The organism is Streptococcus sp. 27098_8_134, from assembly GCF_041431675.1.
Taxonomy (GTDB): domain Bacteria; phylum Bacillota; class Bacilli; order Lactobacillales; family Streptococcaceae; genus Streptococcus; species Streptococcus sanguinis_R.
Genome location: NZ_JAPVYD010000002.1, coordinates 287,925 through 518,610 on the forward strand (window position 1 = coordinate 287,925; position 230,686 = coordinate 518,610).

General features: G+C 42.8%; 223 protein-coding genes, 5 pseudogenes, 1 riboswitch and 1 other annotated feature (1 of these 230 running past the window's edge). Of the genes and pseudogenes, 201 read left to right on the forward strand and 27 right to left on the reverse strand.

Annotated features, from left to right (window positions below):
• Positions 1-385: 385 nt before the first annotated feature.
• Positions 386-1,117, forward strand: a complete 732-nt coding sequence (locus tag O3620_RS05940) for a cyclase family protein (RefSeq protein WP_049553300.1) — start codon at positions 386-388, stop codon at positions 1,115-1,117.
• Between the two features lie 365 nt (positions 1,118-1,482).
• Here the strand turns inward: O3620_RS05940 and gorA are convergent, their stop codons facing one another.
• Positions 1,483-2,832 (reverse strand): glutathione-disulfide reductase, encoded by a 1,350-nt coding sequence (gorA, locus tag O3620_RS05945; protein WP_032911128.1) that lies wholly within the window; start codon positions 2,830-2,832, stop codon positions 1,483-1,485.
• 209 nt (positions 2,833-3,041) lie between these two features.
• Between gorA and O3620_RS05950 the strand changes: the two genes are divergently transcribed.
• From O3620_RS05950 to O3620_RS05960, 3 genes are read left to right on the forward strand one after another with little or no spacing between them, the layout of a single operon-like run.
• On the forward strand, positions 3,042-4,205 hold the full coding sequence (locus tag O3620_RS05950; protein WP_002920756.1) for an efflux RND transporter periplasmic adaptor subunit: 1,164 nt from the start codon (positions 3,042-3,044) through the stop codon (positions 4,203-4,205).
• Positions 4,189-4,887, forward strand: coding sequence for an ABC transporter ATP-binding protein (locus O3620_RS05955; protein ID WP_004186170.1), 699 nt, complete (start codon positions 4,189-4,191; stop codon positions 4,885-4,887). Before O3620_RS05950 ends, O3620_RS05955 begins: the two co-directional genes overlap by 17 nt.
• Positions 4,887-6,155, forward strand: coding sequence for an ABC transporter permease (locus tag O3620_RS05960; protein WP_371601532.1), 1,269 nt, complete (start codon positions 4,887-4,889; stop codon positions 6,153-6,155). The genes O3620_RS05955 and O3620_RS05960 overlap by 1 nt, the downstream gene beginning before the upstream one ends.
• Positions 6,156-6,254: 99 nt before the next feature.
• On the opposite strand, the gene lysS is transcribed toward O3620_RS05960, so the two are convergent.
• The 6 genes from lysS to O3620_RS05990 form a co-directional block, all read right to left on the reverse strand.
• Positions 6,255-7,745 (reverse strand): lysine--tRNA ligase, encoded by a 1,491-nt coding sequence (lysS, locus tag O3620_RS05965; RefSeq protein WP_002894992.1) that lies wholly within the window; start codon positions 7,743-7,745, stop codon positions 6,255-6,257.
• A 100-nt stretch (positions 7,746-7,845) separates the two neighbouring features.
• Positions 7,846-8,481, reverse strand: a complete 636-nt coding sequence (locus tag O3620_RS05970; protein ID WP_002918714.1) for a histidine phosphatase family protein — start codon at positions 8,479-8,481, stop codon at positions 7,846-7,848.
• A 62-nt stretch (positions 8,482-8,543) separates the two neighbouring features.
• Positions 8,544-9,029 (reverse strand): aminoacyl-tRNA deacylase, encoded by a 486-nt coding sequence (locus O3620_RS05975; protein ID WP_371601533.1) that lies wholly within the window; start codon positions 9,027-9,029, stop codon positions 8,544-8,546.
• The gene (locus O3620_RS05980; protein ID WP_185681441.1) at positions 9,022-9,870 is read right to left on the reverse strand and encodes a DUF368 domain-containing protein; all 849 of its coding nucleotides are present in this window, start codon (positions 9,868-9,870) and stop codon (positions 9,022-9,024) included. The genes O3620_RS05975 and O3620_RS05980 overlap by 8 nt, the downstream gene beginning before the upstream one ends.
• Before the next feature lie 142 nt (positions 9,871-10,012).
• Entirely contained in the window at positions 10,013-10,870 is an 858-nt protein-coding gene (locus O3620_RS05985) for a glycoside hydrolase family 25 protein (RefSeq protein ID WP_223313318.1), read from the reverse strand.
• Between the two features lie 209 nt (positions 10,871-11,079).
• Complete coding sequence (locus O3620_RS05990) at positions 11,080-11,556, reverse strand: glutathione peroxidase (protein ID WP_268685993.1); 477 nt, start codon at positions 11,554-11,556, stop codon at positions 11,080-11,082.
• A gap of 154 nt (positions 11,557-11,710) precedes the next feature.
• On the opposite strand from O3620_RS05990, the gene ftsW reads away from it, so the two are divergent.
• The 19 genes from ftsW (at position 11,711) to O3620_RS06085 (ending at position 37,209) form a co-directional block, all read left to right on the forward strand.
• Positions 11,711-12,943, forward strand: a complete 1,233-nt coding sequence (gene ftsW / locus O3620_RS05995; protein ID WP_002894999.1) for a cell division peptidoglycan polymerase FtsW — start codon at positions 11,711-11,713, stop codon at positions 12,941-12,943.
• A gap of 46 nt (positions 12,944-12,989) precedes the next feature.
• Entirely contained in the window at positions 12,990-15,836 is a 2,847-nt protein-coding gene (gene ppc / locus O3620_RS06000) for a phosphoenolpyruvate carboxylase (protein WP_371601534.1), read from the forward strand.
• Between the two features lie 254 nt (positions 15,837-16,090).
• Positions 16,091-17,287, forward strand: a complete 1,197-nt coding sequence (gene tuf, locus O3620_RS06005; RefSeq protein ID WP_002895003.1) for an elongation factor Tu — start codon at positions 16,091-16,093, stop codon at positions 17,285-17,287.
• A 311-nt stretch (positions 17,288-17,598) separates the two neighbouring features.
• Complete coding sequence (locus tag O3620_RS06010; protein WP_002895005.1) at positions 17,599-18,873, forward strand: lipopolysaccharide biosynthesis protein; 1,275 nt, start codon at positions 17,599-17,601, stop codon at positions 18,871-18,873.
• Positions 18,874-18,880: 7 nt separating this feature from the next.
• Positions 18,881-19,828: a glycosyltransferase family 2 protein gene (locus tag O3620_RS06015; protein WP_002914795.1), complete on the forward strand. Its 948-nt coding sequence runs from the start codon at positions 18,881-18,883 to the stop codon at positions 19,826-19,828.
• A 26-nt stretch (positions 19,829-19,854) separates the two neighbouring features.
• On the forward strand, positions 19,855-20,826 hold the full coding sequence (locus tag O3620_RS06020) for a glycosyltransferase (RefSeq protein WP_004186206.1): 972 nt from the start codon (positions 19,855-19,857) through the stop codon (positions 20,824-20,826).
• The gene (locus O3620_RS06025; RefSeq protein WP_002934741.1) at positions 20,823-21,539 is read left to right on the forward strand and encodes a glycosyltransferase family 2 protein; all 717 of its coding nucleotides are present in this window, start codon (positions 20,823-20,825) and stop codon (positions 21,537-21,539) included. The genes O3620_RS06020 and O3620_RS06025 overlap by 4 nt, the downstream gene beginning before the upstream one ends.
• Positions 21,539-21,898 (forward strand): DUF2304 domain-containing protein, encoded by a 360-nt coding sequence (locus O3620_RS06030; protein WP_002912850.1) that lies wholly within the window; start codon positions 21,539-21,541, stop codon positions 21,896-21,898. Before O3620_RS06025 ends, O3620_RS06030 begins: the two co-directional genes overlap by 1 nt.
• On the forward strand, positions 21,888-22,667 hold the full coding sequence (locus tag O3620_RS06035; protein ID WP_125342321.1) for a glycosyltransferase family 2 protein: 780 nt from the start codon (positions 21,888-21,890) through the stop codon (positions 22,665-22,667). The genes O3620_RS06030 and O3620_RS06035 overlap by 11 nt, the downstream gene beginning before the upstream one ends.
• A gap of 24 nt (positions 22,668-22,691) precedes the next feature.
• A complete protein-coding gene (locus O3620_RS06040; RefSeq protein WP_371601535.1) occupies positions 22,692-25,673 on the forward strand; it encodes a rhamnan synthesis F family protein in 2,982 nt (993 codons plus the stop codon).
• The gene (locus O3620_RS06045) at positions 25,660-26,967 is read left to right on the forward strand and encodes a DUF2142 domain-containing protein (protein ID WP_371601536.1); all 1,308 of its coding nucleotides are present in this window, start codon (positions 25,660-25,662) and stop codon (positions 26,965-26,967) included. The genes O3620_RS06040 and O3620_RS06045 overlap by 14 nt, the downstream gene beginning before the upstream one ends.
• Positions 26,968-26,970: 3 nt before the next feature.
• Positions 26,971-28,218: a glycosyltransferase family 4 protein gene (locus O3620_RS06050; protein WP_023916477.1), complete on the forward strand. Its 1,248-nt coding sequence runs from the start codon at positions 26,971-26,973 to the stop codon at positions 28,216-28,218.
• 113 nt (positions 28,219-28,331) lie between these two features.
• A complete protein-coding gene (gene cps2T, locus O3620_RS06055) occupies positions 28,332-29,480 on the forward strand; it encodes a beta 1-4 rhamnosyltransferase Cps2T (protein WP_002897248.1) in 1,149 nt (382 codons plus the stop codon).
• Complete coding sequence (locus tag O3620_RS06060; RefSeq protein WP_002897249.1) at positions 29,477-30,412, forward strand: glycosyltransferase family 2 protein; 936 nt, start codon at positions 29,477-29,479, stop codon at positions 30,410-30,412. Before cps2T ends, O3620_RS06060 begins: the two co-directional genes overlap by 4 nt.
• 5 nt (positions 30,413-30,417) lie before the next feature.
• A complete protein-coding gene (locus O3620_RS06065; RefSeq protein ID WP_002918741.1) occupies positions 30,418-31,224 on the forward strand; it encodes an ABC transporter permease in 807 nt (268 codons plus the stop codon).
• Positions 31,224-32,429, forward strand: coding sequence for an ABC transporter ATP-binding protein (locus O3620_RS06070; protein ID WP_002906153.1), 1,206 nt, complete (start codon positions 31,224-31,226; stop codon positions 32,427-32,429). The genes O3620_RS06065 and O3620_RS06070 overlap by 1 nt, the downstream gene beginning before the upstream one ends.
• Before the next feature lie 16 nt (positions 32,430-32,445).
• Entirely contained in the window at positions 32,446-34,116 is a 1,671-nt protein-coding gene (locus O3620_RS06075; protein WP_371601537.1) for a rhamnan synthesis F family protein, read from the forward strand.
• Between the two features lie 56 nt (positions 34,117-34,172).
• On the forward strand, positions 34,173-36,641 hold the full coding sequence (locus O3620_RS06080) for an LTA synthase family protein (protein ID WP_371601538.1): 2,469 nt from the start codon (positions 34,173-34,175) through the stop codon (positions 36,639-36,641).
• 79 nt (positions 36,642-36,720) lie between these two features.
• A complete protein-coding gene (locus tag O3620_RS06085; RefSeq protein ID WP_371601539.1) occupies positions 36,721-37,209 on the forward strand; it encodes an EbsA family protein in 489 nt (162 codons plus the stop codon).
• Here O3620_RS06085 and O3620_RS06090 read toward each other — a convergent pair.
• Complete coding sequence (locus O3620_RS06090; RefSeq protein ID WP_295345912.1) at positions 37,206-37,403, reverse strand: ferredoxin; 198 nt, start codon at positions 37,401-37,403, stop codon at positions 37,206-37,208. The two genes, O3620_RS06085 and O3620_RS06090, sit on opposite strands and share 4 nt — an antisense overlap.
• A gap of 45 nt (positions 37,404-37,448) precedes the next feature.
• Here O3620_RS06090 and O3620_RS06095 point away from each other — a divergent pair, with 45 nt between their 5' ends.
• The 15 genes from O3620_RS06095 (at position 37,449) to O3620_RS06165 (ending at position 49,543) form a co-directional block, all read left to right on the forward strand.
• Positions 37,449-37,886, forward strand: a complete 438-nt coding sequence (locus tag O3620_RS06095; RefSeq protein WP_002897255.1) for an SAG1386/EF1546 family surface-associated protein — start codon at positions 37,449-37,451, stop codon at positions 37,884-37,886.
• Positions 37,887-37,895: 9 nt separating this feature from the next.
• Positions 37,896-38,573 (forward strand): (d)CMP kinase, encoded by a 678-nt coding sequence (gene cmk / locus O3620_RS06100; protein WP_002918748.1) that lies wholly within the window; start codon positions 37,896-37,898, stop codon positions 38,571-38,573.
• Positions 38,574-38,599: 26 nt separating this feature from the next.
• Positions 38,600-38,730 (forward strand) — a sequence feature (ribosomal protein L20 leader region).
• A gap of 16 nt (positions 38,731-38,746) precedes the next feature.
• Complete coding sequence (gene infC / locus O3620_RS06105; protein ID WP_002895037.1) at positions 38,747-39,277, forward strand: translation initiation factor IF-3; 531 nt, start codon at positions 38,747-38,749, stop codon at positions 39,275-39,277.
• 33 nt (positions 39,278-39,310) lie between these two features.
• Positions 39,311-39,511: a 50S ribosomal protein L35 gene (gene rpmI, locus O3620_RS06110; protein WP_002895038.1), complete on the forward strand. Its 201-nt coding sequence runs from the start codon at positions 39,311-39,313 to the stop codon at positions 39,509-39,511.
• 44 nt (positions 39,512-39,555) lie between these two features.
• Positions 39,556-39,915 carry a 50S ribosomal protein L20 gene (rplT, locus tag O3620_RS06115; protein ID WP_000124830.1) on the forward strand — a complete coding sequence of 120 codons (360 nt, stop codon included), beginning with the start codon at positions 39,556-39,558 and terminating at the stop codon, positions 39,913-39,915.
• Positions 39,916-40,132: 217 nt separating this feature from the next.
• On the forward strand, positions 40,133-40,600 hold the full coding sequence (locus O3620_RS06120; protein WP_002895042.1) for a deaminase: 468 nt from the start codon (positions 40,133-40,135) through the stop codon (positions 40,598-40,600).
• 217 nt (positions 40,601-40,817) lie between these two features.
• Positions 40,818-42,008 carry a methionine adenosyltransferase gene (gene metK / locus O3620_RS06125; RefSeq protein WP_002918751.1) on the forward strand — a complete coding sequence of 397 codons (1,191 nt, stop codon included), beginning with the start codon at positions 40,818-40,820 and terminating at the stop codon, positions 42,006-42,008.
• Between the two features lie 241 nt (positions 42,009-42,249).
• Complete coding sequence (locus O3620_RS06130; RefSeq protein ID WP_002918752.1) at positions 42,250-43,509, forward strand: UDP-N-acetylglucosamine 1-carboxyvinyltransferase; 1,260 nt, start codon at positions 42,250-42,252, stop codon at positions 43,507-43,509.
• Positions 43,510-43,542: 33 nt separating this feature from the next.
• Entirely contained in the window at positions 43,543-44,094 is a 552-nt protein-coding gene (locus tag O3620_RS06135) for a GNAT family N-acetyltransferase (RefSeq protein ID WP_002918753.1), read from the forward strand.
• Positions 44,087-45,364 (forward strand): CBS-HotDog domain-containing transcription factor SpxR, encoded by a 1,278-nt coding sequence (gene spxR / locus O3620_RS06140; RefSeq protein WP_032909696.1) that lies wholly within the window; start codon positions 44,087-44,089, stop codon positions 45,362-45,364. Before O3620_RS06135 ends, spxR begins: the two co-directional genes overlap by 8 nt.
• A 21-nt stretch (positions 45,365-45,385) precedes the next feature.
• Entirely contained in the window at positions 45,386-46,243 is an 858-nt protein-coding gene (locus tag O3620_RS06145; RefSeq protein ID WP_002918754.1) for a methionyl aminopeptidase, read from the forward strand.
• Positions 46,244-46,276: 33 nt separating this feature from the next.
• The gene (locus O3620_RS06150; RefSeq protein WP_032913085.1) at positions 46,277-47,203 is read left to right on the forward strand and encodes a YihY/virulence factor BrkB family protein; all 927 of its coding nucleotides are present in this window, start codon (positions 46,277-46,279) and stop codon (positions 47,201-47,203) included.
• Positions 47,204-47,235: 32 nt separating this feature from the next.
• A complete protein-coding gene (locus O3620_RS06155; RefSeq protein WP_002918756.1) occupies positions 47,236-48,249 on the forward strand; it encodes a hypothetical protein in 1,014 nt (337 codons plus the stop codon).
• A gap of 119 nt (positions 48,250-48,368) precedes the next feature.
• Entirely contained in the window at positions 48,369-48,818 is a 450-nt protein-coding gene (locus tag O3620_RS06160) for a MarR family winged helix-turn-helix transcriptional regulator (RefSeq protein ID WP_002918757.1), read from the forward strand.
• Between the two features lie 17 nt (positions 48,819-48,835).
• Positions 48,836-49,543 (forward strand): B3/4 domain-containing protein, encoded by a 708-nt coding sequence (locus tag O3620_RS06165; protein ID WP_002918758.1) that lies wholly within the window; start codon positions 48,836-48,838, stop codon positions 49,541-49,543.
• A 70-nt stretch (positions 49,544-49,613) separates the two neighbouring features.
• Here the strand turns inward: O3620_RS06165 and O3620_RS06170 are convergent, their stop codons facing one another.
• On the reverse strand, positions 49,614-50,054 hold the full coding sequence (locus O3620_RS06170) for a GtrA family protein (RefSeq protein WP_002918759.1): 441 nt from the start codon (positions 50,052-50,054) through the stop codon (positions 49,614-49,616).
• A gap of 28 nt (positions 50,055-50,082) precedes the next feature.
• Positions 50,083-50,219, forward strand: a riboswitch (PreQ1 riboswitch).
• Here O3620_RS06170 and O3620_RS06175 point away from each other — a divergent pair.
• The 4 genes from O3620_RS06175 to pulA all read left to right on the forward strand — a co-directional run bounded on the left by O3620_RS06175 (position 50,217) and on the right by pulA (position 56,077).
• On the forward strand, positions 50,217-50,732 hold the full coding sequence (locus O3620_RS06175; protein WP_002918760.1) for a QueT transporter family protein: 516 nt from the start codon (positions 50,217-50,219) through the stop codon (positions 50,730-50,732). (Overlaps the previous riboswitch by 3 nt.)
• A gap of 105 nt (positions 50,733-50,837) precedes the next feature.
• Positions 50,838-52,796, forward strand: a complete 1,959-nt coding sequence (ligA, locus tag O3620_RS06180; RefSeq protein ID WP_002918762.1) for an NAD-dependent DNA ligase LigA — start codon at positions 50,838-50,840, stop codon at positions 52,794-52,796.
• Positions 52,797-52,805: 9 nt separating this feature from the next.
• Positions 52,806-53,756 (forward strand): diacylglycerol kinase family lipid kinase, encoded by a 951-nt coding sequence (locus O3620_RS06185; protein WP_371601540.1) that lies wholly within the window; start codon positions 52,806-52,808, stop codon positions 53,754-53,756.
• A 23-nt stretch (positions 53,757-53,779) separates the two neighbouring features.
• Positions 53,780-56,077 carry a type I pullulanase gene (gene pulA / locus O3620_RS06190; protein ID WP_002918763.1) on the forward strand — a complete coding sequence of 766 codons (2,298 nt, stop codon included), beginning with the start codon at positions 53,780-53,782 and terminating at the stop codon, positions 56,075-56,077.
• Between the two features lie 52 nt (positions 56,078-56,129).
• On the opposite strand, the gene O3620_RS06195 is transcribed toward pulA, so the two are convergent.
• Positions 56,130-58,325, reverse strand: a complete 2,196-nt coding sequence (locus O3620_RS06195) for an LTA synthase family protein (RefSeq protein ID WP_002918764.1) — start codon at positions 58,323-58,325, stop codon at positions 56,130-56,132.
• Between the two features lie 463 nt (positions 58,326-58,788).
• Here O3620_RS06195 and O3620_RS06200 point away from each other — a divergent pair, with 463 nt between their 5' ends.
• The 50 genes from O3620_RS06200 to O3620_RS06445 all read left to right on the forward strand — a co-directional run bounded on the left by O3620_RS06200 (position 58,789) and on the right by O3620_RS06445 (position 106,852).
• Positions 58,789-59,481 (forward strand): Csa1 family protein, encoded by a 693-nt coding sequence (locus tag O3620_RS06200; RefSeq protein WP_002918765.1) that lies wholly within the window; start codon positions 58,789-58,791, stop codon positions 59,479-59,481.
• A gap of 62 nt (positions 59,482-59,543) precedes the next feature.
• A complete protein-coding gene (locus O3620_RS06205) occupies positions 59,544-60,062 on the forward strand; it encodes an HlyD family efflux transporter periplasmic adaptor subunit (protein WP_002918766.1) in 519 nt (172 codons plus the stop codon).
• A gap of 340 nt (positions 60,063-60,402) precedes the next feature.
• Complete coding sequence (locus tag O3620_RS06210; RefSeq protein ID WP_002900028.1) at positions 60,403-61,566, forward strand: class I SAM-dependent rRNA methyltransferase; 1,164 nt, start codon at positions 60,403-60,405, stop codon at positions 61,564-61,566.
• On the forward strand, positions 61,563-62,240 hold the full coding sequence (gene aroD, locus O3620_RS06215; RefSeq protein ID WP_002900029.1) for a type I 3-dehydroquinate dehydratase: 678 nt from the start codon (positions 61,563-61,565) through the stop codon (positions 62,238-62,240). Before O3620_RS06210 ends, aroD begins: the two co-directional genes overlap by 4 nt.
• Positions 62,230-63,087, forward strand: coding sequence for a shikimate dehydrogenase (locus O3620_RS06220; protein WP_002900031.1), 858 nt, complete (start codon positions 62,230-62,232; stop codon positions 63,085-63,087). Before aroD ends, O3620_RS06220 begins: the two co-directional genes overlap by 11 nt.
• A gap of 19 nt (positions 63,088-63,106) precedes the next feature.
• Positions 63,107-63,715, forward strand: a complete 609-nt coding sequence (locus O3620_RS06225) for a hypothetical protein (RefSeq protein WP_002900034.1) — start codon at positions 63,107-63,109, stop codon at positions 63,713-63,715.
• Positions 63,706-65,064, forward strand: coding sequence for a hypothetical protein (locus tag O3620_RS06230; protein WP_002900035.1), 1,359 nt, complete (start codon positions 63,706-63,708; stop codon positions 65,062-65,064). The genes O3620_RS06225 and O3620_RS06230 overlap by 10 nt, the downstream gene beginning before the upstream one ends.
• A gap of 12 nt (positions 65,065-65,076) precedes the next feature.
• A complete protein-coding gene (locus O3620_RS06235) occupies positions 65,077-65,382 on the forward strand; it encodes a hypothetical protein (RefSeq protein WP_002900036.1) in 306 nt (101 codons plus the stop codon).
• A gap of 3 nt (positions 65,383-65,385) precedes the next feature.
• A complete protein-coding gene (locus O3620_RS06240; RefSeq protein WP_002900038.1) occupies positions 65,386-65,718 on the forward strand; it encodes a hypothetical protein in 333 nt (110 codons plus the stop codon).
• Positions 65,719-65,971: 253 nt separating this feature from the next.
• Positions 65,972-67,039 carry a 3-dehydroquinate synthase gene (aroB, locus tag O3620_RS06245; RefSeq protein WP_032909563.1) on the forward strand — a complete coding sequence of 356 codons (1,068 nt, stop codon included), beginning with the start codon at positions 65,972-65,974 and terminating at the stop codon, positions 67,037-67,039.
• A 90-nt stretch (positions 67,040-67,129) separates the two neighbouring features.
• Positions 67,130-68,296 (forward strand): chorismate synthase, encoded by a 1,167-nt coding sequence (gene aroC / locus O3620_RS06250; RefSeq protein WP_002918768.1) that lies wholly within the window; start codon positions 67,130-67,132, stop codon positions 68,294-68,296.
• A 15-nt stretch (positions 68,297-68,311) separates the two neighbouring features.
• Complete coding sequence (locus tag O3620_RS06255) at positions 68,312-69,418, forward strand: prephenate dehydrogenase (protein ID WP_002913402.1); 1,107 nt, start codon at positions 68,312-68,314, stop codon at positions 69,416-69,418.
• Positions 69,419-69,436: 18 nt separating this feature from the next.
• Positions 69,437-69,775 (forward strand): YlbF/YmcA family competence regulator, encoded by a 339-nt coding sequence (locus O3620_RS06260; protein WP_002900045.1) that lies wholly within the window; start codon positions 69,437-69,439, stop codon positions 69,773-69,775.
• Between the two features lie 132 nt (positions 69,776-69,907).
• On the forward strand, positions 69,908-71,191 hold the full coding sequence (gene aroA / locus O3620_RS06265) for a 3-phosphoshikimate 1-carboxyvinyltransferase (RefSeq protein WP_002913403.1): 1,284 nt from the start codon (positions 69,908-69,910) through the stop codon (positions 71,189-71,191).
• Positions 71,184-71,660, forward strand: a complete 477-nt coding sequence (locus tag O3620_RS06270) for a shikimate kinase (RefSeq protein WP_002900048.1) — start codon at positions 71,184-71,186, stop codon at positions 71,658-71,660. Before aroA ends, O3620_RS06270 begins: the two co-directional genes overlap by 8 nt.
• Positions 71,657-72,490 carry a prephenate dehydratase gene (pheA, locus tag O3620_RS06275; RefSeq protein ID WP_268688688.1) on the forward strand — a complete coding sequence of 278 codons (834 nt, stop codon included), beginning with the start codon at positions 71,657-71,659 and terminating at the stop codon, positions 72,488-72,490. Before O3620_RS06270 ends, pheA begins: the two co-directional genes overlap by 4 nt.
• An 18-nt stretch (positions 72,491-72,508) precedes the next feature.
• Positions 72,509-73,858 (forward strand): LCP family protein, encoded by a 1,350-nt coding sequence (locus tag O3620_RS06280; protein ID WP_371601541.1) that lies wholly within the window; start codon positions 72,509-72,511, stop codon positions 73,856-73,858.
• Positions 73,859-73,942: 84 nt separating this feature from the next.
• Positions 73,943-75,301, forward strand: coding sequence for a 23S rRNA (uracil(1939)-C(5))-methyltransferase RlmD (gene rlmD / locus O3620_RS06285; RefSeq protein WP_371601542.1), 1,359 nt, complete (start codon positions 73,943-73,945; stop codon positions 75,299-75,301).
• Between the two features lie 294 nt (positions 75,302-75,595).
• Complete coding sequence (locus O3620_RS06290) at positions 75,596-76,495, forward strand: ABC transporter ATP-binding protein (protein ID WP_371601543.1); 900 nt, start codon at positions 75,596-75,598, stop codon at positions 76,493-76,495.
• Entirely contained in the window at positions 76,485-77,225 is a 741-nt protein-coding gene (locus O3620_RS06295; RefSeq protein ID WP_371601544.1) for an ABC transporter permease, read from the forward strand. Before O3620_RS06290 ends, O3620_RS06295 begins: the two co-directional genes overlap by 11 nt.
• The gene (locus O3620_RS06300; RefSeq protein ID WP_002897295.1) at positions 77,218-77,799 is read left to right on the forward strand and encodes an ABC transporter permease; all 582 of its coding nucleotides are present in this window, start codon (positions 77,218-77,220) and stop codon (positions 77,797-77,799) included. The genes O3620_RS06295 and O3620_RS06300 overlap by 8 nt, the downstream gene beginning before the upstream one ends.
• 166 nt (positions 77,800-77,965) lie before the next feature.
• Positions 77,966-79,507, forward strand: a complete 1,542-nt coding sequence (locus O3620_RS06305) for an ATP-binding cassette domain-containing protein (RefSeq protein ID WP_371601545.1) — start codon at positions 77,966-77,968, stop codon at positions 79,505-79,507.
• Between the two features lie 238 nt (positions 79,508-79,745).
• Positions 79,746-79,913, forward strand: a complete 168-nt coding sequence (locus O3620_RS06310) for a hypothetical protein (protein ID WP_002918774.1) — start codon at positions 79,746-79,748, stop codon at positions 79,911-79,913.
• A gap of 82 nt (positions 79,914-79,995) precedes the next feature.
• Positions 79,996-81,714, forward strand: coding sequence for a hypothetical protein (locus O3620_RS06315; protein WP_048771495.1), 1,719 nt, complete (start codon positions 79,996-79,998; stop codon positions 81,712-81,714).
• 390 nt (positions 81,715-82,104) lie between these two features.
• The gene (gene aac(6'), locus O3620_RS06320) at positions 82,105-82,533 is read left to right on the forward strand and encodes an aminoglycoside 6'-N-acetyltransferase (RefSeq protein ID WP_002912789.1); all 429 of its coding nucleotides are present in this window, start codon (positions 82,105-82,107) and stop codon (positions 82,531-82,533) included.
• Positions 82,534-82,653: 120 nt separating this feature from the next.
• Positions 82,654-83,532, forward strand: a complete 879-nt coding sequence (locus tag O3620_RS06325; protein WP_002918778.1) for an aminoglycoside phosphotransferase family protein — start codon at positions 82,654-82,656, stop codon at positions 83,530-83,532.
• A gap of 238 nt (positions 83,533-83,770) precedes the next feature.
• Positions 83,771-85,528 (forward strand): glycoside hydrolase family 13 protein, encoded by a 1,758-nt coding sequence (locus tag O3620_RS06330; RefSeq protein ID WP_002918779.1) that lies wholly within the window; start codon positions 83,771-83,773, stop codon positions 85,526-85,528.
• Between the two features lie 118 nt (positions 85,529-85,646).
• On the forward strand, positions 85,647-85,883 hold the full coding sequence (locus tag O3620_RS06335) for an AbrB family transcriptional regulator (protein ID WP_002897305.1): 237 nt from the start codon (positions 85,647-85,649) through the stop codon (positions 85,881-85,883).
• On the forward strand, positions 85,880-86,290 hold the full coding sequence (locus O3620_RS06340; protein ID WP_002918780.1) for a type II toxin-antitoxin system death-on-curing family toxin: 411 nt from the start codon (positions 85,880-85,882) through the stop codon (positions 86,288-86,290). Before O3620_RS06335 ends, O3620_RS06340 begins: the two co-directional genes overlap by 4 nt.
• 28 nt (positions 86,291-86,318) lie before the next feature.
• Positions 86,319-86,861, forward strand: a complete 543-nt coding sequence (locus O3620_RS06345; RefSeq protein WP_371601546.1) for a ClbS/DfsB family four-helix bundle protein — start codon at positions 86,319-86,321, stop codon at positions 86,859-86,861.
• A 33-nt stretch (positions 86,862-86,894) separates the two neighbouring features.
• Complete coding sequence (locus O3620_RS06350) at positions 86,895-87,740, forward strand: DUF4300 family protein (RefSeq protein WP_002897309.1); 846 nt, start codon at positions 86,895-86,897, stop codon at positions 87,738-87,740.
• Between the two features lie 46 nt (positions 87,741-87,786).
• The gene (locus O3620_RS06355; RefSeq protein ID WP_002897311.1) at positions 87,787-88,098 is read left to right on the forward strand and encodes a hypothetical protein; all 312 of its coding nucleotides are present in this window, start codon (positions 87,787-87,789) and stop codon (positions 88,096-88,098) included.
• A gap of 200 nt (positions 88,099-88,298) precedes the next feature.
• Positions 88,299-91,580 (forward strand): ATP-dependent nuclease subunit B, encoded by a 3,282-nt coding sequence (gene rexB, locus O3620_RS06360; RefSeq protein WP_002918783.1) that lies wholly within the window; start codon positions 88,299-88,301, stop codon positions 91,578-91,580.
• On the forward strand, positions 91,577-95,251 hold the full coding sequence (gene addA, locus O3620_RS06365) for a helicase-exonuclease AddAB subunit AddA (protein ID WP_002918784.1): 3,675 nt from the start codon (positions 91,577-91,579) through the stop codon (positions 95,249-95,251). Before rexB ends, addA begins: the two co-directional genes overlap by 4 nt.
• Positions 95,252-95,284: 33 nt before the next feature.
• Positions 95,285-95,590 carry a DUF4298 domain-containing protein gene (locus O3620_RS06370; protein ID WP_371601547.1) on the forward strand — a complete coding sequence of 102 codons (306 nt, stop codon included), beginning with the start codon at positions 95,285-95,287 and terminating at the stop codon, positions 95,588-95,590.
• A gap of 476 nt (positions 95,591-96,066) precedes the next feature.
• Positions 96,067-97,125: a histidinol-phosphate transaminase gene (gene hisC, locus O3620_RS06375; RefSeq protein ID WP_371601548.1), complete on the forward strand. Its 1,059-nt coding sequence runs from the start codon at positions 96,067-96,069 to the stop codon at positions 97,123-97,125.
• 55 nt (positions 97,126-97,180) lie between these two features.
• A complete protein-coding gene (locus O3620_RS06380) occupies positions 97,181-98,170 on the forward strand; it encodes an ATP phosphoribosyltransferase regulatory subunit (RefSeq protein WP_371601549.1) in 990 nt (329 codons plus the stop codon).
• Positions 98,167-98,811 (forward strand): ATP phosphoribosyltransferase, encoded by a 645-nt coding sequence (gene hisG, locus O3620_RS06385; RefSeq protein WP_371601550.1) that lies wholly within the window; start codon positions 98,167-98,169, stop codon positions 98,809-98,811. The genes O3620_RS06380 and hisG overlap by 4 nt, the downstream gene beginning before the upstream one ends.
• The gene (gene hisD / locus O3620_RS06390; protein WP_371601551.1) at positions 98,808-100,100 is read left to right on the forward strand and encodes a histidinol dehydrogenase; all 1,293 of its coding nucleotides are present in this window, start codon (positions 98,808-98,810) and stop codon (positions 100,098-100,100) included. Before hisG ends, hisD begins: the two co-directional genes overlap by 4 nt.
• Positions 100,101-100,111: 11 nt before the next feature.
• Positions 100,112-100,696: an imidazoleglycerol-phosphate dehydratase HisB gene (gene hisB / locus O3620_RS06395; RefSeq protein ID WP_371601552.1), complete on the forward strand. Its 585-nt coding sequence runs from the start codon at positions 100,112-100,114 to the stop codon at positions 100,694-100,696.
• Positions 100,697-100,730: 34 nt separating this feature from the next.
• Positions 100,731-101,354: an imidazole glycerol phosphate synthase subunit HisH gene (gene hisH, locus O3620_RS06400; RefSeq protein ID WP_371601553.1), complete on the forward strand. Its 624-nt coding sequence runs from the start codon at positions 100,731-100,733 to the stop codon at positions 101,352-101,354.
• The gene (hisA, locus tag O3620_RS06405) at positions 101,332-102,054 is read left to right on the forward strand and encodes a 1-(5-phosphoribosyl)-5-[(5-phosphoribosylamino)methylideneamino]imidazole-4-carboxamide isomerase (protein WP_002918790.1); all 723 of its coding nucleotides are present in this window, start codon (positions 101,332-101,334) and stop codon (positions 102,052-102,054) included. The genes hisH and hisA overlap by 23 nt, the downstream gene beginning before the upstream one ends.
• A gap of 2 nt (positions 102,055-102,056) precedes the next feature.
• Entirely contained in the window at positions 102,057-102,815 is a 759-nt protein-coding gene (gene hisF, locus O3620_RS06410; protein WP_002906295.1) for an imidazole glycerol phosphate synthase subunit HisF, read from the forward strand.
• Positions 102,815-103,159: a phosphoribosyl-AMP cyclohydrolase gene (gene hisI / locus O3620_RS06415; protein WP_002917048.1), complete on the forward strand. Its 345-nt coding sequence runs from the start codon at positions 102,815-102,817 to the stop codon at positions 103,157-103,159. Before hisF ends, hisI begins: the two co-directional genes overlap by 1 nt.
• Positions 103,160-103,285: 126 nt before the next feature.
• Positions 103,286-103,600 carry a phosphoribosyl-ATP diphosphatase gene (gene hisE / locus O3620_RS06420; RefSeq protein WP_002917049.1) on the forward strand — a complete coding sequence of 105 codons (315 nt, stop codon included), beginning with the start codon at positions 103,286-103,288 and terminating at the stop codon, positions 103,598-103,600.
• 33 nt (positions 103,601-103,633) lie between these two features.
• Positions 103,634-104,383, forward strand: coding sequence for a PHP domain-containing protein (locus O3620_RS06425; RefSeq protein WP_002917050.1), 750 nt, complete (start codon positions 103,634-103,636; stop codon positions 104,381-104,383).
• Positions 104,384-104,394: 11 nt separating this feature from the next.
• The gene (locus tag O3620_RS06430; RefSeq protein WP_002917051.1) at positions 104,395-104,865 is read left to right on the forward strand and encodes a GNAT family N-acetyltransferase; all 471 of its coding nucleotides are present in this window, start codon (positions 104,395-104,397) and stop codon (positions 104,863-104,865) included.
• Between the two features lie 16 nt (positions 104,866-104,881).
• Entirely contained in the window at positions 104,882-105,808 is a 927-nt protein-coding gene (locus O3620_RS06435) for a YafY family protein (protein WP_002917052.1), read from the forward strand.
• Positions 105,809-105,891: 83 nt separating this feature from the next.
• Positions 105,892-106,257 carry a hypothetical protein gene (locus O3620_RS06440; RefSeq protein WP_002918793.1) on the forward strand — a complete coding sequence of 122 codons (366 nt, stop codon included), beginning with the start codon at positions 105,892-105,894 and terminating at the stop codon, positions 106,255-106,257.
• A 196-nt stretch (positions 106,258-106,453) separates the two neighbouring features.
• On the forward strand, positions 106,454-106,852 hold the full coding sequence (locus O3620_RS06445) for a hypothetical protein (RefSeq protein ID WP_002918794.1): 399 nt from the start codon (positions 106,454-106,456) through the stop codon (positions 106,850-106,852).
• 73 nt (positions 106,853-106,925) lie between these two features.
• On the opposite strand, the gene O3620_RS06450 is transcribed toward O3620_RS06445, so the two are convergent.
• Positions 106,926-107,096 (reverse strand): DUF3042 family protein, encoded by a 171-nt coding sequence (locus O3620_RS06450; protein WP_002895160.1) that lies wholly within the window; start codon positions 107,094-107,096, stop codon positions 106,926-106,928.
• Positions 107,097-107,178: 82 nt separating this feature from the next.
• Here O3620_RS06450 and miaA point away from each other — a divergent pair, with 82 nt between their 5' ends.
• The 29 genes and pseudogenes from miaA (at position 107,179) to O3620_RS06595 (ending at position 134,697) form a co-directional block, all read left to right on the forward strand.
• Positions 107,179-108,063 (forward strand): tRNA (adenosine(37)-N6)-dimethylallyltransferase MiaA, encoded by an 885-nt coding sequence (gene miaA / locus O3620_RS06455; RefSeq protein ID WP_002918795.1) that lies wholly within the window; start codon positions 107,179-107,181, stop codon positions 108,061-108,063.
• Between the two features lie 31 nt (positions 108,064-108,094).
• On the forward strand, positions 108,095-109,333 hold the full coding sequence (gene hflX / locus O3620_RS06460) for a GTPase HflX (RefSeq protein WP_002918796.1): 1,239 nt from the start codon (positions 108,095-108,097) through the stop codon (positions 109,331-109,333).
• Positions 109,326-109,949, forward strand: coding sequence for a cystathionine beta-lyase (locus O3620_RS06465; protein WP_371601554.1), 624 nt, complete (start codon positions 109,326-109,328; stop codon positions 109,947-109,949). Before hflX ends, O3620_RS06465 begins: the two co-directional genes overlap by 8 nt.
• Before the next feature lie 10 nt (positions 109,950-109,959).
• Positions 109,960-110,889: a ribonuclease Z gene (gene rnz, locus O3620_RS06470; RefSeq protein ID WP_002933361.1), complete on the forward strand. Its 930-nt coding sequence runs from the start codon at positions 109,960-109,962 to the stop codon at positions 110,887-110,889.
• Positions 110,886-111,641, forward strand: coding sequence for an SDR family NAD(P)-dependent oxidoreductase (locus O3620_RS06475; RefSeq protein ID WP_371601555.1), 756 nt, complete (start codon positions 110,886-110,888; stop codon positions 111,639-111,641). Before rnz ends, O3620_RS06475 begins: the two co-directional genes overlap by 4 nt.
• 6 nt (positions 111,642-111,647) lie before the next feature.
• Positions 111,648-112,367, forward strand: a complete 720-nt coding sequence (locus O3620_RS06480; protein WP_371601556.1) for a class I SAM-dependent methyltransferase — start codon at positions 111,648-111,650, stop codon at positions 112,365-112,367.
• Between the two features lie 15 nt (positions 112,368-112,382).
• Positions 112,383-112,931 (forward strand): hypothetical protein, encoded by a 549-nt coding sequence (locus O3620_RS06485; RefSeq protein ID WP_004186478.1) that lies wholly within the window; start codon positions 112,383-112,385, stop codon positions 112,929-112,931.
• Positions 112,932-113,356: 425 nt separating this feature from the next.
• Positions 113,357-114,112, forward strand: coding sequence for an acyltransferase family protein (locus tag O3620_RS06490; RefSeq protein WP_268689496.1), 756 nt, complete (start codon positions 113,357-113,359; stop codon positions 114,110-114,112).
• Between the two features lie 95 nt (positions 114,113-114,207).
• A complete protein-coding gene (locus O3620_RS06495) occupies positions 114,208-114,798 on the forward strand; it encodes an HD domain-containing protein (RefSeq protein WP_002918802.1) in 591 nt (196 codons plus the stop codon).
• Positions 114,799-114,903: 105 nt separating this feature from the next.
• The gene (gene recJ / locus O3620_RS06500; protein ID WP_161543634.1) at positions 114,904-117,123 is read left to right on the forward strand and encodes a single-stranded-DNA-specific exonuclease RecJ; all 2,220 of its coding nucleotides are present in this window, start codon (positions 114,904-114,906) and stop codon (positions 117,121-117,123) included.
• Positions 117,124-117,169: 46 nt separating this feature from the next.
• Positions 117,170-117,697, forward strand: coding sequence for a hypothetical protein (locus O3620_RS06505; RefSeq protein WP_161542996.1), 528 nt, complete (start codon positions 117,170-117,172; stop codon positions 117,695-117,697).
• A 196-nt stretch (positions 117,698-117,893) separates the two neighbouring features.
• Entirely contained in the window at positions 117,894-118,406 is a 513-nt protein-coding gene (locus O3620_RS06510; protein WP_002906315.1) for an adenine phosphoribosyltransferase, read from the forward strand.
• A 147-nt stretch (positions 118,407-118,553) separates the two neighbouring features.
• On the forward strand, positions 118,554-119,495 hold the full coding sequence (gene metA / locus O3620_RS06515; RefSeq protein ID WP_002930858.1) for a homoserine O-succinyltransferase: 942 nt from the start codon (positions 118,554-118,556) through the stop codon (positions 119,493-119,495).
• An 8-nt stretch (positions 119,496-119,503) separates the two neighbouring features.
• Complete coding sequence (locus tag O3620_RS06520) at positions 119,504-120,184, forward strand: DnaD domain-containing protein (RefSeq protein WP_125347498.1); 681 nt, start codon at positions 119,504-119,506, stop codon at positions 120,182-120,184.
• 67 nt (positions 120,185-120,251) lie between these two features.
• Positions 120,252-121,040 (forward strand): annotated as a pseudogene (gene yghU / locus O3620_RS06525) (glutathione-dependent disulfide-bond oxidoreductase).
• Positions 121,041-121,181: 141 nt separating this feature from the next.
• Positions 121,182-121,871: a tRNA (adenine(22)-N(1))-methyltransferase TrmK gene (locus O3620_RS06530; RefSeq protein WP_002900116.1), complete on the forward strand. Its 690-nt coding sequence runs from the start codon at positions 121,182-121,184 to the stop codon at positions 121,869-121,871.
• A complete protein-coding gene (locus O3620_RS06535) occupies positions 121,858-122,655 on the forward strand; it encodes a Nif3-like dinuclear metal center hexameric protein (protein ID WP_002900117.1) in 798 nt (265 codons plus the stop codon). The genes O3620_RS06530 and O3620_RS06535 overlap by 14 nt, the downstream gene beginning before the upstream one ends.
• An 11-nt stretch (positions 122,656-122,666) precedes the next feature.
• Positions 122,667-123,761 carry an FAD-binding oxidoreductase gene (locus tag O3620_RS06540; RefSeq protein ID WP_002903079.1) on the forward strand — a complete coding sequence of 365 codons (1,095 nt, stop codon included), beginning with the start codon at positions 122,667-122,669 and terminating at the stop codon, positions 123,759-123,761.
• A 1-nt stretch (position 123,762) separates the two neighbouring features.
• Positions 123,763-124,233, forward strand: a complete 471-nt coding sequence (locus O3620_RS06545) for an 8-oxo-dGTP diphosphatase (protein ID WP_002917064.1) — start codon at positions 123,763-123,765, stop codon at positions 124,231-124,233.
• Positions 124,234-124,255: 22 nt separating this feature from the next.
• Positions 124,256-125,080 carry a ZIP family manganese transporter TmpA gene (tmpA, locus tag O3620_RS06550; protein WP_002917065.1) on the forward strand — a complete coding sequence of 275 codons (825 nt, stop codon included), beginning with the start codon at positions 124,256-124,258 and terminating at the stop codon, positions 125,078-125,080.
• Positions 125,081-125,214: 134 nt separating this feature from the next.
• Positions 125,215-126,084, forward strand: a complete 870-nt coding sequence (gene rfbA / locus O3620_RS06555; protein WP_002897349.1) for a glucose-1-phosphate thymidylyltransferase RfbA — start codon at positions 125,215-125,217, stop codon at positions 126,082-126,084.
• A gap of 4 nt (positions 126,085-126,088) precedes the next feature.
• A complete protein-coding gene (locus tag O3620_RS06560; RefSeq protein WP_023916387.1) occupies positions 126,089-126,682 on the forward strand; it encodes a dTDP-4-dehydrorhamnose 3,5-epimerase family protein in 594 nt (197 codons plus the stop codon).
• 240 nt (positions 126,683-126,922) lie between these two features.
• Entirely contained in the window at positions 126,923-127,969 is a 1,047-nt protein-coding gene (gene rfbB / locus O3620_RS06565) for a dTDP-glucose 4,6-dehydratase (RefSeq protein ID WP_002903075.1), read from the forward strand.
• 203 nt (positions 127,970-128,172) lie between these two features.
• Positions 128,173-128,772: a hypothetical protein gene (locus tag O3620_RS06570; RefSeq protein WP_002903074.1), complete on the forward strand. Its 600-nt coding sequence runs from the start codon at positions 128,173-128,175 to the stop codon at positions 128,770-128,772.
• 90 nt (positions 128,773-128,862) lie between these two features.
• Positions 128,863-129,723: pseudogene (locus tag O3620_RS06575) on the forward strand (GNAT family N-acetyltransferase).
• A gap of 64 nt (positions 129,724-129,787) precedes the next feature.
• Positions 129,788-130,420, forward strand: coding sequence for a copper homeostasis protein CutC (locus O3620_RS06580; RefSeq protein WP_032909634.1), 633 nt, complete (start codon positions 129,788-129,790; stop codon positions 130,418-130,420).
• A gap of 34 nt (positions 130,421-130,454) precedes the next feature.
• Positions 130,455-131,126: an MmcQ/YjbR family DNA-binding protein gene (locus tag O3620_RS06585; RefSeq protein ID WP_002903069.1), complete on the forward strand. Its 672-nt coding sequence runs from the start codon at positions 130,455-130,457 to the stop codon at positions 131,124-131,126.
• Between the two features lie 87 nt (positions 131,127-131,213).
• Positions 131,214-132,956, forward strand: a complete 1,743-nt coding sequence (locus O3620_RS06590; RefSeq protein WP_061595143.1) for an ABC transporter ATP-binding protein — start codon at positions 131,214-131,216, stop codon at positions 132,954-132,956.
• 1 nt (position 132,957) lies between these two features.
• Positions 132,958-134,697 (forward strand): ABC transporter ATP-binding protein, encoded by a 1,740-nt coding sequence (locus O3620_RS06595; RefSeq protein WP_002913451.1) that lies wholly within the window; start codon positions 132,958-132,960, stop codon positions 134,695-134,697.
• A gap of 49 nt (positions 134,698-134,746) precedes the next feature.
• Here the strand turns inward: O3620_RS06595 and O3620_RS06600 are convergent, their stop codons facing one another.
• The gene (locus O3620_RS06600) at positions 134,747-136,066 is read right to left on the reverse strand and encodes a PLP-dependent aminotransferase family protein (RefSeq protein ID WP_002913452.1); all 1,320 of its coding nucleotides are present in this window, start codon (positions 136,064-136,066) and stop codon (positions 134,747-134,749) included.
• Between the two features lie 39 nt (positions 136,067-136,105).
• Between O3620_RS06600 and O3620_RS06605 the strand changes: the two genes are divergently transcribed.
• Entirely contained in the window at positions 136,106-136,972 is an 867-nt protein-coding gene (locus tag O3620_RS06605; RefSeq protein ID WP_061595144.1) for a pyridoxamine kinase, read from the forward strand.
• Positions 136,953-137,552, forward strand: a complete 600-nt coding sequence (locus tag O3620_RS06610) for an ECF transporter S component (protein WP_371601557.1) — start codon at positions 136,953-136,955, stop codon at positions 137,550-137,552. Before O3620_RS06605 ends, O3620_RS06610 begins: the two co-directional genes overlap by 20 nt.
• 30 nt (positions 137,553-137,582) lie before the next feature.
• Here O3620_RS06610 and O3620_RS06615 read toward each other — a convergent pair whose 3' ends face one another.
• Together O3620_RS06615 and O3620_RS06620 are read right to left on the reverse strand one after the other, a co-directional pair.
• Positions 137,583-138,230, reverse strand: a complete 648-nt coding sequence (locus O3620_RS06615; protein WP_002900134.1) for a hemolysin III family protein — start codon at positions 138,228-138,230, stop codon at positions 137,583-137,585.
• Positions 138,214-138,675, reverse strand: coding sequence for a DUF1836 domain-containing protein (locus O3620_RS06620; protein ID WP_371601558.1), 462 nt, complete (start codon positions 138,673-138,675; stop codon positions 138,214-138,216). The genes O3620_RS06615 and O3620_RS06620 overlap by 17 nt, the downstream gene beginning before the upstream one ends.
• A gap of 129 nt (positions 138,676-138,804) precedes the next feature.
• Between O3620_RS06620 and O3620_RS06625 the strand changes: the two genes are divergently transcribed.
• From O3620_RS06625 to O3620_RS06675, 11 genes are all read left to right on the forward strand, one after another.
• A complete protein-coding gene (locus O3620_RS06625) occupies positions 138,805-139,389 on the forward strand; it encodes a VanZ family protein (protein ID WP_002913459.1) in 585 nt (194 codons plus the stop codon).
• Positions 139,390-139,405: 16 nt separating this feature from the next.
• Entirely contained in the window at positions 139,406-140,134 is a 729-nt protein-coding gene (gene yaaA, locus O3620_RS06630) for a peroxide stress protein YaaA (protein ID WP_061595145.1), read from the forward strand.
• Positions 140,135-140,198: 64 nt separating this feature from the next.
• Positions 140,199-140,498 (forward strand): hypothetical protein, encoded by a 300-nt coding sequence (locus tag O3620_RS06635; protein ID WP_002918833.1) that lies wholly within the window; start codon positions 140,199-140,201, stop codon positions 140,496-140,498.
• Positions 140,498-140,857 (forward strand): hypothetical protein, encoded by a 360-nt coding sequence (locus O3620_RS06640; RefSeq protein ID WP_002918834.1) that lies wholly within the window; start codon positions 140,498-140,500, stop codon positions 140,855-140,857. The genes O3620_RS06635 and O3620_RS06640 overlap by 1 nt, the downstream gene beginning before the upstream one ends.
• Complete coding sequence (locus O3620_RS06645; RefSeq protein ID WP_002918835.1) at positions 140,848-142,479, forward strand: ATP-binding protein; 1,632 nt, start codon at positions 140,848-140,850, stop codon at positions 142,477-142,479. The genes O3620_RS06640 and O3620_RS06645 overlap by 10 nt, the downstream gene beginning before the upstream one ends.
• Position 142,480: 1 nt before the next feature.
• Complete coding sequence (locus tag O3620_RS06650; RefSeq protein ID WP_002918839.1) at positions 142,481-143,113, forward strand: hypothetical protein; 633 nt, start codon at positions 142,481-142,483, stop codon at positions 143,111-143,113.
• Positions 143,114-143,152: 39 nt separating this feature from the next.
• On the forward strand, positions 143,153-143,653 hold the full coding sequence (locus O3620_RS06655; RefSeq protein ID WP_002918841.1) for a hypothetical protein: 501 nt from the start codon (positions 143,153-143,155) through the stop codon (positions 143,651-143,653).
• Positions 143,654-143,715: 62 nt separating this feature from the next.
• Positions 143,716-144,270 carry a hypothetical protein gene (locus O3620_RS06660; protein WP_002918842.1) on the forward strand — a complete coding sequence of 185 codons (555 nt, stop codon included), beginning with the start codon at positions 143,716-143,718 and terminating at the stop codon, positions 144,268-144,270.
• Between the two features lie 97 nt (positions 144,271-144,367).
• Positions 144,368-144,910 (forward strand): hypothetical protein, encoded by a 543-nt coding sequence (locus O3620_RS06665; protein ID WP_002918843.1) that lies wholly within the window; start codon positions 144,368-144,370, stop codon positions 144,908-144,910.
• Positions 144,907-145,452 (forward strand): hypothetical protein, encoded by a 546-nt coding sequence (locus tag O3620_RS06670; RefSeq protein WP_002918844.1) that lies wholly within the window; start codon positions 144,907-144,909, stop codon positions 145,450-145,452. Before O3620_RS06665 ends, O3620_RS06670 begins: the two co-directional genes overlap by 4 nt.
• A gap of 31 nt (positions 145,453-145,483) precedes the next feature.
• Positions 145,484-145,783: a DUF4176 domain-containing protein gene (locus O3620_RS06675; RefSeq protein ID WP_268701663.1), complete on the forward strand. Its 300-nt coding sequence runs from the start codon at positions 145,484-145,486 to the stop codon at positions 145,781-145,783.
• Positions 145,784-145,883: 100 nt separating this feature from the next.
• Here the strand turns inward: O3620_RS06675 and O3620_RS06680 are convergent, their stop codons facing one another.
• Both O3620_RS06680 and O3620_RS06685 read right to left on the reverse strand, forming a co-directional pair.
• Complete coding sequence (locus tag O3620_RS06680) at positions 145,884-146,432, reverse strand: NADPH-dependent FMN reductase (protein WP_002895223.1); 549 nt, start codon at positions 146,430-146,432, stop codon at positions 145,884-145,886.
• 85 nt (positions 146,433-146,517) lie between these two features.
• Positions 146,518-146,964 carry a MarR family winged helix-turn-helix transcriptional regulator gene (locus O3620_RS06685; RefSeq protein ID WP_371601559.1) on the reverse strand — a complete coding sequence of 149 codons (447 nt, stop codon included), beginning with the start codon at positions 146,962-146,964 and terminating at the stop codon, positions 146,518-146,520.
• Positions 146,965-147,078: 114 nt separating this feature from the next.
• On the opposite strand from O3620_RS06685, the gene O3620_RS06690 reads away from it, so the two are divergent.
• From O3620_RS06690 to O3620_RS06740, 11 genes are all read left to right on the forward strand, one after another.
• Positions 147,079-147,567, forward strand: a complete 489-nt coding sequence (locus tag O3620_RS06690) for a DUF5590 domain-containing protein (RefSeq protein WP_371601560.1) — start codon at positions 147,079-147,081, stop codon at positions 147,565-147,567.
• Positions 147,564-148,745 (forward strand): pyridoxal phosphate-dependent aminotransferase, encoded by a 1,182-nt coding sequence (locus O3620_RS06695; protein ID WP_371601561.1) that lies wholly within the window; start codon positions 147,564-147,566, stop codon positions 148,743-148,745. Before O3620_RS06690 ends, O3620_RS06695 begins: the two co-directional genes overlap by 4 nt.
• Positions 148,746-148,995: 250 nt before the next feature.
• The gene (locus O3620_RS06700) at positions 148,996-149,472 is read left to right on the forward strand and encodes a hypothetical protein (RefSeq protein ID WP_002918849.1); all 477 of its coding nucleotides are present in this window, start codon (positions 148,996-148,998) and stop codon (positions 149,470-149,472) included.
• A 232-nt stretch (positions 149,473-149,704) separates the two neighbouring features.
• Entirely contained in the window at positions 149,705-150,124 is a 420-nt protein-coding gene (locus O3620_RS06705; protein ID WP_223310218.1) for a hypothetical protein, read from the forward strand.
• A gap of 14 nt (positions 150,125-150,138) precedes the next feature.
• Positions 150,139-150,732, forward strand: a complete 594-nt coding sequence (locus O3620_RS06710) for a hypothetical protein (RefSeq protein WP_371601562.1) — start codon at positions 150,139-150,141, stop codon at positions 150,730-150,732.
• A 9-nt stretch (positions 150,733-150,741) separates the two neighbouring features.
• Positions 150,742-151,092 (forward strand): hypothetical protein, encoded by a 351-nt coding sequence (locus O3620_RS06715; protein WP_371601563.1) that lies wholly within the window; start codon positions 150,742-150,744, stop codon positions 151,090-151,092.
• A 179-nt stretch (positions 151,093-151,271) separates the two neighbouring features.
• Positions 151,272-151,637: a VOC family protein gene (locus O3620_RS06720; RefSeq protein ID WP_002906354.1), complete on the forward strand. Its 366-nt coding sequence runs from the start codon at positions 151,272-151,274 to the stop codon at positions 151,635-151,637.
• Between the two features lie 21 nt (positions 151,638-151,658).
• Entirely contained in the window at positions 151,659-153,005 is a 1,347-nt protein-coding gene (gene asnS, locus O3620_RS06725; RefSeq protein ID WP_371601564.1) for an asparagine--tRNA ligase, read from the forward strand.
• Between the two features lie 155 nt (positions 153,006-153,160).
• A complete protein-coding gene (locus tag O3620_RS06730) occupies positions 153,161-154,348 on the forward strand; it encodes an MFS transporter (RefSeq protein WP_002912686.1) in 1,188 nt (395 codons plus the stop codon).
• A gap of 96 nt (positions 154,349-154,444) precedes the next feature.
• Positions 154,445-156,187: an ABC transporter ATP-binding protein gene (locus O3620_RS06735; RefSeq protein ID WP_002918856.1), complete on the forward strand. Its 1,743-nt coding sequence runs from the start codon at positions 154,445-154,447 to the stop codon at positions 156,185-156,187.
• Complete coding sequence (locus O3620_RS06740; protein ID WP_002918857.1) at positions 156,177-157,913, forward strand: ABC transporter ATP-binding protein; 1,737 nt, start codon at positions 156,177-156,179, stop codon at positions 157,911-157,913. The genes O3620_RS06735 and O3620_RS06740 overlap by 11 nt, the downstream gene beginning before the upstream one ends.
• A 91-nt stretch (positions 157,914-158,004) precedes the next feature.
• Here O3620_RS06740 and O3620_RS06745 read toward each other — a convergent pair whose 3' ends face one another.
• Both O3620_RS06745 and O3620_RS06750 read right to left on the reverse strand, forming a co-directional pair.
• Positions 158,005-159,213 (reverse strand): hypothetical protein, encoded by a 1,209-nt coding sequence (locus tag O3620_RS06745; protein ID WP_002912683.1) that lies wholly within the window; start codon positions 159,211-159,213, stop codon positions 158,005-158,007.
• A 90-nt stretch (positions 159,214-159,303) separates the two neighbouring features.
• The gene (locus O3620_RS06750; protein WP_002912680.1) at positions 159,304-160,836 is read right to left on the reverse strand and encodes an ATP-binding cassette domain-containing protein; all 1,533 of its coding nucleotides are present in this window, start codon (positions 160,834-160,836) and stop codon (positions 159,304-159,306) included.
• 622 nt (positions 160,837-161,458) lie between these two features.
• On the opposite strand from O3620_RS06750, the gene O3620_RS06755 reads away from it, so the two are divergent.
• From O3620_RS06755 to O3620_RS06775, 5 genes and pseudogenes are all read left to right on the forward strand, one after another.
• Positions 161,459-161,650, forward strand: coding sequence for a hypothetical protein (locus tag O3620_RS06755; RefSeq protein ID WP_002912675.1), 192 nt, complete (start codon positions 161,459-161,461; stop codon positions 161,648-161,650).
• Positions 161,651-161,763: 113 nt separating this feature from the next.
• Entirely contained in the window at positions 161,764-163,548 is a 1,785-nt protein-coding gene (locus O3620_RS06760; protein ID WP_002912674.1) for a serine hydrolase, read from the forward strand.
• A 220-nt stretch (positions 163,549-163,768) separates the two neighbouring features.
• On the forward strand, positions 163,769-164,581 hold the full coding sequence (locus tag O3620_RS06765) for a CPBP family intramembrane glutamic endopeptidase (protein WP_032912883.1): 813 nt from the start codon (positions 163,769-163,771) through the stop codon (positions 164,579-164,581).
• 102 nt (positions 164,582-164,683) lie between these two features.
• Positions 164,684-166,465: a serine hydrolase gene (locus O3620_RS06770; RefSeq protein WP_002912672.1), complete on the forward strand. Its 1,782-nt coding sequence runs from the start codon at positions 164,684-164,686 to the stop codon at positions 166,463-166,465.
• A gap of 66 nt (positions 166,466-166,531) precedes the next feature.
• Positions 166,532-168,310, forward strand: a pseudogene (locus tag O3620_RS06775) (serine hydrolase domain-containing protein).
• Between the two features lie 57 nt (positions 168,311-168,367).
• Here O3620_RS06775 and O3620_RS06780 read toward each other — a convergent pair.
• Positions 168,368-169,108 (reverse strand): amino acid ABC transporter ATP-binding protein, encoded by a 741-nt coding sequence (locus O3620_RS06780; protein WP_002895249.1) that lies wholly within the window; start codon positions 169,106-169,108, stop codon positions 168,368-168,370.
• Positions 169,108-171,276, reverse strand: a complete 2,169-nt coding sequence (locus O3620_RS06785) for an ABC transporter substrate-binding protein/permease (RefSeq protein ID WP_032913409.1) — start codon at positions 171,274-171,276, stop codon at positions 169,108-169,110. The genes O3620_RS06780 and O3620_RS06785 overlap by 1 nt, the downstream gene beginning before the upstream one ends.
• Positions 171,277-171,471: 195 nt before the next feature.
• Between O3620_RS06785 and O3620_RS06790 the strand changes: the two genes are divergently transcribed.
• From O3620_RS06790 to O3620_RS06830, 9 genes and pseudogenes are all read left to right on the forward strand, one after another.
• A complete protein-coding gene (locus O3620_RS06790) occupies positions 171,472-172,407 on the forward strand; it encodes a CPBP family intramembrane glutamic endopeptidase (protein ID WP_002912668.1) in 936 nt (311 codons plus the stop codon).
• 76 nt (positions 172,408-172,483) lie between these two features.
• Positions 172,484-173,431: a CPBP family intramembrane glutamic endopeptidase gene (locus O3620_RS06795; RefSeq protein ID WP_002912667.1), complete on the forward strand. Its 948-nt coding sequence runs from the start codon at positions 172,484-172,486 to the stop codon at positions 173,429-173,431.
• A 161-nt stretch (positions 173,432-173,592) separates the two neighbouring features.
• Positions 173,593-175,581 (forward strand): excinuclease ABC subunit UvrB, encoded by a 1,989-nt coding sequence (gene uvrB / locus O3620_RS06800; RefSeq protein WP_002912666.1) that lies wholly within the window; start codon positions 173,593-173,595, stop codon positions 175,579-175,581.
• A gap of 19 nt (positions 175,582-175,600) precedes the next feature.
• Positions 175,601-177,466, forward strand: a complete 1,866-nt coding sequence (locus O3620_RS06805) for a DUF2971 domain-containing protein (protein ID WP_371601565.1) — start codon at positions 175,601-175,603, stop codon at positions 177,464-177,466.
• 42 nt (positions 177,467-177,508) lie between these two features.
• Entirely contained in the window at positions 177,509-178,054 is a 546-nt protein-coding gene (locus O3620_RS06810) for a DUF1697 domain-containing protein (protein ID WP_002904673.1), read from the forward strand.
• Positions 178,044-178,580: pseudogene (locus tag O3620_RS06815) on the forward strand (hypothetical protein). The gene O3620_RS06810 and the pseudogene O3620_RS06815 overlap by 11 nt, the downstream one beginning before the upstream one ends.
• Entirely contained in the window at positions 178,558-179,001 is a 444-nt protein-coding gene (locus O3620_RS06820) for a hypothetical protein (RefSeq protein ID WP_032913408.1), read from the forward strand. The pseudogene O3620_RS06815 and the gene O3620_RS06820 overlap by 23 nt, the downstream one beginning before the upstream one ends.
• Positions 179,002-179,024: 23 nt before the next feature.
• The gene (locus O3620_RS06825; RefSeq protein WP_002912661.1) at positions 179,025-179,492 is read left to right on the forward strand and encodes an 8-oxo-dGTP diphosphatase; all 468 of its coding nucleotides are present in this window, start codon (positions 179,025-179,027) and stop codon (positions 179,490-179,492) included.
• Between the two features lie 44 nt (positions 179,493-179,536).
• Positions 179,537-179,833 (forward strand): hypothetical protein, encoded by a 297-nt coding sequence (locus O3620_RS06830; protein WP_002912660.1) that lies wholly within the window; start codon positions 179,537-179,539, stop codon positions 179,831-179,833.
• A 123-nt stretch (positions 179,834-179,956) separates the two neighbouring features.
• Here O3620_RS06830 and O3620_RS06835 read toward each other — a convergent pair whose 3' ends face one another.
• Positions 179,957-180,487, reverse strand: coding sequence for a transcription repressor NadR (locus tag O3620_RS06835; protein ID WP_173328821.1), 531 nt, complete (start codon positions 180,485-180,487; stop codon positions 179,957-179,959).
• A 20-nt stretch (positions 180,488-180,507) separates the two neighbouring features.
• The gene (locus O3620_RS06840; protein WP_002912658.1) at positions 180,508-181,032 is read right to left on the reverse strand and encodes a membrane protein; all 525 of its coding nucleotides are present in this window, start codon (positions 181,030-181,032) and stop codon (positions 180,508-180,510) included.
• A 273-nt stretch (positions 181,033-181,305) separates the two neighbouring features.
• Here O3620_RS06840 and O3620_RS06845 point away from each other — a divergent pair, with 273 nt between their 5' ends.
• The 13 genes from O3620_RS06845 to O3620_RS06905 all read left to right on the forward strand — a co-directional run bounded on the left by O3620_RS06845 (position 181,306) and on the right by O3620_RS06905 (position 197,545).
• Entirely contained in the window at positions 181,306-181,644 is a 339-nt protein-coding gene (locus O3620_RS06845) for a zinc ribbon domain-containing protein YjdM (protein ID WP_002897401.1), read from the forward strand.
• A 7-nt stretch (positions 181,645-181,651) separates the two neighbouring features.
• The gene (locus O3620_RS06850; protein ID WP_002912657.1) at positions 181,652-182,284 is read left to right on the forward strand and encodes a Pr6Pr family membrane protein; all 633 of its coding nucleotides are present in this window, start codon (positions 181,652-181,654) and stop codon (positions 182,282-182,284) included.
• Between the two features lie 270 nt (positions 182,285-182,554).
• Positions 182,555-183,073 (forward strand): bifunctional pyr operon transcriptional regulator/uracil phosphoribosyltransferase PyrR, encoded by a 519-nt coding sequence (gene pyrR / locus O3620_RS06855; RefSeq protein WP_032913407.1) that lies wholly within the window; start codon positions 182,555-182,557, stop codon positions 183,071-183,073.
• An 8-nt stretch (positions 183,074-183,081) separates the two neighbouring features.
• Positions 183,082-184,365, forward strand: a complete 1,284-nt coding sequence (locus O3620_RS06860) for a uracil-xanthine permease family protein (protein WP_002912653.1) — start codon at positions 183,082-183,084, stop codon at positions 184,363-184,365.
• 107 nt (positions 184,366-184,472) lie between these two features.
• On the forward strand, positions 184,473-185,390 hold the full coding sequence (locus O3620_RS06865; RefSeq protein WP_002912652.1) for an aspartate carbamoyltransferase catalytic subunit: 918 nt from the start codon (positions 184,473-184,475) through the stop codon (positions 185,388-185,390).
• Between the two features lie 114 nt (positions 185,391-185,504).
• Entirely contained in the window at positions 185,505-186,581 is a 1,077-nt protein-coding gene (locus tag O3620_RS06870; RefSeq protein ID WP_371601566.1) for a carbamoyl phosphate synthase small subunit, read from the forward strand.
• Positions 186,582-186,604: 23 nt separating this feature from the next.
• The gene (gene carB, locus O3620_RS06875) at positions 186,605-189,784 is read left to right on the forward strand and encodes a carbamoyl-phosphate synthase large subunit (RefSeq protein ID WP_371601567.1); all 3,180 of its coding nucleotides are present in this window, start codon (positions 186,605-186,607) and stop codon (positions 189,782-189,784) included.
• Between the two features lie 284 nt (positions 189,785-190,068).
• Positions 190,069-190,998: a metal ABC transporter solute-binding protein, Zn/Mn family gene (locus O3620_RS06880; RefSeq protein WP_371601568.1), complete on the forward strand. Its 930-nt coding sequence runs from the start codon at positions 190,069-190,071 to the stop codon at positions 190,996-190,998.
• A 9-nt stretch (positions 190,999-191,007) separates the two neighbouring features.
• Positions 191,008-194,556 carry a pneumococcal-type histidine triad protein gene (locus O3620_RS06885; protein WP_371601569.1) on the forward strand — a complete coding sequence of 1,183 codons (3,549 nt, stop codon included), beginning with the start codon at positions 191,008-191,010 and terminating at the stop codon, positions 194,554-194,556.
• Between the two features lie 155 nt (positions 194,557-194,711).
• Complete coding sequence (locus tag O3620_RS06890) at positions 194,712-195,239, forward strand: hypothetical protein (RefSeq protein WP_371601570.1); 528 nt, start codon at positions 194,712-194,714, stop codon at positions 195,237-195,239.
• Between the two features lie 108 nt (positions 195,240-195,347).
• Entirely contained in the window at positions 195,348-195,953 is a 606-nt protein-coding gene (locus O3620_RS06895; protein ID WP_371601571.1) for a hypothetical protein, read from the forward strand.
• A 66-nt stretch (positions 195,954-196,019) separates the two neighbouring features.
• Positions 196,020-196,766, forward strand: coding sequence for a PoNe immunity protein domain-containing protein (locus O3620_RS06900; RefSeq protein ID WP_371601572.1), 747 nt, complete (start codon positions 196,020-196,022; stop codon positions 196,764-196,766).
• A gap of 119 nt (positions 196,767-196,885) precedes the next feature.
• On the forward strand, positions 196,886-197,545 hold the full coding sequence (locus O3620_RS06905; RefSeq protein ID WP_002912637.1) for a DUF6572 domain-containing protein: 660 nt from the start codon (positions 196,886-196,888) through the stop codon (positions 197,543-197,545).
• A 45-nt stretch (positions 197,546-197,590) separates the two neighbouring features.
• Here the strand turns inward: O3620_RS06905 and pepT are convergent, their stop codons facing one another.
• A complete protein-coding gene (pepT, locus tag O3620_RS06910) occupies positions 197,591-198,814 on the reverse strand; it encodes a peptidase T (protein ID WP_002912631.1) in 1,224 nt (407 codons plus the stop codon).
• A 138-nt stretch (positions 198,815-198,952) separates the two neighbouring features.
• On the opposite strand from pepT, the gene O3620_RS06915 reads away from it, so the two are divergent.
• The 7 genes from O3620_RS06915 to O3620_RS06945 all read left to right on the forward strand — a co-directional run bounded on the left by O3620_RS06915 (position 198,953) and on the right by O3620_RS06945 (position 205,411).
• Positions 198,953-199,723 (forward strand): SDR family oxidoreductase, encoded by a 771-nt coding sequence (locus O3620_RS06915; protein WP_002912630.1) that lies wholly within the window; start codon positions 198,953-198,955, stop codon positions 199,721-199,723.
• 2 nt (positions 199,724-199,725) lie between these two features.
• Complete coding sequence (locus O3620_RS06920; protein WP_002918880.1) at positions 199,726-200,868, forward strand: glycosyltransferase; 1,143 nt, start codon at positions 199,726-199,728, stop codon at positions 200,866-200,868.
• Positions 200,861-201,508, forward strand: a complete 648-nt coding sequence (locus O3620_RS06925) for a hypothetical protein (protein ID WP_032912896.1) — start codon at positions 200,861-200,863, stop codon at positions 201,506-201,508. The genes O3620_RS06920 and O3620_RS06925 overlap by 8 nt, the downstream gene beginning before the upstream one ends.
• A complete protein-coding gene (locus tag O3620_RS06930; RefSeq protein WP_002912627.1) occupies positions 201,477-202,760 on the forward strand; it encodes a glycosyltransferase in 1,284 nt (427 codons plus the stop codon). Before O3620_RS06925 ends, O3620_RS06930 begins: the two co-directional genes overlap by 32 nt.
• 195 nt (positions 202,761-202,955) lie before the next feature.
• The gene (gene hemH / locus O3620_RS06935; protein ID WP_202617597.1) at positions 202,956-204,050 is read left to right on the forward strand and encodes a ferrochelatase; all 1,095 of its coding nucleotides are present in this window, start codon (positions 202,956-202,958) and stop codon (positions 204,048-204,050) included.
• Between the two features lie 51 nt (positions 204,051-204,101).
• Positions 204,102-204,467: a TIGR02328 family protein gene (locus O3620_RS06940; RefSeq protein WP_002900201.1), complete on the forward strand. Its 366-nt coding sequence runs from the start codon at positions 204,102-204,104 to the stop codon at positions 204,465-204,467.
• 368 nt (positions 204,468-204,835) lie between these two features.
• On the forward strand, positions 204,836-205,411 hold the full coding sequence (locus tag O3620_RS06945; protein ID WP_002912625.1) for an NADPH-dependent F420 reductase: 576 nt from the start codon (positions 204,836-204,838) through the stop codon (positions 205,409-205,411).
• 82 nt (positions 205,412-205,493) lie between these two features.
• Here O3620_RS06945 and O3620_RS06950 read toward each other — a convergent pair whose 3' ends face one another.
• Positions 205,494-206,309: a Cof-type HAD-IIB family hydrolase gene (locus O3620_RS06950; RefSeq protein WP_371601573.1), complete on the reverse strand. Its 816-nt coding sequence runs from the start codon at positions 206,307-206,309 to the stop codon at positions 205,494-205,496.
• 122 nt (positions 206,310-206,431) lie between these two features.
• Between O3620_RS06950 and lepA the strand changes: the two genes are divergently transcribed.
• The 19 genes and pseudogenes from lepA to O3620_RS07045 all read left to right on the forward strand — a co-directional run bounded on the left by lepA (position 206,432) and on the right by O3620_RS07045 (position 223,737).
• Positions 206,432-208,255: a translation elongation factor 4 gene (lepA, locus tag O3620_RS06955; protein ID WP_032913405.1), complete on the forward strand. Its 1,824-nt coding sequence runs from the start codon at positions 206,432-206,434 to the stop codon at positions 208,253-208,255.
• Positions 208,256-208,297: 42 nt separating this feature from the next.
• Positions 208,298-208,930 (forward strand): hypothetical protein, encoded by a 633-nt coding sequence (locus O3620_RS06960; protein WP_002912622.1) that lies wholly within the window; start codon positions 208,298-208,300, stop codon positions 208,928-208,930.
• A 330-nt stretch (positions 208,931-209,260) separates the two neighbouring features.
• Positions 209,261-210,052 carry a nicotinamide riboside transporter PnuC gene (gene pnuC, locus O3620_RS06965; protein ID WP_002895303.1) on the forward strand — a complete coding sequence of 264 codons (792 nt, stop codon included), beginning with the start codon at positions 209,261-209,263 and terminating at the stop codon, positions 210,050-210,052.
• A 104-nt stretch (positions 210,053-210,156) separates the two neighbouring features.
• Entirely contained in the window at positions 210,157-210,801 is a 645-nt protein-coding gene (locus O3620_RS06970) for a hypothetical protein (RefSeq protein WP_002903030.1), read from the forward strand.
• 167 nt (positions 210,802-210,968) lie between these two features.
• A complete protein-coding gene (locus O3620_RS06975; protein WP_002903029.1) occupies positions 210,969-211,463 on the forward strand; it encodes a YkgJ family cysteine cluster protein in 495 nt (164 codons plus the stop codon).
• An 88-nt stretch (positions 211,464-211,551) separates the two neighbouring features.
• The gene (locus O3620_RS06980) at positions 211,552-212,385 is read left to right on the forward strand and encodes an AraC family transcriptional regulator (protein ID WP_002903028.1); all 834 of its coding nucleotides are present in this window, start codon (positions 211,552-211,554) and stop codon (positions 212,383-212,385) included.
• Positions 212,386-212,445: 60 nt separating this feature from the next.
• Positions 212,446-213,372 (forward strand): hypothetical protein, encoded by a 927-nt coding sequence (locus O3620_RS06985; RefSeq protein ID WP_002918885.1) that lies wholly within the window; start codon positions 212,446-212,448, stop codon positions 213,370-213,372.
• A gap of 192 nt (positions 213,373-213,564) precedes the next feature.
• Complete coding sequence (locus tag O3620_RS06990; protein ID WP_032913092.1) at positions 213,565-214,254, forward strand: YjjG family noncanonical pyrimidine nucleotidase; 690 nt, start codon at positions 213,565-213,567, stop codon at positions 214,252-214,254.
• Positions 214,255-214,265: 11 nt separating this feature from the next.
• The gene (locus tag O3620_RS06995) at positions 214,266-215,093 is read left to right on the forward strand and encodes a hypothetical protein (protein ID WP_002918887.1); all 828 of its coding nucleotides are present in this window, start codon (positions 214,266-214,268) and stop codon (positions 215,091-215,093) included.
• A gap of 128 nt (positions 215,094-215,221) precedes the next feature.
• The gene (gene rpsP / locus O3620_RS07000) at positions 215,222-215,494 is read left to right on the forward strand and encodes a 30S ribosomal protein S16 (RefSeq protein ID WP_002895310.1); all 273 of its coding nucleotides are present in this window, start codon (positions 215,222-215,224) and stop codon (positions 215,492-215,494) included.
• Between the two features lie 19 nt (positions 215,495-215,513).
• Complete coding sequence (gene kphA / locus O3620_RS07005; RefSeq protein ID WP_002895313.1) at positions 215,514-215,753, forward strand: RNA-binding protein KphA; 240 nt, start codon at positions 215,514-215,516, stop codon at positions 215,751-215,753.
• 175 nt (positions 215,754-215,928) lie between these two features.
• Positions 215,929-216,480, forward strand: coding sequence for a putative immunity protein (locus O3620_RS07010; protein ID WP_002918888.1), 552 nt, complete (start codon positions 215,929-215,931; stop codon positions 216,478-216,480).
• The gene (locus tag O3620_RS07015; protein ID WP_371601574.1) at positions 216,477-217,826 is read left to right on the forward strand and encodes a TrkH family potassium uptake protein; all 1,350 of its coding nucleotides are present in this window, start codon (positions 216,477-216,479) and stop codon (positions 217,824-217,826) included. Before O3620_RS07010 ends, O3620_RS07015 begins: the two co-directional genes overlap by 4 nt.
• 10 nt (positions 217,827-217,836) lie before the next feature.
• Entirely contained in the window at positions 217,837-218,502 is a 666-nt protein-coding gene (locus O3620_RS07020) for a TrkA family potassium uptake protein (protein ID WP_011837040.1), read from the forward strand.
• A 165-nt stretch (positions 218,503-218,667) separates the two neighbouring features.
• Complete coding sequence (locus O3620_RS07025; RefSeq protein ID WP_002918892.1) at positions 218,668-219,222, forward strand: GNAT family N-acetyltransferase; 555 nt, start codon at positions 218,668-218,670, stop codon at positions 219,220-219,222.
• 75 nt (positions 219,223-219,297) lie between these two features.
• Positions 219,298-219,660: pseudogene (locus O3620_RS07030) on the forward strand (TIGR02328 family protein).
• Between the two features lie 94 nt (positions 219,661-219,754).
• The gene (gene rimM / locus O3620_RS07035; protein ID WP_011837039.1) at positions 219,755-220,273 is read left to right on the forward strand and encodes a ribosome maturation factor RimM; all 519 of its coding nucleotides are present in this window, start codon (positions 219,755-219,757) and stop codon (positions 220,271-220,273) included.
• Complete coding sequence (trmD, locus tag O3620_RS07040) at positions 220,263-220,985, forward strand: tRNA (guanosine(37)-N1)-methyltransferase TrmD (protein WP_002918894.1); 723 nt, start codon at positions 220,263-220,265, stop codon at positions 220,983-220,985. The genes rimM and trmD overlap by 11 nt, the downstream gene beginning before the upstream one ends.
• Before the next feature lie 190 nt (positions 220,986-221,175).
• Positions 221,176-223,737 carry a CAP domain-containing protein gene (locus O3620_RS07045; protein WP_371601575.1) on the forward strand — a complete coding sequence of 854 codons (2,562 nt, stop codon included), beginning with the start codon at positions 221,176-221,178 and terminating at the stop codon, positions 223,735-223,737.
• Between the two features lie 163 nt (positions 223,738-223,900).
• Here the strand turns inward: O3620_RS07045 and O3620_RS07050 are convergent, their stop codons facing one another.
• The 3 genes from O3620_RS07050 to O3620_RS07060 form a co-directional block, all read right to left on the reverse strand.
• The gene (locus O3620_RS07050) at positions 223,901-224,737 is read right to left on the reverse strand and encodes a sugar ABC transporter permease (RefSeq protein ID WP_002897450.1); all 837 of its coding nucleotides are present in this window, start codon (positions 224,735-224,737) and stop codon (positions 223,901-223,903) included.
• Positions 224,737-226,095 carry a carbohydrate ABC transporter permease gene (locus tag O3620_RS07055; RefSeq protein WP_002904606.1) on the reverse strand — a complete coding sequence of 453 codons (1,359 nt, stop codon included), beginning with the start codon at positions 226,093-226,095 and terminating at the stop codon, positions 224,737-224,739. Before O3620_RS07055 ends, O3620_RS07050 begins: the two co-directional genes overlap by 1 nt.
• 81 nt (positions 226,096-226,176) lie before the next feature.
• Complete coding sequence (locus tag O3620_RS07060; protein WP_002915028.1) at positions 226,177-227,433, reverse strand: extracellular solute-binding protein; 1,257 nt, start codon at positions 227,431-227,433, stop codon at positions 226,177-226,179.
• 364 nt (positions 227,434-227,797) lie between these two features.
• Here O3620_RS07060 and uvrC point away from each other — a divergent pair, with 364 nt between their 5' ends.
• From uvrC to O3620_RS07075, 3 genes are all read left to right on the forward strand, one after another.
• Complete coding sequence (uvrC, locus tag O3620_RS07065) at positions 227,798-229,627, forward strand: excinuclease ABC subunit UvrC (RefSeq protein ID WP_371601576.1); 1,830 nt, start codon at positions 227,798-227,800, stop codon at positions 229,625-229,627.
• 153 nt (positions 229,628-229,780) lie between these two features.
• Positions 229,781-230,326, forward strand: a complete 546-nt coding sequence (locus O3620_RS07070; protein ID WP_002915030.1) for a hypothetical protein — start codon at positions 229,781-229,783, stop codon at positions 230,324-230,326.
• A 259-nt stretch (positions 230,327-230,585) separates the two neighbouring features.
• Positions 230,586-230,686, forward strand: partial view of a nitroreductase family protein gene (locus tag O3620_RS07075; protein WP_032913401.1) — the 5' end (the start) only. Its footprint extends 505 nt past the window's final position; only the first 101 of its 606 coding nucleotides appear in the window; its start codon is at positions 230,586-230,588; its stop codon lies beyond the right edge, outside the window.

The window sequence follows — 230,686 nt, forward strand, 5'->3', positions numbered from 1 at the left end:
ATTATACAGACAGATTCTTATTTTCGTTTCTTGCTTCTGATGAGCAAGACGATGAAGGCGATAAGACCAAAAATATTAAAGAAAAGGATGCCCAAGGCCGCAAGAAGTTTTTTTGTTTTACTCATCAGTTTTCCTCATTTCTGGATTGCTTTGTACTATCATATCAAAATTTTCAATGTTTGAATAGGCTTCATTAGAAAAATTAGCTATAGCTTCAAACTATATTCTTATCAATAAAAAAGAATTATCTAAAAGTGCTATAAAGAATTGCAGCAGTACACTTTGATTGATATAATAATGCAAAAGTAAATAAGAGTTTTTGCTAGAGGTGTGGGTGCGTAATCAACATCTTCCTAAAGCAAGACTGACTAGATTGGAGAAGGCTATGACAGATTTATTAAAAATTTATCAGGAACTACAGGAGAAAAAATGGGTTAACTTGTCCCATCAGATCAAGGAAGATAGTCCGCATTTTCCAGCTCTACCTGCCTTGGAGAAGAAGGACATTTTCACTTTGAAAGACGGTTTTCATGTTCAGCAGTTTTCTGTAGTTGGCCAGTACGGGACTCATATTGATGCTCCGATTCACTTTGTGGAGGGTGGTCGCTGGTTGGAAGAGATTGAGCTAAAAGATCTTTTCCTGCCCTTGGTGGTTATTGATAAGTCTAAAGAAGTAGCAGAGAATCCAGACTTTATTCTGGGCAAGCAGGATATTTTAGATTTTGAAGCGGAGCACGGGCAGATTGAGCCAGGAACATTTGTTGCCTTTCGATCAGACTGGTCCAAGCGTTGGCCGAGTCAATCAGCTATGCGCAATCTGGATGATCAGGAGATTCAGCATACTCCCGGGTGGGGACGAGATGCTCTAGAGTTCCTCATCCATGAGCGTGGTGTCAAGGCGGTAGGTCACGAAACTTTTGATACAGATGCGGGTATTCCTACAGCGGAGCATGGGCTGCTCAATGAATACTATCTTTTGGAGCAGGATATTTATCAGCTAGAAGTTATGACCAATCTGGATCAGCTGCCGGCTAAGGGTGCTCTCATTTCTATTAGCTTTCCCAACTGGCATCAAGCCAGCGGTTCACCAGTGAGGGCTATAGCTATTTTACCATAAAGAAAAAGGAGTCTGAGATTTCATTTCAGGCTCCTTATCGTCTATAAAAATTAGCAAGTAAAGCATGTTTTTCATAATCTTTAGAAATTCTTTAATATTTCTTGATGGATATTTGATAATTATCTTTTAAAATAGTGATGTAGAAGTTTATGGTCTGAAAAAATCTGACTTTCTTTCATTAAGTGGATATTTCAAAGGGATATCAAATGAACCTGAAATAGCTAAAATTTACAATCTTACAAAAATGTAAGAATTGTCAGTAAAATGAAAGATTAGGTTATGGAACGGTCATCATCTTTATTATAAAATGGTAGCAGAAATCAAAAAGAGGCTGGAATACCAAACCTCTTCTGATTTTGAATTTTTTATCGCATGGTCACGAATTCTTCGGAGCCAGTCGGGTGAATAGCAACTGTAGCATCAAAGTCAGCTTTAGTAGCACCCATTTTGATAGCAACTGCGAAACCTTGAATCATCTCGTCTACTCCGTAGCCAATACCGTGAAGGCCAACGACCTTTTCATCCTCACCGGCAGTGATGAGCTTGAACTTGGCCTGTTGGCGGTGCTGGGTGACAGCTGAATACATGGATGTGAAGCTAGATGTGTAAACGTGAATATTTTCAGCTCCGTAAGTCTTGATAGCCTCTACCTCAGTTAGGCCGACTGTCCCAATAGCGGGATGGGAGAAGACGACAGTTGGAATAGTTGAGTAGTCCATTTTAGCATTTGTTTTACCATTGAAAAGACGCTCAGACAGAGTTCGTCCAGCCTTGATAGCAACAGGAGTTAATTCTTTTTCGCCTGTTACATCGCCGAGAGCATAGATGCCAGGAACCACAGTGTTTTGGTACTCATCTACAGCGATAAAGCCACGTTCATTGAGAGTGACGCCAGCTGCTTCCAGATTGAGGTCTTGAACGTTTGGCTTACGACCGATTGCCCAGATAACATGCTGGGCTGTGTGACTGCTGCCATCTTCAAAGTAGAGCTTGAGCTGACCATCAGGCAGTTTTTCCAGCTTTTGTGGAATCTTATGAGTATGAAGCTGGAGTCCAGACTTTTCCATTTCTTGGAGCAAACCGTCAATCAGATAGCTGTCAAAGTTGCGTAGTGGTCGATCCTTACGGACAAAAAGGTCTGTTTTAACTCCCAGAGCATGGAGCACGCCGGCTAGCTCAACTGCTATATAGCCTGCTCCGACAATGGCCACAGATTCAGGTAATTCTTCCCAAGCAAAGACATCATCAGAATTTTCTCCGTAGCCTGCGCCAGGGATCTTGGGGATAGCTGCATGAGCACCGGTCGCAATGACAATGTGCTTGGCACGAATAAGTTCACCGTTGACTTGGACAGTGTTTGCATCTACAAAGCGGGCACGGCCTTCGATCAGCTCAACCCCATTCCGCTTGAAGCTACCATCGTAAGACGAACGTGCTCTGTCAATATAAGCTTCACGATTTTTCCGAAGGGTAGCAAAATCAAAAGTTTGATTGTCAGAAGTAAAGCCGTAGTCCGGTCCATAATGCTGGATAGCTTCAGCGATTTGAGCTCCGTACCACATAATCTTCTTTGGGACACAGCCGACATTGACACAGGTGCCACCCAGTTTCTTTTCTTCAATAACGGCAACCTTGGCACCGTATTCGCCGGCCCGATTCATGGTAGCAATTCCCCCGCTGCCACCGCCAATAGCAATCATATCAAATTCTTTCATCTTTTTAGAATCTCCTTCTATTATATGAGGTAATTGTACCTTTTTTAGCAGGTGAATGCAAAAATCTGCTACGGATTTAAGTGGAGTGACTATCTGAGATAAAATAGCAACCATTTGTGAGAAACTGTAAATTTTTTTAGAAGAATTATGATAGCCTTGTGATATAATATAACAAAAGAAAATCGTTTTCATCAAGAGGAGGAAAAGAGATGAAAAAGTTAAAGAAATGGCAATTATTTAGCATTATTGGAGCTACGATTGCAGTTGTTGCAGGAGCAATTCTCTTCATGTTTCTAAATGGAGGGAATCCTTCTGAGGCACCGGTCGATACGACTCCGCTGGTTCAGAAGGCCAAGGAAGGCTCAGTGGCTTCTTCAGTCTTATTGACAGGAAATGTCACAGCCAGCAACGAGCAGTACATCTACTATGACAGCACCAAAGGTGACTTGGAAAATGTACTGGTCAATGTTGGTGACCAAGTGACTGCCGGTCAAGCGTTGGTAACTTATAAAAGTGCAGAGGCTCAGGCAGCTTATGATGCGGCTGCTCGGGCGGTTAGCAAAGCTGATCGTCAATTGCATGACTTGCAAACCAATGGTGTGACTGTAAATACGACTGGCGACGAAGAAGCAGATGGGGCGTCTGAAGCTCAGGCTCAGCGTTCTGTAGAGTCTCAGGCAGCTGACCTGCGCGATGCTCGAGCTGATGCAGTGGATAATATGAACAAAGCACAAGCTACTCTCAATGCCTTGACAGTGACAAGCACTGCAGATGGTACGGTCGTAGAAGTCAACCGTGATGTTTCAAAATCAACAACGGGTGCCACTCAAACCTTGGTTCACATCGTCAGCAATGGGAATCTGCAGATTAAGGGTGAATTATCCGAATACAACCTGGCTAACTTGTCTGTCGGTCAAGAAGTGACCATTACATCAAAAGTTTACCCAGACAAGAAATGGACTGGTAAAATCAGCTACATTTCCAACTATCCGAAAGACGGCCAGCAGGCAGCAGCTCAACCATCTGGAACAGGTGGCAGCGGAACAGCTTCAGGTTCCAAATATCCATTTACAATTGACATTACCAGCGAGATTGGTGAACTCAAGCAAGGTTTCTCTGTCAACATTGAAGTTAAAAACAATACTCAGGGACTCATTGTGCCAGTCAGCAGTGTGGTAATGGATGGAGACAAGAACTATGTTTGGGTTCTGGAAAAAGGAGTTGCCAAGAAAACAGAAGTGACGCTCGGAAATGCTGATGCTGAAAATCAAGAAATCTCATCTGGTTTGACAAAGGATAGTAAAGTTATCATCAATCCGACAGATAGCTTGAAAGACGGTCAAGAGGTGAAATCTTATGAAGAAGCTAATTGAGTTAAAAAATATTAATAAGAGCTATCGCAATGGAGACCAGGAACTGCAGGTATTAAAAGACATCAGTCTGGAAGTTGAAGAGGGCGAGTTTGTTGCCATCATGGGACCGTCTGGATCTGGTAAGTCTACACTGATGAATATCATTGGGATGCTGGATCGTCCGACCACTGGTGAATACCATCTGGGAAGCGAAGAAGTAGCTAAGCTAGGTGATAAGAAGCTGGCCAAGGTTCGAAATAAGCAAATCGGCTTTGTCTTTCAGCAGTTCTTTCTCCTATCTAAGCTCAATGCCTTGCAAAATGTGGAACTGCCCTTAATCTATGCAGGTGTCGGTCTATCTAAACGTAAGTCCTTGGCCGAGCAGTTTCTGACCAAGGTGGAGCTGGACACGCGGATGCATCACCTGCCTTCAGAGCTTTCCGGAGGACAGAAGCAGCGGGTAGCCATTGCGCGTGCTTTGGTCAATAATCCCTCTTTGATTCTGGCTGACGAACCAACAGGAGCCTTGGATACCAAGACTGGTGAGCAAATTATGGAGCTCTTGACTGAGCTCAATCGAGAAGGGAAAACCATTATCATGGTAACCCACGAGCCTGAGATTGCTGCCTATGCCAAACGGCAGATTGTCATTCGTGACGGTGTCATCTCATCTGATAGCTCTAAGGAAGGAGGACTAGTCTAATGCAAAACTGGAAATTTGCCATTAGCTCCATTCTTGGACACAAGATGCGGTCTTTCCTGACCATGATTGGGATTATTATCGGAGTGGCTTCGGTTGTGGTTATCATGGCCTTAGGAGATTCTATTACCCGGCGAGTTAATGAGAGTTTTACCAAAAGTCAGAAAAACATGCGTCTCGTTTTTTCTCCTAAAAAGAGCAAGGACGGCTCCTACACACAAACGGCTGATCTTTATTCAGTAAATGTGGAAGATGAAAGCGAGGAAGTGGTGGAACCACCCAAGGCCCAGGAAGCCTGGGTTAAGGAATTGACCCATATCAAGGGAGTGGACGGCTACTATGTGACCAACTCAGCTATGGAAACCTTTAGCTACGAAAATAAGCAGGCTGAGCGCGTCAACTTTGTCGGTGCAAACATGACCTATATTCAGGTAAAAAAATACAAAATCATTGCTGGTCGTGCTTTGAGGCAGCAAGACTATCAAGGCTTTGCAAGTGTTGTGCTGCTGGACGAAGATCTGGCTGCGACTCTCTTTTCTTCCGCTGAAGAAGCAATCAATAAAATTGTGACAGTGGGTGCCAGTAACTATCGGGTGATTGGGGTTTATAGAGATCCTGAAACTGCTGCTGCATCTGGCTCCATGCAGGTCTATGGTGGCAATGCCATTACGACGAATACTCTCATAGCTGCCAACTTTGGAGTAGATGAGATTTCAGAGATTGTTCTTCGAGTGAATGATACCAGCTTGGTTCCAGAACTTGGTCCTAAGGTTGCCAAGAAATTAACAGAAATTGCTGGTCTCCAACAGGGGGAATATCAAGTGACAGATGATAGTGCCCTTTATCAGGAAGTGCAAAATATTTATGGTGCCATGACAGGAGTTATCGGTGCTATCGCCGGGATCTCACTTTTTGTTGGTGGTATCGGCGTTATGAATATCATGTTGGTATCGGTCACTGAGCGGACTCGTGAAATCGGTCTACGAAAAGCTCTGGGAGCAACACGTGGCAACATACTGATGCAATTTCTGATTGAGTCTATGATTTTGACACTGATTGGTGGTTTGATTGGACTGGTTCTAGCTGCAGGACTTGCGTCTGTACTAGGCTCGGCCATGAGTCAAATGCTGGAAGGAACTCCAGTGACGGTATCACTCACAGTCAGCATCATTAGCCTTCTCTTCTCAGCAACCATCGGTGTTCTCTTCGGTATCCTGCCGGCCAACAAGGCCTCTAAACTAGATCCAATTGAAGCATTGAGGTATGAATAATACAACAAAAAGTCTGGTTTCCCAGACTTTTTTGTGATGTAAAAAATCCTGCTGGAATTCCAGCAGGATTTGCATTCTTAATATCGTATAAAATACAGATTATTTCATCGTTGGGAAGAGCAGGACATCGCGAATGGTAGTCACGTCGGTTAGTAACATAACCAGCCGGTCGATACCGATTCCCAGACCTCCAGTTGGTGGCATACCATATTCCAGAGCTTCGACAAAGTCATAGTCGATGCCAGTTGCTTCGTCATCGCCCAGTTCTTTGGCTTTTGCTTGTGCTTCAAAACGAGATAATTGATCGATTGGATCGTTCAACTCGGTGAAGGCATTGGCATATTCTTTGGTCATGATGAAGAGCTCGAAACGGTCCGTGAAGCGTGGATCTTCTGGATTTTTCTTGGCCAGAGGTGACACTGCTACAGGGTGACCGTAGACAAAGGTTGGCTGAATCAAGGTTTCTTCCACAAATTCTTCAAAGAAAGCATTGATAACATGACCAACTTCGGTGAAGTGCTTTTCAAGCGGAACTTTCTTTTCCTGAGCTAAGGCAGCAGCTTCTTCAAAGCTCATATCTTGCCAGAAATCAACACCCGTAATTTCCTTGATGGCATCAACCATGTGAACCCGTTTAAACGGTTCGTTGATTTTGATTTCAGTTCCTTGGTAGTTGACTGGTCCATCTCCATTGACAGAGACAGCAGCATGTTGGATAATGCCTTCAGTCAAGTCCATAATATCTTGGAAATCTGCATAGGCTTGGTAAACCTCGATGGAAGTGAACTCTGGATTGTGAGTTGCGTCCATTCCTTCGTTACGGAAGATACGGCCAATCTCATAAACTCGCTCCATACCACCGACGATAAGACGTTTAAGATGAAGCTCAGTTGCAATCCGCAGTACCATATCAATGTTTTGGGCATTGTGGTGGGTGATAAATGGACGAGCAGCAGCACCGCCTGCTTCGTTATGCAGAACAGGAGTTTCAACTTCAAGGAAACCTTGTCCATCCAAGTAACGACGGATTTCTGAGATGATTTTTGAACGAGTGACAAAGCGTTCAAAGCTTTCGCGGTTGGAAATCAAATCCAAATAACGCTTGCGGTAGATGGTTTCGACATCTGTCAGGCCGTGGAATTTTTCAGGTAGGGGACGCAGAGCCTTAGACAAATGAGTAAGGTGGGTCGCCTTGATAGAAAGCTCCCCCATATCTGTCCGCATAATCTCACCTTCGATACCGAGGAAATCTCCTAAGTCAGCCTTTTTGAAGATTTCATAATTTTCTTCACCAACCGCATCTTTACGAACATAAATCTGGATTTGGCCTTCACGGTCTTGGATGTGGGCAAAGCCAACCTTTCCTTTGCCACGCTTGGTCATGAGACGGCCAGCGATAATAGCTGTTTCATTGAGTTCGTTTAATTCTTCTTTATCTTTATCGTTGTATTTTTCTTTCAGTTGAGCAGAGTTAGCAGTTCGCTCAAAGCGTTTGCCAAAAGGGTCAATTCCCTGCTCAGCCAGCGCAGCCATTTTTTCACGACGGATAATCTGCTGGTCGTTTAATTCCTCGATATGTTCAGTAGTCATGTTTTTCCTCCAAAAGTTTTCCTACCTATTTTATCACAAAAGATAGGGAAATTCATCTATATTTGGCTATAAAGTAAGAAAAAAAGCTAGAAATCCAGCTTTAATTTTCTGCCTTTTCAAGTAAGTAATCCGTATTATTCCAAGTGATCAGCTCAAAATTCTCAAAGTCTTCTGTTTCAAGGATGGTGATACTGGCATTGGTCAGACCGCCATTCTTGCGCAGGAGAGGTGTGTCATAGCCCAGCATGGTTCGAATGCTGGCGGTTAAGTTGGCTCCGTGCCCGACAATAAGCACTTGTTCGTAGTTCTTGTCCTTTAAGGTCTTGATAAAGGAAATGGTCCGGTGGGTCGTATGATAGACCGACTCAGCGTCAAAAAAAGTATGATTAAATTGCGAAAGGTTGTGGCGGAAGGCAGCCATCTGATGCGGATAGATGGCTTCTATGGTAGAGATTTTTGCGCCTTCCAGTTTTCCCAACTGCCATTCTCGCAGTTCAGGTACTGATACGATTTCAGTCGGAAACTGGCTTTCTTCTTGGATAATCTCAGCAGAGCGAACGGCACGTGGGAGATCGCTGCTGTAAATCTTGTCAAATTGTGTCTGAGCCAGATGTTTTCCTAGGGTTTGCAGTTCTTCAACGGCGGTTGGCAGCAGTGGCGAATCACCGCTAGCTCCCTGAAAGCGGCCTTCCTGATTCCATTCAGTCCTTCCGTGTCGGACAAAGTATAATTTCATAGTGCTTGATTGTTTCTTTCTTATTAGAGTTTATTGAGAATATTAGGTGCAATATTGAAGAATTATGAGCTAGGATTTTCCTTGAGGTCTGCAAAGTCAGCTTGAACAAAATCCGCCAAATCTCGAGCTTTGATTTCGATACTGCGGCCGACTTCGCCAGCAGAAACGATGATGCTATCTCGCTCTAGAGCTGACTGGTCAATATAGATTGGAAAGTTGTGCTTTTGCCGGATACCGACAGGATTATTGGCTCCGTGGATATAGCCCGTTGTCTTTTCCAAGTTTTTCTGAGGAATCATGCTGACTTTTTTATTGCCGGAAATCTTGGCCATTTTCTTTTCAGATAGATGCTCTGTGATTGGCAGGATACCGATTAGTATGCCAGTCTTGTCTCCTGTCAAGGCCAAGGTTTTATAAATCTGCGAACGGTCCAAACCATCGACTGGCTGTTCTGCTAAGGCATTTAGCTGCAGACCTCGATGTTCAATCTTAGCCTTGCTTAAAATTTGCTCGACCAGTGTTTTTTTGATTTTTGTTTTTTTAGCCATTAGTGTATCTCTCTTCTAATTGTGACATCCAGAGTCCCAGCCAGGTTCCCAGACCGAAGAAAAAGGCTGCAAGGACAAGTGTCAATATAGAAACTCCATGATAGCTAATGCTTTCACTGTTTCCTGCTTGTGGCACTACAATGAGAAGTGTACTGGATAGGACAATGCCAATGATAAAGTGATAGACACGAGAGTAGTAGTTTTTCAAAATATGATCCATCAGCTTAGAGAATAGAATCAGTGCCAAGGCGCCTCCGATTCCAATCGGAAGAAAGGTGCCCAAGAGATCCAGTTTGCGAAAGCCATTCAGCATGGGGGCATAGAGTCCTAAAATTAAGAGAAGGTTGGACGGACTGAGTCCAGGAATCAAAATGCCCAGTGCAATCAAAGCTCCTGCTAAGATGAAAGAGAGAAAGTTGGCTGGCAAGGTGCCGACCATCCCATTTAGGGAATAAAGAAAGATTCCAGAAAGGATGAGGCTGACCCAGAAAACGAGAATATCAGTCCGATCACGCTCACTTTTAGCAACAGACTCTTTAATGAGGCTGGGAACAGTCCCGATAATAGCTCCGGCAAATCCCCAGAGGACAATCACTTTGTAGTTGTCCAGAAGCAGATTGACAGGATAGGAGAAAGCAGCAATTCCTAAAATCATTCCGATTCCAACTGGTATGAAATAGAGAACATTTTCGACAAAGTTTTCTTTTAAATGTGCTAAAAAATGAATCAGGCGCTCGTAAATACCTAAGATAGCTGCTAAAACACCGCCTGAAACTCCCGGCAAAATAAAGCCAAGTGCAATGACCATTCCTTTGAAAATTCTATTCAACCAAGAAATCATTGTATTTTCCTTTTCTAATTTCATTTATCAAATCATTATATCATAAAATATAGGCTTTATTAAGAGGGAATGGCTGGAAATTTCCTATTTTGTGACAATAAAAAACGACAGCAGTCTTTGAGAATTGAGCTGTCGTTCTGAGCTATTGACTTTCTTTAGGAACTGTAAATAGCTTTTGATAGGTAGCTGTCTGGTCTTTCAAGGTTGACAGCTGGTTCAAATCAAGATAATGAGAGAAACCAGTCAGCTGTCCTTGTGATGTGTACTGATGCAAGTCGTAATCTTGCTCCGTATTTGGTGCGGCATTGTAGTAGCCGTCGTCATTACCATAAGTCGGAATCCAAATTGCTGTGAACTTATCGGTAGAGATGCTATGCTCCTCCATAAAATAAGTTCCAATATAGATACCAATATTTTTAACACCAAGTGACTCTAGCTTGGCTCGGAAAGCTTCAACTCCCGCATTCATGTCAGACATGGTTTTTTCTTCGACGTCTAGCCAATAATAGGTTGGATGGTACTTGGCAGAAGCCTTGTAGAAACTTTCAGCTTCTTTTTCCATTTCCTTTTTGCTATTGGCGGCCACATAGGCATAGACAGCGACAGGGATGTTGCGCTTTTGAAATTCTTTGATATGTCTTTCATAAGACTTGTCCAGACCATTCAGATGGGTTGCTGCGTTTTCTTTTTTTGCCTGCGCTCCACTATGAACACGGACAATTACTCCTGAAACATTCTGTGCGAGTAAGTCGTAATTAATCTCACTTGGCAGCTGCCAGCCAGAAATGTCAATGATTGGTCTGGAAATAAACTCTTCATCCAAGGACGAATCGTCAGATGTTTCCTCTTTTTTTGAGGAACTTGGAGTTTGTTTAGTTTGTGAAATTTTTGCCTGTGCTTGCTTTTCCTGAGAGTCAGTAATTTGCTTGCTTATCAAAATAAAAGTGATAAAGGAAGCAAAGAAAATTAGGATTGCAAGCGGTTTAATCCTCTTCCTCATACTGGTTTATTTTAACTTAAAACAAATAAAAAAGCAAAAAATATCCCCAGAATTGCTGGAAAATGAATAAAATGTAATATAATTGAAATATTATAATGCAAAAACAAGACGTTTTGAAAGCTCAAAATGTCTTGTTTTTTTAAAAGAGCTTAGCTAAGCTGTGGACGGTGAGTTGCCGTTGGATAAATCGTTTTGCTTTTTCCTACTTTTTATAATAGCTTTTGAATGAGCTCTTCAATCTTTTTGGGAGAAGTTTGCGGAGAGAAGCGTTTGATGACTGTTCCATCTCGGCTGACCAGAAACTTTGTGAAATTCCATTTAATCTTCTCACCCAGAAGGCCGCTTTTTTCTTTTTTGAGCCAGTCAAAGAGTGGAGCAGTATGAGGGCCATTGACCTCGATCTTAGCAAATCGGGGAAAGGTCGTTCCGTAGTTAAGGCTGCAAAAGCTATTGATTTCTGCAGCGTCTCCAGGAGCCTGCTGGCCAAACTGATTGCAGGGGAAATCCAGGATTTCAAATCCGTCTTTCTGATAGCGCTCATAGAGTTCCTGCAGTTCTTGATACTGAGGAGTGAAGCCGCAGCCGGTCGCTGTATTGACAATCAGCAGAATCTTTCCTTTATAATCACTCATTTTTTGCAGACTTCCGTCTTGTTTTTTAATTTCAATATCATAAATGTCTGTCATCTTATACTCCTTTGTTTGCCTCCTATCTTATCACAGTTTTATGTAAAAAGGCGAAAGCAAGTCCTTATTATTCCAGTCTCTGTACTAATGCTTTTTTTTCAATCCAAAAGGTGGTATAATGAGAATTGAATTTTTAGAAGTTTAATGGTGAAATATGAAAATTGACAAGAAGCACTTGTTGAATTATTCCATCTTGATTCCCTATTTGATTTTATCTGTTTTGGGATTGATTGTGGTCTATTCAACGACGAGTCCTACCTCGATTCAGGCCGGAGGAAATGGTTTTGGCATGGTCTTGAATCAGGGGATTTTTTGGGTAATAAGTCTCTTTATAATTGCGCTCCTATATAGAATCCGCTTGGGTTTCCTGAAAAAAGGAGGCATCCTGACTATAGTTATCTTTGCTGAGATTATCCTCTTGCTTTTATCTCGTTTTATAACAGGGACTATTAACGGCGCCCATGGTTGGCTCAAGCTTGGAGCTTTCAGTATTCAGCCTGCGGAGTATTTGAAGATTATTCTGGTCTGGTATCTAGCTTTTCGCTTCACTAAGAGGCAGGAGGAGATAAAGGTCTATGATTATCAAGCTCTGACTCACAATCATTGGTTTCCTAAAGCTTTTAACGACTGGCGGACCATGGTGGCTATTCTGATTGGGATTGTAGCGATTATGCCAGACCTTGGAAATGCGACTATTCTATTTTTGACCGTCGTAATAATGATAGCTGTCAGCGGGATTGGCTATCGATGGTTTTCTACGATGCTGGGAGCCATTGTCAGTGTTTCGGGATTGGTTCTGGCGAGCATTTGGTTGATTGGGGTTGAGCGCGTGGCCAAGATTCCAGTCTTTGGGTATGTGGCCAAGCGTTTCAGCGCTTTCTTCAATCCCTTCAAGGATTTGTCTGGCTCTGGCCACCAATTGGCTAATTCCTACTATGCTATGAGTAATGGCGGCTGGTTTGGTCTAGGCTTGGGTAACTCTATTGAGAAGCGCGGTTATCTGCCGGAAGCTCATACGGACTTTGTATTTTCTATCGTGATAGAGGAGTTTGGTTTCTTTGGTGCCAGTCTGATTCTGGCCTTGCTCTTTTTCCTGATTCTGAGAATTATCTTGGTAGGGATTCGGGCTAAGAATCCATTTAACTCCATGATGGCTTTGGGAATCGGCGGTATGATACTCATGCAGACCTTCATCAATATCGGTGGAATCTCAGGTCTCATTCCTTCTACAGGAGTAACCTTCCCCTTCCTATCGCAAGGAGGGAACAGTCTTCTGGTCTTGTCAGTAGCCATCGCCTTGGTACTCAATATTGATGCCAATGAGCGACGTGATGCCCTCTATGAACAGATGGAAGCGGAGGCGCAAGACCAGTCTGAGGAAGCTTAAACTCAGTTCGTATGAACGGTTGTTGCAAAAATGAAAGGTGCAGATTATGTCATTTAACAAATTAGAAAGCTACAGCAATAAAGAAGTGATTCGAGAAGAAGTCGCTATTTTGACAGACTTGCTTGCTGATATTACTCGGAATCTTCTCAGCCCTGAGACCTTTGAAAAAATCTCCCTCATGGAGGAGTTGGCAGTTAACTCCAAATATCATGAGTTAAAAGCGATTGTAGAAGAGCTAACGACAGATGAAATGGTTTATATTTCTCGTTATTTCTCTATTTTGCCGCTTTTGATTAATATCTCAGAAGACGTGGACTTAGCTTATGAAATCAACCACCAGAACAATATTAATCAAGATTATCTTGGAAAGCTATCAACAACTATTGACCTGATTTCAACGCGGGAAAACGCTCAGGAAATCTTGGAAAATCTGAATGTTGTGCCAGTACTGACTGCTCACCCGACTCAAGTTCAGCGCAAGACTATTCTGGACTTAACCAATCATATCCATAGCTTGCTGCGTCAGCATCGAGATGTTAAAGCAGGACTAGTCAATGAGAAGAAGTGGCTAGGAAATCTCCGCCGCTATATTGAGCTTATGATGCAGACAGATATGATCCGTGAGAAGAAGCTGAAAGTGACCAATGAGATTACCAATGTCATGGAGTACTATAACAGCTCTTTCCTACAAGCAATCACCAACTTTATGGTCGAATACAGACGCTTGGCAGAAGAGCGGGGCATCAAGCTGGATAATCCTAAGCCTATTACCATGGGAATGTGGATTGGCGGTGACCGAGATGGCAATCCTTTTGTAACCGCAGAAACCCTTAAACTGTCAGCCACCCTCCAGAGTGAAGTCATCCTCAACTATTACATTGACAAGGTTTATACACTCTATCGCACCTTTTCGCTCTCGACCAACCTATCAGAAACCAGTCAGGCAGTAGCAGAAATGGCAGCTCTGTCTACAGACAAGTCTGTTTATCGGGAAAATGAGCCTTACCGCCGTGCTTTTCACTATATCCAGTCCAAGCTGATTCAAACCTTGCTTTACCTAAAAGAAGGCAATTTCTCAAATGATGGTCAGCGATTGACTGACCGAGCTGAGGAAAAATTTTCTGCGAAGGCTAACCTTTCTGTCAGCAATAAAGGAAGAGAAATCATTCCTAACTATATCCAGTCTCGTATCAGCGAGACTCTGACTGAGCTCAAGAAAGAGGAGACACCTTCTTACAAAACAGCTCAGGAATTCAAGGAAGACTTGCAGGTCATTTATGATTCTCTTATCGAACATCATGGCGAAGCCTTGGTAAATGGGGACTTGACTGAACTTCTCCAAGCGGTTGATGTTTTTGGCTTTTTCTTGGCCAGCATTGATATGCGGCAGGATTCCAGCGTTCATGAGGCCTGTGTGGCTGAGCTCTTGGCTTCAGCTAATATTGTTCAAGATTATAGTAGTCTGTCTGAGGAAGAGAAGTGCCAAGTACTGCTCAAGCAGCTGCTTGAAGATCCTCGTATCCTATCAGCTACTCACGAGCCTAAGTCTGAACTCCTGCAAAAAGAACTGGAGATTTTCAAAACAGCCCGTCAGCTAAAAGATGCCATTGGTGAGGAAGTCATTAAGCAGAATATTATCTCTCACTCGACCAGTGTATCAGATCTACTTGAGTTGGCTATTATGCTTAAGGAAGTAGGGCTGATTGATGAAAACGGGGCACGTGTCCAGATTGTTCCGCTCTTTGAGACCATTGAGGACTTGGACAATTCCTGTGATACTATGGAGAAATACCTGTCTCTGCCAATTGCGCAGAAGTGGATTGCCTCTAAGGATAATTACCAGGAAATTATGCTGGGCTATTCAGACAGTAATAAGGACGGTGGTTACCTATCTTCTTGCTGGACTCTCTACAAGGCTCAGCAGCAGCTGACAGCCATCGGTGATAAGTTTGGCGTGAAAATCACCTTCTTCCATGGCCGGGGAGGTACGGTGGGACGTGGTGGCGGCCCAACCTATGAAGCTATTACTTCTCAGCCACTCCGCAGTATCAATGACCGGATTCGTCTGACTGAGCAAGGGGAAGTTATTGGAAATAAATATGGAAACAAAGACGCAGCCTACTATAACTTGGAAATGCTGGTATCTGCCGCCATTAACCGCATGGTAACTCATAAGAAGAGCGATAGCCATACTTCTGATAAATATGAGCGAATCATGGACCAAGTAGTCAATCGCAGTTATCAGATTTACCGTGATTTGGTCTTTGGCGACGAGCGTTTTTACGATTATTTCTTTGAATCCAGCCCAATCAAGGCTATCTCTAGCTTTAATATCGGTTCTCGTCCAGCTGCTCGTAAAACCATCACTGAAATCGGTGGTCTCAGAGCTATTCCTTGGGTCTTCTCATGGTCTCAAAGTCGAGTTATGTTCCCAGGCTGGTATGGTGTTGGGTCGAGTTTCAAGGAATTCATTGATGAAGACCCAGAAAATAACTTAGCTTTTCTGCAATTTATGTATAAGAGATGGCCTTTCTTCAAGTCACTCTTGTCAAATGTAGACATGGTTCTGTCTAAGTCAAATATGAATATCGCTTTTGAGTATGCGCAGCTTTGTGAAGATCAGAATGTGCGAGATATTTTCAATATTATCTTGGATGAGTGGCAGCTGACTAAGGATGTCATTTTAGAGATTGAAGGTCATGATGAGCTCCTAGCAGAAAACACCTATCTGAGAGATAGCTTGCACTATCGTATGCCTTACTTCAATGTTTTGAACTATATCCAGCTAGAATTGATCAAGCGTCAGCGAAACGGCCAGCTCACACCTGATCAAGAAAAACTGATTCACATCACCATCAACGGTATTGCGACTGGTCTGCGAAACTCTGGCTAATACAAAGAGAAAATCGGAATTGTTCCGGTTTTTTCTATTTTTGTAACCAAAGGGCTACTTAATTCGTTATATTTGTGACAGTTCAACCGCTTTTCTTGGTATCAAGCCTACTACAAATTAGACAAGGAATAATTCACAAAAAAATGCTAAAAGACTTGCATTTTCATTTAAATTTGATAAAATAGTAAGGAAAGTTAGACTGTATTGCCTACTGTCTATCTATAAAATATATTTTATTGGAGGCTTTTACTCAAATGGCAAAAGAAAAATACGATCGTAGTAAACCACACGTTAACATTGGTACCATTGGACACGTTGACCACGGTAAAACTACTTTGACTGCAGCTATCACAACTGTATTGGCACGTCGCTTGCCTTCAGCAGTTAACCAACCTAAAGACTATGCGTCTATCGATGCTGCTCCAGAAGAACGCGAACGCGGAATCACCATCAACACTGCGCACGTTGAGTATGAAACTGCTAAGCGTCACTACGCTCACATCGACGCCCCAGGACACGCGGACTACGTTAAAAACATGATCACTGGTGCCGCTCAAATGGACGGAGCTATCCTTGTAGTAGCTTCAACTGACGGACCAATGCCACAAACTCGTGAGCACATCTTGCTTTCACGTCAGGTTGGTGTTAAACACTTGATCGTCTTCATGAACAAAGTTGACTTGGTTGACGATGAAGAATTGCTTGAATTGGTTGAAATGGAAATCCGTGACCTCTTGTCAGAATACGACTTCCCAGGTGACGATCTTCCAGTTATCCAAGGTTCAGCTCTTAAAGCTCTTGAAGGTGACTCTAAATATGAAGACATCATCATGGAATTGATGGACACTGTTGATGAGTACATCCCAGAACCAGAACGCGATACTGACAAGCCATTGCTTCTTCCAGTCGAAGACGTATTCTCAATCACTGGTCGTGGTACAGTTGCTTCAGGACGTATCGACCGTGGTATCGTTAAAGTCAACGACGAAATCGAAATCGTTGGTATCAAAGAAGAAATCCAAAAAGCAGTTGTTACTGGTGTTGAAATGTTCCGTAAACAGCTTGACGAAGGTCTTGCAGGGGACAACGTAGGTGTACTTCTTCGTGGTATCCAACGTGATGAAATCGAACGTGGACAAGTTATCGCTAAACCAGGTTCAATCAACCCACACACTAAATTCAAGGGTGAAGTTTATATCCTTACTAAAGAAGAAGGCGGACGTCACACTCCATTCTTCAACAACTACCGTCCACAGTTCTACTTCCGTACAACTGACGTTACAGGTTCAATCGAACTTCCAGCAGGTACTGAAATGGTAATGCCTGGTGATAACGTAACAATCGACGTTGAGTTGATCCACCCAATCGCCGTTGAACAAGGTACTACTTTCTCTATCCGTGAAGGTGGACGTACCGTTGGTTCAGGTATGGTTACAGAAATCGAAGCTTAATTCGATTCCGTTCCCAAATAACAATTATAGTCAGACACTAAACCCCGTGAAAACGGGGTTTTTTAGTATTGTAATTGTTTTAAAAAATAAAGAAGAATAAAAGGCGACCAGTAATCTCCAGAGTAGATAGCTCAATTTTGCAGAAGCATCTTGAAGATGATTTAAGAGGCGGGAAGGGAAGAAGTATAGATATAAGCTTGATAGAAGTTTTGCCCTTTTTAGTTAGGTTGGGGAAGAAATAAGTATCTAGTATCCTAAGGTTACTTTTTTTAAAGGAATTTATGGTATAATTGGATAAAGTTTTATTTATAATGAAAGAGAGTTTGATTATATTGAAAGTGGTATCGCCACAAAAGATTTTCTTTTGGAATATTCTTGGCAGTCTGTCTTCAGCAGCTGTATCTGTTATTTTATTATTTATAGTTACTCGGACTTTATCTAGTGAGTCAGCTGACTTATATAGTTTTTCTTATGCAATTGCGAATTTACTAGTTATTGTTGCGGGGTTTCAAGTTCGAGATTTTCAAGCAACAGATATTAAAGAAAAATATTCTTTTGATGCATATTTGACTACTAGATTTCTAACTAATATTTTAATGATATTAATTTTATTAGGTTATTTAATTTTAAATTCTTCTACTCATGAAAATTTTTGGATTATATTTTGGGTATCTTTTTTCAGAGTTAGCGAAGCGCTGTCTGATGTATTTCAAGGTTTATTTCAGCAAAAAGAACGATTAGATATAGCTGGTCAATCATTATTTTTTAGAAATATGATTTCAACAATAACATTTGCTGTTCTGTTATTATTTTCTAAAAATCTTCTTTTATCTATTGTTTTTCAAACACTCACCTCTTTCATAGTAGTTCTTTTTTTTGATTTTCCAAAATCTAAGTTGTTTCATCGTATTAATATCTCTACAGTAAAGCTAAAAGATATTTATAGTATTTTAAAGGACTGCTTACCTTTATTTATAAATGCTTTTTTATTAGTTTCAATCTATAACCAACCTAAGTATGCATTAAACGATATTTTTAATAGAGGATTGATTGAAGCGGGAGTACAGAGAGACTTTAGTATTTTATTCACTCCAATTTTTGCAATGAATCTAATGATTGTTTTTTTACGCCCTATGGTTACACAACTAGCAATTTTCAAAGAAGAGAATAAAATTTCTCATTTTATTACGTATAAAAATAACTTGTTTAAAATTTTATGGGGAACAAGTGTTTTGATTTGTCTTGGTGGGACGATTGTTGCCATACCTATTTTAAATATCATTTATGGGACAAGGTTGGATCAATATCAAATTAGTTTCGTCATTCTTTTGTTAGGTGGTATTGCTAGTACGTTTTCTACAGTATGTGATAATATTTTAACTGTTTTTAGAAAACATCATTATTTAGTCATTTCATTCTTAGCGGGGTATCTTGTATCCATTCTTACAGCTGAACCACTAGTATCCCAATACGGAATTTTTGGAGCCTCTTTGTCTTTTCTTATCTCTATGATTGCTTGGTTGAGTGTCTCGCTGATTATTTATTTTATGACGAATCCATATACTTTTTTGAGAAGGAAAAAATAAGGAACTTATGAAATTTTCAATTATTATACCTGCCTATAATGTAGCGGATTATTTGGAAAAATGTGTTAAGAGTGTCTTAATTCAAGAATTTAAAGATTATGAAATTTTAATCATAAATGATGGGTCAACTGACGCTACTGCAATAGTCGCTGATAAATTGTCTGTGGAGAATACCAATAAAGTAAGGGTGTTAAATCAAACAAATGGTGGAGCTTCAAAAGCAAGAAATACAGGTATTGAGTCTGCTCGGGGAGAGTACTTATTGTTTTTAGATGGTGATGACTTTTGGAGTGATCAACACTTTTTGAATCAACTTGATGAAATAACTACAGAATGCGTTGATGATGTTATCGTTTTTGGCTACAGTTATTTTTATGATGATAGAATTATAGATTTCCCTATATCTATGTTTGAGGAAAATATTTTAAAAGCTACTTGCTTTGGAATATTTAATGGTCCAAATTGGAATAAGTGTGTATCGAAAAAATTATTTCAAAACGGCCTGAAATTTCCAGAGGGAATGGTATCTGAGGATAGTTTATATTGTTCTCGGATTTTAAAAATGACAAAGAAATTTTCAATTCTTAATAGTACTCAATACATGTATCGACAGAACCGCAAAGGAAGTTTGACTAATGTCGTGAAAGAAAAAAATGTTCAAGATACTCTTGAAGGAATCAGGATGGGACTTTCTGACTTGAAAAACTATTCAGTTGAAATTCAAAAAGCCTTAAATATCTATTTTGCAATCTCTTTTATCTCTATATTACCTTATGTAAATCAATACATTGATAATTTTAAAATTAAAGAGTTGCTTTATCAGTATAAGTATTTGCTACAGTATGCAAAATATATAGAGAACCGAGCATTTAAATTAACAGGCCTAGTAGCCAAGTTATTGGGGATAAAATTTTCAATAAAACTATTTCCTGTTTTATTGAAGTTTTATAAATAGAGCGGATTAGTTATGAAAGGAAAGATATGTCTAAACCAGCTATTTCAGTTATTATTCCAGTTTATAATGCACAAGACGGGATTAAACGCTGTGTAGATTCTCTTTTGAATCAATCGTTTAAGAATTTTGAAATTATTCTTCTGAACGATGGTTCGAAAGATAACTCTTTAAATATTTTAAAAGAATATGAATTGAAGTATAGTTTTGTAAGAGTAATTGACAAACAAAATGAAGGAGTTGCAGTAACTAGAAATAAGGGGATTCTTCTAGCTGAGGGAGAATATACTATGTTCATGGATAATGATGATTTTGTTGATAGTGATTACATTGAAACTTTTTATCAGGCTATCCATGAGAAAAATTTAGACTTGGTTATTGGTGGGTACAAACGTGTCAATCAGGATAACCAGATTATCTTTAGTCAAGATATACAGCAGTCAGAGTGGTCCAAGTATATTATAATGGCTCCTTGGGCCAAAGTTTACCGCACCGAGTTCTTGAAAACGAACAATCTAGAATTTTTTGATTATGGTATAGGAGAAGATATCACTTTTAACCTAGCTGCCTATAAGACAACAGATAAAATAGGATTGTTAGACTATAAAGGATATAATTGGTATTACAATAATAAGAGTATTTCTAACACTTCTCAGAGAGGTTTTTCTCCTAAAATTGATATTTTAGTTCTTTTTTCAAAAATATTAGAGCTGGGTAAGCCATCTGAGCTAGTAGTATACTACTTGAAAAGATATTATGTTTGGTATTTGCTTTTTTCTGGGAGAGCCTCATCAAATCAGGAGTTTATTCATCAGTATATTAGGATCAAGGAATGGTTAAAAGAGAATAAACTCATCAGTACTATCTCTCCGTTGTCTAAGAAGGTTCAGGGCGAAAGGTTTCAGACTAAAATTTCACTTATTGTTTTTTTGAGCATAGAGAAGTTAAGGTTAGTTCCATTATTTGCTAAAATTTATTGTAAAGGGAAGAAAGATAATTGAAAGTTTTAATGATAATTCCTGCTTATAATGAGGAAGAAAGTATTTTAAATACGGTTATGAGCATTGTAGAATATCGGAAGAAAGTTGATTTTGACTTAGACTACGTAGTTATCAATGATGGGTCAGTTGATAGAACCAAGGATATTTTGGACAGCCATCATCTGAATGCTATTCATTTGGTTATGAATTTAGGGATTGGCGGAGCTGTTCAGACGGGTTATAAGTATGCTCTTGAGAAGGATTATGATGTGGCCGTACAGTTTGATGGAGATGGTCAGCATGATATTGAGTCGCTGGATGCTTTGCTGGAGCCTATTCGTCGTCAGCAGGCTGATTTGGTTGTTGGTTCTCGTTTTATCGGTGACAAGTCTTCGGAATTTCAGACGACTTTTATGCGGCGTTTTGGCATTACCATTATTTCAGCTTTTATTAAATTAACAACAGGCAAAAGGATTCTGGATACCACGTCAGGCTATCGTTTGGCCAATCGTGACATTATTCGACAATTCGCTGCGCGCTATCCTATAAAATATCCTGAGCCAGAATCGATTGTCCATATCTTGAAGCGGAAATATAAAGTGGTGGAAGCACCAGCCAATATGTTTGAACGTGCAGGAGGAGTCTCTTCAATTACTCCGATTAAGTCCATTCGCTATATGATTGAAGTTTGCTCTTCGATCTTGATTGCTGCTTTTATGAAAGAGAGTGAATAATGTCCATTTTGTCTATTGTTATGCTAGTGGCTTCAGTCCTATTCCTGTATTTTGTCTTTCGGAATATCAATCAAAACAATATTTTGTTTGAGCAAGCCTTTATGTGGATTATTATTGGCTTCGTTCTGATTGTTATTTCTATTTTTGATTGGATTCCCGTTTCGATTGCCAAATTGTTAGGCTTTGAGTTGACCTCAAACTTTGTCATGTCCTTGGCCATCTTTTTCCTGCTGGTTATTGTTTTTTTACATACTATTTCCATTTCCAAACAAAAGGAGCAAATCAAGCAGTTGGTGCAAGAACTGTCCATCATGAAGCAAAGAATGTCTAAGTTAGAGAGTGAAAAAGATGAAAAATAACCATACCTGGGTGATTTGCGCCTATGGCGAAAGTGAATTTTTAGAAGCTTGTATCCTGTCTCTGCAAGCCCAAACCTTGTCATCAAAGATTATCTGCTATAGCTCAACACCGTTGGATTCAATCAAGCAGCTGTGCCAGAAGTACGGTATTCCTTTTTACACGAAAGAAGGCGGTGGTATCGGTAAGGACTGGAATAATGCCCTTACCTTTGTTGAGACTTCTTATGCTACCATTGCTCATCAGGATGACTACTATGAGCCAACTTATCTAGAAGTAGTGATGCAAAAAATAGAGCAGTCGAAGGACATTCTCATTGCCTATACAGACTATTTTGAAGAGAAAAATGGAGTTAAAATTCCGGCTAATACCAATCTGAAAATCAAGACTCTCATGCTTAAAACCTTGAATCTGATGCCATCCAGTCGTTTTTGGAGAAATCGGGTTCTAGCTTTTGGCAATCCCATTTCCTGTCCGGCGGTGACATACAATTTAGAGGCATTAAGGGATTTTCGATTTGATGAGGAAATGCGCGTGAGTCTGGATTGGTATGCTTGGTACAAGATTAGCGCCTATAAGGGTCGCTTTGCTTATATTTCTGAGAAGCTTATGTGCCACCGGATTCATGGAGAGTCGGAAACAACCAAGACTATTTCAGATAATACTCGAACCAAAGAGGACTTGTTTATGTATCAGCTTTTCTGGCCTAAGTGGATGGCTAATCTGATAAATAAAGCATATATGAAGAGTCAAGATGCTAACTCAAACTAATAGAGTTATTTACAAGGAAAGTATATGAAAGATTTAATATCTGTTGTTGTAACTTGTTACAACCATCAAGATTACATTGAACAGTGTTTGCGCAGTATTTTTGCTCAGACCTATCGAAATATTGAGTTACTGGTATTGGATGATGGCTCCTCTGACTATTCTGCTGAAATCATAGAGGCTGTCTTGGCGGATTCCCCTTTTCCGACTCAGTTTGAAAGCCACGAAAATATGGGGGTTGTCAAGACAAGAAACAAGGCTTTGCAGCAAATTCAAGGCACTTATTTTATTTTTGTGGATAGTGACGATTTTCTGGATTCAGACTATGTTGAGAGCTTCTACACAACCATGGTGCAAGAGGAAGCAGATATTGTCTATGGGGATTTGTATGATCCTGATAAAAAGGAGTTTTACCTTAAATCACGGCCCTATGACAAGCTAGCTTTCTTAACAGAGAATTATATTTCCAACTGTTCCCTCATTCGTCGTTCGGTTGCTGATGGTATTTATTATGATGAAGCGCTGAATCGTGAAAAACTGGAGGACTATGATTTCCTTTTAAACTTAATTATCAATCAAGGAGCGAGACCAGTTTATGATGCAAAAACAAAGCTGAATTACCGGGTCTTTGATAAGGAATCAATCTCTAAACGGGATTCTACGAGATATCATTACGAAATGTATCTGAAAATCTTGCGTAAGTATGTGAGAAAGATACCAGATGAAATATATCAAGCTTTGGGCAAGAACATATTTACTCTGGAAGGCCGTTTGGATGAACTGATTCAGCATATGGATAAAGTGAACGACTATGTTCTTGAACTGCAGGAGGATCAGCGACAGTTACATAAAAATCTAGATTCTCTGAAATCCAGACTGAGAACGATAAAGGAACAGCGAGATGAGGCTATTCAGGAGCAGTTTCGTATTCGCCGATCTATTTCCTATCGGCTGGGGAATGGTGTGATTACCCCATTGAAACGTCTGGCTCGATTAGTCAAAAATCCTCGCAGTATCAAAGCTGTTTTAAGTCGGATTAAGCAACAGTTGATTCGTCTAAAACGTCAAGTTAAGTCTCCTAAAGTTTATTATTATCAATGGCTGCGGAACTCTCAAAGGGAAAAAGCTCTTGCTTCAGTTTCAAGCGGCGAAAAAGTCTTAATTTATGTCATTTTTGAATCCGAGCCTCGCTTGCAGCAGTATAAGGTTATCTTTTTAGAAAAATTAGCAACTTTGGCTGATAAGACTCTCATCGTCGTTAACGGCGGACTGGCTGCAGAGGATTTAGAAACTTTAGAGCAGTATGGGCAAGTCTTGGTGCGGGATAATACCGGCTATGATACAGCAGCTTTTCGTGAAGGCATTCTTTCCTTAGGAAAGGAAAAGCTGCAGCATTGCTCTCAGCTGATGCTCGTCAATGACACCAATATCGGACCTATGAGTGATCTGGCGGCTGTCTTTCAAACTATGGTTGGCCGAAATCTTGATTTTTGGGGAATTTCCTATGGTGAAACTCAGGAAGATATCACTGGTTTTAACCGCTATGGTTACATTCCCAACCACCTACAGTCTTATTTTTTGGTGATTGAGCCTTTGCTGCTTCAGTCCGAAGAATTTTACGACTATTGGGAAGTGCTGACTGACACGGATTCACGGGAAGAAGCTATCGGAAAGCATGAAACGACTTTTACCAAGTACTTTGCTGACTTGGGCTATCGTTACGATGCCTTGGTTCACGAAAATCGGGATTCGGCTATGTATATTCATCCATTAAGGATGTTAAAGGCGGGCAGTCCTCTGATTAAGTATACTTCTTTGAAGAATTATGATGATCAGCAGTTTTTATGGCAAGGTCTGGAAAGAGAGTCAGAGGTTCCTGATGTATTGGACTATGTTCGGGAGAAGACAGACTACCCAGTGGAGATTCTTGAGAACATCGTTCAAAAATTCAAAGATGTGCCTCGTAATCAATATATTCTCATCATTGATGGTGTAGAGAATATCATTCCGCAGTGTACGCGCTACCGTGTGCTCAATAAGGCAGAGCAGCTTAGAAAGAATGGCTTTGCTGTGAAAGTGGTCAATGCGTCCGAGTTTAGTCTGGCTCAAGCCCAGTATGCGAGCTGCATCATTATCTACCGCGCTCCTTGGTCCGCCCAGCTCCAGCTTTTATGTGATTTGGCTCGAGAGGAGCATAAGCCAGTCTATTTTGATATTGATGATTTGGTCTTTGATACCCTTTATACAGACCAACTGAGTTATACCCAAGGCTTGTCTGAGAAGGAAAAGGGCAATTATGATGCAGGGGTGAAGAATTACGGGAAAATGCTGGCGGCTTGTGATGGGGCGATTACCTCCACTAATCAGTTAAAAGAGGAATTGCTCAAATACAAGGGCTTAGTCCTGCTGAATCGTAATCTGGCGTCCAGCGAATTGATTACGGTTAGCTCGCAGTTTTTGAAGGAAGACTTTAGTGCAGACGACAGAATCAAAATCGGCTATTTCTCTGGATCTATTAGCCACAATGAAAATTTTGAGCTCATCAAACCGGCTATCAAAGAAGTGCTGGACAACTACCCATCCGTGGAGCTTCATATTGTAGGGCACTTGGATATCCCGCAGGATATGAAACAATATTCGCAGCGTATTATCGTCCATGACTATGTGGACTGGAAAGCCTTGCCTCAGTTGATTAGTCAGGTTGATATTAATCTGGCTCCACTGGTAGACTCAGTCTTTAATCGGGCCAAGTCAGAAATCAAGTGGATAGAAGCTGCTCTAGTCAAAGTGCCAACGATTGCCAGTCATATCGGTGCCTTTGCTGACATGATGATAGATGGTCAGACTGGACTTTTGGCCAAGGATGGTGAATGGAAAGAAAAGCTGGGAAGCCTGATTCTTTCTGCTGATTTACGCAGAAAACTGGCCGAGAATGCCTACGCTTTTGTATTAGAAAATTGCAGTTTAGATAAAAAAGATGAAATGGTGACTTATTTTGAAAAGAAATAAAGAAGTAAAAGTTGAGAATATTTTCTTGCTGCTAGCAACTGTCTTTGTCTTGACTTTTATGATTGCACAGCCGATTAATCGGGTGCCTGATGAGACCAATCACGCTCGTATGACATGGGAAATCTTCCATAAACCGACCAGTCGGACATATAAATGGATGGACAAAATTCCATCCACTCCGAATGTTTCGCTGGCAGAGTACAAGCAGCTGTTCACAGAGAAGATAGATCTGGCGCAAGAAAAGTTTACCTTTGGCTTTAATCTCAAGGCCATCTCTTTCCTGCCTCAGCTCCTAGGTATGACCTTGGGAAGCATGCTTTATCCGTCAGTAGGCTTCATCGCGATGATGGGGCGGCTCTTTAATGCCTTGGCATATATCTTCGGGGTTTATCTGCTGATTAAATACTTCAAATATGGCAAAAAAGCTCTGCTTTTCCTATCTCTTTTGCCTATTATGGTCCAGCAGGCAGCTTCTCTCTCTTATGATGTGATGAACTATCTGGAGATTATGCTTGCGATTGGCTTTTTGACCAATATTGCCTACCATAAGAAATTTACCAACAGAAATGTGCTGGAGCTTTTGGTGATTTCTATAGGCCTCTTTGTCACCAAACCGAATAATGTTCTTTTGTTAGGCTTGCTGCCTTTTGTTGACTTTGAGTTTGAAGGATTCCTTGCGGTTCTGAACAAGCCTTTTATTGCAACCAAAGCTTTTGTAGCTCGTTATCGCCCTATCTTCTATGTACTTGGCTTTTCCGCTTTCTTTCTTGCCCTGCATCTTGCCTTTCGCAATCAGGGAGGGCTCGTGCACTATGGCCAAGTCTTACTGAATACGCTCTTTAAGCAAAGTGTTAATGGCGACTTGAATACGATTTTGACAATCGGTATGTTTGGCTTTTTGGGGAATTTTACTATCCAGCTGCCGCTTTGGTTGATTTTTATCGATGTGGCAGTCTTGGCGCTAATCTTCTTGCAGTCGCAGAAAGATTTTATGACCAAGGGCTACACAGTCATGTCGCGTTATCTGTTTCTAGTTCAAGTGATTGCTGTTGTGTCGATTATGTATCTGCAGTGGACGCCCATTGTCCTCGGTAAAGGTGCCATGATATCGGTTGGCGCTCAGGGACGTTATTTTACACCCTTCTTGATCTTACTGCTACCAACTGTTGCTAATCTAGGAACCTTGGACATTAAAGACAGAGTGGTGAATCGAATGATGGTTGGGACTCTGGTAGCTAACTTCTTGGTTTCCCTCTACTTGATGGTGCCCTTTTATTGGAATGTATTAGGATAAGCTATGAAAAAAAAGATATTATTCATTTCGCCGACTGGAACGCTGGATAATGGAGCTGAAATCTCTATTGTCAATTTGATGGAATACTTGATCCAGACGGGCCATCAGGTTATCAATGCGATTCCGGATTATCATGTAGCTGTTCAGCAGGACTATATATCCAGCTTGGCAGCCTTGGATATTGAGACTATAGCCTTGCCGTCAGTTAAATGGTGGTGGGAGGATGCGCCTGGTGGTCTGCCGGACAGTCCTGAATCTAGAGCTCGCTCTTATCAAGAAAATACCTCAGCGCTCAGAAAGATACTAACGGAGCGAAAGATTGATTTGGTTATTACCAACACGGTCAATATGTTTCAAGGTGCAGTGGCAGCGGCCTGCGAGAATGTTCCGCATTTCTGGCTGATTCATGAATTTCCTGACGGAGAGTTTGGTTACTATAAGGAAAAGCTAGATTTTATCAGTGATTACTCGCAGGAAATATTTGCAGTTAGAGGAGCCTTGCAGAGACAGTTACAGGAGCTGCTGCCAAACAGAAAAGTCTTGTCTTTTGCCCCTTTTACGAAAATTCAGCCTACTGATACAGGAGAAAAGGATTGGGCCGAAAGGCGTATCGTGTCAGTCGGACGCTTGACAGAGCGGAAGAATCAATTAGAATTGATAAAAGCCTATGACCAGTTATCTCAGCCAAAACCTGCCTTAGTTTTTATCGGTTCCTGGGATGATGAGTACAAAAAAAGATGCGATACTTATATTTCGGAACATCAGGTGAAAAATATTAGCTTCTTAGGGCACAAGGACAATCCTTGGGCAGAGGTGATGGCAGCAGATCTTGCGGTATTTCCGTCTGCGATGGAAACTTTTGGCTTAGTCTATATTGAAGCGATTATGAATGGCCTTCCGACCATTTTGTCGGACAATCCTGGTCATCTATCCGCCTATGAAATCTTTGAAGAAGGCCAGCTGTATTCATCTGGTAATATCGAGGAGTTGGCTGATAAGATAAACCTTGCCTTGGCAAACTTTGAGAGATTAAAAGACCAGTCGGTAGCAAATCTTGGCAAAATCCAAGAGCGCTACACAGTTCAGAGGGTTTACAAAAACTTATTGGATAAGATTGAAAACACTGAAATTTATCAGGCTAACTCTCTGCGCCATGTCAAGTGCTTATTGGATACAAATTTACCTTCTCAACCAGCCAGCTCTTTCTTACGCAAAGTGAAAAATAAGCTGCTTTCTGGTAGAAGAGGTTAAAGAAAGAAAAGGACAAGTGTAGCCGTGGCTCTACCTGTCCTTTTTGTATTATACAAACACACTAGAAAGTGGTATAATAGAATGGATTGTAAAATCTTGAATTGAGGGAAATCATGAAACATGTCTTCATCATTGGGAGTCGGGGACTTCCTGCCAAATATGGAGGATTTGAAACCTTTGTCGAAAAATTGACAGAGCATCAAATCTCTTCTCAAATCCAGTATCATGTGGCTTGCTTATCAGATGATGAAGCTTTTCATCATTTTGACTACAAGGGAGTTGACTGTTTTACAGTCAAGCCACCTAAGCTTGGCCCAGCCCGCGTAATTGCCTATGATATGATGGCTGTCTCCTATGCCCTCAAGTTTGCTAAAAAAGAGCGGATTGAACAGCCTATTTTCTATATTCTTGGAAATACGATTGGTGCTTTTATCTTTCCCTTTGCTCGTCGTATCCATCAGGCAGGCGGTAAATTCTTTATCAATCCTGACGGGTTGGAGTGGAAGCGGGCCAAATGGTCCAAGCTAGTTCAAACCTATCTCAAGTATTCTGAAAAGGTCATGACTAAGCATGCAGACTTGGTTATTGCGGATAATCAAGGCATCGAAAGCTATATTCAAAAAGCTTATCCTTGGTCTAAAACGACCTGTATCGCTTATGGAACCGACCTTTATCTGTCCAATTTGACGGAAAACGAAGGCAAGGTCAGGGTCTTCTTTGAAAAGTGGGCCAGTAAGGAAAAAGACTATTACCTCGTTGTCGGACGCTTCGTTCCGGAAAACAACTATGAAACCATCATTCAAGAATTCATGAAATCCAAAACCAAACGTGATTTGCTGATTATCTGCAATCATGAGGGCAATCCCTATTTTGAAGAACTCAAGCAGAAAACAGGCTTTGACCGTGATTCTCGTATTAAATTTGCTGGGACGGTCTATGATCAGAATCTGCTCAAATATATCCGTAATCATGCTTTTGCATACATACATGGCCATGAGGTTGGCGGGACCAATCCGGGACTCTTGGAAGCACTGGCTCAGACAGATGCCAATCTGGTGCTGGATGTGGACTTTAACCGTAAGGTAGCAAAAGAAACGGCTCTGTACTGGCAAAAAGAACCTGACCAGCTGGCCAAGCTGATTGACCGAGTAGATACTCAAACAGAGTTTACGGAGCTAGGTCAAGCCGCCAAAGAAAATATGAAAGAAAACTACACCTGGGAAAAAATTGTGGGTGAATACGAGGATTTATTTTTATCATGAAAGTGACCATTCTTCTGTCCACCTATAATGGGGAACAGTTTCTGGCCGAGCAGATTAAGAGTATCCAAGAGCAGACATATCGGGATTGGCAGCTGCTGATTCGTGATGATGGCTCTACAGATGGGACGCGGGCTGTCATTGAGGACTTTTGCCGCAAGGATGACCGCATTGCCTTTATCAATCGGGAAAATCCACAAAATCTGGGTGTCATTCAGAGTTTTCATAGCCTGCTTCAATACCAAGATTCGGATTTCTATCTCTTTAGCGACCAAGATGACGTTTGGCTGCCAGACAAGATTGCCATGCAATTGGCTGAGGCAGACAAGTATGATAGCAGTCAGCCCTTGCTGGTGTATACTGACTTGAAGGTCGTGGATCAAGAGCTACAGGTTGTTCATGAAAGTATGATTCGCACTCAGTCAGATCACGCTAATACAGAACTAGTCCAAGAGTTGACGGAGAATACGGTGACGGGTGGAGTTTCTATGATAAATCGCGCCTTGGCCCAACTTTGGACTGGGAAGGAAGAGCATGAACTGCTCATGCACGATTGGTATCTGGGCTTGCTTGCTGCGGCTTTTGGCAATCTAGTCTATATTGACAAGCCGGGTGAGCTCTATCGTCAGCATTCAAATAATGTGCTAGGAGCTCGAACGCTCAGAAAACGCGTAAAAAACTGGGTGCGTCCCCATGTTCTTTTTGCCAAATATTGGAAATTGATAAAAGACAGTCAGACTCAGGCCAGAAATTTGCTGGTCCTGCCGCTGACTGCTGAAAATAGAGAGTTAATTGAGAACTTTGTGACCATTATGGAGGTGCCTTTTAAGGAGCGCTGGCGTAGGATTCGTCAGTATGGCTATCGTAAAAACCGCACTTTTCATACGCTTGTTTTTACGAGCCTCATTCTCACAAAGTTTGCTTATAAGGAGTAATATTCATGGATTTTTTTAGTAAAAAAAATCGAATTCTTTTAAAAGAATTAATCAAGACGGATTTTAAGTTGCGTTATCAAGGATCCTTGGTCGGCTATCTCTGGTCGATTTTGAAGCCATTGATGATGTTTACTATCATGTATCTGGTCTTTGTCCGCTTTTTACGCTTTGACGATCAAACCCCCCACTATACTGTAGGATTGTTGATGGGGATGGTCTTCTGGTCTTTCTTTACCGAAGCTACCAATATGGGCATGCTTTCCATCGTTTCTCGGGGAGATTTGCTGCGTAAATTGAACTTTCCAAAGCATACCATCGTCTTTTCATCAGTTCTTGGAGCAGCTATCAATTTTCTGATTAATCTGGTCGTTGTTTTCCTCTTCGCTTTGATTAATCAGGTGGAATTCGGCTTGCATACGCTGGTGATTATTCCTCTTTTTCTTGAGGTATTGGTCTTGGCAATGGGCTGCGCCCTCATGCTGTCTTCCTTGTTTGTAAAGTATCGCGATATTGGACCGATTTGGGAAGTGGCTCTTCAAGCTGGAATGTACGCCAGCCCGATTATCTACTCTCTGAACTTCCTTTTGAAAGGTAAAAACATTTTTGTCGCTAAAATTATGATGCTCAATCCGATTGCCCAGATGCTGCAGGACATGCGCCATTTCATCGTTTCTCCTGTCAATGTCAGAGGCTGGGACATCGTGAATAACAAACTAATCGCCCTCATTCCCTACTTGATTCCTTTTGTGATATTGGCTCTAGGTTTGTTCTTCTTTAATAAAAATGCTAAGAGATTTGCGGAGATTTTATAATGTCAAATAATATTGCAGTAAAAGTCGACCATGTAAGTAAATTCTTTCGATTGCCTACTGAGGCTACTCAGAGTTTGAGAACCAGTTTAGTCAATCGTTTTAAGGGGATCAAAGGCTACAAAGAACAGCATGTTTTGAAAGATATTTCCTTTGAAGTTGAAAAAGGGGACTTCTACGGGATTGTCGGCCGCAATGGCTCTGGTAAGTCCACCCTCCTGAAAATTATCTCTGAGATTTATATTCCGGAGAAGGGCAAGGTAACTATTGACGGTAAGTTGGTTTCCTTTATTGAGCTAGGTGTTGGTTTCAATCCAGAACTAACTGGCCGCGAAAATGTCTATATGAACGGTGCAATGCTGGGATTCTCAACAGAAGAAGTAGACGCCATGTACGATGATATCGTGGAGTTTGCTGAGTTGGGCGAGTTTATGAACCAAAAACTCAAGAACTACTCCAGCGGTATGCAGGTGCGTTTGGCCTTTTCAGTGGCTATCAAGGCTCAGGGTGATATTCTGATTTTGGACGAGGTTTTGGCTGTCGGGGACGAAGCCTTTCAGCGTAAGTGTAATGACTACTTCAAAGATCGCAAGGAATCAGGCAAGACGACCATTCTGGTGACCCATGACATGGGAGCTGTTAAAAAGTATTGTAATAAGGCTGTCTTGATTGAAAATGGCTTGGTCAAGGCTATCGGCAATCCAGACGATGTGGCCAACCAGTACAGTCTGGACAATGCAACTGAAACAAAAGCCATGAACGAAGGATTCCAGGTTGAGAATGCAGCGGTTTCTGATTTGAAGGTTAAGCTCTTGCATTCGCCTCAGATTTCACCTGAACAAGAGATTGAATTTGAAATTTCTTATCGGGTAAATCAAGACCTTCCGACCTATGTTTCCTTTTCTCTGACAGATATCGATCGAACTATCTGGCTCTACAATGATAACTCCATGGATCAGCCGACAGAAGGACCGGGACAGAAGCGCTTGACTTACAAGTGCCATGTGTCACAGATAAATAACGCTAAGTTAAAACTGCAGGTTTCAGTGCGGGATCAGGAAGAACAAATTCTAGCCTTTGCAGACTCTCAGAACAACCCAGTTATCTTAGTCAATCGTCAGGATATTAAGGATGACGATGTCTCTGCTAAGGATTCTGCTACTGGCTTAATCCAGCGTAATGGCAGTTGGAAGATTTCTCAATCATAAAGAATAAGGTATTTTCATGGAACGAATATTACTCTATGTTCATTTCAATAAATGCAATCATATAAGCGGTCATGTCTTCTATCAATTGGAGCAGTTAAAGCCGCTTTTTTCTAAGATTATTTTTATTTCAAATAGTCCTTTGAGCAATGAGGGCAAATGCCGGCTGAGAGAAGAGTTGGGCATTTCTGACTTGCTTGAGCGAGATAATCGAGGCTTTGATTTTGCAGCCTGGCGTGATGGTATGAACTGGCTGGGTTTTGACACTTTGCAGAACTCAGATTCTCTGACTCTCATGAACGACACTTGCTTTGGTCCGCTATGGGATTTAGCGCCGATTTATCAGCGTTTTGAAGAGGATTCGCAAGTTGATTTTTGGGGAATGACTAATTTTCGCAAGACCAGATACTTTGAAGAACACCTGCAGAGCTACTTTGTCACCTTTAAGCAGTCAGTTCTTAAAGACAAGGCTTTCCGAGAATTTTGGTCGCAGATAGAAGATTTTGCTGACGTTCAAGATGTAATAGACCATTACGAAACTAAGTTTACCAAACGTTTTGTAGAGGCAGGATTCAGATATCAAGCTCTCCTTGATACCCGTCAGGAAGAAGCAGGAGAATTGGTTCATCCAGATTTTTCATACTATAAGCCTCTTCGGATTCTGGAAGCAAAGCTTCCTTTTCTAAAGGTGAAGGCTCTCACAGGCAATCCTTTTTTGGCTAGGTATTTGCTGGAAGATCTTGAAACAAACTCGTCCTATCCGATTTTGCTTATTAGGGAACATCTTTTCTATCATTTTGGTCCGGACCTTCCTTGTTTACTAGAGGACAAGTATTTGTCCCAGTCAACTTCGAACTATTGTACAGAGCAGCCTGTCCTCCTGCATATCCATGTAACGGATTTTCCTATTTTTCAGCAGTATCAGGACAATCTATTCTCTCTATCGTCTCAGTACCAGTATTTAGTGACAACAGGTCAGCCAGAAGTGCTAAAACAGCTGCAGACATCGCTGGCTCATCTGGGCAATAAAGTTCAGATTGTCCTAAGTCAGAAATCTCATGCCTGGCTTGCCATGCTGGAGCAGAAGGAAATTCTGCAAAACTATGCTTATATCGGTCATCTATCTACTCATAGATTGGTAGAGAATCAGGCAGTTTTTGACCAAGCTATGCGCTCTGATTTGATAAATATGATGGTGGATTCTGCGGATGCAAGCATAGAAGCACTGGAAAAGAATTCTGATCTAGGACTTGTCATACCCGATTTGCCGCGTCTAGTCAGAGATGGCTTGTTTGAGTCAGAACCGCCGCGTCCAAGGCTGACTTCTGTCTGGCAGGATGCTGGTTTGCATAAGTGTTTTAACTTTATGAGCACCCCTTCTCTGACGAGAGTCTATGGCGGTTTCTTATGGTTCAAATATTCTGCTTTGGCTAGTTGGTTCCAGATGAAGAGCTTAGAAAGTTTGCCATCCTCTGATCAGGAGCTGTCTGATGTTTTAGAGCATCTATTGGTTTATCTAGCTTGGGACAGTCATTATGATTTCAAGATTATGCCCTTATCTTCCCTCCCCCCTTTACTGGACTGGCAGAGGAAGAGGGCAGAATTGACCGAGCAAAAAGAAAAATTAAGTCAGAAAAATTTATCTCAAAAGATTAGAAATCGTTTGTCCAATCTTTTAAAGAAAAAGTGAGATTCTTAATTCACAAAAATCTCGCTAGAGAATTTAACTATTTACCAGAAAGAAAAATGAAATTTTTACTCAATCACTATAAGCAGTTCTCATACCTGCTGATTAGTTTTTTACTTTTAGATATAGTCGCTGTTGCAACAGTCTTATTATTGGAGGAAGGCGAAGATTTGCGGAATTATCCTGCCTTGTGGCTGGCCTTTCTGATGTTGCTTCCTCTTTTGTTTGGCTTGGGCAAGCTTTTGTCTCAGCTCTTCAGCAAAAGATTCTTTATATGGTCAGCTATTATTTACGCTCTCTATACGGGATTTTCTTACTTACTGACAGTAACGCAGCATGTCAATGATTTTGAGTTCAAAGCAGATCGAGTTTTTAGCAATCATTTTTGGCAGTTTAACTCCCTGCCTGGCTTGCTTTTGATTTTCTTATTTGCGTATATTTTTATCCATTTTCCAAAGCTTAAAAAACGCTTCCCAGGTAAGTTCTTGCAGGTTAATAAGAAAAATAGAGAGGTACTGGAAAATCTTTTTCTATCCCAACTCTTCCTATTTCTTGCTTTGATGGACGATAAGATGCCGGAATTGCTGCATCACCAAAGCTATTTAGTGAATTTCCTTGAGGAAGGCAAGTTGGATATAACGCAGAACTTTATGCTAACTTTCCTCTGCCTTATCGCACTTATCTTTATCCTGCTTTCTCTCCCTAGCTTTCTAGCTGTGAAGGGATTGCGCGATCTTGCTCAGAATAAAGCTAGTGTGTCTGTAGCTTTTGTGTTGAGTGCAGTGTTTGCTCTTATCTTTAATTACACCATTCAAAATAGTATCCGAGGAGACGTGATTGTTTTGGATCAGTATCTTTTCACTGGAGCCAGTCTCTTTCAAATCATCGTTTTTTTCATGATTTTTATGGCTCTTTACCTGATTTTCAATCATTTTCTCCTGCCAACCATGCTGATAACAGCGCTAGTGGTGATTGCCACCATAGCTAGCAGTCTGAAATTTCAGTATCGCCAAGAGCCAATATTGCCTAGTGATATGGTCTGGCTGAGAAATCCCAAGACCCTCTTTGACTTTCTCGGAGGCAATTATGGATTTTATGCTATCTTGGGACTAGTTGCTTTAGGCGCTCTCTACTGGTATTTGCGTAAGAAAATCTTGCCAGGCAAGCTCATTACCGTTCTTAAATACCAGCTCCTCTTGCTAGTCCTGCCCCTGGTCTTTTTCTTGGGAGTCATGGATATATTTGCTACTAAAAAGAATGGCAAAATAGTAGAGAATATCCCAGTCATTTCGGTCTTGAATAATTACCATGACCTGACTTGGATGGGAAATACTGTCAATTCACAGCTTCGCTCCCTTTCTTTTGTCTGGTTTTCACAGATGTCGGATACAACCATGATTGAGCCGCGTGGCTATTCTAAGGAAAAGATTCAAGAGATAGAAAAAAAGTATAAGAATATTGCGGAAGCTATTAACAAAGAACGCCAGAATAAAATCGAAGATCAAACGGTAATTTATCTCCTGAGTGAAAGTTTTTCTGACCCGAATCGGGTTGACGGCGTTACTATGTCTGAGAATCCAATTCCTTATATTCAGGAAGTTAAAACTCGCACCACCAGTGGACTTATGAAGTCAGATGGTTATGGTGGGGGAACGGCCAACATGGAATTTCAAACCCTGACTGGTTTGCCTTTTTATAATCTGTCTCCATCTATTTCGGTTCTCTATACTGAAGTTGTCCCGAGGATGAATAGATTCCCTTCCATTAGCGATGCTTATTCATCTAAGAATCGGACAGTAATCCATCTGGCCTCCCCTAGCAATTATGCCAGAAATGTCATTTACCAGGATTTGGGATTTGATACCTTTATTCACTATGGTACCAAAGGCCTGAAGGGGGATAATATAGGTGGTAATTACAGCGATAAAACGACTTATAATCAAGTCTTGGAGCATTTGAATGGCAAGCAGGGACAGTTTTTCTCTGTCATGACCATGCAGAACCACATGCCTTGGAGTGAGCCCAATCCTGTCTATATGTCTGCCAGCTATCCTGATTTTAGCAAGGAAGGGAACGAATCTCTTTCCAGCTATGTCAGAATGCTTTACCATACAGATCAGGCGACCAAGGAGTTTTTGGAGAAGCTTTCAAAGGTAGATAAAAAAGTAACAGTCGTCTTTTACGGTGACCATTTGCCTGGTCTCTATCCTCAGTCAGCCTTTAAAGAAAATCCAGAAAGCCAATATCTGACAGATTATTTCGTTTGGAGTAATTATGAAACTCCTAAACTCGATTATCCAAGAGTCAATTCTAGTGATTTCTCCGCTCTCTTACTGGAGCAGACAAATTCCAAAGTATCACCTTACTATGCTTTGTTAACAGAAGTATTGCATAAGGCCAGTATAGATAAAAAGGAATTGGACGAAGAAGCTCAAGAAATAGCAGATGATTTGAAACTGATTGAATATGATATGGTCAGAGGCAAGGGCTACTTGTCTGATAGCTTCTTTAAGACAGCAAAATCATAAATAAAAAAATAGAATAGGCAAGTCTACCTGTTCTATTTTTTCTTAATTTATGCTAAACTAGTAGTATGGGGGTGTGAGCATGATAAAGATTTTCGGTAAGGTTCGCTATCATTGGCAGCCAGATGTAGCCATCCTGATAATATATTGGTCTTTATCGGTCATTCCGATTTTTGTTGGCTTAGCTTTGATGTATGAAAGCTCACGAGTGCCGACTCTTGTTCTGTTTTCTTTCTTCTTGTTCATGGTTTTGTTGGGAATGGGAGTTCATCGTTATTTTGCCATTTATGATGATGGAACCTTGCGAATTATCACAGCCAATCCCTTTACTCCGATAAAGGTCAAGATTTCAGATATTGAAAAAGTCGAAGTGACCAAGACGTCAATTACCTTATATTTTAAAGGGCAGAGCCGCAGCCGGAGTTTTTGTATGCGCAAGTGGCCTAAGAAATATTTTGTCAATGCCCTAGCCCTTAATGAGCATTTTAAGGGTGAGGTAGAATTAGTAGATAATTTTACCCATATTGACTATTTTGAAGCTTACTATGGCAGTCAGTCCAAAAAATCCTAGTCTTTCAAAAGAGCTCGGGTTGGGCAGTTTTTGATGGCTTCCACGACATCGGGATCCTCAGCGATTTCCTTTTCTAGGAGCTGGTCGTCCTGGTAAAATTTGACGATGCCATTGTCATGATAGTCAAAAAGATCTGAGTAGGTTTGACAGAGCCCACAGGCAATGCACCGTTCGGGAATGAGTGTTACTTTCATACCCATATTGTAATAAGATTTTAAGAAAAACTCAAGGAGGAAGTCATGGAAAAAGAACCATGGGAAGAAGATGTATACGATAACGGAGAAGATAAGTTGAAACGAACCAAGAAGTTTAGCGCCTTGAATGCAGATCGCTTGTTGACCATATTAACCATTATTTTCTGTATTTTAGTAGTTGCGGTGGTGTGCTTCCTGACCTATCTGTCTACTGGAGGGAGTAATAGACAAACCCAAATGGAAGGTTTCTACGGCACTTCAGCAGCAAGTTCCAGCAGTGAAGCGTCTTCTACAGCAGAGCAGCCAGCGGCAAATACCACAGAATCCTCTGAGGGAACTCTGACTGTTCAGCCTGGCGAAGGAGAAGCAGCCATTGCGGCGCGTGCAGGTATTTCTATTGCCAAGCTGGAACAGCTTAACCCTTCTCATATGTCCACTGGTTCTTGGTATGCCAATCCAGGTGACGTTGTGAAGATTGAGTAGGAGCCAGCCATGAAACAGATTCAAATTGCGATTGACGGTCCAGCTTCCAGTGGAAAATCGACCGTTGCCAAGATTATTGCCAAGGACTTTGGCTATACTTATTTAGATACAGGAGCCATGTATCGGGCTGCAACCTATCTGGCTCTGCGGCATCATCTAACAGAAGAAGATGCCACTGAAATTGTAGACTTGCTCAATAATCATTCGGTCAGTTTTGGTCGAGCAGAAGATGGCGAGCAGCTAGTCTTTGTCGGCGACGTGGATGTGACTCACCCGATTCGGGAAAATGAAGTTACTAATAATGTTTCCTGGGTATCAGCCATTCCTCAAGTTCGTGAGAAACTGGTGGCCTTGCAGCAGCAAATTGCAGCTCAGGGAGGGATTGTCATGGATGGCCGTGATATTGGAACGGTTGTTTTACCTCAGGCTGAGCTCAAGATTTATCTGGTAGCCTCGGTCGAGGAAAGAGCTGAGCGCCGTTATAAGGAAAATCTATCAAAAGGTATTCCTGCTGACTTGGAGAAACTGAAAGAAGAAATTGCAGAGCGAGATTATAAGGACAGTCATCGCGAGGTTTCGCCATTGAGACCGGCAGACGATGCCATACATTTTGATACCACTGGTATTGGCATTTCTGAAGTTGTTGCATTTATCGAAGAAAAAGCGAAAAAAATCATTGACAAATAAAATGAAACTTGGTATGATGGAAGAGTTGAGAAAAGCAGAAGTGAGAGCTTCTCGCCTTGCGACTAACGTTGTCTGGCTCTACAGGATTCAGTTTCAGTAATGAAATATTATCGTGTAGTGCGGGTTTGCGTTAGCAGGTCCGCACTTGTTTTTCTCTAAAAATAAAAAAAGAGGTGAAAACCATAGCAAAACAAGACTTATTCATCAATGATGAAATTCGTGTGCGTGAAGTTCGCTTGATCGGTCTTGACGGCGAACAATTAGGTATTAAACCGCTGAGCGAAGCGCAGTCTCTTGCGGATGAAGCAAATGTCGATTTGGTCCTGATTCAGCCACAAGCTAAACCACCTGTTGCAAAAATTATGGACTATGGCAAGTTCAAATTTGAGTACCAGAAAAAACAAAAAGAACAACGCAAGAAACAAAGTGTTGTTACTGTGAAGGAAGTCCGTCTCAGTCCAACTATTGATAAGGGAGACTTTGACACTAAACTTCGCAACGCACGCAAGTTCCTTGAAAAAGGAAATAAAATAAAGGTATCTATCCGCTTCAAAGGCCGGATGATTACCCACAAAGAAATCGGGGCTAAAGTTTTAGCAGATTTTGCTGAAGCGACTCAAGATGTTGCTATTATTGAGCAAAAGCCTAAGATGGATGGACGTCAGATGTTCATGCAGATGGCGCCAATTCCTGACAAAAAATAGATTGTCAGAAAGATAGAAAAAGGAGAAAACATTATGCCAAAACAAAAAACACACCGCGCATCAGCTAAACGTTTCAAACGTACAGGTTCTGGTGGCTTGAAACGTTTCCGTGCTTACACTTCTCACCGTTTCCACGGAAAGACTAAGAAACAACGCCGTCATCTTCGCAAAGCAGGAATGGTGCATGCAGGAGATTTCAAGCGTATCAAAGCAATGCTTACAGGTCTGAAATAAGAGCTACTGTAACGATTATCTAGGAAATATTGGAGGAAATATAAATGGCACGTGTTAAAGGTGGCGTTGTATCACGCAAACGCCGTAAACGTATTTTAAAATTAGCTAAAGGTTACTATGGAGCAAAACATATCTTGTTCCGTACTGCAAAAGAGCAAGTAATGAACTCTTACTACTATGCATACCGTGACCGCCGTCAGAAAAAACGTGACTTCCGCAAACTTTGGATCACTCGTATCAATGCGGCAGCTCGTTTGAACGGACTTTCATACTCACAATTGATGCATGGTTTGAAATTGGCTGAGATTGAAGTTAACCGTAAAATGTTGGCTGACTTGGCTGTTAACGATGCAGCAGCTTTCACAGCTCTTGCAGATGCAGCTAAAGCTAAGCTTGGTAAATAATTAAAATAAGAACTGAGGATTTCCTTGGTTCTTTTTCCATAACTATTAATGAAAAGTATAAAGAAAGAAATAGCCCGCTATGCCACTTATAGTATAGATAAAGGCTTGTTACTGATAAGACAGCTTTCATGGTAAAGCTAGTTAAAAATAGGGAATTGCGATATAATAGAAAAAACAGATACTTATGTGAATAAAAAATCAGTAGAATGGAGAAATTATGTCGGAGAATCGTTTAGCTTGGGATCAGTATTTTGCGGCTCAGGCTCTCTTAATCGCTAATCGCTCAACCTGCAAACGAGCCAAAGTCGGCGCTGTCTTGGTCAAGGACAATAAGGTTATTTCAACTGGTTACAATGGCTCGGTTTCAGGGACTGAGCACTGTATTGACCACGAGTGTCTGGTTATTGACGGTCACTGCGTGCGAACCTTGCATGCTGAGGTCAATGCCATCTTGCAAGGAGCCGAGCGGGGGGTTCCCAAGGGATTTACGGCTTATGTGACCCATTTCCCCTGTCTCAACTGTACCAAGCAACTGCTTCAGGTCGGCTGCAAGCGGGTAGTCTACATCAACCAATATCGGATAGATGACTATGCTCAATATCTCTACAAGGAAAAAGAGGTGGAATTAGTTCATCTGCCGCTGGATGATGTCAAGAAGGCTATCGCTCAGACGGATTTGGTATAGTGTACTTTGAATATGTGAGTTTAGTGGCCTATTCAATCCAAGTAAATCCAAAGAATAAAGTTATAGTTTCTGGCTATAACTTTTTCTATTTAAAAAATTCTGAATTTTTTAGCGAAAAGTGGTATAATGAAGAAGTTATATAGTCCCGATAAGGTGGTAGTTCTTTCTATCAGTACTTTGTAACTCTATAACAATTTATTTAAGGGGGGACATTTCTATGTCAGAACGTAAACTTTTCACGTCTGAGTCTGTATCGGAGGGGCATCCTGATAAGATTGCAGACCAAATTTCCGATGCTATTTTGGATGCTGTTTTGAGTCAGGATCCAGACGCCCATGTGGCTGCTGAAACAGCTGTTTATACGGGCTCGGTTCATGTTTTTGGTGAGATTTCGACCACAGCTTATGTGGATATCAATCGTGTGGTTCGTGATACCATTGCAGAAATTGGCTACACCAATACAGAGTATGGCTTTTCAGCAGAGACGGTCGGTGTTCATCCATCTTTGGTGGAGCAGTCGCCAGATATTGCTCAGGGTGTCAATGAAGCTCTGGAAGTTCGTGGGAATGCGGATCAAGATCCATTGGACTTGATTGGTGCTGGCGACCAGGGGCTTATGTTTGGCTTTGCAGTGGATGAAACGCCAGAACTCATGCCGCTTCCTATCTCGCTCAGCCACAAGCTAGTCCGTCGATTGGCGGAATTGCGCAAATCAGGAGAGATTGCTTATCTGCGTCCAGATGCTAAGTCACAGGTGACCGTTGAGTATGATGAAAATGACCAGCCTGTGCGCGTGGATACGGTGGTTATTTCGACCCAGCATGACCCAGAAGTGACCAATGAAGAGATTCATCGTGATGTGATTGAAAAGGTAATTAAAGCAGTTATTCCAGCCCAGTATTTGGATGATAAGACGAAATTCTTCATCAATCCAACCGGTCGCTTTGTAATTGGCGGCCCGCAAGGTGACTCTGGCTTGACTGGACGTAAGATTATTGTGGATACTTACGGCGGTTATGCTCGTCACGGTGGCGGTGCCTTCTCTGGTAAGGATGCAACCAAGGTCGACCGCTCAGCTTCATACGCAGCTCGCTACATCGCTAAAAACATAGTGGCGGCGGGACTGGCCAAGAAAGCAGAAGTGCAGTTAGCCTATGCCATTGGTGTGGCTCAGCCGGTTTCTGTACGGATCGATACTTTTGGCACTGGTGCTGTTGCAGAAAGCAAATTGCAGGAAGCAGTTCGTCAGATTTTTGATCTGCGTCCAGCCGGTATCATTCAAATGCTGGATCTAAAACGACCAATCTACCGTCAGACAGCAGCTTATGGCCACATGGGTAGGACAGACATTGACCTGCCTTGGGAAAAGTTGGATAAGGTAGAGGCATTGAAAGCAGCAGTGCAGTAAGATGACAGTTCTCAATCGTAATGATTGAGAGCTTTTTTTATAGGTGGATTTTACAAGGCAAGCAGTCTAGCCTTGCGCTTCTTTCATTTTTTGCAATACTGTTTTTCTGAAAAATTATTGAAAAAGTTGTTTTCCCTGTTTCATTTTAATTTCAATTGTCTTATTTATCTAAAAGTATAGGAAATTTCCCGAATCTGTGGTATAATAAATGGCAATACCTTGAAAGAGCTTTATTTTAAACATGAAAAAAATTGTAATACATGGTGGTCGCCCCTTAAAAGGAGAGGTGACTATTAATGGTGCTAAAAACAGTGTTGTTGCCTTGATTCCGGCTGTGATTCTGGCGGATGATATTGTAACGTTGGATGGCGTTCCGGATATTTCGGATGTGGATAGTCTGATTGATATTATGATTGCCATGGGGGCTAGTGTTACTCGCTCTGAGGACAGTCTGACAATTGATCCGCGTGGTATCCAAAATGTCCCTATGCCTTATGGAAAAATCAACAGTCTAAGAGCCTCCTATTATTTCTATGGCAGCTTGCTTGGTCGCTATGGGGAAGCGACGGTAGGTCTGCCTGGTGGCTGTGACTTGGGGCCGCGTCCTATTGACTTGCATCTCAAGGCTTTTGAAGCGATGGGGGCTAAGATGACCATGGATGGCAACTACATGAACCTATCCACAGGAGGTCAGCAGCTGAAAGGCGCTAGCATTTATATGGATACGGTCAGCGTGGGCGCTACCATCAACACGATGTTGGCTGCTGTCAAGGCCAAAGGTCGAACCATTATTGAAAATGCAGCGCGGGAGCCAGAAATCATCGATGTGGCAACTCTCTTGAATAATATGGGAGCACATATCCGTGGAGCAGGAACTGATATTATTACGATTGAGGGGGTTCCACACCTTCATGGAACTCGTCATCAAGTAATTCCAGACCGTATCGAGGCAGGAACTTATATCGCTCTTGCTGCAGCTATTGGTCAGGGAATTCAGATTAATAATGTCCTTTATGAGCATTTGGAGAGTTTTATTGCCAAGCTTGAGGAAATGGGTGTTCGGATGACGGTTTCTGAAGACAGCATTTTTGTCGAAGAGCAGCAAACTCTGAGAGCTATAAACATTAAGACTTCCCCTTATCCAGGCTTTGCAACTGACCTACAACAGCCGATTACCCCGCTCTTACTGACGGCTAATGGCCACGGTAAAATCACGGACACCATCTATGAGAAGCGGGTTAACCATGTGGCGGAGCTGGCTAAGATGGCAGGCAAGATTTCGACCAGCAGCGACCAGATTGTCTACGAGGGGCCAAATCAACTGCAGGGAGCTCAGGTCAAGGCGACCGATTTACGAGCAGGAGCTGCCTTGGTTATTGCAGGTTTGATGGCTCAAGGAAAGACAGAGATTACTAATATCGAGTTTATCCTGCGTGGCTATTCTAATATTATTGAAAAATTAACAAGTCTGGGTGCAGATATCCAGTTGATAGAAGAATAAGCGTTTTTCGCTTATTTTTTGTAGAGGTAGCAGATGAATTTATGGACACATTTAGCAGCCTGCTCATTTATTGAGACGGAGCATGCTTTTTTGCGACCCGTTGTATTTGAAGATGCAGGAGCCCTATATAAGATTGCGTCCAATCCGGAAAATACTCAATTCATTTTTCCGACAGAAGCAAGCCTAGAGGAAAGTGAATACGTCATTGCCAATTTCTTTATGAAAAATCCTCTGGGGATTTGGGCTATTTGTCACAAGGAAACGCAGGAAATGATTGGATCTGTCAAGTTTGAAAAGATGGATGAGATCAAGAAAGAAGCTGAGTTAGGCTATTTTCTGCGGCAAGATTACTGGGGACAAGGGCTGATGACAGAAATTGTTCGAGAGATTACTTTTCTATCTTTTACCCGCTTTGAATTCAAGCGCCTCAGTATTATCACTCATGCAGAGAACCTAGCTAGTCAAAAGGTCGCTCAAAAATCTGGCTTCAGCCTCTACCGGCAGTTTAAAGGGAGCGATCGGTACACGAGGAAGATGAGAGATTATCTGGAGTACCGTTATGAGAGAGGAGATTTTAATGAGTAAGCATCAGGAAATTTTAACCTATCTTGAAAATCTTCCAATCGGTAAGAGGGTCAGTGTCCGCAGTATCTCAAACTATCTAGGAGTCAGCGATGGAACGGCTTATCGAGCGATCAAGGAAGCGGAGAACCGCGGTATTGTTGAGACCAGGCCTCGGAGTGGTACGGTTCGGGTCAAGTCCAAGAAAGTTGTCTTGGAGCATCTGACCTATAAGGAAATCGTTGATATTACTGGCTCAGAAGTATTGGCTGGAGAAGATGGTCTAGAAAAAGAGTTCAATAAATTTTCTATCGGAGCCATGACGGAGCAGAATATCCTACGCTATCTGACAGAGGGCGGTCTTTTGATTGTCGGAGACCGGACGAAAATCCAGCTTTTGGCCCTGGAAAATGAGAATGCGGTGCTGGTAACCGGAGGCTTTGAAGTCAGCTCGGAAGTTCTGAAGATGGCTAATCTGCTCAATATACCGGTTCTCAGGACCAAGCACGATACCTACACCGTCGCAACTATGATTAATCGTGCCCTGTCCAATATGCAGATCAAGACCGATATTTTAACAGTGGAGCAGGTCTATCGCTCTAGCCACGAGTACGGCTTCTTGCATGATACTGATACTGTTCGTGACTATCTAGACTTAGTTCGTCGCAATCGCGCCAGCCGGTTTCCGGTTATCAACCAACAGCAGATGCTGGTGGGAGTAGTAACCATGCGGGATGCAGGGGATAAGTCTCCTCTGACAACCTTGGACAAGGTCATGACGAAAAACGTCTTTATGACTGGTCTATCTGCCAATATTGCCAATATCAGTCAGCGCATGATTGCAGAAGATTTTGAAATGATACCAGTGGTTCGTAGCAATCAGACCTTGCTAGGTGTAATTACGCGTCGGGATATTATGGAAAAAATGAGCCGTTCTCAGATTTCCAGCTTGCCGACTTTCAGTGAGCAGGTAGGACAGAAGATTAGTCGTCAGGATGATTTGTTTTCCTTTACCGTTGAGCCTTTTATGCTGGAGCAAAATGGTGTGCTGGCCAACGGTGTGCTGACAGAAATTTTGACTCGGATTGCCCAGCAGCTCATGGTCAACAGCGGCCGCAGCTTGATTATCGATCAACTGATGATTTATTTCTTTCAGGCGGTCCAGATTGATGACCTGCTGCATATCCAGCCGCGCATTATCCGTCAGACTAGGCGGACAGCTATTATTGACTTTGAGATGTATCTGGAAGCGATGCTGGTTGCCAAAGCGACGATTACAGTGAAAATTAATTAAGAAGAGGAATTTAGAGAAAGAATGATTACTTTAAAATCACAGCGTGAAATTGACTTGATGGACAAGAGTGGAGATTTTCTGGCTTCGGTCCATATTGGTTTGAGAGACTTGATTAAGCCAGGCATTGACATGTGGGACATCGAAGAGTATGTTCGCAAGCGTTGTAAAGAAGACAATGCGCTGCCTCTGCAGATTGGTGTTGAAGGCTCTATCATGGACTATCCTTATGCGACTTGCTGCTCTCTTAATGACGAAGTGGCTCATGCCTTTCCTCGTCATCAGAAGCTGGTAGAAGGTGATGTCATCAGCGTTGATATGGTGGTTGGCTTGGTCGATAAGGCAGAGCTGGATGTGTCAAAGCTAGATTTTGATAATGTAGCGCAGATGAAGCAGCACACAGAGAGCTTCCGGGGCGGTGTGGCAGACTCTTGCTGGACCTATGCAGTAGGGAAGATTAGACCAGAGGCTCAGCAGCTGATGGATGTGACCAAGGAATGTCTCTATCGTGGAATTGCGGCTGCCAAGGTTGGCAATCGCATCGGCGACATTGGCGCAGCAATTCAGGAATATGCTGAAAGTCATGGCTATGGCGTTGTGCGTGATTTGGTGGGGCACGGTGTCGGCCCAACCATGCATGAGGAGCCTATGGTGCCGCATTACGGTCGAGCAGGACGCGGCTTGCGCTTGCGTGAGGGGATGGTTCTGACTATTGAGCCCATGATCAATACGGGTACCTGGGAAATTGATACGGACTTTGAGACCGGCTGGGCACATAAAACGCTGGATGGCGGTCTGTCCTGTCAGTATGAGCATCAGTTTGTCATTACAAAAGATGGCCCTGTCATTCTGACCAGCCAGGGAGAAGAAGGGACTTATTAGAAATCAAAGGCTGGGCATTTGCCTCAGCTTTTTTTGAAGGAGAAGAGAGTGAAGAAATTATTTAGTAAGGTTCGCAAAAATCAGTTGTTAAGAGAATTTTTCCGTTTTTATAAAGAGGCAGATAGTGAGCTGAGCAGCGTTGCAGTTGCTTATTATTGGCTGATTTCCGTTTTTCCTTTGCTCTTGATTGTCGTCAATATTCTGCCTTATTTCCATATTCCAATTGCGGATTTTCTGACAGCCATCAAGGACATGCTGCCGGAGACTTTATATGATGTTGTAGCAAAAGTCATGCGTGAAGTGCTGACCCAGCCTTCCACTGGTCTGCTGAGCTTCTCAGTCTTGTCGGCTCTTTGGACTTTTTCCAAGTCCATGAATTTCCTACAGATTGCCTTTAACAAAGCCTATGGGGTAGCCAAGAGCCGGGGGCTGATTTCTCATCGCGTCATGAGTCTATTTGTGAGTCTTGGTCTGCAGATTCTCTTTGCCTTGGCCCTCTTTCTGACTATGTTCGGCCATATGTCGCTGGATTTCCTCCGTACTTACTGGAAGCTAGATAGCCAACTCTATCAGCACTTGCAGAATTTTACCGAGCCATTGATTTACGCCTTACTCTTTTCGGTTTTGGTCATGTTCTATTATTTCCTGCCTAATGTGAAAATCAACAAAAAACGCTATGTTCTGCCTGGCAGCGCCTTTGTGCTCTTGATCATTCTAGCTTTACTTAATATCTTTTCCGTTTACATGGACAATTACTTAAATCACCTGGTTGATGTTCGTTTTTTCAGCTCCATCATTATGGTTGTGATGATGTTTTGGTTTATCATGATTGCTAAAATTTTGATTGTTGGCGCAGTGCTCAATGCCAGTATCCAGAGCTGCTGTGAGTCAGGTTTTCAAGTTGAAAGCACTGGACGCTTTACTTTCAAAAAGAAAGAGCAGGATGAAGAAGAGGACTGATGTAGTTTTAGAGTGAAAAAGGACAAATAAGTATGAAAAGTAAAAAACTAACTAAATGGAAGAGTATTGTGGTCGCTCTAGTCTTGATTCTAGGGGCTGCAACGTATTTTATTTGGAGCAAGGAAGAGGCAAAGAAGTTCCAAGAAAAGTACGGGCAGTTTACGTATTTTTCTCCTGAATATGAACCTGTTTATAGCTTTCTTGAAAACGATAAGGCTATTGCTTATAACTGGAACGTTGTAAATTCTGAAGAACAGGAAAATATGAAAAAAGCAAAATCATATATAGTAGATCCTGATTATGATGTTATAAGAGAGTTTGACTCTGGATATTTCGTCAATAGTTACATGAAGCTCAAAGCTAATCCAAATCTATTGAATAAAGATGAATTTAATCGAAATATTCCTCAAAAAGGGGAATATTGGAAGTTGGCAGTCTACAAATTCCAGAATAAAAAATTAAAAAAGAGAGAATTTGATGTTTTTGAGATGGTACGTAACTACGACTCTGATTTGATTCCGATAAAAATACGTTCAGATATTATAGCGGACTCAAACACTCAAAAGTATTATGCAGTAATCTATTTAAGACAGAAGTCAACTGATAAAAAAAAGGCATATTGTATTAATCTAGATGAAGGGAGAATTGTTTCAGATAAGGGAATCAATCCATATAGAAAACTTCCTAATGGTTTTACAATCTTCACTAATTTTGATGAACGTATGGAAAAAAGAGGTGTTGCACTTCATATAACATGGATGTCTCTGGAAAGTTCTTATTCAGAAAAACAATTTGAGAATTCACTTCTATCAAGTAAATATCCCCAAGTGTATAAGATTATGCATGAAAAAGATGCTCGTGTTACTTTCTTAAATAGAGAAACCGATGTTGAGCTAGTAAAAAACGTAACCGAACTCTTCTTTCCGCCTGGAACGAATGTATTTGAGAACGTGACTATCCCAGCTAAATATTCAATAGATGGACAGGAGCATGTCATTAATTCGGCGGAAGAATTGCAAAAATACTACAAGGAAGATGAAAACTAGAAAAAGACATTTTTGCCAAATTTAAAGAGGATTTTCCTCTTTTCATTTTTTAGTGTTTTTATTGCATTTGCAATAAAATGTGATATAATATGTTTAAATAAAATTTTAAAGGAGGGGATATGTCAGTATTGCGGGAAATTGGGATTATAGCCCGAGCTTTGGATTCCATTGCTAATATTGAGTTCCGCGACATAGAGCTGGCGCGGGGGCAATATCTTTATCTGGTTCGAATCGCGGAGAATCCAGGGATCATTCAAGAGGAGCTGTCGGAGCTTCTCAAGGTGGATCGCTCAACGGTTGCCCGTTCTGTTAAGAAGCTAGAGGCCAAGGGCTTGGTGCAGCAGAAGGCAGCCAAGGACAACAAGAAGAACAAGGAATGGTTTGTGACGGAAAAAGGAGAAAAACTTTATCCTTTTATCCTAGCTGAAAATGACTATTCTGAAGAGACGTCCTTGCAGGGCTTTTCTCAGGCGGAAGTTCAAGCCTTGGAGGAAATGCTGGTCCGAGTGCGTGAAAACATCACAGGTAACTGGGAAGCCGTCAAAAAAGGACAAAAAAGAAACTATTAAGATTAAAGAGGTGCATCATGAAAGTTACAGTTGAAAATGAATTTTGGCAAGTATTTCCGGAAGGTCAGATTAGTATTTTAGTGGTCAAGGGGCTGGATAATAGTGTGGATGAAAGTAAGGACCCATATTTCAAATCCCTGCTGGATAAGGGAGCGAAACGAGCTGAGGACTTTATCTTAGATGAGAACTTCACTCAAAATGAAGTCATTCAGGAGTGGCGGCAGGCTTTCAGCAAATTCAAGACCAAGAAAGGAGCACGATCCTCTATCGAAGCCCTGCTCAAGCGGGTTAGTCAGGGGCGGGAATTTCATCCAATCAATCCTTTGGTCGATATCTACAACAATGTCTCGCTGTCTTATGCGGTTCCATGTGGCGGTGAGGATTTGGATAAGATTGTCGGAGGTCTTCATCTAGGAAAAGCCAAGGGTGGCGAAGCTTTTTTCCCGTTGGGAGCTGAGAGTGACGCGCCGGCTCTGCCAGAAGAAATCATCTACTATGATGAAGAGGGGGCTGTCTGCCGTTGCCTTAACTGGCGAGAAGCCCAGCGAACTATGCTGACAGAAGCGACCAAGGATGCCATCTTGGTTATCGAGGCCATCAACGAAGAGCAGGCCGTGCGTGCTCAAGCAGCTATGATAGAGCTTCAGACTCTGATTGAGGACTATTCTGGTGTCAAAGGTGAAATCACCCATCTGACGCTTGATAATCCAAGCTTGGAAATCTGAGACTAAAAAAATCTGGATCAGAATTATCTGGTCCAGATTTGATATTTTGAGGTTGAAGCACCATAGCCAATTAGTTTTTCTTGTTTTCAAAGATAAAGACCTTACTGAAAACATAGTTGAGAACAATAATAAGTACTTGAGAAAAAAGTGACTCGATAGAGTTGATAAGATTGCGGTTATTGTTGACAAATTGCCCGATAATATTAGGATAAGTATCCACTAATAATTTTGCAAGAATGATGTCTAGCAAAAGAGTGCCAGAACGCGCCAGAGCAAATTTAAAAAGTCGCTTTTGCCAACCTTTGCGTTGCTGCTTAAAGACAATGGTATCATTTGTGATAAAGGCAAAAAGAACTGCTGTGATATTAGCAGTAATGGTGGCAAATAATGTTTGTCCCGTAAGAGCGAAAATAAGGAGACGAGTAGTCATATAAACAAGTGTTGCTGCCGCACCAAAGAAGAGATAGGACAGAACCTCATTGTCAAAGAATTTTTTGATTAAAGTTTTCATAAAGATAGTCTATCATATTTCTAGGATTTATGCTATACTAGTTGGGTTGCCAAATCTGTGGGGGAATCATCTAATGATGCTCCTCTCATGTGACGCAACCCTTGGCGCTTAGCTTCTTTCGCCAAGCATATTACACGCGGTAAAGCCGCTAAAGGAGAAAACATGAAACAAGAAAAACTGACAGTTCGTGATTTGGCTCAGATTGCCATTGTTGCTGCTATTTATGTAGCTCTTACGATTACTCCGCCTTTAAATGCCATTAGCTATGGTGCATACCAGTTCAGAATTTCTGAAATGATGAACTTTATGGCCTTTTATAATCGTAAGTATATCATGGGTGTGACCATTGGCTGTATGATTGCCAATCTCTATAGTTTTGGAATCGTTGATGTCTTTGTTGGCGGTGGGTCCACTTTGGTCTTCCTGTCACTGGGTGTCTATCTTTTCAGTAGCTATAAGAATCAATATCTGATTAAAGGCTTGATTCGTTTGGATCACTTCTATTTTGCAGTATTCTTTTCTGTTTCGATGGTGACCATCGCTGCAGAGTTACACCTCTTGCAAGGTCTGCCATTCTTCCTGACTTGGTTTACAACAGCCATTGGAGAATTTGCTTCCTTGATTGCTGGAGCTATCCTTATTAACCAGATTGCGAAAAGGATTGATTTGACAAAATAAAACAGCTGAGAGCGGAATTTCCGCTCTTTTTATGTCCTTTTGCTTTTTAGGAAGAATTCGGAACAAATAGAGGAAGATTTTGTGTATTTGTGATAAAATAGAAGTATGAAAGAAAGAATGTCAGAATTAGTAAAGTTGCTCAACCGATATGCCCATGAGTATTATACGGCAGACAGGCCAAGTGTATCGGATAGCGAGTATGACAGACTCTATCGTGAGTTAGTGGAGTTAGAAGAAAAGTACTCAACCGATATCCTGCCTGACAGTCCGACACATCGGGTGGGAGGGAAGATTTTAGAAGGATTTGAAAAATATCCACACCAGTATCCTCTCTTTAGTTTGCAGGATGCTTTTTCACGTGAAGAATTACTAGCCTTTGACCAGAGGATTCGCAAGGAATTTCCTCAGGTCTCTTATCTTTGTGAGCTCAAGATTGACGGGCTCTCTATTTCTCTGACCTATGAAAAAGGAATCTTGGTAGCAGGAGCGACTCGGGGGGATGGTTCTGTTGGTGAAAACATTACTGAAAATCTCAAGCGGGTCAAGGATATTCCACTGACTTTGAAAGAACCGCTGGACATTACGGTTCGCGGAGAGTGCTATATGCCCAAGGCATCCTTTGATGCGGTCAATCAGCTGCGACAGGAAAATGGTGAGCCTGAGTTTGCCAATCCACGTAATGCAGCAGCGGGAACCTTGCGCCAGCTGGACACAGCAGTTGTGGCCAAGCGCAATCTAGCAACCTTCCTATACCAAGAAGCCAGTCCTACTCAGGTTGGCAGCCAAGAAGCCGTCTTAAACAAGCTGGCAGATTTGGACTTCTCAGTCAATCCTACACATATTCTGGCGGATTCTATCGAAGCAGTTTGGGAGTTTATCGAAAAGATTGCTCAGGAGCGGGACAGTCTGGCTTATGAGATTGACGGTATTGTCATCAAGGTTAATGACTTGGCGGTGCAAGAGGAGCTTGGCTTTACTGTCAAGGCACCCAAGTGGGCCATCGCCTATAAATTTCCAGCTGAGGAAAAGGAAGCCCAGCTTCTGTCTGTTGACTGGACAGTGGGGCGGACGGGAGTTGTGACTCCGACAGCCAATCTGACGCCGGTGCAGCTAGCGGGAACGACTGTCAGCCGAGCAACTTTGCACAATGTGGACTATATTGCGGAGAAGGATATTCGTCAGAAAGATACCGTTATCGTCTATAAAGCGGGAGATATTATTCCTGCTGTCTTGCGAGTGGTTGAGTCCAAGCGTGTCTCAGAGGAGCCTCTGGAAATACCAAGTCACTGTCCGAGCTGTGAGAGTGAGCTAGTGCACTTTGAAGATGAAGTCGCTCTGCGCTGCATCAATCCGCTCTGCCCAGCTCAGATCAAGGAGGGCTTGATTCACTTTGCCAGCCGGGATGCCATGAATATTACTGGCCTTGGTCCAGCAGTGGTAGAGAAGCTCTTTGCTCAAAATCTAGTCAAGGATGTGGCTGGAATCTATCGGCTGACGGTAGAAAATTTACTAGAACTAGAGAACTTTAAGGAAAAATCAGCAAATAAATTGTATACTGCTATTCAAGCTTCCAAGGAGAACTCGGCTGAACGCCTCTTGTTTGGCTTGGGAATTCGCCATGTGGGAAGCAAGGCCAGTCGAATTTTGCTGGAGAAATTCCATGATATTCCTAAGCTGTCTCAGGCCAGCCAAGAAGAGATTGCGGCTATTGACAGTCTTGGAACTGTGATTGCCCAAAGCCTGCATACCTATTTTGAGCAGGAAGGCTCTCAGATTCTTTTGGCGGAGCTGCAGGAAGAAGGTGTGAATCTAGACTATCTGGGGCAAAAGGCAGTGGCTGATGCAGCCCTATCAGGTATGACGGTTGTCTTGACTGGTAAATTACAAAAATTGACACGCAATCAAGCTAAAGAAAAATTGCAGAGTCTAGGTGCTAATGTTTCCGGATCTGTTTCTAAAAAAACGGATCTGGTAGTGGCTGGCCAAGATGCCGGCAGCAAGCTGGCTAAGGCTCAGGAGTTAGGAATTGAAATTCGGGATGAAGATTGGCTTGATAGCTTATGAGGCTGAAGTATGAAGGATAAGATTAAACGAGCACGATTGATTTATAACCCGACTTCGGGACAGGAAATTATTAAGAAAAATATAGCGGAAGTTCTGGATGTTTTGGAGGATGTGGGCTATGAAACCAGCGCCTACCAAACCACTCCAGCGCCTCTTTCTGCTCAAAAAGAAGCTGAAAGAGCAGCAAAAGCAGGATTTGATTTGATTATTGCGGCAGGCGGCGACGGTACCATCAATGAGGTAGTTAATGGCGTGGCGAATCTGGATGAACGGCCTAAATTGGCCTTTATTCCAACTGGCACAACCAACGACTATGCGCGTGCTCTGAAGATTCCCATGGGAGATCCAGTAGCGGCAGCCCGCATTATTGAAAAGAACCAGACCATAAAGATGGATATTGGCCGGGCCTATGGGAACAAGTATTTTATCAATATTGCAGCGGCTGGGACTCTAACCGAGCTGACTTACAGTGTGCCAAGTGAGGTTAAGTCTCGTTTAGGCTACTTTGCTTATGTCGCAGAAGGAGCAAAAAAGCTCCCTCGCTCTAAGTTCCGCAAAGTCCGTATCAAGCACGATCACGGTGTCTTTGAAGGGAAGATTTCGCTGATGTTTGCGGCTCTGACCAACTCTATCGGTGGTTTTGAAAAGCTAGCGCCAGATACTAAATTAGACGACGGGAATTTTACCTTGATTTTGGTCAAGACAGCCAATCTCTTTGATATGCTGAGTCTGATGATGCAGGCTATCAATGGCGGTCAGCACGTTGGCGATATCAATGTAGAATACCTCAAAACAAGCAAGCTGCAGCTGGAAGTTTTAGATAAAAAAGGTTCATTTATGCTGAATTTGGATGGAGAATACGGCGGCGATACGCCTGTTGAACTGGAAGTGCTGCACGGACATTTGGAATTTTTTGCCAATATTGATGAAATCAGTCAGACAGCCCTTTCAATAGAATAATTTTAGATAAGAGATGAAAGAACATGCTAGACTATAAAGTCTTAGTCCATTACCACAATCCTACTGGAGATTATTTCTCCTATGATATGTGGCAGTGGCAAATAAACCAATGGGGAAAGGAAGCAGCCTTTTCCAAACTTGATTATTTTGGTATTCAGGGGGAATTATCATTTGAGACATGGGAGCCCTTAAATCACGCTCATGTGATTATCAAACGTTCAGACTGGTCCAGCCAGTCCTGTGACTATCATATTGATTTGTTGCCTCCTCATCTGGTGACGGAAATTTGGCTGATTGAGGGAGATGCGCAGGTTTATTATTCCCTGCAGGCTGCAACGACAAGTCACCAGTATTCACGCCGTCGGCCGCATAACTTTGATATGGCCCTGAGAACAGACTACTTTGATGAATGCTGGGGCTATCAAGGCTGGTTGGGACACCGTCAGACGGACGGCGCACATACTTTCAAAGTTTGGGCACCGACAGCTAGGAAGGTAGAACTAGTAGTCTATGAATCGGCTGACAATCAAGCTCCTGTTTATAAAATTTTCCCAATGCAAAAAGGAGACCGATATTCTCACGACCATAAGGAAAACACCATCGGTGTCTGGTCAACTGAAATAGCAGAAGACTTGACCGGCAAAACTTATCACTATCATGTTAGCTTTGAATACCGTAATTTTTATACTCGCGATCCTTATACCATTGCGACCAGTCCAGATGGCAAGCGTTCAGCGATTCTTGGAGCGGATGAGACAGAAGTAGCTGGTTTTCAAGTTCTGCAAGGCAAAGAAGCTTTCTGGCGCTTGGATAATCCCAATCAAGCAGTGATTTATGAGATGCACATTCGGGATTTGACCAAGTCGGAAACTTCTGGCGTGGATAGTCAGCTGCGCGGGACCTTCTTGGGAGCCTGTCAAAAAGGCACTACCAATCATCAAGGGCAAAAGACAGGCTTTGACTATATCAGTGATTTAGGCGTTAATGTTGTCCAACTTCAGCCCGTGTCTGATCGTCACAAGGACTATGATGAAATTGGAGAGCTAATCTACAACTGGGGCTATGACCCACAGAACTATCATGCTCCGGAGACTAGCTTTTCCAGCAATCCTGCTGACCCAGTGCAGGCTATTCGCGATTTGAAAACGATGATTCAGGCCTACCATGATGCGGGGATTTCTGTGACACTGGATGTTGTTTACAATCACATCTACTCGACCTATGATTCTGCTTTTCAAGCTACGGTACCGGATTATTACTATCGAATGAATCCTAACGGCTCTTTCCAAAATGGAACTGGAGTGGGGAGTGAGACGGCCAGCGAGCACGAGATGTTCCGCAAGTTTATGATTGACTCTCTGCTTTACTGGGTAAAGGAGTTCAATGTAGATGGCTTCCGCTTCGACCTGATGGGAATTCATGACGTAAAAACGATGAATGCCATCCGTCAAGCTATGGATGAGGTGGATCCGAGAATCCTGCTCTATGGAGAAGGCTGGGATATGGGAACGGGCTTGAGGCCAGAAGACAAGGCCAAAAAGGACAATGCTTATCAGTTGCCGCGGATTGGATTTTTCAATGATACAGAGCGGGATGCAGTCAAAGGAGCGGAAGTTTATGGCGGCATCAAGGCTGGCTTTGTCAGTGGTCAGGCGACGGAGGATATTGTCGCTAAGTCTATCCTTGGCAGCAGTGAGCTAGGCAGCTATCTCAGTCCTGATCAAGTTCTTAACTACGTGGAGGCTCACGACAATTTCAATTTACATGATTTGCTTGCGGAGCTGCATCCCGACGATGATGTTCTGACTCGCACCAAGCGGATTGAGCTGGCAACTGCCATGAACCTGCTCATGCAGGGTATGGCTTTCATGGAGGTCGGACAGGAATTTTCTCGTACTAAGCTTGTAGCTACGGGGGAAGACGGCCAAGTTCTGCATAGCGATCGCGAAAGGGCTATGAACAGCTACAATGCGCCAGATGCAGTCAATCAGGTGAATTGGGATATTTTGCAGGACCATCAAGAGAGTATTGATTTTATCAAGGACATTATTCGTCTCAAGACATCCTGCAAGGCCTTTTCTTATCAGACCTATGAAGACATTTATAAGCATGTCTTTGTCCAATCAGCAGAGCAGGGCAGTGGCTTGATTATCTTTGAAATCAAGGATGACAAGCACTATCAAGTCATTTTTAATGCCAGCGGCCTGCCTTACTATCTGCCGAATGCAGATAAGCTGCGCCTCGTAGTTGGCAATAGCCGTCATAAGAAGCCTTTCTATGTTGAAAATCTGACGGTTTCTGTTTTTGAAGTTATTCAATAAGATATTGGTACAAGAAAAGCCTTAAGTCCATTGGACTTAAGGCTTTTGCTATCTACGGATTGGCTGTGGAACTAGAGCTGGAAGAACTTGAATCTTCTTGACTGCTGTCTTCGTCGCTGCTGCTAGTTTGGAACTGCTCTGGATGCAGTGCACGATAGCTTGGCGAATTAAAGAGGTCCACAGTGGAGACATTGCCTCGCTTAGAGTAAAGACTGGTTGATTGGTCGCCTTTTTCCTTTTCAATAGCCAACAAGGCTTTCATTGAATTAAGATAAGAGTAATCTTTAGGATTGACCTTGCCTAAGTCATTTCCCTTGTAGAAGCGAATCAAGTCACCTGTTTGAATGGCATCACTCATCTTAAGCTGGGTATTGGCGGCATTGCGAATCTCATCCAGTTCTTTCTTGATGGTTTCATCTGGATTGGTAATTTCTTCACCGGTCTGGGTGTAGTAGGTTCGTCCGTTGAAGCTAGTGTATTTTGGAGTGACAAAGTTATTGCTGGAGCGGAAGGCTGTGATTTGCTGATGCTGAGATGACAGCAGGTCTTGTCCAACTTGAAGGTAGTTTTTAGAGTCAATGCCCAGTAAATGCTCCAATGTTGGCAGCATATCTACTTGACCACCGTATGTATCAATTATCTTTCCCTTGTCCATGCCAGGGACTACAACCATGTAAGGCACGCGCTGCATCATGGCATTGTCGTAGTTGGACCAAGTCTCAGAAGTCTTGCCTACAAGAGGGGCCAAGTTAGGATTGCGGGTTTGGGAAATTCCAAAATGGTCTCCGTAGAGAACGATAATAGAGTTGTCATAGAGGCCGGATTCTTTGAGATAGTCAAACAAGGCCTTGACAGAAGAATCTAGGTAGTTGGCAGTAGCAAAGTAACCGTTGATGGTTTCATCCTTGGTCTTAGCCAGCGGGAAGCCAATTTCGTCACCAATCAAGCTAGTCGTGTAAGGATAGTGGTTGGAAACCGTGATATACTTAGCATAGAAAGGCTGCTGCAGGTGTTCCAGATATTTGATGGAATCTTTCAGCATAATCTTGTCGTTCAAACCATACTGGAAGGAGTTGGTATCGTCCTGCTTGGTAAAGTATGACGCATCGAAGAAATAGTTATAACCCCATTGCTTGTAAGCTGTATTACGGTTCCAGAAGCTTCCAGTGTTTCCGTGGAAAACAGCGGAAGTGTAGCCGCCGTTTTTGGAAAGAATAAAAGGTGCAGCTTGCTGGGTATTAGTACCACCGTAGTTAACCATAAAGGATCCTTGGTTGAGACCGAAGAGCCCAGTTTCAATCATGGTTTCAGCATCAGAAGTCTTACCAGCCTTGACCTGGTTGAAGACATTAGAGAAAGCCAGAGTCGAATTGGAGTGGTAGAGGGAATTAAGGAAAGGTGTCACCTCGTACTCTTTCCCATCTGCCTGCAGCTTATAGTCAATCAGGAACTGCTGGAAGCTTTCCAGATGGACATAGATAACATTGCGGCCTTTAGCAATCCCGTAATATTCTGGATTAGGCTCCGCATAGTGGGATTGAATATATTCTGTTACTGGTTCCAAGTCTTTTTCAGAAGCTTTGGAGCGCTCACGATTGGCGGTATATGTCTGGTTAGCACTGTAACCTAGAAAGGCTGGCAAGCCCAGAGCCCGAACGACATAATAGTTGGAAAATCCACGTGACAAGAGCTCAGGCCGGTCAATTTCAGCCAAGAATAAGTTGGCAGAGAACAGCATGGCAGACAGGGAGGTCACAGCAAAGCTGGCGCGTTTATTGAAAGGCCGGTCATCCATTCGGATGTATTTCTTAAAGAATAAGAAAGCCAAAATCGGGAAATCAATCAGATAAAGAATATCCCAAGGGCGGAAGAGCTCAAGTGCTGCTTCCCCAAGTCCAGCTGAAACGCTGCTAGAAGCTAGCATAGTATTGACTGTAACAAAGTCACTGAACTCGCGGTAGTAAATGGAGTTAGATACCAGCCAAGCAAAGAGGAGCAGATAGATTCCGAAGGCAAGGCTGTAGAATAATTTGGTTCGTTTTACATAAAGCGCCAGTCCCAGCAGCAAGAGGCTGATAGGGAAAGGGTTGATAATAGCTAAAAATACTTGATAAAGACCTTGAATATCGAGGTTAAAATCAATCGTGTAGGCCCACATGGTTTTTATCCAATAGAGGACCAGTAAAATCAAGACAAAACCTAGTCTCGTACTCATGAAATTGAGTAAATTCTTGGTTATTTTTTTCACAAAAAGTTACTTCCTTGTCTTATTTCCTAAAAATTTTCTCCTCTAAGTATAACATAAAAAGACGGCGCAAGGAAAAATTGACCTCTTTTTGACTGAGGAAAATGTTTGAAGCAGTTAAATATTTAAGTTTTTAATGGAGAAAGCTTTCTTAGGATTATTGTATGAAGATCATTTTGCCGCAGACATTAGTGGAATAGAATCAAATATCGTTGGCCAGAAACTTGAAAAACAGCAGGAAAATATCTAAAAAAACACTCAAAAAATATTTACAAAAAACATAGGAAAACATATAATTAAGATAAGTTGATATATCAAAAGTCGTTGGCGCAGAGTTTTATTACTAGTTATTGTTATAGTATAAATGCATGCTGTCTATTTAAAGGGGAGATGATGAAGAAGGCTATGAAAATCTCGCTCATTCCAGCATATTTAGCAGATAATGGGTGAAAGTGTTGGAGAATAAATGGAAAGGAAGAAAAAGATGAAAAAACTATGTGCATTAGCAATCCTATTTCTTGCAGGAACTATATTAGCGGGGTGTTCCATCATGAAAAACGCTAAAAGACAGGAGTATGAAGAGCGATTCTCAAGAATCTCAGAGGTTTATCCGACAGCCAAGGCGGAGGATTTGTTTAAGAAGTTTCCCAAGGGGTTCAGGATTGTATATATAAGACAAGAGCTGACTAACAATAAAACATTTTTTCACGAGTTTAAACTGAGGGGTGATCATACTACCAAACAGATTATCGGAGATTACACGAAAGTAAGAATTCAACCATATAACGATGAAATAATAATGACTTCAACTGTGACTTATAGTGATAAGAATGGATTCCAAACTACAGATGGTCAAGTTCTGGATTCTAGTTTAGAGAATGTTAGATTTCTTTTTACTCAACTACCTATTGATTATCAGTATTTGAAGTCTCTAGATTTAGACGCTATTACGGAAAGTCCGGTCACAGGTGATTACAGCATCCGCTATGAGATTACGAATGAAAACATCAACAGCTACATTAATTTGCCCAAAGGAAGCAAGACATTATTAGAATTTCGGGGATATCCAAAATATGACAAACAAGATAAATATTTTTTAACATTATCGGTAGAACGGTCAGAAAAATATTATTTTAGCGAAACAGTTATAGAAGAATAGGAGTTAATAATGGGAAAAGAGTATACAAGTTACATCATGATGATACCGGCCTTGCACAAAAAATGGCTGCTTTAACGGAGAATAAACGTAAGACCGAGGCAGAATTGATTCAGCAACAGTATATTTTAGAGTATCTAACGATTAAGGCGCCTTCGACTGATCAGATTGCAAGTTTAATCGTCAGTCATATTGGACAGACAGTTAGTGCAGAAAATCCAGTAGCAAGGCTCGTCCCTAGTGATTCAGAACTGATATTTGAAGCTCAGGTATCTGATAAGGATATAACAGATATTCAAAAAGGTATGAAGGCTGTTGTTAAATTACAGGCCTATCCTTATTCAGACTATGGAACCATTCCTGCTAAAGTGACTTATATCAGCCCGACTGCTTTTCAAGTTAAAGGAAAAGGGATGGTATATATAGTCCAAGTTGCGATTGACAAGAAGCATTTGCACAAAGGAATTGACTTAGTTTCAGGTCTATCAGGAATACTTGAAATAAAAACAGATAATCGAAGTATCTTAGATTACTTCCTTGACCCTATTCGAGATGGTTTGAATGACAGTCTGAAGGAGAAATAATTTCAGATACTATTTGGAATATTACTGAATGAATGAACAACCTCTCAGAAATCTTGAAGATAGTTCTGAGAGGTTTTTTGTGGTAATATACCTCTCTGCCTTCCTTGTCTTATTTCCTAAAAATTTTCTTCTCTAAGTATAACATAATTTCTCCAGTTAAGGAAAATTTGAGCCGCATTTGAGATATTTTAAATCGGCGAAATTGTAATATTCCTATAAAAGCCTTATCCTCTCTATAGAGAGGTTTATAGTCGTTTTGCACTCGTTTGTGAAATCTTTTATTAACTCAAATGTAAAATATGTTTTGAGAATTTTCACAATCTTTGGTATAATATAATTTATGAATAAACTTACTGTTACTCAACAGGCAGAAGAAAAACTGAGAAAGGGCATTCTTTTATTAGATAAAAAGGATTTTGGTGCTCTTTCGCTTCAGAATCAATGCGTGGAGCTGCAAAACCGTCAGGGAAAGTTCTTAGGCACAGCCTATCTCTCTCCGCAGAATAAGGGAGTTGGCTGGCTGATTTCCCAGAAGAAGGTAGAGCTAAACTCGGATTTTTTTCAAGGTCTCTTTGAGCAGGCTAAGAGCAGACGTTCTGCTTATTTTCATTCGTCTGACACGACAGCCTTTCGACTCTTTAATCAAGAGGGGGATGGCTTCGGTGGCTTCACGGTGGATTTCTACAATGACTTTGCGCTTTTTTCTTGGTACAATGACTTTGTCGTTGCTATCAAGGAGCAGATTCTGACAGCCTTCGCTAAGGTTTTCCCAGAGATTCAGGGAGCTTATGAAAAGATTCGTTTCAAGGGTTTGAACTACGAATCCGCTCATCTCTACGGAGCAGAAGCTCCAGAAACCTTCACAGTCTTGGAGAACGGTGTTCGCTATCAGGTTTTTCTGAATGATGGTCTCATGACCGGTATCTTTCTGGATCAGCACGAGGTGCGTGCTAGTCTGGTAGATGGTCTGGCTGCTGGTAAAAGTTTACTCAATATGTTTTCCTATACAGCTGCTTTTTCAGTAGCAGCAGCCATGGGCGGTGCCAGTCAGACAGTATCAGTTGATTTGGCCAAGCGTAGCCGTGAGCTGTCAGAAGCTCATTTTCTGGCCAATGGTCTGACACTGGATCAGCATCGCTTTCAGGTGATGGATGTCTTTGATTATTTCAAGTACGCTAAGCGTCACGATCTAAGCTTTGATGTCATTGTGATAGATCCGCCTAGCTTTGCTAGAAATAAGAAGCGAACATTCTCAGTTGCTAAAGATTATCATCGTTTGGTTGCACAAGCTTTGGAAATCCTGAATCCTCAGGGAATCATGATTTTAAGCACCAATGCAGCCAATCTTTCCAAAAGTAAGTTTAAACAAGAAATTGAAAAAGGTCTTGCCGGCAGAAAGCACCGCTATCTTGCGGAGTATGGCCTGCCAGCAGACTTTGTCTATAATAAAAAAGACGGGAGCAGTAATTACCTCAAGGTATTTACAATAAAGGTGGACCAATGAAATTAGTCGTTTCTGTAATGCCCAAGAGTTTAGAAGAAGCTCAAGAAATTGATGTATCACGCTACGAAGAAGCGGATATTATTGAATGGCGGGCAGATTTTCTGGCCAAGGATGACATTTTAAATGTTGCGCCAGCTATTTTTGAAAAATTTGCCGGACGTGAGTTGATTTTCACGCTACGGACCCGTCAGGAAGGCGGAGAAATTGAACTGTCCGATGATGAATACGTAGCTCTTATCAAGGAAGTGGCCGGTTTTTACCAGCCGGATTATATCGACTTTGAATATTTCTCTCACAAGGGAAAATTTGAAGAAATGCTAGAGTTTCCTAATCTGGTGTTGAGCTACCACAACTTCGAGGAAACACCGGAAAATATGATGGAAATCCTGTCTGAGCTGACTTCTCTGACCCCTAAGGTGGTCAAGGTTTCTGTCATGGCTCACAATGAGCAGGATGTGCTGGACTTGATGAACTATACTCGCGGTTTTAAGACTTTAAACCCTGAGCAGGATTTTGTTACTATTTCCATGGGAAAAGTCGGCAAGATTTCTCGCATTGCGGCTGATTTGACAGGTTCCAGCTGGTCATTTGCCAGTCAGGATATGGCGTCAGCACCCGGTCAGATTTCTCTGAGCAATATGAAGAAAATTCAGGAGATTTTGAATGAGAATTAATGGCCACACCCGCATGGCTGCTGTGGTTGCCAAGCCAATTAAGCACAGTATTTCTCCTCTTATTCACAATATGGCTTTTGAAAAGACTGGTGTCAATGGTGTCTATCTAGCTTGGGAAGTAGAAGTGAAGGATCTGCAGGCCAGTATAGAAAATATCCGCAGATACGATATGTTTGGTGTCAATCTTTCCATGCCCTACAAGCAGGAAGTGATCCCTTATCTGGACGAGCTGGATGTCAGCGCTCGCCTTATCGGAGCAGTCAATACGGTTGTGAATAAAAATGGAATTTTAGTTGGTTATAATACAGATGGCAAGGGATTTTTTAAGAGCTTGCCTTCTTTTGCTATTCGGGGCAAAAAAATGACGATTTTGGGGGCAGGTGGAGCAGCGACAGCGATTATTGCCCAAGCAGCTTTGGACAATGCAGAGGAAATTTTTGTTTTCACTCGACAGTCTTCCTATGAGAAGACTGTCAGAAAGATGGCAGCTATCAGTCGCCAAACCAAGAGTTCTATCCAGGTACTAACCTTGGAAGATGCGGATAGTTTGCAGGATACAATCAATCAATCAGACCTTCTGGTCAATGGGACTAGTCTAGGTATGGATGGCATCAGCATGCCCCTACCTGAACAGCTTGAACTACCTGACCAGATTTTAGTTGCGGATGTTATCTACCAACCTTTTGAAACGCCCTTTCTCAAATGGGCCAGAAATCAAAATGTCACAGCGGTCAATGGACTTGGTATGCTGCTCTATCAGGGAGCAGAAGCCTTTGAGCTTTGGACCGGCAAGACCATGCCCAGTCAGGAAATTTGGCAGTGTTTAGAAGAATTGTACAACAATTGAATAAGAGGAGAGCAAGATATTGAAGAAAAAAATTATGGTATTAATTATTATTCTGTTTATTATTATCTTAGGAGGATTTATTTTTATGCAACAAATAGAACATTCAAAATTAGAATCTAGAAGAGACAAGCTGATTAAGCATGCTTTCTCTCTTTTTGAAGAACAAACAGCTCTTTATATTAAGGAAAACTATGCTGGTATTAATAAAATTGAATTTTCTCCTATCTTTTTTGAAGAAGGAGGACCTAATGATTACTTATCTATTCAAGTTGTGCCAGTCATTTATGATCAAGAAGGAAATAAGGCCTATTTGGGACGTAAAGTAGGAAAAACATCTTTCCTCAGTTATGGTTTGCATTTTGGTGTTGAATTTGATTTTGGGATTGATAATGAAGAAATTATTGTTTTAGAGAATTCGAAAGCTGGTGGAGATATTGATGTATCTGACGCTAAGACTCTCCCTGAGAATGCAAAAATGTCTAAAGGATATGGAATTGATGATAATATAAGTGCATTAGTAAAAGATGGTCAGTTGAAAAATGTCGAGAAAAAGGAGGGTGGTAGTCCTCAAGTCGAAATTGTTTATAACCTAGAAATTCAGAAAGGAAATTATCGGAAATGGCGTTGACAGATGAAGAAATTCAACAAGTTATGGCAAAACGAAAAGAAATAATTGAGCAAAATGAAGATACCGTGTTCTATATAGGTACTAATGAAAATAGAAAATATTATACTATTATAGAAATAAAAAACGAAACAACTCAAGGTATTGCTTTCGTGCCTTCGGATTCAGAGGGGAAAAATTTAGATTATACACAAACTAGTGTGGTTTATTTAGGAACTCAAGTTGGATTAGAGACGGTTTGGGTTACTCCGACGGATCCAATTCTTGTTCCAAACGAATCAACTAGAAATGCCATAAAAGCCCGTGAAGCTTTGTCTCCTCAGTATAATGATATGGAGTTGTTCTATAAAAATGCAGCAGAAGAGGTTGCTAAACATAATGGAACTATTACCAATCTCTCTGCTTATAGTCAGTCTGGTGTCCCTGGGGTAAAAATAGGGGCTAAATATAAGGTTCCCCAAATAACTACTTTTGTAGATTGGGGTGGCATAGGTGCTCTAAATAGTGGCGTATTTACAAAGAGTGAACTAGAGTATATTAATAGTCATACACACTCATATAGCGATTCTGGCAAAGATTTAACCTCCTTAGACGGTGGAGGGGGAAAAATTGTGTATGGAAAGGTTTTTACAGCAGAAGGTACTCATGGTATCAATTCTCCTTGGGGAGATCATGCTCCAGAGTTTTTCCATTTGAAGGGGAACCGTTTGGATATTGACTGGTATTATAAGAAAAATATGTTTGCTACTGGTATGAGCGAAGCGCAGGTAAGAAAGATTGCTAAGGTAAAGGCTCAAAAAGCGAAAGAAACTAATTTATTGGATTGGGGGACATGGTTTGACAGTACAGATCCAGAAGTCTATGTCAAAGAATATTTGGAGAAATATGGTCCTTTTGAACCTGAGCCAGTTGATAAAGTAAAATTGAATAACAAGACCATTATGGAACTGCACAAGAAAATGGGGAGTGTTTCAGGAAGTAAGCTCATCAGTCTGCGGGAAGAATTGGTAGCCACAGTAGCTGATAATGCTCGCTTGCAAGGCAGTCTGTATCAGTCAGAAGTTGATCAGAAATTGGCACAGGCTAAAGAAAGCGCGGAAAACCATATATCTGAGGTGCATGAGGCAGCATACCAAATGGCAAAGAGTTTATCAAGTTCGGAAGTGGAAACTTTGTTGAGCGAGTTTACCTTGGAGACTTGTTGGGATGCTGGTTTGGAAACTGGGACACTTGAGCAGTCGGCTAGCTATGCAAGAAAATTATCTGAGATTGCTGAGGTGTTGGAAGCTGCGTCTGGTAAAATAGTGGCTCTGGATAAGGAACAGGCTGCTTTGTTTGGTTTATCAAAATGATAGGAGGATGAAATGGTAGGAGGAGCTTTAGCTATTGATAAGCTGTCAGTTGAGAATGCTTTGAAGGAACTAAAGAAAGAGCAAGAAAGGACAGCTATTCGAGCGGTTATTGCGGCTAAGAAACTAGTCATTGCTCAGGAAGGGATTGAATTGCAGGATTGGTTTAATGGTCACGCTGAGAAGATGAAGTCTTTTGCGGCGACGGTCTTGGTAGCGGATTTGAAAGGTGGCTTTACTGGTAAGGCTGCCGAGGCAGCGGAGAGTGCTTTGCAGTCTGTACCCCAGCCGAACTTAACAAGTCCAATCATTGGAGGATAAACTGTGACTCTACGCCAAAAGAATATTGAAGAGTTAGAAAACGCATATATTAAAAAAACGAGGCAATTTAATGAGTTTGAATGGGACTGTGAGGATTTGCGAAAGGATGTGCAAAGGCATACAGAAGACTTGGCTGACTGGGTTTATTATTTCTATCGTCGGACATCAAGTAGACATTTTAATTCGATTTCTAATCAGCTGTTTTACCTACAAGAGGAGTTTGAAGTCAAACTGAAGCGCTTTGAAAGACGCTTGGAAGATGAGAGAGAAGTTGAAAGGAAGAAATTTCAACAGGAGCTGGATCGGTTGTGTCGCCAAGGATATGAGGAGGATTAGTTTTCTCTGATATACTAAACGAAAGTTTTCACCAAACTAAACAGAGTGAGTCTCTCAAAACAGTATTTTTGAGATTGTTGAACAGATTTATAAAGTTAATAAAAAGAATATAGATGTCTCATTTTACTAGACACACACAGGAGAGTATTAATAAGCAGACTAGAAATAGCTACTGATACTGAAATATTTGACGTAATTTGATATACTAGGAAGCAAGTATAATTTTTTTGATTGACTCGGAATGGAGGCGCTTATGAAACTGAATGTGAATCTCCCGCATCATCCCTATGATATTCTCATCGAAAAGGGGTCTTTATCTCAGGCTGGAAGTTGGCTGCGTCAGCTTTGGCAGCCTCAGAAGGTAGTCATCGTCACGGACAATCGAGTGGCTCGACTCTATGCGGAAAAGGTCAAGCTGAGCTTGGAAGCGGCTGGCTTTGAGACTTTTGTCTTTGACTTTTTGGAGGGTGAGGCCAGCAAGAACTTAAAGACGGTCAACAAAGTCTATGAGTTTTTGGTCAAGGTTGGTTTGACCCGCAGCGATGGTATCGTGGCCTTGGGTGGCGGAGTTGTCGGAGATTTGGCAGGCTTTGCTGCTTCGACCTATATGCGGGGCGTGCATTTCGTGCAGGTTCCGACTAGTCTGACTGCTCAAGTGGACTCCTCTATCGGTGGTAAGACAGGTGTCAATACGCCTTGGGCTAAGAATATGGTCGGCACTTTTACCCAGCCTGACGGAGTTCTGATTGACCCAGAAGTCTTGCATACTTTGGGTCAGCGGGAACTGATTGAAGGCATGGGCGAGGTGGTCAAGTACGGCTTGATTGAGGATAAGGAACTCTGGGAAGAGCTGTCAGAAATGGATGGCAGTCCAGAGTCTATTTTGGAGCATGCAGAGAGCATCATTTACCATTCCTGTGATGTCAAGCGTAAGATTGTGGTTGAGGACGAGCTGGATAATGGCGTCCGCCTCTATCTGAATTTCGGCCATACTATTGGGCACGCTATTGAAGCGACAGCAGGCTACGGAAAAGTCATGCACGGTGAAGCTGTGGCGATTGGCATGGCACAGGTTTCCCGCGTCGCTGAAAAGAAAGGCCTCATGCCAGCTGGGATTACAGAAGACATTATCCGCATGTGTCAGAAGATTGGCTTGCCGGTGGATTACCAGCCATGGAATGAGAATGCTCTCTATCAGGCACTGACCCATGATAAGAAGGCTAGAGGCAACTCTATCAAGCTAGTACTGGTGCCTGAGTTGGGTTCGGCTAGTATTCACCAGATTCCGCTGGAAGAGATGAAAGAATTTCTGAAGAAATGAGTGCCAGATGGAGTTTAAGACGATTGGACAGTTTGGATAAAAATAGACAGATTGTCCAGTTCTTTCCATCCCAGAAATAGGAGAAAATGTATGAGATACTTAACAGCAGGAGAATCCCACGGACCACGTCTGACAGCTATTATTGAGGGGGTGCCGGCTGGTCTTCCTCTGACCGCTGACTATATCAATGCTGAGCTCAAGCGTCGTCAGGGTGGGTACGGCCGTGGTGCCCGCATGAAGATTGAAAGCGATCAAGTCGAGATTACGTCTGGGGTTCGGCATGGCTTGACCATGGGCGGTCCGATTACCCTCAATGTCACAAATCTGGATCACCAGAAGTGGCTGGAGATTATGAGTGCGGCAGATGTGGATGAAAAGAAAAAAGGGCTGCGCAAGATTACCAAACCACGCCCTGGCCATGCGGACTTAGTCGGAGGTATGAAATACCGCTTTGATGATTTGCGAAATTCTCTGGAGCGTTCTTCTGCCCGCGAAACGACCATGCGTGTGGCAGTCGGAGCAGTAGCCAAGCGTTTGCTGGAAGAAATCGGTGTGGAGGTAGCCAGCCATATCGTAACCTTTGGCGGCATTGATATTGATGTGCCGGCCGATCTAACTGTAGCAGAAATCAAGGAAAGAGCTGCCCAGTCAGAGGTTTCCATTGTCAATCCTGAGCGCGAAGAAGAAATCAAGGCCTACATTGATCAGATTAAGAAAGACGGGGATACCATTGGTGGTGTCATTGAGACTGTTGTTGGCGGTATTCCGGTTGGTCTGGGCTCCTATGTCCAATGGGACAAGAAGCTGGATGCCAAGATTGCTCAGGGAGTCGTGTCCATCAATGCTTTCAAGGGAGTCGAGTTTGGCGTGGGCTTTGAAGCCGGTCGTCTCAAGGGCAGTCAGGTAATGGATGAAATCCTCTGGTCTGAGGAAGATGGCTTCACTCGCAGGACCAATAATCTAGGCGGCTTTGAGGGCGGTATGACCAATGGTCAGCCAATTGTTGTACGCGGCGTTATGAAGCCCATTCCAACCCTTTATAAGCCACTGATGAGCGTAGATATCGAGACCCACGAGCCTTATAAGGCGACAGTAGAGCGGAGCGATCCTACAGCTCTGCCAGCGGCGGGTGTTGTCATGGAAAGCGTGGTGGCAACAGTTTTAGCCACCGAAGTTCTGGAGAAGTTCTCTTCGGACAATCTGGAAGAACTGAAGGATGCGGTAGCCCGCCATCGGGAATTTGTCAAGAACTTTTAGAAGAAAGGAGTGGGCATGGAGAGAAAAACAGTCTATATCGCAGGTCTGGGACTGATTGGAGCTTCTTTGGCTCTGGGCATCAGGCGAGCTCATCCTGAGATTGAAATTCTCGGCTATAACAGAAGTGAAGAATCAAGACAGGTTGCCCTGGAGCGAGGAATGGTAGACCGGGTAACGGATGATTTTGCCGCCTTTGCTCCATTGGCTGATGTGATTATTCTGGCTGTGCCCATCAAGCAGACCATAGCATTTATCAAGGATCTAGCGGAGCTGGACCTGAAGGAAAATGTTATCATCTCAGATGCTGGATCGACCAAGGCTGAGATTGTGGCAGCTGCAGAAAAGTATCTGCAGAATAAGCCCGTCCGCTTTGTCGGAGCTCACCCGATGGCCGGAAGTCACAAGACCGGAGCCAAGGCTGCCCATGTCACTCTCTTTGAAAATGCCTATTATATCTTTACGCCCTCTAGCCTGACCAAGTCTGGTACGCTTGAGGAAATGAAAGACTTGCTAAGTGGTCTTCATGCCCGCTTTATCCAGGTGGACGCAGCCGAGCACGACCGAGTGACCAGTCAAATCAGTCATTTTCCGCATATCCTAGCCTCCAGCCTTATGGAGCAAGCGGCAGCTTATAGCCAGGAGCATGAGCTGACCCAGTCTTTTGCGGCCGGTGGTTTTCGAGATATGACGCGGATTGCGGAGAGTGAGCCGGGTATGTGGACCTCTATTCTCTTGACTAATCCTGAAGCTATCTTGGAGCGGTTGGAAGATTTTAAAGATCAGTTAGACAAGGTGGCCGCAGTGATTGAGGCTAAGGACGAGACAGCTATCTGGGAATTTTTCGACCGAGGGCGACAAAGCCGCAAGCAGATGGAAATTCATAAGCGGGCCGGTGTAGATAGCTTTTACGACCTCTTTATTGAGGTGCCCGACGAAGAAGATGCGATTTTGGGTATTTTGGAGCTCCTGCGGGGAATTTCAGTCGTCAATATTCGTATCAACGAGGAAAACCGTGAAGATATCAACGGTATTCTGCAAATCACCTTTAAAAATCACCAAGATTTGGAAAAATCTGCTAAAATAGTAAGAGAAAATACGGATTACCTAGTGTCCGAAGACTAATATAGATTGGAGAACTCTATGTCAAATATTTATGATTTAGCCAATGAACTGAGCAGAAATCTGCGTGAGTTGCCTGAGTACAAGGCCGTCGCAGAAAGCAAGAAAGCAGTGGATGCTGATAGCGAAGCGAAGGCTATTTTTACAGATTATCTGGCTTTCCAGCAAGAACTGCAACAGCTGGCTCAGACTGGTCAGGTACCGACTCAGGAGGTGCAGGACAAGATGACTTCCTTTGGTGAGAAGATTCAGGGCAATGCTGTTCTTTCTGAATTCTTCAATAAGCAGCAGCAACTGTCCATCTATCTAGCGGACATTGAGCGTATCATCTTTGATCCGGTGCAGGATTTGCTTAAGTAAGTTAATAAAAAAGAAGAATCTGGGATGAATACCCGGATTCTTTTAGCTTTAGCTAGGATTCCAGAAATTTTAAGAATTTCTGGTCTTTTTATGATAAAATAAGAAGCAACAAAGGAAAGTACGAGGTCACCTATGAAATTATCAACCAATGTAAGAGGCCTGAAGGGCCGTATCCGCGTACCTGGAGATAAATCCATCAGCCACCGTTCCATTATTTTTGGAAGTTTGGCCAAGGGGGTCACTACTGTTCGTGACATTCTGCGAGGAGAAGATGTGCTGTCTACCATGCAGGTTTTTCGTGACTTAGGCGTGCAGATTGAGGACGATGGAAATCTAGTCAAGATACATGGCGTAGGATTTAAAGGTCTGCAAGCACCGAAAAATAAGCTGGATATGGGGAATTCTGGAACGTCTATCCGTTTGATTTCTGGTGTTTTGGCTGGCCAGGATTTCGAAGCAGAGATGTTTGGTGACGACAGTCTATCCAAGCGGCCTATGGATCGGGTGACCATTCCCCTTCGGCAGATGGGAGTCGAGATTGCTGGTCGGACTGAGCGTGATTTACCACCGCTCAAGATGAAGGGAAGCAGGGAACTGCAGCCTATTCATTATCAGCTGCCAGTGGCTTCTGCTCAGGTTAAGTCGGCCTTGATTTTTGCTGCCCTGCAGGCTCAGGGAGAGTCGATTATTATAGAAAAGGAAATCACCCGTAATCATACAGAAGATATGATTGCCCAGTTTTGCGGGCAAATTGAGGTCAAGGGCAAGGAAATTCGCATTCAGGGCGGTCAGGAATTCACTGCTCAGGAAGTGACGGTTCCAGGTGACATTTCCAGTGCGGCCTTCTGGCTGGTAGCTGGATTGATTGTGCCGGACTCTAAGATTATTTTAGAAAATGTCGGCATCAATGAAACTCGTACAGGTATTCTAGAAGTGATAGAGGCTATGGGAGGACGGATGACGCTGTCAGATGTCGATCCAGTAGCCAAGTCTGCAACCATCACCGTTGAGACTTCTGAGCTTAAGGGTACGGAGATTGGCGGTGAGATTATCCCACGCTTGATTGATGAGTTGCCGATTATTGCGCTTCTGGCGACTCAGGCTCAGGGACGGACTGTCATTCGTGATGCAGAGGAGCTCAAAGTTAAGGAAACTGACCGTATCCAGGTAGTAGCAGACGCTCTCAATAGCATGGGTGCAGCTATTACCCCGACGGAAGACGGCATGATTATCGAAGGGAAAACACCTCTTCACGGCGCCCAGGTCAATACCTTTGGCGACCATCGCATCGGGATGATGACGGCGATTGCTGCTTTGTTGGCTCAAAGCGGTCAGGTGGAACTTGAACGATCTGAAGCTATTAAGACTAGCTATCCAAGCTTCTTCAGAGACCTGGAGGGTTTGATGCATGGCTAAGATATTGCTGGGCTTTATGGGAGCTGGAAAATCCACAGTGGCTAGAGGCTTAGCCCAAGACTTTGTCGATATGGATGAACTGCTCTGCCAGCGGCTGGGCATGTCTATTAAGGACTACTTTGATCAGCAAGGTGAAGCGGCCTTTCGGTCTGCTGAAGCCCAGCTCTTGGCTGAGTTGATCGATACGAACTTGGTCGTCTCAACTGGCGGTGGTGTAGTCGTCAGCTCGGAAAACCGCAGATTACTTGCTCAGAACGCTGACAATATCTATCTGAAAGCAGATTTTGAAACGCTCTATCAGCGAATTCAGCAGGATGCTAAGCAGGAGCGACCTTTGTTCTTAAACCAGATCAAGTCAGACTTGCAGCAGATTTTTGAGCAGCGTCAGGCCTGGTATGAGGAAGTAGCGACCCAGATTGTCGATACGAGGCTCAAAAGCCCGCAGGAAATTATTGAGGAAATTCAATGAAAATAGCATTTTTAGGTCCCAGAGGCTCCTTTTCTCACCATGTAGCCCAAGCTGCCTTTCCCAGCCAGGACTTGGTGCCCTATCAGAATATCACCGATGTCATGAAGGCTTATGAGGCTAGGGAAGTGGATTACTCGGTCGTTCCGGTGGAAAATTCCATTGAGGGCAGTGTCCACGAGACGCTGGACTATCTCTTTCATCAGTCAGATATTCAGGCTGTTGCTGAAATCGTTCAGCCCATTAAGCAGCAGCTTTTAGTGACTGATTTAGAAAAGCCAATTGAGAAAATATTTTCTCATCCGCAGGCTATTGCCCAAGGAAAGAAATATATCCGTCAGCATTATCCGCAGGCTGCCATTGAGGTGACAGCTAGTACAGCCTATGCAGCTCGTTTTGTAGCAGAGCATTCTGAAAAGAATTTTGCGGCTATTGCCCCGCGCACGGCTGCAGCAGAATACGGGCTCAAAGTAGCGGCCAGCGACATTCAGGAAATGGAAGAAAATTATACCCGCTTCTGGATTCTAGGTCATGAGATACCTGAGCTTGAACTGACTAAGACAGGAGACAAGCAGACACTGGCTTTGACCTTGCCGGACAATCTGCCAGGTGCTCTCTATAAGGCTTTATCAACCTTTGCTTGGCGAGGGATTGACCTGACCAAGATTGAGAGCCGACCTCTAAAAACGGCTCTGGGAGAGTATTTCTTCATTATTGACATTGACAACGAGCAGAAAAAATTGGCGGATTTTGCCTATCAAGAGTTGACAAGTCTTGGAATTACTTATAAAATTTTTGGTAGCTACAGTGTGTTTCTGATTCAGGACAAGTAGCAGTAGATTGGAGAAGAGATGAAGAAACCAGAAAATCTTAGCCATCATGAACAGCTCCGCTTAGATTATCTCTATAAAAATTATTATTATCTAAACGATAAAGAAAAGAAAGAATTTGACTATTTGCGTCAGAAGTCCAAGGGGATTGGCAGTTCAGCCAGTGCGCCGGACCATGAAGAGCAGCCGCATACAGTTAGTGACGCCTATGAGCAAGAGCCTGTTGAAATGGATTCTTCTGGCCTCTTGCCCAAGTACCCTGAGCGTTCTTCTCGCAGCAGAAGACAAAAGAAGGCACCCGAAGCTCTGGCAGGAGCTGGTCTGGGACAAGACAAGCCCAAGAAACCCCGCAAAAAAATTCGCTTGAAACGGATTCTGCTTTGGGCAGGGATTTTCCTGCTGATGGTCTTGGGGGGCATGATTTTCATGTTTATCAAAGGCTTGACGACAGCTCATAATGGAAATTCTAAACCAGCAGAAACAGAATTCTTTGACGGCAAGGATACTAAGGACGGAGTGAATATCCTCATTCTTGGAACGGACGGCCGAGTTGGTGATGACTCGACTGAGACACGGACCGACTCCATTATGGTCTTGAATGTTGGTAATAAGGACCATAAGGTAAAATTGGTCAGCTTTATGCGTGATACCCTTATTCACATTGATGGCGTTAGCAATGAGTACACGGATCCATCGCAGGCAGATTACTATGACCAAAAGCTCAATTCTGCCTACACGATTGGGGAGCAAAACCACAACCGCGGTGCAGACTATGTTCGCCAGATGCTCAAAGATAATTTCGATTTGGACATCAAATATTATGCACTGGTGGATTTCCAGATCTTTGCGACAGCTATTGACACCCTTTTCCCAAATGGCGTCAGCATGAATGCTCAGTTCTCAACGATTGATGGGGAGAAAGTGACTGAAGTTGAAGTGCCAGATGACCTGAATATGAAAGACGGTGTGGTGCCTAATCAAACAATCAAGGTTGGTCAGCAGCAGATGGACGGTCGGACCTTGCTCAACTACGCTCGCTTCCGTAAGGATGACGAGGGTGATTTTGGCCGGACCCGCCGCCAGCAGGAAGTTTTGACAGCTGTTTTCCAGCAGGTCAAAGATCCGACCAAGCTCTTTACCGGGTCAGAGGCTCTTGGTAAGGTCTTTGCCTTGACTTCGACCAATGTGCCTTACAGCTTCCTTTTGACTAATGGTCTCTCTATGGCAGGAGATTCCCGCAATGGGGTTGAGCGCCTTACGATTCCGGAAAATGGCGACTGGGTTGATACCTATGACATGTACGGTGGCCAAGGACTCTTGATTGACTTTGAAGCCTATAAAGAAAGACTGCAGCAAATGGGTCTCAGATAAGATATATGATATAATGAAAGGTAGGACGATGTCCTGCCTTTTCTTTTGGGAAATGGCAGAGCGATAAAGCAGAAAGAGAAAAATATGTTAAAAAAGAATGATATGATTGAAGTTGAAATCGTGGATCTGAGCCATGAGGGAGCAGGGGTGGCCAAGGCAGAAGGCCTGGTTTTCTTTGTGGAAAATGCCCTACCGGGTGAACTCATCCGTATGCGTGTGCTCAAGGTCAACAAAAAAATCGGCTTTGGCAAGGTGGAGGAATTTCTCCGTACTTCAGACCAGCGCAATGAAAATCTTGATATGGCCTATCTGCGTACGGGGATTGCCGACTTAGGGCATCTGAACTATCCAGCCCAGTTAGACTTCAAACGCAAGCAGGTCAAGGACAGTCTCTATAAGATTGCTGGTTTGTCCGATGTAGAGGTGCCGCCGACACTTGGTATGGAGCAGCCGCTGGGCTACCGTAATAAGGCTCAAGTGCCTGTCCGCCGTGTCAATGGCCAGCTGGAAACAGGATTTTTCCGGAAAAATTCCCATGACCTCCTGCCGATTGAAGATTTTTATATTCAGAATCCAGTCATTGACCAAGTTATCCTCTTTACACGTGATTTGCTGCGTCGTTTTGACCTCAAACCTTATGATGAGCAAGAAAAGACTGGACTCATTCGCAATCTGGTAGTCCGTCGTGGCCATTATTCAGGGGAAATCATGGTAATTCTGGTGACAACCCGACCTAAAATTTTCCGAGTAGAGCAGCTGATGGAGCGCTTGACAGAGGCTTTCCCAGCTATCAAGTCCATCATGCAGAATATCAACGACCAGCCCGGCAATGCGATTTTTGGAAAAGACTGGCGAACGCTTTATGGTCAAGACTACATTACCGACCAGATGCTGGGAAATGACTTCCAGATTGCTGCGCCCGCCTTTTACCAAGTCAATACCGAAATGGCAGAAAAGCTTTATCAGACAGCCATTGACTTTTCCGAACTGACTGCAGATGATATGGTTATCGATGCCTACTCCGGTATCGGGACGATTGGACTCTCTGTTGCTAAACATGTCAAGCAGGTCTATGGTGTGGAAGTGATCCCAGAAGCGGTCGAAAATAGCCGAAAGAATGCAGAAATCAACGGCATTGCCAATGCCAGCTATGTCTGCGCTCCTGCTGAAGAAGCCATCCAAAACTGGCTTAAAGAGGGCATCCAAGCGGATGTTATCTTAGTCGATCCACCACGAAAAGGCTTGACAGAGAGCTTCATCAAAGCCAGCGTCAGCATGGAGCCCCCAAAAATCACTTATATCTCCTGCAATGTCGCAACCATGGCGCGTGATATCAAACTCTATCAAGAATTGGGCTATGAATTGAAGAAAGTGCAGCCGGTGGACTTGTTTCCTCAAACGCACCATGTCGAGTGTGTAAGCTTGTTAGTGAAACGTAGCTAATCCTCAAAAGGTTCCCCAAACCTTTTGAGTTCCGCAGACGCATCATGTTGAGGCGGTATCACTGCTTGTAAGAGCTGAGGTATCAGCGAAGTAGAAGTAGATGCTCCTCCCATGGGATAGGACTCGTAGAATGAGGAGGGAAACCGACGAAATGATACGGAAAGTCTGAACCGCTGAGTGTGTAGCTTTGCTGGTGAAAAACTAGGAATATTTAAGCGAAAGTAATTCAAAAATCCTTGTTTTTAAATTTTTGACAGTTCAAAGTATTAGTAATCGAAATAGGTTAATGCGAGTATGAATGAAATTATTGTACGTAATCTAAAGAAAAATTTTCGTGGTAAAGTTGTATTGGACATTCCTAGCTTTGAATCGCATTCAGGAGAGATTGTTTCTATAGTGGGCACCAATGGTGCGGGTAAATCAACTTTCATAAAAATTATCTCTGGCTTAATGTTACAAGATGCAGGTGATGTATTTGTTTTTGGCAGTAAGAATACTTCGAAAGATATTCATAACAATGTCAAGCTTGTACTAGAAAGCGGTAGAGGCTACTACGAATACCTGACGGCAAATCAAAATATTGATTACTTTTTACATTTGAATAAAAGTTCGCGTGGTCAGGTTAAGGATGAATTGGAGGATTTATTTAATAAACTAGCTTTCCATCCCTATGTTGATGTATTGGTGTCCGAATTGTCACAAGGAACGAGACAAAAATTGTCTTTGATTATTGCGTTACTTTGTAAGCCAAAAGTATTGTGTTTAGATGAGCCAACCAATGGTCTGGATGTCATTGCAAAAAAGCAGTTTGCGAAATTATTACTAACTCTCAGTCAAGAAAAAGGAACCATTGTTCTCATGACTACTCATGATATCTATTTTGCAAAAGAAATATCAACAAGAATTTGTATCATGAGTAGAGGCGAAATAATACAGCAAGGTAGTTTCTCAGAAATCTTTGGGAAAAATACTAGGTGGATTAAATATAGAATTGGTATTTCAGATTCTGAAAAAGATGCTTTTGAGAGGCTGTTTCCTGATTTATCTTATCAAGTAGAAAACGAAAGATTGATTGTTGAAGTAAAAGATAGTCAGGTGAAAAATAATATCTTTAATAATTTTGAGATAATATTTTTTGAAGAAGTTGAGGAAAGCATCGAAGAAATATTGTATGAGGTTATCAATGATGATTAAAGAAATAAGAAGGGAGTTAAAGAGGCAGCTGCAAGAGATGATGCAGTTTAAATTTAATTTATTTTTTTCAAATTTTGGAATTTTGATAATGGTTTCAGCTTATCTTCAATACTTTAAAAATACACAAAGTAAATTTTTATTGTTATGTTTGTTATTTACTTGGTATTTTACGAGTCATAGTATTACGCATCCAACTTTTTTTATTGAGGATGACCTTTATGACAGAACTTTGATTAGTGTAATCCAGAGTAGTAAGAGTGTTTTTCATGTTTTAATGTTTAAAATTATTGTTCAGATATTGGTGGATCTAGTTAAAGCCATACCTATATTTATTATTTTATCCACGTTAAATGATATTGATTTTCCGGATAGTATCTTAAAGTTAGTTGCGAGTCTCGCTGCATGTATGCTAACTATTATTAGCATATATGGTTTAGGCTTTTGCCTATCAAGTCTCTGCTTCATTTTTAATCGTACTTCTAGCATTACATCGTTAATTTCTTATTTCATGCTGTATTTTACTGGCATACTAACACCGCTAGGTGGTTTATTTGGCTTTATAGGAAAGCTTTTCCCTTACTATGCCTTGAGAAATTTTATTATTTCTCCGTCCTACCAGAGTGTTTTTTTAATTATAGTTTATTGTGCAGTCTATTGGTCAGCTGGAACTTTCCTATTTTTCACTTTATTGAACATTGCTAAAAAAAGAGGGAGCCTTTTCCATGTTTAGTGAATTAAGAAGATATTTTAATTATAGAGTTCGATACACGTTTGATAGTATTTGCGAAGTGATTTATTCCATGATTTTTATTACAGGAATCATTATTATTTTCAATAGTGATAAACCGATAAATCTACTCTATTTTTTTATTTATTATTCCATAACTAATGTGATATTGCTTGCTAATGAGGAGTTGGAATTTGAAATTCGCACTAATCAATATACAAATATCAAAACAACTAGACGTACACCAATGATGATTTATATTGCTAGATCAACAACTTATTTTATTTGGTCAACGCTCATTTTTTTGATTTCAATTATTCTATCTCATATGTTTTTTAATGGAAAATTTTTTATGCCCTCATTCCATTTAGTGGATTTGATTTTGATGTCAGTACTTAATTATGCTGTATTTTTTGTGTTATATACCATGGCAATTAAGTTAACAGAGCACTTTAAACGAGTATCCGTCTTATTGAATTTATTTAATACCATAATGCTATTTTATTCTGGACTAGTATTTCCAGCTCCCTTTGTTAGCTATGCAGATATGTTGAATATATTTTTGAATAAAAAATAAAAGTAAATTGCTATGTTTAGAACTAGTTATTTAAGTCTTTCTCTGAAAGATTATAAAGTAGCCCTACGTTTAATGGTTTCATTCAAATATTCAGGCTCCTATTATATTCCCGTCTAGAAAAAACGACTATCTAAGTTGGTAAATAACTTCAGGAGGTTTATACGCTATGCTTAGATCTTATGTAACTAAAAAGTATTTATTCTTCTATTTTGTGGCGATTATGATTACTTGGCTGGAGGCTGTCATTACACCAGCTTTGATTCAGTATATTGTCTCTAGTTTTACCAATCACCAGTTGCATTTGCTGTGGCAGGTCTTGATTTGGGGGATTGTGGGGAATTTGATTCTCTTGCTGGGTTTGGCGGGGAAACGCTATTACTATGCACGAGTGGTGACGGACTTCAAGTCGGGCATTAAGCAGGCTATCTTTCAGACTTTCTTATATAGCCGTCGGATAGCGGATGAAGAGGTCTTGTCCGACCTGGAAAATGATGTAAAACAGCTAGAAGATAACTATATTGAGCCGACTGTCATTATCTTTTCTTCTTTGGGATTTACAACCGTCTCCATCTGTTATGCTCTCTGGACAAATTTTTATCTCGGCTTGCTCTTTATCATTTTTTATTCGATACCTGTTCTTTGCAGTGGAATTGGCTCTAAACGCTTGGATACGATTACTAAGCAGAAATCCCTAGCTAACCAAGGCTACGTCTTTCAAGTGACCAATATGATTGCGGGTGCTCGTCCGATACGGTATTATCTGGGACAAAGCTTATTTTACAAACTGTTTTCCAAAGATTTACACAAGGCTTTAAAGCAAGAAATCGCCTATGAAAAGCAACGGACTTTAAACAGTCTCTTTATCAATGGGATTGATGCCTTTTGCTCGGTCGCGCCGATTGTCATTGGTGGTTTCATGACTTATTATAACTTCCTATCTGCAGCCAGCTTTGTTGGGATTTACCTAGTATCGCATAATATTGGCTACCAATTTCAGGAGCTATCTTACTTTATCAATACTAGAAAATCAGCCAAGTCTCTCTGTGATAAATATCAAAAATTGCTGGGAGAGGACTTGACGACGCCTTTTGTTCTTGAAAGTTCTGTCTTTCCTATCCAGCTAGAGCAAGTCAGAGTAGAGTGTGATGGCCAAGAAATCTTAGCCCCTTGCGATCTTACCATTGAGGAAGGAGAAAAGATTGCCATTATCGGAGAAAGTGGGTCTGGGAAAACAACCTTATTGAACCTAATCTATGGAGAAATCAAGCCTAGTCAAGGTCGGATTCGCTACCATGGACAAGAGCTAAGCTCGGATGAACTTTATCAGGCAGGAGCCTACATTCTCCAGTCCAGTCATGTCTTTGATGGATTGACACTAGAGGAAAATATCGCTTTGGGACAAGAATTGGATTCCGTTAGGATGGAGGAAATCCTGCAGCAAACCGGTCTGAAAGCTCTCCAAGGCAAAACATCCAGTAATCAAACCCTGTCAGGTGGTGAGAAGCAGCGCTTGGAAATTGCCCGTGCTCTCTATCACAATCGCCAATTTATCCTAGCTGATGAAGTCAAAGCCAATCTGGACCTTAAAAACCAAGAGAAAATCAATCAACTTCTCTTCTCTCTCCCACAAGCAATCGTAGAAGTGATTCATCACTATAGCGAAGAGGACTTGAAGCGCTATGATAAGGTGATAAAACTGGATAGATAGGTGGAGGCATAGATTTCAAAAAGGAGTGGCAGAGGCCGCTCTTTTTGTGGATTGGAAAATAAGATGATTAGCTTTTTTTCTGTTTAGTGAACAATTTATGGGATAATATACTTTAAAAATTTGTTGACAGATTATAATCTTAGCAGTATACTAAAACTGTCCAATTAGGACGTTTTCAAGGGTAACTAATAGCCACCTATATATTCTTGGTCTTAAAACCAGAAAGGAGGTGAGAGCTATGAACTTGACTGTCTTGATTGACTGGAAGTTCGTTGTTGCCCTTGGTGCAACTGCAGTTGGCATAATTTTCGCTATGAAAATTGATGAGTCTGCAGTTGAGAGAGTTTCGATTCATGCGATTGAAGCTAGTAAGGAGTACGCAGTTTCTATTAACAGTAATTGTTGACTCCTATACTTAAAAAGGGCACATAATCTTATGATTATATGCCTTTTTAGTTTGATATAAATATTTAATGGTGAGAAATAAAATGAAAAGAATTAATTGTAGAGATATTTATAAAGAAGAAACTGAAAGATTCATAAAATCACTTAAACGTTTCAGAGAAGCGTGGATGAGCTCACATTCAAACTGGAATGAAGAACTTTTTCAATATGCGGATGATGATTACTATTTTTATCGTTTTTGTGTTGACAGACAAGAAAATACCACCGAGCAGTTATTGATTAATATAATTTGTCGGGTAATGATAGAATATGAGGTAGCTATTGAGGATTCTGGAAATTCTCCTTTTAACTTCATACTCTACTATAATAATAAAAAAATTGGGTTTAGATTTAACGATTTTTACGACTATGGAGATGTTAACAAAATTGTTGAGGAACTTAATCTTGATGGGGCTGTAATACTTAGAACTTGGAAAGTTTCTGATAGATCGGTTGACTGGATATCACATGAGAACAAACAGTACGAGGAGGATGGACTAAAATTAAGAGCAGTATCCATTCATGACTTTTATAAAAACCAATTTGGAGAAGAAGAATACAGAGCATTCATTGCTTCAATAGATGATTATTTAAAGGCTACGAGAGAGATTACAGGTTATCAGTCTATAAGTTTTCTTTCTACTATGAATCTTGCTTCCCTAAAGCTATTTGAGGAAAAGATTCTTGCTGAGTGGGATTATAAAAACTATAGATACCAGATTATTGACGTGAACAATGAATTAGTTCGAAACTATTTATATATTTCACATGATAACACTATTAATGATAATTTTGAAGATATGGAAAAAGCTTATGTAGCAGGTGAACTGTATAGGACAATGGTTGGTGCTAATGAATATGCCGAGAGTTTTATTACATCAGAATGGCTTTATTATTCCCTAAAAGAAAAAAAGAACTTTGATTATACGTCGGTTATCAGTGGATATTTGAAATCCATTGAACAGTTATTGTATCAGATTGTAATGCTGAACATCGATAACAATTGTAAGATAGCCATTAAAAATAATTTACTAAAAAAGGTATATAATAAGAATATCACAGCTTATGAGTCAACTGGTAAAGGTTTTAAGAAGCTTTTAGTAAAAAGAAATGGTAAAGGTTATGAATTTACGCAATATCCTTATATAGACTTTACTAGTCTTCAGAAAGAATATATGGATAGTTCAATTGGGGCATTTGAACACTTCTTACGAAATAATAAGAATATTTTTTCAAACCCACAAAAAGCAAAATTGATTGCTGATATGATTAGTTGCTTTAGAATTGAATGTCGTAACGGTTTCTTCCACACGCATAATCTTAATGATTGGAATTTGGTTGATAAAACGCGACAGAATGCTATTTATCTATATTTCACTCTTTTAGGATCTTGCATAATTCCTGAAGAGAAAAAATATGAGTTAGCAATCCTGGAATATGATGAATTTGACAATCTTTGCAGGAAAATTCGTGGATTCAAACATTACAGTGAGAATTTTATTTTTGAATATGATGATGGCAAAAAACAGAAAGTAATATATGACTTCCTCAATAACACCGCTGAATTTAATGATGATGGTATAGAACACTATGAAAGACTGTTATTTTATAAAGTGGAATCTTTTGAGGGTGCACTTGAGAAGCTTGATGAAGGGATTAGAGAAAATCAGAAACTTTATCTTACAAGAGATAACTTGCCAAGAAAAATCTATGTAGTTCATAAAAAAATGCGAAATTTTGAATTGGAAGAACTGTTATTCTGAAGGCAGCTTGAGCCTCATAAAGATTTTTAAACAGACTTCGAAATTAACACTTACGTTTAATAGTTTAATTCAAATCTTCAGAGGGATATCATTTTGTTTCATAGTATTGGGAATAACAGTCAAGACATGTTGAGTGTGTAGCTCTGCTTGTACGAGCTGAGGCATCAGCGAAGTAGAAGTAGATGCTCCGCCCATGGGATAGGACTAGTAGAATGAGGAGGGAAACCGACGAAATGATACGGTAAGTCTAAACTGCTGAGTGCGTGGCTCTGCTCTTTCGATCTGAGACAGTCGAAAAGTAGAAGGGGATGGTATTGGTATCAATCAATGAGTAACAAAGTAACAGCATGATTCGAAACATTTACTTGTAATTTGCGGAGGAACATCAATATGGATGGAATAACAAAAGATTCTATAAAAACGGCTAAACTAATGAAACAATTATGGCCCCAATTGACCGATAAAGAAGCTATTGATGAAGTAAAAAGATATACGAATGGCAAAAATACTGCAATCTTTACTGAAGTTGAAGGTGACACAATTGTAGGTCTAGCACTATGTTCACTCAGATTTGATTATGTTGAAGGTTGTAAATATAGTCCTGTTGGATTCTTAGAAGGGATTATTGTCGACGAGGAATATCGTTTAAAGGATATTGCTAAAAATCTCTGTACAAAATGTGAGGAATGGGCGAAAAATAAAGGATGTAAGGAATTTGCAAGTGACTGTACTTTAACGAATACGGATTCTATAAGATTTCATCTCAATATTGGATTTCAGGAGGCAAATAGAATTATTCATTTTAAGAAGAAATTATAATTTCAGAACGTGGTCAAAATTTATGTATCTTTAGGAAGTGTGAAAGAATGGACGGACTACGAATTACTTTTCATTAGTTAAGAATATAGTAATGTTGTAAAGTTAATCGAGGAGTTATTGATGGATTTTATTGGTAAGATAGCCATAAATAAAGGATGGTCAGATGATAAAAAATATTGTGTTACAGACCAGAACAATCAAAAATATTTATTGCGTGTTTCTGATAAAGAGAAGTTTGATTCTAAGAAAATTGAATTTGATATGATGGAGAAAGTTGCTTCTCTTGGAGTTCGTATGTGTAAACCGATTAAATTTGAACTCTGTGGTGACGAAGTGCATTCTATACACGAGTGGATAGACGGAAGAGATGCAATGGATACCATTTTAACTTATTCAGAAAACCAACAATACACATACGGTGTAGAAGCAGGAAGAATGCTTAGAAAGATTCATACAATTCCTGCTACAGAAGTTTGTGAAGACTGGGAAATCTTTTTTAATAGAAAAATTGATAATAAAATCTCCAAATACAAAGAATGTCCCGTCCAATATGAAAGTGGTCAAATCTTTATTGATTTTTTGAATGAAAATCGTGAACTGCTAAAGAACAGACCCCAAGTTTTCCAACATGGAGATTATCATATTGGGAATTTCATGATTGGAGAAGATCTTGAGATTTATGTAATTGACTTTGATCGTTTTGATGTTGGAGATCCTTGGGAGGAGTTCAATCGTATTGTGTGGTCAGCTCAAGTATCTCCCTCTTTTGCATCAGGTATGATAGATGGATATTTTGATGACAAGGTTCCAGATTTATTTTGGAAACTTCTTGCCGTTTACATTCTAAGTAACCTAGTTGGTGCTCTTCCATGGGCTATTTCTTATGGAGAAGAAGAAGTATCAGTAATGCAAAATCAAGCTAAGGAAATTTTAGAATGGTATGATTATATGAACCAATTAGTCCCAAGTTGGTATAAGAACAAGAATAATACTGAATAATTTAAACATTGGAATATCAATTTGGAAAAAGAAAAGAATTAAATGAAATCTCAAAATTGAAACTACTATTAAGCCTTGTCTCCAAGGCTTTTTAATATTCTCTGTTATACCTCTTATTCCCAAACTTGAACAATAGCTTGCAATCATTTTTTTAAAATAGTATACTAGGGCTAAGCTATGGAATCGTTTGCATAAAGTTGCGATGAGTTTAAACAGAGAAATCTAGGAGTTGAAAAGTATGGAATTAACAGCCATTTATCATAGACCGGAGTCGGAGTATGCCTATCTTTATAAAGAAGGTCAAGTGCATATCAGAATAAGGACTAAGAAAGAGGATATAGAGAGAATCGTTTTGCACTATGGCGATCCCTTTATTTTTCTTGAGGATTCTTATGAATATGTACAAGAGATGGTCAAGGTGACCTCTGATGCCTTATTTGATTATTGGCAAGTAGCTGTCTCTGTGTGCTTTGCTAGGCTCCAGTATCTGTTTGAGCTTGAGGATAAAAAAGGTCAAAGCATTTTGTATGGAGATAAAGGCTTCACTGACAATAGTCCAGAAAACCTTGCTATAGAGGGCAATGGCTTTAAACTCCCTTATATTCACGAAATTGACGGCTGTCAGGTTCCTGAATGGGTTTCAAAAACGGTCTGGTATCAGATTTTCCCAGAACGATTTGCCAATGGAAATGCTGAACTTACACCGGAAGGAGCTCTAGATTGGGATTCATCTATCAGACCTAAAAGTACGGATTTCTTTGGTGGGGATTTACAGGGGATTATTGACCATCTGGATTATTTGCAAGACTTAGGGATTACAGGGCTTTACCTTTGCCCCATCTTTGAATCGCCAAGTAATCATAAGTACAATACGACGGATTATTTTGAAATTGATCGACATTTCGGAGATAAGGAAACCTTCCGTCAACTGGTGGAGCAAGCTCATCTGCGTGGCATGAAAGTCATGCTGGACGCGGTTTTCAATCATATGGGCGATCAATCTGCTCAATGGCAGGATGTTCTCAAGCATGGTGAAAAGTCAGCTTACAAAGACTGGTTCCACATTCAAGAGTTCCCAGTGACGAATGACAAGCTTGTGAATCCCAAAGAACTGCCTTATCATAGCTTTGCCTTTGCCAGCTATATGCCTAAGTTAAACACGGCAAATCCCGAGGTGAAAGACTATCTCTTAAGCGTTGCAACCTATTGGATTGAACTTTTTGACATTGATGCTTGGCGGCTGGATGTGGCCAATGAGGTTGATCACCAATTCTGGCGAGATTTTCGTAAGGCTGTTTTGGCCAAAAAGCCTGACCTTTATATTCTTGGAGAAGTTTGGCATACGTCTCAGCCTTGGTTAAATGGAGATGAGTTTCACGCTGTCATGAACTATCCTCTATCAGATAGTATCAAGGACTACTTTTTGAGTAGGAGCAAGAAGACCAGTCAATTCATATCTGAGATTAACTGCCAGTCCATGTATTACAAGCAGCAGATTTCTGAGGTCATGTTTAATCTCTTGGATTCGCACGATACGGAACGCATTTTGACGACAGCTCAAGGTGATATCCAGCTTGTTAAATCCGCACTCGCCTTTCTCTTTTTACAAAGGGGGACGCCTTGTATTTATTATGGGACCGAGCTAGAATTAGGTGGAGGTATGGACCCGGATTGTAGACGGGTCATGCCTTGGGACCGAGTTTCAAGTAGCAATGACATGCTCAATTTTATGAAGAACTTGATTCAGCTTCGCAAGGAAACTGCGGACATTATTCAGCATGGGAAATTTACCTTAGAAGAAATCGAGCCTAATGTGCTGGCTTTAGAGTGGGAACATGATCATAAAGCAATCCGGGCTATCTTTAATCAGTCCAAAGAAAATTATTTTTTAGACAGAGATTCAGCTGATTTGGTGAGTCATTGCCAAACTGATGATGAGAAACTTGTCATCTTACCAAAGGGAGTTGTAGTTTATTTTGATGAGTCTTGCTTTTGAGATGTGTTTAGCTAATATCTTAGTCTCATGTTGTATTCTAAGTAAGATAAGTCGAAAGATTATTCTATTTTGTAATTACTGTAATTATCTGTTATAATATCCCTAAGGAGGAAGCAAGATGGCAGTAAAAACTAGAAAACAAGGGAATTCTATAACAATAACGATTCCAAGTGAATTTAATATTCCGAGTGGCGTGCATTACGATGCTAAATTGTTACCGAGTGGCGAAATTGTCTTTACTCCAGAAAAAACTGAAAATCAGGTTACTTATATTTCTGACGAATCTTTTGAATTGGATTTAGATAATATTTTTGATGAATACGATGATATTTTTAAAGCTTTAGTGGAAAAATGACAGTCTATTTAACAGAAATTCAAATTGCAAAGATTAATACTTTAGTTATTCAGCGCTATTCTCCAAAAGAACAAATCAAGACGATTAGTCCATCAGCACTAAATATGATTGTGAACTTACCTGAACAATTTGTTTTTGGGAAACCTCTTTATCCATCGATTTTTGATAAGGCAACAATTTTATTTGTTCAATTGATAAAAAAACATGTTTTTGCTAGCGCTAATAAACGAACGGCTTTTTATGTTTTAGTAAAATTTTTACGATTAAACGGTTATCATTTTACTGTTACGCTTGAGGAAGCAGTTGAAATGTGTGTAAGAATAGCGGTTGAATCACTGTCGGAGCAAAATTTAAAAAGCTACTCAAAATGGGTTTCTGAACATTCGTTTCGTAATGATAACGATTAAGCTTTAACTATGCAAGGAGTGCAATCTTATGCCTAGACCGAAAACTAAAGAAGATTTGATGTTAGCTGCTAAGGAAAACTATGAGAAGCTACAAACTCTCATTTCCAAATTGTCTGATCAAGAATTAAATACACCCTTTGATTTTTCTCGGGATGAAAAGAAGAAAGAGGCCCATTGGAGACGGGATAAAAATCTAAGAGATGTTTTGATTCACCTCTATGAATGGCATCAGCTCTTGTTGAATTGGGTGCATTCCAATCAAAAGGGGCAAGAGCAGCCCTTTCTTCCTGCGCACTATAACTGGAAGACTTATGGCGAGCTGAATCTGGTATTTTGGCAGAAGCATCAAAATACTTCTCTTGAAGAGGCAATTGAGATCTTTCATCAGTCCCATCAAGATGTTTTGGATTTAGCTGGCACATTTACAAATGAAGAATTGTTTTCAAAAGACGTATATAAATGGGTCGGAGGCACTGTGCTAGGATCCTATTTTGTAAGCGCAACTTCCAGCCATTATGATTGGGCCATGAAAAAGTTGAAGGCTCATCAGAAAAATTGTAAAGCAAAATAGTCTGCAGAAGACAAGAATTAGAGAGAAATAAGAATGAAAAAATACAGCAAAATAATCATGTCCTGCGCCTGCCTAGCTTTGACTTTTGGGCTGGCAGCATGCGCTAGTTCCCAGAAAAATAAAGAAACAAGTCAAACTACATCGACTTATTCAAATCTAAACAGTAAAAAGAGTGTCGAAGAAGTCAAGAATTTGTTGGCTGCCGACTTGGATAAAGACAGTGTCGATAACTTTCTCAATCTAGTCAATGACTACAATGGACTTGTTGGTTCTACTGGATTAACGGGCGATTTCACTAAGTTTACCAAAACCGAATATGATGTAGAAAAAATCAATCCTCTGTGGCAGGCAAAAAAGGGCGATTTTATCGGGACAAATTGTCGGATTAATACTTACACTTTGCTGAAAAATAGCATCGACATCCCTCAAATAGAAAAAGATGACGAACTCTTGTTCATAGATAATGATTCGATTGACAAGGGCAAGCTCTTTGATGCCAAGGATAAGGAAGAATTTAATATTCTGTTTTCAAGAGTCAAGACTGAAGCGACTCAAGATGTAAAAGTCCATGCTAAGAAGATGGAGGAATACTTCAAACAGTTCAAGTTTAGCGAAAAGGCGAGGATGCTTTCAGTCATTGTTCACGACAATCTTGACGGTGATTCTCTCTTTGTCGGGCATGTCGGCGTCTTGGTTCCAGATAAAGACGGATATTTATTTATCGAAAAGCTGACCTTTGAAGAGCCATACCAAGCAATCAAGTTTGCGACCAAGGAAGATGTCTACAAATACTTGCAGACAAAATATAAGGACTACACAGGGGAAGGACTGGCCAAGCCCTTTATCATGGACAACGATAAGTGGGTAGAGGGTAAATAGTTTGCTTTAGTTGGCATTAAGAAAATAGAACTGGGAGATTTAGCGTATGGAATTAAAAGATTTTACAGAAAAAGAGCAAGAGCAGATCAATCAAGGCCTTAGCACTGCAGAAATTTCCGATAAAGAAGCTGCCAAAAAGATTCTGGCACTTGTGCCCCAAGAGTGGATTAAGAGGATTCCTTTCTTCGTGAGAGGGCATGCGACGACCAAGACGGTTGAGAGAGTTGCTAAGCAATATCCTGAACTATTCGCTGTTGCTAAGCAGCAAGGCGAACTTCCTGACAAGGAAAGGGAAGAATTGCGCGTGATTATGACAAGCATCTTTGAAGAAAAGATGAATAAGCATAAGATTAAATGAGTACTTACTTTGAAAGAAGTGAGAGCCATAGGAAGTCACTGGAAGCAGTGGCTTTTTCGTTTTTTATGGATATGATGAGGATGGTCACTAAGACTATCTTTAGATGATGGGTTTTAATCGGGCTTTGGGACTATTCTCCATGAGAATTATCGGTAAAAATGATATAATAAACCTATATTTTCTAGAGGAAAAGGCAGGCTATGAAATTACTTTATACAGATATTCGCCATTCTTTGACCAAGGTTTTAGTGGCTGAGGCTGAGAGCTTGGTGGCGGCTGGTAAGCGAGTCTTTTATATTGCGCCAAATTCGCTTTCTTTTGAGAAGGAGCGAGCGGTTTTGGAGTGCCTAGAGAACAAGGCTTCCTTTGCCATTACGGTGACGCGCTTTGCCCAGATGGCTCGGTACTTTGTCCTCAATGATGTTCGGCAAGGGCAGAGTTTGGATGATATTGGTCTGGGAATGCTGATTTATCGGACCTTGACAGAGCTAGATGATGGAGAGCTTAAGGTCTATGGCAGGATTAAGAAGGATCCCCAGTTTATCCAGCAACTGATGGATCTTTACCATGAATTGCAGACGGCCCAGATGTCCTTTGCGGATTTGGAATTTCTTGAGGAGCCTGAGAAGCGGGAGGATCTGGTCAAGATTTTTACAGCGGTAACTGCTGCTCTGAATGAGGGTGATTTTGATTCGTCTTCTCAGATTGCGGCTTTTGCTCAGCATATTCTAGCTGGCGACACAGATGAGGAGCTGGCAGATTTGGCCCTGGTCATCGATGGCTTTACTCGTTTTTCTGCCGAAGAGGAATACCTGGTCAGTCTCCTGCATCGAAAAGGTGTGGAGATTATCATCGGGACCTATGCCAGCCAAAAAGCCTATCGAGCAGCCTTTCGTGAGGGCAATCTCTATCAGGCCAGCGTGGATTTTTTGAGAAAACTGGCCGAGGACTATCAGGTCAAACCTGACTATATTCCTCATGCAGAAGCAGAAGATGCCTTTGGACGGATTTCTAAGATCTTAGAGAGTCGTTATGACTTTTCAGAATCAACGGTTAGTCTTAGTGAGACGGACCGCTCACAGCTTCAAATTTGGGCTACTATGAACCAAAAAGAAGAGCTGGAGTATGTAGCTAAGTCCATCCGGCAGCGGGTTCATGATGGTGTACGCTATAAGGATATCCGTCTGCTTTTGGGAGATGTGGAAGCCTACCAGCTTCAGCTCAAGACCATTTTTGACCAATATCAGATTCCCTACTATTTAGGGCGGAGCGAGTCAATGGCTCAGCATCCGCTGGTTCAGTTTGTCGAGTCCTTGGAGCGGCTCAAGCGCTATAATTTCCAACTGGAAGACCTGCTCAATCTTTTAAAGACGGGGCTCTACGGAGATTTGACTCAGGAGGAGCTGGATCATTTTGAGCAATATCTGCGCTTTGCGGACATCAAGGGTGCGAGCAAGCTAGCTAAGGATTTCACGGCCAATAGCCAAGGGAAATTTGCCCTAGACCGTCTCAATCACATTCGCCGCCGGGTCATGGCTCCACTGCAAGACTTTTTCAAATCCCGCAGCCAGACGGCGTCGGGGCTCTTAGCTAAATTTACAGAATTTGTCCAAGCAGCCAGTTTGTCTGACAATTTGACGGCTCTGCTACAGGGAGCAAGTCAGCAGGAGCAGGAGCGTCATGAGGAAGTCTGGAAGGCTTTCAGCCATGTCTTAGAGCAGTTTGCTCAAGTCTTTGTAGATAGCAAGGTCAAACTGGATGATTTTCTAGCCTTGATTCTGTCGGGTATGCTTTTGTCCAACTATCGGACGGTACCAGCAACGGTAGATGTGGTCAAGGTCCAGTCTTATGACCTGATAGAGCCTTTAGCAGCTCCTTATGTCTATGCGATTGGACTGACACAGGAGCGTTTTCCTAAAATCGCGCAAAACAAGAGTCTGCTTAGTGATGAAGATCGGGCTCGGCTCAATGACGCAACGGATTCTCAGGCGGAATTGCAGATTGCTAGCTCAGAAAATCTCAAGAAGAATCGTTACACAGCACTGTCGCTGATAAATTCTGCTACCAAAGAGCTGGTCTTGTCTGCGCCAGCTTTGGTCAATGAAGTAGAGGACAGCATGTCGACCTATCTGCTGGAATTGACTGCAGCTCCGCTTTCCTTGCCTATCATTGTCAAAAAGCCTCAGGCTTCCAGTGACGATATTGGCAGCTACCGAGCTCTCTTGTCTCAAATTATCGAGCTCCATCAAGAGGAGATTGACCGAGAGTGGACGGCAGAGGAGCAGACTTTTTGGGCGGTGGCTGTGCGTGTTCTGCGCAAGAAATTGGCAGCAGAAGGCATCAGCATGCCGCGAATCAGCAAGGTACTGGAAACAGAGTCTCTGCAGCCGGAAACTCTGCAAGCCCTCTACCCTCAGGAACAGCCTCTCCGACTTTCAGCGTCTGCTCTCAACGAGTATTTCCGGCATCAGTATGCTTATTTTCTCAAGTATGTTCTGCGTCTGCAGGAAGAGTGGACCATTCATCCAGATGCTCGCAGTCATGGGATTTTCCTTCACCGGATCTTTGAAAAGGTCCTGCAAGATGATTCGTCAGCAGATTTTGACCGGCGTTTAGCGCGGGCTATGGAAGAGACCAGCCGAGAGACCGAGTTTGAGAGTATCTACAGTGAGTCAGGACAGACCCGTTTTGCGCGCCAGCTCTTGCTAGATACGGCGCGGGCGACCGGCCGGGTGCTGGCTCATCCAAGCGGGATTGAGACTATTGGCGAGGAGACTGGCTTTGGCTCAGCTTCTAAGCCTTTCCTGACCTTGGAAAATGGCAGAGCAGTGACCGTGAGCGGTAAGGTGGACCGGATTGACCGTCTGACCAAGACCGAGAGTCTGGGAGTGGTGGACTATAAGTCTGGCGATATTAAGTTCAGCTTTGAAAAGTTCTTTAATGGGCTTAATTCTCAGCTGCCGACCTATCTGGCGGCGATTGAGGAGTTAGCAGACTATCAAGAGGATAAGGGTACTTTTGGCGCCATGTATTTGCAGATGACCGATCCGATTGTGGCGCTTAAAGATACTAAGACCTTGACGGATGCAGTCAATCAGTCTATGAAGCCACTCCAGTACAAGGGACTTTTTGTGGCTGATGCTGTCAAGGAGCTTGGTCCGCTCTATGAAAAAAATAAGACAAACTTGCTGAGTCAGGAAGACTTGGACTTGCTGCTGACTTACAATGCTTATCTCTATAAAAAAGCAGCAGAAGGCATTCTATCGGGCCATTTTGCAGTCAATCCTTACACGGAGAATGGGCGCAGCATTGCTCCTTATGTGGAGCAGTTTAAGGCCATTACTGGCTTTGAAGCCAATCTTCATCTGGGACAGGCACGCCAGCTAGAAAAGTTGGATGCAAGCAAGTTTGATAGGCGGCCGACTGGTGAGAAGTTACGCCAGGCCTGGCTAGAAAAGATGAGGGAGGAGCTGGAAAAATGAAGAGAATTCCTTTTTTAACTGCAGAAGAAATTGCTCTTAAGCAAGCCCAAGAAGCTGCTTCGGACAAGCCACAGAAAAAGACGGCAGAGCAGATTGAGGCCATCTACTCCTCTGGCCAGAATATTCTGGTCTCCGCTTCGGCCGGATCAGGTAAGACCTTTGTCATGGTCCAGCGAATCATAGACCAGATTCTTCGGGGTGTTGCTGTCAGTCAGCTCTTTATCTCAACCTTTACCGTCAAGGCGGCAGGTGAGCTAAAAGAGAGGCTGGAGAAGGAACTGGGTCAGGCCCTGAAAGAGGCCGAGAGTCCTGAACTCAAGCAACATTTGGCCCAGCAATTAGCTGATCTGCCAAATGCTGATATTGGTACTATGGACGCCTTTACCCAGAAAGTGCTGAGTCGCCATGGTTACCTGCTTGGTTGGGCACCGAATTTTCGGATTCTCCAGTCTGCCAGTGAGCAGTTGATTCTGCAAAATGAAGTTTTCAGTCAAGTGTTTGACCGTTACTATGACAGCAAGCGTCAGGCTTTGTTTAGCCGTTTGGTAAAGAACTTTACTGGTAAGCGCAAGGATTTATCAGGCTTCCGGGAGCAAGTTTATCGGATTTACAGCTTTCTGCAGTCAACCAGCAGTCCTCAGCGCTGGCTGGAAGAAACCTTCCTCTATGGCTATGAGCACAGTGATTTTGCAGCAGAGAGAGAGAGGATATTTAGTCAAATCAAATCAGCTCTTTGGGAGCTGGAAGCTTTCTTTTCTGCCCATCTGGAGCATGAGGGAAGAGAATTTGCAGGTGCTAAATATCAGGAAAATGTCCAAGACGCTCTGACCGTCTTAGCAGGCCTGAATGAACTGTCACCGATAGAGCAAACAGCTCAGATTCTCAAACAGATTGTGGCACTTTCCCAACTGTCCAATGGCCAGTCCTTTACAGCTCGGGTTGGCAAGAATGCAGACGAGCTCAAAAAAGAGATGGCCAAGGACTACAATGAAGCCAGAAAGCCTATGATTGAACGGCTGCGTAGCTTTGACCAGCAGCTTTATCAGCTGGACTTTATCGAGCAGCATCAGGATGAGTGCCTGCCTCTGGTTGAGCTTCTGCGGGATTTTGTGGCGGACTTTGCACAGGCTTACTTGGAGCGTAAGAAAGCAGAAAATGCCTTTGAATTTGGTGATATCAGCCATTTTGCTATTGAGATTTTAGAGACTTTTCCAGAGGTGCGGCGCTTTTATCAGGAACGCTACCACGAGGTCATGGTGGATGAGTATCAGGATACCAACCACACGCAGGAGTGCATGCTGGACTTGCTTTCTAGGGGCCAAAATCGCTTTATGGTGGGTGATATCAAGCAGTCTATCTACCGTTTCCGTCAAGCTGACCCGCAGATTTTCAGTGATAAGTTTAAGGCCTATCAAGAGGATAGCAGTCAGGGCAAGCTAATCGTCCTTAAGGAAAATTTCCGCAGTCATCTTGAGGTGCTGGAAGCGACCAACGATGTTTTCAAACGCCTGATGGATGAAGAAGTCGGGGAAATTGACTACAATGAAACCCACTATCTGGTGGCTGGCAATCCAGCTAAATGTGAGCCTAATCCAGCTAACCTCGCTTCCTTCCTAATCTATGAAGGATCCAAGGAGAGCCTGGAAGAGGAGGGTGATGAGGGCTTGCCGCAGGCAGTATCAGCTGGGGAAGTGGATCTAGTTATCAAGGAAATTATCCGCCTGCACAATGAAGAAGGAGTGGCTTTTAAAGATATCACGCTGCTGACGGCTTCCAGAACCCGCAATGATTTGATTTTAGCTGCCTTTGAGCAGCACCAAATTCCGCTGGCACCAGATGATGGCGCCGCAAACTATCTGCAGTCAGTGGAGGTTTTGGTTATGCTGGATACCCTTCGGACCATCAATAATCCACTGAATGACTATGCCCTGACTGCCCTTCTCAAGTCTCCCATGTTTGACCTTGGTGAGGACGAGCTGGCTCGGCTGTCCCTGCAGGCCAGTCAAGAGCATTCTCAGGAAAATCTTTATGAAAAGCTGGTTCATGCCCTTCAAGGAAGAGGTTTGAACTCTGATTTAGTCACTCAGGAACTGCAGAAAAAGCTGCAGTATTTCCATGAGACCCTGCAAAGCTGGCGGACTTATTCCAAGACGCATTCGCTGTATGACTTGATTTGGAAGATCTACCAGGACCGTTTCTACTATGACATGGTGGGGACTCTGGCCAATGGTGCCCAGAGACAGGCCAACCTCTATGCCCTCTCTTTGCGGGCTAATGAGTATGAAAAGTCTAGCTTTAAAGGTCTCTCTCGCTTTATCGGGATGATAGACCGTATCTTGGAAAATCAGCATGATCTAGCCAGTGTGCCAGTGGCGACGCCTAAGGACGCCGTTCGTCTCATGACCATTCATAAGAGTAAGGGGCTGGAGTTCAAGTATGTTTTCCTGCTCAATATGGACAAGGCCTTCAACCGTCAGGATAGCAGCTCTGCTATTATCCTTAGCCGGACCAAGGGAATTGGCATCAAGTATGTGGCGGATGTATCGGTGTCTGTGGAAGATCCCTATGCACCGAATCAGCTGCGCATTTCCATGGATACGCTGCCTTATCAGCAGAATCTAGCGGAGCTGCAGTTGGCTAGTCTGTCTGAGCAGATGCGTTTGCTTTATGTGGCCATGACGCGGGCTGAAACCAAGCTCTATCTGGTCGGCAAGGGCAGTCAGGAGGTTTTGGATAAGCGTCAGTGGGGCAAGAGCCAACAAGGGCGTTTGTCTGCCAGTCTGCGCAACCAGCTCAGTAATTTCCAAGACTGGCTCTATGCCATTCAGGCTGTTTTTTCCGATAAGAATCTTGCCTACGAGACCCGTTTTGTAACTGATAAGGAGCTAACTGCTGAAGAGATAGGACAGATTAAGGAACCTGTACTCTTTCCAGCGGATGATTTGGCGGATAATCGTCAGACGGATGACATCCGTCGGGCTCTGGATATTTTAGAAAGCGTGGATCGATTTAATAGCCAGTATCGCTCTGCTATTGAGTTACCTAGTGTACGAACTCCAAGCCAGATTAAGAAGTTTTATGAGCCAATCATGGATACGGATGGCCTGGATATCATGGATGAGCGAGCAGCTTTTCGGCCTCAGCCCAGCTTTGAGTTGCCTGATTTTGGCAAGAAAGCCAAAGTGACTGGAGCGCAAGTCGGCAGTGCTGTTCATGAACTCATGCAGCGGATTACTTTGGATAGCAGGCCCAGTATGGCTGTACTTCGTTCTGCCTTGGCTCAGGTTCAGGCCGATGAAGCGGTCAAAAAGCAGATTCAGCTGTCTAAGATTGCATCTTTCTTCGAGACAGATTTGGGACGACTCTTGATTGAGAACAGTGATAGAGTTCGTCGAGAAGCACCATTTGCCATGCTCAAGAGAGATGAGGCCAGCGGTCAGGAATTTGTTTTGCGGGGGATTTTGGATGGTTACCTGCTCTTTGAAGACCGGATTATCCTTTTTGACTACAAGACGGATAAATATAAGGAGCCATCTGAGTTGATTGCTCGCTACCATGGCCAGCTAGACTTATATGCTCAAGCTCTCAGCCGTTCTTATGGTATTTCTCAGATTGAAAAATATTTGATTTTGCTAGGCGGTGAGCAGCTGCAGGTGGTTAGGGTGGATTGATTAGTTTGTCATGTCCAGAAAGGAAGGAAAGCTGTGGAACAGTTAGAACGCATTCAAAAAATGGAAAAGCACCTGAATAAATATTCTCAGGTATTGGCAAGAGCTCAGGAAGCTTTATCTGAGCTGGAGCGCTACCAGTCAGATTATATCCAGCTGAGGGACTACTATACTGGTCAGGAATTTTTTGATGATTTAGAATTCTCGAATGGACCAGATTTCCCTAAAAATATAGCTTGCGGCGTCTTAAGCGAAGATGCTGTCTATGATCTGATGGGGGAGCATTTTGAAACAGCGATTAATCTGTTGGATTTGTCTAGCTCTATGCTGAAAGAACGTTAATTTATTTAGAAAGGAAAAAAATAATTAATTTTTTTCAATTTTCCTCTTGATTTTTAATAAAAATTCATGTAGAATATTCAACAATAAATTGAAAGCGATGAGAGAAAAAGTCTAAGATAAGAAACAGAGAGTGCCTGATGGTGAGACGGCATGCAATCCTTAGACGACACATTCTTGAGTGCGGATGCGAAATCAGTCAGCAGTCTGAGACTAGTGTCCGACGGCTGATTGCCGTTATCAATCTGGAGTCTCGTACTCCCAGAGGGTCCTCAGGCGACTGAGGTCCGAATAAAGGTGGAACCGCGTGTCAACGTCCTTGCAAAGTTTTTTTGCGAGGGCTTTTTATTATATTTAAACTAGAAGATTCCCCCTATTTTCCTTTAGCAAAGCGGTAAATTTCGTTTTTCATTTAATTAGAAGTTTTAAAAGATAATCAGAGTCAGATAATGGCTAGTGTGTGAAAGAGAGGTGGCAAGATGGTTAAGCTAAATGGTCTCAGGCAGATCAATCCCTATGTAGCGGGGCAGCAGCCCAATGAGCCAGACATGATTAAGCTCAATACCAATGAAAATGCTTATGGACCAAGTCCTAAAGTAGCAGAGGCCCTGCAGAACTTTGATGCCCAGGACTTGCGCAAGTATTCCAGTTTGGATCAGGCAGAGCTCTGTCAGGCTTTGGCGACAAACTTGGGTGTATCGCCCGACCAGCTCATTATTGGTAACGGCAGTGACGACATCTTGTCCATGGCTTTCCTGGCCTTCTTTAACAGAGGCGAGTCGGTCTTGTTTCCGGATTTGACCTATGGTTTTTACAAGGTCTGGGCGGACCTCTACTACGTGCCTTTTCGAGAAATCCCACTGACAGCTGATTTTGAGGTCCATCCTTCCGATTATTTTGGAGATAATGGCGGCATTATCCTAGCCAATCCCAATGCCCCGACGGGGATCTATCTGACGCTGGATCAGTTGGAAGAAATTCTAGCGTCCAATCAAGATGTGGTCGTGGTGGTGGATGAGGCTTATATTCACTTTGGCGGTCAATCTGCCCTGCCTCTTCTAGAAACCTATCCCAACCTCTTTATCACACGGACCTTTTCCAAGGATGCGGCCTTGGCTGGTCTGCGGGTGGGCTACGGCATCGGCCATCCAGACTTAATAGCTGTCATGAAAGCTGTCAAGGACTCCATCAATCCTTACTCAGTGGATATGTTAGCAGAGCGCTTGGCTCTTGCAGCGGTGAAAGATTGGGATTATTATTTGGAGACCGGCAGAGCCATTCGAGAGACCCGAGATTGGTTTGCTGGAGAATTGGCTGCGCTGGATTTCCAAGTCCTGCCTAGTCAGACCAACTTTGTCCTAGCTCAGCCAACTAGAATCTCTGCAGCAGAGCTTTTCCAGCAGCTAGAGGAGCGTCGGATTTATGTGCGGTATTTTCCAAAAGCAGAGCGAATCAAAGACTTTCTGCGCATTTCCATCGGACGGCGAGAGGAGATGGAAACTGTCCTAGAAGCTATCAAGGAAATTTGCAGCAGCTGAGAGTTTGACTCAAAGCCAGCTAGTGTAAGAATAGAGCAAGAAAGGAAAGCAGCCTATGAATAAAATCACCCTTCCAATTGGCATGCATGACAAGCTTTTCAAGAGGGCACGTGTGACCTACGAGATTGAGCGGGACATCAGCGATTTTCTGATGGCTCAGGGCTTCAATCGGATTGACACGCCGACTTTGGAGCACTTCGAGGTCTTCAGTGACCATGTGGAGCCCCATCATTATCATCTTTTCGATAAAAAAGGCGAGCTATTGGTGCTACGGCCAGATGTGACCAGCCAGATTGGTCGGGTTATTGCATCGACCAGGGTTCATACGCCAACCAAGTTTTCTTATTCAGGCAAGGTCTTTCACTATCAAGAAGAGCTGCGTGGTCTTGCCAACGAGCTCAGCCAAGCTGGTATTGAGATTATTGGCTATCCAGCTCGCGAAGCGGTGCTTGAGGCTATCAAGACAGCCAAGCAGTCGCTGGATTTAGCGCAGGTTAAGTCTTATCAGTTCGAGTTTTCCCATGCGGCGATCCTGCAGACCATCCTAGAGAGTCTGGCCTTGGATTCGCAGGAGGAGGCCCAGCTGCTTGATTATATTCGCAAGAAAAATCGGACAGGACTCTTTGAATTCACCCAGACCAGACCTAGTGAATTTGATGATTTTTTGCAGGAGCTGCCCTATTTGTTTGGTCCTAGCCAACAGGTTTTAGCTAGGGCTAGAGAGATAGTTGACAACGAGCGGATATTGATGGCTTTAGATGATGTGGAGCAAGTTTTGCGGAGCCTATCAGGCTTGCTGGATCAGACAACTATGGACTTGGGGCAGGTAGCGGCTATGCCTTACTATACTGGCCTTACCTTCAAGGTCTTTGGCGACCGAGTACCAGATGCCTTTCTATCTGGTGGTCGCTATGACCAGCTTTTCAAGCGCTTCGGGGCAGCAGAGCTGACAGCTATCGGCTGGTCCCTAGACATTGACAGTGTTTATCAAGCCATTCATGATGACCTGCCGGACGAGGGCGGAAAGGAAGGTGATGGCAGATGAGTCAGATTACCATTGCCCTGACCAAGGGGCGGATTGAGGAAGATACGGTCAAGCTCTTGACCCAGGCTGGCTTTGATATGTCCTTCATGGCAGACAAGGGGCGCAGCTTGATTTTTGAAAGTCCAGACAGTCGCTTTCGCTTTCTTTTGGTCAAAGGGCCTGACGTGACGACCTATGTGCGCCATGGAGTCGCTGATTTGGGTATTGTCGGCAAGGACATTCTCTTTGAGCATCCGACTGGCTATCTGGAGCTGCTGGATCTGAACTTTGGCCTTTGTAAATTCTCACTGGCCTCGGTGCCTAGCTACGACCCTCATGATCACAAGCGCAAGCGGATTGCGACCAAGTACCCGACGGTGGCGACTGATTATTTTAATCAAAAAGGGGAAGATGTGGAAATCATCTCCATTCAAGGAAGTGTGGAGATTTCACCAGTGCTGGGTCTGGCGGATGCTATTGTCGATATTGTGGAGACGGGGCATACCCTGTCAGCTAACGGCCTGCAGGTTTTTGAAGACATTTGTCGGGTGTCTGCCCGGCTCATTGCTAATCAGGCTTCCCTGAAAAATAACCCGGATATCATGCCTTTTGTGGCAAGGATTGAATCCCTAGTAGGAAGAAGAGAGGTGGCTTTTAAATGACAATTATCAAACGTTTAAGCGGAAGTAACGAAGAAATTTCACGGATTTTATACGAAGAGCAGCTGCAGCTCAGCCAACAAAACTTAGATGTGGAAGAAGCAGTGGCTGAGATTATTGAAACGGTCAAACAGGACGGTGACCAAGCTTTGAGAGACTATACCATGCTCTTTGACAAGGTTGAGGTGACAGACTTTGAAATTTGGCAGGAGCTAATTGACAAGGCCTTTGAGGAGATTGACCAAGAGGTCTTGATAGCCCTGAAAAATGCCCAAGCTAATATCGAATCCTACCACCGCCAGCAGTTGGAGACTGGTTTTGAGGACAGTCCCAGTGAGGGCGTTATCCGTGGTCAGTTGATTCGACCGATTGAGCGGGTCGGCACCTATGTACCTGGGGGCACCGCAGCCTATCCTTCCTCCGTTCTCATGAATGTTATCCCAGCTAAGATTGCCGGTGTCAAAGAAATCATCATGATTACACCGCCCCAAGAGCACTTTACCCCAGCGATTTTGGTCGCAGCCAAGCTAGCTGGTGTGGATCGGATTTTCCAAATTGGCGGAGCCCAAGGTGTAGCAGCTTTAGCCTACGGTACTGAGAGCATTCCCAAGGTGGATAAGATAACTGGGCCGGGCAATATCTTTGTGGCTACGGCCAAGAAGATGGTCTATGGTGTCGCGGGAATTGACATGATTGCTGGACCTTCGGAGATTGGAGTCATTGCAGATAGCTCAGCCAGTCCAGTCTATGTGGCTGCCGACCTTCTTTCGCAAGCTGAGCACGACAAGCTGGCTCGGGCTATTCTGGTGACCGACTCGGAGGAGCTGGCAGACCAAGTCGAAGCAGAGCTGGACAGACAGTTGAAAGAGCTGCCGCGAGAGGAAATCGCGCGTGCTTCGATTGAGAACAACGGCCGCATTATCCTTGCCCCTTCTAAGGAATCTATGTTTGAGCTCATGAATCAGGTGGCACCGGAGCATTTGGAAATTGCCATGGATGATGCTTACAGCTATCTGGATCAGGTTGAAAATGCTGGCTCTGTCTTTCTGGGACATTATACTAGTGAGCCAATTGGTGACTACTATGCGGGAGCCAATCACGTTTTGCCGACCACCAGCACCAGCCGCTTTTCATCAGCTCTGGGAGTCTATGACTTTATCAAGCGCATCCAGTACACCCAGTACAGCCGTGCTGCTGTAGGGGCGGCTGACAAGGATATTACCAGTCTGGCCTATGCAGAAGGCCTGCAGGGACATGCCAAGGCCATCGAAGCCCGCAGACAGGAAAAATAGAAGGAGTTGCCATGAGACAAGCTGAAATCAAGCGTAAAACACAGGAGACCGATATTGAACTGGCTGTCAATCTCGACCAACAGGAGCCAGTAGCTATCGAGACCGGTGTCGGATTCTTTGACCACATGCTGACCCTTTTTGCCCGCCACAGTCGGATTGCTCTGACGGTCAAGGCTGAAGGCGACCTATGGGTGGACAGCCACCATACGGTTGAGGATGTGGGCATCGTGCTGGGGCAGGCTCTGCGTCAGGCTTTGGGAGACAAGGCAGGCATCAATCGCTACGGTACTAGCTTTGTGCCTATGGATGAAACGCTAGGCATGGCCAGTCTGGACTTATCAGGCCGATCCTATCTGATCTTTGAGGCGGATTTTGACAATCCCAAGCTTGGGAATTTTGACACCGAGCTGGTGGAGGAATTTTTCCAAGCCCTAGCCTTTAATCTGCAGATGAATCTGCACCTGAAAATCCTTCATGGCAAGAACAGCCACCACAAGGCGGAAAGCCTCTTTAAAGCGACTGGACGAGCTCTGCGGGAGGCTATTACGATAAATCCAGAGATTCATGGAGTCAACTCCACCAAGGGCTTACTCTAGCTTGCCCTTCTGAGTGAAAGGAGTTGATGTAGAGATGATGATTGTTATTGATTATGACGCGGGAAATACTGCCAATGTCCTCCGCGCTCTGGCTCAGGTCGGAGTAGCAGCGCGTCTGTCAGCTGATCCGCAGGAAATTTCGGATGCAGATGGTTTGATTTTACCAGGAGTCGGTGCTTTTCCTGCGGCTATGCAGGAGTTGGAAAGGCGAGGGCTGGCCTCCGTTATCCAGCAGGCTGTGGCTGACGGCAAGCCTCTCTTGGGCATTTGCTTAGGCATGCAGCTCCTGCTGGAGTCTGGATTGGAGAATGGTCCAAGCTCTGGACTGGGCTTGATTCCCGGTGTTTGCCGCCGGATTCCGGACCAGGCTGGTCTGCCTGTGCCTCACATGGGCTGGAATGACTTACAGGTGCAGCAGTCGTCTGCTTTGACAGCTGATCTTGAGGGCCAGTCAGTCTATTTTGTCCATAGCTACTATACAGATGTTCCTGAGGAGTACTTGGATGTGACGGCTGATTATGGGCGACCTATCCCAGCCATGATTCACCGAGGAACGGTCTTTGGCTGTCAGTTTCACCCAGAAAAGTCCGGTGCTGTTGGCCTCGGTATCCTAGAGAAGTTTAAGGAGTGTGTCTATGAAAATACTGCCCGCTATTGATATCAAAGACGGCCAGGCCGTCCGCCTTTTTAAAGGGGATTTTAGCCAGAAGACGGTGGTCAATCCCGATGTCTTGGAGCAAGCTCAAGTTTTCAAAGAAGCCGGGGTTACCATGATTCATGTGGTTGACTTAGACGGGGCATTAGAAGGTCGGGCGGCCAATCGGGATTTGATTGCCCGAATTAAGTCGGAGACTGGTCTAGCTATCCAAGTAGGGGGCGGCATTCGCAGTCTGGAACAGATTGAAGATTATCTAGCGGTCGGCATTGACCGTGTCATTATTGGCTCTATGGCTGTTAAGAATCCTGATTTTGTTAAGGAAGCGCTGGATCGCTTTGGAAGCAGCAAAATCGTGATTGGCATTGATGCGAAAGCAGGGCTGGTTGCGACAGAGGGTTGGCTGGAAACCAGCAATCAGGACTATATCAGCCTAGCATTGGCCATGGAAAAAATCGGCGTCCGTCTCTTTGTCTATACGGATGTGGACCGAGACGGGACTCTGACTGGCCCCAATATCCAGCATTATCAAAAATTGCTGGCAGCTCTCAAGCATGCTCAAGTCATTGCCTCTGGCGGCATTCAGTCAGCAGAGGATTTGGAAGAGCTGAAAAAGCTGGGCTTGGCTGGTGCCATTGTGGGCAAGGCCTATTACAGTGGACGAGTTAGCCTAGAGCAGATCAAGGAAGCAGAAAGGGGCTAGCCATGCTAAAAAAACGAATCATTCCCTGTCTAGATGTCAAGGACGGCCGGGTGGTCAAGGGCATCAACTTTGTCAATCTGACTGATGTGGGCGATCCAGTTGATGCTGCCAAGGCCTACTATGAAGCCGGCTGTGATGAGTTGGTCTTTCTGGATATCACCGCCACCCATGAGGAGCGAGACACGACGGTCGAGATGGTCCGGCGCGTGGCGGAGCAGGTTTTCATTCCCTTTACCGTTGGGGGTGGCATTCGTACGGTTGAAGACATGAAGCGGATGCTGCAGGCTGGGGCGGATAAGGTTGCAGTTAATTCCTCAGCTTTGGCAAATCCTCAGCTTTTAGCTGACTGCGCTGAGAAATTCGGCAGCCAATGTGTGGTGCTGGCCGTAGATGCTAAGAAAGAAGCGGATGGCAGCTGGCATGTCTATCTGGCTGGCGGCCGCAAGGACAGCGGTCGCGACCTGTTAGACTGGGTTCAAGAAGCTGTCAGTCTTGGAGCGGGGGAAATTCTTTTGACCAGTATGGACAAGGACGGGACCAAGTCTGGTTTTGACTTGCCAATGCTGGAAGCCGTCTCCCAAGTGGTCTCCGTTCCTATCATCGCCTCTGGTGGTGCTGGCAGTAGCCAGCATATCCTAGAAGTTTTTGAAAAGACTGCAGCGACAGGTGCTTTAGCAGCTTCGATTTTCCATTATGGTCAAGTCTCCATCGCAGAGACCAAAAAAGCCATGCAGGCAGCTGGATTGGAGGTGCGCATCTGATGACAGAAGTGAAGTTAGATTTTCAAAAGCAAGGCGGTCTTATACCTGCCATTATCCTAGACCACACCAGCAAAGAAGTACTCATGCTGGCCTATCTCAATGAAGAAGCCTACCAGCTGACCCGCGCCAGCGGTCAGATGTGGTACTGGAGCCGGTCACGTCAGGAGCTTTGGCATAAGGGAGCCACCAGCGGCCACTACCAGACTGTCAAAAAAATCACAGCTGATTGCGACCAAGATACCCTGCTGATCGAGGTAGACCAGCTGGGAGCAGCCTGCCACACCGGTGCCAAATCCTGCTTTTTCCATACAATCTGGGATGAACAAGACAGCAAAACTGACTAAAAGCTCCCTTGCTTTAGTACTTGGTAAATGCAAAAATAAAAGTAAGAAGTTAGTATCGAGCTTCCGGCCTGCTATTGGAAAGAATTGCTTTTTATAGTAAAATAAAGACAGTAACAAGGAGATACTATGCTAGAAACTCTCTATCAAGAAGCCCTCAAACGCAAAAAAGAGCCCAAGGAAGGCTCCTATACCAGCTATCTCTATGACAAGGGGCTGGACAAGATTCTCAAAAAAGTCGGTGAAGAAGCGACTGAAGTGGTCATTGCGGCTAAAAATGATGATAAGAACGAGATGGCCAATGAGACAGCTGATCTGCTCTACCATCTGGCGGTCGCTCTCGTTGAGACTGGTGTCAGCCTGGAAAAGGTAGAGGCCGTTCTCCAAGCTCGTCAGGGCAAGCAAAGCCGGATTCATGATCGACCTGAAATTGACCATTACTAAAGTGACACAAAATTTGTAGAAAGGCGGTTCAGCATGCGCGACAACCATCTTCATACCTATTTTTCCTATGATTCTGAGGCAGATTTCTGTGACTATCTGGACCATTACGAGGGCGAGATTGTCACCACTGAGCACTATGATTTGTCCAATCCCTACCCCTACGAAGCTGCCTCGCCCCACGATGATGTGCCTGACTATGTGGCCTATTCAGCAAAAATAGCAGAGCTGAACCAGCAATATGGCAACCGCATCAAAAAGGGCATTGAAATTGGCTATTACGCTCCGCGTAAAGACGATATCCTAGCTTTCCTAGCGGACAAGGATTACGACCTGAAACTATTGTCTGTCCACCACAATGGCAGTTTTGACTATCTGGAAGAACCCGTCCTACAGCTGGACAAGATGGAGCTGATTCCCTCCTACCTTAGAGAGTTGGAAGAGGCTATCGAGGCTGTGCCGGCAGATGTACTAGCTCACTTTGACTATGGTTTTCGCAAATTTGCGCTTACCGTAGAGGAGTTAAAATTTTTTGAACCAGAGCTGCGACAGCTTTTTCAAAAGATGATTGACCATGGTCTGGCCTTTGAGCTCAACTGCAAGTCCATGTACCTCTATGGACACGAGGAACTCTATATCTCTGCTCTCTCTCTAGTCAAGGAGCTGGGCGGTCAGCGCTTTTCAGTAGGATCAGACGGCCACAAGCTGGAGCATTTTAGATTACAATTTGATCGAGTCGCCAAAATCTTAGTAGAGGCCGGCATAGGTGAAGAGCAGTTGATCTAGAAGGAGAAATCATGACTGAGATTAGGTCCTTAAAATCAGAGGAAATCCCGCTCTTAGAGGAATTTCTTTACCAAGCTATTTTCATACCCCAAGGTCTAGCGCCGCTGCCCAGAAGTATCTTGAAGGAGCCAGAACTTGAGATGTATATCAAGGATTTTGGTCAGCAGCCAGATGATTGGGCTTTAGCAGTAGAAGTGAACGGCCGGCTGGTCGGAGCTGTTTGGGTTCGCATCATGAAAGATTATGGCTATTATGACGACCGGACGCCCTCTCTGTCTATTTCATTTCTGACTGACTTCAGAGGCCAAGGACTAGGTCAGCAGTTGATGACGGCCATGCTGGACTTGCTCAAGGCCAAAGACTACCCAAGTGTCTCCCTATCCGTTTCCAAAGACAATCCCGCCGTTGGCTTTTATCAAAGACTGGGCTTTGTCATTGTTGTGGAAAGGGAAGATGATTATTTGATGTTGTGCCGATTGTAATAAGAAAAGAAAACTCATGAAACTAGAACGATTAATTTATATTCTGCTAGCCCTTTTGAATAAGAGACAGATAACAGCTAAAGAAATTGCTGAACGTTTTGAAATATCTACCCGCACAGTATATCGAGATATGGATACGCTCAGCTTAGCTGGAATCCCTATTTACTCTGAACGTGGAGATAAGGGTGGTTTTTATATACCAGATGACTACAAGATGGACAGCAGTTTTTTCACAGAAGAAGAAAAGCAGTTTATCATCAATATGAGCCAAAATGTTGGCAAAATTGTTGGCCGTCCGAGTTTTGACAATATTGAGCATAAGCTTACTTCTCAAGAGGCGGCCGATAAGGTTAATCCTTTTTACTTCGATCTTACTTCGTGGTCTCTCAATACAAATTATTTACTTGAGATTGAACAGGCTATACAAACTGGGAAGAAAATTTCCTTTTCCTACTATTCTAAAAAACAAGAACAAAGCCAGCGAACGATTCTTCCTTATCGTCTGATTTTTAAACTAAATGCTTGGTATGTTATCGGCTATTGCTTAGACAAGTTAGATTTTCGTTTTTTCAAACTCAGCAGGATTCGTGATTTGCAGTCAGTAGAAGAGGCTGTCGATGTTGGAGATTACCCACTTTTATCTCAAGAAAAGTTAGAGCTTTTTTTAAATCCATCCAAAGATAAAGTTGAGGGCAGTAAAGAAGAAGTAGATCTAATTTTCACAGAATCTGCGCTTCCAAAAATTTATGACCACTTCACAGAAGAAGAAATCACTCTTGAGCAAACCAGAATAAAGGTCCATGCTTTCAGAGCATTGACATCGGACTTTTTCGAATTGATTTTAAGTTTTGCTCATCAAGTAAAAGTCATATCGCCAAAAGAACTGCAGGATAAATTAATTCATACTCTTCAAAAAAATCTTCAGCAATATGACAGACTGTAGTCATATTGCTTTTTGTATAATCTTAAATGGCTTCAAGATCTCATTGTTTGAGTGCTTGCCTAAATTATTTTTGGAGGTTCCAAATGGATACAAGAACATTAGCAGAAAGCTATTTTACCGCAGTCAATAAAGGCGGATGGGAGGATTTCGTAGCTGAAAACTTTAATTATGGAATGTGCGACAGTCAGGAAATCAGGCGAGGTCGTGATGTTTATCTGCAAGGTGCAGGTCAATTCTATGCTTTAAGTCAGCATCTTGAAGTGAAGAAGTTATTGGTAGAGGGACGAGAAGCAACAGCTTTAAATCGCTATCGCCTGCAGTCACCACAAGGAAATCAACTAGAGTTGGATGTGGCGGAATTTTTAAAATTTGATGAATCAGACAAATTAATTGCATCCACTATTTACTTTGATACTCATCGTTTCCAAGAGTTTATGCAAGGGAAATAGGCATGTAGAAAAGTCACCGATGGTGGCTTTTTTCAGTAACCAATGACTTCTACAAATGCTTTATCGTATTATTTGTAAGTTTTCTTGCCAAGTGGTAAAATAAAGCCGAAATAAAATATGTTCTCCTAGAGCAATCTAATCAATTAGCAACAATGAATTTGACTGTTCTTCGTAGTCATTTAAAGGAGTTGATTTTATGACTAATGCTAGGCGAGCGGTGCTAGCGCTGAGCTTGGGTGTTTTGTTATTGCTAGCAGTGGGAAATCTACTGCAGGTTCATTTTTGGAGAATGATCATTTTGCTAGGTCTATTCTTTTTTGCGGAAGTATTTATCATCTGGTACTCTGGAAGTAAGTCTAAGTCGCAGATTAATGGCAGGCAAAGCCTTGAACTCTTCTGGCTTTATATCAAACGCTTGAAAATCTTTTATGTCACAATTGTGTGTCTTGCGATTCCTTTCGTTTCCTTGTCTTCCAAGCCTGCTTTCGATTTGTTTTTTGTGCTTGAGTTGTTAGTATTCTTGCTCTTAAGCAATTATATCTTTAGCTCTCATGGCATTCAACCGTCCAAGAAAGAAAGAGCTTTTAAAGTCTAATAGCTTTGATTACTGTTTTTTCAAAAAATAAAAAGCCTGGATTTTTCCAGGCTTTTTAGTGACATGTGCAGGCTTAGTGTGCTACACGTTTGCGAGCTGCTTTTTTACGGTTTTCTTCGATGAAAGCCGCTTTTTGTTCTTCAGGTTCGATGACTTTTTTCTTAACTGCATATACTGCGCCTGCCACAGCAGCAACAGTAGCTGCAACTCCTGTAAGAACGCCTTTTCCAAATCCTTTAGCCATGTGATTTCTCCTTTTCTGAACTTTTATTATTTATGTTATAATTAATAGTAACGAAAAATCAAAATTTTTTCAAGGAAAAAAGATGAAAACCAAGATAATTGTGATAGTGGGGCCTACGGCGGTCGGAAAAACAGCTCTGAGTATTGAAGTAGCCAAGCGCTTCAATGGCCAAATCATCAGCGGTGACAGCCAGCAAGTCTATCGTGGCTTGGATATTGGCACGGCCAAGATTCGTCCTGAAGAGCAGGAGGGCATTCCCCATCATCTGCTGGATGTGCGGGAGGTCGGAGAAAACTACTCTGCCTATGATTTTGTGACTGAGGCAGCTCAGGCTATTCGTGAGATTGCGGCTCAAGATCAGCTTCCCATCATTTGCGGTGGCACAGGGCTCTATATCCAGAGCTTGCTCGAGGGATATCATCTGGGTGGCACTGTCCCTCACGAGGAGATTCTGGCCTATCGGGCACAGCTGGACAGTTGGTCAGATGAGGATTTGTTTGAAAAAATAGCAGAGCTGGGTATCGAGATTCCTCAGATAAATCGACGCAGGGCGATGAGGGCACTGGAGATTGCTCAGTTAGGCGGGCAACTAGAAAACAGCCAGCCAGATTATGAAGCTTTGTTGATTTGTCTAGATGATGAGCGGGAGCGACTTTATGAGCGAATCAATCAGCGAGTAGACCTGATGATAGAATCTGGACTTTTGGAAGAAGCCCGCTGGCTGTTTGAGAAAGCTCCTACCAATCAAGCCAGCAAGGGGATTGGCTACAAGGAACTTTTCCCCTACTTTGAAGGTCAGATGAGCCTGGAAGAGGCGGTGGACAAGCTCAAGCAGAATACCCGTCGTTTCGCCAAGCGCCAGCTAACTTGGTTTCGCAACCGGATGTCCGTGACCTTTTATCAGGTGGGAAATCCAGACTATAAAAATCAGGTTATGGAGGACATCAGGAAGTTTTTGGACAAGTAGCTGGCTGACCAAGTCTTAGTAAGGATATGAGATGATAGAAACAGAGAAAAAAACAGAGCGAGTCTTTCTGGTCGGTGTGGAACTAGCAGACACGGAGAATTTTGACCTATCTATGGAGGAGCTGCAAAGTCTGGCTAAGACTGCAGGGGCTGAGGTAGTCGGCTCCTATAGCCAGAAGCGGGAAAAGTATGACAGCAAGACCTTTGTCGGTTCTGGCAAGTTAGAAGAGATCCGGCAGCTGGTTGATGCCGAGGAGATTTCGACCGTCATTGTCAATAACCGTCTGACACCTCGGCAAAATGTCAATCTGGAGGAAAGCTTGGGCGTCAAGGTCATTGACCGTATGCAGCTGATTTTGGATATTTTTGCCATGAGAGCTAGGAGTCATGAGGGCAAGCTACAGGTGCATCTGGCCCAGCTTAAGTATCTGCTTCCTCGCTTGGTTGGCCAGGGTATTATGCTCAGCCGTCAGGCAGGTGGAATAGGCTCTCGCGGTCCTGGTGAAAGCCAGCTGGAGCTCAATCGACGCAGTGTCCGCAATCAGATTCATGATATTGAGCGCCAGCTCAAAGCAGTGGAGAAAAATCGGGCTACTGTTCGTGAAAAACGGCTGGAATCCAGTATTTTCAAAATCGGCCTCATTGGCTATACCAATGCTGGAAAGTCCACTATTATGAACTGCTTGACCAGCAAGAGCCAGTATGAGGCAGACGAGCTTTTTGCGACGCTGGATGCCACGACCAAGAACATCAACCTCAGTGGCCAGCTCAATGTCACTCTGACAGACACAGTTGGCTTCATTCAGGATTTGCCTACAGAGCTAGTATCCAGCTTTAAGTCCACACTGGAAGAGAGTAAAAATGTCGATTTGCTGGTCCATGTTATTGACGCCAGCGATCCTCATCATGAGGAGCATGAAAAGACCGTTCTGGACATCATGAAAGAGCTGGACATGCTGGATATTCCCCGGCTGACTCTTTATAACAAAGCGGACAAGGCGGAGCATTTCACTCCGACCTTGACTCCTTATTCTTTGATTTCGGCTAAGGCGCACAATAGCAGGGCTCTTTTGCAGCAAGTCCTGCTGGAGCGGATGAAAGAGCTCTTTTTGCCTTTTACCATCAAGGTAGCACCGGCTAAAGCTTACAAGATTCATGATTTAGAGAAAGTCGCAATTATGAGGAACCGAGAATACATAGACGATGTCGAAACCATTTCAGGTTGGATTGCCGAGAAAAACAAATGGAAACTGGAAGAATTTTATGACTGATTATATTGACCTGGCCCTGAAATACGGCGGTTTTACAAGCCTAGACAGGGTCTACTTAGAGCAAGTATTGGCTGGCCTGACAGAGGAACAGAAGCGTAGCTTTATCACTCCGCCACCCAGCGTTATCAATGCTTACTTTGCTGAGCTTTATCAAAAGAAAAGTCCAGAAGCCGCGACAGCCTATTTTCTAGAAATCAGTCAGGCGCTGGACTTGTGGAATCCGGAGCCTAGCTTTGTAGAATGTAAACCTTTTGTCCGACTCAATCTTTCTGGCAAGTCCTATGGATTTTGCTATGAGAGCGAGGAAGTCGGCTTGGTCTTCCCTGAAAAGCTAGAGCCGGTAACAGCTGACTTACTCTTTGAAATCGCGCAAGTCTTTCCACAGTACTTGGTCTACGAAGAAGCTGGGAGAATAAAAATGGTGCCTCTCAAAGCTGAGTCTCAAGTCGTGGAATGTAAGCAACTGACTGCCTTGACCGATTGGCAGCAGCTTGCGGATGGCAGCCAAAGAGTTCTTGGCTATAATCAAGATGAAGTCAGTCAGCTGGCTCAGTCTTATGCTGGCAGAAAATACTATCACTCGCAGAATCGTTCTGCCATTATTTATATCATTTAGAAAGAAAAACATGCAATTACAATTTTTAGGAACCGGAGCCGGTCAGCCATCAAAGGCTCGCAATGTGTCCAGTCTAGTCCTCAAGCTTTTGGAGGAAATCAATGAAGTTTGGATGTTTGACTGCGGTGAGGGAACCCAGCACAAGATCTTGGAGACGACGATTAAACCGCGCAAAATCAGCAAGATTTTCATCACGCATCTGCATGGCGACCATATTTTTGGCTTGCCGGGCTTTCTATCCAGTCGTTCTTTTCAGGCTAATGAAGAGCAGACGGACCTAGAGATTTTTGGTCCCAAAGGCATTAAGAACTTTGTCCTGTCTAGTCTGCGCGTGTCTGGTTCTCGTCTGCCTTATCGGATTGATTTTCATGAATTTGATGAAGATAGTCTGGGCAAGATTCTTGAAACGGACAAGTTCACAGTTTATGCGGATAAGCTGGATCACACAATTTTCTGTGTGGGCTATCGGGTGATGCAGAAAGATTTGGAAGGAACGCTAGATGCGGACAAGTTGCGGGCAGTGGGCGTTCCCTTTGGCCCCCTCTTTGGTAAAGTCAAAAATGGTCAGGATATCGTCCTAGAAGATGGTACCAAAATCATCGCAGCCGACTATATCTCAGCTCCTCGTCCGGGCAAAACTATTGCTATTCTGGGTGATACTCGGAAGACTGCTGCCAGCGTCCGTCTGGCAGTGGCAGCAGATGTGCTGGTCCATGAAGCGACCTATGGCAAGGGAGATGAAAAACTTGCCCGTAATCACGGTCATTCTACCAATATGCAAGCCGCAGAAGTAGCCAAGGAAGCTGGTGCTAAGCGCCTCCTGCTCAATCATATCAGTGCTCGCTTTTTGGCCAAGGACATCAGCCAAATGCGTCGCGATGCAAGTGCTGTCTTTGAAAAGGTTCATGTGGTCAAAGACTTGGAAGAGGTGGAGATATGAGAACCATCATCATCACAGGGGCTAGCGGTGGACTGGCCCAGGAAATAGTTAAGCTCTTGCCTCATGACCGACTGATTTTGGTCGGAAGGAGCAAGGCTAAGCTGGAAAAACTATATGGAGAAAGGGAAAATCTTGACTTAGTGGAGCTGGATATCACAGACAGCTCAGCTTTGGAAAACTTTGCTGAGCGGATTGACAGCCAGTATGGCCACGTAGATGTCCTAGTCAATAACGCTGGCTATGGGATTTTTGAAGAATTTGACAAAATCACCTTTAGCGATATCGAGGCCATGTTTGAGGTCAATACCTTTGCCCTGATGAACCTATCCCGTATCTTTGGGACTCGGATGAAGCAGGCAGGTCAAGGACATATCGTCAATATCGTTAGTATGGCCGGCCTCATTGCCAGTAGCAAGTCCAGTCTTTACTCAGCGACCAAGTTTGCAGCGATTGGTTTTTCCAATGCCCTGCGTTTGGAACTCCTGCCTTTTGGGGTTTATGTCACGACGGTGAACCCAGGTCCTATTAAAACTTCCTTTTTCGATCAAGCGGATCCTGATGGTTCCTATGTAAAAGCAGTCGACAAGTATATCCTTGAGCCTGACTTTGTAGCGAGCAAAATTGTCAGCTCCTTTGGCAAAAAGAAGCGGGAAATTAATCTACCTGGGATTCTCAATCTAGCGCACAAGCTTTATACCCTTTTTCCAAGAATTGCTGACAAGATGGCAGCCAATATGTTTAACTATAAGTGAGGTTTTATGACAGCTAATCTACAAGCGTACAAGGCTCATCTGCAGGCTCCTTGGGGCAAGCTTCAGTATGATATTGTTTTTGCCTTTCTAGAGTCGCTGAAGGGTCAGCAAATCTTGGATTTCGGCAGTGGTTTTGGAATTGTAGCTGATTTTCTAGCGGAAAAGAACGAAGTGACCGCCATCGAGCCTAGTTCAGAAATGATTGCCGAGCGCAAGCAGGACTTTTTCTATGAGCAATTGCAAGGCAGCTTGGATCTTCTGCAAAAATTACCTGACCAGTCTTTTGATGTCATCGTATGTCATAATGTCTTAGAGTATGTATCTGACCCTGCTCTTTATTTAGCAGAATTTTCCCGCCTCTTAAAAAAGGACGGCAAAATTTCTCTGGTTAAGCATCACGAGGTTGGACGCATTATGCATACAGTGGTTTTTGAAAATGACCCAGAAAAGGCCCAGCAGCTTTTGGCGGGTCAGGAATATCAAACTCACAGCATGGGAGCTGCAAAGGTCTATCAGATCCAAGATGTGATTTCAGGTCTCCCATTAGAAGTTGAAGATTATCAAGGACTACGGATTTTTTACGGCTTGCAAGCCAATGACTACAAAACTGCCCCTGACTGGGCTCAAAAGATGTTTGAGATGGAGCTGGCTGTCTGCAACCAATCTCCTTATCGAGACATCGCTGCCTTTCAGCATGTTTGGCTAAGGAAGGATCGAGAGATTTAAAATGAGAGGATTTACATGAAATTTTTAAAGAAACAAAAGGATTATTATGCTTTATGTTACATTTATAATTGGTTGGTTTTACTAATAGGTCCTCCCTTGAGTTTTTTTGCCTTAATTCTACTTGCTTTTGGTTTTGGTCAAGCATTTAGTACAGGTCAAACTTCTTCTTTAGAGTCGGGTATACTATTAGGTTTTCTTTTTTTAGTTTTGATTGGTATTTATGGGATTTTTTACCTTGTAATGTGGTTTAAATCACTAAGAAACTCGTTGAAAACGGGAAAATCATCTTTTTTTGCAGCTCCAATTAGTTTAATAATGACGATGATATATCAGCTGCCTGTTTTTATTCTTATCTGCAAGGGGTTTAACTTACTTAGTCAATACAGATCAGAAATATTTCTAGGTCAACTTTACTCTGTGTTGACATTTTCTCTTTATCTCTATTGCCAGTATGGGAGAAAAGGAAAGAAAAGCAATAAAATTCTATATCTTTCCCAAGTTATTAATTTTTTACTAGTTTTTCTTCTAACATATCGAGTTTACTATCCTATATTTTTAAAATAATCTAGTTTGCAGATCTTTTAATAGAAAGTAGTAAGAAAGGCAGATTGTCGTCTTTCAGATTGTTTGCCTAGTCAAGACCTAAATCGAATGAAAAAGTATTCATTTACATCTTAAACAACCCCCGTAAGGAGAAAGCTTGATGCAAAGGAGAGAAGTCATAGAGTCAGAGCAGCCAGTCAATTATGCCCTGCTCAGCCTTTTTCAATATATCGCTTCCGTTTTGGTAATTCTGATCCATTGCCAGAGACTTTTTGAACATGAAGCCCTGCATTTTGTTCAAAAGAGTATGTTTGGTCGAATGGCAGTGCCGTTTTTTTTAATTTCTTCAGCCTATTTTTTTCCGAGTACGCTGGAAGCGAGAGCACGGTTCTACGAAACTGACTCTGTATATCAAAGGCATTTTAAAGGTCTATTGCTTTTGGAGCTTGGTCTATCTTCCCTATGCTTTGACTTATTTCCAATCATTGCATTTGCCCCTCTACCTAGCTCCGCTGGCTATTCTAGCAGCGCTCTTCTACATCGGAATGAGCTACCAGCTCTGGTATATTCCTGCCTTTCTCTTAGGTTTGCTGCTGGTCCATTTTTTGTATAGGAAGTTGGGTCCCAAGAAAACATTTGGCATTTTACTGGTTCTCTATGCCTTAGGTGCTATTGAGACATATCACGCCTACCTGGCGCCCAGCCTGCTGACGGACTGGTACGATGCTTATGCCAAGCTCTTTTTCACCAGCAGGAATGGTCTCTTCTATTCGCCCATTTTTATCTATTTAGGCTACTTTCTAGCTGATTACGGGCAGATAGCCTTATTTCAGAAAAAACGCTGGCTGTCTCTTCTGTTGGCAAGTCTTTTCCTAGTGGGCGAAGGAGTGCTGGTTTACATCAGGCAGGGACTGGATAAAAACTTTTTCTTTGCTCTCATTCCCTTTACGCTCTTCTTATTCAATTGGCTGTTAAAAACTCAGTGGAAGCGTGAAAAAAACTGGCGACATTTAAAAGATCTAAGTATTCTTTATTTCTTCCTCCATCCTATCTTTATTGAGTTATCTTTCTTTCTGCTCAAATCCCAGCAGCTGACCAAATGGGAAAATGGCCGTTGGACTTTCCTTCTGACAATTATCCTGACCCACCTGACATCAGAGTTGGTGATTCGATGGCAAGGGAAAAAAACAGAAAAGAAGTGAAAGTTTAGTTTTTTTGAAGATGATCATATAGAGCGTTAAGAGCAACTATCAATTTTGAATAGAATTAACTATAAAATATTTCAAAGGAGTTCTACATGCTTGAACGTCTACAGCAGCAGTTAGCTTTTACCAATGAGCTGGAAAAACTGAAAGCCACTCATCGCAACAATCGGACCTTGGACGCTTATCGTTTTGAGAATTCTGCTGAGCATAGTTGGCAGGGGGCGCTCATGGCGCTAGTTTTTCGAGAATATATCCCCGAAGAGGTCAATCTGGAAAAGGTCATGTCTATGTTACTAATTCATGATTTGGGCGAAATATATGCTGGCGATACTTTTATCTTTGACGATGCAGGCAAGAGCGATTCTTACGATAGAGAGCTTGAGTCCTTGAAAATCAGTTTGGATAGGCTGCCACTAGATCAGCAGGATTCCTTTTTAGAGCTTTGGCAGGAATTTGAAACCGGCATTAGCATAGAGGCTAAATATGCCCGAGTGCTGGACGCTCTGGTTCCTTTGCTCAATCACTTGGAAGTCGCTCAGCCCCACGACAACCCTCATGGCCTGACTAAGTCGCAGGTTGTTGCGAAAAAATCCTTTATACAAGAAACCTCTGAAACTCTTTGGGAATTAGCCCAGGAAGTTATTGATAAAAGTGTTGCTAAGGGACTTTACCTGGATGAATGAGGCTGAGGAACTTGCTCGCAGATAGAAAGTTTGAGACTGGTTGAACCAGTCTTTTCATGTTATAATATTCAGACAAGATTGAACGGAGAAAATGTATCACTCATCATGATTAGCTCAAAATACGACTGGCAGTTTGCCACAAATTTTACAGACGAAAAATTTTTAAAAGAGGCCAAGAAAGCCGGATTGGAACCCGCCGCTGCCAGTCTTCTTTACCAAAGAGGTGTGCAGACTGAAGAGGCTTTACAGGAATTTTTGGAGCCTAGTTTAGACCAGCTTCACGACCCTTATGACCTGCGTGATATGGAGCGGGCAGTGGAGCGCATTCGCGCAGCGATTGAGAATTACGAGCAGATTTTGATCTATGGCGATTATGACGCTGATGGGATGACTTCGGCATCGATTGTCAAGGAAGCCTTGGAGCAGTTGGGGGCTGAGTGTCAGGTTTACTTGCCTAATCGCTTTACGGACGGCTATGGTCCTAATAGCAGTGTTTACAAGTATTTTATTGAAAATCAAGGCATCTCGCTCATTATTACAGTAGATAATGGTGTTGCGGGACTTGAAGCTATCGATCTAGCCCAGTCTCTGGGCGTGGATGTTATCGTGACGGATCACCACTCCATGCCTGAGGAGATGCCAAACGCTTATGCGATTGTCCATCCGGAACATAGCGGAGCGGATTATCCTTTCAAGCATCTGGCTGGTTGCGGGGTGGCATTTAAGCTGGCAACAGCCCTGTTGGAAGAAGTACAAGTCGAACTTTTGGACTTAGTTGCTATTGGTACCATTGCTGATATGGTCAGTCTGACGGGAGAAAATCGGATTTTGGTCAAATACGGCCTTTCCGTCCTCAAAAATACCCAGCGAATAGGACTTCAGGAACTCTTCAAAATCGCTGGCATTCAGCCTGACGAACTGGACGAAGAAACAGTTGGCTTCCAGCTTGCCCCCCGACTCAATGCCTTGGGACGACTGGATGACCCCAATCCAGCGGTTGAGCTTTTGACAGGCTTTGACGACGAAGAAGCTCGTGACATTGCGCTTATGATCAATCAGAAAAATGATGAACGCAAGGAAATTGTCCAGCAGATTTATGAAGAAGCACAAACCATGCTGGACCCTAAGAGACCAGTACAGGTGCTGGCCAAGGAAGGCTGGAATCCTGGTGTGCTAGGGATTGTCGCTGGGCGCTTGCTGGAAGAGCTGCACCAGCCAGTCATAGTGCTTAATATCGAGGATGGCATCGCTAAGGGCAGCGCCCGTAGTATTGAAGCGGTCAACATCTTTGAGGCTTTGGACAGCCACCGTGACCTCTTTGTTGCCTTTGGTGGTCATGCTGGAGCAGCTGGAATGACTCTCGAAGCAGACAAGCTGACGGAGCTTGCTGATATCTTGACAGCATACATCTTAGACAATGATTTGGATTTGACTGGCAAAACTGCTCTGTATTTAGATGAGGAGCTGCATCTGCCAGAACTGACCCTTGATACACTCAAAAGCTTTGAAAAACTGGCGCCTTTTGGTATGGACAATAAGAAGCCGCTTTTTTACCTCAAGGACTTTAAAGTGGACAATGCTCGGACTATGGGGGCTGGCAACAGTCATCTCAAGCTGAAAATTTCTCAGGAAGATGCTGCTTTTGAAGTAGTAGCTTTTGGGCAAGGAAACCTGGCGACAGAATTTGCCCAAACCAAGAATCTGGAGCTGGCTGTCAGCCTCTCTGTCAATAAATGGAATGGACAGACCAGTCTCCAGCTCATGCTGGTAGATGCCCGTGTGGACGGTGTTCAGCTTTTCAATATCCGCAGCAAAAATGCGACGCTGCCTGACAAGGTTCCTGTCTTGCGTTTCACAGAGGAGTTTCCAGATTTGACAAATAACAGAGCAGTTGTGGTTTATGACCTGCCTGATGATTTGCAAGACTTGAAGAAGATTCTTCAGTCTCAGGATTTTGAAGCGATTTACTTTAAGAATGAGATTGCTAAACCTTACTATCTGACTGGTTATGGCAACCGTGAGCAGTTTGCCAAACTCTACAAGACTATCTATCAGTTCCCCGAGTTTGATGTACGCTATAAGCTCAAGGACCTAGCAGCTTACCTGAAAATTGATCCTATTCTCTTGGTCAAAATGATTCAGATTTTTGAAGAACTGGGCTTTGTCAGCATTACCGAAGGCGTCATGAAGGTTAATAAAGAAGCAGAAAAGAAAGAAATTGACAGCAGTCACATTTACCAAGACCTCAAGCGCCTAGTCAAGGAACAAGAACTCATGGCACTGGGCACCGTACAAGAGATTTATGATTATTTGATGGAGAGATGAGATGGTACCAGACTAAGCCAAAGTCTTGCAAAGGAGAACATTTTAGATGAATGAAATTATCCTGAGTTTTAAACCAGAATTTTTTAAAGCTTTGCTAACAGGAAAAAAGCATTTCGAATATCGTTCAAGGATTCCTGAAAAAGAAACGGTAGCTTATTTATATCTTTCCTCACCCGCTAAGATGATTGTCGGAAAAATGGTTTTAGGTCAGCGTAATAAGATCCAAGATTTTTTAGAAAATTCAGATTTAGAAAATAGTAGTCGTCCATATTTGGAAAACCATTTGCAAGCAGGTGCTAAGTATTTTTCTCCAATTTACTCCCTATCTCTTCTTGACTCGCCTATATCATTAAATCAAGCTAAAGAATTATCGCCAAGATTTAACGCTCCTCAGGGGTATAGCTATGTGACAAATTATAAAGAATTGCATAATTTTCTTGAAAACTCTGTATTTTCAACATTTGAGATTAATCCATCTAATGTTTTGGACTTATTAGGCTTATTTACGAAGGATATTGTAAAAAATTATGAACAAGAAATAGCAACACCACTTTATTTAGAGCTATACATCTGATTTTGACTTGTCTAGAAAAAACGATTTTAAAGATTAACCAACTCAATCCAGGCCTCAATATGATGGTCTATAAATGACTCAGACATGATTTTTTAGATTAAATAATAGATACCAATAAAAAGTAAGTTTTCTGTTACCATTTGGATGAAAAAGTGATATAATAGAGAGTAAAAATTTTTTTGAAAGAAAGTATATCATGAATTTAAAAGACTACATTGCAACAATCGAAAATTATCCAAAGGAAGGCGTGACATTCCGTGATATCAGCCCGCTGATGGCAGATGGAAATGCATATAGCTACGCTGTTCGTGAGATTGTTCAGTATGCGACAGACAAGAAGATTGACATGATTGTTGGACCGGAAGCTCGTGGCTTTATCGTGGGCTGTCCTGTTGCCTTTGAGTTAGGAATCGGCTTTGCTCCAGTCCGCAAGCCTGGCAAGCTTCCTCGTGAAGTTATCTCAGCCGACTATGAAAAAGAGTATGGTATGGATACCCTGACCATGCATGCGGATGCTATCAAGCCAGGTCAGCGCGTTCTAATCGTAGATGATCTTCTTGCGACTGGTGGTACAGTGAAGGCAACAATTGAGATGATCGAGCGCCTTGGCGGTGTCGTGGCTGGCTGCGCCTTCCTTATTGAGCTGGATGAGCTCAAGGGTCGCGAAGTTATCGGTGATTACGACTACAAGGTTCTGATGCACTATTAATACATAGTTTCTAGCTATATCTAGTTAGAGAAAAAGTATAATTGAAAACTATATCTCCTTTCAGTATAATGAAAGTACATTGGATAAACAAAGAATAGGCTGGAAAAGTATTTCCAAGCCTTTCTAACGATTGAAGGAGATATTTTCATGCCAATTAAGATTGATAAGAAACTTCCAGCTGTTGACATTTTAAGTTCTGAGAATATCTTTGTCATGGATGACGATAGGGCGGACCATCAGGATATCCGCCCTCTGAATATTCTGGTACTCAATCTCATGCCCCAGAAAATGGTGACGGAGACTCAGATACTGCGCCACTTAGCTAATACTCCGCTGCAGTTGACTATTGACTTCCTCTACATGAGCTCTCATCAGTCTAAAACGACACGTGCAGAGCATATGGAGACTTTCTATAAGACTTTTGATGAGGTTAAAAATCGCTATTTTGATGGCTTGATTATCACTGGTGCACCGGTAGAGCATCTGCCTTTTGAAGCGGTCGACTATTGGGAAGAGTTCCAGCAGGTGATTGAATGGTCCAAGACCCATGTCTTTTCGACTCTGCATATCTGCTGGGGGGCTCAGGCTGGACTTTACGCTCGCTACGGCGTGGACAAGCACCAGATGACGCGCAAATTATCGGGTGTCTATAGCCAGTCAGCTGACAGCAGCAATCTGCTTTTTCGTGGCTTTGACGATGAGTTTTATGCGCCGCATTCCCGTCATACTGAAGTTCTGAAGGAAGATATTGTCAATCTGACCAATCTGGAAATTCTCTCGTATGGAGAGGATACGGGCCTATCTGTGCTGGCTAGCCGAGACTTGCGAGAGGTGTATAGCTTCGGTCACATGGAATACGACCGCGATACTCTATCCAAGGAGTATTTCCGCGATTTGAAGGCAGGAAAGAACCCACATATTCCAGAGAATTATTTCAAAAACGATGATGTCCATGCGACACCGGCCTTGCGTTGGAGTTCGGCCGCGGCACTCTTTTTCAGCAATTGGGTCAATTATGCTGTCTATCAGGAGACACCTTTCGACTGGGAGAGCCCTGAAAATGATGTATCGTTTTTTGCTTATCTATAAGAGGTGACATGACTTATTTATCAGCTTTTAAATCGGGCAATCTTGTAATCCCGAGTGCCCTTCTTTTGCATTTTAAGGACATCTTTGATTCCAGCGATGATTTTTTGGTCTGGCAGTTTTTCTATCTGCAAAATACGACTTCTCTGGAAGAGCTGGCGCCTAGTCAGATTGCGGAGCATATTGGTAAGACTCTGTCAGAAGTTAATCGCTCTATGTCCCATCTGACGGAGAAAGGTCTCTTGCAGTATAAGACCATTGAGCTGAATGGAGAGACAGAGGTTATCTTTGATGCTTCGCCGGCTTTGGAAAAGCTGGATGAACTGCTGGCAGCTAAAAGCGGTCAGCAGATTGTGGCAAAGGCGCCTCAAAATGTTTTGAAAGACTTGGTGGAGACCTTCCAGCAGGAGCTGGGCCGTCTCCTGACACCCTTTGAAATTGAGGACTTGACCAAGACTGTCCAAGACGACAAAACCAATCCTGACTTGGTCAAGGCTGCCCTTCGTGAGGCTGTGTTTAATGGCAAGGCCAACTGGAAGTATATTCAGGCTATCTTGCGTAATTGGCGCAAGGAAGGCATCACTACGCTTGCTCAGGTAGAAGTCAAACGGGAAGAACGTGAAGCAGCTAATCCTCAAAATGTGACCGTTTCAGATGATTTCCTCAATGCCATGAATTTGTGGAAGGACTGACTTTATTTGATTTACAGTGGCCTGTTAGATATGACAGGCCCTTGGTTTTATAAAAAAGGAGAAAAGTATGATGTATCAATTGCCAAAAGTCTGGTCTGCTGCGGACAGCAACCAAGGGAAATTTTCAGGTATTAATCAGCCTACTGCTGGCGCGCGCTTTGAGCAGAAGCTTCCTGTCGGTAAAGAGCCTTTTCAGCTTTATTCACTTGGGACTCCTAATGGGGTCAAGGTGACGATTATGCTAGAGGAACTACTTGCAGCAGGTGTGACAGAGGCTGCCTATGACCTCTATAAGATCAGCATCATGGACGGCGACCAATTTGGCTCAGATTTTGTGAAAATCAATCCCAACTCCAAGATTCCGGCCTTGTTGGACCAGTCAGCTGATAAGCCGATTCCTGTCTTCGAGTCAGCCAATATCCTGCTCTATCTGGCAGAGAAGTTTGAAAAGCTGATTCCGTCAGAATTGGCTAGTCGGACTAAGGTGCTCAACTGGCTCTTCTGGCAGACAGGCGCGGCGCCCTTCTTGGGAGGAGGATTTGGTCATTTCTTTAATTATGCACCAGAAAAACTATAATATCCTATCAACCGCTTCACGATGGAAGCCAAACGACAGCTGGATTTATTGGGCAAAGAATTAGCAAAGAAAGCTTATATCGCTGGAGATGACTACAGTATTGCTGATATTGCTATCTGGTCTTGGTATGGGCAGTTGGTGCAGGATAAGCTCTATCCAGGCGCAGCTGAGTTCTTGGATGCCACCTACTACAAACACCTATCTGCTTGGGCGGAGAAGATTGCAGCTCGTTCGGCAGTCCAGCGCGGTTTAGCTGCCGAGTATCAGGAAATTAAATAAATAAGTGTCGGGTGGGAACATCCCATCACCAAGTGGCGAGACAAAATCGGCTTATTAACAGGCTGATTTTTTCTCCGCTGCTTTTTTTATACCCTTAAAAATGATATACTGAATAGAAGAATGTTTAGAAAAGAGTAAGCAATGCAAAAAAAGACTATTTCCCAGCGCTTGGAGCGAGTGGCTGCTTTTGTGCCGGATGGGGCAAAGTTGCTGGATGTTGGGAGCGATCACGCCTATCTGCCTATTTACCTGATTCAGGAAGGACGGATTGAGAAGGCTCTGGCTGGAGAAGTGGTAGAGGGGCCTTTTCAGTCTGCCCAGAAAAATGTGGCAGAGCATGGGCTGACGGAGCAGATTGAGGTTCGTCTTGCCAATGGTCTGGCGGCTTTTGAAGCGGAAGATCAGATTGACACCATCGTTATAGCTGGCATGGGTGGTCGCTTGATTTCAGAGATTTTGGAAAATGGCAGAGCTAAGCTTGGAGCTATTTCCCGCTTGATTTTGCAGCCTAATAACCGAGAGGATGAGCTTCGCAGCTGGCTGGTATCTAGCGGCTTTCGCTTGCTGGCTGAGGATATCTTAGAAGAGGCTGGTAAGTTTTACGAAATCCTAGTGGCAGAAGCCGGCCAGCAAACTTTGACAGAGCAAGAAAAACGCTTCGGGCCTTTCCTGCTAAAAAAGCAATCGTCTGTTTTTCAGTTAAGATGGCAGAAAGAACTGAAGAAACTTGAAGGAGCTCTAGCCCATATCCCAGAAAAGAATCAGCTGGAACGCTCTGCTATGTCCCAAAAAATCGAAAATATCAAGGAGGTGCTCCATGTTAGCAAGTGAAATCATCACCCGATATGAAGCCTATTGCCCGCAAGAACTGTCCATGGAGGGCGACTTTTCAGGTCTGCAAATCGGAACTTTGGACAAAGAAGTTGACAAGGTTCTAGTGGCTCTGGATATTCGCGAGCAGACGGTGGCGGAGGCTATTGAGGCAGGTGCTGGACTGATTATCGTTAAGCATGCGCCTATCTTTCGCCCGCTCAAGGACCTAGTGGCAGATAAGGCTCAAAATCAGATGATTTTAGACCTTATCAAGCATGATATTGCTGTCTATGTCAGCCATACGAATATCGATGTCGTGGAGGACGGGCTTAATGATTGGTTCTGCCAGCTTTTAGAGATTGAGGAGACAAGTTATCTTAGTCAGACGGGGCCAGATTACGGTATTGGCCGCGTGGGGAAGATTGCTCCTCAGACTTTTGGGGATTTTGCGGCTAAGGTCAAGGAAACTTTTGGACTAGATAGTTTGCGTCTGATTACTTATGATGAAACAGATCTCGAACGCATGATTGAGCATGTGGCTATTTGTGGTGGCAGCGGTCAGTCCTTTTATCCGGAAGCTATTGCCAAGGGAGCGCAGGTCTACATTACAGGTGATATTTACTATCATACAGCTCAGGAAATGCTGACAGAGGGGCTTTTGGCGCTGGATCCTGGACACCATATCGAGGTTCTTTTTACGGAAAAATTGAAAGAAAAATTTGAACTTTGGAAGACAGAAGAGGGATGGGAGATTGAGATTCTGGCTAGTCAGGCTTGGACCAATCCTTTCCGGCATATTTGAGAGGGAGCGACATGAAAAAAGTAGCAGTGATTGGAGCTGGGATTGTTGGCTCAACAGCCGCTTACTATCTATCCAAATCCCCAGATGTGGAAGTGACTGTCTTTGATGATGGCAAGGGGCAGGCAACCAAGGCAGCCGCAGGCATTATCAGTCCTTGGTTTTCCAAGCGTCGCAACAAAGCTTGGTACAGGATGGCGCGTCTGGGCGCTGATTTTTATCAGGATTTAATTGCGGATTTGAAAGCTGCTGGTATCCAGACAGACTTTTACCAACAGACAGGAGTTTATCTGCTGAAAAAAGACGAGAGCAAGCTACAGGAACTTTATGATTTGGCTGCTAATCGTCGTGAAGAGTCGCCCTTAATAGGGGACTTGAGTCTTCTCAGCCGTCAGGAAGCTCAGGAGAAATTTCCAGACTTGCAAGGCTTTGAGCGACTTCTCTATGCTTCCGGCGGTGCCCATGTGGAGGGAGCACTCTTGACGGAGACGCTTCTGAAAGCTAGCAAGGCAGAGTTGGTTGAGAAAAAGGCAAGCTTGACAGTAGATGGAGAGCAACTTCTTGTGGACGGACACGACTTTGACTGTGTCATCTTAGCTGTGGGTGCTTGGATAGGAGAAATCTTGCAGCCACTGGGCTATAAGACAGATGTTCGGCCGCAAAAGGGACAGCTACGTGATTTTAAACTGGCTGAGCAGACGGATGGCTACCCAGTTGTTATGCCTGAGGGCGAGCTGGATATCATTCCCTTTCTGGCAGGCAAGGTCAGTGTTGGTGCCAGTCATGAAAATGATCAGGGCTTTGATTTGACAGTTGATAAGACGGTATTGAATCAGTTGCAGCAAGAAGCGGAAACTTATTTGCCGAGGCTGTCTAAAGCAGAGATTCTAGGCGAACGCGTGGGAACACGGGCTTATACCAGCGACTTTGCTCCATTCTTTGGAGCTGTTCCAAACTTGTCGAATGTTTACGCTGCCAGCGGATTAGGCTCTTCTGGTCTGACAACTGGCCCGCTTATCGGACGCCAATTGGCCCAGATGGCTTTAGGAGAAGCAGGGCTGCTGAATCCAGCTGACTATCCAATTGAACGGTATGTGAAGAAGGTTTGATATGACAGAAACTATTTTGAATTGGGTCAATATTTGTGTAAAAAAAGATGAAGAAATCCTACTGCTTAATCGCCAGCATGATAACTTTAAAGGGTGGATACAACCAGGCGGGAAGGTGGAGTTTCCAGAATCTTTTTTCGAAGCTGCAAGGCGCGAATTAAAAGAAGAAACGGGGCTGACTGCTCTAAACTTGGAATTGAAAGGGATTTCAGGCTTCACCAATCCAAGTAAAAAAGAACGGTATGTGTATTACGATTTTCTTTGTACTGCATTTGAAGGGCACGTCAGGGGAAACGATCATGAAGGGGAGCCCAAATGGTGGAAGATTTCTGAACTTGACCAAATAGATATGCAGGACGACATACGTGAACGTTTGCCTCTCTACTGGCGGAAAGGCTCTTTCGAGCGGATTCATTACTGGAATGAGGAAGAACACTGTATCGGGGAAACCAAGATGATTTTGTATGATTGATTTTAGAGAATAAGGAGAAGTTATGGATTGGTTACGATCGCAGCCTGTAGTTATGCAGGCATTCTTGGCGGGGCTTTTTACATGGGGATGTACCATTGTGGGCTCGGCTGTTGTATTTTTCTTTAAACAAGTCAGTCGCAAGCTGCTGGATATTATGATGGGATTTGCGGCAGGCGTCATGATTGCGGCTTCCTTTTGGTCGCTTCTGGCACCGTCGATTGAATATGCGGAAGTTTCTTATGGCAAGCTATCCTGGCTGCCTGCAGCGATTGGTTTTTTAGTGGGAGGTTTTTTCCTACGTTTGATTGATGCGGTGGTGCCTCACTTGCACTTGAGCAAAGACATTTCGGAGGCTGAGAGTGTTCCTGAGCATAGCCGAAAGAAGCTGTCTAAGACGGCTCTGCTCTTTTTAGCCATTACCATTCACAATTTTCCAGAAGGTTTGGCAGTCGGAGTAGCCTTTGGTGCTTTGGCCGCCAATCCTAGTCCGGAAGCCTTTGTCGGTGCGATTGGGCTAGCTTTGGGAATTGGCCTGCAGAACGTCCCAGAAGGAGCGGCTCTGTCCATTCCGATTAGGACGGACGGCAAGTCTCGGCTTAAAGCCTTTTACTGGGGTTCCATGTCTGCGATTGTAGAGCCAATTGGGGCTGTTCTAGGGGCAGTTGCTGTTATGGCCATGACGGCTATTCTGCCCTATGCCCTATCCTTTGCGGCGGGTGCTATGATTTTCGTGGTGGTAGAGGAGCTGATACCGGATTCGCAGACCAATGGCAATACAGATGTAGCGACTTTAGGTCTCATGGTGGGCTTTGTTCTCATGATGGTTTTGGATGTGGCTTTGGGGTGATAGCAACTTGGAATCAAATAGCGGAAGAAAGCGGAATTTCCGCTATTTTTCTTTTATTTAAGGGTAGTGAAAAGGATGACATCCGCTTTCAAAAATGGTAGAATAAGGAGAATACATTAAGAGAGGAAACTCATATGAAAGGCATTATTCTTGCAGGTGGTTCTGGTACTCGTTTGTACCCATTGACCCGCGCTGCGTCAAAACAGCTCATGCCGGTTTATGACAAACCCATGATTTATTATCCACTGTCAACTCTTATGCTGGCTGGTATCAAGGACATCTTGATTATTTCCACTCCGACGGATTTGCCTCGTTTTGAGGATCTGCTGGGTGATGGCTCTGAGTTTGGTATCAAGCTCTCTTATGCAGAGCAGCCAAGTCCGGACGGGCTGGCACAAGCCTTTATCATTGGGGCCGATTTCATTGGAGATGACCGCGTGGCGCTGATTCTTGGGGATAATATTTACCATGGACCTGGTCTAAGTAAAATGCTCCAAAATGCTGCGGCTAAGGAAAAAGGAGCAACTGTTTTTGGCTATCATGTCAAGGATCCAGAACGCTTTGGTGTTGTAGAATTTGATGAGAATATGAATGCTATCTCCATCGAAGAAAAACCAGAACAGCCGCGCTCTAACTATGCAGTGACAGGACTGTACTTCTACGATAACGATGTTGTAGAAATTGCCAAGAACATCAAACCAAGTCCTCGCGGAGAACTGGAAATCACTGATGTTAACAAGGCTTACTTGGATCGTGGCGATTTGTCTGTTGAGCTTATGGGACGTGGTTTTGCCTGGTTGGATACAGGAACTCACGAAAGTCTCTTAGAAGCTGCTCAATATATCGAAACAGTTCAGCGGATGCAGAACGTTCAGGTGGCAAATCTAGAAGAAATTGCCTATCGTATGGGCTATATCACTAAAGAGCAAGTGCATGAATTGGCGCAGCCATTGAAAAAGAATGAGTATGGCCACTATCTCTTGCGCTTGATTGGAGAAGAATAAGAAGATGACGGAACAATTTTTTGATAAGGAATTAGCAGCGCGTGAGGTTCCTGGAATTCCTGGAATGCTGGAGTTTGATATCCCTGTTCGTGGGGACAATCGAGGCTGGTTTAAGGAGAATTTCCAAAAGGAAAAAATGCTGCCGCTAGGCTTTCCTGAAAGCTTCTTTGCAGAAGGAAAACTGCAAAATAATGTCAGCTTTTCTCGTAAAAATGTCCTGCGTGGTCTTCATGCAGAGCCCTGGGACAAGTACATCTCAGTCGCAGATGATGGTAAGGTGTTGGGAACTTGGGTAGACCTGCGTGAAGGTGAGACTTTTGGCAATACCTACCAGACAGTAATTGATGCCAGCAAGGGGATTTTTGTGCCGCGTGGTGTAGCCAACGGCTTCCAAGTCCTTTCTGACAAGGTTTCTTATAGCTATCTGGTGAATGACTACTGGGCTTTGGAACTCAAACCGAAGTATGCCTTTGTCAACTATGCAGACCCAGCTTTAGGCATCCAGTGGGAAAACTTAGAAGCAGCAGAAGTCTCAGAAGCAGACAAGAACCATCCACTACTTAAGGATGTTAAACCTCTAAGAAAAGAAGATTTGTAAGAAGAATTCTTTTCTGATTCATTAATCGATACTGAAATATATAATTAAGCTCAGCTCCTATCCGAGCAAAGCGAGTGGAAGAAATGATTGCCGCTGTGGTGTAAGTCATGTAACAAATTATTTAGTTTGTTACATGACAGGGGATTTTTGAGACATTAGGCTCAAAAATAAGCAATGAAACCGGAGGTTTGCTTGCGTCCCTACCACTTAAGGCAATTATAAAAAAGTTAAGGAATAAAAATGACTGAATACAAAAAAATTATCGTAACAGGCGGAGCTGGTTTTATCGGTTCTAACTTTGTTCACTATGTTTACAATAACTTTCCAGATGTCCATGTGACAGTACTGGACAAGCTGACTTATGCGGGTAATCGCGCCAATATTGAAGAAATTTTAGGCGACCGCGTTGAGTTGGTTGTTGGAGATATTGCTGATGCAGCCTTGGTAGATAAGCTGGCTTCTAGAGCTGATGCTATCGTTCACTATGCGGCAGAAAGCCACAATGATAACTCGCTCAATGATCCGAGTCCATTTATCCACACCAACTTCATCGGAACTTACACACTTTTGGAAGCAGCTCGTAAATATGACATTCGTTTCCACCATGTGTCAACTGACGAAGTCTATGGGGACCTGCCTTTGCGTGAAGACTTACCAGGTCATGGAGAAGGGCCAGGAGAGAAATTTACCGCTGAAACTAAGTACAATCCAAGCTCGCCTTACTCCTCAACTAAAGCAGCTTCAGACTTGATTGTTAAAGCTTGGGTGCGCTCATTTGGTGTCAAAGCGACGATTTCTAACTGTTCAAACAACTATGGTCCTTACCAGCACATCGAGAAGTTTATTCCGCGCCAAATCACCAATATCCTGAGCGGTATCAAGCCAAAACTCTACGGTGAAGGAAAAAACGTTCGTGACTGGATTCATACCAATGATCATTCATCAGGTGTTTGGACGATTTTGACCAAGGGTCAAATCGGTGAAACTTACTTGATTGGTGCTGATGGTGAGAAGAATAATAAGGAAGTTCTGGAGCTGATTCTCAAGGAAATGGGACAGCCAGCTGACGCTTATGACCATGTGACAGATCGTGCGGGTCATGACCTTCGCTATGCTATTGATGCCAGCAAGCTCCGAGATGAGCTAGGATGGAAGCCAGAGTTTACCAACTTTGAAGCAGGTCTCAAAGAGACAATCAAGTGGTACACGGACAACCAAGATTGGTGGAAATCAGAAAAAGAAGCAGTCGAGGCTAACTATGCTAAGACTCAAGAAGTAATTAAGTAAACAAAGCCTCTCTATGATGAGCCTTGTAAAAATAACGTTATGTGATTAAAAGACTGGGATTATCTGTCCCAGCCTTTTCTCACAGGATTGTTAGTTTTTTAATATGTTTGTTACAGAAAATTATGCAAAAATAGTGTAAAATAAGATAAATCCTTTCTGTGTTTTTATCTAAAGGGATTTTCTCAAATTAAAGGAATACAAACATGAAAATGGTAAAAAGAGTAGTGGGAATTGCTTTGGTGCTGTTGCTTGCAGCGGTGCTGTTTCTGGTTCCTGCATCTGTTAATCAAAGTCAACAATTAAAGAATGTTCAAGGCAGTGCTTCCTGGATGAGTATTATTGAGCCAGCTTTGAGCAACGCCAATGTGACGGCTCAGGGAGTTAGCACGGAAGTTTCTCTCAATAGCGTCCAGCTTAATCAGGTGCTCAAGTCTTCTCTGACTGACTCTGAGAATCAGGAGCTGCTGAACAGTGTTTACAGTATTGAAGGCAATAAGCTGCGCATCCAGTATCCAGTCAAACTGCTCTTCATTGGCAGTAAGCTGGACCTAGAGGTGGATGTGACGGTGAGGGATAATGTCTTGCACATCACAATTGATAGTGCCAAGCTAGGCTCTCTTCCTATCCCTAAATCTTGGGTGACAGGCATGCTGAAGCAACAAATGCAGGCCTCTAATTCATCTATCACAACGGAGGGTGATAGTTTCCTTCTAGCTCTGCCGCAGAGTCAATTCAGCATTAACAAAATCAGCTTCCAGAACGGAGCTGCTAAAATCCAGTTCAGCATGGGTTATGGAATCTAAAAAAGAAAACTTCATTTGAGGAAGAAGTCTTCCGAATCAAATGGAGTTTTTATACTATTATTTGAGAAATAGCATTGTGAGGGAGAAAAGATGCCTATTCCTAATATCCAGCAAGAGGAGCTGATTATTATTGATGACAATCTGCGTTTGCGGGCCTATGATGGTCAGTTTGAACTAGCCTTGGACTGGTACCAAGATCCAGATATGATTTATATGATTGATGGCAGAAGAGAGCCCTATTCGCCGGAGCGAGTTCAAAGGATGTATGAATATCTTGCTAGGCAAGGTGAAGTGTATTTTATTGAAGTATTGGAGCAGGAGTGCTGGCTGGCCATTGGGGATGTGACCTTTTGGCAAGATGATTTGCCTATTATCATTGGAAATGCGGACTACCGTAGGAAAGGAGTTGGCAAGAAAGTTCTTTCTGCTTTGATACAGCGCGCACGCAATCTAGACTATCAAAAACTAGCAGTTCAAGAAATTTACGATTTCAATCAGCCCTCTCGCAGTTTGTTTGAGTCGCTTGGTTTCTATCCAACCCTTGCTACAGAGAAAGGCAGATCCTATACACTTGATTTGACCTTGTCCATAGCGCAGATCCAGCCCAGTCAGTTCTACCTTTCACGGGAAAAGCTGGACAGGATTTGTATTGATTTTGACTAACAAGAACTTGAAGCTTTACCTGTCAAGCGTATGGATGGAAAAGTTTTCTTTACTGATGGACATAGCAGAGCCTTTAAGGCTTATCAGGCTGGCCTCTCTCATATTCCCATCTATTATGATAGGGACGAGCTTAACTGGGTCTTTTATCGATACTGTGTCCAGGCTTGTCAAGAAAGAGGCATCTTCTCGATAGCTGATTTACAGAACCGCATCTTGTCCAAGGAAGACTATCAGACTAATTGGCTTGATTGGTGTAAGAGAGAAGCTAGAAAATTTGATAAGAGCTGATATCGCGAAGCTCTTGTGTTATAATAGATAAAGGAAATCAATATATTAAATCAGAGGTGAGATGATGCTTTATGAATTTTGTGCGGAAAATGTAACCTTGTTAGAAAAGGCTATGAAGGCGGGGGCCCAACGGATTGAACTCTGTGATAATCTGGCTGTCGGTGGTACGACGCCCAGCTATGGCGTAATTCGAGCAGCAGTTGACTTAGCCAAGCCTTACGGTGCGACAGTGATGACCATGATTCGGCCTCGGGGCGGTGATTTTGTTTACACTGACCTTGAAATTGGGATTATGTTGGCTGATATCCAAAAAGCCAAGGAAGCCGGCAGTCAGGGAGTGGTCTTTGGTGTCTTGACGGAGAAGAACGAAATAGATGTTTCGAAGATGCAGCGCCTGCTGGAGGCATGCAAGGGACTGGAAGTAGTCTTCCACATGGCTTTTGATGCGATACCGGCTGAATACCAGTTTGGCGAAATGGACTGGCTGATTGAGAACGGTGTCCAGCGAATTTTGACCCACGGAGGACCTGACAGTGAGCCAATTGAGGAGCATTTTGCTTGGCTGGACGAATTAATCGAGCATGCTGCTGATCGGATTGATATTATGCCGGGCGGTGGCATTCATCTAGGCAATCGTCAGCAAATTATAGACAGTCTGGCAGTTGACCAGCTGCATGGAACTAAAATTGTATTTTAAGGAGGGTTAAGCTGCGCTGGCAGCAGATAAGTAGATGTTGGAACTATTTGAAAAATACAAGGCTAATCCAGACAAGCTTCAGACCTACGGTTTTAAGGAGTCTGATGGAGCTTACCATTTTTCGCAGGAGATTATGAAGGGTGACTTTCGCTTGGAAGTAACTATCAGAGATGGGAAGCCAGATTATCAGGTCTTTGACTGTGATACTGATGACGCCTATCTGCAGGTCAAGATGGAGCAGGTGACGGGTGAGTTTGTTGGGCAGGTTCGTGAAGCTTGTCAGGCAGAACTGCTGGCTATCCGTCAGCACTGTTTTGACGAGGTTGGCTTTCTCTATGAGCAGAGTAAGCGACTGCGGGATCATGCGGCTGAGGTTTATCAGGGGCAAATAGAGTACCTCTGGGAGAAGTCTTCCAGAAAGAGCTCGACCAAGGCTGGAGTTTTCCGTCACCAGGATAGTAAAAAATGGTACGGAGCTTTTTTGAACACAGACTGGTCTAAGTTTGAAGCAGAGCGAAGCGGCGCTATTGAGGTGCTAAATGTTAAGAATGATCATGTGGCGGAGCTGATTCAGAAAAAGGGGATTTACCCGGCCTTTCACATGAATAAGAAATATTGGCTCAGTCTGCCCTTGGATGATACCCTGAGTGATCAAGAAATCTTTGATTTACTGGCTGTTAGTTACCAGCTGACCAGTAAAAAATAGAATCGAAGCACAGCGCTCCAATCCGCTGTGTTTCATTTTTCCTCAAAAAACAGTATAATAAAAAGACTAGTAAGAATAGGAGAAATTATGAACCTCATTAGAAAATTAGCCTGGTTTTTTAAGTTGGAAAAGCGGCGCTATATCATCGGTATCTTGGCCTTGTCCTTGGTCAGTGTCTTCAATCTGATACCGCCCAGAGTCATCGGTCAGGTTATTGACCGAATTGCTAGCAAACATCTGACTTCTCAAGAGCTGCTCCTTAATTTGCTGTTGCTAATTGCTTCAGCTTTTATCATGTACGGCCTGCGCTATGTCTGGCGCCTTTATATCTTAGGGACGTCCAATAATCTGGGACGGATTCTGCGCTCTCGATTGTTCGAGCACTTTACTTACATGTCTCCCTCTTTTTATCAGAAATACCGTACAGGGGACTTGATGGCTCATGCAACAAACGATATCAATGCAGTTGTCAGTCTGGCTGGTGGTGGAGTCATGTCAGCTGTGGATGCTTCTATTACAGCCCTGGTGACACTGCTAACTATGTTTTTCGTTTTGGACTGGCGGCTGACTTTGATTGCCATTGTGCCCATGCCCTTCTTGTCATGGGGCACAGGCTTGATTGGTCGAAAAAATCATGAAAGTTTTAAGGCTGCTCAAGAGGCTTTTTCAGATTTGAACAATAAGGTTCAGGAGAGCGTTTCAGGGATTCGAGTGACCAAGTCCTTTGGCTATCAGGAGGCGGAGACTCAGTCTTTTGCCAAGACCAATCAGGAGGTCTACGAAAAAAACGTTTTGGCTGCCAAGTACGATTCTCTTTTTGACCCCTTGGTTTTGCTTTTTATCGGTCTTTCTTATGTTTTGACCTTGATTTTCGGTGGAATTTTTATCTCCCAAGGGCAATTCACCATAGGAGAGTTGGTTACTTTTATCACTTATCTGGATATGTTGGTTTGGCCGCTGCAGGCTACTGGCTATCTTTTTAACATCGGCCAGCGAGGTGCTGTTTCTTATGAGCGGATTGAGAAGTTGCTGGCTCAGGAGTCAGATGTCAAGGAAGCTGAACAACCCCTTTCTCATGCGGAAAATGGTCGATTGGATTATGACATTCAGAAGTTTTCTTATGTCGAGGAGACTAGTTTATCGGATATTCATTTTTCCATTGAGCAAGGACAGACATTGGGAATTGTCGGTCAGACGGGCTCAGGGAAGACCACTCTTCTGCGCTTGCTGCTGCGGGAGCAGGATATCCAGGAGGGGGCTATCTATCTGAATGGCCATGATATCCGAGAGTACCGCCTCAAAGACTTGCGCCGTCTCATCGGCTACGTACCACAAGAACAGATGCTCTTTGCTCTGTCCATTCGGGACAATATCCGCTTTACTAATCCCCAGCTGACAGATAGTCAAGTTTTAGCTGCCGCTCAACTCTGTGGTGTATATGAGGATATTCAGGCTATGCCAGAGGGGCTGGATACGGTTGTCAGTGAGCGGGGCTTGTCCTTATCTGGCGGTCAGAAGCAGCGCTTGGCGATGAGTCGGGCTATTATTACCAATCCTGAAATTCTGATTTTAGATGATTCCCTGTCGGCTGTTGATGCCAAGACGGAGAATCTGATTCTAGAAAATCTAAAGTCAGAGCGTGCTGGCAAGACTACCATCATCACAGCTCATCGGCTGTCAGCCTTGGTGCATGCAGACCTGATTTTAGTTATGGAAGAGGGGCGGATCAAGGAGCGGGGCACTCACCAAGAGCTATTGGAGCAAGAGGGCTGGTATGCCCAGACTTATCACAATCAGCAGCTGGCAGAAAGCTTGAAGGAGGAAGATTAATATGAAAAAGAAAGCAACTTTTCATCGCCTCCTAGGCTATATGTGGCGCTACAGGATAGTGAGCAGCATGGCCTTGGCCTTCATCCTGCTGACGACTATGGTCACAACGGCATTGCCACTCTTGGCCCGCTATTTTATTGATCAGTTTATCGGCCGCAATCAAGCCTGGGCTGGCCTGCCTTTGATGGCTCTTTACTATGGCCTTTTCCTCTTGCGTGTACTTTTTACCTTCTTGGGAAAGTATTTCTTTGCGCGTGTGGCTCAAAGTGTGGTTCGGGACTTGCGACAGGAAAGCTTTGCCAATATCCAGCGTCTGCAAATGGCTTATTTTGATAGGACGCCAGCTGGTGCTATCGTTTCCCGCCTGACTAATGATACTCAGGCAGTCGCAGATATGTTCAGTGAGATTTTTTCTAATTTTTTGAGCTCCTTGCTGATTTTAGTTGTTACTTTGAGCGCCATGTTTGCCCTCAACTGGCAATTGACCCTGATGATTGCTCTCTTTTTACCTCTGATGGCAGCTTCTATCTTGCTTTATCAGCATCTATCCAATCGTCAGCTGAAGCAGGTCCGGGATAAGCTCAGCGATTTGAATGTCAAGCTATCTGAAAGTATTGAAGGAATGCGGATTATTCAGGCTTTTGGGCAAGAGAAGCGCTTGCTGCGGGAATTTGAAGAAATCAACGGTCAGCATTTAGGCTTTACCAATCGCTATCTCAATATCAACAGTCTCTTTCTGAGACCGGCCATGTCTCTGCTGAAAATCTTGGCTTATGGAGTGATTCTGACTTACTTTGGCTTGACTTGGCAAGTGGTGGGAATTACGGCAGGTATTATGTATGCCTTTATCCAGTATGTTAATCAGCTTTTTAATCCTTTGATTGACGTTATGCAGAATTACTCTGTTTTACAGACATCTATGGTTGCTGCGGAGCGGGTTTTTGAAATTATAGACCGCACTGACTACGAGCCTGAGCAGGCTAACCAAGACTTGCAAATCCAAGATGGCAGCATCGCATTCAAGCACGTTTCCTTTTCTTATGATGGAAAGCGTGATGTTTTGCGGGATATCTCCTTTTCTGTCAAAAAAGGCCAGACGATTGCCTTTGTGGGTTCGACTGGCTCTGGCAAGTCCTCTATTATCAATCTTTTCCTGCGTTTTTATGAGTTTGAGCGGGGGCAGATTTTGATTGATGGCCGTGACATTAAAGACTTTAGTCAGGAGGAGCTGCGGCGAAAGATTGGTCTTGTTTTACAGGATCCCTTCCTTTATCACGGTACCGTTGCTTCCAATATTCAGCTTTACCAAGAGCAGCTGACACGAGAAGAAATTATAGAAGCGGCTAAGTTTGTAGATGCTCATGGCTTTATCAGTCAGCTCCCTCAAGGCTATGATGCCCCTGTGACTGAGCGGGGAGCGACTTTTTCCAGCGGTCAACGGCAGCTTTTAGCCTTTGCCAGAACCATCGCTACTAAGCCTAAAATCTTGATTTTGGATGAGGCGACAGCCAATATTGATTCGGAGACAGAGGAGTTGATTCAAGCCTCACTGAGAAAAATGCGGCGGGGGCGGACAACCATTGCCATTGCCCACCGTCTGTCTACCATTCAGGATGCTGACTGCATCTATGTCTTAGACAAGGGCCGCATTATCGAATCTGGCAGCCACGAAGAATTGTTAGCACAGGATGGAACCTATAAGAAAATGTACCAACTGCAGGCTGGGATGATGGAGTCTTGAAAAGCCTGATTATAAGTGAAAGGTGTAGAATTCATTTGGAATTCTACACCTATTTTAAATAGTCTTTTAGTTTCTCTACATTTTCTTCTAAGTTATCATAAGGCAGCTTAGCATACTGGTAAGGACAGCTAGCAAGGTAACTCTGTTCAAAGAAGTCAAGCGGCAGGCTACTGTGTTTGAGAGCACTGACGGAAGAAAGTGACCTCAAGTCTAACAGAATGCCATCCTTGGTCAGATAGCTGGATAGTGGAAGCTGAGCTTGTTCTAGCAGTGTCTGCGCCTTTCTTGCTTCCTCTTCTTGAAGCTGCAGCAGCGCCAGCCTATTTTTTTCAAACATTAGACTGTCGATATAGAGCGATAGAGCCTTCTGCATGATGAGGTTGCTGTCATAGTCCACGGCGCTTTTGTAAGCGATAAAGGTCTTTTGAATCTGGGGCGGAAGGAGCAGGGCAGTAATCCTCAGGGCAGGGAAAAGGCTGGTAGAAAAGGACTTGATGTAGATGACCCGCTGGCTATTGTCTAGATAATGAAAGGTTAGCTCCCGCCGGCTATCAAAGTCTGATAGGTAGTCATCTTCTACGATATAGACATCATAGAGCTGTGCCAGTCGAAGAATCTCTTCCTTGTCCTGCCGACTGTAGGAGTGGCCCAAGGGATAGTGAAAACGCGGAATGGTGTAGAAGAACTTGATCTTTCCGCTTTGAAAAATCCTCTCAAGTTCTTGCAGATTAATACCTTGTGGAGTTCTTTCAATGGTTTCATAAGGAAGTTTTTGCGCTAGCAGAAGATCATTAATCCGATGGTAGGTCGGCTGCTCCACCAGAATATGCTCTTTTTGATTTGGGAAGTCAATCTGTGAAAGGATATAGAGGGCCTGCTGGGTGCCGGAAGTCAGTACCAGCTGATCTCTAGAAGCATAGACAGCAGAGTCCAGCATCAGTTTTTGCACAGAGCGACGCAGATCCTCCAGCCCTTCCTGCTGAGGGTAGTAGTTGAAGAGATAATTTTCCCGGCCGATCAGAGTTTCATTTACACAGAGGCGGAAATCCTCGTAGGCTTGGTGGCGGTCATCCCTCACAGGCAGCTCCAAATCCTGCTTTTCTTCCTGAGCATTCTCCAGCACATAGTAGCCACTTTTGGGAACGGCATAGATGTACTTCTGATACTTGAGCTCAATCAGAGCCTTCTGCGCAGTATCCTTGCTGCAGTAATAACGCTCTGCAAGCTTGCGGACAGAAGGGATTTTCTGACCAGTTGCCAGTTTTCCCTCTTTAATATCCTTAGTAATCTTATCAACGATGCGTTGGTATTTTGCTTTAACCATAAAACTGTCCCCATACAGATTTGATTTTTTCATATTGTAACTCATTTTTAGATATTTTACAATAGAGAGCAAGTAGGAGGAGTCATGAAAACAAAAACAGTTATTCTAGCCACAGATATTTCTGGCTTAGGTAAGGTTGCTGCAACAGCTGCCCTGCCGCTCTTTGCAATTTGCCAGCTAGAGGTTGCCCTCTTGCCAACCATGATTTTATCGTCCCATACAGGCGGTTTTTCCGACATCTATATAGATGATTACACGCATGGGATGCTTGCTATTTTGAAACAATGGCAGAGCCTGGAGTTCGACTTTTCAGCTCTGGTAACAGGATATTTGAAGTCTGACATACAGGTGGAAAATTTGCTGCGCTTTAAAGAAGAAAAAAGCTTGCCCCTTATCGTGGATCCTATCATGGGAGACAAGGGGACTTTTTATCAGGGATTCTCAGATGCCCATCTAGAGCATATGCGTCGCCTCTGCCAACATGCCGATTTGGTTCTGCCCAATTTGACGGAAGCCTGTTTGTTGTTGGAGGAACCCTATGAAGAGAGTTTATCAGAAGATAGATGGGAGGACTTTAGCAAGCGTTTGGCTGAGTTAGGACCGAGCAAGGTCTTGTTGACTGGCTTGCCCATGAAAGAGAATCAGATTGGTGTGGCCTATTTTGATGTAGTAACAGAAGAGTTTAACCTCTTTTCTAGTCCAGCTCTGCCCCAGCAATTTTTTGGAACGGGTGATATATTGACGACACTTGTAGTTGCGGCTTTTGTTCAGGGGATTGACATCAAACAAGCCCTGCCGGTGATTTTGAAATTTATTGAAAAGAGCTTGGCCTTTAGCTTTAAAGAGCAAATAGATCCAAAGAAGGGCGTTGTTTACCAGCCCTATCTAGGAGAGCTTTTCGCTGATTTTCAAGCCTTAATGGAGGAAAAATATGAAGAAACAAACACTTGATTTGCAAACCTTAACCATGATTAGTTTATTTGCTGCTTTGATTTTTTTGAGCATTCAGTTTTTTAAAATTCCTGTGGGAGCTCAGTTTATTCACTTTGGGAATGCGCTGGTGGTAGTGGGTTGTCTGATTTTTGGCAGTAAACTCGGTTTTTTAGCGGCTGCTATTGGATTGGGAATATTTGACTTGCTAAATGGTTATGCAACGGAAATCCCAGTTATCTTGCTAGAAGCTCTTGCGGTGGCCGCGGTGATTCATTTTCTGTATGAAGGACTTTTTCAGAGAAAGGATCAACTAAGAAATATTCTTGTGACAGCAGTAGCAGCAGCTTTGGTGAAAATTGTGCTCAATATTTTCAAGTACACTCTGACAGGAACACTGTTTGGCGGGAGTAGTTTACCAGCAGCCTTTTTACTGGCAGTAACTGAGATTACTGGTACATTTGGCTCCAGTCTAGCCACAGTCATTGCCGTCCCAATCTTATATCCAATCTTTCAGCAAGTCAGAAAAGCGCACAAGCAAAGAAGGCCATTGAAAAGCAAGGATGAATCAATAATCAGCATAAACAAAGAAACCGTCTGAGAATTCTCAGACGGTTTTTGTGTTTTTCTCTTACATAAAGTAAACGATAGCAAGGTATTGAAGGGCAGAGGCCGCTAGGATGAAAAGGTGCCAAATCATATGGAAGTAGGGCTTCTTTTGAGCATAGAAGCCAGCTCCTACAGTATAGCATAGTCCACCAGCCAGCATGAGTCCCCAGAAGACTGGTCCAGTCTGACCAATAATCTGCGGAATGATAAAGACCACCAGCCAGCCCATAATCAGATAGAGAGCTAAGCTGAATTTTTCATTGACCTTCTTAGCGAAAATCTTATAAAGAATGCCAAAGATGGTCGTGCCCCACTGGATAGCAATGATGAGATAGCCAAACCAGTTATTCATCAGCGACAGGACGACTGGCGTGTAGCTGCCAGCAATGGCGATGTAAATCATGGAGTGGTCAATAATGCGCAAGATATACTTGTGGGTCGAGCCATAGGACATTGAATGGTAGACTGTTGAAGAGAGGAACATGAGAAAGAGGCTGATGACAAAGATAGAAGTTCCGACAGCAGCCACCAATCCGTGCCCCTCATAGCTATAAATTGCTGAGATAGGCAGCAGAATCAGCATCAGGACGGCTCCTACCGCATGGGTAACAGCATTGGCAATTTCCTCTCCGAAGGATAGTTTTTTACTGAGTTTAAGCGCGTAGTTCAAGGTTTTCTTCCTCCTCACTTGGTACTTGGATTAGGGATAAGGTCTTTTGATAGAGTTTGACTGTCTGGCAGGCAGTGGAAATGATGGGTGCCACCTCCAGCTTGCTGCCGTTCATATAGTCTACAAAGTCGTCATAGAGTTCTCGCGAATCTGCTTCTTTATGCAGCATATTTAAAGTAGCTGAAATTTCCTGGATAGAAAAGACCGTTTTTAAGGTCGTAATGGCAATCAAGCGAGCTACTTGGCGACGTTGATATTTTTTCTTGACCGGCTTGGCAATATAGCCATGCTTGACGTAGTTGTTAATCATAGAAGCGGTCAGTCCCTTGTCAGCAGCTGAAATAGAAGAGCCACAGACATTGTTTACATAGAGCAGGACTTGGTCCAAATATAGGTCCAGTTCTGGTAATTCGTCCCACTTGGGAAAAACTTGTTGAGCGTTCAAATCTTTATCACTTTCTTATCTAGTCTTTATAACTAGATGATAACATCTCTGTAAATCAAAGTCAAGCAAAAAATAGAATGTCCCATTGAAATTTGATATAATTTTAAAAAGAAGAAAGGGAGGTTTCAGATGAAAAAACAAACAATCTTTGATATGGCAGCCTTCCTAGGCAGTCTAATTTTTTGGTCTTGGCTCTATATGCGCTTTTTTTATGCCTATGTAGCCGTCGTCTTTTACAAGAATCAGCCAGAGTGGAACCTGCTGATACCAGCTTCTATCATCCTAACATTGACAGCCATTAGCTCGCTTTTTATACGCGGCCTCTACAGTCGCCACATTCCTCGTTGGCTGGTGCTAGCCAGTTACACCCTCTATTTTCTCATTCTATTCTATGCCCTCTTTTTGAAAAATATCGGTAGGCAGGGCTTCAGTCTGGACCTTCAGTCTTTTGCCTATAATTGGATTTATGGAGATAAGCTAGTACCCACCATGAATATCATTATGTTCATTCCGCTGGGCTTTCTCTGCAAGCTGTCATGGAAACATGTGGCTTATTTTACCTTGGCTATCAGTCTGGTTGAGGGGAGCCAGTATCTCTTTCACCTTGGCATTTTTGACTTGGGTGATATCTTGACCAATCTGCTAGGCTTCATCATTGGTAGCTATCTACTAGAGACAGCCTTGGGTAAATGGGTTGTCCGCTATATTCACTAAATGAAAGAAGGAAACTATGAAAATTCTTATCCCAACTGCTAAAGAGTTGAATTTAACTGCGCCATCCGCAATCCCGAATCCACTTTCAGCACAAACTCAGGCTGTGTTGGATGAGTTAGCAACCATGTCAGTAGCTGACTTGGCATCATTTTATAAAATCTCCCCAGAAAGAGCAGAGGTAGAGTGGCAAGCCATTCAGGCTTTGCGAGAAGGAACTGCGCAGCATGCTCCAGCACTTTATCTTTTTGATGGCCTCATGTACCGCCATATCAAGAGGCAGGACTATACTAAGGAAGAAAGTCAGTATATCGAGAAGCATCTTGCCATCACATCAGTACTTTACGGTGTCATCCCAGTCCTGGAGCCCATAGCGCCCCATCGCTTGGACTTTATGATGCCACTCAAGCTAGATGGGAAGAGTCTCAAGGCATTTTGGAAAGAAGCTTATAACCAAGCTCTGGCAGAAGAGGAGGTGATTTTCTCCCTCCTGTCCAGCGAGTTTGAAACAGTCTTTTCCAAGGAAATTCGCCAGCGCATGATAGGCTTTAAGTTTCTGGAAGACCGAGGCGGCAAGCTAAAAGTCCATTCGACCATTTCTAAAAAAGCGCGTGGTGAGTTTTTAACAACTCTAATAACTAACCAAGTAACAGAAGTCGAACAGATGAAAAAATTAAGCTTTGCAGGCTTTACTTACCGACCTGACCTGTCTAGTGAACAAGAGTTGGTTTATGTCAAGGAAGTGTGAAAAGGGGAAATTAGTTCTTGTAATATTTTTGTAAAATTTCCGTGATAAAATTGTTATAAAACAAATGAAGTTTCTAAGGAGTTTCAGAACTATGGGAAAAATCAAGTCGGATACTATTTCCGCTCAGAATGCTATCAGTGAATTGGTTGAGGTAGATACAAGTGACAAGCAAAATCAGCAGGTAGAGTTTAGCTATACTACAGAGATTGCTGGGATGGAAGCGGGTCGTCAGGCATGCAATCAAATGCTGCAGGCTGTCAGTGACTTTAGCTCAGCTGTCCTGACTCAGGCTAATAAATTTCCTGATATAGCTTATAAAATTGAAAAGCGTGATGTAGAGCAGGCGCAACGTTGGAGCAACTGATGATAAAAGATAAAAATCAAGAAAAACGTGAGCAATTACATAAGCAAATCATTCAGCTTGAGAATCAAGAAGAAGATCTTTTAGTTCTCAAAAGACGTTATGAAGAGAAGGTAATGGATTTTCGTACAGATATTTGGACGATGAATGCCCAAATAGAAAATTTGATAGATCCCGTATCAGAGACTAGTTCTACCAATCGTAAAATATGGGAAGAAAACCAAGCCTTGCAGCAAACAATAGATAGCTACGTAGAGCAGGAGTTGGACAATGTTTCCAAACAAACAAGGAAAGTTCAGCAAAAATTAGATGAAAATCGAGAAAAATTGACGAAAGAAATGAACTCTTTACCATGGGAGTAAAGTACAGTGCGTCAGAGTCTTCACAGCTGATGGAGGCCATGTCTAGTAATATTCAAGTGGCCAATGAGGTGACAGACCGATTGTCTCAGGGCTGTGACCACCTGATAGCTACCCTAGACTCTGGAGAACTCATGGGAGCAGCCTACACAGCAGGGAAAGGCCTCTTTTCAGAGATCATCATTCCTGCCATTAAGAAACTGCAGGAAGCAGTGGACGACATTCAAACGGAGTTAAATTCATACAGAGCTGCAGATGCTCAGGTAGCTGAGTACGGAAACCTCGACCTGGATCAGCTGAAGAAGACAAAAGAATTGAGAGAGCAGCAACTAGCCTCTGTCAAAAAGGCTATTGAAGCAAAAGAATCATTCTTAGAGCGCATGAAGTCTATTGCTACATTTAATATCGTTTCTCACATGCAGTCTCTGGTGATTCTCTCTAGTGCAGAGTCGCAAATTGAATCACAAATCAAAGAATTGGAAGAGAAGATTGAAAAGCTGGAGTTCTTTGTCGCTCAAGTCTCCCAATATTTCAGCGATAGTCTAGAAGTTCTTCGTCTAGCTATCCAAGGAGCCAGCCAGCTAAGCCAAGTCCTAGTAGATAGTGATGGAAATTACTCAGTTGATGGTGTAGATATGAGCTGGGCTATTAAAATGAAGGGACAGAAGATTGAGACATACATACCAATAACTAAAAAAGAGAAATTTATTCAAACTATTAGACAACAGTATGGATTTAGTCGAACTGAATCAGAGATATTACTAAATTTATATCAAAAGCTAGAAAAGGAATATGGATCCAAGAAAGCAAATATAGAATTCTTTAAAATAGTTGCATCTTACTCTTATGGTGATAAATCTTATGGAGCTTGGCAAGTGGTCGGTGGATTATATAGCCCGAATGGGGTAAACGGTATAAATGTTGGTATTAATTATAGAATGAAATCTGTTTTGAGAAAATATGGCTTAAAAGATGATGAAATTGATACGATTCAGAAAGCTATTCAGAATCAGCATAATTTTACGGGATTGGAAAATATTGAAGAGGGAGATACAAATGATGAGATAAAAGGGAAACTGAATTTAGCTTCTGAGAAAGCATATGGTCAAGTAAATTATAATAAATTAGACGAGAAGCAGAAAGCAAGAGTTAGAGAGTTACTGTCTCAATTTGGAGGAACCATAGACTATTCCCATATGGCTGCAACTATTTCTGCACATTATACAGGTAATCATTTTATTGAAAATGAAGATGATTTAGCGGGATGGCAAGGTGATGTAGCAGGTACTATGGGACTTCCGCCGAGTCTTGGTAACGATGACTATCGTTCAGATTTAGATGCTGTTAATGTTTATCACAAAATTAAGGATGGGGATAGCCTGGTTGATGTTACAAACTCATACTACGATAGCGTTGAGAGAACATCTGGCTATAGAACTTATGAATTTGTTCAAAATATTGGAGAAGGAGATTACACGAAAGGAATGAAGAAATTAGAAGAAACTTATAATTTATACGTTTCTTCTCATTCTAGTGAACAATCATCAACCTTCGAAAATTTCATGGATGCTATCCAACATTTCCAAAAAGATTTAGATAAACCCAATCCCTCTATCGGAGAGTAAAATGTTAAAAAAAATGAAAAACTATTTTAAAAACAAACCTACTCAAGCTTTCTTAATGCTCATTGTGCTTGTTTGGTCTTTATATGAGATTGGTGCGACTAGTTTAGCTAGCAATTCGGCCTTGACCAAGGAATTCATGCATAGTCGGTATGTTATGGTTTGGCCAATGGTAGATAAGAAGGCAACTCTTTATCACTATGCGGAAGAATGGACTAGTGACGTATTAAATGGAATTATGCATCTAGATTATGAAAATATTAGAATAACTAGTTTTCCTAAAAAATGGGAGAGTGAAGCTGAAATATACTATACTCTGTCTGAAGATAAGTATGCTGATAGAGTATATTTTTTCTTAGATGAACCAATATCCAGAGCCTATACCACAAGTTTAGAGAAAAATTATTATTTGATTTCAAAGAATGCAGCTGTTATTAAAGAGGAAACAGGCAAAACGGTTGAACAGTTAGGTCAAGAAGTGGGACATGCAAGGGAGGAGTTTTTGTCTGCTCTTGGTAAGATGAAAATTCTTCGTTTGGTCTATTTGATTCTTCGTATGATAGTATTGTTGCTGTGTATTAAGTGGTCGGGTCAGCAGAGAAAACGGAAAGAAGATGAAATATTGCAGAATGGATAGAGTCCTAATATGATATGGGGTCTATGAGGAGATTCACAAATGACCTTGAAAAAACAATGGAATTGGAATTTAGGTTGTAGTTTATTGCTTGTTGGAATTCTGGCAGGTAGTATTCTATTTTATCTATGGGCACAAAATCTTGGTAAATTTACCCTTCAACCTAACCAGTCTATTAGCCTGAAAGTCAAACCTCGGACACAAGATGTGGAATATTATTCAGAGTTAATTCTAAAGAAAAATGATAAAAATAAAATAGAATTAAATGGTAGAGAGTATTGGTCTGTAAGTGGTAGTGATTTACATTATGATTTAAGTAATCAAAATGTGTTCAAATGGGTCAGAGATGAGTCGGGAGAGTTGACTGAATCTTATGTAGAAAATAGTGATTTAGCTGATATTTATATAGAAAAATCAAATTTAATTATTCAGTATCAAGGAGAAAAAATTTTTGATGTGACAAACAACAAACCTTACTCCATCACCATCACCAATGTAGACAATAAACCAGTTAAATTTGAGGCTCAAGTGGTAGATAGGTAAAGTTTAGGAAGAATTTGATTTCTCTCAGTCCTAGTTTTTTATTAATATGATGGTATTGAAAAATGAAGAAAACGAAATCTATGGTTATCATAGGCGGCTTTCAAGGTCGAAACATCTTTTATGATGTGAAAAGAAAAAAAGTATATTCTAATAAAGTAAATGAGAGAGTCTTTCCTAATCTCAGATGGTTAGTAATATCCTTTGGAATTCTAGGAAATGCCTTTCTCGTTCAAGTAAACAATATAAAAATTGAATCCCCTATTTTAAGAGTAATTGTTTTGAGTGCGTGTCTTATTCTTATATCTTTGGTTTGTCACTTTGGATTTAAAGATGAGTATTTAGGGCAAAACGTTGAGGCGTTTAATCCCAAATTATATGAACATGTTGGTTGGTTGAATTTTTTAGAAGAAGAGAGAAACCGATTATATATTCTTCTTATTACATTTGTAGTGAGTTCTTTCTTAACTGTTTTTCAAATGAGAGAATATTTGAACGCTCCTACTATGACAAACTTAATAGAAGTTATTGCCTTTTATTTTATATTTTATATGGCAATAGCCAAAAGCAATTTTATGAAAAGAATGACGGCAGTAAAGCAATTGATGAAAAATAAATAAAGAGTTTTAGCTTATAATCTATGGATCAAGGTAATGTATGAACAATTATTGAATGGAAGTGCTATGATTATGAACCGTCTCTACTTGGAGTAAATCAATGAATAAGAATGTATTTTGGTTGGGTAATTTCAGAGATAAAAATATTTTTTATGATAGAAAAACTGGACAACTATACTCTATAGATAAGAAAGAAGAGAAAGCTCCTAATCTCACTTGGGCTATTCTTCCTGCTTCCTTTCTTTTACGAAACATTTATTCAGAAGCAACAGCACCTCAGGTTGCCAGTGTGCCTATCAGAATATTTATTTTGTGTTCGACTATTCTCTGCGTTTTAGTTTTGATAATATTTGTTCTAAGAAATATTAGAAAAGGAACTATGAAAAATTTTAATCAGAAACTTTATTTTGACTGGTCTAATTTTCTTTATAACCAACAAATGCAAAGTAAAGGAATATTGTTTTTTGGGACTATACTATTTTTTACGTCAATTAAATTTATTATTGATTATTATTTTTCAGGAAGCTTCCTTTCTTTTATGGGTATAATTGGTTTTCTCCCGGCATCTGGGCTCATGTTAATAGGAAATAGACCGTTAGAGAAATTGATTATCCTTAAAAGACTGGAAAAGCAATTAAAATGAAGAAAAAAGAATATTTAACCGAACTCTTAGCTTTTCAGGGTAGAAACTATTATTTTGACCCAAAAACTAATAAAATCTATGTCAATGTAGATAGACCAACATTCCATCTGGATCTCACGAATTATGTTCCTGCAGCTAGCATTCTGCTGCTTCATGGATTTACTTCTATTTCGAATAGCCAGTTTTCCTTCCTGTGGAAGTTGATTTCTCTAGTATTGGGTTATATTATTCTTGGGTATTTAGTAGAATTACTTGTGAGAACAAAGAAAGAACTGTCATTTAAAGAGTTTCGCTTTGAAACGCTTCCCATTAAGGACGAATTTTTATATATTTTTAGTCGAAATGTATATGCGAAGCTTGTATTCGGTTTGTTTTTTACCTTTTTTGCAATTTATCATGCAACTGAGTATCTAAGCAGAGGTGTCTATGTCTCTTATTTGTTAAGTGATATTGGCTTCTTGATTGTTTATTTTTGTCTCATAAGATCCCATTTATTCAAACAGATAAAAGTTCTAAAAAGATTAAAAAAGAAGAATACTTAGAATTCGAGAAGATTTTTAAAGGAGGTTTCTAATGTCCAAGTTACTACCGATAGGGAGTGTTGTCCAACTTAAAAATGGACAAGTAAAAATTATGATTATTAACCGTTATCCTCTATATAATAATAAGGGTGAAATTGGTTATTTAGACTATTCCGGTTGTGTATATCCTTTTGGTATGACGGATAATCAAGCTTGCTTTTTTAACCAAGAAGATATTGAAAAAGTTTGGTTTGAGGGGTATATAGATGAATCAGAAGAGAAAATGCTAGCAAAAATAGAAGATAAATTATCTCAAATTCCTTATCCTAAATATTCTTTAGCTGATTTATAATACCTGTTCCTGTCAGTAAAGTATTCTAAAAACCCCTCGCAATTATTTGCGGGGGGTTAGTGTCTTATAAGTTTTCTTTTCTTTTTATAATCTTCTCTTTTTAGTTAAGGGCTGCTAAAAGAGCATCAGCCTGTGCTGAGAGTTCAGCAAGTTTGTCTTCTGCGACAGTCAGTTGACCAGTTCCCCATGCTTCTGGGTTGATACCAACACCTGTGAATGGTTCTACCACATTCATACGGATGAAAGGCAGTAGGCTGCGATAGTGCTTGAATACTTCGTCTGGCGATGTGCCGTTAGCTACAGATGAAACAGTAACAACCTTAGCATTCAGAGCAGATGGGCCAGTTGGATCTGACAGATCCAAAGCGCGTGAAGCCCAGTCCAAGAGGTTTTTCACTACTCCTGGAATAGCCCAGTTGTAGACAGGTGAGAAAATCCAGATGGCATCAGCGGCCAAAATTTCTTCACGAACCTTAGCAACAGCAGCTGGAGCAGGACTTTCGATGTCTTGGTTGAAGAATGGTACATCTTTGTAATCAAGATATGAAACCTCTGCCTTACCAGCCAAAGCTTTTTCAGCTTGCTCAGCCAATTGGTGGTTGAAAGAACCTTGACGAAGCGAGCCGACGATGAATAATACTTTAGACATTGCATTGTCTCCTTTTTTATAAAATAAAGAGAAATTTCTCTTGTTACAATATATGTTACAACATTAATTACTAGTTAGCAATTATTTAGCTCAATTTTTTGAAATTTTTTAAAATACGAATCAAATCCTGCTTATCTTCCTCTTCAAAAATAGAAAGAGTTTGCTGGATATTTTTGATATGGTCAGGTAGGGCGGCTTCAATTTTAGCTTTACCTTGTTTCGTCAGACCAATCAAAAAAGCCCGGCGGTCATTTGGGTCGCAGGTGCGGACAATCCAGCCGTCGCGTTCCATATTTTTGATGACGACAGTCATGTTGCCAGAAGTAGCCAATATGCGGTCAATCAGATCCTGAATACGCAGTTCCCCTTTGCTGTACAAGGTTTCTAAGACGGAAAACTGAGTAGGAGTCAAATCATGCTTTTTAAAAATCTGGGCTTCAATGGCACGGATGGTTCTTGCTGCCTTGTGAAAGACAATCATGGTTTTCAAATCAAGCAGAGTTTCTTTGCTTAAATCGTCTGTAATCTTCATAACAATATTTTACCAATAAATAGTATCATATGCAAGGATATTGCTTTAGAATTTTGAGAATATTCTCATCAAAAAAAGATAGAAAAATAGGAGTATTTGTAGTATAATGACGGAGTGAAATATAAAAATAGAAATAAAGCCAGTTTTCCAATTTGGCAGTACCTTATCGGTATTTTTATCGTTCTCAGCGTTCTTGTCTTTTCATTTTTTGCAGTTTTGCAAGTATCTATGCAGCCGAGACAGTCGGCTAAGGAAGCAAGCAGACGCTTGGCCAAGGAATACGCAGATCTTGAAAAAGTTGATTCTTTTGCCATCTACAATGGGCAGGAATCTTACTACAGTCTGCTTGGTAAGACTAGTAAAGGTGTCGAAAAAGCTGTTTTGATTGCTAAAGATTCCAATGAGATTCGGGTCTATCGACTGGACGAAGGCGTCAGTCAGACAGAGGCGGAGAGCATTGCCAAGGAAAATGGAGCAGGAACTATTGATAAGGTGACCATGGGCTATTTTAAAGATCAGCTCATCTGGGAAGTCAAGTCGGGAGGCACCTACTACCTGATTGGTTTTGAAAGCAGACAGTTGGTCAGCAAGGAGGGACTATGAAATTATCAAATCGTGTCTTAAAGATGGAAGAAAGCGTGACTCTGGCAACAGCAGCGCGTGCTAAGGCTTTGAAAGCACAGGGGCGGGATATTCTGTCTCTGACTCTGGGAGAGCCTGATTTTCCGACGCCTAAGAATATCCGAGATGCGGCTGTGGCTGCCATTGAGGATGGGCGTGCTAGCTTTTATACGGTGACTAGCGGTTTGCCAGAGCTAAAAGAAGCAGTGGTAGAGTATTTTGCCAACTATTACGGCTACACAATCCAGCCGAATCAAGTGACGGTGGCAACCGGAGCTAAGTTCTCCCTCTATACCTTCTTTATGAGTGTGCTCGACCCAGGGGATGAAGCTATCATTCCGACGCCTTATTGGGTTAGTTACGGTGACCAGATTAAGATGGCCGAGGGGACTCCTGTTTTTGTCCAAGCTACTGAAGAAAATAATTTCAAGGTAACGGTGGAACAGTTAGAAGCTGCTCGTACTGACAAGACTAAGGTCTTGGTTTTGAACTCGCCGTCCAATCCGACGGGTATGATTTATACAGCGGATGAGCTGTGGGCGATTGGGAACTGGGCTGTGGAGCATGATATTCTGATTTTGGCAGATGACATCTATGGACGTCTGGTTTATAACGGTAATAAATTTACGCCAATTTCCAGTCTGTCTGAGGAGATTCGCAAGCAGACGGTGGTCATCAATGGTGTCTCTAAGAGCTACTCCATGACAGGCTGGCGGATTGGCTATGCAGTTGGTGAGCCAGAGATTATAGCAGCTATGAGTAAGATTGCAGGTCAGACGACTTCTAACCCAACAGCAGCGGCTCAATATGCAGCTATCGAAGCGCTGACTGGCAGCCAGGAAACGGTCGAGACGATGCGTCAGGCCTTTGAAGAACGTCTCAATACCATCTATCCTCTCTTGGCTCAAGTGCCAGGTTTTGAAGTGGTCAAGCCACAAGGGGCCTTCTATCTCTTTCCAAATGTCAAGAAAGCCATGGAAATGAAAGGTTATACAGATGTGACCGAATTTACGACAGCAATTTTAGAAGAAGTTGGTGTAGCTCTGGTGACCGGAGCAGGCTTCGGTGCTCCAGAAAATGTCCGTCTTAGCTATGCGACAGATTTGGAAACACTCAAAGAAGCCGTTCAGCGCCTGCAGCAATTTATGGAGAGTAAATAGAGCTCTCAATCTTACACTACTTTCGAAGATTTATGAACAATAGATAAGGACGGACTCAGAGTTCGTCCTTTTCAATTCCCCTCAACTGCACTGGCAAATAATTTGACAAAATGGTAAAATAATATAGAATTCATAAAATCGCTTTCATATTTTCTGGTCGAATTGAGAAGATTTTGTTCAGAAAATAAAAGCTGGGAGCAGTTAGAATTTAGTTGCTATGCTTTCTAAATAAGTGTGAAAGGAGAAGGATATGAAACGACATTTATTTTTCTTATTCATGGCAGTCAGTTTGGTTTTATTGGCTGCTTGTTCTGTTGTTGATTCAGAGCAAGGGTGGACCACAATTTCCCAGTCTAAGACGGATGAACCAAGCTACAGCTTACAAGCAAAAGATAATCACTATCGTATCCACTATTATGAGAATTCTTCGGCCCGTAAGGATTGGTACTTGAATAATTACCAGCCAGCTTTAAATTTAAAGATGCGAACTTTGAATAGTGAGCAATTAAAAAATACTGAAGGGGGATCTGTAAAGCAGGAACTTTCTGGGACGGGCTATGCGGATTTTACGATGGTTTATGAGACTCGCTATAATCCTCAGATTGAGCGAACCTATTTTAAAGTACATATTGAAGTTAATGATAAGGGAGATGTAGACACTAAGAAAAGCAGCATGACTTACTGGAAGACGGAAGAAGAGGTAAAGGATAATCCGCCTGTTGATTAAAAAGCAGCTATCAATGGCAGATTAACTAAGTATAAGTCACTTTCTGATAGGAAACACCAGACGACTTAAAAATTTGAGGAGTATTTAGTTGAAGACGAGGGTGTTTCGGTGTATAATAAAAGAAGTCCATTTGGTCTAGCCCTGCATTCTATTGACTTGCAGTGTGTTCCTCATGGTCTTTTTACTTAAGTAATAATAGGGATGAAGATTATTTTGTACAAAAGGAGATAAAATGGGTTTTATCAGAAAGGAAATAGGGGAAAGAGAGAAGAAGCTTCTCGAGGATTTTTCTATTGAAGAAAAAGAACTGGCTTTGCCATTTTTACTAGAGGATGAGAAGAGAGGAATTTTTCTCTGTGTCAAGCAATTTCGTATCGGGGAAGGGAAATATCAGGTCTTAGCCATGATTCTCGGTGGCCACTTGCTTGAATTTCGCCTAGAAGAAGAGCGGGCCGATAGATATCCAGTTCGCAATGAGGAAGATCAAAGTGTAAAAGGTCTATCAACAGAAACAATCTCCCAGCTTGTGATTCCCAAGGTTTTAAAAGGACGAGAGGACAAGATCATAACAGTGATTCAACATGCCCTGTCGCAGATTAACCCTTATTATGATACAAAGATAAGGGAAGTAAACCACGTGGAGTACAGATAAAGAGGAGATAGGATATGGGATTATTAGAAAAGTGTCTGGATTTTTTCCCGACTAGGCGGGCTGTCAGTGACATAGAAGAAGAGATGACTTGGGAGGAAGAATATACTCCTAAAAGAGTTCATCTCAAAGAAGTCAGTAGTAGCACTCAGAAGGAGACTGAGGGAGCAGTATCTCTTCCCCAAGAAGGAAGTTGGAAGTTCGTGCACGAGATGATTTCTGAAGAAGGGATTGAGATTTTAAAGAAGGCTGGGATTGATGACGAGCTAGTTTTTGAGACGGGCGACTGGGTCGCCGATCATGATTGGGGGATTTACCTGGTCCTTTATCGCTTTGGTGGCAGAACCAACTGGAAGAAGACTTATAAGCTAATCTTGCAAGGACAGGTGATTGAATTTAAGACCAAGACCATTTTTCATCAGCAGGATTTTTCTTATGAAGATGGGGAATTCATCAAGGGAGTGATTGTTAAAAATGTCTCCAATATGCTTCTGCCCTTAGCTTTCGAAGGTCAACAGCAGCGGGTGCTCCATATCATTCAAGCAGCTCTGTCAGCAGCTAGCCCAAGCTATGATACGGTCATTTACAGGGCGAACTTTGATTTGGTTTAGGAGTGGAAGATGATATATATTACAAGAGAAGATGTTTTGACTTGGCTGGACAAACATGAGCCAGTGGTCAATCGTCAGAAGGATATTGCGGCTTTTCATAAAGAACTGTCGTTTCGCCTGCAAAGAATGGACTTTCGACCGTCTACCAGTTCCAAAAATCCTCAGAGAGATGTTTGTGAAGACCCTGACCAAGAGCTCACTGTAGCCTTTACTCAGGACGGGGAGGGGAATTATGCGACGATTGACCAGAGTCCAGGAGGTCAGATTCTCAGTGATCAGCGCTTTAAGATGGCTTTGAAAAAAGTCTTGAACTATGATGATGACATGGTTGATCGACTGCTATATGGAACAAAAAATTAGTCCTCTTATTAAGAGAGAGTTATCCACCAGCCTTTAAGAGGCTGGTTTTTTAATTTTTCTGAGATTTAGACTCTTCAAGGATAGCTATTGCAATCGCTTTATGGTAAAATATAGAACAGATGTCCAAAAGATTTGTCTTGAAATAAAGTGACATTTAGCAACCAATCTAGGAGGCAGATATGATTGATCATTTTGAGATAAAGGTCAGGAATCTACAAATTTCAAAAGACTTTTATACAAGTTTTCTTTCTCCTCTAGGCTACAAATTGGCTTTTAGAAGTAGTTCTCTACTCAGTTTTGTTGCTCCCAACAGCCCACATCCTGGTGGAGATTTTTGGTTGGGAGAGGGAGAGCAGTCTCCGATTCACTTTGCTTTTTTGGCAGAAAACCATGAGCAGGTTCAAGCTTGTTATGAGGCTGGTTTAAAGGCAGGGGGAAAAGACAACGGTGCGCCAAATTATCGGGGGAACCTTTCGTCATATTATGCAGCCTTTGTCTTGGATCCAGATGGTAATAATGTCGAGGCAGTCTGTCATAAAGAATAAAAAATAGAAAAGAGAAAAAACGTGTCAAAGAAAATCGTAACAATTATTGATGTGAAAAATTATGTTGGTCAAGAAGTGACCATCGGTGCTTGGGTTGCCAATAAGTCAGGTAAGGGTAAGATTGCTTTCTTGCAGCTGCGTGACGGAACAGCCTTCTTCCAAGGGGTGGCCTTCAAGCCTAACTTCATCGAGAAATTTGGCGAAGAAGAAGGATTGGCGAAGTTTGATACGATTAAAAAGCTTAGCCAAGAAACTTCTGTCTATGTGACAGGGATTGTCAAGGAAGACGAGCGCTCAAAATTTGGCTATGAGCTGGACATCACCGATATCGAAATCATCGGTGAGTCAAATGACTATCCAATCACGCCGAAAGAACATGGAACGGACTTCCTCATGGACAACCGTCATTTGTGGCTGCGTTCTCGTAAGCAAGTAGCTATGATGCAAATCCGCAATGCCATCATCTACGCTACCTATGAATTCTTTGACAAGAATGGCTTTATGAAGTTTGACAGCCCAATCTTGTCAGGAAATGCAGCAGAAGACTCAACTGAGCTCTTTGAAACAGACTACTTCGGAACTCCAGCATACTTGAGTCAGTCAGGTCAGCTTTATCTGGAAGCAGGTGCCATGGCTCTTGGTCGTGTCTTTGACTTCGGTCCTGTATTCCGTGCCGAAAAATCAAAAACCCGTCGTCATTTGACTGAGTTCTGGATGATGGATGCGGAGTATTCATACTTGACGCATGATGAGTCACTCGACTTGCAAGAAGCTTATGTTAAAGCCTTGATTCAAGGTGTTCTTGACCGTGCTCCTCAAGCTTTGGAAACACTGGAACGTGATGTGGAACTTTTGAAACGCTATATTGCAGAGCCTTTCAAGCGTGTTAGCTATGATGAAGCGATTGATCTCTTGCAAGCCCATGAAAATGATGAGGATGCTGACTATGAGCATCTGGAACATGGTGATGACTTTGGTTCTCCACATGAAACATGGATTTCAAACCACTTTGGAGTACCTACTTTTGTCGTGAACTACCCAGCAGCTATCAAGGCTTTCTACATGAAGCCTGTTCCTGGAAATCCAGACCGTGTCCTTTGTGCAGACTTGCTTGCACCAGAAGGCTATGGCGAAATCATCGGTGGTTCTATGCGTGAGGAGGACTACGATGCTCTTGTTGCTAAAATGAATGCACTGGGTATGGATACGACAGAATATGAATTCTACCTTGATCTTCGTAAGTATGGAACAGTTCCGCACGGTGGATTCGGTATCGGTATCGAGCGTATGGTAACCTTTGTGGCAGGGACCAAGCATATCCGTGAAGCCATCCCATTCCCACGTATGCTGCACCGTATTAAACCATAAATCAATGAAAACGCCCATGTGGCGTTTTTTCAACAGTAAACTATGAAATAATCCAAAAACAGAATTTTAGAGAAAGAAGAGGTAGGAGTCATGTAAACAGCAGATCAACAAGTGATAAAGGATGACATTAAAAAACACTTGTTAAAGGAGAAAATATGTTTAAAAGAAGTTATCGGAAAAATATCGGTCTTATGGCCGGAGTTGAATTTTTTGCCTTTCTAGGCATTACCAGTTTTTGGATTTTATTTCTAAGTCAAAATGGCATGTCCCTCTGGCAGATTGGGCTTTTGGAAAGTATCTTTCATGCGACTAGCGTCATTTGTGAGATTCCTTCTGGGATGTTGGCGGATCGCTTTTCCTACAAGACCAATTTGTATCTGAGCCGGATAGCTGGGATTGTGTCTTCTGTTCTCATGTTGGCCGGGCAGGGGAACTTTTGGATTTATGCTCTGGCTATGGTGATTAGTGCTTGGTCTTATAATTTTGATTCGGGGACAAGCGCAGCCATGGTCTATGATTCGTCTGTGGAGGCCGGACTCAAGGAACGTTACCTATCCATCTCCAGCTTTATGTCTGGAGTGGCTGAAGCGACCCGATCTTTGGGAACGGTCTGGGCCGGATTTTTTGTCCATGGACAATTGCATCTGACCTACTATATCATGATTGGTACCTCTATCATCGTTCTTTTCTTGACCTGGATGTTGAAGGAGCCAAGTGTTAAAGCAGAGAAAGCAGAACGTCTGACCATGAAAAAGATTATCTGGGCTGTCAAAGAGGAGTTGCATAGGAATCCCAGTCTATTTACCTGGATGATTCTGTCGCAAATCATCTGCACCTTGATGTGTATGTTTTATTTTTATTATCAAAATCAATTGCCTGACTTAAAAGATTGGCAGATTTCGGTAGTCATGCTGATTGGCAGTGCTTTGAATATCTTAGCAGTCTATCTGGCGAGTGTGATTGGAAAGAAGTATTCTGCCTTGAAACTCTTTCCTTCGGTGGTCCTTCTAACTGGAGCAAGCTACCTGCTGTCCTATTTTGGAACGCCAATCATCTATATTTTGATTTATCTAATCAGCAACGCCTTGTATGCTCTTTTCCAGCCGATTTTTGACAATGATTTGCAAAAGCAGCTGCCAAGTAAAGTACGGGCGACCATGCTCAGTGTCTATTCTATGATGTTCAGCCTGAGTATGATTGTCATCTTCCCCGTGACAGGCTGGTTGATTGATTATTTTGGCTTTGACTGGACTTTTATAGTGTTAGGCGGCTTATTATTAGCAACGACACCATTTTTGTATATGGGTCTAAAGAAAATAAGCCAGAACTTACAAGAAGTCTAATATCAATGTTCTCTTTCTGCTGGTCAGAAGGAGAATATTTTTTACCCTTTGAAAATTATGGTAAAATAAATACAGTTTAATGGAGAAGTAGGCGGTATGAAAGATTTATTGAAATATTTCAAGGGATACATCAGGGAGTCTTTGTTAGGGCCCTTGTTCAAGCTCTTGGAGGCCAGTTTTGAACTCTTGGTTCCGATTTTGATTGCGGGAATTGTGGACGAGACCATTCCTAGACACGACAGCTCCCATCTTTACTGGATGGTTTTTCTTTTGATGGGCTTGGCTGCGCTGGGTGTGGTGGTAGCAGTGGTGGCCCAGTATTATTCGTCAAAGGCGGCAGTAGGCTTTACTCGCCAGATGACAGGTGACCTCTATCAAAAAATCCTGCGCTTGCCCAAGGCTAGTCGGGATGAGCTGACAACCTCTAGCTTGGTGACTCGGCTGACGAGCGACACCTATCAAATCCAGACGGGCATCAATCAATTTCTTCGTCTCTTTCTGAGGGCGCCTATCATCGTTTTTGGCTCCATCATCATGGCCTTTACTATCAGTCCGGTCATTACCTTATGGTTCTTGCTCATGGTGGCAATTTTAACGACTATTATCGTTTTCATGTCTCGTCTGATGAACCCTCTCTATGCTAAGATTCGCCAGCTGACAGATCAATTGGTCAATTTGACGCGTGAGCAGCTGCAGGGCATGCGGGTTATACGAGCTTTCGGTCAGACCCAGCGCGAAGTTCAGGCCTTTCGCAATCGCAACGAGCTCTATAAAACCTGGCAAATCAGGACGGGAGCTCTGGCTAGTTTGATTAGTCCTCTGACCTTTCTCACAGTCAATGGTACTCTGATTGCTGTGATTTGGCAGGGGAATGCTTTTATTGGCAAAGGTTTGCTGACCCAAGGGATGCTAGTGGCCTTGGTCAATTATTTATTGCAAATTTTGGTGGAATTGCTCAAGCTGGCTATGCTGGTCAATTCACTCAATCAAAGCTATATCAGTGCAGGTCGTATCAGTCAGGTATTCGAGCAAGCAGAAGAAGATGTCCTGCAGGAATTAGTGCAGGAAACAGCTCTGCCGAATCAAGCTATTAAAGCTCACGAAGTTAGCTTTTCCTACCCTAATGCAGCTAGTCCAGCCTTGACAGGTTTGACTTTTGATTTGAAAAGAGGTCAGACTTTGGGTGTTATTGGCGGGACAGGTTCAGGGAAGTCTACTCTGGTTCAGCTGCTGGCTCATCTTTATCCTGTGGCTGCTGGTCAGTTGACCATCTTTTCCCAAGGACTCAGTCCTAAAAATCTCAGAGAATGGCGGTCTTGGATTAGTCTGGTGCCTCAGAAGGCGGAGCTTTTCCAAGGAACTGTTCGTTCCAATCTGACTTTAGGATTGTCAAACAAGCCAACAGACGCAGACTTGTGGCAGGCTTTAGAGATTGCTCAGGCGGCGGACTTTGTCTCTCAGAAGGAAGGTGGCTTGGATGCGACTGTAGAGGCCTTCGGCCGGAATTTTTCTGGCGGTCAGCGTCAGCGTTTAACCATTGCCAGAGCTGTCTTGCGGAGGGCGCCTTTCTTGGTTTTAGATGATGCAACCTCTGCTTTGGACTATCTGACAGAGGCTAGACTCTTGCAGGCTATTAAGAATGAATTGACTGAGACCAGTTTGGTCTTGATCTCTCAGCGGACCAATAGCTTGCGCTCAGCGGATCAAATTTTAGTCCTAGATAAGGGAGAACAGGTGGCTCTTGGTCGCCATGAGGAACTCTTAGCTAGCTCTGCTATTTACCGAGAAATTCATCACTCACAGCATAGTCAAGGAGAGGAGGGAAAGCATGAAGCATAAGACATCACCTAGTAGCTTGAGGCGTTTGGCTCGAGATTTGCTGCAGGCGCGCTGGCTCTTTCTTCTAGCTAGTCTGGGAACGATGGCTCAAGTGGCTCTGACTGTTCTTCTCCCAGTTTTTATCGGGAATGCGGTAGATAGTGTTCTTCTCCCTCATGCGGAGCAGCATGTGATGCCGATTTTGGGTCAGATTCTGTTGGTTATCTTAGCCAATACGCTGATTCAGTGGCTCAATCCCTTGCTCTATAATCAGCTGGTCTATCGCTATAGCCAGCAGCTCCGACAGGGTGTTATCAAGAAAGTTCATTATTTGCCTTTAGCTTATCTGGATCGGCAGGGAACCGGAGACTTGGTTAGTCGGGTGACGACGGACTTGGAGCAGCTCAGCAATGGCCTACTTATGGTTTTCAATCAATTTTTTGTGGGTTTGCTGACAATCTTAGTGACCATCATTAGCATGGCCAGATTGGACTTTTTCCTCCTGCTTTTGGTTCTGCTTTTGACGCCCCTTTCTCTCTTCTTAGCTCGCTTTATTGCTAGAAAGAGTTTTAGCTTTTTCCAACATCAGACGCAGGCGAGGGGAGCTCAGACCCAGCTGATTGAGGAAAGTCTGACCCAGGAGAGTTTGATTCAAGTATTTAATGCTCAGGAGCAGTTTGATACAGCTTTTACTCGCAGTAATCAAACCTATGCAGACTATTCTCAGGCGGCTATTTTCTATTCTTCGACAGTCAATCCTTCGACTCGTTTTATCAATGCCCTGATCTATGCTTTGATTGTGGGCTTTGGGGCTGTCCGAATCATTCAGGGAACAGGTTTTACGGTTGGGCAGCTGGTAACTTTTCTCAACTACGTCAACCAGTACACCAAGCCTTTCAATGATATATCGTCAGTCATGTCGGAATTGCAGAGCGCTTTAGCTTGTGCGGAGCGGATTTACAGCGTTTTGGACCAAGAAGAAATAGCGGAGCCTGGTCAGGAAATTCTTCAGTCTGAAGATGTCAAAGGACAGATTAGTTTTGAGCATGTGGCTTTTGGCTATGAGCCTGGAAAAGAGCTGATTCAGGATTTGAATATAAGGATTCCAGCAGCTAGCAAGGTCGCAATTGTCGGGCCAACTGGTGCGGGCAAGTCTACTTTAATCAATCTCCTCATGCGCTTTTACAATGTTGATAGTGGCCTTATTTCTTTAGACGGTACTCCCATCACGCATTACACCAGATCCTCTTATCGTCAGCAGTTCGGTATGGTACTGCAAGAGACTTGGCTCAAGACGGCGACCATTCATGACAACATAGCTTTTGGCCGGCCAGACGCCAGCCGAGAAGAGGTTATTGCAGCTGCCAAGGAGGCCAATGCTCATTTCTTTATCCAGCAACTGCCTCAGGGGTATGATACCTACTTGGCAGATGCAGGGGACTCCTTGTCTCAAGGTCAGCGGCAGCTCTTAACCATCGCGCGCGTCTTTCTCGCTATTCCTAAAATTCTAATCTTGGATGAGGCGACTTCCTCCATTGATACCCGGACAGAAGTCTTGATTCAGGAGGCTTTCAGCAAGCTCATGGTGGGTCGTACTAGCTTCATCATTGCCCATCGCCTGTCCACTATTCAAAATGCTGACATCATCCTCGTCATGGTAGATGGTGATATCGTCGAACATGGTAATCATCAGGAGCTCATGGCAGCCAGAGGTGTTTATTACCAAATGCAGACGGCGCAGGAGTAGAAGGAAGAGCTTTATTAAAGTTCACAGATTGATGATAAACAAAACTAAAAGAGTTGGAAATTCCAACTCTTTTTGCTTATAGACTATAGTACTATGAAACAATAAAATAAATATTCTCATTGTCTATACATACATCTGATGTATGGTTGTAGATTTGGTTCAGTTCATTGAGCCTATCAATAAAAACAGATGTTTTAGCATTTTCTAATTTTTTGAATGATTTAATTATATCTTTTTCCATTTTCTTTGCGCTTTTATTTAGCTCTTCTCCGCCGTCTTGGAGAAATTCATCTACAGGGCTGTCCTTGATAAAAGGAATATTTCCTAAGAAACCGCCTATTGCTTTGCTTGCTTCTCCTACACCTTTCAATACATTGGATTCAATAGAGGATTCGCTCATTTTTTCTAAATAATTTAGACATTTTGTAAACATGGCAGAATAGACAGAAGAAAGTTTTTCGATTTCTTCTTTGATAGATAATATATTTTTTTCAGCTAAATTTCCACTGAGCATAATTTCGATATAAGATGCCAGTGAATAGGTGTATAGAGATAAGCTGTAGTATTTAAATTTCTTACTAATTTTTTTCTTAGCTGATGAAACTTCTGATTGGATGATAAGAAGAGGGTTAGACTTTAAATCTTCTTCTAATTTTTTTTGGTAGGAAGTCATTTGCTGTCTCGCACTTCTCTGAATATCCATTACCATTTTATGGCTACTGGAGACGAAGTGGCTATTGTCCCAATTATGCTTATATTTCCTAATTAAATCCATCAATGTCTCGGCATCGGCTTCAATTGAGGACTCTTTTTCGGTTTCTAAAAATGATAAAATTTGTTTCTCAAGTTCAACAATATTGTCTAATCTTTTCTCAACAGAATATAAGAGTGCAGCGACAATGATAACTTGTGGTTGAATCATCAATCCTTCATTTGCAAGTTCACTTATTTCTTGAAGTTGGACAAATTTCGAGCCTCCATCTGCTTTTCGCAGAGCTCCCCAGTAGTTACCATTTTTTGCCTTTTTTAAGGTATCGCCAGCAGTTTTATTAACAATGCGATAGGCTTTTTCGCCATTATTTCCTTGGACAACTTTTGTCAAATTAGGGATAAGAGAAGCTACAGTAGTTCCTAATTCTGACAATTCAATAATTGGTAACTTCATTGTAGTTGGTTGTTCAATTTCAGAACGAGTTTGTAAAAGTATCTGATCTGTGAGTTCAACGAATTGGGTTTGTTCGTTAAAAATCTCCTTTTTGTTAAGTGTGTTTTCAGCAGCAATATTTATGATATCTCCCATGTTTAAAACCTGAACTTTCTATGAAACTATCTTCATTATAAAGGAAGTGACCATAAGTAGTCAATAAAGATAGTGAAGAAAATTTTGGAATTACTTTTCAAGTTCAACTTTCTCCAACCCTGTCTCCGTAAGTCGATAAATCTTCTGGCAGACTTTTTTGAGAAAGATACGGTCGTGGGAGACAGCTATGATGGCGCCCGGATAGGTCGCCAAAAGCTGGCGAATCTGAGGCTGGGAGGTGGGAGAGAAGTTGCGGGTTGGCTCGTCCAGGAGGAGGACATTGGGACGGTCTAGGACTAGTTTGAGCAGGAGGAGCTTGGCTTTTTGACCGCCGGAAAGCTGCCCAATCGGGTGGCGGGCCTCGTCGCGAGTGAACTGGAGACTGGCTAGATGCGTCAGGATTTTCTCCTCCTGGGACTTGTCGCCAGAGGGAGCCAGAAAGTCCAAAGGACTGCTCTCATCAGCCAGCAAGTCGCCATAATGCTGGGGCATGTAGCCTACTCGCATATCTGTTCGCTCACGCAGTCTCTTCCATATTTCCTTAAGCAAAGTGGATTTGCCTGCACCATTAGCACCAATTAGTCCGATTTTTTCCTGGCCACAGACCTCCAGAGTCAGATTTTCCGCCAGTTGTCGTTCGTCTGTTTTCAGCTTCATTCCTTCTAATTTCAGGATTCTTTTGGTCAATGGCAGAGCTTCTATATCTGAGAAGTGAAGGCTGATGGCATCTTCCTGTGTCGGGATTTCGGTCATTTCAACAGCTGCCTTTTCAAATCGTTTGCCCTGCGAGAGGACGTTTTTCATCTTCTTAGCCACCAGTCGACCTGCAGTAGCGTCATGGGTGTTTCGTAAAGTATGCTCCACACTCTGCTTAACCCGTCGGTGTTTTTCCATGGTCTTGGCGTGTTCTTCTCGCTCTTTTCGTGCTAGTTGCCCCTGTTTTTCAAAAGCCTCCTGACGTTGATGGCGATAATTTTCATAGTCCAGACTCTTGACACTGGTTCTAGCCTCCTGCTTCTTTTTGATTCGCTCCAGATGAACAATCTTGGTCGCAGCTTGAGCGAGAAAGTGCTCGTCGTGAGAGACGAAAAGGACCGTTCTCTGGCTGTGGCTGATAAAGTTTTCCAGCCATGTCAGAGTTTCGAGATCAAGGTCATTAGAGGGCTCATCAAGAAAGAGAATGTCCCAATCGCTGGCTAGTTTCTTGATAAGCTGAACTTTAAGCTTTTCTCCTCCAGATAGGCTAGAGAGCTGCTGCTGACTGGCAAAACGCTGGCTGTCAAAGTTGAGCTCTCCAGCATAGCGGTAGAGCTTGGCATAGTCCAGCTCTGTCTCAAAATCAGCAAAGAAATAGTCATTGAGCGTCAGTTGGGCATCCTCTGAAGGTAGCTGCTGGGGTAAGTAGACAGCAGCAGTATAGGACTTATCAATCTGTCCGCTGTAGCTGACATAGGAGCTGACCAGTCGCTCGTCTAGCAGGAGCTTGAGCAGGGTGGACTTGCCATTGCCCTCCTCACCGATAATAGCGACCTTGTCTCCTTGATTGACAGTCAGTGACAAATCTTTGACTAACTCCTTCAGGTCTTTTAGATGGGTAATGGTTAGATTTCTTATTTGAAGCATAGATGTCTCCTTCGTTTTATAACACAAAATACAGCCCTGCTTTATTTAGCAGAGCTGTTTTTAATTGCACAAAGCAGACACAGGAGTGTCCCAGTAGGATAATTCATCTATAGGGTTCCAGCTTGTATTGTCAAAGAAGTGACAGGATTGATCTAAAGATAAGCAAATAGAAGCTAGAAAGCACAAAAAAATGAACATCCCGCGGATATGCAGAAACATGACAAAATCTACTAAATAAAGTTTCCTTTAAAAAATAGACTTAATTTTTCATGTCTCCGTGTACCTCCGAAATAGTTCTGTCTTAAGTCTAGCAAAAGATAGCAGATTCGTCAAGCGCTTTCAAATAAATAAAAATTTTTAAAAGATTTTGGAGCCAATTTTTATAAACTCTCTAAGAATATTGATTTCAAGGCTTTTAAGCTGATTTTGATATATAATTTTTTAATTATATAAAAATTTGACATATACCAAGAAATTATATATAATCATCTTGTATATAAAAATAATATATATAAAATGATTATACAAATAGGCCTAAAATTTGTAAAAGATAAGAAGAGCTGGAATGGGATAGGATAGATTCCAGTCGTCATTTTAAATTGTATCTAAGGAGTAAGAAACCATGCCAAAAACTTTATTTCTCTGGCTTTTGACAGTCCTAAGCTTAGGACTAGTAAAAACGCCTCAAGCTAAGACGATGGAGCAATCTTTGAAGTCTAACACGGCGGTCATTGAGATTAGCCAAAAAATTCAGGACTATGTCAAGAAAGATGAAGCGACAAGGGTGGCTGTAGAAACTGTGACCTTTGATTAGATGATGCAAATCATTGATTAAGAAAGGAGAAAGCTATGTTAAGAATTTTTATCCGAATGGTATACAGAAGTATCGCCTATGCGATTGTTGAAGCTAAATAGAAAGGAAATATCATGAAGAAATCATTTATTCTAACGCTTTTAACGATTATAACTCTAGGGCTCTTCCAGCCGGTTATTGCCTTGGCTGAGGAGCAGAAGCTCCCTTCTGGCACGGAGCGCAGCCAAATCGGTCAGAAAATCGAAAGTTTTGTCAAGGAACATGAAAAAACAACAGCTGGTTTAGCGACGACGGTCTTTGATAAGGACGGGACTATTTACCAAGGTAGTTTTGGCTATATGAACAAGGAAAAAGGCATTAAAGCCGACGACAACAGCGTCTTTGAATGGGGGTCAGTCGGGAAACTAGCTATCTGGGTCTCCGTCATGCAGCTCTGGGAAGAGGGCAAGATTGACCTTAACGAAGACATTCGCACCTATCTGCCAGAGGGATTTATGAAGACTTTGCGCTACGACAAGCCCGTCACTATGACAGACCTCATGAACCATCAGGCCGGCTTTGGCGAGTCTACCCATGCCTACAAGGAAGATAAGGGCTTGTCTATTGAGGAGATTCTGGCAGTTAATCAGCCAGAACAGTCTTACGAACCAGGCACCATGACAGCCTACTCGAACTTTTCAGCTAGTCTGGCAGCCTATATCGTTGAGAGAATCTCCGGTCAGGACTTCTCGGCCTATGTCCATGAGCATATCTTTCAACCACTAGGGATGAAAGACACTGCTCTATCAGCCGACTTTAAGGAAAATCCAAAGATTTACCAGAAGCGGATGGAGCAGATCTCTTATCGGGCGGACGGTCAGACATCTATGGGCACTAGCTATTTCCATCTTGGGCTTTACCCAGCGGGGAATGCCGTTTCCACTTTGGCTGACTTCCAGAAGTTTGCCCAAGCGCTTTTGAAGAAAGAAAAACTTTTCAAGCATGCTGAGACTTGGACAACCCTTTACACAGCAACCTCGAATTATCCAGGAACGGACATGCCGCTCAATATGCACGGTTTTTGGACACGGGAGTACGGTACGACGCTTGTTGGCCATGGCGGAAACTCGATTGGCTATTCATCTTATATTCTGCTGGACTTGAAGAATGGTATAGGTATGTCCGTTATGACGAATCAAGATCATGAGTTGGTTTATAACTATGAAATGCCAGCCTTGATTTTTGGACCTAAGAAAAAGACGGACTCAGCCACCTTTGACAAATTCAAGTCTGGCAATTACCGATCTGCTCGCTCCTTTGCCAGTGGTCCTATGTCTATCTCCAGAATCTTACTTTACACTCAGTTTGTGAAGAAATCCAAGGATAATCCGCTTTTGACCCAGAATTTTTCAGTAGTCAGCGGTAGTGGAGACGAGACTAAGGTAACAGCTTCCTATGGTGACAACTTCAGAGTCAAGGATAGTGAGTTCTTTACAGACTGGGCACTGCTTATTTCAGCGGCAGTCGGAATTGTTTTCAGTATCATTCTCTTTTTGGCACGGGGCGGACTGGATCTCTTCCGCTTGGTCTTCAAAAAAGGACAATCTAAAACACCAAAACCTCTTCGTATCTGGACTTACCTAACTTCCTTGGCTGGAGTAGGTGTGGCTGTAAATTTTCTCCTCCTCTTTAATACATTTGCTACCAGCGATCTGACCTTTTTAGCTAGCTGGCGCTACATTGTTTTTGCCGGTCTGGGATTGCTTCTGGCTGGCTGTGCAGTCTTCCCACTTCTGACCAAGGCAAGAAAAGGGCTGAGTAAGAGCCGACTCTACCTGACTGTCTTGACTAGTCTGTCAGCTCTAGCTATCGTTGTCAATATTCTCTATTGGTCATTTTATCAGTGGTGGGCATTGTGATTATTTTCCCGCTTTCTTTTGGGGAATGGACAATTTCATGAGAGAAACCGTTTGATTAATTCTTTTTACAATTTTAAGGTTAGTGATTTTTCAACAGGAGCCTAAGTACAATAGCTGTCTTTTATGCAGAGCGCGGCTAAATGAGGCAAAAAAATCAAGGACTTTATCAGACTACAAAAAGCAAGCAGATAAAATCAAACCATTTAAAGGAGAAAATCAGATGACCAATGAAACAAGAAGCAAACCACAACCAAAACTAGTCTGGCCTTTCCTAGCTTGGAACTTCGGCTGGACTTGGGGATTTATGTTGCTAGCTATCATTCTCAAAAATCTCTGGCCGGAAAATCCACCTATACTCTATCTGACTCTGGAAGGCCTCCTAACGAGCCTCAGTATGTTCGGACCGGTGATAGCAAGCCTAATAGTGCTGAAAATAAAAGGCTTCAAAGCCATCTGTTCCTTTATCTTCTCAAGCAAGAAAGGGACTTGGCTCTATCTCCTACTCTTCAGTGGAAGTCTGGCAGTGACTTTTGCATTAGCTTCCGGAGGCAAGCTGGTAGACGGAGCTCTGCTTTCATTTATTGGATCCTTTATCTACCTTATGACCTTGGCTGGTGGAATGGAAGAGCCTGGCTGGCGAGGCTTTCTGCAGCCGGCTTTGGAAAAGAAGTTCTCTATGCTTATCGCCTCCTTGATAACTGGACTAGCTTGGGCTTGCTGGCATATTCCTCTCTGGTTTTATGACCGCTTTTATGATCGAAGTCAGAATCCCTTTCTAGTCTATATCATTGTAACTATAGTCCAGTCCATCTGGTTCGCTGCACTGCATAAGAAGACGAAATCTGTCCTTGCCTGCATGATTTTCCATGCCCTACTAGATATTCTGATAGAAACGTTTGTCGGCATCAACCTAGCTGATAAGTTTGATTTCTCTCAGGTTAACTCCCTCATTTACCTTGGCGGCATGGGCATTCTGACCCTTTACAGTATTTATCTCTGGTATCGGGCGGATAAGGAAGAGAAAAACGCATGATTAAAAAATAAGAATAGCCTGATTCTAAAATTGAAAGGAGACTGCACCAATTATCTGAACTTAGCTTATGTGAATCTTTGAGTTGAACAGAAAGGAAATGCTATGAAAAAATCTATTCTAATCATTCTTTTAACCATTTTGACGCTAGGAATCTTCCGACCGAGCGCTGTTTTAGCTGACTCGCAGAAGCTCCCTTCTGGCACGGAGCGCAGCCAAATCGGTCAAAAAATCGAAAGTTTTGTCAAGGAACATGAAAAGACAACGGCCGGTATGGCAACAGCTGTCTTTGATAAAAACGGAACAATCTACAAGGGAAATTTTGGCTATGTGGATAAGGAAAACAAAGTCAAAGTTGACGATGACAGTGTTTTTGAATGGGCTTCAATCACTAAACTGACGGTCTGGGTCTCTGTCATGCAGCTCTGGGAAGAGGGCAAAATCGACCTGGAAGCAGACATCAAAACTTATCTGCCAGAAGGCTTTCTCCGCAATCTTCGCTATGATAAGCCTATCACCATGCTGGATCTGATGAATCACCAAGCGGGTTTTGATGAAATGCCACTCTACAAAAAGGGAGACAAGAGCGACTTGGAAGAGCAGTTCCGCGATTACCAGCCTATTCAGTCTTTTGAGCCAGGTACGACAACATCATACTCTAACTACAGCACGGCTTTGGCATCTTATATCGTGGAACGGATTTCTGGGCAGAAGTATGCAGACTATGTCCATGAGCATGTTTTTGAGCCGCTGGGCATGGATCGAACAGCTATCTTGCCTGACTTATCGGACAATGCCTATGTACAGGAAAAGCGCAAGGAAGATAAGGGCTATGATGACCAAGGTAAGCTCTTGGGTGATACACCATTTAAGCTCTGGATGTACCCAGTCGGAGGGGCTGTGGGAACTCTAGGAGACCTGCAAAAATTCGCCCAAGCCTTGCTGGAACGTAAGACGCTCTTTCATCGTCCAGAAACTTGGACCGAGCTTTACTCAACAACCTCTACCCACCCTGGTACGGATATTGTTCGTAATGCTCATGGCTTTTGGGCCAGTCACTACGGTGTTACCTTGCTGGGACACAGTGGTAATGCTGATGGCTTTTCTAGCTATCTTTACTTGGATCTGAAAAATGGCATAGGTCAAGTCATCTTAACAAATCAACTGTATGAACAAGTTTACAATGTTCAAATGCCGGAGCTGATATTTGGCAAGATGCAGACTGTCAGCGAAGCTACTAAAAAGCAATTCAAGCCTGGCTCTTACCACTATCTGAGAAGCTATAATAGGGGGCCACTGTCCTTCATGCTCATGATGCCCGGGGCCATCCAAAAGATTAACAAAGTCTCAGATCAGCCCGATCTGCTGAGCACTTTCTGGACTATTGACCGAAGCCAAGGTGCTGACCGCCTCGAATTCGGTGTCCTTAATGCAGAAAGGATTTCCGATTCAGTTCTCTTTAGGCATTATCTAGTCGTGTTTCTCGGAGGTCTGGCACTCGTGTTTGCTCTGGGAAATGTCTTGATTAGTTTTCTGATTGGCAGTTTCCGTCTCATCCTGCGTAAAGCAAAAAGTTCGGCTCCTCGCTCTTGGAAGGTTTGGAATTACCTGACTTCTCTAGGGATGCTGCTGTTTGCTGGTAATCTCATTCTGCTTTTACTGGCTGCCATGAATCAGGATTACTCAATTGTTCAATCTTGGCGTTATATGATCTTTGCAGGACTGGGACTGTTCTTAGCAGGATGTGCAGTTTATCCGCTCTTTAGCAAGACTCGAAAGGATCTCGGAAAAGGTCGCCTCTTCCTGACAGTTCTGACTAGTCTATCTGCACTCGCTATCGTAGCCAATATTCTCTACTGGTCGCTTTACCAGTGGTGGGTGATGTGATATAAGTTGCTTTCCTTCCTTTGGGAAGGCGGGCTTTGTCTGTGTAATTTTGCAAAGGAGTATCTCATGAAAAAAACATTTATTTTCACACTTCTAGCTATTTTAACATTGGGGCTTTTTCGTCCAGCCACTGCGCTAGCTGAAGAGCAGAAGTTGCCGTCTGGTACAGACCGAGACAAAATTGGTCAGAAGATCCAAGACTATGTCAAAGAGCACGAAAAGACAACAGCCGGCATGGCAACAGCTGTCTTTGACAAAGACGGCACTATCTATCAAGGAAACTTTGGCTATATGGATAAGGAAAAGGGAATCAAAGCCGATGATGACAGCGTTTTTGAATGGGGTTCCGTGACTAAGCTGACCGTCTGGATCTCTGTTATGCAGCTCTGGGAGCAAGGGAAGATTAACCTAGAAGAAGATATTCGCACCTATCTGCCAAAAGGCTTTCTTAGAAATCTCCGCTATGACAAGCCCATCACCATGCTAGACCTGATGAACCATCAGGCGGGGTTTGACGAAGCTCCTCTCTATATGCAAAGGGGCAAGAGTTTAGAGGATTTACTGCTCCAATATCAGCCGGCTCAGTCCTTTGAGCCGGGAACAACGACAGCTTATTCCAACTACAGTACGGGGTTAGCAGCCTATATTGTGGAACGAATTTTTGGGCAAACCTTTGTTGATTATGTTCATGAGCATATCTTCCAGCCTCTGGGCATGGAGAGAACGGCCATAGCTCAAGACTTGTCTGACAATGCTTATGTCCAAGCAAAGCGCAAGGAAGTAAAAGGATATGCGGCAGATGGCAGTCTGTTAGGCGATGCACTTTATGAAGTCGGACTGTATCCTGTTGGTCGGGCAACAGGAACATCGAGTGATTTTCAAAAATTTGCTCAGGCTCTGCTGAGTCGCAAAACTCTCTTTACTCGGTCAGAGACTTGGTACAAACTATACACCGGCACTTCCTATTATCCTGGTACAGACATCGTTCGTAATGCTCATGGCTTCTAGGCCAGTGAATTTGGCGTTACAGTGCTAGGGCACGGAGGGAATACAAATGGTTTTTCCAGCTATCTCCTGCTGGATCTGAAGGATGGTATCGGTCAGGTGATCATGACCAATCAAGGCGTGGAAGAAATTTATAATGATGGCATGCCAGAATTGATTTTCGGAAAACGTCCGACAGCCAGTGCAGAGACTCAGAAAAAGTTCGAACCAGGCTATTATCAAATCCTTCGGAATTTTAATCAAGGTCCGCTTTCTTTGTATCAGCTCTTTCCAGGTAATTTGCTTCATATGAAGAAGCCGTCTTCGGAGCGAATGGATCGTTCGTTTTGGACTATTTATAAAAGTGGAAATGGCAAAACGCGAATCGCTACTATGGTCAGTGATTTTGAGAGAGTTCCTGACTGGGAAATCTGGACTAAGTTTGGGTTGATTGCTTTGGCTGCTCTTAGTCTTGTTTATGCTTTGGTCAATCTACTTGTGCGGCTTGCGCTGGTCCTTTATCGACTGGCCTTTGGCAAGGTGAAAAGCAAGCAAAATCGAGCTTGGAAATGGTGGCACATTTTAACAACTGCAGGAGTAGTGACCGTAGCTTGCAATTTACTGTTGCTCCTGCTTAGCTCCAACGCTACGGATCTCAGTATCATCTCTCAGTGGCGTTATATGGTCTTTGCAGGACTGGGCCTATTCTTAGCAGGATGTGCGGTTTATCCGCTCTTTAGCAAGGCTCAAAAGGGTCTCAGAAAAGGCCGCCTCTTCTTGACGGTTCTGACTAGTCTTTCCGCCCTCGCCATAGTAGCTAATATTCTTTACTGGTCACTTTACCAATGGTGGGTGATCTAGTTTAAAAATTTTGAAACAAGAAAAGAGCCGGCATATAAGCTGGCTCTTCGTTTGGTTTTATACATTCAGCACCTTGTCCAAGAAGTCTTTAAGACGTGGATGTTGTGGATTGTCAAAGATTTGGTCAGGCTTGCCGTCTTCTAGGAATTCACCATCAGCGGTAAAGATAACGCGGTTGGCTACCTGACGGGCAAAGCCCATTTCATGAGTCACAATCAGCATGGTCATACCTTGCTGGGCCAGATCCTTCATAACGTTGAGAACATCGCCGACCATTTCAGGGTCAAGGGCAGAAGTAGGCTCGTCAAAGAGCATGATGTCTGGATTCATAGCCAGACCGCGAGCAATAGCTACCCGTTGCTTTTGCCCGCCAGACAGACTGTCTGGACTAGCATCAGCTTTATCAGCCAAGCCGACCTTTTCCAAAAGCTCCATACCCAGCTTGTTTGCTTCGTCTTGGGTCAAGCGCTTGTGCTCAACAGGAGCAAAGGTAATATTTTCCAGAACGGTCATGTGCGGGAAGAGGTTGAAGTGCTGGAAGACCATACCGATATTTTCACGGACCAGATCCACATCAGTCTTCTTGTCCGTCAAATCAAAGCCGTCAACCGTGATAGTCCCGCTGGTCACTTCCTCAAGTAGGTTGAGACTGCGCAGGAAGGTTGACTTACCAGATCCAGAAGGACCGATGATGCAGACCACATCTCCCTCGTAGAATTTAGCAGTAATCCCCTTTAGGACTTCGTTTTCCCCGTAGTATTTATGAAGATCGTTCACATCGATTTTTAATTTTGCCATTACTTAATCCTCTTTTCTAAGCGTTTTGCCAAGCGGGTCAAGAGCGTGATAATGATGAGATAGAGCACGGCTAGGATAGCATACATCCGGAAACTCTGATAGTTGCGGGCGATGATGTCCTTACCCGTTTTGAAGAGCTCGGCCAGTCCAATAGCTGAGACAATCGTTGTATCCTTGAGTGCTATGACAAACTGATTGACAAAGTTTGGCAGCATAATCTTGGTTGCCTGTGGCAGGATAATCTTGCGCATGGTCTTGGAGTAGGAAATGCCTAAGCTGCGGCTGGCTTCCATCTGTCCAACTGGAACGGCTTGAATACCCCCGCGGACAATTTCAGCGATATAGGCGCCAGCATTGAGAGAGAGGGCGATGGTTCCTGCGACGAAAGCATTGATTGGGCTTTGTTGACCGGTCATGGATTCGATTAAGTTAGGAATCCCCCAGAAGATAAAGGCTGCCACAATCATCAGTGGAATACCACGAATGACATCAACAAAGATTTCTGCAATCCAGCGCAGCGGTTTATAAGGGCTGACGCTGAACATACCAAAGATAATCCCGATGACCATAGCAATCGCAAATGAAATCAGAGCCAAAGCAATCGTCACTCCCAGACCTTTAAGAAGTTCTTGGTAGTTGTTTTGCAGCAAGCCCCAAATAGTGGACTCATCTACAGTGGATTCTTTTTCCTCGCTAGCCAGATACTTGTCTAAAATCTCTTGGTACTTGCCGCTTTCTTTGAGGTTGGCCAGTCCATTGTTAAACATCTCAATCAGCTCAGGATTGCTGCCTTTTTTGACTGCGAAAGCGACTTTGCCGCTTGGTGTACCTTCAATAGGTGTTTTAAGCTTCTTGCCTTGTTTGATAGCGTATTTGACAACGGGTTCATCATCCATCACAGCTGCGACGGAGCCAGTATTAAGGCTGTCATACATGGAAGCTGCATCTGAGAATGTTTTGATAGAGTAGCCGTACTTACTCTTGTTTTCCTCAAGGAAAGTCTGAGAAGCGGTACCAGTTTTGACACCGACTGTCTTGCCCTTGAGTTCCTCGTAGGACTTGATATTGCTGCTGTCCTTAACTGCCAAGATAGAGTTGGCTGTATAGTAAGGGTCAGAATAGTCAAAAGTTTTCTTACGAGCATCTGTGACAGACATGCCGGCGATAATTCCGTCAGCCTGACCGGTCTGAACGCTATTGATAGCTGCATCAAAGCCAGGGTTGGTTACTTCCACAGTAAAGCCTTGGTCCTTGGCAATAGCCTTAATCAGCTCCATGTCAATACCAGTATATTGGTTACTGTCATCTTGGAAGACAAAAGGAGCAAAAGATGAGTCGCTGGCAATGATGTATTTGTCTTTTGTCGGACTAGCTTTTTGACCGGCAGGAGTAGAAGTCTCTGGAACAGCTGAGTCAGAACTGCCTTTAGAAGCCGTCCATTTATTAATGATTTCATCCAGACTGCCGTCTTTCTTCATCTGCGCCAAAGCTTCGTTAAACTCAGTAACTAAGTGCTCATGTTTGCTGCCTTTTTTGACACCGAAAGCAAAGCTTCCGACAGCCTCACCCTTCATAGAAATTTTCAGGTTTTGGCCTTGATTGATGGCGTACTCAATGACAGGCTGATCGTCCATCACTGCATCAACATCACCAGCAGAAAGGCTATTATACATCAAGTCACCTGTGTCAAAGGTTTTGAGAGTGAAGCCGTACTTATCCTTGTTTTTCTCAAGGAAACGTTGGGCAGCCGTTCCAGTTTTGACACCGACTTTCTTTCCTTTCAGTTGTTCATATTTGCTGATGGTGTTTGCCTTGGTCGTCGCGATAACGACCTTAGTGTCGTAGTAAGTATCAGACATGGTAAAGACTTTTTCACGCTCGCTTGTCTTGGTCATACCAGCCATGATGGCATCCGCCTGGCCAGCTTGGACCGCATTGACGGCTGCATCGAAGCCTGGGAAGCTCATGTCAATGTCCCAACCCTTGATTTCTGCGACCTTGTTGATGATATCAACGTCAATCCCCTTGTAAGTCTGATCAGAATCTTTAAATTCAAATGGTGCGTAAGCAGTATCGGATACGATTTTGACCGTATCTGCCTGGGCTGTTGCCCCTAACGCAAAAAATGGAAATAATGTTAGCAAGACTGCTAAGAATTTTTTCTTCATTTTCTTCCTCCTTTTTAGCATTCTAGCATTATAGCAAAAAAACAATGATTAGGCAAATTTTCCCTGTTTTCATGTTAGGTTTTCTAACATATAAAACTCTCTGTTTTTGTAAGTTGAGCCGCAACTTTTCTTTGTTCTTAGAGCAAAGTCTGCTATACTGGAAATAAATGAAAGCAAGGATAGAATGAGGTTCTTATGAAAAAATCACGTATCTTGGACGGAGTCAATCAAGCTCGCTTTGTCCCTCCTTATATTTTGTCTCTTTTGCTGGCAGTTGTTTTCGTGCAAGGAGGAGAGCAGTTGGCCTATCTGGCTTTGGAGCCGATTTCTGCTGTCCTTAGTCTTATGCTAAGTTTCTTGGGGCAAGACGGATTCTTTGAAATCTTCTTCAATTTTGCCCTGCCTTTTCTCTTGTTTGGCTTTGTTTTTATGATACTGGCTCTCTTTCTCTGGGTGCGCTGGGCTGAAGGACGGCCGCTCGCGACTCTAGGCTTTGTCAAAAAAGGAAGCTTGGTGGAGCTAGTCAAAGGATTTGCAGTAGGTTTTCTTCTCTTTAGTTTAGTCGCTCTGCTTATGCTGTTGAGCGGAGCTGGCTCTTTCGAATGGGGACAGCTGACACTGGAACCTTTTCTCTATATCTTGATTTTGCTTCCGCTTTGGATGATTCAGGGTGGAGCAGAAGAGCTAGTGACACGGGCTTGGCTGCTGCCAGTTGCTGTCAAAAAGACCAACCTGCCCATCGGTTTGCTGACTTCAAGCCTGCTCTTTGCCCTCTTGCACCTAGGCAATCCAGATATTGGTATTCTTCCCATTCTTAACATTGCTTTATTTGGCCTCTTTGCAAGTCTCTATCTGCTCCGGATGGACAATGTCTGGGGGATTATAGGACTTCATGCTGCTTGGAACTTTAGCCAAGGCAATATCTACGGTTTCAGTGTTAGTGGTACTGGTGTGGACGCGGCAGTCCTGAACTTTATTCCAAAGACGGAATGGATCTGGCTGACTGGTGGAGCTTTCGGCGCTGAAGCTTCTATTTTCAGCTCGCTCATTCTCTTGATGGCTGTCCTCTATTTGCTTCTAAAGATGAAAAAAGACGGTAGTTTGACAGAGATAGTGGGAAAGACAGAATAACTGTTCGAACGGTTCTCTTTTGCTCACCCTAAAATAATATGCTACAATAAATTAAAATGAGGAAAGGAATAATTATATGTTTAAATCTCGTATGTTGGATGCTATCAAGCAATCGCATTATATTCCGCCGATTTGGTTGGCTATCTTGATTGCTATTGGTTTTGTTTATGGAGGAGGAATTTTAAGTTTTGTCGGAATGTTGCCAATCGGTATCATTGTCGGACTCTTGTTTGGCTTTGCAGATCCGACGATTAATCGGACAGAAGCAATGGCAGCCATTAGTCACTATACGGTCTTTTTTCAGCTAGCTGGTTTCTTTTTTATCGCTCTCACTGTCTTTCTATGGGTTCGATATCGTGAGAAGCGTCCTTTTTCTAGTCTGGGATTTTATAAACAGGACTGGTTCAAAAATCTCCTAAAAGGCTTCCTTATTGGAGCCGTTCAGTTTTCACTGGTTGTTGTCTTGCTCTTGGTAACGGGGACAGGCAGTCTGAAATTAGGTCAGCTTAACTTGCAGTCTTTGATTTTCGTCCTAGCAATCATTCCTTTCTGGATTCTCCAAGGCGGAACAGAAGAACTAGTGACGCGTGGTTGGCTTTTTCCAGCAGTTAGTGCTAAGTCAAATATCTTCATTGGTATCTTGATTTCCAGTGCTCTATTCGGGGCACTGCACCTCTTTAACCCTGGTGTGACCGTTCTTTCTATTGTCAATATCATACTAGACGGTATCTTTGCTTGTTTCCTTATGCTCAAGTATGACAATATGTGGGTACTGGCTGGTATGCACGGCGCTTGGAATTTTGTGCAAGGAAATATCTATGGCATTCAGGTCAGTGGCCAAGGAGCATCTACCTCTATCTTGAACTATAGCTCGCAATCTTCTGTCGATATACTGTCCGGTGGAGCCTTTGGAGCTGAAGGATCTATTTTTGCCAGTATCGTCCTGATTGGCTGCATTGCCTATCTTTACTGGTCATTAAAGAAAGAAAATCGCCTGCCTCAGGCGCTGATCTTTAAGAAATAACCATTTCGCCCAGTTTAGCTGGGCATTTTTTATGTCTTTTAACGAGATGCGTGACAAGGGATATAAGATGGTAGAAGTATGAGCTTCTTAGTTATACCCGAATCCAGAGAAAATAGGGCAAATATGGTAAAATGATAGAAGCACAATTTAAGGAATAAAAGATGATTAACAGAATAACAGATAATAAATTTGAATTGGTTTCCAAGTACGAGCCTTCAGGAGATCAACCCCAGGCTATTGAGCAGTTGGTGGACAATATTGAGGGGGGCGAGAAGGCTCAGATTCTCATGGGAGCGACGGGTACTGGTAAGACCTATACCATGAGTCAGGTTATCGCTCAGGTCAACAAGCCGACTCTGGTTATCGCCCATAATAAGACCCTGGCCGGCCAACTTTATGGTGAGTTTAAGGAGTTCTTCCCCAATAACGCGGTGGAATACTTCGTTTCCTACTATGATTACTACCAACCAGAGGCTTATGTGCCTTCCAGTGATACTTATATCGAAAAGGATAGCTCGGTCAATGACGAGATTGACAAGCTCCGTCACTCAGCGACATCAGCCCTCTTGGAGCGTAATGATGTGATTGTCGTGGCTTCGGTCTCGTGTATCTATGGTCTGGGATCGCCTAAGGAATACTCTGACAGCGTGATAAGCCTGCGTCCTGGACTAGAGATTTCCCGTGACAAGCTGCTCAATGATTTGGTAGATATCCAGTTTGAGCGCAATGACATTGACTTTCAGCGGGGGAAATTCCGGGTTCGTGGTGATGTGGTGGAGATTTTCCCAGCTTCTCGGGATGAGCATGCCTTTCGGGTGGAGTTTTTCGGAGATGAGATTGACCGGATTCGTGAGGTTGAAGCCTTGACAGGACGAGTCTTGGGTGAGGTGGACCATTTGGCCATCTTCCCAGCCACTCACTTCGTGACCAATGAAGACCACATGGAAGTAGCTATTGCTAAGATTCAGGCCGAGCTGGAGGAGCAGCTTGGTATCTTTGAGAAGGAAGGCAAGCTTCTGGAAGCTCAGCGCTTGAAGCAGCGCACAGAGTATGATATCGAAATGCTGCGCGAGATGGGCTATACGAATGGAGTTGAGAACTATTCTCGCCACATGGATGGTCGAAGTGAAGGAGAGCCGCCTTATACCCTTCTGGACTTTTTCCCTGATGATTTCTTGATTATGATTGATGAGAGTCACATGACCATGGGACAGATTCGCGGTATGTACAATGGCGACCGCTCTCGGAAGGAGATGCTGGTTAATTATGGTTTCCGCCTGCCATCTGCCTTGGACAACCGTCCGCTGCGCCGGGAGGAGTTTGAGAGCCATGTTCACCAGATTGTCTATGTATCGGCTACGCCGGGCGACTATGAAAATGAACAGACGGATACTGTTATTGAGCAGATTATCCGGCCGACAGGGCTTCTGGATCCAGAAGTGGAAGTCCGTCCAACCATGGGGCAAATTGATGATCTTTTGGGCGAAATCAATGCTCGTGTCGAAAAGAATGAGCGGACCTTTATCACAACCCTGACCAAGAAGATGGCGGAAGATTTGACAGACTACTTCAAGGAAATGGGTGTCAAGGTCAAGTACATGCACTCAGACATCAAGACTTTGGAACGGACCGAGATTATCCGAGACCTGCGCTTGGGTGTCTTTGACGTTCTGGTTGGGATTAACCTGCTGCGCGAGGGAATCGATGTTCCCGAGGTTAGTCTGGTGGCAATTCTTGATGCGGACAAGGAAGGTTTCCTCCGCAACGAACGCGGTCTTATCCAGACTATTGGCCGGGCAGCCCGCAACAGTGAGGGGCATGTGATTATGTATGCAGATACTATGACCCAGTCCATGCAGCGGGCTATTGATGAAACTGCCCGCCGTCGGGCAATCCAGATGGCATATAACGAAGAGCATGGCATTGTACCGCAGACCATTAAAAAAGAAATCCGCGACCTGATCAGTGTGACCAAGGCTGCCTTGCCAGACAAGGAAGAAACTGTCGAAATCGAAAGCCTCAACAAGCAAGAACGCAAGGACATGATTAAGAAACTGGAAGGACAGATGCAAGAAGCTGCTGGACTTCTGGACTTCGAACTGGCTGCACAGATTCGCGATATGATTCTGGAAATAAAGGCGATGGATTGAAATTTTAGAAGGAGATAAAATGAAAGAGTTAAATTATTTTTCAGGTGAATTTAATACAAATGAATTACGAAAATATTTTAATTCTTTAGATAATAAAGAACTGAAATATGAAATTGGAAACTTTGTATATCAATATTTACATTTATCTGAAGAAGAACAATTAAAATATGTTGACCATGTTTGTTATGTTTGTAGTAATTTTGAAGCGAAAATTGATAAAACGATAGAAAAAAAGATTTTAGAGACTCTAAATAAAATATTATCAAAAACTCCACAAACATATAGTTGGTATGAAATCTTTTACTATTTATCTATTCTTTATAATTATCTATATCTTACCAAAGAATACGAAGAATATTCTATATTTTTTGAAAACGAGAGTTGTTTTTTTAAAATTCTTGATCTAGTATTAAAAGATAATCTAGAGAAAAGTAAAATAATTTATTCTGATTTACTTTCAGTTTTTGTTAAACTATTCGAACAGAACAGTTTACCAGAAGAAAAAAGAATTTATTTTGAAAGTAAATTAGAACAGTTCATCAGCTTTATATTTGAAAATAATGATTTTGAAAATAATGATTTTGAACATATTATATTTTGGTATTTTGAATTAGAACAGTTTATTTCAATTTTTCAAAATGACCACTTAAAATTGATAAATGACCATTTTATGGAGAATCCTCAATCTGCAAATGTTGGTGAATATCTAGATTTTGTATCAAGGCATTTTGATGATATAATTGAAGAATCGATTGATGTTGTTCGAAAGATAGCAAAAGAAAACGATTCTGATATAATTCGAGATCAAGCAATTAAATTAGTTAAAATGTATGATGAGCGTAATAGTAGTGATGAAGGCGCTATTTTAAAAAAGGAGAGTGATTCTGGATTTATACTGTCTGAAAATTACAAGGAACTTTTGAATCAAGCAGAAGCTATTATTGATGATATTCGTTCTAATTTGACTATTGCTTCTAAAGATTTAAAAACAATCGGCTCTTTTGGACATTATACTAAGATTGATACTTTAACAAATTTTCTTATAAAAGCAGACTGGAAAAATGAAAATAATTCTGAAACTCATCATACATTTTTACGACTTACTAATCTAAAACAGTTAAACGATCCAATGGAAGGAAGGGCAATACACGATTATTTGGGTATTGATAATACATTTTTCCATAACTATCAAACTTCCAATGTGTTTATATCTTCCTTAACTGTAGTTTCTGATAGCCTACCTATGTGGAAAGAATACGCAGATTCATGTCAAGGAGCATTCCTTGAATATGACATGAGTTATCTTGAACATATTGTTGCTCATAAATCTATTGAATTTGTTAAAATTCATTACTTAGATTTGAATTCTGGCGCTAAAGATGAATCAGATGTTGGTAAAGCTCTAGATATTCTAAAACAAATTTTTGAAAAAATGCAAGAGTTTGAAGGTGAAACTCCACTAAGTGACTTGGCGGAAAAATTAAAAAAGATTTCTTATCTTTTTAAAGTAAAAGATTACGAATATGAGATGGAGTATCGTATTCTAATCAATCTAGATGATACTTCTGTAAAAACACTTATTGAAAATCATAATAAAAGTTTAGATAAAAATAAAGATTTATTAAATGATAAATCCTTGAAGAAAGAAGATATTGGGTTAGAAATTTTTGATAAAGTTAACTATAACGATTTTAGGAAGTATATAGTATTAAGCCCTAAAGATAATGGCAGATACGATCTATTTGTATACATTAATCTGGCTCCTTTGAAATACTCAAAAGTCATTCTAGGTCCAAAAGTTACAGATGCAGACTATATTGCTCCTTATCTCAAACTTGCCAATCCTGATATAGAGATAAAAAGTTCGAAAATTCCCTATAGTTAGAGAAAATAACCATTTTTTAAACATACAAGCAAGGAGCATCACATGCGTTATGTACTTTTACTCCGCGGCATCAATGTCGGCGGGAAAAACAAGGTCGTTATGGCTGATTTGAAGAAAGATTTAGCTGGGTTGGGTTTTGAAAATCCAGTTTCCTACATCAACAGCGGCAATCTTTTCTTTGATAGCGAGGAGCAGGAGGAGAGGATTCGGGAGATATTGTCGGCTTATTTCAGTCAGTCTTACGATTTCCCTCTGCCTTTCGTCCTTGTCAGCTCTACCATGCTTGAAAAAGAAAGAGCCAATCTGCCTACTTGGTGGCAGGATGAAACAGCCTTTCGGCGAGATGTTCTCTTTTATCTGCCGGAGACAGACAAGGAGAGCGTTCAAGAGCTGGCAGGCAGCTGGGCGAATGACAAGGAGCAACTGCATTTTGGGCAGACGGCTTTCTTTTATAGAAATGCTGACCAAGCGGATTATCTCAAGTCCAACTACCATAAGAAACTGCTAAAGTCCAGTTTTTACAAGCAACTGACTATCCGAAACGGCAAGACTTTCCAGAAGATTGTGGAGTTGGTAAATGAAAAGTAAAACCAAAAAGAAAAATAAAAACAAGAGAAAAGTAAAAGTTCAGGGGAATAAGTTTATCCTTTGGTTGGAAAAACATTGGATATTAGAAGCTCTTTTAGGTTATATATTCTTTATAATGGTTGCGATTGGAGTGGGATTTTTAACGTTTGAAAATAAGTCAATTCCGGGTCCGCTTCGAGAATTTAAATATGTTAGCCCTTTGTATATAAATTTGGTTGTCTTGATTGCTCTTCCATATTATTCCTGGTTTGGAAGTCTATGAGAAGAAGGCTTCAACACGTTGAAAGGTTTTTCAGAAGTTTTTCTTTATCTTAATGGTCTACTTTTTCTTTTACATTATTTTATAGGAATAGCATTAGAAGACGGAGAGGGATTTCTGCCACCATTGTGGAACTTGAATCCTCGCTATGTTTGGTTTCCAATTGCCACCTATCTAATCTTTTTCTTCATTCCAGCGTTAACGATGTTGATTTTAAAATATAATGAAAAAAAGAGGAAAAAACATGACCAAAGAAAATCTATCTAAGTTATTTTCATTTAAAACACTCTATCTGGCCTTGCTAACCTTTGTCATTCTTCATTTGATTTTGTTACCTTTTGGTCTATCCTTTACTCCAGTTTTGTGGAATAGTTGGTTTTTTATTCTTTGTTTGACCTTCTTTATCCATCCTTGGATAGTCTTTTTTAGGACAAGAGATTTTCACTGGTATGACCTTATTTTTCAATTATTCAGTGGATTGGTGGCGCTTTATCTTTGGTTTTCGGCATTCTTTGCTTTGTCAATCATCTCGGATTCAGTCATTCCCATCAATATAGACTATCATATACAAGATAAAGAAATTATCATTGTCAGAGGTTTTGTGGTCCATAGTACCTATGAACATCATGAATTGATCAATCCCTTTATCATGAAGTCAGAAGTGAAATATAACGAAGATATGTTTTAATAACTTAGAAAGCGAGTGAATCCATGTCACGTTCCCAAAAAACAATCCTAACAAACATCTGCCTTGTTGAAGATGTGTCGCGCGGTAAACTTCTAATGCAATATCGCTCTCCTGAGCGCTATCATTGGTCTGGTTATGCCTTCCCAGGTGGGCATATTGAGAAGGGAGAGTCTCTCCATGATGCGGTTGTCCGTGAGATTTTAGAGGAAACGGGTTTGACTATTAGTCATCCGAAATTGGTTGGGGTAAAGAACTGGCATACGGATGAAGGGGTTCGCTACATCGTCTTTTGTTACAAAGCGACTGAATTTTCTGGTCAGATTCACTCGAGTGAAGAGGGCGAGATTTCTTGGGTAGACAAGGATAGCCTGCCACAGCTGGACTTGGCCTACGATATGTTGGAACTCCTTCGTATGATGGAAGATGAGGAATTATCCGAATATTACTATCACGAGCGTATCGAAGGTGGTTGGCGCAAGAGTATGTACTAAAAAATGTTTCCTTTTGTATCTGAAGTGCAAAGATAGAAAGGTGGATGACTGTCATGATTTCATTATGGATTGCTATTGTTGCATTTTTTCTTTTGGGCTTAAACCATTTTTTTCCTTCTAGAAATGCTGGATTCGGTTTGAGATTTCCATTTGCTTTTCATACTTTAAAAGGATGGAAGCAGAGTCAATCTAGGTTTTATAGATCAGTGATTTTGCTTAATTTGCTCATTTTTCTTTATTCTTTGTACACAGATTTAAACGAGAATAGGGTCTTGGTCTTGTCAATTATTAGTATTGTATTTTCTGGAATATTAATTTTTTTAATTTCTTTTAAAGAATAGTTTGATTGTTTTATCAGTAATTTTTATAGCGACTATCTATCATTTGAAAGCCGGTTGGCGCAAGAGTATGTACTAAAAAGACTGATTAGGTTGGGGCCTAATCAGTCTTTTTTTTCTTGCTATTTATTCCTGTAAAAATCCTAGGTCTCTCAAGGCGGCTTCTACATAGTCCAAATCCTGCTGGGAGTCGGCTTGTACTAGGTGATAGTGGACTCCATCTGTCAGTTCAGATAAGGGGCGAAAGGCACAGGATGCGACCTGTTGGAGAAAATGTTGGACATCTCGGCGGCAGGTCAGCTTCAGGTAAGTCTGGATTTCGCCGTAAACCGGGTGCTCAATCAAAATAGTCTGTACGCGGCCGCCATTATCCACGATAGCTAGCAACTCAGCCTCCATATCCTCAGCCCCATGCTGAACCTTGAAAAGCTGATGAACAGCAGCATTTTCTTGGCGGTCTTTATAAAGATAGCCACGGTTGGTTGAGAGGATGGGTGCACCATCAGCCCTCAAGAGGGCAATATCTTGCACGATAATCTGCCTAGTCACATGGAAATGTTCAGCAAGTGACTGGCCATTGAGGGCAGCAGATGATGTTTTCAAAAGGTCTAATAGTTCTTCTCGTCTTTGCTTGGTCATAGCTTCATTGTAAACCAAAAGTCAGGAATCTTCAAGCTCTAGCGAATCTTTTTAAGCGCTTGATAGATGAACTTAGCAATGACAAAGTCGACTATGCTATGGATGACCGTACCAAGTCCAACCAAACCAAATAAGATATAGAAAGCATTAGCTGGATAGGCAGACGTTGTGTAAAAGAGGATGCAGACGACCACTTCGCCAAAGGCATGAATCAAGGCTAGCAGGAAATTAAATATCCAAGTCTTCTTCTGGCTGTCCAGTGTGTCAGGGTGCTTTTGAAGATAAAGAGCGCCTATGCTAGCGAAGAGCAAGTGGGACAGGGCTCTAAGCGTGATGATAAAAGGAAGTCCGGACATTCCAAATCCAATAGCAGAGCCAATCACGACAATCACCGTCATAAGAGGGGAGATAAACATAGCCAGAAAGATAGCGACGTGGCTGGCTAAGGTGAAGGAAGCGGGCGGAATGACAATTTTAATTGGCATAACTAGTGGGATAACAATAGCTAGTGCAGTCAAAAAAGCGGTCAGCGTCATAAACTGATTTTTAGATTTTGGTTTCATAGTGACTCCTTTTTATCTGTATATACACTAGTATAGTAAACTGTTTTTGCAGAAAGGTCAAGACCTGTAAAAATCCTGAAAGAGATTTGTCAAAATGCTTAAAATAGCTTATACTAGAATGGTGTGGAAATAGGAGAAAACTAGATTTTTAGGATTTAGTTGACCTTCACATAGCTTAGTGTTCTGCTGGACTTGAAAAATGAAGGAAGAGCTTAATCATATATAGAAGGCTGGTATGGAAATTTAGCAGCCTTGACTAGAAATGGAGAAAAAATGAACAACTTACCAAACTGCCCCAAATGTAATTCAGAGTATGTCTACGAAGATGGAACGCTCTTGGTCTGCCCAGAATGTGCCTATGAATGGAATCCAGCTGAGGTCCAAGAAGCAGAAGAAGGTCCAGTAGCGATCGATGCTAATGGCAATAAGCTGGCTGATGGCGATACAGTTACCTTGATTAAGGATCTGAAAGTCAAAGGAGCACCTAAGGATCTCAAGCAGGGAACGCGCGTGAAAAATATCCGCATCGTGGAAGGCGATCATAATATTGACTGTAAGATTGACGGCTTCGGTGCGATGAAGCTCAAGTCAGAGTTTGTTAAGAAAATTTGAGGTCTCTATGAATCGTCGTTTTATCTTAATTTATCGAATTATTCTTTTTATCCTGGCCTTTTTGGGTGTGTATCTGGAAATCACTAAGTATGGCGTGGGCATGCTCATGTACTATACGGTTTTGTCCAATCTCTTGGTCCTGCTCTTTACGGGCTATCTGGTCTATCTGATGATGAGACCTGGAGATGCTTGGAAGGCACCGAAAATCTTGAGAATCAAGGGTGGGGTGACCATGTCCATCATGATTACTTGTGTCGTTTATCACCTCTTGCTGGCCCCGATTGCGACAGATTTTTACCGTCTAGAGAATTTTCTGTGTCATTATATAGTCCCCTTGGCTTTTCTTCTGGATACAGTAATCTTTGACAAAGCGCGTCAGTACCGCTGGTTTGATCCGATTTCTTGGACAAGTGTGCCTTTGGTCTACATGGCCTTTGCCCTCTTTAATGGCTTTTTCTTGAAAATAGATATTCCAAGATCCAAGGACAATCCATTTCCCTACTTTTTCCTCAATGTCTTTAAGAAAGGTTGGCCCTATGTCATCCAGATGTGTTTGATTATCTTTGCGGCCTATCTGGTTTTTGGTTTTGTCTTTTACGGGATAAAGTCCATCTCTTTCTCAAAGAAGAAGACTTCTTAGAGATATGTGCTAGTAGATGAAAAACAGATTTCACTAACCCTTATCCAGTCAAACAGAAAAAATACAATTTTTTTCTTGAAATAGTTTTGAATTTGTGATATAGTATAAAAAATTAAATAATCCTTTAATTCTATCCAGAGAGATAGACAAGGAGCAAGTAAAAAGATGGGTGGAGTGTAAGCAAGTGCGTCTTGTTTTAGCTTGCCTGACTAGATTTTTCTGAAGTCTCCTTGTATGAGGAGACTTTTTCTGTTGTTTGAGGAGGAAAGAATGAAAACAAAAGAAGTTGTCGATGATATCACCATGAACCGCGCGATTACGCGGATTACCTATGAAATCATCGAGCGCAACAAGGACTTAAATCAAGTGGTCTTGGCTGGGATTAAGACCCGTGGGGTTCACTTGGCTCACCGGATTCAAAAGCGATTGGCTCAGTTGGAGAATATCGATATTCCGGTCGCAGAAATAGACACCAAGCCTTTCCGAGATGATATCAAGGTTGAGGAAGATACGACAGTGATTCCAGTGGATATTACCGACCGTCAAGTAATCCTGATCGACGATGTCCTCTACACAGGACGGACCATCCGAGCGGCTATTGATAATCTGGTCAGTCATGGGCGGCCTTCTCGCGTTGGTCTGGCTGTCTTGGTAGACCGTGGTCACCGCGAGCTGCCGATACGGGCAGACTATGTCGGCAAGAATATTCCGACTAGCCAAACTGAGGAGATTATTGTTGAGATGACCGAGACAGACGGTCAAGATCGAGTTTTGATTATGGGAGAGTAATAAGCTAAATGAGTCAAGATGTTAAGTATGATGTGCATGATATGCCAAAGCCAGGTTTGCTTTTAGGACTATCCTTTCAGCACTTGTTCGCCATGTTTGGGGCGACAGTCTTGGTGCCAATTCTGGTGGGAATTGACCCAGCGGTAGCTCTATTTTCAAGCGGTCTGGGAACACTGGCCCATCTGACTGTTACCAAGTATAAGATTCCGGCCTACATGGGTTCCAGCTTTGCTTATATCGCAGCCATGCAGATGCTGATGAAGACTGATGGCATCGGAGCGGTTGCACAGGGAGCCATCACCGGTGGTTTGGTTTATTTCATCGTAGCCCTGATTGTCAAGTTTGCTGGCAATGCTTGGATTGACAAGGTGCTGCCGCCAGTAGTGGTAGGACCTATCATCATGGTCATCGGTCTGAGCTTGGCTGGAACAGCTGTTAGCGATGTGATGAACAAGACTGCAGCTAATGGCGAAAAGGTGTATGATTTGACCTACTTCATTATCGGAATGGTCACTCTCTTGGCAGTTATCCTCTTTAATATCTATGGTAAGAAGATTGTGGGAATTATCCCAGTCTTGCTGGGCTTGATAGTCGGCTACATCTTTAGCTTGATTCTAGGGGCTGTGACTGGGCAGGAAATCGTTTCTTTTGCAAAGGTTGGGCAAGCTTCTTGGTTCCACCTTCCGCCCATGAGTCTGCCTTTCTTGGACTATGATGTGAAATTTTATCCTAGTGCGATTTTAACCATGGCGCCTATCGCCTTTGTAACCATGACAGAACACTTCGGGCATGTCATGGTACTGAATAGCTTGACAGGCAAGGACTTCTTCAAGGATCCAGGACTGGACAAGACCTTGACTGGAGATGGTCTGGCTCAGATTATTGCAGGGCTTTTCGGAGCACCACCAGTGACTAGCTACGGAGAGAATATCGGAGTTATGGCGCTTAATAAAATCTACAGCGTCTATGTCATTGCAGGTGCAGCAGTGCTGGCTATTGTCATGAGCTTTGTGGGCAAGGTTTCAGCCCTGCTCCAATCTATCCCGAGTCCTGTGCTGGGTGGTATTTCCATCGCCCTGTTTGGAGTAATTGCTTCGAGCGGTCTCAAGATTCTGATCGAAGCACAGACCAACTTTGACAACAAAAAGAATCTCTTGATTGCCAGTGTCATCTTGGTATCTGGTATCGGCGGTTTGACCTTGCAGCTGTCGGGTCTGCAAATCTCAGGAGTTGCCTTGTCAACTATTCTGGGAATTGTCCTCTATCTTGTCCTGCCTGAGCCCAAGGATTGAGCTAGGCGCTAAATCATTAACTTTCGTTCAAAAATAGCTTGCTCTCAGAGCGACTTTACTTGCAGCACTCTGGCAGCCCTCATTCTTTCATAAAGGAGAATTACATCATGTCATCCAATCAAATCGCTCTTAAGAATCTTGTTTCTATGGAAACTCTGTCAAATGAAGAAGTTATGGCCTTGATTAAACGTGGAATCGAATTTAAAAATGGCGCTAAAGTCCATTATGATGAGCAGCATATCGTGTCTAACCTTTTCTTTGAGTCATCTACACGGACCCACAAGGCCTTTGAAGTAGCAGAGTTGAAGTTAGGCTGCGATCTTCTGGACTTTGATGTCAAGACCAGCTCGGTCAACAAAGGAGAAACCTTGTATGACACTATCCTGACCATGTCTGCCCTTGGCGTTGATGTTTGTGTCATTCGCCACCCAGAGGTGGACTATTACAAAGAGCTAGTGGAAAGCCCAACCATTACGACTTCTATCGTAAATGGAGGAGACGGTTCTGGTCAGCATCCTAGCCAGAGCTTGCTGGATTTGATGACCATTTATCAAGAGTTTGGTCGCTTTGAAGGACTCAAGGTTGCGATTGCTGGTGACTTGGACCATTCGCGCGTGGCTAAGTCAAATATGCAAATTCTCAAGCGCTTGGGGGCAGAGCTCTACTTTGCAGGTCCGGAAGAATGGCGGAGCCAAGAGTTTGCGGACTATGGTAAGTTTGTCACCATTGATGAGGTGATTGAAGAAGTGGATGTCATGATGTTCCTGCGCGTGCAGCATGAGCGTCATGACTACGAGTCCATCTTTTCTAAAGAAAATTACCACAGACTTCATGGTCTGACTCAAGAGCGGTATGACCGCATGAAAGATACGGCGATTCTGATGCATCCGGCTCCAGTTAACCGCGATGTAGAAATTGCGGATCATCTGGTCGAAGCACCAAAATCGCGTATCGTTGAACAAATGACCAATGGCGTCTTTGTTAGAATGGCTATTATCGAAGCGGTTCTGAAAGGCCGTCAATAATCTCGGACAGTAGGCCGGGAGTGGGTGAAGCTATGTGAAGCAATCCCACTCCCTATTATTATATACCTTATGTGGATGGTCGTAGGCGGTCTGCATCTTGGACAGGAGGGAACAATGGCAAAGAGACTTTTAATATTAGAAAATGGCATGATTTTCGAAGGGGAAGCTTTTGGAGCGGATCTTTTTGTGACAGGCGAAATCGTCTTTAACACAGGCATGACTGGCTATCAGGAATCGATTACGGACCAGTCTTACAACGGCCAGATTTTAACCTTTACCTATCCCTTGGTTGGAAATTATGGTGTCAATCGGGATGACTATGAGTCCATTTTACCGACTTGTAAGGGAGTGGTGGTCTATGAGTATGCACGTCGTGCCAGCAATTGGCGCCAGCAATTGTCTTTGGATGAGTTCCTCAAAATCAAGAAGATTCCAGGCATTTCGGGAATTGATACAAGGGCGCTAACCAAGATTATCCGCCAGCATGGAACTATGCGGGCGACCATTGCCAATGCAGAGGATAGCATCGAGCATCTGCAGGACCAGCTGCAGGCGACAGTTCTGCCGACTGATAATATCAAGCAGGTTTCTACCAAGCAGGCCTATCCAGCTCCGGGAACGGGGCGCAGCGTGGTATTGGTGGACTTTGGTCTCAAGCATTCTATCCTGCGGGAGTTAGCCAAACGAAACTGCAGCGTGACAGTAGTACCTTATGATACCAACGCTGAGGAAATTCTCCAGCTCAATCCTGATGGAGTCATGCTGTCCAATGGACCGGGCAATCCGGAAGATGTGCCGGAGGCCCTGGACATGATTCGTGGTGTTCAGGGCAAGATTCCAATTTTCGGGATCTGTATGGGACATCAGCTCTTCTCCATGGCTAACGGTGCTAAGACGCATAAGATGAAGTTCGGCCACCGTGGTTTCAACCATGCGGTGCGGGAGATTGCGACATGCCAAGTTGACTTTACCAGTCAAAATCACGGCTATGCCGTCAGCCGTGAGGATTTGCCGGAATGCCTGATTGTGACTCATGAAGAAATCAATGATAAGTCTGTCGAAGGTGTGCGCCATCGGGATTATCCTGCCTTTTCTGTGCAGTTCCACCCCGATGCTGCGCCGGGACCGCATGATGCAGACTATCTCTTTGATGAGTTTATGGAAATGATGGATGCCCATCAGGCTTACTAGGAAGCAAGATTGAGAGGTGCACTATGCCAAAACGTAAAGATATTCAGAAAATTATGGTCATCGGTTCTGGTCCTATCGTTATCGGTCAGGCTGCGGAGTTTGACTATGCTGGGACTCAGGCTTGCCTGTCCTTGAAAGAAGAGGGCTACAGTGTTGTCTTGGTTAATTCTAATCCAGCGACCATCATGACGGACAAGGAAATTGCGGACCGGGTTTATATCGAGCCTATCACGCTGGAGTTTGTTGCGCGGATTTTGCGTAAGGAGCGGCCGGATGCTCTGCTGCCTACTCTGGGCGGCCAGACTGGACTCAATATGGCCATGGAATTATCAAAGTCAGGGCTTTTAGAAGAGCTGGGAGTGGAACTCTTGGGAACCAAGCTGTCGGCCATTGACCAAGCGGAAGACCGGGACCTTTTCAAGCAGCTGATGGAAGAGCTAGGCCAGCCCATCCCTGAGTCAGAAATTGTCAATACAGTTGATGAAGCACTGGAATTTGCGGCTGAGATCGGCTATCCAGTCATTGTCCGTCCGGCATTTACACTGGGAGGAACTGGCGGCGGTATCTGTAGCAATGAGGAAGAGCTGCAGGAAATCGCAGAAAACGGCCTCAAACTCTCTCCGGTTACCCAGTGTCTGATTGAGCGCTCCATAGCAGGTTTTAAGGAAATCGAATACGAAGTCATGCGGGATGGCGCAGACAATGCGCTGGTCGTATGTAATATGGAAAACTTTGACCCAGTCGGCATCCACACAGGTGACTCTATCGTTTTTGCACCTAGTCAGACCATTTCAGACTATGAATACCAGATGCTGCGGGACGCCAGTCTCAAGATTATCCGAGCGCTGAAGATTGAGGGCGGCTGTAATGTGCAGCTGGCTCTGGACCCGCATAGTTTCAAATACTATGTTATCGAGGTCAATCCACGGGTTTCCCGCTCATCAGCCCTTGCCTCTAAGGCGACCGGCTATCCGATTGCAAAGCTGGCAGCGAAAATCGCGGTCGGGCTTACATTGGATGAAATCATCAATCCAGTGACAGGCTCTACCTATGCCATGTTTGAGCCGGCTCTGGACTATGTGGTCGCTAAGATTCCACGCTTTCCATTTGATAAATTTGAGCAGGGTGAGCGCCGTCTGGGAACCCAGATGAAGGCGACAGGGGAAGTCATGGCTATCGGCCGCAATATTGAGGAGAGTCTGCTCAAGGCCTGCCGTTCTTTGGAAGTTGGTGTGAACCACAACGAGCTGCCTGCTCTCAGTCAAGTAAGCGATGATGAGCTGATGAGGAAGATTGTCAAGGCGCAAGATGACCGACTTTTCTATATCTCAGAGGCCATTCGTCGTGGTTACAGTCCGGATGAAATTGCTGAGCTGACCAAGATTGATGTCTTTTTCCTGGATAAGCTGCTCCATATTTACGAAATTGAGCAGGAGCTGGCCAGTCATATCGGAGATAGCTATGTGCTTAAGAAAGCCAAGCAAAATGGCTTTGCGGATACTAAGATTGCATCCTTGTGGGGTATGACAGCTGAGCAGGTGCGTCGCATCCGGCAGGAGCAAAAGATTGTGCCGGTTTACAAGATGGTGGATACCTGTGCTGCTGAGTTCGAGTCTGCGACACCTTATTTCTACTCCACCTATGGCTTTGAAAATGAATCTGTTAAATCCAGCAAGGAATCAGTTCTGGTGCTGGGCTCTGGTCCTATCCGAATCGGGCAGGGGGTCGAGTTTGACTATGCGACTGTTCATTCTGTAAAGGCTATTCAGGCAGCTGGCTATGAAGCGATTATCATGAATAGCAATCCAGAGACTGTATCGACTGACTTTTCTGTCTCAGATAAGCTCTACTTTGAGCCGCTGACCTTTGAAGATGTCATGAATGTCATTGAGCTGGAGCAGCCTAAAGGTGTTATCGTTCAGTTTGGCGGTCAGACAGCCATTAATCTGGCAGAGCCTCTGTCCAAGGCTGGTGTTAAGATTTTAGGTACCCAAGTGGCGGACTTGGATCGAGCTGAGGATCGGGATCTCTTTGAACAAGCTCTGAAAGAACTGCATATTCCGCAGCCGCCAGGTCAGACAGCCACTAATGAAGAGGAAGCAGTAGAGGCTGCTCGTAAGATTGGCTTCCCTGTTCTGGTGCGGCCTTCCTATGTCTTGGGTGGCCGTGCCATGGAAATTGTAGAAAACGAAGCGGATCTACGCTCTTATATGCGGACAGCGGTTAAGGCCAGTCCAGACCATCCGATTTTGGTGGATTCTTACATTCTTGGGGATGAGTGCGAAGTGGATGCTATTTCTGATGGCCGTCAGGTCTTGATTCCTGGGATTATGGAGCATATCGAGCGGGCAGGGGTTCACTCAGGGGATTCCATGGCAGCCTATCCGCCGCAAACCCTATCGCAGAAAGTTAAGGATACCATTGCAGACTATACCAAACGGTTGGCTCTGGGACTGAACTGTATCGGCATGATGAATATTCAGTTCGTCATCAAAGATGAGCAGGTCTATGTCATTGAGGTCAATCCACGGGCCAGTCGTACCGTTCCTTTCTTGTCCAAGGTGACAGATATTCCGATGGCGCAAGTGGCGACTCGTTTGATTCTTGGGGAGAGTTTGGCAGAGCTGGGCTATGAAGACGGTCTTCATCCAGAAAGTTCCATGGTTCATATCAAGGCGCCAGTCTTCTCCTTTACCAAGCTGGCGAAGGTCGACAGTCTCTTGGGACCTGAAATGAAGTCTACCGGCGAAGTCATGGGAAGTGACCGAACCCTAGAAAAAGCTCTCTACAAGGCTTTTGAGGCTTCCTATCTCCATCTGCCAAACTTTGGTAATGTTGTCTTTACTATCGCAGATGATAGCAAGGAAGAAGCCCTGCAGCTGGCTCAGCGTTTTGCCAATATTGGCTATGGTATCTGGGCAACAAAGGGAACAGCCTCTTATTTTGAAAACCACGGCCTACACGTCCGTCTGGTCGAAAAAATCGGCAGTGATGATAACAAGGACATCCCAGCCTATATCCGCAAGGGCAAGGTTCAGGCTATTATCAACACGGTCGGAACCAAGCGAACAGCAGATAAGCATGGTCAAATTATCCGTAGCTCAGCTATTGAGCATGGAGTGCCCCTCTTCACAGCCTTGGACACAGCTGATGCCATGCTGAAGGTTCTGGAAAGCCGTAGTTTCACTACAGAGGCGATATAGAGCTAGATTTTTGACTTCCAGATTGTCATTTTACCGTCTGCAAGTCGGAAAAGTAATCTCATACAGTTAAGCTTGAGAGAAGCATTTGTCCAAGCTTATTCTGTCCTTGAATAGTCATAAATAAATAACATTTCAAATATAATGAATTAAAAGCAAAGAGGAAGTGGGAAAGAATCCTACTTCCTCTTTGCTTTATTTTCTTAAAAAAACTTGACAAAGAAGTTGACAAAGTGTATTATATTAACCAGTTAATAAACCGGTTAATAATAAGTTGAGGAGAAATTGTGAAACGAGTTTTAAAATTCTTAGCCTGCCTTAGTCTGCTGGTCCTGTCCTTGTGTCTCTGGGCTTGTCAGTCTCAAAAGGAATCCAGTCCCTCGCAAGGATTGGAAATTGTAACTAGCTTTTATCCTATCTACTCCATGGTAAAGGTTATATCGGGCGATCTGAATGACGTGCGCATGATTCAGTCTAGCAGTGGCATTCATGATTTTGAGCCTTCAGCCAATGATGTGGCAGCCATCTATGATGCAGATGTCTTTGTTTATCATTCACGGACCTTGGAGTCCTGGGCTGGCGAGCTGAATCCTAGTCTCAAGAATTCCAAGGTTCAAGTCCTTGAGGCTTCCCAGGGTATGAAGCTGGATCGAGTCGCTGGTTTGGAAGATGTCCAAGCAGGAGAGGGAGTGGATGAGAAGACGCTCTATGATCCTCATACCTGGTTGGATCCTCAGAAAGCCGCAGAGGAAGCCCAGATTATCGCCGACAGGTTGTCGGAGCTGGATAGCGACCATCGGGATACTTATCAGGCCAATGCCCGAAAATTTCAAGAAGAGGCCAAAGAGCTGACAGAACGCTATCAGGATATTTTTGATAAAGTGCCCAACAAGACTTTTGTCACCCAGCATACCGCCTTTTCTTATCTAGCCAAGCGCTTCGGGCTGACCCAGTTGGGCATTGCTGGTATTTCACCAGAGCAGGAGCCTAGTCCGCGTCAGCTGACAGAGATAGAAGACTTTGTCAAGGAGCACAAGGTGAAGACCATTTTTGTGGAAAGCAATTCTTCTTCCAAAGTGGCCCAAACCCTTGTCAAGGCGACTGGTGTACAAATCAAGGAGCTGAATCCTTTGGAAGCAGACCCAGCCAACCAACTATCTTATTTAGAAAATTTAGAAAAAAATTTAGCTATTTTAGCTAAAGATTTGAAAGGATAAAAGACAACCATGAAAAAGAAATATTTCCTTGCTTCAGCTGCTGTATTAGCTCTCGGTCTCGGAACTTACGGACTTATCCAATGGCAAGTTCAGCTCCGACCTCAGACCAAAGATAACAAAGTAGCCTATATTGAGGACAAGACTTCGGGCGAAAAGACGGATAAAAATAAAAGTTTGACATCTGACCAAATCAATGATGAGGAAGGGATTGAAGCAGAGCAGATTGTCGTGAAAATCACAGATCAAGGCTATGTCACTTCTCATGGAGACCATTATCATTACTTTGACGGGAAGGTGCCTTTTGATGCCATTATTAGCGAAGAGCTGATTATCCGAGATCCTAACTACACGCTGCAGGAAGCAGATATTGTCAATGAGGTCAAAGATGGTTATATCATCAAGGTGGAGGGGAAGTATTATCTCTACCTCAAGGATGCCAAGCATACCAGTAATGTCCGCTCGGTGGATGAGATTGCTCGGCAGAAGAAGCTACATAAGACCAAGGAAGAAGGCGATAGTGGCAAATCTTCCACTACAAAATCAAGCAAGACCCGCGATTTCAGCCAGCCTAGCAAGTCCTTAGCTGCGGGAAAGACAGCCGCAGATCTTGCAGGAGTTTCTTATCAAGGCCAAGGGGGATATAGGACGGATGATGGTTATACGTTCAGTCCCTCTGACGTCATCGAGGATACTGGCGATGCTTTTATCGTGCCGCATGGCGGGCATTTTCACTACATTCCCAAGAGCGACCTGTCGCCGGCAGAATTGGCTGCGGCTCAGAGCTACTGGAATAGCAGGCGGGCTGGCGGAAGGGTGAATCCGCCTAACTACAGTAGGACGATTGCTTCTTCCAATACTTGGAACCAGAATAGTGCTATCAATCAGGGTGGACCAGTCTCAAATCCGACTCCACAGCTGTCAAATCATTCAAAGATTGAGCAACCAAGCCCTGGCTTAGCGGTTACTCAGCCGAGTCCGTCCAATCCGCTCCAGCCGTTTCAACCGTCTCAACCATCCTTGCCAAGTCTGCTGCAGCAACTCTATGCCCTGCCTCAGTCTCAGCGCTATCATGAAGGGGACGGTGTGGTGTTTGATCCGCTGAAAATCAGCCGTCGGACAGAAAATGGAGTCGTTATTCCCCACGGAAATCACCATCATTTCATTCCTTATGACAAGCTGTCAGACTTGGAAGCTAAGATTGCCCGCTTGATTCCTATTGGTTATACTTACCAGCCGCTAGGAGATCCTCTCCAAGCTTTGAAGCCTCAGCTACCGTCACAGACTGATCACGATCATGGTTTCCATGCGGAGGCTGTCATTGGCAAGGACGACCAAGGCTACATGGTATCGCATGGAGATCATGCTCATTACTTTTACAAGAAAGACTTGACTGCTGAACAGATTCAAGCAGCGGAGCAAGTCTTGGCCAAGCAGCCAGCAAAACCTTCAGCAGTAGTCAATGACGCTGAACGTTATTCACGCGATGCCAGTGATGAGGAAAAGATTGCTTATATCTCCCAAACCTATGGCGTTCCCAAGGAGGCGGTTCGCATCTCAAATGGTTTCTTTGTCTTTAATAACCCAGACCAGGCCTATGATCCGACTCATATCCACCCCTATGCTGTCCGCAAGGAGCATGTTCGCATTCCTCTGGTAACAGGCAATGCAGAGCTGGACTTCATGAATGAGCTCTACACGACAGCCCTGCGTTCAGGTCTGTCGCCTTACAGTCTGCAAGTGGAAGATGGTCAGTTTGTCATTCCTCATGGCGACCATAATCACTATATCAAGATCCAGTCCAAGGGCGCAGCAGAAGCCTTGAAAAATCGTCTGCCTCAGATTCAATCTAAGTATGAGCAAGGCGATTATGATGAGGCTGCTATTTTGCGGAAAGTAGAAAGTCTGAAAGCAGATAGTCAGCGTCTTTATGCCGATGATCCTCTTATGCAGCGGCGGATTGAGCTAGCTTTGGGGCAGTTTGTGGAAACTATGAAAAAGCTGCCTAGCAACTCAACTGCTGGCTACCTGAGCAGTCTGGATAACTTTGATAAGCAGTTTATCCATGTGGATCAGACGGTCAAGCCAATCCAAGAGACCGAGCTAGACAAGACCTATCAAGGGCTTTTGGAGAGAATGAACCTCCTTGACACGGATAGCTATGGGCTGAAGAAAGCTGACTTGCTGCAGCGTCTGCAAAATGCTTATGCTGGCCAGAATCAAGCTGAAATGGCAGAGCTAGGACAAGTATTATCTGCTTTAGAAGATTATCATGATCGGACAGGCGTCACAGCGGTTGATTATATTCGTTATTTCTACCAAGCTTTAGAGGATGGGCGTTTGAGCCCTGAGCTGCGCAGAAAAGCAGCCGAGCTGACCTTGACTCTCTATAAGTCTCAAGCCTTTATAGAAGCAACCAATCTCCAACAGCTTTTCCCTGCCCTCTATCAGACTAAGAAAGAAATTGCAGCAGCCCTTGCTAGCGGTCAGCCTTCTCCGTCCTCTGAAAAGACAGAACTAGATCAGGGCGAGCCCGATCAGCCAACCTACAAAGCCATGATTTATGACTTTTTGAAGGGTATTTATGATGATTTTGGCACCTCGGATGATAGCGAGAAGAGTGCTCAAGCCCTTGTCTTCCTTGGAAAAGCGCAGGAACTGCTTGGAGAAATAAAGGACCAAAACAGCCGAGCAGACTATGCAGCTAGAATCTTAGAACTAGGTAAGGAATTAAAGAGCAGCAGCTCAGATAAGCAAGCTCTGCTGGCAGCAAGTCAGAAGCTTTTGGATCAGATGAGCCGAACAATTGCTGGACAAAAGGAAGAGCCAGCTAATACGGAAAATCAGGAAGTTTATCAGCAGCTTTATAATCTACTCATGTCTATCCATCAGTATTTGGAAAAGAATCAAGGAAGTGAGCAGCAATACCAGCAGCTGGACCAGCTTTTTGATAAGCTTGGACAGAGAGCTACAGATAAGAAAGAGCTGCTTAAGGAAATCCTGGCCTTCCAGCAGTCACTCGTCCATCCTGAGGGAACAAACGAGTCCGATTCTCAGCATAGGGACGCTGATGGCTATCACTTTAATCTGCAGGATATGGTCGGAGCGGACGAGCAAGGCTATCGGGTAGCTCATTTGGACCACGAGCACTATATTTACAAGAAGGACTTGTCAGAAGCTGAGCGTCAAGCTGCAGATGCCTATGCGGTGCAAAAAGGTTTCTTGAAAGCACCGGCTGAACAACCTGCTTCTGGTCAGCTAGCAAGTAGCAGTGCTCCAGAAACTGCGCAAACTGGCAATCTACCTTCTGAATCTGCCACTGCAGAAACAGCTCAAAACCAATCTGATAAGCCAGCAGAAGCTTCGACAACTGCAAATCCAGCTGGTCAATCAAGCTTAGCAGCGAGTTTTGGCATGACAGAGGAAGCATTCAATCAGAAATTGCAGGAACTTTCTCAGCTCTATGGAATCAGCCCAGAGACTTTCAGCTACAATCCAGCAACCAGAAGCATCAGCTTTACAGGAGCTGACGGCCAGCTAAAAAATGTTCAGATTAGCTAAGCTTACATTTTGGTGTAAAACAATAATAAAACGAATGATGAAGACCAAGCCGAGTCTAAGACCATCATTCGTTTTTGATTTTCGGACTTCTTATATTTATTTGATTGATATTGTGTTAAAATAGTCAGAGACTGATAGATGAAAGGATTGTCATCATGACAGACAAAGACTTACTCATCAAAGAATATCCTAGAGTAAAAAAAGAAGCTATTTATAGCCGCCTTATATTCTTGCTAACGGCCGTTACAGGAGCTATTCTATCCTTTATTTTGGTCTATTCAAAATCTAGGAATCTAATCTTTGAAAATGTTTCAATTGGTTTAGTTGTGTTTGCAGGTATTGTTATATCAAGGCCGTATTGGACAAAAAAGAAACAATACGAGAATCAGTATCCAGAATTGAAAGGAATGTCTACAAGAGGTACTGAAGCTTCTGGGAATTTTTGGGGAAAACATCTGATTGTATATCCAGCCATTCTTGTTTATATGGTTTGGGTCTTTTTCGCTTATTATCATCCTGTTCAAAATCAGGAGATAGTAGATATTGAACTTCCAGCGATTAGTACAGAAACTGAGTATAGTTTAGATTTTCCAAAATCGGATAGTTCAGCCAGCACCGGCGACAGTCAGGGGGATAATCAATCAGATGCTTCGTCGGTCGGACAAGACGAAAGTGGGGAGTAGACATAGATAAACTTATAATTTGAAAGTTGGATTAAGGTATTGATTTCTAAAAAAATTAAGAATATTTAAGTAGTGAAATTTGAAGCATAAAAAAGAAACGAGAGAAAAATGACCAAAGAAGAATATTTAATTTTAAAGAAAGAAGCGAATCTTCGCTTGCTCTTCATCATATTGCTTGTGATTTTAGGAGCTGTTTTATCACTTGTTATGATTGCAAATCATTCTCCATATCATAGTTTTATGTCTATTTTTACAATTACGATGTTTGGACTTAATTTTGGGTTTTTGTTTCCTTGTTGGCAACGCAAAAAAGCAATCGAAGCTGAGCATCCTGATTGGAAGAAAATTAAGGGAAAAGACATAAAGATTTTAAGCGAAAATCTTTTAAAATCTGTTTCGATATTTCTTGGCGTTGGGCTTGTACTCATTGTTTCTTTCTTCTCGCTTTATAGGCCAGTTGTGACAAAGCCATTTATTATCATTGATCCTAAAGTATATGAAAGCATTGAGAATCAGGAGCCAGCCCAATCATCATCAGAGATATTAGAAGAATCGTCTGAACAGCAAAATAGAGAAGATACATCTTCCTCGAAAGCAGACAGCTTTACTAATAGTAAAATTCCGAACAGTAGTATGCTAAAGCAAGTTCAGAAGGAATTTCTCGAGGATTTACATAAACAACGTGAGGAAGAAAATCAGAATAATAATCAATAAGGCTGTGAATAAGTGAAAATTCATTAACCTAAAAGAAGGCGCTTTATGGCCGTAGGAGGATAATAAATGACTTTTAGAGATACATTGACTACAAAAGATAGAATACTAAAGTTAATTGATTTTGAAAAAAGAATAATAAATGAAAAGCAAAAAGAAATTAATGGTTTAATTAAGGATACGGAGGAAGGAGTTCAAAGATACAAGCTAACAAATGACGAAGTTATTGCAAATATCAAGGGGACGATTAATGTATTAACCGAAGAAATACTAGTTGCCACCTATACAGCTGGTTATCCTCTTGAAGATTTTAAGGAGGAATATATTAACTTTGTCAACAGTCTGCTTCCAGTTTGGCAGAGCAATTCTGGCTATCTTCAAATGGTTTGGGTCCTTTCTATTGGGATTCTTTTGGAGATTAATGATGAGATTTTTGATCAGCTAGTTGATTTGGTCAAAAAGGATGATCCAGAGGATTATTTGATTGATTACTTGATTCAGTCTCGTCATCCAGATTGGAAGATTCGGATAAACTATAATTTTCCAAGACCTTATGGCTTTACTCGGAAAATTATTGAAGAAGAGAATGCTGAACAGGCACTCAAACTGCTCAAAGAATATGTAACTAAGAAATGGTATCCAGGACATAGGGATACAGGTTGGTATGATCTGCATAAAGAGAATATTGATAATTATTATGGTTACTGGTCCTTTGAATCTGGCGCTCTCTGCAAACTCAAGGGCTTGGATTACAAGGAATTGGAAGGTGTCCCGTATTTCCCTTATGATTTGGTTGCTGAGGGTGCAGAAGTCTAAAGTATACTAAGAGATAATTAAGTGATAGCATTAGTGGCTTAAAGAAGTAATAGCTGTACCCTTTATAAAAACGAACAAACAAAATTAAAAACAACAGAAGAACGAGAAAGGTAATAAAAATGAAAACGATTTATTTAAGTCAAAAAGACATGTTGGAAATCTGTCAAGATGGTGATAAGTATTTCTTGCGTTACCCAACTTTTAATATTACTTATCCAGAAGTGATTAGAGAAATCCCCAAAGAAGTTGCAGATAGTTACATGTCGGGAGAACATACTGGCAAAGAGTTGATGAATTATGCAGATTATGGTTTTTGGAAATCTAAAAAACAGTATACACGAGAAGAATCTGGTAAGCTCTTCATCGAAAATCATCCTTCCTTTATTTTGAAAAACCCTAAAAATAGCCGTCCTCTTTTTACAGCAGAAGAATTTAGACAAATCGCCACTCAAGCCATTTCTTCAGAACTAAAGCCGACTGAACTTGACGCTATTGGTACAGTTGATAATCATTTGGAACTTCTCCTAGTGGATCCAGTTGATTGGCAAGAGGAGATAGAAGCAGTCCATCTGGAAATTCTGCAGGAAAAAATTAACAACTATATCTACTTCCTCGAAAGCAAACAGTATGTGACACGATACGGCGATAACTTTGAAAAAAAAGTCATTCATATTACTTTCCAATATTCTCCATCTGATAATGGATTGGCCTTTCTCGCAGCTGTTCAGAAAGTGTTACAACCAACAGATATGAGCTTGAAGGTAGAATTGCTGGAGTGAGAAGAAACCACAGAAATTCCTCTTGAACTTCTGTGGTTTATTTTTTTACTCTTGATAGGAAACAATACCGATGATGGTATCGACAGCGCGTTCCATGGTTTCTAGGCTGACATATTCGAAGCGGCCGTGCATGTTTTCGCCGCCGGCAAAGAGGTTAGGTGTCGGAATGCCCATAAAGGAAATTTTAGAGCCATCAGTTCCGCCACGGATAGGCTCGATGACAGGCTGGATGTCCAGACTTTCCATGACTGCTTTGGCGATATGGATAGGTGTCATGTCTTTTTCTATGACCTGCTTCATGTTGTAATACTGGTCTTTAAGGGTCAAAATAACACGCTCGCTGCCTAGCTCTTGGTTCATCTTATCAGCGATAGCCTGCATAGCAGCTTTGCGATTTTCAAAAGCCTCTGTCTCAAAGTCACGAACAATGTAGCTGGCTTGAGCTTCTTCGACAGTACCGGTCAAGTTCATCAGGTGGTAGAAGCCTTGGTAGCCCTCGGTCTTCTCTGGTCGGTCTGCTTCTGGAAGCTGGTTGTGGAAGTCAATAGCCAGCTGGAGAGCATTGACCATCTGGTCTTTAGCAGTTCCTGGGTGGACATTGCGGCCTTGGAAGGTCAGCTCTGCTCCAGCAGCGCTAAAGGTTTCGTACTGGAGCTCACCTAGAGGTCCGCCATCTACTGTGTAGGCAAAGTCCACATCGAAGTTTTCAGCGTCAAACTTATCAGCGCCGATACCGATTTCTTCATCTGGTCCAAAGCCAACTCGGATTTCTCCGTGCTTGATTTCTGGATGGGCAGACAGATATTCGATAGCAGTCATGATTTCAGCAATACCTGACTTGTCGTCTGCTCCCAAAAGGGTTGTGCCGTCAGTTGTAATTAAGGTTTGGCCCTTGTATTTATGGAGACTGGCGAAGTCCTTAGGATCTAGGTTAAAGCCAGATTGCCCCAGCGGAATCACACCACCATCATAATTCTCAATGACCTGCGGCTGGATGTTCTCTGCGTTGAAGTCTGCTGTATCCATGTGGGAAATAAAGCCAATCTTGCGGGTAAAGCTAGGGTCGTTGGCTGGTAGAGTCCCAATTGCAAATCCGTTGGGCAGGTAGTAGACATTTTCCAAGCCGACCCGCTTCATTTCAGGGATGAGAATATTTTTGGCAAAGTCCACCTGACTCTGGGTGCTGGGTGTAGTAGTAGATGTCTCGTCTGAGCGCGTGTTGACCTTGACATAGGTCAGGAAACGATCTAAAAGATTAGGATATTTCATGAGTGCTCCTTTTTCATTTCATTTAAGTCTATTTTAGCATATTCAGGAGAGAGTGAGAAATGTTTTTCGTTTCTTGAGGGCAAAGGCAAAATCTAGCAATTAGTTTTATATCTTGTCAAAATCTGGTAAACTATATCTATGCAAATGGAAAAAACAATCAGCAAAGCTGTGATTTTGGGGGCTTCGGGAGGTATAGGTCGTCAGTTGACTAGGGAACTGGCTACAAGGACAGACCAGCTGGTCTTGGTTGGCAGAGATAAAGCAAAGCTCACTCAACTGCAAGAGGACTTGTCTGGAGTCAAGGCCAAGCTTTCCTACAGAGTATTGGATTTGCTGGATACGGCTGCGGTAGACGATTTTGCTCAGCAGCTAGAGGCAGATTTACTGATTAATTGCTGCGGTCTGGCGAATTTTGGTCCAGCGCTATCTCTTTCAGAAGCTGCTGAAAATGCCCTCTGGCAGGTCAATTACCAAGCACCGATTCGGTTGATCAAGCAAGTTGCGGAGCGTAATTGCAAGATAAGACTTGTCCAGCTTTCATCACTAGCGGCACTTTGTCCCCATCCTTATCTGGCGGCTTACAGCGCTAGTAAGGCCGCTTTGCAGACTTACTGTCTAGCCTTGCAAGAAGAGCTGAGCCTCAAAGGCTCTGAAATGAGAGTTTGTCTTTATATACTGGGACCGGTTCGGACTGCCATCTTTCCTCCAGAGCTGCAGGATGCTTTGGGTGGTGCTAAATTACAGATGGGCCCAGAGATATCGGCACGACGCATCATCGGACTGCTCCAGCAAGGTCGTTCTTATGCGATAGTGGGCAAGAGATATCGGCTACTGGCTTGGCTCATGAAGCTACTTCCGCAAAGATGGATTATCCGTTGGATTGGCGCTTATCTACGAAAGGGGCTTTGATCATGAAACTTATTTTTTTCTTGCTGGCTGCTGCTTACCTGCTTCTCTTTATCTTGCGTTGGCTTTTGTCTTTGACTTATTTGAAAAAAGGGCAGAGCTCTTCATCGGACTTTCAAGAGGAGCTTTATACGGTGGTTCAGCCCATCCTATCTGGTGACCCTCGTTTGGAAAATGATTTATTGGCCAATCTCCAACAGACAGAAGCGGTTGAGTTTTACTGGCTGATTGATCAATCTGACCCTGAGGCTCAGCGAGTAGCTGACAAGATTTGTCAAAATCCTTCTTATGCCCAGCGTATTCGCGTTTTTCTCATGGAGGATGTCCCTCAAGGGATTAATCCTAAGAGCTATAAGATTGAGCAGATTATAGATGAGCTGACCCGGCCATATCTGATTGTTCTCGATGACGACAGTGTTATTGATTTTTCAAAAATGGGGGAGTTGACAGATTATCTGGGTGAGAATGTTATTCTGACCGGCATTCCCTATAATCAAGAGCGAAGTAATTTCTGGTCCAAGCTAGTGGCAGCTTTTGTCAATGGCAATTCTTTCATTACCTACTTTACCATGGCAGAGGTCAAAGCCAATCACTCGATTAATGGAATGTTCTACATCCTGCCACTTGAACTGGCTAGAGAGCAGAAGCTTTTCAGTGCTATTAAAGACTATCTATGTGATGATTTGGCTGTAGCAGATTTTCTGCGCAGCAAGGGAGTGGAGATTATCCAGACACGGGTGACCTGTAATGTGCGGACTACCATCAAGGATGCCAAGCAATATTTGCTGCAAATGAAGCGTTGGCTGCTTTTTAGCTCTATCTATCTGAAAGAGCACTTGGACTGGAAGGTTATTATTTTAATTGTTCTTCCTAGTTTTCTGTCCTTTCCTGCCTTGCTCATTAGTTTCTTTTTTGGCTGGCCTTTTGTGCTGCTGGCTTTGCTTTTGCTCTTGGTCAAGGCGGTTTGGATGCTGGCTTATCGTCGTTACATTCTATCCGGTCGGCCACATCCTGATGAGGTGTTTTACGAAGTGCTGAATGACCTAGTCTTGCCTTGGCTTTTCCTCTATGTCTTGCTTAGTCAGCCCTTGATTAACTGGCGGGGAAGGAAGATTCGAGTGACGGATGGGAAAATTCGCTATGAGTAAGATGAAGCAGTACTTGGATAAGATGAATACTCTGTCGCTAGAACAAACCATGTTGAAATCTAGCAAGGTCTTGCTTTTTCTCAGTGGCAGCAGTCATTTGGAGAGTGCTAGTCTGACTGCAGGACAGCTTGAGTTTCTTGACCAGATTTGTCCATCGGATTTCTCAGTGGTGCCCAGTAATTTTCCATTTAATCAGGGATTTGAGCATGGGAGACAAACCCAAGTTTCCTTGTTAACAGCTTCCATTTCCAATATCCGTTACTATTGGCATACTCTCTACAATTCTCGCTTTAAGGAGGCTTTGCAGCGTCACTTGTCTCCTTTACTGGATGCTGAGGAGGCTGTCATTATCTGCAAGAGCTCGGGGCTCAATATGCTGACCCAGTGGCTGGAGGATTTGGGTGAGGAAAATCTGCCCTTCAGACTGAGAGTGATTGCGCTAGGGCCTGTTTCACGGAGACTCCTAAATCGCAATGATATTGACTTGCTGGTCATCAAGGGCAGGAAGGATATTTACAGCAGATTTTTAGATGGCCATCCAGCCGATGTGATGGTGGATAGCAACCATTTTGATTATGAATATAGGGAAGATGTGAAAGGATTAGTTTATGAATGGATTAGAAAAAGTGATAAAGATTGATGTGATTAGTGTGCCATTTAGTGGCCACCTGCTGCCTACTTTGACCTTAGTCAAGCCTCTGCTAGCGGATCCACGTTTTCGCATTCGGGTCATCACTGGCTGCCAAAAGAAAGAGCTAGTAGAGGAAATTGGTTTTGACTGTCTAGCCCTCTTTCCAGAAAGGCCGACAGTGATGGAAGACATCGCCAATACTCCGCAGCAAAGCAATCTTCTGATTGCCTATCAGCAGTTTCGGGCCAATTCCAGACTAATTCCAGAAGTTATAGACGAATTAAATCGAATTTGGCAAGAGGATGGTAAACCGGATTTGGTCATAGCGGATTTTGTTGCTTCGCCAGCAGGCCTGATTTCTGATCGCTTTGGTATTCCATGGATAACCACGATTCCGAGTCCGGTTGCGATTGAGTGCCGGACGACAACTCCGACCTATTTAGGGGGCTGGAAACCTCATCAGGGTGCCCTGTACCAATTCAGAGATGCCTTAGGCAGGCAAGCTATTCGCTGTGGAAAGAAAATGGCCTTTGCTTTGGTCCAGAAGAGTTTGGGAGACTATCAAGATTTTAAACTCTATCGGGAAGATGGTACAGAAGCCATTTATTCGCCGTACTCTATCTTGGCTTTGGGCATGAAAGAGCTGGAGTTTCGAGATGATTTTCCTAAGCACCTTCACTGGGTTGGCTACAAATGCCTGTCCTTTGATCGCCTGCCTACAGATCATGAGTCTTATTTTGAGACTGATAAGAAGCGGGTTTTAGTGACTTGCGGAACGCATTTAAAATGGGAGAAGGAGCGCATGGTGGAGCGGGCGAAAAAGCTAAGCAAACTCTACCCAGACTATCTTTTTTACGTCACCTTGGGAGAAGCTAGTGGCTTGGAGAATCCTCCGCACAGACTGGCGGAAAACCTGCTGCTCTTTGACTATCTGCCCTATACAGATATTCTGGATAAGATAGATTTTGCAATTCACCATGCAGGGACAGGTATCATGATGGCCTGTATTGAGCATGAGATTCCAAGTCTCATTTTGCCGCAGGATTATGACCAGTTTGACAATGCCGTTCGTGCTGAGCTAGCTCAAGTAGGGCTGGTTTCTCGCAGAAAAACTGATACTGAAGTGCTGCGACTTTTTAAGGAATTGACGAATCGCACGAACTGGTCTCAGTTGAAAACTCTTGCCCAGCAAAGCAAAGAATATCAGCCTACAGAGATTCTCTATCAAGAGCTGGCGCGGCTGCTTAAGGTTGATTTATAACTGGAAAACTCAACAAACCATTAAAGCATATCTCTAATATTAAAATATCTGAATTATTAAATTTCCCTATTCTTTTCAAGGAATAGGTTTTTTGGTCTATTCAAGTCTTTTTTAAGATGTTAAAATGAAAGTGATTACAAACAAGTCATTGGAAAGCCAGCTTGGCTTTCTCGGAGTGACTGAAGAGGAAAGATGATGAAGAAAGCAATTCTAATGATGACTTTTGGCTCGCCAGAGGAGATTAGCTTTGAGGGAGTGGCTGAATTTTTTACCAATATTCGCCGCGGTGTCAGGCCGCAAGACCATGAAATTCAGACCCTCTATGATAACTATGTCCTCATTGGCGGAACGCCTCTGCAGCGTATCAGTCTAGAAGAGGTGGAAAAGGTCCGTCAGCGTTTGTCTGGTGAGTATGCGGTTTATTTTGCCAATAAATTCTCACGTCCTTTTATCTCAGATGTGATTGAGCAGATGGAAGAGGATGGTATTGAGGAATGTATCTGTTTGATTCTAGAGCCGCATTTTTCTTACTATTCTGTCATGGGCTATGAGAAGTTTATTCAGAGTGATTCCATCCGCTTTAATATCATTAAGGAATGGTATCAGGAAGAAGCTATTCTTGATTATTGGGCAGAGGAGCTGAGAAAGATTCTTGCAGAAGAGGTTAGAGAAGAGACCTTCAAGATTTTCTTCTCAGCCCACAGTGTGCCTATTCTGGCCTTGGATTTCGGAGATCCTTACATTGATCAGATTTATGACAATGCCCGCTTGATTGCTGAAAGATTAGGTCTGACAGAAGAGGATTATCTCAATGTTTGGCAAAGTGAGAGTGACATCGGACTCCCTTGGATCAAGCCTGATGTGCTGGACTACATGCGCCAGCAAGAAACGCATCCGCAGCATTATATTTTTGTGCCGATTAGCTTTATCAGTGAGCATATAGAGGTCCTTTTTGACAATGACGTGGAGTGCAAGGAACTTTGCGAAGATCTGGGAGTTGCCTATCATAGACCGCCTATGCCCAATGCAGATGACCGTCTAATTGATGCCCTGATTCAAAGTATCCGCCGCCATGAGCATGACCCCTTCAAAGAATGTTTTCCAGAAGAAGAAACCTTCGATGAATTACAGCCGTCGGAGGAGAGCAGCCAGATTCTTGCAGAGGATGAAGAGCTGAAAATACCAGATTTCGTCAAGAAACTGATTGAGAAAAAAGGGCGTGAGAATGTTAAGATGCCATATTTTGTCAAGAAAATGCTGGAGAAAGCTGGAAAACTGCCCAAGAGCTGATTGTTCATATTCATTGATGATTTTATAAGATTATTCTAGAAGGAGAAAACCGTGAGACTTTGGCACCAAGATTTAATTGAAAAACTTCCGCGCCAGCAGCTTTTAGGCCAGCACCGAGAGTGTGCAGCCTTACGTGGACGAGGTTGGGGCAAGCCGCATGCGACGGTCAACTATGTTTTTGAGCACAGCCCTTATTGCCTGTATGCTTATCATCTCTTGATTATGGAGGAGATGCAACGACGGGGCTATCAGCCGGATAGCCTTTGGCTGGATAAGGACTACCGTGGCAAGACCTGCCCGCCTTACCAGAAGTTGCCGGCTGAGGAGCTCGAACATCCCATTTATCCGGAGCATGACACAACCTATCTGCAAGAATGCTTGGAAAATCTGAAAGAGAAAGGAATAGAAATTTTCTGATTTCCAAGTACCAAGACCATAGCACAAAAAAGGAAGATACAGCACTCTTCCTTTTTTGTTTCAAGTCCATGTTTTCAAAACTGCCGAATGTCTTGGTAAGTGACTGTTTCATTCTCGAAAAATGGGAAGCAATTCAAGGGCTGCTAAACTCTAAACTATGTTTGCTCCCTAAACATAGTTAGTCTAGATATTATGACTAGCTTTTTTGTATGTTATTTTGGAAAAAATACTAGTGATTTTAGGAACTCGAAATTTTTTAAAATTTCCCGAGTTGTAATTATTGACATTACAATTCTATGTGTTGTAATTTTAGATGCAACAAATAAAATTACAACAAAAAAATTGTAACTTAAAAGGAGGAACATATTATGGCAAACATTACAATTTTTGGACAAGGAAATATGGGACAAGCAATCGCAAGTGTATTCACTTCAGGTGGACATGAAGTTGATTTTGTAGGGAAAGAAGGTCTTACAAAACGTGCGGGTGATATTGTTGTATTGGCTGTTCCATACGCCGCAATTGCAAGCATTCTTGAAGCTAATAAAGCATCGCTCGCTGGAAAAATCTTAGTAGATATTTCTAACCCTGTAAACTTTGAGAATATGGATGAATTGCTTACACCGGCTGGGAGTTCAGCAGCAGAAGAAATTGCTAAGTTAATTCCTGAAGCTCGTGTGGTCAAAGCTTTTAACACAAATTTTGCGGCGACAATTGCTTCGAAACAAGTCGCTGGTAAAGAAAAAACAATTGTTCAATTGGCATCGGCTGACCAAGAAGCTAAGAAGATTCTTGTTGGATATATCCAAGAAGGTGGTTTAGATACGATTGATGCGGGCGAGCTCAAACGTGCCCGTGAATTAGAGGCAATGGGGTTCTTGCAAATAACACTTGCTGTACGTGAGAAAATCAACTGGACAGCTGGTTTTGCTGTTATTAAATAAAGAAAAAATTAGCCTCAAAGCAGGCTAATTCTTAGACTGAAAACAAAATCCTCAGAAGTTTTACTTCTGGGGATTTATACTTTTACGGATTCAAAATAAATTTCTCAATAGCAGTAGCAACCCCATTTTCTTCACAGCTGTCTGTGACGGCATCGGCTAGGCTTTTGACATGGTCTGAAGCATTTCCCATGGCAACACCGAGGCCAGCATATTCCAGCATTTCGATGTCGTTGTTGGCATCACCGATTGCCATGATTTCCTGAGGATTGACGTCCAATTGTTTAGCCAATCGCTCTAGGGCAAAGGCTTTTGTCACACCGGACGGCATGGCCTCGTAAATGACTGGCTGGGAGCGAACACCGCTGAAACTCTGGCAGATTTCTTGGCCAAAGTCGGCTTCAAAAGCATCTACTTGCTCTTGGCTGCCTAAAAACATAGCTTGAAACATTCTGTGTTTACCGCTGCAAGCCTCTTCCAGACTAATCTCGGTTGGAGTGGTGAATACTAGGCTAGCATCATTCACGACATAGGAACTGGCTTTTTCTCCGACGACGAAATAATGCTCCTCATCAAAGAGAGTCAGCTGGACAGGGCTATTTTCAGACAGGCTGTAGAGATAGCGAATATCCTGACCGCTAAGCTCTTGCCAGTCCACCAAACTCCAGTCGCTGGTCTGATGTGTAGCGCAGCCATTGTCCACGATGACATATTCGTTTTCTTGTGCAAGACCCAGCTTGTCATAATAGGGCTTGACGCCGACTAAGGGACGGCCTGTGCAGAGAACCAATTTTACTCCTTTTTCAATAGCTCGGTGCAGAGCTTCGATGTGAGCCTGGGGAATTTCTTTTTTGCTGTTGAGCAAGGTGCCGTCCATATCAAGTGCAAGAATTTTAATCATAAAGTGTCTCCAAAATTATTCTCTGACTAGTATAGCATAATTTATAGAGAAAGTCCGAGTCTATAGGAAAAATCACTGGTCTTGTGTTATAATAAATAGAATACCCTAAAAGGATGAGACAAATGAATTTAGAAGATTTGAAAAAACGTCAGGAGAAGATCCGCAATTTCTCCATCATTGCCCACATTGACCACGGAAAATCAACCTTGGCCGACCGGATTTTGGAGGCGACGGAGACGGTTTCCAGCCGGGAAATGCAGGCCCAACTCTTGGACAGCATGGACTTGGAGCGGGAGCGCGGTATCACCATTAAGCTCAATGCCATCGAGCTCAATTATACTGCCAAGGACGGCGAAACCTATATCTTCCACCTCATTGACACGCCGGGACACGTGGACTTTACCTATGAAGTATCTCGGTCATTAGCGGCCTGTGAAGGGGCTATTTTGGTTGTGGATGCGGCTCAGGGGATTGAAGCTCAGACCTTGGCAAATGTCTATCTAGCGCTGGACAATGACTTGGAAATCCTGCCTGTTATCAATAAAATTGACCTGCCAGCTGCGGATCCAGAGCGGGTACGGGCAGAGATTGAAGACGTGATTGGGTTGGATGCTAGCGAAGCCGTGTTAGCTTCTGCCAAGGCTGGCATCGGAATTGAGGAAATTTTAGAGCAGATTGTGGAAAAAGTTCCAGCTCCGACTGGAAATGTTGAAGCACCACTCAAAGCCTTGATTTTTGACTCAGTCTATGATGCCTATCGTGGGGTAATCCTGCAAGTGCGGGTGATGGACGGCGTGGTCAAGCCGGGGGATACCATTCAGCTCATGAGCAATGGCAAGACCTTTGACGTGACTGAGGTCGGCATCTTTACTCCGAAAGCCATCGGTCGTGCTTTCTTGGCTACTGGGGATGTTGGCTATATCGCGGCTTCTATCAAGACGGTACAGGATACCCGGGTCGGAGATACAGTGACCTTGGCGGACAATCCAGCTGCAGAGCCATTAGCCGGCTACAAGCAGATGAACCCGATGGTTTTTGCTGGTCTCTATCCTATCGAGTCCAATAAATATAACGATTTGCGCGAGGCTCTCGAAAAGCTCCAGCTAAACGATGCCAGTCTGCAGTTTGAGCCAGAAACATCGCAGGCGTTAGGATTTGGTTTCCGTTGTGGCTTCTTGGGCTTGCTGCACATGGATGTTATTCAGGAGCGTTTGGAGCGTGAGTTTAATATTGATTTAATCATGACGGCTCCATCCGTTATTTATAAGGTCAATATGACAGATGGTGCCTCTCTGGATGTGTCCAATCCGAGCGAGTTTCCGGACCCGACCAAGATTGATTCCATTGAGGAACCTTATGTCAAGGCGCAGATTATGGTACCGCAGGAATTTGTCGGAGCGGTGATGGAGTTGGCTCAGCGCAAGCGCGGTGACTTTGTGACCATGGAATATATCGATGATAATCGGGTCAATGTCATCTATCAAATCCCGCTTGCTGAAATCGTCTTTGACTTCTTTGACAAGCTCAAGTCCTCTACTCGTGGCTATGCTAGCTTTGACTACGAAATCTCCGAGTATCGCTCGTCCAAGCTGGTGAAGATGGATATTCTCCTCAATGGCGACAAGGTTGATGCTCTCAGCTTTATCGTTCACAAGGAATTTGCCTATGAGCGTGGTAAGCTGATTGTAGACAAGCTCAAGAAAATCATTCCTCGTCAGCAGTTTGAAGTACCTATTCAGGCCGCTATCGGTCAGAAAATCGTAGCTCGGACAGACATCAAGGCTCTGCGTAAGAATGTCTTAGCCAAGTGTTATGGTGGTGACGTTTCCCGGAAGCGCAAACTCCTAGAAAAACAAAAAGCTGGTAAAAAACGGATGAAAGCTATTGGATCTGTCGAAGTCCCACAAGAAGCCTTCCTCAGTGTCCTGAGTATGGATGAGGAATAAAGCTTTATATCTCTAGGTAATATATCCCAAAAGGAGAAAATCATGAAACGATCATATCTGATTGGAGCAGTTCTGGTATTAACTTCACTTACTCTTGCATCGTGTGCCAATTCTGGACAAAAGACTGGTCAATCTAGTTCTTCAACCAGTTCCAGTGCACAAGTGAAAAAGAAGTCTTCAAATTCTTCTTCTAAAAAAAGCAAGAACAAAACCAATCAAGAAACAAAACGTGTTGGTTCTCCAGAGTTTGGTTATATCGATATCCCAAGTAAATGGATTAAATTTTTTGATGCAGAGGTTGAGGGACTTATCCAATATACCGACGGTTCTGCTTATAATATCGTTACCATGAATGCTGTTTCCAAGGCAGAAGCTGAAGTAGCAGATGGTGAGACTTTCAATGCAGAAACAATTGCTCAGCATGTAGCCTATAATTGGAGTCAAAAAGATAATATTGAGAAGATGTGGGGCTCTAAAAGTACTGTCTCAGGAATAGAAGCCTTTCAAATAAACATCATTCTGAAATCGGGACAACTTGCTAATACATTAGTTTTCCAAAAAGATGACAAAGTCTATATACTATCCTTTGAAGGCGACGAAGAAACTCTTGATGATTTCATTACAAACATGAAAGATACTTGGAGCCTTGATGGCAAGGGAGCAGTCAGCGAATAATAGTTTAAAAAACAAGAGGCCTATTTATTAAGTCTCTTGTTTTTTTCAGTGTAGAAGCTAATTATGTTTCACAAAAAGATAGTGATAAATCAGAAAAAACGTTCGACTACTATCAAATCCAAGCAAAAAGGCTTACAAAAATTTGTAGGCCTTTTCTTGAAATCCGAACGTTAGGAAATCTTTTTTAGATTTTACTTGACATTTTCTGAAATAGGAATATGATAAAATGTGAACACTGTATAAGACAGACCTTATGCGTGTTCGAAAATAATAGAGCGTTGCATCCGTAAGTCAATTTGACACGGCTCTTAAAAAACAAAAGGAGAAAGAATGAATACTTATATCCAAAAGAAAATCGCAAACATGAAGCTGACGCTTTCTGAAATGTCTGGTGGCTATAAACGCATGGTGACTAGTATGAAGAAGCTCGGCTTTTCTGGTACCTTGAAGCTTATTTGGGACGATTTGTTTGCTCATCGCAGTCTAGGTCAATGGGTTTATCTCTTGATTCTAGGGAGTTTTCCGCTCTGGCTGGAGCTGATATATGAACATCGCATCGTGGATTGGACAGGGATGATTTGCAGTCTGACTGGGATTATCTGTGTGATCTTCGTTTCTGAAGGACGTGCTAGCAATTACCTCTTTGGTTTGATCAATTCTGTGATTTACTTGATTTTGGCTTTGCAGAAAGGCTTCTATGGCGAGGTCCTGACGACTCTTTACTTTACCATCATGCAGCCAATTGGACTCTTGGTGTGGATTTACCAAGGCCAGTTCAAAAAAGAAAAGCAAGAGTTTGTTGCTCGTAAGCTAGATGCCAAAGGATGGACAAAATATCTATCGCTCAGTGTGCTTTGGTGGTTGGTCTTTGGCTTGATTTACCAATCTGTGGGGGCTAATCGTCCTTATCGTGATTCAATCACAGATGCGACAAATGGTGTAGGGCAAATCCTGATGACGGCTGTTTATCGTGAACAGTGGATTTTCTGGGCAGCGACCAATATTTTTTCTATTTACCTCTGGTGGGGTGAGAGTCTTCAGATTCAAGGGAAATATTTGATTTATTTAATCAACAGTTTGGTAGGATGGTACCAGTGGAATAAGGCTGCTAAAAAAGCATAGTCCTATAAACGGAAAAGAAATCGGATGTGACAATGTCTCTCTTTCCTTTCGTCCTAAAAATATGGTAAACTAGTATTAGTAAAATTTATTAGATTTAGGAAGGAATGACCATGAAAAAGAAGTACTTACTGCTCTCCCTGATAATCTTAGCCGGTCTGTCTCTGTCTTCCTGTAGCCTCATCAAGAGTTATAGCAGTCGGAAACCATCTGATTCTTCCAGTCGGGTTTCCCTGAGAGATGACAGTGATACAAGCAGTAGCAGCAGTAGAGACAAAAAATCGTCAAAGACTACTGGTACACAGCGGGTTGGCTCTGATGATTATGGCTATATTAGTATTCCTGATAATTGGATTAAGTTTACAGACGTAGATGGTGGCGATAGTGTCCAGTATACGGATGGAAGTGGCTATAACATTGTCACGATGAATGCCTATACAAAAGAAAAAGCCAATATTGGAGAAGGTGAAGAATTCAACGCTGAAACCATTGCCCAGCGGATCGCTTACCACTGGAAGGATAATAAGGAAGTCGATGACTTTTGGGGAGCAAAGAGTACCGTAGCCGGAAATGAAGCCTTTCAGATTAATGTTATTTTAAAATCCACTCAAAATCTAACGGTTTGGGTCTTCAAACAAGGCGATAAGGTCTATATGATGTCCTTTGAAGGCGATGAAGACACTCTGTATGAATTTATCCCCTATATAGAAGATACGTGGAGCGTCAGCAAGGACGGTGGAAAAAGCATTTAGTGACGGTATTTGATGATTGCTCTCTAAGTTCATAAAAAGCAAATCTGGGACTCGTTCTCAGATTTTTTTGTGAGATGGAATATATCATATTCTTTGAGTTTGATAAGATTTAAGAAGGCTCATTTTATGATATAATAAAAAGAATTTGAATACAGAAAGAAAAATATATGACTCAAGAAATCGACCTTGAAAAATACCACCAGCTAGCCCTGCAAAAGCAGAAAGAGCACCGAAAATTTTTAGCCAGTCTCAAGAAAAAGCCCCCAAAAAACCTTGATAAGATTGCCCAGCAAATTCATGATGAGGTCTTTGAGGAGATTGACTGTACAGCCTGCGCCAATTGCTGTAAGACGCTGGGTCCAGACTTTAAGGAAGCCGATATTGTCCGTATTGCCAAGTATTTCAAGATGAAGCTGCCGGCTTTTGAAGAGGAATTTCTACAGGTGGACGAAGACGGTGACAAGGTTTTCAAGACTATGCCTTGCCCTTTTTTAGGTGGAGACAATCTCTGCTCGATCTACGATGTCCGTCCCAAGGCCTGCCGAGAGTTCCCTCACACAGACCGCAAGAAGATTCATCAAATTAATCATCTAACAATCAAAAATACCCTGACTTGCCCAGCGGCTTATCTTTTTGTGGAGAAGCTGCGGGATAGGTTGTAGAATCCCCCTCTAAATCTTGTACAAAAATTCTAGGGCGGAAGTATCTTATATCTGTTAGACTATAGATAGGAGGTAAGAAGAAAAGAATATGATGCATCAATTCAATCGAACCATGGAATATCTGGAAAGTAAGTTGGACGCAGAAGTGGATTTGCAGAAATTTCAGCAGCTATCGGGCTATTCTTATGCTCTCTTTAGCAGGCTCTTTTCTATTCTAGCAGATATGACTTTAGCAGAATACTTGCGCAATCGTAGGCTGTCAGAAGCTGTAACGGACTTGCGGGAAAGCTCTGAGAAAGTCATTGACATAGCACTCAAATACGGCTATGAGTCTTCGGATGCCTTCAGCGCAGCCTTCAAAAAATTCCATGGTGCGACTCCCTCAGAAGTTCGAAATGGAAAACCTTATCGCGTCTTTCCTAGACTTCAATTATCCTTAAAGATTACAGGAGGAAAGAACATGGATATCAAGATTCAAAAGAAACCTGCTTTTACTGTGGCTGGCGTCCTATTAGAAGCTATTGACAATAGCCAGTGCCCGTCTGCATGGGAGCAGCTCTATGCCAATCACAGCTTTGAAAGCCTGGAAAGTCTGGGCAGTGGCCAATCTTTTGGCGTCTGCTCGGATGTCAAAGAAGGCGAAATCATCAACTATATGGTCGCTTATGATGTGGCGGATAAAGCGAAAGCAGAAGAACTAGGTCTGTCAATCAAGGAAATCCCGGAAGCTGAATATGCCATCGTACCAGTCAAAGGAGCAATTCCCGCAAGTATCCACCATGCTTGGAAATATGTCTTGGAAGCCTTTTTCCCAGAAACAGGTTATCGCCACTCAGGAGCACCAGATTTTGAAGTTTACACCGAGGGTGATATGTTCTCCCCAGACTATCAAATGGAACTCTGGATACCAGTGGTGAAATAGAATGGTGATTGCAAGTTATTTTTTAGGTGTCGATTACAGATTACAGAGGAGGATGATGCTATGCAGATGTATTTTGGGGATGTTTCTCTTTGTTATACATATTCACTTGCGATGGTGCTGAATTCGTATGGTTATGATGTTCGCCCTGAGTTTTTGGAAGCCATTATGGTAATGGGAAATGGCGCTAGTATTGTAAAGGAAGATGAAAAACACCCTTTAGTCTTCTTTGATAATGGGATGCCAGATAGTTCTATCAGTCATTCTTTAAACATTCTGGGTTTTACATATGACGAATACTATATAAAGGATTCTAATACAGTGAATCTTCTCTCTATCAGAGAAATGTTAAGTAAGTTCTTGCTCAGCGGGTCTCTTGCTCTTGGTCCTTTGGATATGGGTTATCTGACTTATAATCCCAATCATATCCATTTGTATGGGGTGGACCATTTTGTTTCAGTTTATGATCTAGATGATGAGTTTATCTATTTCCATGATCCAGCAGGCTTTGCTTGTATGAAAATGAGTTTGTCAGAATTTGCGAATGCTTGGGAAGCTAAAAACATTGACTATAAAAGAGGTTCTTTCTCCATGTGGGGAAACTTCAAAAAAATCAAATCTCCAACTTCCAAAGAGATTTATCAGAAAACATCTATGTTGATGAAGCAACGATATGAGCACGGCGAGGAGAATGTGATAGCAAGATATGCTAAGTCGGTAGCGAACAATGGCTTGAATGAAGAACAAAAACATCTTCATCAATACTTTAGTTTCAAATTAGCTTCTATCAGAAATTTATACATGAGCAACTTCTTAAAAGACCACGATACGGTCAGATCTGAACTAAAAGAAAATTTAGCAAAGTTGTTCGGCCAAGCTCATCTATGTTGTATCAAGGAAGATTACCAGAAACTATCAGAAGTCTTGTTTGATATTGCAGCACTAGATAATAAATTTAGAGATTTGTGCCTTCGCTATAAAGTAGAGTAGAAGAAGTGGGAAAAGCGAAGATGCTGTTTGGAAATGCAGCAGAATCAAAACAATAGCCACCAAACTATCAAATGGCACTCTGGATACCTGTGGTGAAATAGATTAGAAATCAGCCGTTCATTTTTGAGCGGCTGGTTTTTTTATGCATTGTGGTATAATGAAGCTACTACAGTTACAGAAAGGACTTCTACCTTGTCATACAAATTCCTACTTTTCGACCTTGACCATACCTTGCTGGATTTTGATACGGCAGAAGACATCGCCTTGACTCATTTTTTGGAGGAGCAGGGCGTGACGGAGATTCAGACCTACAAAGACTATTATATCCCCATGAACAAGGGGCTTTGGCGGGATCTGGAGCAGGGGAAAATCACCAAGCCTGAGCTAGTCAATACTCGCTTTTCTCGTCTTTTCGCTCATTTTGGCATTGAGAAGGATGGCGCCGAGTTAGCCCTTCTCTATCAGCAGCATATTGCTCAGCAAGGGCAAACCTACGCTGGTGCTAGCGAGCTTTTGGACAGTCTGACAGAAGCTGATTATGAGATTTACGGAGCGACCAATGGCATCACGGCTATTCAGAACGGTCGCATGGCCCATTCCGACATTGCGCCCTATTTTAACCATATTTTCATCTCGGAGCAGATGGGGACTCAGAAGCCCGAAGCCTTGTTTTATGAAAAAATAGCAGAGCAGATACCAGATTTTGACCTGTCTCAGACTTTGATGATTGGAGATTCTTTGACTGCAGATATTGCTGGTGCTAATAATGCTGGATTGGACTCTATCTGGTACAATCCCAAGCAGCTAGAAAATAAAAATCTTTTTCAGCCGACCTATACCGCCTATTCTTATGACGACATTATCAGACTCTTGCCTCCATAAGGAGATTGTAAATGAAAAAAATCCTTGCCTTGTTTTCTCTTCTTGCCAGTTTGTTGCTACTGACAGCCTGTTATGCTAAGAAAGAGGAAGTCGACGAAAGCATCCGCACGACGAAGGCTCTCTTTGAAAAAATGCCTTTTCAACCAATCAAAATTACTTCTGATGGGAGTTACCACTATGAGGGAGGTGGTGCTACAGTAGATTTGTATTTCACCGAGGAAGATATCCAAAAGTACGCTATTCTAAAATACCACCCAGATCGAAAGGGCAGTAAAATCGAATTTTATGAGATATTTTACGGAGAGAGAACAGCAGATCAGCTACTGGATTGTTTGGTAGACCAAGAAATAACTAGCTTAATTGATGAGATTAAGGGCGAGACGGAACATGACATGACAGCTGAATACCAGCAAAAATCAGAATTTGACAGAGCTCAATTTCAGACTATAAGCGTGTCGTCCTCTAAAAAGGTTGATGATTCAGACAGCCTAAATAAATATCTTATGCTATATAGTAAGTTTTTAGTCGAATTCAGGAAGAATCCAGAAAATCATGATAAGCTAAAAGAGATTGTCCAAAAAATGGATAAAGCAGGTCTTTTAAAATGGTCTTTCGAATTTCATTCAGACCAAGTACTGGATGAGAAAAATATATCAGAAGACGAGGTAAAAAGCAGGTCCTATAATAGTCGGAGTGGAGGCACAGAGTATTATGCACCTGAGACCATTAATAAGTATATGGATTTAGGCGCTTTTCCTAAAGACGCTTCAGTCAAATTGTATTTTAAAAAATATGAAAATTTGTCTGAACAGATTATTTTAAATAACGAGAAAGACTAATCTAAAAAAATTTTAACTCTGTCAAGAAAAAAACTTGACAGCTGTTTTTAATCTGCTATAATAGAACATGTGCTTAATAGCTCTGCTATTTCACCAAAAGAAAAAAATAAAGAAAAGAGACCTTAATAATGGCAGTAAAAATCCGTTTGACTCGTATGGGTTCTAAGAAAAAACCTTTCTACCGTATCAATGTTGCAGATTCACGTTCACCTCGTGACGGACGTTTTATCGAAACAGTTGGGACTTACAACCCACTTGTAGCTGAAAACCAAGTGACTTTGAAGGAAGACCGTATCCTTGAGTGGTTGGGTAATGGTGCACAACCTTCTGATACTGTACGCAACATCCTTTCAAAAGAAGGCGTATTGAAGAAATTCCACGATTCAAAATACTCTAAATAATAGAAGCGTAGGTTGACATATGGACACGATTGAAAATCTAATTATTGCGATAGTGAAACCTTTGATTTCACAGCCAGATGCCTTAACTATCAAGATTGAGGATACACCTGAATTTTTAGAATATCACCTGGATCTTGATCAGAGTGATGTTGGACGTGTAATCGGTCGTAAAGGTCGTACTATCTCCGCTATAAGGACGATTGTTTACTCTGTCCCAACCGAGTACAAAAAGGTTCGCATCGTCATTGATGAGAAATAAGAAGCAGCGGGGCTATGTGTCCCGCTTTTTCTATGGCCCTTAATGAAACAAGCCTTTAGGCGTAGTTGAATTTAGGGGCATTGATGCAGTTCGAGCTTCGCGAGAACTAGTACTTCATTTAAGATAAAAACGAAATGCAGGGGCGAGTTTAGAGAAATTCGAAACTGGAGGACATATGAAGTCAGAAGATTATGCTTGGAACACTCATGAGCGCAAGTGTTATGAGAATGATCAAGTGATTTTACCGAGCCCTTATAAGCTAAAAATTCTGGATGATAGTGAGAAGAGATTGGAATTGGAGCTTGTTTTGGAGGAACTTCCTCAGGGGCAACTGGCTCGATGGGCTATGAAAATGGCGTCAAGCTTTATAGCTCTGATTGATGCGGAAGATGAGTCTGAAAAGCAGAAGATTTTGACTCAGGTAAGAGAGGTTTTTCAGGCTCGACTTGATGGGAGGGCATCTGCCTATGAACTAAGGCAGGCTGGTTTCTTGGCTAACAAACTGTCGCAGCAAGCCCAATCACAAGTCAGCAAGTATGCCGCGCGTGTCTTTGCTCAAGCGGTTGCAACAGCCCACATGCGAGGTCATGCTATTGTCGCAGCGGATTATGCCATCAAAGTCAGAAACTTGCAGAGTCCAGATGATTTGCAGCGGGCTGTCAAGGAAAGAGAAGGGCAGATAGAGTTAGCCTCTGCTTTTATTAGATCAGGAAAGGAAACTTTATGAAGCATTTATTTTCACGCTTGTCACCAGCGCAAAAGATTATCTTGTCTTTTCTTCTGGTGATATTCTGTGGCTCCTTGCTACTCAGTCTGCCTTGGGTGCAGACGGCAAGTTCCCAAGCGAGCTATCTGGATCATCTTTTTACAGCTGTCTCGATGGTCTGTGTGACAGGGCTTTTTACTCAATCGGTTGTGGATACATACAATGTCTGGGGACAGCTCCTTTGTATGTTGCTGATTCAGATTGGTGGTTTGGGAATCCTGACTTTTATCGGATTTTTCACCATGGAAAGTCGGAAAAAGCTCAGCCTCAAGGATCGCCGTATTCTGCGGGATAGTTTTAGTTATGGTCACAATCGTACCTTAGGTCAATTTGTCCGTTCGATTTTTATCACGACTTTTGCTATCGAAGGACTGGGTGCGCTCCTTCTCATGATTCGCTTCATTCCCAAGTTTGGTATGAGAAAAGGGATTTTTAATTCTATCTTTTTAGCCGTTTCTGCATTTTGTAATGCGGGCTTTGATAATTTTGGTAATGATAGCCTACTGGGCTTTCAGACAGATGTTTTGGTTAATATCACCTTGGCTCTCCTCATCATCACTGGGGGACTGGGCTTTATGGTCTGGTTTGACTTGGCGACTAAATTGGGAGGAAAACAGAAGGAGCTTCACTTTCATACCAAGGTAGTCTTGCTGCTGACTGCTGGTCTCCTCGTTTTTGGGACGGTAACGAGTCTCTGGACGGAGTATAATAATCCTGGAACGATTGGCAATCTTTCCTTTGGCGATAAGCTACTGGTCAGCTTTTTCCAGACAGTCAGCATGAGGACGGCTGGCTTTGCTTCCATAGATTATACGGCTGCTCGTCCAGTAACCCTGTTTATCTATCTGCTCCAGATGTTTCTGGGAGGGGCTCCGGGTGGTACAGCGGGCGGTCTGAAAATTACGACCTTCCTAGTTCTTTTGCTTTTTGCTCGAAAGGAAATCCTGGGCTTGCCTCATACCAATATGGGGCGGAGAACACTGGCTCCTCAGCTAGTGCAGAAGGCTTTTGGTGTGACAGTGATTTTTCAGCTGACATTTCTACTTGGTCTTTTGGCTCTTGGGCTAGTGACTGATAGCAGTCATCGCTTTATTTACCTGATATTTGAGACTGTGTCAGCACTGGCTACAGTTGGTGTCACGGCCAATATCACTACCAGCCTCAATACAGCTGGTATGATTGTGATTATGCTGCTGATGTTTATTGGACGGGTAGGGCCGCTGACTCTTATGGTCAGTCTTAACCATTATCAACCGAAGAAGGCGACTACCTTGCACTACAGCAAGGCGGACATTATGATTGGATAGGAGAAAAGAAATGGCAAATCAAACAGTTGGAATCCTTGGCTTGGGGATTTTTGGACAGAGTATCATTGAGGCCTTGATTTCTCAGGATGTAGAAATCATTGCAATTGATAATCACGAAGAGACAATCAATCAGTATGAAGACATGATTGCCGTCGGTGTGATCGGGGACATTACTGATATGGAGCTTTTGGAGGCCGCAGATGTCGGTTCCTGTGATACGGTCGTCGTGGCGACGGGAGAAAGTCTGGAATCCAGCGTCCTAGCGGTCATGCACTGCAAGGCATTGGGCGTAAAAAATGTCATTGCCAAGGTCAAGGATGAAGTGACCCAGCAGGTGTTGGAAAAGGTGGGAGCTGATTTGGTTATCCTGCCTGAAGTGGAGGCTGGTATTTCATTGGCTAAGACCATTCTCTTTAACCATTCGATTGAGGTCTTCCAGCTGGATGACGATGTAGTGGTGGCTGAGTTTGAGCTGCCTGCTAGCTGGGTCGGGAAAACGGTCCGTGAAGTAGATGCTCGTAGGTTGTATCATCTTAATATTATCGGCTATCGTCTGACAAAAAATCAGCCTTTGGAAAGCCAGTTTACTCCAGACTTTGTCTGGCTAGCAGGAGTCAGCATTATGGCTGTGACTGATAACCAGCATTTGGACGATTTACGTGAAATAGTGAAGTAGTAGCTAGGATAGGTCCTCTTCGCTGGAAAGTCCTATTGGCACTTTCTAGTAATTCGGCACCTTACTATCATTTCAGAAAAATAAATACATAAGAGCTCTTTCAGGGCTCTTTTTTGAAACCAGTTGTAAAATTTGTTATACTATCACTAGAAAAGGAGTGATTTTATGAGCTTAACCAGCCAGATCATTACAGCAGATTTTCCGGATTTGGATAAGGTAGAAGCCTTGAATAATGAAGCTTTCCCAGAAGAGGAAAGGATACCGCTCAGTGAATTTTTACGATATGAGGAACAGGAAGATGCTAATTTTTTCGCCTTTTATCATGAAAAGGAATTTGTTGGTTTTGCCTTTGCTATCTCCAACTCGCAAGCCTTTTATGTTAGTTTCTTTGCGATTATGCCTCACCTGCGCAGCCATGGCTATGGTGGTGAAATCATCGAAAAGCTGGTCAATTTTTATCAGCGAACCATGATTTTAGAAATCGAGCGTCTGGATGAGCCATGTGACAATCTTGCGCAGCGTCAGGCTCGCTGGGATTTCTATCACAGCAAAGGCTTCCGCTCAGCTAATGCCTTTCTGGAATATGAGGATCTTAGCTTTGAAATCCTTTATCGAGGGAATTCTTTTGACGAAGAAGCCTACCGAGACATTTTCCGCCGAATTCAGGAGGAGAATTATTTCGACTTTGAAATCAAACATAGACGTTTCAGCGATTATTAAAAGGAAATTCTCTGGAGCTCAATTGCGATTTTGAGCAATAAAAGATTGCTTTGTTTTTACTAAACGGAGGATAAAATGAGACTCTGGCATCAAGCACTGATTCCCAAGCTTCCCCGTCCGCAACTACTTGGTCAGCATCGGGAATGCTACGCTCTTCGTGGCAATGGCTGGGGCAAGAAACATGCGACCGTTGACTATGTTTTTACGCACTCTCCTTACTTGCTTTATCGCTACCATGAGCTGATTATGGAGGAGATGAGCAAGTGAGGTTATCGTGTGTCTCCAGAATGGCTGGAGCGGGACTATCGTGGCAAGACTTGTCCAGCTTATGTGCATCTGGAAGAAATGGCTGTGGCGAGCCCTATTTACTCCGAGCATGACGCAGCTTACTATGAGGAATGCCTGCAAAATCTCAAAGAAAAAGGCATTGACTTATAAGCTTTTCCGCTGTCTGAGCCAGCTGCCTATCTTGAGAAAAAGCCAGCAAAATGATACAATAAAACGAATAGTAAAAAGATTAACTGGAGTAAAAATGAATTATTTTAATGTTGGTAAAATCGTCAATACCCAAGGTTTGCAAGGGGAGATGCGGGTTTTGTCGGTGACAGATTTTGCGGAAGAGCGTTTTAAAAAAGGCAATAAACTGGCCCTTTTCGATAAGAAAGACCAGTTTGTTATGGATGTGGAGATTGCCAGCCACCGCAAGGCCAAGAACTTTGATATTATCAAGTTCAAGGGCATGTACCATATCAATGACATCGAGAAATTTCGTGACTTTAGTCTGAAAGTAGCCGAAGAAGACTTGGCTGATTTGGAAGATGGCGAATTTTACTACCATGAGATTATCGGCCTTGAAGTCTATGAAAATGATGTTCTGCTAGGTACGATTAAGGAGATTCTCCAGCCAGGAGCCAATGATGTCTGGGTGGTCAAGCGTAAAGGTAAGCGTGATTTGCTGCTGCCTTACATTCCGCCAGTGGTGCTGGGAATCAACATCGAGCAAGGTCGGGTTGATGTAGAGATACCGGAAGGATTGGACGATGAAAATTGATATTTTGACTCTCTTCCCGGAGATGTTTGCGCCCTTGGAACACTCTATCGTAGGAAAAGCGCGAGAAAAAGGCCTCTTGGAAATCAATTATCATAACTTCCGAGAAAATGCAGAGAAGTCTCGCCATGTGGACGATGAGCCATACGGCGGAGGCCAGGGTATGCTGCTACGGGCCCAGCCTATTTTTGATGCCTATGATGACATTGAGAAGAAGCAGCCTCGTGTGATTTTGCTGGATCCTGCTGGTCGGACTTTTGACCAAGCCTATGCTGAGGAGTTGGCTAAGGAAGAGGAACTCATTTTCATTTGTGGCCATTATGAAGGCTATGATGAGCGGATCAAGACTTTAGTGACAGACGAAATCTCGCTTGGGGACTATATTCTTACTGGGGGAGAATTGGCGGCTATGACCATGATTGATGCTACCGTTCGCCTGATTCCAGAGGTTATTGGAAAGGAAGCCAGTCATACAGATGACAGTTTTTCGTCTGGACTCTTGGAATACCCTCAGTACACTCGGCCCTATGACTATCGGGGTATGGTCGTTCCGGAAGTCCTCATGAGTGGCCATCATGAAAATATCCGTAAGTGGCGTCTCTATGAAAGTCTGAAAAAGACCTATCTAAGACGTCCTGACTTGCTGGAACGCTATCAAATAACGGCCGAAGAAGAAGCAATGTTAGAAGAAATTCGACAAGCTCAATCTGACTGACAAGCAAGGTTAACTCTTAGAAAGTATCTAGGAGTTTTTGCTTTATTTGATACAGAAATGCTCATTTTTGTTGGAAAAACCAGCTTATTTTTCTAATAAAACATTTTTGTAACTAAAATGTAATAAAAAAACTATTAAAACTATACGTTTGCTACTAGTTAATACTAGCGTTTTGTGATAGTATATTACTATGCGGGCTGCTATACCCAGGGTAATTATAGTATGTGAGATTATAAAAAGGAGATTGATTATGGAAAAGAAAATAGGCAAGTCTGTTGTAGCGACTGGTATCGCAGCTACAACTATTATTTCTGGTGGACTGACCCATCAAGTGTACGCGGATGAGTTGGTTGAATCAACTGTAACAGCTCCACAAGCGACTGAAGTAACTGGAAAACCGGTGACAGCAGCAGATGTAGCTGTTGCCCAAGAAAATGCTGAAGCTGCTAAAGCTAAACTCGATGAGCAAAGATCGATAGTAGATACTGCTAAAACAGAAGCTGAAGATGCAAAAACTAGCGTGAAAATGGCTGAAGCCGCTGTTGAGAATGCTAAAGAAATACAGGCAGAAGCAACAGAAGAAAATGTTGCTAAAGCGGAGACAGAAGTAAAAACAGCAGAGCAAGAGGTTAGCACGAAAGGCGTTGCTGTTCGAGAAGCAGCGGCTAAAGCTGCCAAGGCTGACCAAGCTGTTAAAGATCAAGCAAATACTATTAAAGCGAGTCAATCTCTGGTAGATGTTGCAGAGACTGAATTGAAACAAGCTAAAACACCACTTAACTCAGAAGAGCAAGCTGTAGCAACTGCTAAGAGTCAGCAAAGTCAAGCACAGACTGCTTTAGACAATGCAAAGTCTGAACTGACAAAGGCAGAGCAAGCAGCATCTTCTGCTCCACAGGTGCAGGCTGATATTCAGAATAGAATCAATCAGGCAAAGGCATCTTTGAGCCAAACCAATCAAGCTATCAGCTCGCTTGAAGGACAGATTCCGGCTGCCGAGAAAGCAGCAGCAACAGCTCCTGTTGACCTTCGCAATACGACTTATTCTCAATTTTTAGAAAATGTTCGTAACAATGCGGCTAATCAAGAAATTCGTGATGCTGCCAATAATGCTCTTGCAGTTTATCAACGTGGACAAAATGAGTTTGGTATCTCAGTTAATTCTGACCCAACCAGTCCAGCTAATTTAGAAAATAACCTGCAAGCTTTAGAGTTGGTTAAGGCGATTAATGCTTACCGTCGTAATGCTGGCTTACAAGAGTTGTTGGTTGATCCGTATGCGAATGTGGCGAGCCAGATTCAGACTATCTACTTTGAGCGCAATAACTGGCATATGGGCAAGCTGATTGGTAACGAAAATGTAGCGATTAGTTTTGACCCGCAAGGAGCTGTTAATTTCTGGCATAGTGAAAAAGCACGCTACCAAGAGATTGCAGCACAATATGGACTGCCTACAGATGAAACTCAGATTGATGCTAATGCTATCTATATGAGAGTTGGAGCGGGTGTATTTGCTCAGATTGGTCACTATGTTCAGATGATGGACAATAAAGCCAATGCTATCTCAGCGGCTTATGATAAGCATCCAAACCAATGGGGCACTCCTCATGGTACATCCGAAGTTGGTTTCCATCATATTAGCAACTTTGACCAACGTGTTAATAATGGTACTTTGCTGACTGTTGCGGCTATGGATCAGTTGTTACGTGCTGGTGGCGGTCGTTCTGCAGGTTCTAACGCAAATGTTACAGCGCTTAAGAATCAGTTAGCTGAACTTAAGGCTCAAAAAGTTGGTCAGGAATCAGCTATCAATATCCTCAATGCTCAATTAGCTGATGCTCAAAAGGTAGCGGCAGCTCAAATTGCAGCAGTTGAAGCAGCTCGTCAGAAGGTAGCAACTGCTGAAAATAATCTGGCATTGACCAAGCAAAATGTTGCCCTTAAGCAGGAAGCTCTCGACAGAGCGACAGCTAAGATTGCAGCAAACCTAGCACCTTATCAGACTAACTTGAGCAATGCTCAGGCAGTTTTAGCAGCAGCTAAGGATAAGTTGGCAGAACTTCAGTCAGCTCAAGAAGCTGCGAAAGCTAGTTTGACAACTGCTCAAGAGGACTTGCTGTCTGCTCAAAAAACATTAGCTGCAGCTAAAAAGAAAGTTATTGACCTTCAAAATGCTCCTCAGTTACTTGCAGAAGCAGAGCGGGAGTTGGCAGAAGCGCAGCTTGATTTTGAAGCTAAACAAGCAATCTTAAATCAAGAGACTGCAACTTTAGCTGTCCTTGAGGAATCCTACAACAGTCTTCAAGCGAATTATGAAACTCTCTTGAATATCTTGAATCAAGCAGCTCTCCTGTATGGAAATGCTCTGAATAGTAACTATCGCTCAGGTGAAGATAAACAGACTCTAACTGCTGTAAAAGGCGGAGCTGCTGGTCCAGGTGCAGAGGATGAATCTAAGAAAGATTCAGATGCTAAGACTGCAGAAGTTCATGCGAACACTCGTGAAGTCAAAGGAGCCACTACGGGTGCCGTTCAAGCGGCAGGTGGTGGTGCGTTTACTGATTTTGTTGTAAATCCTGCAGCTCAACTTGCTAGCGTGGCTACGACAGCTGATAAGGCTCCAACAGTTCCTGCTATTCTGCCAAATACTGGCTCAGAAGCAGAACGCCTTGCAATTTTTGGTATGGCACTTGGTGCAGCTGCCTTTTTGGGAACGAACAAGCGCCGTCGCAGAGACGAAGATTATAATTAATGAAATAAAAAATGAGATTGGAACGATTTCCAGACTCATTTTTTTGTCCAAGTTAATAAGCAATCTCATATAAAAGGGATGAGGAGTTAAGTTCCACATTTTCTAAGAAAGATAAAAACTTCCGATATTAATTGTCGGAAGTTTTTGATATACATAATAGATTCTATTTGACTGCTCCACCTGTTACACCTTCTACGTAGTATTTCTGCATGAAGATGAAGAGAAGAGTGATTGGAATTGCGATGATAATTGCTCCAGATGTGAAAGGCAAGAACCATTTATTGATGGCGTCCTTATTAAGCATTTGGAAAAGTCCCAAAGCCACTGTATATTTTTCCTTGACATCGCCTAGAATCACAGAGGCAAAGATGAAGTCAACCCAAGGTCCCATGAAAGCCATAAGCGCTGTATAGACGATAATCGGTTTTGAAAGCGGCAATGTAATAGTCCGGAAGATTTGGAAGCGAGTTGCTCCGTCAATCATAGCGGATTCGTCCAAGGAATATGGGATTGTATCAAAGAAACCTTTGGCTATATAGAAGCCTAAAGCTGCTCCAGCTGAATAAACCAGAATCAGTGAAGTCAGGGTTTGTGTCAAATTGAGTGCTTTCAAGATGTAGTAAACCGCAATCATAGACATGAAACCTGGGAACATGTTAAGAACCAGAGCCAGCTTGAGGAAACGATTTTTATGCTTGAATTTGATACGGCTGAGTGAGTAAGCCATACCCACAGTAATCAAAGTAGACAGGATACAGGTTGCTGTTGCAACAATCAGGGTATTCATAAACCACTGAACAAAAGGATATGTGTTGTTATTAAACAGTCTGATATAGTTGTCAAGAGTATAGGTCTTAGGGAAGAAGTAAGGGACCGCATTAGAGCCTTCACCACGGAAGCTGGTCAGAAAAATCCAGATAATCGGCGTTAGCCAGATGAGTGCTAAAACAGCCAGTAAGACATAAATCCCTAATAAACTGAGTTTTTTTCTATTTTTCATTATTTAGCAGTTCCTTCCTTGAATGATGCGGATCTAGTATAGGCTAAGAGACTGAAGGCTGCAGAGATTGCAAAGATCAGGATACCGATAACAGATGCCAGATTGTAGTCCTTGGCAGAAACGGTCAGTTTATAGAGCCAGGTAACCAAAAGATCAGTTGAGCCTGCCTGATAGTAGGAAGAGTTAGTAGGTCCACCGCCTGTCAGGAAGTAGATAACGTTGAAGTTATTGATGTTTCCTATAAACTGCTGAATGAGTGATGGCGCCATAATCAAGAGAATTTGAGGGAAAGTAATGCTCTTGAAGATTTGAAGCTTGCTAGCTCCATCAATCTCAGCAGCTTCGATTTGCTCGCTAGGTAGGTTCATGATAATCCCAGTCGCTACCAGCATGGTAAATGGAATACCAATCCACATATTGACAAGGATGATTGAGAACTTAGCCCAAACAGGGTCACTCAAGAATGGAATTGGATGCTGAATGAGATGGAGGCTTTGCAATAATCCGTTCAAAGGTCCATTGTCATTCAGGAAATTACGCATTAAGAGCAGGGATACGAATTGTGGAACTGCGATAGTAATAACGAAGAGTGTGCGCCAAACTTTCTTGTACTTGAGGCCTTTGGTATTGAGCAAGAGAGCTAAAACAATACCGAAGAAGAATGTAGTAGCTGTCGCAGCAACCGCCCAAATCAAGGTCCAGCCTAAAAGTGGGAAGAAGGTGCTAGCCATGCGACCTGAGAAAACATCACCAAAGCTAGAGAAGCCAACCCAGTCAAAAAGTGACTTAGGAGCTGGATGCTTATGGTCAAAGTTAGTAAAGGCCAAGCAGATCATATAGATCAGAGGCAGGATGGTAAAGAGCAGTACTCCAATGAGAGGAATGCTCATTAGACCCATGTGGAAGCGGCCGTCAGCAAGCGTCTTAAAGTCCTCAACGAAGTTAGGAATCTTCTGACCGGACTGCTTGAGTGCCATCAAGTGACGAGCACTTTTCAGGTTACACCAGTAGATGTAGGCGAAGACTGCACAGAAGATAAGAGAAGCAAGTCCAAAAATCAGCATCAGCATAGAGTTGTCACCCGCTACTTGAACGGTGATTTCCAAACCGTTAACTTTTTTGATAGCCTCTCCCTGCTCTTGAGTCCCCAATGTAATCATGCCACCAATAGCTGGTATGATTTGGACTGCAAAAGCAATCAGGAAAGCAATTTCTGAGAAGAGGAAGAGCAGCCCCTTGATAAATTGTTTGTTTACAAGGTTGCTCAGTCCCATTACCAGAAAAGAGAGTTTGACATCCCAAGTTCCCTCTTTAAAGACCTGAACCATGGATGCATTGTCATAAGATGACTGAGTCATAGTATTCTCCTTATATTTACAAAGAAAGAAGTGAGGAGGCTGCCCTCCTCACTTCAATGCTTATTTTTATTCGTTTGAGGATTATTTAGCTGCTGCTAAATCTTTATCAAACTGTTGTAATTTTGCGAGGTATTGATCTTCACCAAATTTACCGTTGTAAGCATCGCTGAGGATTGCAGCACTTTCAGTCCAGAAGACAGACATTTGGCTAAGTTTAGGCATAACTGTTGTGTAGGTATCAGAAGATCCCATTGTGATAACAGCTTGTGCCAAGGCATCTTTCTTAACATCTTCAGACTCTTGCACTTCTTTGTTAGCAGGGATGATGTGACGTCCTTCAAACTTGAATTGGTTTTCTTGGCTTTCTTTGCTAGTAAGCACTTGAGCCAGTTTGTAGCTTGCTGCGATACGGTCAGTGTCGCCGTTTGAAGGTGTTTGGTTAACTGCGTAAAGTTTTACACCGAGGAAGGCTTTTTGTTGAACGTCTTGTCCACCGATGTTAACAGTTGGGTAAACAGAGATACCAAGGTTGTCTTTGCCGACAGCTTTTTCAGCAGCTGCGTAGTCCCATGGACCTGATTGGAAAGCGTCAACTGAACCATCTTCAAATTTAGCAAGAAGGTTAGAAGCATCTACGTTCACAAAACCGCTGTTATTCTTTTGAGCTGCGATGAACTTCAGAACGTTGACACCGGCTTCGTTACCCCAGTTTGTTCCGTCTACTTGCTCACCATCTTTACCAAAGAGAGTGTCGCCAACAGAAAGGAAGAGTGGAGCAGTGATGTATCCATTAGCCTCTTTCAAGTTTCCACCAAATTTAGCTTTAGAAGTGATGGTTTCATAAGACTTAACATCATCAGCGGAAAGTTTTGACTTGTTATAGTAGGTTACTTGTGATTCGATACCGTATGGGAAAGCATAAGTTTTGCCTTTGTATTGAGCACCAATTGCTGCTTGTTCAGTATCGTTTTTCTTGACTTCTTCTGCCATTTTAGAAGGAACTTCTTGAATAGCTCCAGCTTCAACTAATTTACCAAGTTGGTCGTGTGGCAGAGAGAAAACATCAGCAGCAGTACTAGCATCTTTTGTCAGATTTTCCTGAGCGTTTGGATCTTCCATTTCGACTACGTCAACCTTGTAGCCTGATTCTTTCTCGAACTTGCTAACTGTATCAGAGTAAGAATCTTTAGAACCAGTTGGTACCCAAAGTTTCAAGGTCTTGCTATCGGCTTTAGAAGAAGAGTTCTCCTTGCTACTGTTCGAGCTACAAGCTGCTAACAGCGTTCCTGCAGCCAGCAAGCTGACACTGCCCAATACTACTTTTTTCCATGTTTTCATTCCTATTTCCTCCCGGAATTTTTATTTACAATCCTATTATGCAACCGTTTGCAATTTTTGTCAAGTCTTTTTTTGAAATTTTTTTAAAAATATATTAATTTTTCTAAAATTTTTCTATTTTATTTCTGTTTATTTAATCAAAGCCTATTAAAATGGCTGTGCAATCGATTGCTTGATTTTTGCTTAGAAAATGCTTTGTTATAAAGAAAATCATGTTTCTTTTGAGATTGATTTTTGATACTTGCAAGAAGATATAAAGACAAGTTAAAGTTCAGTATTACCTATGAAAAGAATCAAACTTATGATTTTCTAATAATCTAGTGTCTACCTGTTGAATGCTTCCCTTTTCTGCTATAATAGACCTATGAACAAGCTAATCCAATCAAAGCTGGAACTGTTGCCGACCAGTCCCGGCTGTTACATTCACAAAGACAAAAACGATACCATTATTTATGTTGGCAAAGCCAAGAATCTGCGCAACCGGGTTCGTTCTTATTTCCGTGGTAGTCATGATACCAAGACGGAGGCTCTTGTTTCTGAGATTGAGGATTTTGAGTTTATTGTCACCGAGTCTAACATTGAGGCTTTGCTTCTGGAAATCAATCTAATCAAGGAAAACCAGCCCAAGTACAATATCATGCTCAAGGACGATAAGTCCTATCCATTTATCAAGATTACTAACGAAACCTATCCACGCCTAATCATCACGCGCCAAGTCAAAAAGGACTGTGGACTTTATTTTGGTCCTTATCCGGATGTCGGTGCGGCCAATGAAATTAAGCGTCTTTTGGATCGACTCTTTCCTTTCCGCAAGTGTACAAATCCGCCTGAAAAGGTCTGCTTTTACTACCATCTGGGGCAGTGCAAGGCTCACACTATTTGCCAAGTAGACAGCCAGTATTTCAAAGAGCTGGCTCAGGAGGTAGCTGCCTTTCTCAAGGGACAGGATGACCAGATTATTGAGGATTTACGGGGGAAAATGGCTGGCGCAGCGCAAGCTATGGAGTTTGAAAAAGCGGCAGAGTACCGCGACTTGATTCAGTCCATTGGCACCCTGCGAACCAAGCAGCGGGTCATGGCCAAGGATTTGCAGAATCGGGATGTCTTTGGTTACTATGTAGATAAGGGCTGGATGTGCGTACAGGTCTTCTTTGTCCGCCAGGGCAAGTTAATCGAGCGCGATGTCAATCTTTTTCCTTATTACAATGATCCTGACGAAGATTTTTTGACCTATATTGGCCAGTTCTATCAGGAAAAATCCCACCTCAAGCCCAATGAAATTTTGATTCCGGCAGATATTGACGAAGAAGCTGTACGGGCCATGGTGGATACCAAGGTGCTAAAGCCCCAGCGAGGCGAGAAGAAGCAGTTGGTCAATCTGGCTATCAAAAACGCCCGAGTCAGTCTCCAGCAGAAATTTGACCTTTTGGAGAAATCTATTGAAAAGACCCAAGGTGCAATCGAAAATTTAGGTCAGCTTCTTAACATTCCGACACCTGTTCGTATTGAGTCTTTTGATAACTCCAACATCATGGGGACCAGTCCTGTATCAGCTATGGTGGTCTTTGTCAATGGCAAGCCCAGCAAGAAAGACTATCGCAAGTATAAGATTAAGACTGTGATAGGACCTGATGACTACGCAAGTATGCGTGAGGTCATCAAGCGGCGCTATAGTCGAGTGATTCGGGATGGACTGACTCCGCCCGATCTGATTGTCATTGACGGTGGACAGGGGCAGGTCAATGTCGCTAAAGAAGTTATTCAGGACCAGTTGGGATTGGATATTCCCATCGCTGGACTGCAAAAAAATGACAAGCACCAGACCCATGAATTGCTCTTTGGTGACCCTCTGCAAGTTGTAGAATTATCCCGGAATTCGCAGGAATTTTTCCTGCTTCAGCGTATCCAAGATGAAGTCCACCGCTTCGCCATTACCTTCCACCGCCAGCTCCGGTCTAAGAATTCCTTCTCATCGCAGCTAGATGGCATTGAAGGCTTGGGACCAAAACGCAAGCAAAATCTTATGAAACACTTCAAATCTCTAACCAAGATTAAAGAAGCCAGTGTTGACCAAATCGTCGAAGTCGGCGTACCACGAGCAGTGGCAGAAGCAGTGTGGGCTAAATTAAATCTAGTAGATCAGCAGAAAACTTCCTTGCCTGAAGTAGCAGAGCCACAGGTGGATTTAGAATAGACAAATCTCATATAAGGACAGTGTTTGCAGAATTTTTTTAATAATTAGGAAAAAATTAACAGAAATGGATGGTCTATTATAATGCCTATAATGTTTGACAATAAAATAATTTTGTATTATAATATGTCTATTCTTTATTAATAGGAGACAGTAATGAGAAAAATTATTACAGCTAGTGTAGCGCTTTTATCGGTTATAACTTTAGCAGCATGTTCTGGAAAAACAACATCAGATTCTTCTGAAAAAGCTTCAAGTTCTGTAGAAAAAAAATCTACTTCAAAGAGTAAATCAAGTAGCTCTGAAACTTCATCAAAAACAGCTAGTTCAGATGTAGAAATCCCAGAAATTGTTCTTTTGACAGATGAAGAAATCGACAATGCTAAAACAATTGGTGACATGAAAGCTCTCTTTAGTAAGTTGATTGATAATTATAAAAAGTACATTGATGAAATTGGGAACAAAGTACCTGAGGCTGGGAAAGAAGCATACAATCAACAAGTAGAACCAGCTATTCAATCTATGGAAACTTCAAGAGAAACTTTTAATGAAACGCTCTCAAGTGCTGGTTCAGATGATACAGAAATTCCAGAACAAAATCGTGCTCTATTTGCTCAGCAATTGAAAACAGGACGTGATGCTATGAAGAAGGCTATTGAAGGGGCTTATAAAGCTCTTGGTCAGCTTAAATCTGGACAATAATATTAACAAAGCAGGTAAGAATCACCTGCTTTTTTTGTAGCAAAATGTAAAATAGATGGAAATTTAAGTGACTTAAAAGATAAGATTGAATCAAAAAATTTTTAAATAAAATATTGTTTATACTCAATTATAAATAAAAATAGGCATAATTTAAGCATTTCTAATAATGATTTAGTGAAATTTATGAAAGGAAAAAAACTGCAAACTCTTACAAAATATGATAAAATGAAGCTAGTATATTTAGAAAAGGATGCAACTTATGAAATTTCTAGAACTCAACAAAAAGCGTCATGCAACCAAGCGTTTTAACGACAAACCTGTGGATCCAAAGGATGTTCGCACAGCCATTGAAATTGCAAC

Bases quoted from the DNA above. Each gene is read 5' to 3' on its own strand.
- O3620_RS05940 (WP_049553300.1), top strand. From the start codon at position 386: ATGACAGATTTATTAAAAATTTATCAGGAACTACAGGAGAAAAAATGG.
- gorA (WP_032911128.1), bottom strand. From the start codon at position 2,832: ATGAAAGAATTTGATATGATTGCTATTGGCGGTGGCAGCGGGGGAATT.
- O3620_RS05950 (WP_002920756.1), top strand. From the start codon at position 3,042: ATGAAAAAGTTAAAGAAATGGCAATTATTTAGCATTATTGGAGCTACG.
- O3620_RS05955 (WP_004186170.1), top strand. From the start codon at position 4,189: ATGAAGAAGCTAATTGAGTTAAAAAATATTAATAAGAGCTATCGCAAT.
- O3620_RS05960 (WP_371601532.1), top strand. From the start codon at position 4,887: ATGCAAAACTGGAAATTTGCCATTAGCTCCATTCTTGGACACAAGATG.
- lysS (WP_002894992.1), bottom strand. From the start codon at position 7,745: ATGACTACTGAACATATCGAGGAATTAAACGACCAGCAGATTATCCGT.
- O3620_RS05970 (WP_002918714.1), bottom strand. From the start codon at position 8,481: ATGAAATTATACTTTGTCCGACACGGAAGGACTGAATGGAATCAGGAA.
- O3620_RS05975 (WP_371601533.1), bottom strand. From the start codon at position 9,029: ATGGCTAAAAAAACAAAAATCAAAAAAACACTGGTCGAGCAAATTTTA.
- O3620_RS05980 (WP_185681441.1), bottom strand. From the start codon at position 9,870: ATGATTTCTTGGTTGAATAGAATTTTCAAAGGAATGGTCATTGCACTT.
- O3620_RS05985 (WP_223313318.1), bottom strand. From the start codon at position 10,870: ATGAGGAAGAGGATTAAACCGCTTGCAATCCTAATTTTCTTTGCTTCC.
- O3620_RS05990 (WP_268685993.1), bottom strand. From the start codon at position 11,556: ATGACAGACATTTATGATATTGAAATTAAAAAACAAGACGGAAGTCTG.
- ftsW (WP_002894999.1), top strand. From the start codon at position 11,711: ATGAAAATTGACAAGAAGCACTTGTTGAATTATTCCATCTTGATTCCC.
- ppc (WP_371601534.1), top strand. From the start codon at position 12,990: ATGTCATTTAACAAATTAGAAAGCTACAGCAATAAAGAAGTGATTCGA.
- tuf (WP_002895003.1), top strand. From the start codon at position 16,091: ATGGCAAAAGAAAAATACGATCGTAGTAAACCACACGTTAACATTGGT.
- O3620_RS06010 (WP_002895005.1), top strand. From the start codon at position 17,599: ATGAAAGAGAGTTTGATTATATTGAAAGTGGTATCGCCACAAAAGATT.
- O3620_RS06015 (WP_002914795.1), top strand. From the start codon at position 18,881: ATGAAATTTTCAATTATTATACCTGCCTATAATGTAGCGGATTATTTG.
- O3620_RS06020 (WP_004186206.1), top strand. From the start codon at position 19,855: ATGTCTAAACCAGCTATTTCAGTTATTATTCCAGTTTATAATGCACAA.
- O3620_RS06030 (WP_002912850.1), top strand. From the start codon at position 21,539: ATGTCCATTTTGTCTATTGTTATGCTAGTGGCTTCAGTCCTATTCCTG.
- O3620_RS06035 (WP_125342321.1), top strand. From the start codon at position 21,888: ATGAAAAATAACCATACCTGGGTGATTTGCGCCTATGGCGAAAGTGAA.
- O3620_RS06040 (WP_371601535.1), top strand. From the start codon at position 22,692: ATGAAAGATTTAATATCTGTTGTTGTAACTTGTTACAACCATCAAGAT.
- O3620_RS06050 (WP_023916477.1), top strand. From the start codon at position 26,971: ATGAAAAAAAAGATATTATTCATTTCGCCGACTGGAACGCTGGATAAT.
- cps2T (WP_002897248.1), top strand. From the start codon at position 28,332: ATGAAACATGTCTTCATCATTGGGAGTCGGGGACTTCCTGCCAAATAT.
- O3620_RS06060 (WP_002897249.1), top strand. From the start codon at position 29,477: ATGAAAGTGACCATTCTTCTGTCCACCTATAATGGGGAACAGTTTCTG.
- O3620_RS06065 (WP_002918741.1), top strand. From the start codon at position 30,418: ATGGATTTTTTTAGTAAAAAAAATCGAATTCTTTTAAAAGAATTAATC.
- O3620_RS06070 (WP_002906153.1), top strand. From the start codon at position 31,224: ATGTCAAATAATATTGCAGTAAAAGTCGACCATGTAAGTAAATTCTTT.
- O3620_RS06075 (WP_371601537.1), top strand. From the start codon at position 32,446: ATGGAACGAATATTACTCTATGTTCATTTCAATAAATGCAATCATATA.
- O3620_RS06080 (WP_371601538.1), top strand. From the start codon at position 34,173: ATGAAATTTTTACTCAATCACTATAAGCAGTTCTCATACCTGCTGATT.
- O3620_RS06085 (WP_371601539.1), top strand. From the start codon at position 36,721: ATGATAAAGATTTTCGGTAAGGTTCGCTATCATTGGCAGCCAGATGTA.
- O3620_RS06090 (WP_295345912.1), bottom strand. From the start codon at position 37,403: ATGAAAGTAACACTCATTCCCGAACGGTGCATTGCCTGTGGGCTCTGT.
- O3620_RS06095 (WP_002897255.1), top strand. From the start codon at position 37,449: ATGGAAAAAGAACCATGGGAAGAAGATGTATACGATAACGGAGAAGAT.
- cmk (WP_002918748.1), top strand. From the start codon at position 37,896: ATGAAACAGATTCAAATTGCGATTGACGGTCCAGCTTCCAGTGGAAAA.
- rpmI (WP_002895038.1), top strand. From the start codon at position 39,311: ATGCCAAAACAAAAAACACACCGCGCATCAGCTAAACGTTTCAAACGT.
- rplT (WP_000124830.1), top strand. From the start codon at position 39,556: ATGGCACGTGTTAAAGGTGGCGTTGTATCACGCAAACGCCGTAAACGT.
- O3620_RS06120 (WP_002895042.1), top strand. From the start codon at position 40,133: ATGTCGGAGAATCGTTTAGCTTGGGATCAGTATTTTGCGGCTCAGGCT.
- metK (WP_002918751.1), top strand. From the start codon at position 40,818: ATGTCAGAACGTAAACTTTTCACGTCTGAGTCTGTATCGGAGGGGCAT.
- O3620_RS06130 (WP_002918752.1), top strand. From the start codon at position 42,250: ATGAAAAAAATTGTAATACATGGTGGTCGCCCCTTAAAAGGAGAGGTG.
- O3620_RS06135 (WP_002918753.1), top strand. From the start codon at position 43,543: ATGAATTTATGGACACATTTAGCAGCCTGCTCATTTATTGAGACGGAG.
- spxR (WP_032909696.1), top strand. From the start codon at position 44,087: ATGAGTAAGCATCAGGAAATTTTAACCTATCTTGAAAATCTTCCAATC.
- O3620_RS06145 (WP_002918754.1), top strand. From the start codon at position 45,386: ATGATTACTTTAAAATCACAGCGTGAAATTGACTTGATGGACAAGAGT.
- O3620_RS06155 (WP_002918756.1), top strand. From the start codon at position 47,236: ATGAAAAGTAAAAAACTAACTAAATGGAAGAGTATTGTGGTCGCTCTA.
- O3620_RS06160 (WP_002918757.1), top strand. From the start codon at position 48,369: ATGTCAGTATTGCGGGAAATTGGGATTATAGCCCGAGCTTTGGATTCC.
- O3620_RS06165 (WP_002918758.1), top strand. From the start codon at position 48,836: ATGAAAGTTACAGTTGAAAATGAATTTTGGCAAGTATTTCCGGAAGGT.
- O3620_RS06170 (WP_002918759.1), bottom strand. From the start codon at position 50,054: ATGAAAACTTTAATCAAAAAATTCTTTGACAATGAGGTTCTGTCCTAT.
- O3620_RS06175 (WP_002918760.1), top strand. From the start codon at position 50,217: ATGAAACAAGAAAAACTGACAGTTCGTGATTTGGCTCAGATTGCCATT.
- ligA (WP_002918762.1), top strand. From the start codon at position 50,838: ATGAAAGAAAGAATGTCAGAATTAGTAAAGTTGCTCAACCGATATGCC.
- O3620_RS06185 (WP_371601540.1), top strand. From the start codon at position 52,806: ATGAAGGATAAGATTAAACGAGCACGATTGATTTATAACCCGACTTCG.
- pulA (WP_002918763.1), top strand. From the start codon at position 53,780: ATGCTAGACTATAAAGTCTTAGTCCATTACCACAATCCTACTGGAGAT.
- O3620_RS06200 (WP_002918765.1), top strand. From the start codon at position 58,789: ATGGAAAGGAAGAAAAAGATGAAAAAACTATGTGCATTAGCAATCCTA.
- O3620_RS06205 (WP_002918766.1), top strand. From the start codon at position 59,544: ATGGCTGCTTTAACGGAGAATAAACGTAAGACCGAGGCAGAATTGATT.
- O3620_RS06210 (WP_002900028.1), top strand. From the start codon at position 60,403: ATGAATAAACTTACTGTTACTCAACAGGCAGAAGAAAAACTGAGAAAG.
- aroD (WP_002900029.1), top strand. From the start codon at position 61,563: ATGAAATTAGTCGTTTCTGTAATGCCCAAGAGTTTAGAAGAAGCTCAA.
- O3620_RS06220 (WP_002900031.1), top strand. From the start codon at position 62,230: ATGAGAATTAATGGCCACACCCGCATGGCTGCTGTGGTTGCCAAGCCA.
- O3620_RS06230 (WP_002900035.1), top strand. From the start codon at position 63,706: ATGGCGTTGACAGATGAAGAAATTCAACAAGTTATGGCAAAACGAAAA.
- O3620_RS06235 (WP_002900036.1), top strand. From the start codon at position 65,077: ATGGTAGGAGGAGCTTTAGCTATTGATAAGCTGTCAGTTGAGAATGCT.
- aroB (WP_032909563.1), top strand. From the start codon at position 65,972: ATGAAACTGAATGTGAATCTCCCGCATCATCCCTATGATATTCTCATC.
- aroC (WP_002918768.1), top strand. From the start codon at position 67,130: ATGAGATACTTAACAGCAGGAGAATCCCACGGACCACGTCTGACAGCT.
- O3620_RS06255 (WP_002913402.1), top strand. From the start codon at position 68,312: ATGGAGAGAAAAACAGTCTATATCGCAGGTCTGGGACTGATTGGAGCT.
- O3620_RS06260 (WP_002900045.1), top strand. From the start codon at position 69,437: ATGTCAAATATTTATGATTTAGCCAATGAACTGAGCAGAAATCTGCGT.
- aroA (WP_002913403.1), top strand. From the start codon at position 69,908: ATGAAATTATCAACCAATGTAAGAGGCCTGAAGGGCCGTATCCGCGTA.
- O3620_RS06270 (WP_002900048.1), top strand. From the start codon at position 71,184: ATGGCTAAGATATTGCTGGGCTTTATGGGAGCTGGAAAATCCACAGTG.
- pheA (WP_268688688.1), top strand. From the start codon at position 71,657: ATGAAAATAGCATTTTTAGGTCCCAGAGGCTCCTTTTCTCACCATGTA.
- O3620_RS06280 (WP_371601541.1), top strand. From the start codon at position 72,509: ATGAAGAAACCAGAAAATCTTAGCCATCATGAACAGCTCCGCTTAGAT.
- rlmD (WP_371601542.1), top strand. From the start codon at position 73,943: ATGTTAAAAAAGAATGATATGATTGAAGTTGAAATCGTGGATCTGAGC.
- O3620_RS06290 (WP_371601543.1), top strand. From the start codon at position 75,596: ATGAATGAAATTATTGTACGTAATCTAAAGAAAAATTTTCGTGGTAAA.
- O3620_RS06295 (WP_371601544.1), top strand. From the start codon at position 76,485: ATGATGATTAAAGAAATAAGAAGGGAGTTAAAGAGGCAGCTGCAAGAG.
- O3620_RS06300 (WP_002897295.1), top strand. From the start codon at position 77,218: ATGTTTAGTGAATTAAGAAGATATTTTAATTATAGAGTTCGATACACG.
- O3620_RS06305 (WP_371601545.1), top strand. From the start codon at position 77,966: ATGCTTAGATCTTATGTAACTAAAAAGTATTTATTCTTCTATTTTGTG.
- O3620_RS06310 (WP_002918774.1), top strand. From the start codon at position 79,746: ATGAACTTGACTGTCTTGATTGACTGGAAGTTCGTTGTTGCCCTTGGT.
- O3620_RS06315 (WP_048771495.1), top strand. From the start codon at position 79,996: ATGAAAAGAATTAATTGTAGAGATATTTATAAAGAAGAAACTGAAAGA.
- O3620_RS06325 (WP_002918778.1), top strand. From the start codon at position 82,654: ATGGATTTTATTGGTAAGATAGCCATAAATAAAGGATGGTCAGATGAT.
- O3620_RS06330 (WP_002918779.1), top strand. From the start codon at position 83,771: ATGGAATTAACAGCCATTTATCATAGACCGGAGTCGGAGTATGCCTAT.
- O3620_RS06335 (WP_002897305.1), top strand. From the start codon at position 85,647: ATGGCAGTAAAAACTAGAAAACAAGGGAATTCTATAACAATAACGATT.
- O3620_RS06340 (WP_002918780.1), top strand. From the start codon at position 85,880: ATGACAGTCTATTTAACAGAAATTCAAATTGCAAAGATTAATACTTTA.
- O3620_RS06345 (WP_371601546.1), top strand. From the start codon at position 86,319: ATGCCTAGACCGAAAACTAAAGAAGATTTGATGTTAGCTGCTAAGGAA.
- O3620_RS06350 (WP_002897309.1), top strand. From the start codon at position 86,895: ATGAAAAAATACAGCAAAATAATCATGTCCTGCGCCTGCCTAGCTTTG.
- O3620_RS06355 (WP_002897311.1), top strand. From the start codon at position 87,787: ATGGAATTAAAAGATTTTACAGAAAAAGAGCAAGAGCAGATCAATCAA.
- rexB (WP_002918783.1), top strand. From the start codon at position 88,299: ATGAAATTACTTTATACAGATATTCGCCATTCTTTGACCAAGGTTTTA.
- addA (WP_002918784.1), top strand. From the start codon at position 91,577: ATGAAGAGAATTCCTTTTTTAACTGCAGAAGAAATTGCTCTTAAGCAA.
- hisC (WP_371601548.1), top strand. From the start codon at position 96,067: ATGGTTAAGCTAAATGGTCTCAGGCAGATCAATCCCTATGTAGCGGGG.
- O3620_RS06380 (WP_371601549.1), top strand. From the start codon at position 97,181: ATGAATAAAATCACCCTTCCAATTGGCATGCATGACAAGCTTTTCAAG.
- hisG (WP_371601550.1), top strand. From the start codon at position 98,167: ATGAGTCAGATTACCATTGCCCTGACCAAGGGGCGGATTGAGGAAGAT.
- hisD (WP_371601551.1), top strand. From the start codon at position 98,808: ATGACAATTATCAAACGTTTAAGCGGAAGTAACGAAGAAATTTCACGG.
- hisB (WP_371601552.1), top strand. From the start codon at position 100,112: ATGAGACAAGCTGAAATCAAGCGTAAAACACAGGAGACCGATATTGAA.
- hisH (WP_371601553.1), top strand. From the start codon at position 100,731: ATGATGATTGTTATTGATTATGACGCGGGAAATACTGCCAATGTCCTC.
- hisA (WP_002918790.1), top strand. From the start codon at position 101,332: ATGAAAATACTGCCCGCTATTGATATCAAAGACGGCCAGGCCGTCCGC.
- hisF (WP_002906295.1), top strand. From the start codon at position 102,057: ATGCTAAAAAAACGAATCATTCCCTGTCTAGATGTCAAGGACGGCCGG.
- hisI (WP_002917048.1), top strand. From the start codon at position 102,815: ATGACAGAAGTGAAGTTAGATTTTCAAAAGCAAGGCGGTCTTATACCT.
- hisE (WP_002917049.1), top strand. From the start codon at position 103,286: ATGCTAGAAACTCTCTATCAAGAAGCCCTCAAACGCAAAAAAGAGCCC.
- O3620_RS06425 (WP_002917050.1), top strand. From the start codon at position 103,634: ATGCGCGACAACCATCTTCATACCTATTTTTCCTATGATTCTGAGGCA.
- O3620_RS06430 (WP_002917051.1), top strand. From the start codon at position 104,395: ATGACTGAGATTAGGTCCTTAAAATCAGAGGAAATCCCGCTCTTAGAG.
- O3620_RS06435 (WP_002917052.1), top strand. From the start codon at position 104,882: ATGAAACTAGAACGATTAATTTATATTCTGCTAGCCCTTTTGAATAAG.
- O3620_RS06440 (WP_002918793.1), top strand. From the start codon at position 105,892: ATGGATACAAGAACATTAGCAGAAAGCTATTTTACCGCAGTCAATAAA.
- O3620_RS06445 (WP_002918794.1), top strand. From the start codon at position 106,454: ATGACTAATGCTAGGCGAGCGGTGCTAGCGCTGAGCTTGGGTGTTTTG.
- O3620_RS06450 (WP_002895160.1), bottom strand. From the start codon at position 107,096: ATGGCTAAAGGATTTGGAAAAGGCGTTCTTACAGGAGTTGCAGCTACT.
- miaA (WP_002918795.1), top strand. From the start codon at position 107,179: ATGAAAACCAAGATAATTGTGATAGTGGGGCCTACGGCGGTCGGAAAA.
- hflX (WP_002918796.1), top strand. From the start codon at position 108,095: ATGATAGAAACAGAGAAAAAAACAGAGCGAGTCTTTCTGGTCGGTGTG.
- O3620_RS06465 (WP_371601554.1), top strand. From the start codon at position 109,326: ATGACTGATTATATTGACCTGGCCCTGAAATACGGCGGTTTTACAAGC.
- rnz (WP_002933361.1), top strand. From the start codon at position 109,960: ATGCAATTACAATTTTTAGGAACCGGAGCCGGTCAGCCATCAAAGGCT.
- O3620_RS06475 (WP_371601555.1), top strand. From the start codon at position 110,886: ATGAGAACCATCATCATCACAGGGGCTAGCGGTGGACTGGCCCAGGAA.
- O3620_RS06480 (WP_371601556.1), top strand. From the start codon at position 111,648: ATGACAGCTAATCTACAAGCGTACAAGGCTCATCTGCAGGCTCCTTGG.
- O3620_RS06485 (WP_004186478.1), top strand. From the start codon at position 112,383: ATGAAATTTTTAAAGAAACAAAAGGATTATTATGCTTTATGTTACATT.
- O3620_RS06495 (WP_002918802.1), top strand. From the start codon at position 114,208: ATGCTTGAACGTCTACAGCAGCAGTTAGCTTTTACCAATGAGCTGGAA.
- recJ (WP_161543634.1), top strand. From the start codon at position 114,904: ATGATTAGCTCAAAATACGACTGGCAGTTTGCCACAAATTTTACAGAC.
- O3620_RS06505 (WP_161542996.1), top strand. From the start codon at position 117,170: ATGAATGAAATTATCCTGAGTTTTAAACCAGAATTTTTTAAAGCTTTG.
- O3620_RS06510 (WP_002906315.1), top strand. From the start codon at position 117,894: ATGAATTTAAAAGACTACATTGCAACAATCGAAAATTATCCAAAGGAA.
- metA (WP_002930858.1), top strand. From the start codon at position 118,554: ATGCCAATTAAGATTGATAAGAAACTTCCAGCTGTTGACATTTTAAGT.
- O3620_RS06520 (WP_125347498.1), top strand. From the start codon at position 119,504: ATGACTTATTTATCAGCTTTTAAATCGGGCAATCTTGTAATCCCGAGT.
- O3620_RS06530 (WP_002900116.1), top strand. From the start codon at position 121,182: ATGCAAAAAAAGACTATTTCCCAGCGCTTGGAGCGAGTGGCTGCTTTT.
- O3620_RS06535 (WP_002900117.1), top strand. From the start codon at position 121,858: ATGTTAGCAAGTGAAATCATCACCCGATATGAAGCCTATTGCCCGCAA.
- O3620_RS06540 (WP_002903079.1), top strand. From the start codon at position 122,667: ATGAAAAAAGTAGCAGTGATTGGAGCTGGGATTGTTGGCTCAACAGCC.
- O3620_RS06545 (WP_002917064.1), top strand. From the start codon at position 123,763: ATGACAGAAACTATTTTGAATTGGGTCAATATTTGTGTAAAAAAAGAT.
- tmpA (WP_002917065.1), top strand. From the start codon at position 124,256: ATGGATTGGTTACGATCGCAGCCTGTAGTTATGCAGGCATTCTTGGCG.
- rfbA (WP_002897349.1), top strand. From the start codon at position 125,215: ATGAAAGGCATTATTCTTGCAGGTGGTTCTGGTACTCGTTTGTACCCA.
- O3620_RS06560 (WP_023916387.1), top strand. From the start codon at position 126,089: ATGACGGAACAATTTTTTGATAAGGAATTAGCAGCGCGTGAGGTTCCT.
- rfbB (WP_002903075.1), top strand. From the start codon at position 126,923: ATGACTGAATACAAAAAAATTATCGTAACAGGCGGAGCTGGTTTTATC.
- O3620_RS06570 (WP_002903074.1), top strand. From the start codon at position 128,173: ATGAAAATGGTAAAAAGAGTAGTGGGAATTGCTTTGGTGCTGTTGCTT.
- O3620_RS06580 (WP_032909634.1), top strand. From the start codon at position 129,788: ATGCTTTATGAATTTTGTGCGGAAAATGTAACCTTGTTAGAAAAGGCT.
- O3620_RS06585 (WP_002903069.1), top strand. From the start codon at position 130,455: ATGTTGGAACTATTTGAAAAATACAAGGCTAATCCAGACAAGCTTCAG.
- O3620_RS06590 (WP_061595143.1), top strand. From the start codon at position 131,214: ATGAACCTCATTAGAAAATTAGCCTGGTTTTTTAAGTTGGAAAAGCGG.
- O3620_RS06595 (WP_002913451.1), top strand. From the start codon at position 132,958: ATGAAAAAGAAAGCAACTTTTCATCGCCTCCTAGGCTATATGTGGCGC.
- O3620_RS06600 (WP_002913452.1), bottom strand. From the start codon at position 136,066: ATGAGTTACAATATGAAAAAATCAAATCTGTATGGGGACAGTTTTATG.
- O3620_RS06605 (WP_061595144.1), top strand. From the start codon at position 136,106: ATGAAAACAAAAACAGTTATTCTAGCCACAGATATTTCTGGCTTAGGT.
- O3620_RS06610 (WP_371601557.1), top strand. From the start codon at position 136,953: ATGAAGAAACAAACACTTGATTTGCAAACCTTAACCATGATTAGTTTA.
- O3620_RS06625 (WP_002913459.1), top strand. From the start codon at position 138,805: ATGAAAAAACAAACAATCTTTGATATGGCAGCCTTCCTAGGCAGTCTA.
- yaaA (WP_061595145.1), top strand. From the start codon at position 139,406: ATGAAAATTCTTATCCCAACTGCTAAAGAGTTGAATTTAACTGCGCCA.
- O3620_RS06635 (WP_002918833.1), top strand. From the start codon at position 140,199: ATGAAGTTTCTAAGGAGTTTCAGAACTATGGGAAAAATCAAGTCGGAT.
- O3620_RS06640 (WP_002918834.1), top strand. From the start codon at position 140,498: ATGATAAAAGATAAAAATCAAGAAAAACGTGAGCAATTACATAAGCAA.
- O3620_RS06645 (WP_002918835.1), top strand. From the start codon at position 140,848: ATGGGAGTAAAGTACAGTGCGTCAGAGTCTTCACAGCTGATGGAGGCC.
- O3620_RS06650 (WP_002918839.1), top strand. From the start codon at position 142,481: ATGTTAAAAAAAATGAAAAACTATTTTAAAAACAAACCTACTCAAGCT.
- O3620_RS06655 (WP_002918841.1), top strand. From the start codon at position 143,153: ATGACCTTGAAAAAACAATGGAATTGGAATTTAGGTTGTAGTTTATTG.
- O3620_RS06660 (WP_002918842.1), top strand. From the start codon at position 143,716: ATGAAGAAAACGAAATCTATGGTTATCATAGGCGGCTTTCAAGGTCGA.
- O3620_RS06665 (WP_002918843.1), top strand. From the start codon at position 144,368: ATGAATAAGAATGTATTTTGGTTGGGTAATTTCAGAGATAAAAATATT.
- O3620_RS06670 (WP_002918844.1), top strand. From the start codon at position 144,907: ATGAAGAAAAAAGAATATTTAACCGAACTCTTAGCTTTTCAGGGTAGA.
- O3620_RS06675 (WP_268701663.1), top strand. From the start codon at position 145,484: ATGTCCAAGTTACTACCGATAGGGAGTGTTGTCCAACTTAAAAATGGA.
- O3620_RS06680 (WP_002895223.1), bottom strand. From the start codon at position 146,432: ATGTCTAAAGTATTATTCATCGTCGGCTCGCTTCGTCAAGGTTCTTTC.
- O3620_RS06685 (WP_371601559.1), bottom strand. From the start codon at position 146,964: ATGAAGATTACAGACGATTTAAGCAAAGAAACTCTGCTTGATTTGAAA.
- O3620_RS06695 (WP_371601561.1), top strand. From the start codon at position 147,564: ATGAAATTATCAAATCGTGTCTTAAAGATGGAAGAAAGCGTGACTCTG.
- O3620_RS06700 (WP_002918849.1), top strand. From the start codon at position 148,996: ATGAAACGACATTTATTTTTCTTATTCATGGCAGTCAGTTTGGTTTTA.
- O3620_RS06705 (WP_223310218.1), top strand. From the start codon at position 149,705: ATGGGTTTTATCAGAAAGGAAATAGGGGAAAGAGAGAAGAAGCTTCTC.
- O3620_RS06710 (WP_371601562.1), top strand. From the start codon at position 150,139: ATGGGATTATTAGAAAAGTGTCTGGATTTTTTCCCGACTAGGCGGGCT.
- O3620_RS06715 (WP_371601563.1), top strand. From the start codon at position 150,742: ATGATATATATTACAAGAGAAGATGTTTTGACTTGGCTGGACAAACAT.
- O3620_RS06720 (WP_002906354.1), top strand. From the start codon at position 151,272: ATGATTGATCATTTTGAGATAAAGGTCAGGAATCTACAAATTTCAAAA.
- O3620_RS06730 (WP_002912686.1), top strand. From the start codon at position 153,161: ATGTTTAAAAGAAGTTATCGGAAAAATATCGGTCTTATGGCCGGAGTT.
- O3620_RS06735 (WP_002918856.1), top strand. From the start codon at position 154,445: ATGAAAGATTTATTGAAATATTTCAAGGGATACATCAGGGAGTCTTTG.
- O3620_RS06740 (WP_002918857.1), top strand. From the start codon at position 156,177: ATGAAGCATAAGACATCACCTAGTAGCTTGAGGCGTTTGGCTCGAGAT.
- O3620_RS06745 (WP_002912683.1), bottom strand. From the start codon at position 159,213: ATGGGAGATATCATAAATATTGCTGCTGAAAACACACTTAACAAAAAG.
- O3620_RS06750 (WP_002912680.1), bottom strand. From the start codon at position 160,836: ATGCTTCAAATAAGAAATCTAACCATTACCCATCTAAAAGACCTGAAG.
- O3620_RS06755 (WP_002912675.1), top strand. From the start codon at position 161,459: ATGCCAAAAACTTTATTTCTCTGGCTTTTGACAGTCCTAAGCTTAGGA.
- O3620_RS06760 (WP_002912674.1), top strand. From the start codon at position 161,764: ATGAAGAAATCATTTATTCTAACGCTTTTAACGATTATAACTCTAGGG.
- O3620_RS06765 (WP_032912883.1), top strand. From the start codon at position 163,769: ATGACCAATGAAACAAGAAGCAAACCACAACCAAAACTAGTCTGGCCT.
- O3620_RS06770 (WP_002912672.1), top strand. From the start codon at position 164,684: ATGAAAAAATCTATTCTAATCATTCTTTTAACCATTTTGACGCTAGGA.
- O3620_RS06780 (WP_002895249.1), bottom strand. From the start codon at position 169,108: ATGGCAAAATTAAAAATCGATGTGAACGATCTTCATAAATACTACGGG.
- O3620_RS06785 (WP_032913409.1), bottom strand. From the start codon at position 171,276: ATGAAGAAAAAATTCTTAGCAGTCTTGCTAACATTATTTCCATTTTTT.
- O3620_RS06790 (WP_002912668.1), top strand. From the start codon at position 171,472: ATGAAAAAATCACGTATCTTGGACGGAGTCAATCAAGCTCGCTTTGTC.
- O3620_RS06795 (WP_002912667.1), top strand. From the start codon at position 172,484: ATGTTTAAATCTCGTATGTTGGATGCTATCAAGCAATCGCATTATATT.
- uvrB (WP_002912666.1), top strand. From the start codon at position 173,593: ATGATTAACAGAATAACAGATAATAAATTTGAATTGGTTTCCAAGTAC.
- O3620_RS06805 (WP_371601565.1), top strand. From the start codon at position 175,601: ATGAAAGAGTTAAATTATTTTTCAGGTGAATTTAATACAAATGAATTA.
- O3620_RS06810 (WP_002904673.1), top strand. From the start codon at position 177,509: ATGCGTTATGTACTTTTACTCCGCGGCATCAATGTCGGCGGGAAAAAC.
- O3620_RS06820 (WP_032913408.1), top strand. From the start codon at position 178,558: ATGACCAAAGAAAATCTATCTAAGTTATTTTCATTTAAAACACTCTAT.
- O3620_RS06825 (WP_002912661.1), top strand. From the start codon at position 179,025: ATGTCACGTTCCCAAAAAACAATCCTAACAAACATCTGCCTTGTTGAA.
- O3620_RS06830 (WP_002912660.1), top strand. From the start codon at position 179,537: ATGACTGTCATGATTTCATTATGGATTGCTATTGTTGCATTTTTTCTT.
- O3620_RS06840 (WP_002912658.1), bottom strand. From the start codon at position 181,032: ATGAAACCAAAATCTAAAAATCAGTTTATGACGCTGACCGCTTTTTTG.
- O3620_RS06845 (WP_002897401.1), top strand. From the start codon at position 181,306: ATGAACAACTTACCAAACTGCCCCAAATGTAATTCAGAGTATGTCTAC.
- O3620_RS06850 (WP_002912657.1), top strand. From the start codon at position 181,652: ATGAATCGTCGTTTTATCTTAATTTATCGAATTATTCTTTTTATCCTG.
- pyrR (WP_032913407.1), top strand. From the start codon at position 182,555: ATGAAAACAAAAGAAGTTGTCGATGATATCACCATGAACCGCGCGATT.
- O3620_RS06860 (WP_002912653.1), top strand. From the start codon at position 183,082: ATGAGTCAAGATGTTAAGTATGATGTGCATGATATGCCAAAGCCAGGT.
- O3620_RS06865 (WP_002912652.1), top strand. From the start codon at position 184,473: ATGTCATCCAATCAAATCGCTCTTAAGAATCTTGTTTCTATGGAAACT.
- O3620_RS06870 (WP_371601566.1), top strand. From the start codon at position 185,505: ATGGCAAAGAGACTTTTAATATTAGAAAATGGCATGATTTTCGAAGGG.
- carB (WP_371601567.1), top strand. From the start codon at position 186,605: ATGCCAAAACGTAAAGATATTCAGAAAATTATGGTCATCGGTTCTGGT.
- O3620_RS06885 (WP_371601569.1), top strand. From the start codon at position 191,008: ATGAAAAAGAAATATTTCCTTGCTTCAGCTGCTGTATTAGCTCTCGGT.
- O3620_RS06890 (WP_371601570.1), top strand. From the start codon at position 194,712: ATGACAGACAAAGACTTACTCATCAAAGAATATCCTAGAGTAAAAAAA.
- O3620_RS06895 (WP_371601571.1), top strand. From the start codon at position 195,348: ATGACCAAAGAAGAATATTTAATTTTAAAGAAAGAAGCGAATCTTCGC.
- O3620_RS06900 (WP_371601572.1), top strand. From the start codon at position 196,020: ATGACTTTTAGAGATACATTGACTACAAAAGATAGAATACTAAAGTTA.
- O3620_RS06905 (WP_002912637.1), top strand. From the start codon at position 196,886: ATGAAAACGATTTATTTAAGTCAAAAAGACATGTTGGAAATCTGTCAA.
- pepT (WP_002912631.1), bottom strand. From the start codon at position 198,814: ATGAAATATCCTAATCTTTTAGATCGTTTCCTGACCTATGTCAAGGTC.
- O3620_RS06915 (WP_002912630.1), top strand. From the start codon at position 198,953: ATGCAAATGGAAAAAACAATCAGCAAAGCTGTGATTTTGGGGGCTTCG.
- O3620_RS06920 (WP_002918880.1), top strand. From the start codon at position 199,726: ATGAAACTTATTTTTTTCTTGCTGGCTGCTGCTTACCTGCTTCTCTTT.
- O3620_RS06925 (WP_032912896.1), top strand. From the start codon at position 200,861: ATGAGTAAGATGAAGCAGTACTTGGATAAGATGAATACTCTGTCGCTA.
- O3620_RS06930 (WP_002912627.1), top strand. From the start codon at position 201,477: ATGAATGGATTAGAAAAAGTGATAAAGATTGATGTGATTAGTGTGCCA.
- hemH (WP_202617597.1), top strand. From the start codon at position 202,956: ATGAAGAAAGCAATTCTAATGATGACTTTTGGCTCGCCAGAGGAGATT.
- O3620_RS06945 (WP_002912625.1), top strand. From the start codon at position 204,836: ATGGCAAACATTACAATTTTTGGACAAGGAAATATGGGACAAGCAATC.
- O3620_RS06950 (WP_371601573.1), bottom strand. From the start codon at position 206,309: ATGATTAAAATTCTTGCACTTGATATGGACGGCACCTTGCTCAACAGC.
- lepA (WP_032913405.1), top strand. From the start codon at position 206,432: ATGAATTTAGAAGATTTGAAAAAACGTCAGGAGAAGATCCGCAATTTC.
- O3620_RS06960 (WP_002912622.1), top strand. From the start codon at position 208,298: ATGAAACGATCATATCTGATTGGAGCAGTTCTGGTATTAACTTCACTT.
- pnuC (WP_002895303.1), top strand. From the start codon at position 209,261: ATGAATACTTATATCCAAAAGAAAATCGCAAACATGAAGCTGACGCTT.
- O3620_RS06970 (WP_002903030.1), top strand. From the start codon at position 210,157: ATGACCATGAAAAAGAAGTACTTACTGCTCTCCCTGATAATCTTAGCC.
- O3620_RS06975 (WP_002903029.1), top strand. From the start codon at position 210,969: ATGACTCAAGAAATCGACCTTGAAAAATACCACCAGCTAGCCCTGCAA.
- O3620_RS06980 (WP_002903028.1), top strand. From the start codon at position 211,552: ATGATGCATCAATTCAATCGAACCATGGAATATCTGGAAAGTAAGTTG.
- O3620_RS06985 (WP_002918885.1), top strand. From the start codon at position 212,446: ATGCAGATGTATTTTGGGGATGTTTCTCTTTGTTATACATATTCACTT.
- O3620_RS06995 (WP_002918887.1), top strand. From the start codon at position 214,266: ATGAAAAAAATCCTTGCCTTGTTTTCTCTTCTTGCCAGTTTGTTGCTA.
- rpsP (WP_002895310.1), top strand. From the start codon at position 215,222: ATGGCAGTAAAAATCCGTTTGACTCGTATGGGTTCTAAGAAAAAACCT.
- kphA (WP_002895313.1), top strand. From the start codon at position 215,514: ATGGACACGATTGAAAATCTAATTATTGCGATAGTGAAACCTTTGATT.
- O3620_RS07010 (WP_002918888.1), top strand. From the start codon at position 215,929: ATGAAGTCAGAAGATTATGCTTGGAACACTCATGAGCGCAAGTGTTAT.
- O3620_RS07015 (WP_371601574.1), top strand. From the start codon at position 216,477: ATGAAGCATTTATTTTCACGCTTGTCACCAGCGCAAAAGATTATCTTG.
- O3620_RS07020 (WP_011837040.1), top strand. From the start codon at position 217,837: ATGGCAAATCAAACAGTTGGAATCCTTGGCTTGGGGATTTTTGGACAG.
- O3620_RS07025 (WP_002918892.1), top strand. From the start codon at position 218,668: ATGAGCTTAACCAGCCAGATCATTACAGCAGATTTTCCGGATTTGGAT.
- rimM (WP_011837039.1), top strand. From the start codon at position 219,755: ATGAATTATTTTAATGTTGGTAAAATCGTCAATACCCAAGGTTTGCAA.
- trmD (WP_002918894.1), top strand. From the start codon at position 220,263: ATGAAAATTGATATTTTGACTCTCTTCCCGGAGATGTTTGCGCCCTTG.
- O3620_RS07045 (WP_371601575.1), top strand. From the start codon at position 221,176: ATGCGGGCTGCTATACCCAGGGTAATTATAGTATGTGAGATTATAAAA.
- O3620_RS07050 (WP_002897450.1), bottom strand. From the start codon at position 224,737: ATGAAAAATAGAAAAAAACTCAGTTTATTAGGGATTTATGTCTTACTG.
- O3620_RS07055 (WP_002904606.1), bottom strand. From the start codon at position 226,095: ATGACTCAGTCATCTTATGACAATGCATCCATGGTTCAGGTCTTTAAA.
- O3620_RS07060 (WP_002915028.1), bottom strand. From the start codon at position 227,433: ATGAAAACATGGAAAAAAGTAGTATTGGGCAGTGTCAGCTTGCTGGCT.
- uvrC (WP_371601576.1), top strand. From the start codon at position 227,798: ATGAACAAGCTAATCCAATCAAAGCTGGAACTGTTGCCGACCAGTCCC.
- O3620_RS07070 (WP_002915030.1), top strand. From the start codon at position 229,781: ATGAGAAAAATTATTACAGCTAGTGTAGCGCTTTTATCGGTTATAACT.